This window comes from Bacillus sp. FJAT-45066, from assembly GCF_002335755.1.
GTDB lineage: Bacteria > Bacillota > Bacilli > Bacillales > Bacillaceae_I > Bacillus_CD > Bacillus_CD alkalisoli.
The window spans coordinates 3,535,650-3,766,335 of sequence record NZ_NISQ01000001.1 but is presented as its reverse complement, the minus strand read 5'-3'; the positions used below and the strand labels follow the sequence as shown (position 1 = coordinate 3,766,335).

The 230,686-nt window shown below is 37.7% G+C and carries 202 protein-coding genes, 1 tRNA gene, 1 other RNA gene, 3 pseudogenes and 2 riboswitches (1 of these 209 running past the window's edge); of the genes and pseudogenes, 47 read left to right on the top strand and 160 right to left on the bottom strand.

The genetic code is table 11. The features are described from left to right. Nucleotides 1-244: 244 nt before the first annotated feature. Nucleotides 245-1,426, bottom strand: a complete 1,182-nt coding sequence (locus tag CDZ92_RS18785) for an acetyl-CoA C-acetyltransferase (protein ID WP_096156725.1) — start codon at nucleotides 1,424-1,426, stop codon at nucleotides 245-247. Nucleotides 1,427-1,460: 34 nt separating this feature from the next. After that, nucleotides 1,461-3,845: a 3-hydroxyacyl-CoA dehydrogenase/enoyl-CoA hydratase family protein gene (locus tag CDZ92_RS18780; protein ID WP_096156724.1), complete on the bottom strand. Its 2,385-nt coding sequence runs from the start codon at nucleotides 3,843-3,845 to the stop codon at nucleotides 1,461-1,463. A gap of 818 nt (nucleotides 3,846-4,663) precedes the next feature. Between CDZ92_RS18780 and CDZ92_RS18775 the strand changes: the two genes are divergently transcribed. Next, nucleotides 4,664-4,810, top strand: a complete 147-nt coding sequence (locus CDZ92_RS18775; RefSeq protein ID WP_096156723.1) for a YuzL family protein — start codon at nucleotides 4,664-4,666, stop codon at nucleotides 4,808-4,810. A 133-nt stretch (nucleotides 4,811-4,943) separates the two neighbouring features. Continuing rightward, a complete protein-coding gene (locus CDZ92_RS18770) occupies nucleotides 4,944-5,927 on the top strand; it encodes a DUF3231 family protein (protein ID WP_176483819.1) in 984 nt (327 codons plus the stop codon). A 144-nt stretch (nucleotides 5,928-6,071) separates the two neighbouring features. On the opposite strand, the gene CDZ92_RS18765 is transcribed toward CDZ92_RS18770, so the two are convergent. After that, a complete protein-coding gene (locus CDZ92_RS18765; RefSeq protein WP_096156721.1) occupies nucleotides 6,072-6,989 on the bottom strand; it encodes a proline dehydrogenase family protein in 918 nt (305 codons plus the stop codon). 618 nt (nucleotides 6,990-7,607) lie between these two features. On the opposite strand from CDZ92_RS18765, the gene CDZ92_RS18760 reads away from it, so the two are divergent. Continuing rightward, nucleotides 7,608-7,886: a hypothetical protein gene (locus tag CDZ92_RS18760; protein WP_096156720.1), complete on the top strand. Its 279-nt coding sequence runs from the start codon at nucleotides 7,608-7,610 to the stop codon at nucleotides 7,884-7,886. A 17-nt stretch (nucleotides 7,887-7,903) separates the two neighbouring features. After that, nucleotides 7,904-8,242, top strand: coding sequence for a spore coat protein (locus CDZ92_RS18755; RefSeq protein ID WP_096156719.1), 339 nt, complete (start codon nucleotides 7,904-7,906; stop codon nucleotides 8,240-8,242). Between the two features lie 441 nt (nucleotides 8,243-8,683). Here CDZ92_RS18755 and CDZ92_RS18750 read toward each other — a convergent pair whose 3' ends face one another. Further along, nucleotides 8,684-8,929 (bottom strand): YusU family protein, encoded by a 246-nt coding sequence (locus CDZ92_RS18750; protein ID WP_096156718.1) that lies wholly within the window; start codon nucleotides 8,927-8,929, stop codon nucleotides 8,684-8,686. Nucleotides 8,930-9,308: 379 nt separating this feature from the next. Between CDZ92_RS18750 and CDZ92_RS18745 the strand changes: the two genes are divergently transcribed. Continuing rightward, nucleotides 9,309-10,247, top strand: a complete 939-nt coding sequence (locus CDZ92_RS18745) for a glycerophosphodiester phosphodiesterase (protein ID WP_096156717.1) — start codon at nucleotides 9,309-9,311, stop codon at nucleotides 10,245-10,247. A 40-nt stretch (nucleotides 10,248-10,287) separates the two neighbouring features. On the opposite strand, the gene CDZ92_RS18740 is transcribed toward CDZ92_RS18745, so the two are convergent. Continuing rightward, nucleotides 10,288-13,113, bottom strand: a complete 2,826-nt coding sequence (locus tag CDZ92_RS18740; protein ID WP_096156716.1) for a 5'-nucleotidase C-terminal domain-containing protein — start codon at nucleotides 13,111-13,113, stop codon at nucleotides 10,288-10,290. 276 nt (nucleotides 13,114-13,389) lie between these two features. Between CDZ92_RS18740 and CDZ92_RS18735 the strand changes: the two genes are divergently transcribed. Continuing rightward, on the top strand, nucleotides 13,390-13,590 hold the full coding sequence (locus CDZ92_RS18735; RefSeq protein ID WP_096156715.1) for a hypothetical protein: 201 nt from the start codon (nucleotides 13,390-13,392) through the stop codon (nucleotides 13,588-13,590). A 550-nt stretch (nucleotides 13,591-14,140) separates the two neighbouring features. On the opposite strand, the gene CDZ92_RS18730 is transcribed toward CDZ92_RS18735, so the two are convergent. From CDZ92_RS18730 to CDZ92_RS18650, 17 genes are all read right to left on the bottom strand, one after another. Next, nucleotides 14,141-14,611: a site-2 protease family protein gene (locus CDZ92_RS18730; protein WP_096156714.1), complete on the bottom strand. Its 471-nt coding sequence runs from the start codon at nucleotides 14,609-14,611 to the stop codon at nucleotides 14,141-14,143. A 12-nt stretch (nucleotides 14,612-14,623) separates the two neighbouring features. Continuing rightward, on the bottom strand, nucleotides 14,624-15,469 hold the full coding sequence (locus CDZ92_RS18725; protein ID WP_096156713.1) for a YitT family protein: 846 nt from the start codon (nucleotides 15,467-15,469) through the stop codon (nucleotides 14,624-14,626). Between the two features lie 116 nt (nucleotides 15,470-15,585). Beyond that, complete coding sequence (locus CDZ92_RS18720) at nucleotides 15,586-16,710, bottom strand: MBL fold metallo-hydrolase (RefSeq protein WP_096156712.1); 1,125 nt, start codon at nucleotides 16,708-16,710, stop codon at nucleotides 15,586-15,588. A gap of 70 nt (nucleotides 16,711-16,780) precedes the next feature. Further along, on the bottom strand, nucleotides 16,781-17,137 hold the full coding sequence (locus tag CDZ92_RS18715) for a YidH family protein (RefSeq protein ID WP_096156711.1): 357 nt from the start codon (nucleotides 17,135-17,137) through the stop codon (nucleotides 16,781-16,783). Between the two features lie 266 nt (nucleotides 17,138-17,403). Next, on the bottom strand, nucleotides 17,404-17,961 hold the full coding sequence (locus CDZ92_RS18710) for a carbonic anhydrase (RefSeq protein WP_096156710.1): 558 nt from the start codon (nucleotides 17,959-17,961) through the stop codon (nucleotides 17,404-17,406). 3 nt (nucleotides 17,962-17,964) lie between these two features. Then, entirely contained in the window at nucleotides 17,965-19,638 is a 1,674-nt protein-coding gene (locus tag CDZ92_RS18705) for a SulP family inorganic anion transporter (protein WP_096156709.1), read from the bottom strand. A gap of 144 nt (nucleotides 19,639-19,782) precedes the next feature. Next, nucleotides 19,783-20,010, bottom strand: a complete 228-nt coding sequence (locus CDZ92_RS18700; protein WP_096156708.1) for a sulfurtransferase TusA family protein — start codon at nucleotides 20,008-20,010, stop codon at nucleotides 19,783-19,785. A gap of 415 nt (nucleotides 20,011-20,425) precedes the next feature. Next, the gene (locus CDZ92_RS18695; RefSeq protein WP_096156707.1) at nucleotides 20,426-21,568 is read right to left on the bottom strand and encodes an MBL fold metallo-hydrolase; all 1,143 of its coding nucleotides are present in this window, start codon (nucleotides 21,566-21,568) and stop codon (nucleotides 20,426-20,428) included. A 17-nt stretch (nucleotides 21,569-21,585) separates the two neighbouring features. Continuing rightward, complete coding sequence (locus tag CDZ92_RS18690; protein ID WP_096156706.1) at nucleotides 21,586-21,819, bottom strand: glutaredoxin family protein; 234 nt, start codon at nucleotides 21,817-21,819, stop codon at nucleotides 21,586-21,588. A gap of 153 nt (nucleotides 21,820-21,972) precedes the next feature. Beyond that, complete coding sequence (locus CDZ92_RS18685; protein ID WP_096156705.1) at nucleotides 21,973-23,100, bottom strand: MBL fold metallo-hydrolase; 1,128 nt, start codon at nucleotides 23,098-23,100, stop codon at nucleotides 21,973-21,975. A 49-nt stretch (nucleotides 23,101-23,149) separates the two neighbouring features. Then, on the bottom strand, nucleotides 23,150-23,701 hold the full coding sequence (locus CDZ92_RS18680) for a sulfurtransferase TusA family protein (protein ID WP_406564871.1): 552 nt from the start codon (nucleotides 23,699-23,701) through the stop codon (nucleotides 23,150-23,152). Nucleotides 23,702-23,821: 120 nt separating this feature from the next. Then, the gene (locus tag CDZ92_RS18675; RefSeq protein ID WP_096156703.1) at nucleotides 23,822-24,127 is read right to left on the bottom strand and encodes a rhodanese-like domain-containing protein; all 306 of its coding nucleotides are present in this window, start codon (nucleotides 24,125-24,127) and stop codon (nucleotides 23,822-23,824) included. Between the two features lie 114 nt (nucleotides 24,128-24,241). Beyond that, complete coding sequence (locus CDZ92_RS18670; RefSeq protein WP_096156702.1) at nucleotides 24,242-24,604, bottom strand: rhodanese-like domain-containing protein; 363 nt, start codon at nucleotides 24,602-24,604, stop codon at nucleotides 24,242-24,244. Nucleotides 24,605-24,617: 13 nt separating this feature from the next. Then, on the bottom strand, nucleotides 24,618-25,100 hold the full coding sequence (locus CDZ92_RS18665; protein ID WP_096156701.1) for a DsrE/DsrF/DrsH-like family protein: 483 nt from the start codon (nucleotides 25,098-25,100) through the stop codon (nucleotides 24,618-24,620). Nucleotides 25,101-25,117: 17 nt separating this feature from the next. Continuing rightward, entirely contained in the window at nucleotides 25,118-25,345 is a 228-nt protein-coding gene (locus CDZ92_RS18660) for a sulfurtransferase TusA family protein (protein ID WP_096156700.1), read from the bottom strand. Between the two features lie 253 nt (nucleotides 25,346-25,598). Then, the gene (locus tag CDZ92_RS18655; protein ID WP_096156699.1) at nucleotides 25,599-25,859 is read right to left on the bottom strand and encodes a metal-sensitive transcriptional regulator; all 261 of its coding nucleotides are present in this window, start codon (nucleotides 25,857-25,859) and stop codon (nucleotides 25,599-25,601) included. 574 nt (nucleotides 25,860-26,433) lie between these two features. Further along, nucleotides 26,434-27,489, bottom strand: a complete 1,056-nt coding sequence (locus tag CDZ92_RS18650) for a polysaccharide deacetylase family protein (protein ID WP_096156698.1) — start codon at nucleotides 27,487-27,489, stop codon at nucleotides 26,434-26,436. A gap of 168 nt (nucleotides 27,490-27,657) precedes the next feature. Here CDZ92_RS18650 and CDZ92_RS18645 point away from each other — a divergent pair, with 168 nt between their 5' ends. After that, nucleotides 27,658-28,014: a PilZ domain-containing protein gene (locus CDZ92_RS18645; protein WP_096156697.1), complete on the top strand. Its 357-nt coding sequence runs from the start codon at nucleotides 27,658-27,660 to the stop codon at nucleotides 28,012-28,014. A gap of 59 nt (nucleotides 28,015-28,073) precedes the next feature. Here CDZ92_RS18645 and CDZ92_RS18640 read toward each other — a convergent pair whose 3' ends face one another. Next, on the bottom strand, nucleotides 28,074-29,069 hold the full coding sequence (locus CDZ92_RS18640; protein ID WP_096156696.1) for a DUF3231 family protein: 996 nt from the start codon (nucleotides 29,067-29,069) through the stop codon (nucleotides 28,074-28,076). A gap of 232 nt (nucleotides 29,070-29,301) precedes the next feature. Here CDZ92_RS18640 and CDZ92_RS20150 point away from each other — a divergent pair, with 232 nt between their 5' ends. After that, nucleotides 29,302-29,454, top strand: a complete 153-nt coding sequence (locus CDZ92_RS20150; protein WP_176483818.1) for a hypothetical protein — start codon at nucleotides 29,302-29,304, stop codon at nucleotides 29,452-29,454. A 109-nt stretch (nucleotides 29,455-29,563) separates the two neighbouring features. Here the strand turns inward: CDZ92_RS20150 and CDZ92_RS18635 are convergent, their stop codons facing one another. Continuing rightward, nucleotides 29,564-30,196, bottom strand: a complete 633-nt coding sequence (locus tag CDZ92_RS18635; protein WP_096156695.1) for a LysE family transporter — start codon at nucleotides 30,194-30,196, stop codon at nucleotides 29,564-29,566. A 386-nt stretch (nucleotides 30,197-30,582) separates the two neighbouring features. Between CDZ92_RS18635 and CDZ92_RS18630 the strand changes: the two genes are divergently transcribed. The 4 genes from CDZ92_RS18630 (at nucleotide 30,583) to CDZ92_RS18615 (ending at nucleotide 34,317) form a co-directional block, all read left to right on the top strand. Continuing rightward, the gene (locus CDZ92_RS18630) at nucleotides 30,583-31,011 is read left to right on the top strand and encodes a hypothetical protein (protein ID WP_096156694.1); all 429 of its coding nucleotides are present in this window, start codon (nucleotides 30,583-30,585) and stop codon (nucleotides 31,009-31,011) included. A gap of 193 nt (nucleotides 31,012-31,204) precedes the next feature. After that, nucleotides 31,205-32,389, top strand: coding sequence for an MFS transporter (locus CDZ92_RS18625; protein WP_096157069.1), 1,185 nt, complete (start codon nucleotides 31,205-31,207; stop codon nucleotides 32,387-32,389). A gap of 24 nt (nucleotides 32,390-32,413) precedes the next feature. Next, the gene (locus CDZ92_RS18620) at nucleotides 32,414-33,778 is read left to right on the top strand and encodes an amino acid permease (protein ID WP_096156693.1); all 1,365 of its coding nucleotides are present in this window, start codon (nucleotides 32,414-32,416) and stop codon (nucleotides 33,776-33,778) included. A gap of 131 nt (nucleotides 33,779-33,909) precedes the next feature. Next, the gene (locus tag CDZ92_RS18615; protein WP_096156692.1) at nucleotides 33,910-34,317 is read left to right on the top strand and encodes an LAGLIDADG family homing endonuclease; all 408 of its coding nucleotides are present in this window, start codon (nucleotides 33,910-33,912) and stop codon (nucleotides 34,315-34,317) included. A 342-nt stretch (nucleotides 34,318-34,659) separates the two neighbouring features. On the opposite strand, the gene ssrA is transcribed toward CDZ92_RS18615, so the two are convergent. After that, nucleotides 34,660-35,001, bottom strand: a transfer-messenger RNA (tmRNA) gene (gene ssrA / locus CDZ92_RS18610). A gap of 381 nt (nucleotides 35,002-35,382) precedes the next feature. Next, nucleotides 35,383-35,850 (bottom strand): SsrA-binding protein SmpB, encoded by a 468-nt coding sequence (smpB, locus tag CDZ92_RS18605; protein ID WP_096156691.1) that lies wholly within the window; start codon nucleotides 35,848-35,850, stop codon nucleotides 35,383-35,385. Nucleotides 35,851-36,077: 227 nt separating this feature from the next. On the opposite strand from smpB, the gene CDZ92_RS20145 reads away from it, so the two are divergent. After that, the gene (locus CDZ92_RS20145) at nucleotides 36,078-36,245 is read left to right on the top strand and encodes a hypothetical protein (RefSeq protein WP_176483817.1); all 168 of its coding nucleotides are present in this window, start codon (nucleotides 36,078-36,080) and stop codon (nucleotides 36,243-36,245) included. 164 nt (nucleotides 36,246-36,409) lie between these two features. On the opposite strand, the gene CDZ92_RS18600 is transcribed toward CDZ92_RS20145, so the two are convergent. The 3 genes from CDZ92_RS18600 to CDZ92_RS18590 all read right to left on the bottom strand — a co-directional run bounded on the left by CDZ92_RS18600 (nucleotide 36,410) and on the right by CDZ92_RS18590 (nucleotide 41,257). Beyond that, nucleotides 36,410-37,882, bottom strand: a complete 1,473-nt coding sequence (locus tag CDZ92_RS18600; protein ID WP_255249844.1) for a DEAD/DEAH box helicase — start codon at nucleotides 37,880-37,882, stop codon at nucleotides 36,410-36,412. A 77-nt stretch (nucleotides 37,883-37,959) separates the two neighbouring features. Then, nucleotides 37,960-40,356, bottom strand: a complete 2,397-nt coding sequence (gene rnr / locus CDZ92_RS18595; RefSeq protein WP_096156690.1) for a ribonuclease R — start codon at nucleotides 40,354-40,356, stop codon at nucleotides 37,960-37,962. Nucleotides 40,357-40,522: 166 nt separating this feature from the next. Beyond that, nucleotides 40,523-41,257: an alpha/beta hydrolase gene (locus CDZ92_RS18590; protein WP_096157067.1), complete on the bottom strand. Its 735-nt coding sequence runs from the start codon at nucleotides 41,255-41,257 to the stop codon at nucleotides 40,523-40,525. Between the two features lie 492 nt (nucleotides 41,258-41,749). Continuing rightward, nucleotides 41,750-41,831, top strand: a riboswitch (cyclic di-GMP riboswitch). Nucleotides 41,832-42,032: 201 nt separating this feature from the next. Here CDZ92_RS18590 and CDZ92_RS18585 point away from each other — a divergent pair. Further along, on the top strand, nucleotides 42,033-42,176 hold the full coding sequence (locus tag CDZ92_RS18585; protein ID WP_096156689.1) for an anti-repressor SinI family protein: 144 nt from the start codon (nucleotides 42,033-42,035) through the stop codon (nucleotides 42,174-42,176). Between the two features lie 134 nt (nucleotides 42,177-42,310). Further along, on the top strand, nucleotides 42,311-42,646 hold the full coding sequence (locus tag CDZ92_RS18580) for a helix-turn-helix domain-containing protein (RefSeq protein ID WP_096156688.1): 336 nt from the start codon (nucleotides 42,311-42,313) through the stop codon (nucleotides 42,644-42,646). 367 nt (nucleotides 42,647-43,013) lie between these two features. Here CDZ92_RS18580 and CDZ92_RS18570 read toward each other — a convergent pair whose 3' ends face one another. The 11 genes from CDZ92_RS18570 to CDZ92_RS18525 form a co-directional block, all read right to left on the bottom strand. Further along, nucleotides 43,014-43,799: a hypothetical protein gene (locus CDZ92_RS18570; protein WP_096156686.1), complete on the bottom strand. Its 786-nt coding sequence runs from the start codon at nucleotides 43,797-43,799 to the stop codon at nucleotides 43,014-43,016. A 55-nt stretch (nucleotides 43,800-43,854) separates the two neighbouring features. After that, entirely contained in the window at nucleotides 43,855-44,532 is a 678-nt protein-coding gene (locus CDZ92_RS18565; protein ID WP_096156685.1) for a hypothetical protein, read from the bottom strand. Nucleotides 44,533-44,595: 63 nt separating this feature from the next. Further along, on the bottom strand, nucleotides 44,596-45,144 hold the full coding sequence (locus CDZ92_RS18560; protein WP_096156684.1) for a signal peptidase I: 549 nt from the start codon (nucleotides 45,142-45,144) through the stop codon (nucleotides 44,596-44,598). An 83-nt stretch (nucleotides 45,145-45,227) separates the two neighbouring features. Continuing rightward, nucleotides 45,228-45,542, bottom strand: coding sequence for a hypothetical protein (locus tag CDZ92_RS18555; protein ID WP_096156683.1), 315 nt, complete (start codon nucleotides 45,540-45,542; stop codon nucleotides 45,228-45,230). Continuing rightward, nucleotides 45,532-46,221 carry a hypothetical protein gene (locus CDZ92_RS18550; protein ID WP_096156682.1) on the bottom strand — a complete coding sequence of 230 codons (690 nt, stop codon included), beginning with the start codon at nucleotides 46,219-46,221 and terminating at the stop codon, nucleotides 45,532-45,534. The genes CDZ92_RS18555 and CDZ92_RS18550 overlap by 11 nt, the downstream gene beginning before the upstream one ends. Before the next feature lie 401 nt (nucleotides 46,222-46,622). After that, nucleotides 46,623-47,252 carry a class D sortase gene (locus tag CDZ92_RS18545; protein ID WP_096156681.1) on the bottom strand — a complete coding sequence of 210 codons (630 nt, stop codon included), beginning with the start codon at nucleotides 47,250-47,252 and terminating at the stop codon, nucleotides 46,623-46,625. Next, nucleotides 47,233-47,850: an LPXTG cell wall anchor domain-containing protein gene (locus CDZ92_RS18540; protein WP_096156680.1), complete on the bottom strand. Its 618-nt coding sequence runs from the start codon at nucleotides 47,848-47,850 to the stop codon at nucleotides 47,233-47,235. The genes CDZ92_RS18545 and CDZ92_RS18540 overlap by 20 nt, the downstream gene beginning before the upstream one ends. A gap of 16 nt (nucleotides 47,851-47,866) precedes the next feature. Then, entirely contained in the window at nucleotides 47,867-48,388 is a 522-nt protein-coding gene (locus tag CDZ92_RS18535) for a signal peptidase I (RefSeq protein WP_176483816.1), read from the bottom strand. After that, nucleotides 48,363-49,169, bottom strand: a complete 807-nt coding sequence (locus CDZ92_RS20140; protein ID WP_176483815.1) for a hypothetical protein — start codon at nucleotides 49,167-49,169, stop codon at nucleotides 48,363-48,365. The genes CDZ92_RS18535 and CDZ92_RS20140 overlap by 26 nt, the downstream gene beginning before the upstream one ends. Before the next feature lie 81 nt (nucleotides 49,170-49,250). After that, complete coding sequence (locus CDZ92_RS18530) at nucleotides 49,251-50,138, bottom strand: TasA family protein (RefSeq protein WP_096156678.1); 888 nt, start codon at nucleotides 50,136-50,138, stop codon at nucleotides 49,251-49,253. Between the two features lie 108 nt (nucleotides 50,139-50,246). After that, nucleotides 50,247-50,786 carry a signal peptidase I gene (locus CDZ92_RS18525; RefSeq protein WP_096156677.1) on the bottom strand — a complete coding sequence of 180 codons (540 nt, stop codon included), beginning with the start codon at nucleotides 50,784-50,786 and terminating at the stop codon, nucleotides 50,247-50,249. Between the two features lie 248 nt (nucleotides 50,787-51,034). Here CDZ92_RS18525 and CDZ92_RS18520 point away from each other — a divergent pair, with 248 nt between their 5' ends. The 3 genes from CDZ92_RS18520 (at nucleotide 51,035) to CDZ92_RS18510 (ending at nucleotide 53,204) form a co-directional block, all read left to right on the top strand. Then, complete coding sequence (locus CDZ92_RS18520) at nucleotides 51,035-51,385, top strand: helix-turn-helix domain-containing protein (RefSeq protein WP_096156676.1); 351 nt, start codon at nucleotides 51,035-51,037, stop codon at nucleotides 51,383-51,385. A gap of 16 nt (nucleotides 51,386-51,401) precedes the next feature. Next, the gene (locus CDZ92_RS18515; protein WP_096156675.1) at nucleotides 51,402-51,533 is read left to right on the top strand and encodes an anti-repressor SinI family protein; all 132 of its coding nucleotides are present in this window, start codon (nucleotides 51,402-51,404) and stop codon (nucleotides 51,531-51,533) included. Between the two features lie 459 nt (nucleotides 51,534-51,992). Next, nucleotides 51,993-53,204: an ATP-binding protein gene (locus CDZ92_RS18510; protein WP_096156674.1), complete on the top strand. Its 1,212-nt coding sequence runs from the start codon at nucleotides 51,993-51,995 to the stop codon at nucleotides 53,202-53,204. Nucleotides 53,205-53,249: 45 nt separating this feature from the next. Here the strand turns inward: CDZ92_RS18510 and secG are convergent, their stop codons facing one another. The 12 genes from secG to CDZ92_RS18450 form a co-directional block, all read right to left on the bottom strand. Next, a complete protein-coding gene (gene secG / locus CDZ92_RS18505) occupies nucleotides 53,250-53,480 on the bottom strand; it encodes a preprotein translocase subunit SecG (protein ID WP_096156673.1) in 231 nt (76 codons plus the stop codon). Between the two features lie 106 nt (nucleotides 53,481-53,586). Then, entirely contained in the window at nucleotides 53,587-54,945 is a 1,359-nt protein-coding gene (locus tag CDZ92_RS18500; RefSeq protein WP_096156672.1) for a glycosyltransferase family 2 protein, read from the bottom strand. Beyond that, nucleotides 54,946-55,761, bottom strand: a complete 816-nt coding sequence (locus CDZ92_RS18495) for a glycoside hydrolase family 16 protein (protein ID WP_096156671.1) — start codon at nucleotides 55,759-55,761, stop codon at nucleotides 54,946-54,948. It abuts the gene before it with no gap. Between the two features lie 232 nt (nucleotides 55,762-55,993). After that, nucleotides 55,994-57,289, bottom strand: coding sequence for a phosphopyruvate hydratase (eno, locus tag CDZ92_RS18490; protein WP_096156670.1), 1,296 nt, complete (start codon nucleotides 57,287-57,289; stop codon nucleotides 55,994-55,996). Between the two features lie 29 nt (nucleotides 57,290-57,318). Then, entirely contained in the window at nucleotides 57,319-58,854 is a 1,536-nt protein-coding gene (gene gpmI / locus CDZ92_RS18485) for a 2,3-bisphosphoglycerate-independent phosphoglycerate mutase (protein WP_096156669.1), read from the bottom strand. After that, nucleotides 58,847-59,608: a triose-phosphate isomerase gene (tpiA, locus tag CDZ92_RS18480; RefSeq protein ID WP_096156668.1), complete on the bottom strand. Its 762-nt coding sequence runs from the start codon at nucleotides 59,606-59,608 to the stop codon at nucleotides 58,847-58,849. Before tpiA ends, gpmI begins: the two co-directional genes overlap by 8 nt. 236 nt (nucleotides 59,609-59,844) lie before the next feature. Further along, entirely contained in the window at nucleotides 59,845-61,032 is a 1,188-nt protein-coding gene (locus CDZ92_RS18475) for a phosphoglycerate kinase (protein WP_096156667.1), read from the bottom strand. A 369-nt stretch (nucleotides 61,033-61,401) separates the two neighbouring features. Next, nucleotides 61,402-62,409, bottom strand: coding sequence for a type I glyceraldehyde-3-phosphate dehydrogenase (gap, locus tag CDZ92_RS18470; protein ID WP_096156666.1), 1,008 nt, complete (start codon nucleotides 62,407-62,409; stop codon nucleotides 61,402-61,404). Nucleotides 62,410-62,483: 74 nt separating this feature from the next. Then, on the bottom strand, nucleotides 62,484-63,503 hold the full coding sequence (locus CDZ92_RS18465; RefSeq protein ID WP_096156665.1) for a sugar-binding transcriptional regulator: 1,020 nt from the start codon (nucleotides 63,501-63,503) through the stop codon (nucleotides 62,484-62,486). 157 nt (nucleotides 63,504-63,660) lie between these two features. Beyond that, nucleotides 63,661-63,903: a glutaredoxin family protein gene (locus CDZ92_RS18460; RefSeq protein WP_096156664.1), complete on the bottom strand. Its 243-nt coding sequence runs from the start codon at nucleotides 63,901-63,903 to the stop codon at nucleotides 63,661-63,663. Nucleotides 63,904-63,916: 13 nt separating this feature from the next. Then, the gene (gene rpoN, locus CDZ92_RS18455) at nucleotides 63,917-65,227 is read right to left on the bottom strand and encodes an RNA polymerase factor sigma-54 (protein ID WP_096156663.1); all 1,311 of its coding nucleotides are present in this window, start codon (nucleotides 65,225-65,227) and stop codon (nucleotides 63,917-63,919) included. A gap of 561 nt (nucleotides 65,228-65,788) precedes the next feature. After that, nucleotides 65,789-65,866, bottom strand: a tRNA-Arg gene (locus tag CDZ92_RS18450). A 322-nt stretch (nucleotides 65,867-66,188) separates the two neighbouring features. Between CDZ92_RS18450 and clpP the strand changes: the two genes are divergently transcribed. Next, nucleotides 66,189-66,770, top strand: coding sequence for an ATP-dependent Clp endopeptidase proteolytic subunit ClpP (gene clpP / locus CDZ92_RS18445; RefSeq protein ID WP_096156662.1), 582 nt, complete (start codon nucleotides 66,189-66,191; stop codon nucleotides 66,768-66,770). A 402-nt stretch (nucleotides 66,771-67,172) separates the two neighbouring features. Here the strand turns inward: clpP and CDZ92_RS18440 are convergent, their stop codons facing one another. The 15 genes from CDZ92_RS18440 to CDZ92_RS18370 form a co-directional block, all read right to left on the bottom strand. Continuing rightward, a complete protein-coding gene (locus CDZ92_RS18440; protein WP_096156661.1) occupies nucleotides 67,173-67,430 on the bottom strand; it encodes an HPr family phosphocarrier protein in 258 nt (85 codons plus the stop codon). A 34-nt stretch (nucleotides 67,431-67,464) separates the two neighbouring features. Next, nucleotides 67,465-68,406 (bottom strand): DNA-binding protein WhiA, encoded by a 942-nt coding sequence (gene whiA / locus CDZ92_RS18435; protein WP_096156660.1) that lies wholly within the window; start codon nucleotides 68,404-68,406, stop codon nucleotides 67,465-67,467. Between the two features lie 175 nt (nucleotides 68,407-68,581). After that, the gene (locus CDZ92_RS18430; protein WP_096156659.1) at nucleotides 68,582-69,544 is read right to left on the bottom strand and encodes a gluconeogenesis factor YvcK family protein; all 963 of its coding nucleotides are present in this window, start codon (nucleotides 69,542-69,544) and stop codon (nucleotides 68,582-68,584) included. Continuing rightward, nucleotides 69,544-70,431 (bottom strand): RNase adapter RapZ, encoded by an 888-nt coding sequence (rapZ, locus tag CDZ92_RS18425; RefSeq protein ID WP_096156658.1) that lies wholly within the window; start codon nucleotides 70,429-70,431, stop codon nucleotides 69,544-69,546. Before rapZ ends, CDZ92_RS18430 begins: the two co-directional genes overlap by 1 nt. Nucleotides 70,432-70,449: 18 nt before the next feature. Next, a complete protein-coding gene (locus CDZ92_RS18420; protein ID WP_096156657.1) occupies nucleotides 70,450-70,908 on the bottom strand; it encodes an NUDIX hydrolase in 459 nt (152 codons plus the stop codon). An 867-nt stretch (nucleotides 70,909-71,775) separates the two neighbouring features. Then, nucleotides 71,776-72,732: a thioredoxin-disulfide reductase gene (trxB, locus tag CDZ92_RS18415; RefSeq protein ID WP_096156656.1), complete on the bottom strand. Its 957-nt coding sequence runs from the start codon at nucleotides 72,730-72,732 to the stop codon at nucleotides 71,776-71,778. A gap of 397 nt (nucleotides 72,733-73,129) precedes the next feature. After that, on the bottom strand, nucleotides 73,130-74,569 hold the full coding sequence (locus tag CDZ92_RS18410) for a tetratricopeptide repeat protein (RefSeq protein WP_096156655.1): 1,440 nt from the start codon (nucleotides 74,567-74,569) through the stop codon (nucleotides 73,130-73,132). A 451-nt stretch (nucleotides 74,570-75,020) separates the two neighbouring features. Continuing rightward, complete coding sequence (gene hisIE / locus CDZ92_RS18405; RefSeq protein WP_096156654.1) at nucleotides 75,021-75,635, bottom strand: bifunctional phosphoribosyl-AMP cyclohydrolase/phosphoribosyl-ATP diphosphatase HisIE; 615 nt, start codon at nucleotides 75,633-75,635, stop codon at nucleotides 75,021-75,023. Continuing rightward, complete coding sequence (hisF, locus tag CDZ92_RS18400; RefSeq protein WP_096156653.1) at nucleotides 75,632-76,390, bottom strand: imidazole glycerol phosphate synthase subunit HisF; 759 nt, start codon at nucleotides 76,388-76,390, stop codon at nucleotides 75,632-75,634. The genes hisIE and hisF overlap by 4 nt, the downstream gene beginning before the upstream one ends. Then, complete coding sequence (gene hisA, locus CDZ92_RS18395) at nucleotides 76,387-77,121, bottom strand: 1-(5-phosphoribosyl)-5-[(5-phosphoribosylamino)methylideneamino]imidazole-4-carboxamide isomerase (RefSeq protein ID WP_096156652.1); 735 nt, start codon at nucleotides 77,119-77,121, stop codon at nucleotides 76,387-76,389. Before hisA ends, hisF begins: the two co-directional genes overlap by 4 nt. Then, the gene (hisH, locus tag CDZ92_RS18390; protein ID WP_096156651.1) at nucleotides 77,118-77,759 is read right to left on the bottom strand and encodes an imidazole glycerol phosphate synthase subunit HisH; all 642 of its coding nucleotides are present in this window, start codon (nucleotides 77,757-77,759) and stop codon (nucleotides 77,118-77,120) included. The genes hisA and hisH overlap by 4 nt, the downstream gene beginning before the upstream one ends. Continuing rightward, on the bottom strand, nucleotides 77,760-78,347 hold the full coding sequence (gene hisB, locus CDZ92_RS18385; protein ID WP_096156650.1) for an imidazoleglycerol-phosphate dehydratase HisB: 588 nt from the start codon (nucleotides 78,345-78,347) through the stop codon (nucleotides 77,760-77,762). Then, the gene (gene hisD / locus CDZ92_RS18380; RefSeq protein ID WP_096156649.1) at nucleotides 78,340-79,623 is read right to left on the bottom strand and encodes a histidinol dehydrogenase; all 1,284 of its coding nucleotides are present in this window, start codon (nucleotides 79,621-79,623) and stop codon (nucleotides 78,340-78,342) included. Before hisD ends, hisB begins: the two co-directional genes overlap by 8 nt. 5 nt (nucleotides 79,624-79,628) lie before the next feature. Continuing rightward, the gene (gene hisG, locus CDZ92_RS18375) at nucleotides 79,629-80,240 is read right to left on the bottom strand and encodes an ATP phosphoribosyltransferase (protein WP_096156648.1); all 612 of its coding nucleotides are present in this window, start codon (nucleotides 80,238-80,240) and stop codon (nucleotides 79,629-79,631) included. Then, nucleotides 80,237-81,421, bottom strand: a complete 1,185-nt coding sequence (locus tag CDZ92_RS18370; protein WP_096156647.1) for an ATP phosphoribosyltransferase regulatory subunit — start codon at nucleotides 81,419-81,421, stop codon at nucleotides 80,237-80,239. The genes hisG and CDZ92_RS18370 overlap by 4 nt, the downstream gene beginning before the upstream one ends. Nucleotides 81,422-81,605: 184 nt before the next feature. Between CDZ92_RS18370 and CDZ92_RS18365 the strand changes: the two genes are divergently transcribed. Next, on the top strand, nucleotides 81,606-82,115 hold the full coding sequence (locus CDZ92_RS18365) for a hypothetical protein (RefSeq protein WP_096156646.1): 510 nt from the start codon (nucleotides 81,606-81,608) through the stop codon (nucleotides 82,113-82,115). A gap of 171 nt (nucleotides 82,116-82,286) precedes the next feature. On the opposite strand, the gene CDZ92_RS18360 is transcribed toward CDZ92_RS18365, so the two are convergent. The 10 genes from CDZ92_RS18360 to CDZ92_RS18315 form a co-directional block, all read right to left on the bottom strand. Then, the gene (locus CDZ92_RS18360) at nucleotides 82,287-82,790 is read right to left on the bottom strand and encodes an acyltransferase (RefSeq protein WP_096156645.1); all 504 of its coding nucleotides are present in this window, start codon (nucleotides 82,788-82,790) and stop codon (nucleotides 82,287-82,289) included. Continuing rightward, the gene (ppaX, locus tag CDZ92_RS18355; protein WP_096156644.1) at nucleotides 82,787-83,434 is read right to left on the bottom strand and encodes a pyrophosphatase PpaX; all 648 of its coding nucleotides are present in this window, start codon (nucleotides 83,432-83,434) and stop codon (nucleotides 82,787-82,789) included. The genes CDZ92_RS18360 and ppaX overlap by 4 nt, the downstream gene beginning before the upstream one ends. Next, nucleotides 83,424-84,368, bottom strand: coding sequence for a nucleoside recognition domain-containing protein (locus CDZ92_RS18350; RefSeq protein ID WP_096156643.1), 945 nt, complete (start codon nucleotides 84,366-84,368; stop codon nucleotides 83,424-83,426). Before CDZ92_RS18350 ends, ppaX begins: the two co-directional genes overlap by 11 nt. Before the next feature lie 282 nt (nucleotides 84,369-84,650). After that, a complete protein-coding gene (lgt, locus tag CDZ92_RS18345; protein WP_096156642.1) occupies nucleotides 84,651-85,466 on the bottom strand; it encodes a prolipoprotein diacylglyceryl transferase in 816 nt (271 codons plus the stop codon). A 12-nt stretch (nucleotides 85,467-85,478) separates the two neighbouring features. Continuing rightward, on the bottom strand, nucleotides 85,479-86,414 hold the full coding sequence (gene hprK, locus CDZ92_RS18340) for an HPr(Ser) kinase/phosphatase (protein ID WP_096156641.1): 936 nt from the start codon (nucleotides 86,412-86,414) through the stop codon (nucleotides 85,479-85,481). Between the two features lie 137 nt (nucleotides 86,415-86,551). Beyond that, the gene (locus CDZ92_RS18335) at nucleotides 86,552-86,896 is read right to left on the bottom strand and encodes a phage holin family protein (RefSeq protein ID WP_096156640.1); all 345 of its coding nucleotides are present in this window, start codon (nucleotides 86,894-86,896) and stop codon (nucleotides 86,552-86,554) included. Beyond that, nucleotides 86,893-87,096 carry a PspC domain-containing protein gene (locus CDZ92_RS18330; RefSeq protein ID WP_096156639.1) on the bottom strand — a complete coding sequence of 68 codons (204 nt, stop codon included), beginning with the start codon at nucleotides 87,094-87,096 and terminating at the stop codon, nucleotides 86,893-86,895. Before CDZ92_RS18330 ends, CDZ92_RS18335 begins: the two co-directional genes overlap by 4 nt. Beyond that, entirely contained in the window at nucleotides 87,097-88,209 is a 1,113-nt protein-coding gene (locus tag CDZ92_RS18325; RefSeq protein ID WP_096156638.1) for a DUF4097 family beta strand repeat-containing protein, read from the bottom strand. A 23-nt stretch (nucleotides 88,210-88,232) separates the two neighbouring features. Further along, nucleotides 88,233-88,463, bottom strand: a complete 231-nt coding sequence (locus CDZ92_RS18320; protein ID WP_096156637.1) for a hypothetical protein — start codon at nucleotides 88,461-88,463, stop codon at nucleotides 88,233-88,235. A gap of 28 nt (nucleotides 88,464-88,491) precedes the next feature. Next, nucleotides 88,492-88,791, bottom strand: coding sequence for a DUF4870 domain-containing protein (locus CDZ92_RS18315; RefSeq protein ID WP_096156636.1), 300 nt, complete (start codon nucleotides 88,789-88,791; stop codon nucleotides 88,492-88,494). A gap of 458 nt (nucleotides 88,792-89,249) precedes the next feature. On the opposite strand from CDZ92_RS18315, the gene CDZ92_RS18305 reads away from it, so the two are divergent. Then, nucleotides 89,250-89,660, top strand: a complete 411-nt coding sequence (locus tag CDZ92_RS18305; protein ID WP_096156634.1) for a hypothetical protein — start codon at nucleotides 89,250-89,252, stop codon at nucleotides 89,658-89,660. A gap of 30 nt (nucleotides 89,661-89,690) precedes the next feature. Here CDZ92_RS18305 and uvrA read toward each other — a convergent pair whose 3' ends face one another. Next, nucleotides 89,691-92,564, bottom strand: coding sequence for an excinuclease ABC subunit UvrA (uvrA, locus tag CDZ92_RS18300; protein WP_096156633.1), 2,874 nt, complete (start codon nucleotides 92,562-92,564; stop codon nucleotides 89,691-89,693). A 7-nt stretch (nucleotides 92,565-92,571) separates the two neighbouring features. Then, complete coding sequence (gene uvrB / locus CDZ92_RS18295; RefSeq protein ID WP_096156632.1) at nucleotides 92,572-94,551, bottom strand: excinuclease ABC subunit UvrB; 1,980 nt, start codon at nucleotides 94,549-94,551, stop codon at nucleotides 92,572-92,574. A 323-nt stretch (nucleotides 94,552-94,874) separates the two neighbouring features. Here uvrB and CDZ92_RS18290 point away from each other — a divergent pair, with 323 nt between their 5' ends. Further along, on the top strand, nucleotides 94,875-95,357 hold the full coding sequence (locus CDZ92_RS18290) for a hypothetical protein (protein ID WP_096156631.1): 483 nt from the start codon (nucleotides 94,875-94,877) through the stop codon (nucleotides 95,355-95,357). 319 nt (nucleotides 95,358-95,676) lie between these two features. Here CDZ92_RS18290 and CDZ92_RS18285 read toward each other — a convergent pair whose 3' ends face one another. The 5 genes from CDZ92_RS18285 to CDZ92_RS18265 form a co-directional block, all read right to left on the bottom strand. After that, the gene (locus tag CDZ92_RS18285) at nucleotides 95,677-96,261 is read right to left on the bottom strand and encodes a hypothetical protein (RefSeq protein ID WP_096156630.1); all 585 of its coding nucleotides are present in this window, start codon (nucleotides 96,259-96,261) and stop codon (nucleotides 95,677-95,679) included. Then, nucleotides 96,242-96,790: a sigma-70 family RNA polymerase sigma factor gene (locus tag CDZ92_RS18280; RefSeq protein WP_096156629.1), complete on the bottom strand. Its 549-nt coding sequence runs from the start codon at nucleotides 96,788-96,790 to the stop codon at nucleotides 96,242-96,244. The genes CDZ92_RS18285 and CDZ92_RS18280 overlap by 20 nt, the downstream gene beginning before the upstream one ends. Before the next feature lie 320 nt (nucleotides 96,791-97,110). Then, the gene (locus CDZ92_RS18275; RefSeq protein WP_096157066.1) at nucleotides 97,111-97,329 is read right to left on the bottom strand and encodes a CsbA family protein; all 219 of its coding nucleotides are present in this window, start codon (nucleotides 97,327-97,329) and stop codon (nucleotides 97,111-97,113) included. A gap of 204 nt (nucleotides 97,330-97,533) precedes the next feature. Beyond that, nucleotides 97,534-97,929, bottom strand: coding sequence for a hypothetical protein (locus CDZ92_RS18270; RefSeq protein ID WP_096156628.1), 396 nt, complete (start codon nucleotides 97,927-97,929; stop codon nucleotides 97,534-97,536). A 111-nt stretch (nucleotides 97,930-98,040) separates the two neighbouring features. Next, nucleotides 98,041-99,615 (bottom strand): peptide chain release factor 3, encoded by a 1,575-nt coding sequence (locus CDZ92_RS18265; RefSeq protein WP_096157065.1) that lies wholly within the window; start codon nucleotides 99,613-99,615, stop codon nucleotides 98,041-98,043. Nucleotides 99,616-100,003: 388 nt separating this feature from the next. On the opposite strand from CDZ92_RS18265, the gene CDZ92_RS18260 reads away from it, so the two are divergent. After that, complete coding sequence (locus tag CDZ92_RS18260; protein ID WP_096156627.1) at nucleotides 100,004-100,216, top strand: hypothetical protein; 213 nt, start codon at nucleotides 100,004-100,006, stop codon at nucleotides 100,214-100,216. Between the two features lie 261 nt (nucleotides 100,217-100,477). Here the strand turns inward: CDZ92_RS18260 and CDZ92_RS18255 are convergent, their stop codons facing one another. The 3 genes from CDZ92_RS18255 to CDZ92_RS18245 form a co-directional block, all read right to left on the bottom strand. Then, a complete protein-coding gene (locus CDZ92_RS18255; protein ID WP_096156626.1) occupies nucleotides 100,478-100,864 on the bottom strand; it encodes a hypothetical protein in 387 nt (128 codons plus the stop codon). A gap of 223 nt (nucleotides 100,865-101,087) precedes the next feature. Then, nucleotides 101,088-102,332: a PDZ domain-containing protein gene (locus CDZ92_RS18250; protein WP_255249843.1), complete on the bottom strand. Its 1,245-nt coding sequence runs from the start codon at nucleotides 102,330-102,332 to the stop codon at nucleotides 101,088-101,090. Nucleotides 102,333-102,817: 485 nt separating this feature from the next. Next, nucleotides 102,818-104,293, bottom strand: a complete 1,476-nt coding sequence (locus CDZ92_RS18245) for a S41 family peptidase (protein WP_096156625.1) — start codon at nucleotides 104,291-104,293, stop codon at nucleotides 102,818-102,820. A 505-nt stretch (nucleotides 104,294-104,798) separates the two neighbouring features. Between CDZ92_RS18245 and CDZ92_RS18240 the strand changes: the two genes are divergently transcribed. Beyond that, nucleotides 104,799-105,725: a mechanosensitive ion channel family protein gene (locus CDZ92_RS18240; protein ID WP_096156624.1), complete on the top strand. Its 927-nt coding sequence runs from the start codon at nucleotides 104,799-104,801 to the stop codon at nucleotides 105,723-105,725. Between the two features lie 728 nt (nucleotides 105,726-106,453). On the opposite strand, the gene CDZ92_RS20420 is transcribed toward CDZ92_RS18240, so the two are convergent. The 4 genes from CDZ92_RS20420 to CDZ92_RS18220 all read right to left on the bottom strand — a co-directional run bounded on the left by CDZ92_RS20420 (nucleotide 106,454) and on the right by CDZ92_RS18220 (nucleotide 112,525). Further along, entirely contained in the window at nucleotides 106,454-107,827 is a 1,374-nt protein-coding gene (locus tag CDZ92_RS20420) for a murein hydrolase activator EnvC family protein (RefSeq protein WP_096156623.1), read from the bottom strand. A 134-nt stretch (nucleotides 107,828-107,961) separates the two neighbouring features. Further along, on the bottom strand, nucleotides 107,962-108,858 hold the full coding sequence (ftsX, locus tag CDZ92_RS18230) for a permease-like cell division protein FtsX (protein ID WP_096156622.1): 897 nt from the start codon (nucleotides 108,856-108,858) through the stop codon (nucleotides 107,962-107,964). Beyond that, nucleotides 108,848-109,534: a cell division ATP-binding protein FtsE gene (gene ftsE / locus CDZ92_RS18225; protein ID WP_096156621.1), complete on the bottom strand. Its 687-nt coding sequence runs from the start codon at nucleotides 109,532-109,534 to the stop codon at nucleotides 108,848-108,850. The genes ftsX and ftsE overlap by 11 nt, the downstream gene beginning before the upstream one ends. A 567-nt stretch (nucleotides 109,535-110,101) precedes the next feature. Then, nucleotides 110,102-112,525 carry a S8 family serine peptidase gene (locus CDZ92_RS18220; RefSeq protein WP_096157063.1) on the bottom strand — a complete coding sequence of 808 codons (2,424 nt, stop codon included), beginning with the start codon at nucleotides 112,523-112,525 and terminating at the stop codon, nucleotides 110,102-110,104. A 473-nt stretch (nucleotides 112,526-112,998) separates the two neighbouring features. Between CDZ92_RS18220 and CDZ92_RS18215 the strand changes: the two genes are divergently transcribed. Continuing rightward, nucleotides 112,999-113,358 (top strand): hypothetical protein, encoded by a 360-nt coding sequence (locus CDZ92_RS18215; RefSeq protein WP_096156620.1) that lies wholly within the window; start codon nucleotides 112,999-113,001, stop codon nucleotides 113,356-113,358. Between the two features lie 89 nt (nucleotides 113,359-113,447). Here the strand turns inward: CDZ92_RS18215 and CDZ92_RS18210 are convergent, their stop codons facing one another. The 5 genes from CDZ92_RS18210 to secA all read right to left on the bottom strand — a co-directional run bounded on the left by CDZ92_RS18210 (nucleotide 113,448) and on the right by secA (nucleotide 121,869). Beyond that, nucleotides 113,448-115,883 (bottom strand): S8 family serine peptidase, encoded by a 2,436-nt coding sequence (locus CDZ92_RS18210; RefSeq protein ID WP_096156619.1) that lies wholly within the window; start codon nucleotides 115,881-115,883, stop codon nucleotides 113,448-113,450. Between the two features lie 270 nt (nucleotides 115,884-116,153). Next, nucleotides 116,154-116,510: a cytochrome c551 gene (gene cccB, locus CDZ92_RS18205; RefSeq protein WP_096156618.1), complete on the bottom strand. Its 357-nt coding sequence runs from the start codon at nucleotides 116,508-116,510 to the stop codon at nucleotides 116,154-116,156. A gap of 75 nt (nucleotides 116,511-116,585) precedes the next feature. Then, nucleotides 116,586-117,458, bottom strand: coding sequence for a YitT family protein (locus tag CDZ92_RS18200; protein ID WP_096156617.1), 873 nt, complete (start codon nucleotides 117,456-117,458; stop codon nucleotides 116,586-116,588). A gap of 505 nt (nucleotides 117,459-117,963) precedes the next feature. Then, a protein-coding gene (gene prfB, locus CDZ92_RS18195) for a peptide chain release factor 2 (protein ID WP_227521428.1) occupies nucleotides 117,964-119,062 on the bottom strand; the annotation gives its coding sequence in 2 pieces (ribosomal slippage) (nucleotides 117,964-118,998 and nucleotides 119,000-119,062; 1,098 coding nt in all). A gap of 296 nt (nucleotides 119,063-119,358) precedes the next feature. After that, nucleotides 119,359-121,869: a preprotein translocase subunit SecA gene (secA, locus tag CDZ92_RS18190; protein WP_096156615.1), complete on the bottom strand. Its 2,511-nt coding sequence runs from the start codon at nucleotides 121,867-121,869 to the stop codon at nucleotides 119,359-119,361. Between the two features lie 574 nt (nucleotides 121,870-122,443). Here secA and CDZ92_RS20650 point away from each other — a divergent pair. Further along, nucleotides 122,444-123,277 (top strand): annotated as a pseudogene (locus tag CDZ92_RS20650) (HAMP domain-containing protein); the annotation flags it as partial. Then, a complete protein-coding gene (locus tag CDZ92_RS20645) occupies nucleotides 123,272-124,219 on the top strand; it encodes a methyl-accepting chemotaxis protein (RefSeq protein WP_406564913.1) in 948 nt (315 codons plus the stop codon). The pseudogene CDZ92_RS20650 and the gene CDZ92_RS20645, both read left to right, overlap by 6 nt. 328 nt (nucleotides 124,220-124,547) lie before the next feature. Here CDZ92_RS20645 and hpf read toward each other — a convergent pair whose 3' ends face one another. The 8 genes from hpf to CDZ92_RS18145 form a co-directional block, all read right to left on the bottom strand. Further along, nucleotides 124,548-125,096 carry a ribosome hibernation-promoting factor, HPF/YfiA family gene (gene hpf / locus CDZ92_RS18180; RefSeq protein ID WP_096156613.1) on the bottom strand — a complete coding sequence of 183 codons (549 nt, stop codon included), beginning with the start codon at nucleotides 125,094-125,096 and terminating at the stop codon, nucleotides 124,548-124,550. Nucleotides 125,097-125,690: 594 nt separating this feature from the next. Continuing rightward, complete coding sequence (locus tag CDZ92_RS18175; protein WP_096156612.1) at nucleotides 125,691-126,077, bottom strand: hypothetical protein; 387 nt, start codon at nucleotides 126,075-126,077, stop codon at nucleotides 125,691-125,693. A gap of 8 nt (nucleotides 126,078-126,085) precedes the next feature. Continuing rightward, nucleotides 126,086-126,439: a hypothetical protein gene (locus tag CDZ92_RS18170; RefSeq protein ID WP_096156611.1), complete on the bottom strand. Its 354-nt coding sequence runs from the start codon at nucleotides 126,437-126,439 to the stop codon at nucleotides 126,086-126,088. Then, the gene (gene fliS, locus CDZ92_RS18165; protein WP_096156610.1) at nucleotides 126,439-126,840 is read right to left on the bottom strand and encodes a flagellar export chaperone FliS; all 402 of its coding nucleotides are present in this window, start codon (nucleotides 126,838-126,840) and stop codon (nucleotides 126,439-126,441) included. The genes CDZ92_RS18170 and fliS overlap by 1 nt, the downstream gene beginning before the upstream one ends. A gap of 21 nt (nucleotides 126,841-126,861) precedes the next feature. Then, on the bottom strand, nucleotides 126,862-128,712 hold the full coding sequence (locus CDZ92_RS18160; protein ID WP_096156609.1) for a flagellar hook-associated protein 2: 1,851 nt from the start codon (nucleotides 128,710-128,712) through the stop codon (nucleotides 126,862-126,864). A gap of 11 nt (nucleotides 128,713-128,723) precedes the next feature. Continuing rightward, nucleotides 128,724-129,083, bottom strand: coding sequence for a flagellar protein FlaG (gene flaG / locus CDZ92_RS18155; protein WP_096156608.1), 360 nt, complete (start codon nucleotides 129,081-129,083; stop codon nucleotides 128,724-128,726). 253 nt (nucleotides 129,084-129,336) lie between these two features. Continuing rightward, entirely contained in the window at nucleotides 129,337-129,579 is a 243-nt protein-coding gene (locus tag CDZ92_RS18150) for a hypothetical protein (RefSeq protein ID WP_096156607.1), read from the bottom strand. 19 nt (nucleotides 129,580-129,598) lie between these two features. Further along, a complete protein-coding gene (locus tag CDZ92_RS18145) occupies nucleotides 129,599-129,787 on the bottom strand; it encodes a YjfB family protein (RefSeq protein WP_441296500.1) in 189 nt (62 codons plus the stop codon). Between the two features lie 278 nt (nucleotides 129,788-130,065). Here CDZ92_RS18145 and CDZ92_RS18140 point away from each other — a divergent pair. Continuing rightward, a pseudogene (locus tag CDZ92_RS18140) lies at nucleotides 130,066-131,014 on the top strand (transposase); the annotation flags it as partial. Between the two features lie 112 nt (nucleotides 131,015-131,126). Here CDZ92_RS18140 and CDZ92_RS18135 read toward each other — a convergent pair. The 15 genes from CDZ92_RS18135 to CDZ92_RS18065 all read right to left on the bottom strand — a co-directional run bounded on the left by CDZ92_RS18135 (nucleotide 131,127) and on the right by CDZ92_RS18065 (nucleotide 144,630). Further along, the gene (locus tag CDZ92_RS18135; protein WP_176483814.1) at nucleotides 131,127-131,282 is read right to left on the bottom strand and encodes a putative motility protein; all 156 of its coding nucleotides are present in this window, start codon (nucleotides 131,280-131,282) and stop codon (nucleotides 131,127-131,129) included. A 440-nt stretch (nucleotides 131,283-131,722) separates the two neighbouring features. Further along, on the bottom strand, nucleotides 131,723-132,826 hold the full coding sequence (locus tag CDZ92_RS18130) for a flagellin N-terminal helical domain-containing protein (RefSeq protein ID WP_096156604.1): 1,104 nt from the start codon (nucleotides 132,824-132,826) through the stop codon (nucleotides 131,723-131,725). A 421-nt stretch (nucleotides 132,827-133,247) separates the two neighbouring features. Further along, nucleotides 133,248-133,475 carry a carbon storage regulator CsrA gene (gene csrA / locus CDZ92_RS18125; protein ID WP_096156603.1) on the bottom strand — a complete coding sequence of 76 codons (228 nt, stop codon included), beginning with the start codon at nucleotides 133,473-133,475 and terminating at the stop codon, nucleotides 133,248-133,250. A 15-nt stretch (nucleotides 133,476-133,490) separates the two neighbouring features. Further along, on the bottom strand, nucleotides 133,491-133,931 hold the full coding sequence (gene fliW / locus CDZ92_RS18120) for a flagellar assembly protein FliW (protein ID WP_096156602.1): 441 nt from the start codon (nucleotides 133,929-133,931) through the stop codon (nucleotides 133,491-133,493). Nucleotides 133,932-133,979: 48 nt separating this feature from the next. Continuing rightward, a complete protein-coding gene (locus CDZ92_RS18115) occupies nucleotides 133,980-134,543 on the bottom strand; it encodes a DUF6470 family protein (protein ID WP_096156601.1) in 564 nt (187 codons plus the stop codon). Nucleotides 134,544-134,791: 248 nt separating this feature from the next. Continuing rightward, nucleotides 134,792-135,670, bottom strand: a complete 879-nt coding sequence (gene flgL / locus CDZ92_RS18110; RefSeq protein WP_096156600.1) for a flagellar hook-associated protein FlgL — start codon at nucleotides 135,668-135,670, stop codon at nucleotides 134,792-134,794. A 9-nt stretch (nucleotides 135,671-135,679) separates the two neighbouring features. After that, entirely contained in the window at nucleotides 135,680-137,515 is a 1,836-nt protein-coding gene (flgK, locus tag CDZ92_RS18105) for a flagellar hook-associated protein FlgK (protein ID WP_096156599.1), read from the bottom strand. 11 nt (nucleotides 137,516-137,526) lie between these two features. Then, nucleotides 137,527-137,994, bottom strand: a complete 468-nt coding sequence (locus CDZ92_RS18100) for a flagellar protein FlgN (protein ID WP_176483813.1) — start codon at nucleotides 137,992-137,994, stop codon at nucleotides 137,527-137,529. A gap of 301 nt (nucleotides 137,995-138,295) precedes the next feature. Continuing rightward, entirely contained in the window at nucleotides 138,296-138,559 is a 264-nt protein-coding gene (gene flgM, locus CDZ92_RS18095; protein ID WP_096156597.1) for a flagellar biosynthesis anti-sigma factor FlgM, read from the bottom strand. Nucleotides 138,560-138,622: 63 nt separating this feature from the next. Then, complete coding sequence (locus CDZ92_RS18090) at nucleotides 138,623-139,051, bottom strand: TIGR03826 family flagellar region protein (protein ID WP_096156596.1); 429 nt, start codon at nucleotides 139,049-139,051, stop codon at nucleotides 138,623-138,625. Nucleotides 139,052-139,109: 58 nt separating this feature from the next. Beyond that, a complete protein-coding gene (locus tag CDZ92_RS18085) occupies nucleotides 139,110-139,580 on the bottom strand; it encodes a ComF family protein (protein ID WP_255249841.1) in 471 nt (156 codons plus the stop codon). 175 nt (nucleotides 139,581-139,755) lie between these two features. Continuing rightward, nucleotides 139,756-141,204, bottom strand: a complete 1,449-nt coding sequence (locus CDZ92_RS18080; RefSeq protein WP_096156594.1) for a DEAD/DEAH box helicase — start codon at nucleotides 141,202-141,204, stop codon at nucleotides 139,756-139,758. A gap of 57 nt (nucleotides 141,205-141,261) precedes the next feature. Next, nucleotides 141,262-142,104, bottom strand: a complete 843-nt coding sequence (locus CDZ92_RS18075) for a DegV family protein (RefSeq protein ID WP_096156593.1) — start codon at nucleotides 142,102-142,104, stop codon at nucleotides 141,262-141,264. Nucleotides 142,105-142,729: 625 nt separating this feature from the next. Further along, nucleotides 142,730-143,425: a response regulator gene (locus CDZ92_RS18070; RefSeq protein ID WP_096156592.1), complete on the bottom strand. Its 696-nt coding sequence runs from the start codon at nucleotides 143,423-143,425 to the stop codon at nucleotides 142,730-142,732. Nucleotides 143,426-143,487: 62 nt separating this feature from the next. Next, entirely contained in the window at nucleotides 143,488-144,630 is a 1,143-nt protein-coding gene (locus tag CDZ92_RS18065; protein ID WP_096156591.1) for a sensor histidine kinase, read from the bottom strand. A gap of 451 nt (nucleotides 144,631-145,081) precedes the next feature. Between CDZ92_RS18065 and CDZ92_RS18060 the strand changes: the two genes are divergently transcribed. Continuing rightward, nucleotides 145,082-145,723, top strand: coding sequence for a YigZ family protein (locus CDZ92_RS18060; RefSeq protein WP_096156590.1), 642 nt, complete (start codon nucleotides 145,082-145,084; stop codon nucleotides 145,721-145,723). A gap of 53 nt (nucleotides 145,724-145,776) precedes the next feature. Next, the gene (locus CDZ92_RS18055; protein WP_096156589.1) at nucleotides 145,777-146,820 is read left to right on the top strand and encodes an LCP family protein; all 1,044 of its coding nucleotides are present in this window, start codon (nucleotides 145,777-145,779) and stop codon (nucleotides 146,818-146,820) included. A 46-nt stretch (nucleotides 146,821-146,866) separates the two neighbouring features. Here the strand turns inward: CDZ92_RS18055 and CDZ92_RS18050 are convergent, their stop codons facing one another. From CDZ92_RS18050 to CDZ92_RS18025, 6 genes are all read right to left on the bottom strand, one after another. Continuing rightward, the gene (locus CDZ92_RS18050; RefSeq protein ID WP_096156588.1) at nucleotides 146,867-148,027 is read right to left on the bottom strand and encodes a glycosyltransferase; all 1,161 of its coding nucleotides are present in this window, start codon (nucleotides 148,025-148,027) and stop codon (nucleotides 146,867-146,869) included. Nucleotides 148,028-148,097: 70 nt separating this feature from the next. Further along, nucleotides 148,098-148,985 carry a UTP--glucose-1-phosphate uridylyltransferase GalU gene (gene galU / locus CDZ92_RS18045; protein WP_096156587.1) on the bottom strand — a complete coding sequence of 296 codons (888 nt, stop codon included), beginning with the start codon at nucleotides 148,983-148,985 and terminating at the stop codon, nucleotides 148,098-148,100. Between the two features lie 124 nt (nucleotides 148,986-149,109). Next, on the bottom strand, nucleotides 149,110-150,465 hold the full coding sequence (locus CDZ92_RS18040; RefSeq protein WP_096156586.1) for a sugar transferase: 1,356 nt from the start codon (nucleotides 150,463-150,465) through the stop codon (nucleotides 149,110-149,112). Nucleotides 150,466-150,672: 207 nt separating this feature from the next. After that, entirely contained in the window at nucleotides 150,673-152,013 is a 1,341-nt protein-coding gene (tuaD, locus tag CDZ92_RS18035; RefSeq protein WP_096156585.1) for a UDP-glucose 6-dehydrogenase TuaD, read from the bottom strand. A gap of 6 nt (nucleotides 152,014-152,019) precedes the next feature. After that, the gene (gene galU / locus CDZ92_RS18030; RefSeq protein WP_096156584.1) at nucleotides 152,020-152,913 is read right to left on the bottom strand and encodes a UTP--glucose-1-phosphate uridylyltransferase GalU; all 894 of its coding nucleotides are present in this window, start codon (nucleotides 152,911-152,913) and stop codon (nucleotides 152,020-152,022) included. A gap of 166 nt (nucleotides 152,914-153,079) precedes the next feature. After that, the gene (locus CDZ92_RS18025) at nucleotides 153,080-154,948 is read right to left on the bottom strand and encodes a glycosyltransferase family 2 protein (RefSeq protein ID WP_096156583.1); all 1,869 of its coding nucleotides are present in this window, start codon (nucleotides 154,946-154,948) and stop codon (nucleotides 153,080-153,082) included. A 150-nt stretch (nucleotides 154,949-155,098) separates the two neighbouring features. Between CDZ92_RS18025 and CDZ92_RS18020 the strand changes: the two genes are divergently transcribed. Further along, on the top strand, nucleotides 155,099-155,971 hold the full coding sequence (locus CDZ92_RS18020) for a hypothetical protein (protein WP_096156582.1): 873 nt from the start codon (nucleotides 155,099-155,101) through the stop codon (nucleotides 155,969-155,971). Then, nucleotides 155,968-156,867 (top strand): CgeB family protein, encoded by a 900-nt coding sequence (locus CDZ92_RS18015; RefSeq protein ID WP_096156581.1) that lies wholly within the window; start codon nucleotides 155,968-155,970, stop codon nucleotides 156,865-156,867. Before CDZ92_RS18020 ends, CDZ92_RS18015 begins: the two co-directional genes overlap by 4 nt. Before the next feature lie 39 nt (nucleotides 156,868-156,906). Here the strand turns inward: CDZ92_RS18015 and CDZ92_RS18010 are convergent, their stop codons facing one another. The 12 genes from CDZ92_RS18010 to CDZ92_RS17955 all read right to left on the bottom strand — a co-directional run bounded on the left by CDZ92_RS18010 (nucleotide 156,907) and on the right by CDZ92_RS17955 (nucleotide 178,928). Continuing rightward, entirely contained in the window at nucleotides 156,907-160,173 is a 3,267-nt protein-coding gene (locus tag CDZ92_RS18010; RefSeq protein WP_096156580.1) for an SH3 domain-containing protein, read from the bottom strand. 125 nt (nucleotides 160,174-160,298) lie between these two features. Further along, nucleotides 160,299-163,727, bottom strand: a complete 3,429-nt coding sequence (locus CDZ92_RS18005) for a glycosyltransferase (protein WP_096156579.1) — start codon at nucleotides 163,725-163,727, stop codon at nucleotides 160,299-160,301. 30 nt (nucleotides 163,728-163,757) lie between these two features. Continuing rightward, nucleotides 163,758-165,272, bottom strand: coding sequence for an ABC transporter ATP-binding protein (locus CDZ92_RS18000; protein WP_096156578.1), 1,515 nt, complete (start codon nucleotides 165,270-165,272; stop codon nucleotides 163,758-163,760). Nucleotides 165,273-165,285: 13 nt separating this feature from the next. Further along, nucleotides 165,286-166,062, bottom strand: a complete 777-nt coding sequence (locus CDZ92_RS17995) for an ABC transporter permease (RefSeq protein ID WP_096157062.1) — start codon at nucleotides 166,060-166,062, stop codon at nucleotides 165,286-165,288. A gap of 109 nt (nucleotides 166,063-166,171) precedes the next feature. Then, nucleotides 166,172-166,957 carry a glycosyltransferase family 2 protein gene (locus CDZ92_RS17990; protein ID WP_441296495.1) on the bottom strand — a complete coding sequence of 262 codons (786 nt, stop codon included), beginning with the start codon at nucleotides 166,955-166,957 and terminating at the stop codon, nucleotides 166,172-166,174. Nucleotides 166,958-167,216: 259 nt separating this feature from the next. Next, nucleotides 167,217-170,840 (bottom strand): M14 family zinc carboxypeptidase, encoded by a 3,624-nt coding sequence (locus CDZ92_RS17985; protein WP_096156576.1) that lies wholly within the window; start codon nucleotides 170,838-170,840, stop codon nucleotides 167,217-167,219. A 413-nt stretch (nucleotides 170,841-171,253) separates the two neighbouring features. Further along, entirely contained in the window at nucleotides 171,254-172,273 is a 1,020-nt protein-coding gene (gene rfbB, locus CDZ92_RS17980) for a dTDP-glucose 4,6-dehydratase (RefSeq protein ID WP_096156575.1), read from the bottom strand. Beyond that, a complete protein-coding gene (gene rfbD / locus CDZ92_RS17975; RefSeq protein ID WP_096156574.1) occupies nucleotides 172,270-173,127 on the bottom strand; it encodes a dTDP-4-dehydrorhamnose reductase in 858 nt (285 codons plus the stop codon). The genes rfbB and rfbD overlap by 4 nt, the downstream gene beginning before the upstream one ends. Beyond that, nucleotides 173,124-173,690 carry a dTDP-4-dehydrorhamnose 3,5-epimerase gene (gene rfbC, locus CDZ92_RS17970; RefSeq protein WP_096156573.1) on the bottom strand — a complete coding sequence of 189 codons (567 nt, stop codon included), beginning with the start codon at nucleotides 173,688-173,690 and terminating at the stop codon, nucleotides 173,124-173,126. Before rfbC ends, rfbD begins: the two co-directional genes overlap by 4 nt. Nucleotides 173,691-173,712: 22 nt before the next feature. Next, a complete protein-coding gene (rfbA, locus tag CDZ92_RS17965; RefSeq protein ID WP_096156572.1) occupies nucleotides 173,713-174,591 on the bottom strand; it encodes a glucose-1-phosphate thymidylyltransferase RfbA in 879 nt (292 codons plus the stop codon). A 35-nt stretch (nucleotides 174,592-174,626) separates the two neighbouring features. Beyond that, the gene (locus CDZ92_RS17960) at nucleotides 174,627-175,742 is read right to left on the bottom strand and encodes a glycosyltransferase (protein ID WP_096156571.1); all 1,116 of its coding nucleotides are present in this window, start codon (nucleotides 175,740-175,742) and stop codon (nucleotides 174,627-174,629) included. Between the two features lie 465 nt (nucleotides 175,743-176,207). Further along, nucleotides 176,208-178,928: a leucine-rich repeat domain-containing protein gene (locus CDZ92_RS17955; protein WP_096156570.1), complete on the bottom strand. Its 2,721-nt coding sequence runs from the start codon at nucleotides 178,926-178,928 to the stop codon at nucleotides 176,208-176,210. A gap of 403 nt (nucleotides 178,929-179,331) precedes the next feature. Here CDZ92_RS17955 and CDZ92_RS17950 point away from each other — a divergent pair, with 403 nt between their 5' ends. Together CDZ92_RS17950 and CDZ92_RS17945 are read left to right on the top strand one after the other, a co-directional pair. Continuing rightward, a complete protein-coding gene (locus CDZ92_RS17950; protein ID WP_096156569.1) occupies nucleotides 179,332-179,829 on the top strand; it encodes a hypothetical protein in 498 nt (165 codons plus the stop codon). A 105-nt stretch (nucleotides 179,830-179,934) separates the two neighbouring features. Continuing rightward, nucleotides 179,935-180,297: a hypothetical protein gene (locus CDZ92_RS17945; protein WP_096156568.1), complete on the top strand. Its 363-nt coding sequence runs from the start codon at nucleotides 179,935-179,937 to the stop codon at nucleotides 180,295-180,297. Between the two features lie 346 nt (nucleotides 180,298-180,643). On the opposite strand, the gene CDZ92_RS17940 is transcribed toward CDZ92_RS17945, so the two are convergent. Beyond that, on the bottom strand, nucleotides 180,644-181,459 hold the full coding sequence (locus CDZ92_RS17940) for an SGNH/GDSL hydrolase family protein (RefSeq protein ID WP_096156567.1): 816 nt from the start codon (nucleotides 181,457-181,459) through the stop codon (nucleotides 180,644-180,646). Between the two features lie 175 nt (nucleotides 181,460-181,634). On the opposite strand from CDZ92_RS17940, the gene tagU reads away from it, so the two are divergent. After that, a complete protein-coding gene (tagU, locus tag CDZ92_RS17935) occupies nucleotides 181,635-182,546 on the top strand; it encodes a polyisoprenyl-teichoic acid--peptidoglycan teichoic acid transferase TagU (RefSeq protein ID WP_096156566.1) in 912 nt (303 codons plus the stop codon). A 102-nt stretch (nucleotides 182,547-182,648) separates the two neighbouring features. Here the strand turns inward: tagU and CDZ92_RS17930 are convergent, their stop codons facing one another. From CDZ92_RS17930 to CDZ92_RS17910, 4 genes are all read right to left on the bottom strand, one after another. Beyond that, nucleotides 182,649-183,422 (bottom strand): tyrosine-protein phosphatase, encoded by a 774-nt coding sequence (locus CDZ92_RS17930; protein ID WP_096156565.1) that lies wholly within the window; start codon nucleotides 183,420-183,422, stop codon nucleotides 182,649-182,651. Nucleotides 183,423-183,616: 194 nt separating this feature from the next. Beyond that, on the bottom strand, nucleotides 183,617-184,210 hold the full coding sequence (locus CDZ92_RS17925; RefSeq protein ID WP_096156564.1) for a class D sortase: 594 nt from the start codon (nucleotides 184,208-184,210) through the stop codon (nucleotides 183,617-183,619). 46 nt (nucleotides 184,211-184,256) lie between these two features. Then, the gene (locus CDZ92_RS17920; protein WP_096156563.1) at nucleotides 184,257-184,571 is read right to left on the bottom strand and encodes a hypothetical protein; all 315 of its coding nucleotides are present in this window, start codon (nucleotides 184,569-184,571) and stop codon (nucleotides 184,257-184,259) included. A 421-nt stretch (nucleotides 184,572-184,992) separates the two neighbouring features. Further along, complete coding sequence (locus CDZ92_RS17910; RefSeq protein ID WP_096156561.1) at nucleotides 184,993-185,805, bottom strand: N-acetylmuramoyl-L-alanine amidase; 813 nt, start codon at nucleotides 185,803-185,805, stop codon at nucleotides 184,993-184,995. A gap of 237 nt (nucleotides 185,806-186,042) precedes the next feature. Here CDZ92_RS17910 and CDZ92_RS17905 point away from each other — a divergent pair, with 237 nt between their 5' ends. The 3 genes from CDZ92_RS17905 to CDZ92_RS17895 all read left to right on the top strand — a co-directional run bounded on the left by CDZ92_RS17905 (nucleotide 186,043) and on the right by CDZ92_RS17895 (nucleotide 191,188). Continuing rightward, on the top strand, nucleotides 186,043-186,531 hold the full coding sequence (locus CDZ92_RS17905) for a BsuPI-related putative proteinase inhibitor (protein ID WP_096156560.1): 489 nt from the start codon (nucleotides 186,043-186,045) through the stop codon (nucleotides 186,529-186,531). Between the two features lie 350 nt (nucleotides 186,532-186,881). Beyond that, nucleotides 186,882-188,405: a hypothetical protein gene (locus tag CDZ92_RS17900; RefSeq protein WP_096156559.1), complete on the top strand. Its 1,524-nt coding sequence runs from the start codon at nucleotides 186,882-186,884 to the stop codon at nucleotides 188,403-188,405. Beyond that, complete coding sequence (locus CDZ92_RS17895; protein ID WP_096156558.1) at nucleotides 188,402-191,188, top strand: DEAD/DEAH box helicase; 2,787 nt, start codon at nucleotides 188,402-188,404, stop codon at nucleotides 191,186-191,188. The genes CDZ92_RS17900 and CDZ92_RS17895 overlap by 4 nt, the downstream gene beginning before the upstream one ends. Before the next feature lie 299 nt (nucleotides 191,189-191,487). On the opposite strand, the gene CDZ92_RS17890 is transcribed toward CDZ92_RS17895, so the two are convergent. Then, entirely contained in the window at nucleotides 191,488-191,979 is a 492-nt protein-coding gene (locus tag CDZ92_RS17890) for a hypothetical protein (RefSeq protein ID WP_176483812.1), read from the bottom strand. A 409-nt stretch (nucleotides 191,980-192,388) separates the two neighbouring features. Beyond that, nucleotides 192,389-192,775, bottom strand: a complete 387-nt coding sequence (gene ssb / locus CDZ92_RS17885; RefSeq protein ID WP_096156556.1) for a single-stranded DNA-binding protein — start codon at nucleotides 192,773-192,775, stop codon at nucleotides 192,389-192,391. A gap of 330 nt (nucleotides 192,776-193,105) precedes the next feature. Between ssb and CDZ92_RS17880 the strand changes: the two genes are divergently transcribed. Next, nucleotides 193,106-193,537, top strand: a complete 432-nt coding sequence (locus tag CDZ92_RS17880; protein WP_096156555.1) for a YwpF family protein — start codon at nucleotides 193,106-193,108, stop codon at nucleotides 193,535-193,537. Between the two features lie 91 nt (nucleotides 193,538-193,628). Here the strand turns inward: CDZ92_RS17880 and CDZ92_RS17875 are convergent, their stop codons facing one another. The 3 genes from CDZ92_RS17875 to CDZ92_RS17870 form a co-directional block, all read right to left on the bottom strand. Then, complete coding sequence (locus tag CDZ92_RS17875) at nucleotides 193,629-194,492, bottom strand: processed acidic surface protein (RefSeq protein WP_176483811.1); 864 nt, start codon at nucleotides 194,490-194,492, stop codon at nucleotides 193,629-193,631. A 129-nt stretch (nucleotides 194,493-194,621) separates the two neighbouring features. Then, nucleotides 194,622-194,768, bottom strand: coding sequence for a hypothetical protein (locus CDZ92_RS20135; protein WP_157842666.1), 147 nt, complete (start codon nucleotides 194,766-194,768; stop codon nucleotides 194,622-194,624). 789 nt (nucleotides 194,769-195,557) lie between these two features. Continuing rightward, complete coding sequence (locus CDZ92_RS17870) at nucleotides 195,558-198,503, bottom strand: EAL domain-containing protein (RefSeq protein WP_096156553.1); 2,946 nt, start codon at nucleotides 198,501-198,503, stop codon at nucleotides 195,558-195,560. 227 nt (nucleotides 198,504-198,730) lie between these two features. Here CDZ92_RS17870 and CDZ92_RS17865 point away from each other — a divergent pair, with 227 nt between their 5' ends. The 3 genes from CDZ92_RS17865 (at nucleotide 198,731) to CDZ92_RS17855 (ending at nucleotide 202,040) form a co-directional block, all read left to right on the top strand. Then, entirely contained in the window at nucleotides 198,731-201,088 is a 2,358-nt protein-coding gene (locus CDZ92_RS17865) for a PAS domain S-box protein (RefSeq protein WP_096156552.1), read from the top strand. Nucleotides 201,089-201,174: 86 nt separating this feature from the next. Beyond that, nucleotides 201,175-201,381, top strand: coding sequence for a hypothetical protein (locus CDZ92_RS17860; RefSeq protein ID WP_096156551.1), 207 nt, complete (start codon nucleotides 201,175-201,177; stop codon nucleotides 201,379-201,381). A gap of 242 nt (nucleotides 201,382-201,623) precedes the next feature. Further along, nucleotides 201,624-202,040 carry a hypothetical protein gene (locus CDZ92_RS17855; RefSeq protein WP_096156550.1) on the top strand — a complete coding sequence of 139 codons (417 nt, stop codon included), beginning with the start codon at nucleotides 201,624-201,626 and terminating at the stop codon, nucleotides 202,038-202,040. 62 nt (nucleotides 202,041-202,102) lie between these two features. Here CDZ92_RS17855 and CDZ92_RS17850 read toward each other — a convergent pair whose 3' ends face one another. Next, nucleotides 202,103-202,594: a VanZ family protein gene (locus CDZ92_RS17850; protein ID WP_096156549.1), complete on the bottom strand. Its 492-nt coding sequence runs from the start codon at nucleotides 202,592-202,594 to the stop codon at nucleotides 202,103-202,105. A 209-nt stretch (nucleotides 202,595-202,803) separates the two neighbouring features. On the opposite strand from CDZ92_RS17850, the gene galE reads away from it, so the two are divergent. Next, nucleotides 202,804-203,817: a UDP-glucose 4-epimerase GalE gene (galE, locus tag CDZ92_RS17845; protein WP_096156548.1), complete on the top strand. Its 1,014-nt coding sequence runs from the start codon at nucleotides 202,804-202,806 to the stop codon at nucleotides 203,815-203,817. An 88-nt stretch (nucleotides 203,818-203,905) separates the two neighbouring features. Here galE and CDZ92_RS17840 read toward each other — a convergent pair whose 3' ends face one another. The 3 genes from CDZ92_RS17840 to CDZ92_RS17830 all read right to left on the bottom strand — a co-directional run bounded on the left by CDZ92_RS17840 (nucleotide 203,906) and on the right by CDZ92_RS17830 (nucleotide 207,861). Beyond that, the gene (locus CDZ92_RS17840; protein ID WP_096156547.1) at nucleotides 203,906-204,904 is read right to left on the bottom strand and encodes an ABC transporter permease; all 999 of its coding nucleotides are present in this window, start codon (nucleotides 204,902-204,904) and stop codon (nucleotides 203,906-203,908) included. A 1-nt stretch (nucleotide 204,905) separates the two neighbouring features. Continuing rightward, on the bottom strand, nucleotides 204,906-206,420 hold the full coding sequence (locus CDZ92_RS17835; RefSeq protein WP_369679954.1) for a sugar ABC transporter ATP-binding protein: 1,515 nt from the start codon (nucleotides 206,418-206,420) through the stop codon (nucleotides 204,906-204,908). Nucleotides 206,421-206,748: 328 nt separating this feature from the next. Then, nucleotides 206,749-207,861, bottom strand: coding sequence for a sugar ABC transporter substrate-binding protein (locus CDZ92_RS17830; protein WP_096156546.1), 1,113 nt, complete (start codon nucleotides 207,859-207,861; stop codon nucleotides 206,749-206,751). Between the two features lie 161 nt (nucleotides 207,862-208,022). Then, nucleotides 208,023-208,141, bottom strand: a riboswitch (SAM riboswitch). Nucleotides 208,142-208,382: 241 nt separating this feature from the next. Between CDZ92_RS17830 and CDZ92_RS17825 the strand changes: the two genes are divergently transcribed. Beyond that, nucleotides 208,383-209,051 carry a PspA/IM30 family protein gene (locus CDZ92_RS17825; RefSeq protein ID WP_096156545.1) on the top strand — a complete coding sequence of 223 codons (669 nt, stop codon included), beginning with the start codon at nucleotides 208,383-208,385 and terminating at the stop codon, nucleotides 209,049-209,051. 459 nt (nucleotides 209,052-209,510) lie between these two features. On the opposite strand, the gene CDZ92_RS19740 is transcribed toward CDZ92_RS17825, so the two are convergent. The 4 genes and pseudogenes from CDZ92_RS19740 to rarD form a co-directional block, all read right to left on the bottom strand. After that, nucleotides 209,511-212,042 carry a septation ring formation regulator EzrA gene (locus tag CDZ92_RS19740; protein WP_141395244.1) on the bottom strand — a complete coding sequence of 844 codons (2,532 nt, stop codon included), beginning with the start codon at nucleotides 212,040-212,042 and terminating at the stop codon, nucleotides 209,511-209,513. Nucleotides 212,043-212,253: 211 nt separating this feature from the next. Then, a pseudogene (locus tag CDZ92_RS17810) lies at nucleotides 212,254-212,895 on the bottom strand (SGNH/GDSL hydrolase family protein); the annotation flags it as partial. Nucleotides 212,896-213,184: 289 nt separating this feature from the next. Next, on the bottom strand, nucleotides 213,185-214,612 hold the full coding sequence (locus tag CDZ92_RS17805) for an aldehyde dehydrogenase family protein (protein ID WP_096156542.1): 1,428 nt from the start codon (nucleotides 214,610-214,612) through the stop codon (nucleotides 213,185-213,187). 174 nt (nucleotides 214,613-214,786) lie between these two features. Beyond that, the gene (gene rarD, locus CDZ92_RS17800; protein ID WP_096156541.1) at nucleotides 214,787-215,716 is read right to left on the bottom strand and encodes an EamA family transporter RarD; all 930 of its coding nucleotides are present in this window, start codon (nucleotides 215,714-215,716) and stop codon (nucleotides 214,787-214,789) included. Nucleotides 215,717-216,100: 384 nt separating this feature from the next. Here rarD and CDZ92_RS17795 point away from each other — a divergent pair, with 384 nt between their 5' ends. Beyond that, the gene (locus CDZ92_RS17795; RefSeq protein ID WP_096156540.1) at nucleotides 216,101-216,418 is read left to right on the top strand and encodes a DUF5640 domain-containing protein; all 318 of its coding nucleotides are present in this window, start codon (nucleotides 216,101-216,103) and stop codon (nucleotides 216,416-216,418) included. Nucleotides 216,419-216,493: 75 nt separating this feature from the next. Here CDZ92_RS17795 and CDZ92_RS17790 read toward each other — a convergent pair whose 3' ends face one another. From CDZ92_RS17790 to CDZ92_RS17780, 3 genes are all read right to left on the bottom strand, one after another. Then, entirely contained in the window at nucleotides 216,494-222,241 is a 5,748-nt protein-coding gene (locus tag CDZ92_RS17790; RefSeq protein WP_096156539.1) for a pullulanase, read from the bottom strand. A gap of 928 nt (nucleotides 222,242-223,169) precedes the next feature. Next, entirely contained in the window at nucleotides 223,170-225,998 is a 2,829-nt protein-coding gene (locus CDZ92_RS17785) for an Ig-like domain-containing protein (protein ID WP_096156538.1), read from the bottom strand. Between the two features lie 226 nt (nucleotides 225,999-226,224). After that, entirely contained in the window at nucleotides 226,225-227,685 is a 1,461-nt protein-coding gene (locus CDZ92_RS17780) for an MDR family MFS transporter (RefSeq protein ID WP_096157060.1), read from the bottom strand. Between the two features lie 186 nt (nucleotides 227,686-227,871). On the opposite strand from CDZ92_RS17780, the gene CDZ92_RS17775 reads away from it, so the two are divergent. Next, nucleotides 227,872-228,717, top strand: a complete 846-nt coding sequence (locus CDZ92_RS17775; protein WP_096156537.1) for a TetR/AcrR family transcriptional regulator — start codon at nucleotides 227,872-227,874, stop codon at nucleotides 228,715-228,717. Nucleotides 228,718-229,187: 470 nt separating this feature from the next. Then, the gene (locus CDZ92_RS17770) at nucleotides 229,188-230,156 is read left to right on the top strand and encodes a nuclease-related domain-containing protein (RefSeq protein ID WP_096156536.1); all 969 of its coding nucleotides are present in this window, start codon (nucleotides 229,188-229,190) and stop codon (nucleotides 230,154-230,156) included. Between the two features lie 92 nt (nucleotides 230,157-230,248). On the opposite strand, the gene CDZ92_RS20130 is transcribed toward CDZ92_RS17770, so the two are convergent. Both CDZ92_RS20130 and CDZ92_RS17765 read right to left on the bottom strand, forming a co-directional pair. Further along, nucleotides 230,249-230,386: a hypothetical protein gene (locus CDZ92_RS20130; RefSeq protein ID WP_157842664.1), complete on the bottom strand. Its 138-nt coding sequence runs from the start codon at nucleotides 230,384-230,386 to the stop codon at nucleotides 230,249-230,251. Nucleotides 230,387-230,518: 132 nt separating this feature from the next. Further along, nucleotides 230,519-230,686, bottom strand: the final stretch of a protein-coding gene (locus CDZ92_RS17765) for a DUF192 domain-containing protein (RefSeq protein ID WP_096156535.1). The gene runs 177 nt beyond the window's last position; 168 of the gene's 345 nt are visible here — the last part of the coding sequence; its start codon lies beyond the right edge, outside the window; the stop codon is at nucleotides 230,519-230,521.

Sequence of the window (230,686 nt, the reverse complement as noted above, 5' to 3'; positions counted from 1 at the left end):
TCTGTTTGCCCTCTTTCTAATAAACTATTTCTAAGACCGCTGTTGATTTCCGTGCAAGGCTTCGCTTTCCGCGGGCGGGAAAAAGGAAGGTTATTTTCACTGTCGTGAAAAAACCTACTCCTCGACGCATTCGCGTCTGTGGGGTCTCCCGTCTCCCGCTTCTCCCGCAGGAGTCTCCGCCTTGCACGGAAATCAACCGCTATTTCTTACTAATAAACAACATTAAGATTTAACAAAGTCAAAACTATGCTAAAAGTTCAAATACTCCTGCAGCACCCATACCGCCGCCGATACACATGCTGACAAGGCCGAATTGTTCGTTACGGCGTTTCATTTCGTGTAAAAGTGTTAATGTTAGCTTGCTTCCCGTACATCCTAGTGGATGACCTAAAGCGATAGCTCCACCGTTTACGTTTACTTTTTCTTCATCTATGTTTAGCTCTCTCATTACTTGAATTGCTTGAGATGCAAATGCTTCGTTTAATTCGATAAGTCCAATATCGGAAAGTTCTAGACCAGCTATCTTTAATGCTTTTGGAATGGCAACAACAGGACCAATCCCCATTACTTCTGGTGGTACTCCACCAACAGCAAACGAACGGAATTTTGCGATTGGCTTTAGACCAAGCGCTTCTGCTCTTTCGCGCTCCATAACTAGAACGGATGCTGCTCCGTCGCTTGTTTGTGAGGAGTTACCTGCTGTGACAGATCCTTTTACATTGAATGCCGGACGTAGTTTTGCTAGTATTTCCATGTTTGTGCCTGCGCGTACTCCTTCGTCTTGGCTAAAGGTGAAAGAGTTTGTTTTCACTTTATTATCTGAACCAATTTGATTAATTTTCACATCTACTGGAACGATTTCATCCACAAATCTACCTTCTGCGATTGCTGCAGCAGCTTTTTGATGACTGCGTACGGCAAATGCGTCTTGGTCTTCACGGCTCACACCATATTTATTTGCTACTTGTTCTGCCGTGTGGCCCATGCTCATGTAATATTCAGGTGCAGAATCTACTAATCTTGCATTTGGACGAACTGTATGACCAACCATAGGGACCATGCTCATCGATTCCGCTCCACCCGCAATGATTGTTTCTGAATGGCCCAACATAATTCTTTCTGCAGCATAAGCGATGGTTTGTAAACCAGATGAACAATATCGGTTAATCGTAATGGCAGGAACGCTTGATGGTAGACCAGCTAGCCCTCCAATATTACGTGCCATGTTCAAACCCTGTTCTGCTTCTGGCATCGCACATCCAAAAATTAAGTCATCTATTGGTCCGTCATAGCCACTCGCTCTTCTTAACGTTTCTCTTACTACTAGTGCCCCTAAATCATCAGGTCTCACCGTTGCAAGTGACCCCTTCTTTGATCTACCGACTGGCGTTCTCGCACCAGCTACAATAACAGCTTCTTTAAACAAATTGCTCCCCTCGCTTTTCAAATAAATTTATATGTTAGTTTCTTAATGGTTTTCCTTTAACAAGCATGTGTTGCATTCTTTGTTGGGATTTGAATTCTCCTACTAAGCTTAAGAATGCCTCACGTTCGATATCTAATAAATACTGTTCATCCACAAGTGTGCCGTATGGAACTTTCCCTCCAGCAATTACATTGGCTAGTTTGGAAGCAATTTTTAAATCATGCTCGGAAATGTAGCCAGAGTAGTGCATGTTGTGTGCGCCAAGCATTAACGTGGCGTATCCAGTTTCACCTGTTACTGGCACTTTTTTACGAACAGGTGGATTGTATCCAACTTCGTGTAAACGCAGCACAGATTGTTTTGCATCGTGAATGAGGTGATCTCCATTCATGCTGATGCCGTCATTGCTGCTTAAGAAATGTAAGTCGCGTGCTTCCGCAGCAGATGTTGAAACTTTGGCTGTTGCAATCGTTTCAAACACTTTGTTTGCTACTTTTTGCAAGTCATAATCTAATCCTTCTGGCATCGAGTTTAAGTGCTTTAAGTAAAGCTCTTTGTTTCCGCCTCCACCAGGGATTAGACCAACTCCAACTTCTACTAAGCCCATATATGTTTCACTTGAAGCTTGGATGGAAGAAGTCGGTAAGCTGATTTCCGTACCGCCACCTAGTGTCATACCGAATGTTGCTGCAACAACTGGCTTGTTACTATATTTGATTTTTTGCATCGCATTTTGGAAATGACGGACAACCATATCAATTTCAAAATAGTTGTCATCTTGTGCTTCCATTAAAATCATCGCTAAGTTGGCACCAACGCAGAAGTTCTTTCCTTGGTTTCCAATTACAAGACCTTTATAGTTTTTATCCACTTCCTCTAGCGCTTGGCCTACCATTTGTAAGATGTCTAAGCCGATGGCATTGTTAGGTGAAGTGAATTCTAGTAATGCCACATCGTCACCGATGTCAATTAGGCTTGCACCACTATTTTTCTTAATAACACGGTTTTGCTCTTTCAAAGATTTTAAGTGAATAACTTTCTTATTTTGTTCTAAAAGTTTGTATTCACCATTATCGTAGAAAGAAACTGTACCGTTATCTTTTTTATAGAAAGAGCGGTTTCCATTAGCTAGGAATTCATCTACCCAAGCTGGAACTTTAATACCGTCTTCTTTCATTTTTAAAACAGATTCTTCTATCCCAATTGCATCCCACGTTTCGAATGGGCCATGTTCCCAACCGAAGCCCCATTTCATCGCTTGGTCAATCGCAACGATATCGTCTGCAATTTCTCCTAGTAAGTCTGCGGAATAGCTTAATACCGGAGCTAATATTTTCCAAAGTAAGTTGCTAGCGCGGTCATCTTCATATACAAGCGCTTTCATTTTGTTACTAAAACCTTTTGCTTGTTTGCTTGCTTCCGTTGCTGCTGTTTTTAATTTTTTGCGTGGCTCATATTCTAATGTTTCGTAGTTTAATTCTAAAATTTCTTTTCCTTGTTTTAAGTAGAAGCCTTGCCCAGACTTACTTCCAAGCCAACCGTTGTCACGCATTTTTAACATAAAGTCGTCTACACGGAATACTTCTTTCTCGGCACCTTCTACTTTTTCAAACACGTTGTTGGCAACATGAATGAATGTGTCTAGTCCGACTACATCTAGTGTACGGAAAGTAGCACTTTTCGGACGTCCAATCGCAGGTCCAGTAATGGAATCAACTTCCCCGACACTATATCCGCCTTCTAACATTTCTTTTACGGTTACTAGTAAGCCGTAAGTACCGATGCGGTTAGCGATAAAGTTCGGTGTATCTTTTGCAAATACAATTCCTTTACCTAAAACATCCTCACCGAAAACTTTCATGAATTGTACAACTTCATTGTCTGTTTTCGCTGTCGGAATTACTTCTAACAATTTTAAGTATCGTGGTGGGTTGAAAAAGTGTGTTCCAAGGAAGTGCTTTTGGAAGTCTCCGGAACGACCTTCTGCCATTGCTTCAATGGATATTCCAGACGTATTGGAACTGATAATACTACCTGGTTTACGGTGTTGATCTACTTTTTCAAATAACTGCTTTTTAATTTCAAGGTTTTCGACAATAACTTCAATTACCCAGTCACAGTCTTTTAACTTGGATAGGTCGTCTTCTAAGTTTCCTGCTTCAATAAGTTGAAGATTGGATTTCGTTGTTAATGGAGCTGGCTTTTGTTTTAATAATTTTTGTAGAGATGTATTGGTTATACGATTACGTACTGATTTATCTTGAAGCGATAGTCCTTTTTGCTCTTCTTCTGGAGTTAACTTATTCGGAACAATGTCTAACAGTAGTGTTGGAATTCCAACATTCGCAAGCACAGCTGCAATTCCAGATCCCATCACACCCGATCCAATTACTGCTGCTTTATTAATACGACGTTTCATTCTTCCTCCCCCTTAGGCTTTTTGTTTTGGCACTTCTTTTAATTGAGTCAGCTTCATAATTTATGATTACTAAACGAAAAACGAATTATTGACTGTGTTCAATTTTAAATACACATAGTAAGATGAACACCCTTCACTTTTTTAGAAAATAATACGTTTTTCACTAAACGAACCGTCATTATGAGATTGTTTTACTTACAAGGTATTCATTCAATTTCGTATGTAGTAGTGAATAGTGAAGATGTACTCACTTTAATAACAGTTGAATGAATACTCATTCATTTTTATGACAAAAAATTTTAAATCCTTACAAGAAGTTCCTTTGTCTCTAACTATAAAACATTTTTTAAATTTTCGCAATATATAAACATCATAATATTTCGAAAAATATACTTTCCTATTAATTAAAGAAATAGATACGGTACTAACTGTTGATGATAGCACGAGGTACTCGCTTTCCGCTAGTGGCAAAAAGGAAGGTTGTTTTCACTGTCGTGAAAAAACCTACTCCTCGACGCTCTAGCGCCTGCGGGGTCTCCCTTGACACACTTCTCCCGCTGGACAAGGAAGGCTGCGACGTCGATACATCGCACGAAGAAAATGTGGTAGTATTTTCGAGGAGTCTCGCACCTCGTGCTATCATCAACTTCATTGGTAATTATATTAATTGCGTAAAACTAACCATTTTAAATTATATTCTCTAATTTTCCAAGGAAAGCGGAGGCTTGTGCTACAATCAACAGCGGTTTCCAAATAATAAATGTATTAGTCATATTTAAGTCACTAATTGGAGAATTTATAATTGGAGGTGATTACTAATGGCACGGATGAAAAAACAACCTTCTCAAGCAGCGAAAAGTGCAGCTAGTGTAAAAGGAAACGCTGGTCCTACTAACGAAATGGACATGGCCGGTAAAAAAACAAGTCAAAATCAACAATATAAAAAGCATAATATGCAGGACTGAATTTTATGAACCAACTTCTATTCTTATAGGAGTTGGTTCTTTTTATGCATTTATCTTACCAATTTTGTACAAACTAAAGGAAGAGTTGAATAGATATACGATGACTTAATTTTTATAAGGGATGATAAAAGAAATGGAACATAAAGTTCAACTAACTTCTTCCGAAATAAGCTCAATATGGTCAAGTTATTTATATAACACGATGGCTTCTTGTATCATGAAGCATTTTGAAGTAACCGCAGAAGATGAAAGAGTTAAAACTATCGTTACAAAAGCTATCACTATTACAGAAGAGCGAATTGCTCTTCTACAAAATCTATTTACAAACGAAAACATGATAAAACCGGATGGATTTACCGAAAAAGATGTTCATTTACACGCACCCAGATTGTACTCTGATTTGTTTTACATACAATACATTTACCATTCATTAAAATCAGGTATGATGTTACAGAGTAGTAAATTAGCTCAATCGACAAGAAAAGATGTACGTGATATGTTTCAACTTTTTCTTCATAAGTCCGTACAACTTTACCAAGAACTTGTTGACCTTATGCTAGAGATGGGGATTTACAATCGAACGCCATCTATGAATATGCCGAAAGAACATAGTTTTATCCATTCTAATGACTTTTTCACAAAAAAAAGACCGCTTACTGCAATGGAGCTCTCCGAACTTGGATTAAACATTGAAACAAATTTTATCGGAAAATTATTATTGATGGGATTTTCACAAACGACAAAAACAAAAAAGATTAAAAATTTCTTCCATAGAGGTGTAAAAATCGCCGAAGATAACATTATACAATTAACTGACGTACTAATAAAAAATAAAACCGAGGTCCCATCATCGGGGGCAAGTATCGTTACCGATTCAACAGAGCCTGCTTACTCTGAAAAGCTCATGCTTTTTCACGTAGACACGTTAAACTCTATTGGTATGTCTAATTTCAGTTTATCATTAGCTTCGAGTACCAGAAATGATTTAGGCGTATTGTTCGGGAAGTTAATAGCGGTAGCTACTAAATATTCGCGGGACGGAGCCGATTTGCTTATTGAAAAAGGATGTTATGAAGAGCCACCTATGACAGTAAACAGGTATCATTTATTGAAGTGATATTCTCTTTAAAATTAGTTGAGTTAGCCTGGACTAAGACATGCTCGGGAAAAGCGAAGCATTGTTCGAAATCAACGTGGTCTTTAAATAGCTGTCAAAATAAAAAAGATGAGAGTCTGCAAGAAGCAATCTCTCATCTTTATTTTATTTCTTTATAATACCTTTTAACACGAATGCAACGTTTGCTGGGCGCTCTGATAAGCGGCGCATAAAGTATCCGTACCAGTCTGTTCCGTATGGTACGTAAACACGCATTTTATAGCCTTCTTTTACAAGCTCTAATTGGCGCTCTTCGCGAATACCATATAACATTTGGAATTCGAATTGGTCGTTTGGAATGTTGTGTTCTTTTACAATTTGCTTTGTATATTCAATCATTGCGTCATCATGTGTCGCAACAGCTGTGTAGTTTCCATTTAATAAGTGCATTTTGATAATTTTTTTGAAATTGTCGTCTACGTCTTTCTTTTCTGGATAAGCAACTTCAGGTGACTCTTTGTATGCACCTTTAACAAGACGAAGGTTTGGCTTATATTGGTTTAAGTCTTCCATGTCTGAAACCGTTCTATATAAGTAAGATTGTATAACTGTTCCAACGTTGTCATAGTCTTCACGAAGCTTTTTAAAGACTTGAATCGTTTTTTCACAACGAGTATAGTCTTCCATGTCGATTGTAACGAATACGCCATTTTCTTTTGCCGCATCTAAAATACGACGCATGTTAGCCATAACGATTTCATCGGAAATGTCTAGACCCATAGATGTCATTTTTAAAGAAAGCTGTGAATCTAACTTTTGGCTTCCGATTGCACGAATTGCTTCAATAGAGTTGTCCGCCATTTCGTTTGCTTCTGCTTCTGTATCAATGAACTCTCCTAAATAGTCGATTGTTACACATAGATTTTTGCTGTTTAAGTCTTGAATGGCTTTAACTGCTTGGTCAATTGTTTCTCCAGCAACAAATCGACCAGCTCCAAAGCGTAATCCGTACTTTTTTGCTAGTTTCGTTAACGATTTGTTTTTTGATAAAAATAAGAAGGTATTGCGCATTAATTGTTCCATTATAAAAAACCTCCCGTACTCCTCTAAGATGTGTTCTCTTTTTTGAAGGCTCTGTTAAACACCGCTGTTGATTTCCGTGCAAGTCTCCGCTTTCCGCGGGCGTGGCTGGAGCCTCCTCGGCTTCGCCTGTGGGGTCTCCAGTCCCCCGCTACTCCCGCAGGAGTCTACGACTTGCACGGAAATCAACCGCTAGAAAGGAATAAAAATCAAACATATCCTTTAACAAAGCCATTTTGAAAATGTATAGTAAACGCTTTCACGTGTGTCTCAATTAAAATAGCCAAACTAATTCTATCATCTTTTTCGGGCGTTGAATACAAGAAAATGTCGATATTATGAAGAATTTGTCTAATTTTTTTCTGGTAATTTTTTTACTTCAGTCACTAAAAATTCACGGGGGGAACGGAATAGTTTTTGTGCAAGTGGACAAATTACAAATGATTAAGAGAATTTTAAAATGTAGGATTACTATACGAAAAACGATTGTTGTACACATTATATTTAAGTGGTGTTGAAGTGAAACACTAATAAAACTTCTATACATAATGCTTAACTTTCGTTTTTCACTAAACGAACCGATGATTAAATTAATTCAATTTTAAATTGGGAGGTTTTTTTATGCAACAACAACCAGCGCAGCAACCAAACATGTCGCAGCAGCAAGCGATTTTTCAACAGCCACCTGACGTTGTAACGACAAAGGATTCTTTATATTTAACAGATATGATGTCATGGAATTTACTTGCGATGAAAAAAGCTCACTTTTTTGCTCAACAATGCCAAGACCAAGAAATAAAACAAGCAATTGATAAAGTAGGACAGATGCACCAACGCCACTATGAAAAGATATTAAGTCACTGTAAGAGTTCGAATCTTCAACAAGCACCATTACAATAGAAAGGGGCTGAATAAGGATGAAACAAGGGAAAATTCAAAATCCAGAATCACAAGTGGCAAAAACACCAGAAATGAATGATCGTGATTTTATAAACGATATGTTAGCAACGGAAAAGTATATGACGGATGCATATTGTACGGCATTAAATGAGGCAAGTAACCAACATATCTATTCTGACTTGTTAGCCATTTTTACAGAAACGCAAAACAGCCAACGTGAACTGTATAACCTGATGTTCCAACAAGGTTGGTACAGCTTAGAGCAAGCAGATGCACAGAAGATGCAGCAAACAGAGAAGCAATTTCAAGGATATACAAATCAGTTTCCTTATGGGAGTGGCGGGATGATGCAGTAGGTTGTTTAATAAAATTGTGGCGAGTCGGGGTAGAAACTGTTTGCCTCGACTTGATTTTAACCAAATAAGGAGCTTTTTCTTTTTTTTGATGGAAAAAGCTATTTTTGTATAAATTGTTAGAGGAAATTAGTGATTTTACCTATACGTGTATATGTGTTTTTACCTAGATTAGTTAATTTGTGTGCGGCTAGATTTATTTTTCGATCGCCTATCACGCTTTGTGTGCACCTGAGGCTAAAAGTAGTGCACCAAGTCATATTTTTTGTGCGCCTAGAGCGGATTTTTGTGCTTCTAGCAAAAATATACCCCCCCCCTTGCTTTTTTAATGTCCGCAAGTTGCTCAACTAGGTCAGCATCTCTTTGTATATCCGTTAGCGAATATTTCCTCTAATAAAAAAACACGACTTACAATAATAAGCCGCGTGTACATAAATATTCTATTTACTTCTTTGCCCTATGTTCTTCGTTTAATTGCTTAATTTCAGAAATAAGAGACATCATTTCTTGCTTTGCATCTGGGTATTGGTCATTCCAATGTTTGGCCAATGGCGGCATCGATTTCGCGATATATGTGTAAAGTACCCAAGCTTTTACTTTTTCTTTACGCTCCTCCGTACTTTCTCCTAGTAATAACTCCGTGTACTTTTCTAATAAACCATCTAGTTGTTGCTCGAATTTTTCAGACATGCTAAACGCTCCCTTCTATTTGTTTCCATTATAGAAGAACAGATTAAGCATTACAACGTAGCGGGCACGTTTTACAATGAGTTGCTTTTTCATTCGTTTCAAAATGAATGATTAGAAAAAGCACTCTTTTAAAACTTAAATGTTGCAAAAAACGGTGAAGTATACGAAGTAAGCGATGCTGTCTCTTTACCCAACTTGAACTTCATCGGCCTTTTGAAGTTCATCTGCTTCTATTTTCCTTAACCAATTTGAACTTCATCGGCAGCATCTCTAATAGTTTCCTTACCATTTCACATACCACTTCTTTTACATACAAGCAGGAAAATGACATATAAATGAATAATAGATTAGTAGTTGAACGAAAAGGAGAGGAACACACATGTCAAACACTCCACTTATAGTAAAGAAAAAATCAATCTGGACTAATTTTTTACTTTTTATATTTTTACTTATTTCCTTGCTCTTTTTAACATTATACTTATTACCTCTCACCACCGATTTATCAGACAAACCATTTTTCGAAAGTGACCGACCACTTGTCATCGCTCATCAAGGTGGAGAACATTTGGCACCATCTAATACAATAGCGGCATTTCAACAAGCAGTTGAAATGGGTGTCGACGTGCTAGAAACGGATATTCATATTTCAAAAGATGGCCATTTAGTAGCCATTCATGACCCTACTGTTGATCGAACAACTGATGGCACAGGCGTTGTGGCGGAGATGACTTTAGAAGAGCTTCAACGGTTAGATGCAGGGAATTATTTTGTTGATTTAGAAGGGAATCGTAGTTACCAAGGTCAAGGTGTTTACATTCCAACGGTAGAAGAGTTGTTCCAGCACTTCGGTCATATGCGATGGGAGATCGAGATTAAAGATGATAACCCTCCAGAGAGAATGAAGGAAATCGCTGAAAAGTTATGGCTCCTTATCGAGAAGTATAATATGGAAGATAAAGTGTTAATTGCTTCTTTTGATCAAAAAATAATAGATACGTTTAACTCTTTCGCCAAAGGTAGAGTGGCCCTTGCAGGCGGAAAGCAGGAAATTACGAAGTTCGTTATTCTTCATAAGTTAATGGCTCGCAATGCTTATTTTACAAAAGTGGATGCATTCCAAATTCCACGCAAAAACAGTGGAATCGCTTTAACATCAAAGCGATTAATTAGGGACGCAAATAGAAACGGAGTACATTTACATTATTGGACGATAAATGAGAAAGAAGAAATGAGACGTCTTTTAGAAAATGGGGCCAATGGGATTATTACGGATCGACCGGATCTTTTGTTGGAGCTTCTTAGCGAAATGGGATATTAAAAAAGGTGTAGCCATCAAATACATGGCTACACCCTTTACCTTATTTAATACTCTCAGATGAGATAACTTCTCCGTCTTCATCCATAATTTCAACAGTTAATGTGTAACGTTGACCATTTTGATTAGCCGGGATTTTTACAAACTCTGAGAAAACAAACTCACTTTCACCATCTATCGAAATTATTTCTTCCACATTATGTTTAACTCTTCCATGTTTATCTACTAATTGAACAGTAATAGTAAAGTTCTTTTGCGCTCTAATGTTATTTCGTACCGTCGCATGAACATCTAGTTCTAACTTACGTCTTAACTCCGATACTTCACTACCATCTTTCATTACAAAGTTTGTAACTGCCTCACTTTTCATTTCTGGTTCTTCGTAAATTTCTATAAACTCATGGTTTTTTCCATTTCGCATACCAGGCTGTGAAAAATATGGAGATAAGTCACCTGTAATTCTAACTAACTTTCCTAAATTATCGGGATTAGAAACTAAGTTTAAATCAGTTCTAGTAATTGTATTAGGTAATTGAACAGGTAACATTTTCGACGGGTCTCTTTCATCTGGACTGTCCGCTATTAAAATATTGGTTGCAATTGTAAATGGTCCATCAAGGTTACCGTCCCCTATTGAGTTATTTAACCCACTAGTTCCAACGATATACCCTTGAACTCTTCCTTCTCCATTATTGTTTGCAATAGCTTCTGTTACCGAAACAACTCCTGCTGGTAAATCACCTGGGTCGCCCGGATCAGGTGATTGTTCACCAGAGATAGTAATTCTTGAACCTTCTACATAATCAACTGGTCCATCTTGTTGCGTAACATAAGCTACAACAGCTTCCCATACTTTTCCGTGGTTTTCTCCTACAAGCTCGTTTCCTAAATTGTAGAAACCGCGTCCGTGCATGAAGTCATTGTAGGCAACTGTTAATTCCGTAGAATCGGAAAGTTCATTTCCTTCTACATCTGTAACCTTCACTTCTACGAATTTACCATTCTCTTTCACTAATTCATAATGTATTCCAGATACTTGAACATCTATTCCATTGTGATAGGTCGATTGTTCTAAGAAAACTTCTTTTAAACGTTTCACAGTTGTTTTGGTTACTACCACTTCATTTTTAAATTGGTCTAACATTTCAATTTGCCCATCTGTAATATTTCCAGCAGCGATGTTACCAGAAACTGATGAATTATTTAACACGCCAATATCTGCACCAGTAACTTCACGAACGGAATCCGTATAAAGGTTACCTAAACTAGAATCACCTTTTGTGTTGCTTGCAGAAGATAATCCTTTTTCTGTTGTACCAATAACATTCCCAATTGGTGGTGCAGACGTAGATACTTCTATCGTAATTCTTTGACTGTTTGTGTAGTTAATTTTTTGACCATTCCTTGTTAATTCTTCAGCAAAATTTATCATCGCATGAGTCATGAAGCCAGATTTTGCTTCTAATACTGTACCTTCAAAGTTATAACCAGAACCACCCGTTCCAATATAATCTCCTACTGCAACAACATATTTCTCGTCGTCTTTAATCGGTTCGCCATTTACAAAAAGTTCTGCTGTAATATATTGACCAACATTGTTCGTAATAATTTTGTATGTTAAACCAGCAGTCTGTAAATCTACTCGATTACGGCCATCACGTGTATACGAGTATCTGATAACTTCTTTAATAGCCGCTCCAGTCATTTCAATTTTCATAATCTCGTTTGCAAATGGTTCAATTGTATAAATATCAAATTTGGTTATATCGCCTGCATTAATATTTGCACGTAAACCACCGTTATTCGTTAAAGCAATGTCTGATTGTGTTTGAAATAATATTGCATCTGTCCAAAAGTTACCTAACGAAGAGTCTCCGTTCCCACTTCTGTTTAAGCCTGTTTCGGTCTCACCAATGACCACACCAAGTAGTTCGTCCATCTCTGCATTATAAGCATCTACTTTTGCCTGAACTGCTTCATCTACTTCTGATAGATTAGCAACTCTTTGCAAAAAGCCTTCTACATTTACTACTTCTTTTGTTACGTCGTTTAACTTTATTGTTAGATTACCAACGTTCTCCGCATTACCGCCAGTTTGAACAATCGGAGTACCATTTACTTCTCTCGGGCTTGTTAATGTTGTGTGAGAATGCCCTCCAATGATCACATCAAAGAAATCAACTGCTTCTGCAAGTTTAATATCTTCTGAGTAACCGTGGTGTGTTAAGGCAATAAGTACATCCACTTCGTCTCGTAAACTTTCGTAATTTAAAGCTGTTTCAATTACATTTGGAAATTCTATTCCTACAACGTTTGCTGGAGCTGTTGCAGGTGGTGTTTGTGATAAAGATAGTACACCTACTGTAAATCCTTCGAATTCAAAAATTTGGTATGGATCAGGCTGTTCCATTTCAACTGGTGTTTCTCTAATAATGGTGTTAGCGCTTAACCATGAAAAATTCGATTCATTGATACGCTTCACCATTTCCGCTTGACCGTAATCAAAATCGTGGTTTCCGATAGTCATGGCATCAAGTCCCATATCGTTTAATAAATCAACAATTGGGGCACCATATTTCAAATCTACTACTGGGTTACCACTAAAGATATCACCAGCATCTAAATATAAGGAGTGAGTTGCATTAGATCTTTGTTCGTTAATATAAGCTGCTATTTTTCCAAAATCATTGATCTTAGCATGAAGATCATTCGTATGTAGCACCTTCAGTTCGATTACATTATCATTTGATTCAGTACTATTTGCGGATGCAAATGTTGCTCCAATCGAACTGAATAATGAATAAAATAACATGGAAAAAACGAGAATAATAGAATATATTTTTCTATTATTTTTAACAAAAGAATTCATTGTATCCCTCCTGAAATTGTTTTCGACACACAACTACATAGTAAGGAAATATTGTTTGCATTTCATTAAAAAATTGTAAAAAAATCGTAAAACTAGCAAGAATAATTAGAAAGAACCTGTTGTCTAACATCCAACTTCATTACTATTCATCTATAAAAACAAATAGTTGTTCCTATAAAGTAAAATTATGAACATAGGCAGGCGAATTATTGCATTGGACAGTTTATTCATGACAAAGTATGCTAAATAGAAAAAATATGGATAGGAGAATGTAAAATGAAAATAAGTATAAACGGAATGCCTATCGAATTATTTTCAGGAGCAAAAATAAAACACGCCTTATTAAAGACAGATGAAAAATTATACAAAAAAGTAGTTTCTGGAGAAGCCGTTGTCCAAGACCAAGAAGGCAACGAAACAGAAATAAATGGTGCTGTGGGAGATGGATTTTCTTACTTTGTTGTAGATAAAAAATAGACACGAGGCTGGGAAAAACCCAGAGAATTAAATGGAAGTGGCCTGTAAGAAATTTTTTTGTTATAGCGGGCCTCTACTTATTGATGAAACAAAGGTATTATCCGATATGAAAGAAAGTCCTTGAAGCACTCTCTACAAAAGAACTTCATCAGCCTTATGAAGTTCAACTACATTCAATTTTTTATGCCAGATGAACTTCATCGGCCTTATGAAGTTCAACTACATCCAATTTTTTATGCCAGATGAACTTCATCAGCCTTATGAAGTTCAACTGCATCCAATTTTTTATGCCAGATGAACTTCATTGGCCTTATGAAGTTCAATTACATCCAATTTTTTATGCCAGATGAACTTCTTCAGCCTTATGAAGTTCAATTACATCCAATTTTTTATGCCAGATGAACTTCTTCAGCCTTATGAAGTTCAACTACATCCAATTTTTTAATGCCAGATGAACTTCTTCAGCCTTATGAAGTTCAACTACATCCAATTTTTTATGCCAGATGAACTTCATCGGCCTTTTTGCCCCAGCCTCGCCTTTATTAAAAATTCACTTATATTTTCTTAAAAATGCGCTTATTCCATAGTAAATAGAAGAGGCAATGACCCATCCATCCGAACGCTTATCCCCAAACTTAAAAGGTATTAAATTAGATAAGGCAATCCATATATTAAAAGAAATAAACAACGTAAAAAAGTACACATTTTCTCTAGTAATAAAAGGGATGGATGCAAAGATCAATAGGATATTAAGAGTCGGACCACCTAGCGAAATTAGTGCTTGTTGAAGATAGGAAAGCTTGCCATCCTCGTCATTTGTTGAATACCCACCAAACATGTAAATCTTGTTTATTTCGACACTTGTGCCTAAAATGCTAAATTGGAAGACTGGGCTGCCCATCCCAAGTACGATTCTAGTTTTTTTTACGTGAAAAATTCTTGCCACTACTACGTGCCCAAGCTCATGAACCAAGTGAATGAAAGGTATTCCAATAAGTAGAAAAAGGATGAACTCTATCATGTAACGAACCTTTTATCCTTTACTTTTCGGAAAGTAACTATGCTTTTTCACACCAGTCGTTTCCGCTACAAAAGAAGCTTCTATTACGGCACTCGGGTCTATATTTAACACAACTTGTTTAAGTTTCAAATACATAAAACGGTTTGTAATACAGTAAATCATCTTTCTATGCTCACCAGTAAATCCACCTTCTCCATGCAGAAAAGTAATACGAGCATCAATCTCTTCCATTAATGCTTCCGCAATTTCATCTGGTATATCGGAAATAATCATAACAGATTTACCTTGATTTAAGCCATCTAATAAGAAATCAATAATTTTTGATACTATGTAAAAAATAGCTAGTGAAAACATCGCTTGTTCTAATGAAAAGACAAAGGCAACCATCGTTAAAATAACAGCATTTATTGCTAGCAAAAATGTACTAATGGAAATACCGTAATGTCGATGGAACCATACGGCTAACATTTCTGTTCCGTCAATAGCTCCCCCATACTTCACGACAATCCCTACACCTGTCCCTAAAGTAAGCCCACCATATAAAACGATTAATACTTCAGAAGAAGTGATAGCTGCTTTTGGCGCTAAATAAATGAGGGCAAACGTTGTTATAACATTGGCGTAAAGTGTTCGAACAACAAATTGTTTCCCAACATCTTTTGCAGTAAATATAAGGATTGGTAAGTTAAATCCGAGGAAAATGAGCCATATTGGAACGTTAAATAAATTTTTCCCCATAATGGCAAGTGCTGTAACTCCTCCGTCAACCAACTTGTTAGGTGCTAATATTAGTTCTAAACCAATCGCTACCAATATGGAGCCGACTGTTAATAACAAATACTCGAAAAATATTTTCAAAGACCATCACCCTGTCTATAAATATGTTATTTCTATTATACATGATGGGGGAGAAATCTTTTCATTAAGGCTCAAAAAAATTGCCCCTAATTATGTTAGGAGCAATAATAGTGAAATTATCTAATTGCACAACGGTTCGGTCCTATTTCCATTTCACGTTGTTTTTCCGCATCAGGATGGATTTTCCCCATATTCATCTCTCGTATTTCTTGATAAGAGTTTGGCTGTGGAGGTAAGTTTTCCGTAACTGCTTTTCTAAATTCACCTTCATCTTGGATGTTAAGGCCATGGTTTTCGTTATAAAGATCCTTAAGCTTTTTGGCGACACTGCCATCTTCATTCATTTCTCCAATGCCCATAAAGTGAGCTGGTAATACGAGAAGCTCATCTGTTAAATCTTTATAACGCTCATACAGAGTCGTTCTTAAATCACCAACCCAATCTTCTGCCTTACCTGCAAGATCTGGTCTACCAATGGAGTCGATGAATAGAATATCGCCTGTTAATAAATATTGGTCATCTACTACAAACGAAGTACTTCCAATGGTGTGACCTGGTGAATAAACGGCTTTAACCGTTGTATTACCAACTGTAAACTCATCGCCATCTTGTAATGGTTTGTATTCGAACTGCACATCATCTGCATCCTTCGGTGGGAGATAATAGGTTGCTTGATGATTTTCAGCAAACTGTCTACCACCCGAAATGTGATCGGCGTGTAGATGCGTATCAAAGACATGTGTAATCTTCATGTTGTTTTCTTTTACAAAAGATTCATACTGGTCAATCATTCGATTCGTGTCTATGATAGCACCTTCACCATTCGAGTCAATGATATAAGATAAGCAGCCTTTTCCAATCCGAACAAATTGATAAATAGCTCCACCGTTTTTCAGCTCTCCAACTTTTATTGGCTCTAGATGCTCACTCCAAGCTTTCATACCACCTTCTACGGAAAATATGTTATCATATCCAGCTTTTACAATTTGTTCCGCTACCATTAGGGACGAACCACCTTTTGCACATACAACGTAGATTGGTTCACCTTTTGGTAGTTTGTCTTCTATCGAGTCTATTCCTTCCAACAAGTCAAAATATGGGGTGTTAATAATGTGCACATTTCGCCCTTCTATTTTCCAATCGTCAAATGCATCGGTTGGTCGAACGTCTAGTATAAAAAGTTTTTCGTGATTTAGGACCTTGCTCGTTAGTTCTTTTACGGAAATATCTTTTACTGACATTTTATTCCCTCCATACTAAAGCTTTTCTACTTTCCTTACTATACCCAGTATGGAATGAAAAAACGCTTTTTTAGGCGATAAAATATAAAAGAAATACTAGGAAAACTGTCGCAATTATTATGGTCATAAAAATAATTAATTTGAAGGAAGAATGGAAGGTTTGTGTATTGATGTTCTTCCTATTTCGAAAATAAATGATGGTGGATAACAGTAGGGTCGCAAGTCCAATAAAGATAGAAAATACGCTAATGGAGATAGCTATTCTATCATTTAAGATTGATTGAAGGTCTGTGTTAAAGTGCAGGGAGGTTGCTAAAAAGCCGATACCGATGATGGCAATGGCTGTACGAACCCAGGCCAAATACGTTCTTTCGTTTGCTAAATGTTGTTGAATATATTTAGATTCTTCGGTTGTGTTTTGATTCATCTTGCTCTCTCCTTACGGAAAACAAAAGTAGACCAGGATGTAATTAACTAGTCTCTTGTGTTTAATATATAAACCGTTCCTTTCCGCTACAGGCACTTGCTTTCCGCGGGGAGCGACGTGAGCCTCCTCGGCGTCCCGCCTGTGGGGTCTCACGCTTCGCTCTATTTCCCGCAGGAGTCAAGTGCCTTCCGCTCCAATCCACTTTAGTTAGAACATTAGAACATAATACGGAAATTAAAGAACTTTACAAAAAAGAAACTTTATATTTAATTTGTTATTTTTTCTAGTTCTCCTGTATCAACATGGAATAGGCAGCCTGATATTTGTACGCCGGTACCATATTTCACGTAAACAGGATGTTGTTTTAGTTTTTCTACTTGAGAAAGGACATTGTATTTTGTAAGTTCGTCGACGGTTAACTTTTCTGTTTCATTTGTTTTTTCTGGCAGACTGTCTCTTACACCTTTTATCCAGCCTCTTAGTTCTTCTTCATCGTTTTCGTTCCAAGCTGCTTTTACGCCACCGCAGTCTGTGTGGCCTTTTACTACTATTTTTTTTACTTTTAAGTGCTTTAATGCATAATAAAGACTTGCTGATAAGCTTTCATCTTCTAGGTTCACTTGGTTTGCGATGTTACGGTGTACAAACATTTCTCCTAAAGAAGTTTGGGTAATGACAGAAGGACTTACCCTTGAATCACTGCAAGAAATAAGAAAATATTCTGGTGTTTGGCCTTTTTTCAACTCATCAAAAAAGTTCGGGTTTTCTTTTTTTACTTTTTCAATAAACAATTTATTTCTATCCCGTAAATCTAGTTGTTCCATTGATTACACCTCTTTTCTTTCAATGGCATTTACTGCATGATCAATGGATAAGAACTCATATTTACCTTGATACTTTTCATCCCAATGAGCTTTTTGAAGCACATCTCGTACTGGCCCTTTCACGCTTGCTAATAAGAAGGTTACGCCAGCTTTATCATAAGAATCAATAATTTCCTCTAAAGCATGTATGGCAACTGCATCTATAGAGTTAACACCACTAAAGTCTAAAACAACCCATTTTATTTTTGGTTGGTCGCCGATTCGTTGAATTAACTTATCTTCTAAATAGGACATGTTTGCAAAGTATAGGGAAGCGTCTACACGATACAGTAAAACATTTTCATTTATTTTAGCATCCGGATAGCGAATGATATTACGGTACACATTTTCTTTCTCTAATAAACCTATTTCTGCGACATGTGGGTAGGCACTTCTTCCAATGAAAAGGATTAATGAGAAGGCAATTCCTACTAAGATTCCTTCCTCGATTCCAAGAATTAATGTTCCAGCAAAAGTAATCACCCACGTCCAACCGTCTAACGCGCGAACTTGGAATAAGTGTTTCGCTTCTTTGAAATCAATTAAGCTGTATACAGCGACCATAATAATTGCTGCTAATACTGAGTTTGGCAGGAAGTAGAATAAGTCCGTGAAAAATAACAATGTTAATACGATTAGTGCCGCACTAATGATACTAGCTAATGGTGTTCTTGCACCTGATTGGTAATTTACTGCGGATCTTGAGAATCCACCTGTTACAGGGTAAGCAGAGAAGAAAGAACCAGCAACGTTTGCTAATCCTAAACCAATAAGCTCTTTATTTGGAACTACTTTATATTTTTCTTTTGCAGCTATCGCTTTTGCCATCGCGATCGATTCCATAAAACCAATTAAAGAAATGGTGATTGCGATTGGTAATAATGCAATTACTGATTCTAAACTAAACATAGGTAAGGAGAATGTAGGTAATCCACTTGGTACTTCTCCAACAATCTTTACTCCAACTCTTTCTAATTGAAAGAAGTAGACAACTAATATAGTCGATACGACTACAACTAGTGGGGCTGGGATTTTTGGCATTACTTTTTTGAACAATACTAAAGTAATGATACTTAAAATACCTATTGCAAAAGTTGTTGGATTAATTTCTGCTACTCTAGTTATAGCTTCAAACAAAATTTTGAACACATCTTTATCAGCCTCTAGCTTCACACCTAATAGATGCTTTAATTGACTAAGACCAATAATGATAGCGGCAGCTGAAGTAAATGCACTAATAACAGCATGTGAGATAAAATTAACTAAAAATCCAAGCTTAAGTACTCCCATTAAAAATTGTATAAGTCCAATCATCAACATGAGTAGCAGTACGAGTGAAATATACTCTTGTGATCCTGGTTCAGCTAAGAGGGAAACTCCAGATAATACTAATAAAGACACCATCGCGACTGGACCTACAGCAAGCTGACGAGACGTCCCGAATAGTGCGTATATGATTAGCGGTATAGTAGATGCGTATAGCCCGATTACTGGTGGTAAGCCAGCTAACATCGCATAGGCCATCCCTTGTGGAATTAACATAATCGCAACAATTAATCCCGCTTGCATATCTCCTGATAGGTCGCCTTTTTTATAATTTGGTATCCATTCAAAGGCTGGAATCCACTTTTTCAACATTGTGCACACTCTCCTTTCTTAGTGAAAAACAACAATTAATTTGTAACCAGTAAAAGGGAACCAGCTTTGGCCCCCTTAAACATTTATTTTGGTTGGAACAATGCTTACATTCTGTTTTTGAGTATGGCGTTGTATTGCTGCCTATTAACCCTTTTTGATCCAGAATGTAAACACGTCACCATTTTCTTCATGATTTAATAATTCGTGTCCACCAGCTTTTGCCCAAGCAGTTAAGTCGTTCTTTGCACCTTTATCAGTTGTTAAGATTTCTAATACTTGACCTGATTCTAATTCGTTCATAGCCTTTTTTGTTCTAACGATTGGCATTGGACATGCTAATCCTTTTGCGTCTAATACTTTATCTGCGTTCATTTTAAATTCCTCCAGTAGTTTAATATTTTGTTTCTTTTCTAAAAGATTGTTGTTTTAAGGAGATAAATCTAATCCGTTCCTTTCCGCTGCAGGAACCTGTTTTCCGCGGGTTGTCTAGTTCCAGGCGCTTGCTCCATACAAAACTTCCCTCTCCTCCAGTCGATAAGTCAACATCGGTTTACTCCTCTCGTCGTAAACCGTGTTTCCTTTATCTCGCTGCGGAGCGGTCCAGTTTTGATGGAGCAGACCGAGCGCCTTGCAAATTTCGATGAGCGACGTGAGCCTCCTGTGTTCCGCCTGCGGAGTCTCACGCTTCGCTCTATGTCCCGCAGGAGTAAGGTTCCTTCCGCTCCAATCCACTCATGGTTAATAAAGAAATTGGAAAGCAATAAACTTAGAAATATTACCTATTTTTTTATTCTGTGTGGTGAACCGCACAACGATTCGGTCCGATTTCTAATTCTTGCATTTTGACTTGATCAGCTTGCTCGACACCGCGGTTAATCGCTACTATTTCTTCGAAGTTAGGTGGTTTTACAGAGCTTGCTGATTTTTCTACGTTGTTTAAAAATTCTTCTTTTGGTGTTGTAAACATTTTCTCGTTACGAGTACGGATGCTCCCTAAAGTATCCCCTATAAACCCTTTATCATTTAACTCACTGTTTAAGTCAGCATAGTGACCTGGTAAAACAATTACGTCATCCGCTATTTCTGCTACTTTCGTATGCACTGTATCATAAAGGTCATTTGCCCATTCTCTCACTTTATTTCCTAAATCTGGGCGACCTAATCCACTTACAAAAATGGTATCTCCTGAGAATAGTAATTTGTTATTTACGAAAAATGATACACTTCCTGGTGTGTGACCTGGTGTTTTTACAGCTAAAACTTCTAGTGTCACTTTGTTAAATTCGATTTTCTCGAAATTTTCAAGTGCATTGAAGTCAAAAACGGCACCTTCGCTCTTCATTAAATAATAGTTTGCATCCGTTTGCTCTGCTAATAACTTGCCACCTGAAATGTGGTCAGCATGTAAATGTGAATCTACGATATGAGTGATTTTTGCATTGTGGGCTGCTGCCGCTTCTGTGTACTCACTTAAGAAGCGGGATGGATCCACGATTAACGCTTCATCGTCAGATACTACCATGTAAGATAAACATCCTTTACCTACACGAATAAATTGATATACTTCAATATTATCGTCTGCATATACTTTTGCTTTATGCAAATGTTCGCTCCATGCTTTCATTCCATCTTCTGAAGTAGATACACGGTCAAAGCCTGCTTCGGCTAATTGTTCTGCTACAAATACGGCCGACCCACCTTTTGCACAAATAACTACTACTTCTTTATCTTTCGGGATTTTGTCAGCTATTGGCTCAATACCGTCGATCAATTCGAAATATGGTACGTTTAAGTATTCGAAGTTTTCTCCTTCTACTTTCCAGTCTTGAAAGTCTGTTTCGTTACGAACGTCTAAAATGAAGGTGTTTTCTTTGTTTAATACTTTTTCTGTTAATTCTTTAGCTGTAATTAACTTTGCTGTTGTTGTCATTTTTTGGCCTCCTTAGCTTATCTATTTAAAGCTTCTACGATTCCGTTTGGGTCGAAGCCTAGGATCCATTTTCCGTTTACGTTTGTTTGAGGTACTCCCATTTGACCAGTTTCGTTTACTAGTTGTTGCATTAAGTGAGGATTGTTTTCTACATTGACTTCTTCAAATGGAATATTTTTATCAATTAAGAAATTTTTTAACATAACACAATATGGACAACGGTTAGTTGTATAAGTTGTAATTTTATTCATGGAGTATTCCTCCTAAAAGTTGAAATAAGTTTTGTTATTTCCATGTACCCATAGGGGTATAAAAATAAGTAAAAAAATATAATGTACTGAAGGGGTGGTGTTCCTACTGGAGTAAATTCCCCAGCAGGAACTCTTCCCTACTATAAATAGTTATTATCCATGTACCGCACAACGGTTTGGACCAACTTCCATGTCACGTTGCTCATCATCAGATGGGTTAATTTTACCCATGTTTGTTTCACGAATTTCCACGTAAGCATTTGGCTGTGGTGGTAAGTTTTCAGAAACTAATTTACGGAATTCTTCTTCGTCTTCAATGTTTAGACCTGCATTGTTTTCGAATAAATCACCTAAGCGTGCTGCTACTAATCCACCTTCACCTACTTCAGACATGTTTCCGAAGTGAGCAGGTAAAACGACTAAATCATAAGATAACTCTTTGTAACGTGTATATAACGTTTCACGTAAATCTGCAACCCAATCTTGTGCTTTCCCAGCTAAGTCAGGACGACCGATTGACTCTACGAAAAGAATATCACCAGTTAATAAATATTGGTTATCTACTACGAAAGAAGTACTTCCAATTGTATGACCAGGAGAGTAAATAGCTTGTACTTGAACTTTCGTGTCTCCAACCGTAATTTCAACACCGTCTTCTAATTTTTCATATGCAAACGTAACCTCTTCTGCATCTTTTGGTGGTAACCAATAAGTTGCATTTGTAGCTTCACGGATTTTACGTCCACCAGAAATGTGATCCGCATGTAAATGTGTATCTGCTACGTGAACAATTTTTAACCCTTTTTCTTCAACGAAGCTAATATACTGGTCTACCATACGAGTAGAGTCAATAATCATTGCTTCACCTTTTGATTCTACAAGGTACGATAAGCAACCTTTACCGATTCGTACGAATTGGTATAATGTACCGCCATCTTTTAGGTCTGCCACTTTTACAGGCTCTAAATACTCACTCCAAGCCTTCATACCACCTTGTAAGTAAGAAACATTTTTCACTCCTGCTTCTACTAACATCTCACCAACAAAAATAGAGGAACCTTCTTTCGCACATACTACTAAAACATTTTCAGTTGGAATGTCAGTTAAAAACGCTTCTACACCATCCATTAAATCAAAGTAAGGAATATTTTTATGTTCAACTGTCGATCCTTCGATTTTCCAGTTAGTGAAATCCTCTGTATTACGTACATCTAAAATAAATAATGGCTCATTGTTTAAGATTTTTTTCGTTACATCTTTTGAATTCATTGCGTTTAACATGGTTGATATACCCCCTGTAGTATGTTTTGAGTTAAAAAAATTTATAAGATTAAGCTGTTGGTCCTTCCCACTTGCTCATACCAGGAACAACATTAAATACGTTTGTAAAACCTTTTTCTGATAGTGTTTTTGCTGCTAAGTCACTGCGAGTTCCTGTACGACATACTATATAGATCATCGCATCTTTGTTCACTGTGTTTGCTAATTCTTCTAATTCACCTAATGGCATCGATAAAGCACCTGGAATATGACCAAAAGCGAATTCAGCTGGTTCACGTACGTCAATTACCACTACATCTTCGTTTAATTTCGCTTCTAATTCTTCATTGTTTACAACGTGTGGATATGTTTGCTCTTGCTTTTCTTCCTCAGCAGTTGCTTTGCGAATATAATGCTTTAATACATCGCCTTCTTCTGTTGTACCTAAATATTGGTGACCAATTCTGTCAGCCCAAGCTTTTATATCCGCTTTAGATCCTTTATCGGTTGCAACTACTTCTAATACTTCTCCTGCATTAATTGTATCAATTGCTTTTTTTGTTTTTACGATCGGCATTGGACAAGCCATACCTTTAGCATCTAACGTTAAGTTTACTTTCATTATGAATACATCCCCTTACTTGTATAGGTATATTTTTCTGAAAAAAATATAGTTTAATAACCAAAACTAAAATCATATTAGCATTCTATATATAGTACACTTTTACCTAAAGACTAACAGCTAATAACTAACCACTACATCGCCTTCCCAGTCTAACATTCCACCAACCATGTTCGTTACGTTAAAACCTTGTGAAGTTAAGAACATTGTTGCTTGACCACTACGTGCACCAGAACGACATACGATAATGTGCTCTTCTGATTTATTAATGTCTTGTGTACGGAATTCGATTAAGCTTAAAGGAATGTTAACAGCTCCAGGAATTTTACCTTGTGCTACTTCTTCTGCTTCACGAACATCAATAATAGAAACTGTCGCACCGTTTGCTAATTTTTGTTCTAATTCTTTTGCTGAAATTTGCTTCATAAGAACTTTCCCTCCTATGTGATCAATCACGCTGACACAACGTGTACTCATTTGAAAATAGTCGTTAGTAGTTAGGGTTTGCCTAATAACTAATTACTAACGACTAACCACTAATCACAATCTCCAGGCGCTCATGCCGCCTTTTACGTTTGTTACTTTAGAGAATCCTTGCTTTTTTAATAGTTTAGCCGCTGAAGTACTACGCATGCCACTTTGGCACATTACTACTACTTCTTTGTCTTTTGCCAGTTTGTTCACATCTGTTTTTAAGTTCGCTAATGGCATATTTTTAAACTCTTTTATATGGTTTGCTTTATACTCCATGGAAGTACGAACATCAATAAACTGTTTGTTTTTGTCTTTTAATTCGTCTTTTAACTGAGTTGTTGTAATTTGACGAACTCCAGGTGTGGGTAAAAATTTTGTTACTAAAAAATATATGACTAGACCGATAATTAAATATTGAATGATATCCAATTACAACACACCCTTAGATGAATAAATTAACATTACCTTCCGAAGCGTCAGCTAAATATGCTCCAACTCCTGCATATTCAATTCCGTCTAACATTTCCTCATGCTTTAATCCTAATAAATCAACACTCATTTGACAAGCAACAATCTTAATATCTTGTTCTCTAGCCATTTCAATTAGGCTTGGTAATGATTGAACGTTATGTTTTTTCATTATACCTTTAATCATCTTAGGACCTATACCAGCCATGTTCATGTTAGAAAGTGCTAAGCGATCTGCGCCACGAGGCATCATTTTTGCAAACATTTTTTCGATGAAGTTTTTACTTACTGGTACTAATTCTTCTTTACGTAATGCATTTAATCCCCAGAAAGTGTGAAAAATAGTTACTTCATGGTCATATGCAGCTGCACCATTTGCAATAATGTAAGCTGCCATTACTTTATCATAATCACCTGAAAATAATACGATTGTTGTTTTTTTCGTTTCTACTGTCATTATTAATTTCCCCCTTATTATCCTTTTTTAATATAAAATGTGAATACGTCTTGATCTTCTTTGCTATCTAAAAGTTCGTGTCCAACTGTTTTTGTCCAAGCTGTTAGATCTGTTTTTGCACCTTTATCCGTTGTAATTACTTCTAGTACTTCACCAGATGCAAGATCGTTTAAAGCCTTTTTTGTTTTTACTAATGGCATTGGGCAAGCCATACCTTTTACATCTAATACTTTGTTTGCATTCATTATCTGTTACCTCCTGAAATATTTTGTATATATTACTTATACCACTATAGGTATGCTGAAAACTAAAAATAAAAAGGTAATTCCGAAATGCTCGTTCATTGTTTCGGTTAATATACCCCTATAGGTATATTAACAAGTCTGTTAGCTGTTGTCAACAATCTTTTTTTGGAAGAATGTCTGAAGTAAATCGGTTACTGTCATTACCAATACCCCTACAGGTATACTAACATGTATAAAAAATAGTGTCAATACTTTATCTACTCTTAATTAGTAGGTCCACTGCTTCTTTTACTAGCTGGCTTGTTTCTTCGCCGCTTAATGTTTGTTCGCGTACACATTGTTCCAAGTTGGTACTAACGACTACACCGATTACTCGGTCGATGGCGGTTTTTGCTGCATTTAGCTGAGCTATTACGTCTCGGCAATCTTTCTCTTGTTCCATCATATGCAACACTCCGCGAATTTGGCCTTCAGCTCTTTTCAAACGGTTTTTTACGTTTGCTTCATACTGCATATATGTCACCTCCGTGTGTTCAGACTAGGTTTTGTTCCTAGTTTGTTTTGTGTTTTGCTGTTGTTCATGTGATAATCATATACCCCTATAGGTATTTTGTCAACACTTATAGAAATATTTTTTCTCTGTCTTTAAAAACATATCACGACTATATGAATAAGTATGTATTTCTAATTGTTGATGATAGCACGAGGCGCTCGCTATCGTGCCTACTGAAAAGGTTGACTTTATCAGTAGGCATGACCTGTCCCCCTTGGTTTCTTGACAATAACATTAGAATCGCCGTTAAAATGGACGTTTCGCTGATATAACATTGTTTTCGCCGATAAACTAAAAGCCTCCGCCGATTGGACTTCTGTTTTCGCCGATAAAACTCTTATTTTCGCCGATAGAATCCCAATTTCCGCTGATAAAACCAGAATTTCCGCCGATAAAATTTCTTATTATCACTCTTTTACGAATTTTTCCTGTAACTCCGACTAGTCTTTAATTACTTTATAAGTAATTTACATAAAATGATCACTTTTTTTGCAAATGATCTTTATAGACTGCTAATAAAGTACATTATCCTACCTCATTGTGACAACAACGTTTGTATTGTAACAAACTTGTAGCCTCGGGCTGTTAGTTCGTCGATGATTCTCGGGAGTGCTTCTAGTGATCCGTCTAGTAGGCGAGAGTTAGATTGGAAGTTGTGTTGTAAAATGATACCCCCTGGTGTAATGTCGCGGTGCACAGTTCTCAGTATTTCATCAGCTGATGCACCGCTCCAATCCACTGTGTCTACGGACCACATAATATTTTTCATGCCGAGTTCATTTAGAACTACCACATCTGCTTTCGTCAATGATCCATAAGGTGGGCGGAATATATCTGGTCGCCGTCCAACTACTCTTGCCATTGTTTCTTGGGTTGTGTTTACTTGTGCTCGTACATTTGAACTCCATTGAGTTCTTAAATTTGGATGTGTTTGGGTATGGTTGGCAATTCCGTGGCCTTCTTCAACAATTCTCTTCATTATTTGAGGAAATGCATCGACTTGCCTACCAACTACAAAAAAAGTGGCTGGAACTCCTTTTTCCTTTAATACATCTAGCATACGTGGAGTGTAATAATCGTCGGGTCCGTCATCGAATGTTAAGGCAACAAGTTTTTCAGACGTGTTTGTTCTATTAATATGGTTTCGTTTTACCGTCATATTGGATGAAATATACGTTCTATTTAATATGGTGTCATAGCGGGCCGTCATGCCTAGCTTTCGTGTTACATCTATTAAAGGCACGAATGGCTCTCCTAAAAATTCAACCGTATCCACTGGTAATGGATAGCGTCTCCATATTCCGCCTATGTAATCATCAGAATGTTTTTTTCCAACAGGGAGAGCAAAAAGGGTGGAACCGTTGCGAAAAACAACGGAACGGTACTCGGGATCCCAGTCAACATATGCTCCGGTATGTTTGATGAATAGGGCAGGAACAAGAAGGTGTCCGTCCCGCATAATATATTTAGTTGTGATAGACTGTCCATCTATGTAGATTGGGGCTTCAGGAAGTCTTGATTCATTTGCATGAGTCGAAACCCCTCCACCGAAAAGTAGGATGACTAATAGAATAAGTAATTTATTTTTCATTCTGATATCTCCTTCAGTAATTGTGAACAAAAATATCTTCTTTTAAATATTTATAGGTAAAGTAGCATATTCGTTGTTGTCAGGACCGATAGGAGTCGTTAAAGTCTATAGTATAGAAACCACATCTTAGACTTCCATAAAACAAGTTCTTTTTTTGGAGTGAGAAAAATGAAATTCAAACGTAATGAGGCCTTTCGCTATGAATTTGGTGTGCCACTGCCTGCAACTTTTCATATTAGTAAAGTAAACAATAAGCCCATTGAATCTTCAAATGGCGATGCAAAAATACATGATATTAGTCCTGGTGGGATGAAAATGGAAGCTTCTTTGTATCTTCCAGCTAACCAGCAAGTTGAGCTTACTGTTAACGTAAATATTGAAGAGATTCAGCTTACATTAGTTGGCGAGATTATGTGGCAAAAAAATCAAATGAACAAATATTATTACGGCATTGAACTGATTACCGAAGACTATGAAGATACAATCATTGATGCACTAAAGAAATATCAAAAAGCTCATAAATAGTGGTTAGTGACTAGTGGTTAGCTGCTAGCTTTTATCAGGCTTTGGCTAACCTCTAATCGCTACTTCTTTGCAAGCTTGTTTCGATCCGGAAATGTTGGTGGTTGTTCTAGCCAGTGGAATTTGATCATTAATTCGACTCCATTCTTCGTGAATGAAGCAACATCTTGAGAAACTTTGGCGTAAGCTACTTGAAGGTCTGTTCTTAAACTTGCAGCAGATGAAATAGAATAAATATTTGATCCTACCTCGCTCAACATCGCGATATAAAATAACATGAGTCTGTCCGAAAAAGGAGCAACGGTTGATGAAGTAACTTCCGCATCCCATGTTGACGGTGCTTGAACATCTGATTCCATCAAAAAATCCGAACATATCGCCATAATTTCTTTCGTTATCTCTTTTCCTTTTACCATATGTTTCACTACATCTTTATTTTCGGCCACTTGACTAAATCCAGTACATAGCATTAGTCCAATTAAATTGTAGTTATTGTTCATTACTAGATGGGCCACTTCCATTACATTTAGTGGCCTTTTTCCGAAAAGTGTCCCTCCTAAATATCCACTCCCCTTAACAAACTCGACTTCAGGTGGATACAAATAAGGTGGCCTCACATATAACCCCCTTTTTAATAAGAGGATTGTCGTCGTTTCATATGTTTCATAGCATTCATCTAGACGAGCTTTAAAAAGTTTCAATAAATCGACTCGTGATAACAAACTTAGTGATGTACTGTCTTTAATAAGTCCAATTTTCGCTAAACCCATTTTATAAAATAGGACAAACTCGTCTGAAAACAAACGAGGAGCTTCTAGATTCACATCACTATCACTAAATGCTACTGGAACTGGCATGTTATCTTGTTTCATCACATGTACTAGTTTTTCAATGAATAATTCTTCCTTCTTTAAACATTCCTTTAATAAAATGTTCGTTTCACTATCATCCACCGTACGTATAAAATATTTTAAAAAACAGGTTGTCATCGTGGCTTCTTGGTAAGCAGCCCAAATGACTCCTATTTCGGAAGAAGTTAATCTAGGTAAAGTATTCAACGTATTCCCTCCTTTTATCTAACTTTAGTATTTTCGTTCTTGTCCATAAATATGATGAATTTTATTTGTGAATTTATTCACAAATTTGATTGGTAGGAAATCTTAAAGATATACCTATATAGGTATATAAACTGAATTTTATTTGTGAGGCTTTACCTATTACAAAGAAGATTCGTACTCGTTGGCGGATTTGCTGGTCGAACAACAGCTGCAGCACGCTTAAGAAGATAGGATGAAACATACAATAGGTGAATGCGATTATTTGGGTTGGGGACAAGAAGTAATGAATGATAAGAACAAAGCAGCTACTTTAGGGTGGGCTGCTTTGTTTTTTATTTTGCAGGACTCTTTTAAAGACTATTTTCTTCGTTTTATTTTTCCTTAAAATATTTTTAAAGACCACTTTCAAATGTTTTATTCCTTAAGTTGTCCATATAAAATTTTTTAAGACCACTTTTTAATGTTCTTTTCCTCGAATTGTCCATAAAAGTTTTTTAACCAAATAGCGCTCTTAACCCTTGATATCCGAAGTAAACTCCGAAACCTAATAGAGAGATTCCGGAAAGAACAGAAATTACCTTTAAGCTTGTACTTGTTAAATATTTTCGAAACCCTGAAGTTAACCCTGCGACAAATATATCCCATAACGTTAACCCGATAAAAATCATACAACTATAAAGGAGCAACTGGCTAGTCCCACTTGTTTGCGCAGTTTTAGCCAAAATGGAGCCATAGATACCAAGCCAAAATAAAATAGATAATGGACTAGAAATAGACATAATAAAGCCAGTGAGAAAACATTTGAGTAACGACTCTTTTTTTCTAATTGCCGTTATAGTAATGGAATTAACGCCTAGAATACTTTCCATACCTGAATAAATAAGAATAAACCCGCCAAACAACCAAAGAAATACTTGCACGAACGGAATATCTAAAAAATGCACCATCCCCATGTAGACAATTAACATGAAAATAGCATCAGCGACCATCGAACCTGCACCAACAATCCAAGCGTGCCAAAAACCATTTTTAATACCCTTATCCAACCGGGCAGAGTTAACTGGACCAATCGGAGCTGCCAAGGACAAACCTAAAAATATGTAACTAACTAATATACTTACACTCAACCTTCATCACCTCTACAAATCGATAACTTGTACATTCTATGTAGAGAAACGAAAATTTAAGACTTCTTTTTTAACTTAAATACCTAATCCCATCTTTTGGAAGATTCCCAATATGAATAAAAAGTGCTAATCTATACAAATTATAAAGGTTGAAAGAAGTAAACTTGTATATAATGTGGCGCAAATTTCTGGCGACCATCTTTCTTTTTTTAGCAGTAATGGTCTTGATTGGCTCTCTCACGACCATCTTAAGCTCTTTTTTTAGCAGGAACGGTCTTGATTGGCTCTCTCAAGTCCATTATGACCTTTTTTGCAAGGCAATCTGGTCTAGATTAGTTATCGAATTGTCAACAACATGAATTATAGAGATAGTCGAGGTGATTTTCTTGGCAAGCAAAGAAGAAAATGTCGCAACAGATGATGCCGTCCTACAAATGCTATTAACATTAGCTGACGAAGACGGATTTGAAGTCGGAATCACAGTAAATATAAAAGGAGCCATCGTTTCTGGTATCCTGATCGGTCCGTCCACTTATTACGACGGCGTTCTTAAATCAGCAGATGAAATCGAAGACCGCACAATGTCTAACATATTAACGAAAAAATTCGGCGACTTAAGAGATGCCTACAAAAAATCAAAAGAAGAAACAAAAGACAAAAAAGATGATAGTGATACAACCGCTACATTTATTCATTTAAAAGATGCCACATATATCGGTGCCGATGGTCCTGGACAACTTATGCCTAAAGGTCCAACTACATGGTGGAGAGGTAGAATTGAATCCATTGACGCTATTTCTTTTCAATTAATTTAATACTAATATCCAAACCACCTGTTATGCCTTAACCGTCAGGTGGTTTTATAACAGGTGCTATTTTTTACTATCATAAAAAATCGTTGTAAAGAAACAATAAAATGGAGTTCGATTTATAGCTTTTTTTGGAGGGGTAGAGTTGGAAAACGCAAATGGAAACAACCAAAAGGTGGGTGCCTGGTGTGTCGTAAGTATGGCTTCCATACCTCTCGTCATGACACTAGGAAATTCGATGTTAATACCTGTACTCCCTATTTTCGAAAAGAAGGTTGGAATCTCATCTTTTCAAACGAGCATGATTATTACAAGTTATTCCGTTGCTTCCATCTTTCTCATTCCAATTGCAGGTTACTTATCAGACAGGTTTGGAAGAAAAGTAATTATCCTTCCCAGCTTAATAATTGCATTATTAGGTGGGCTAATTTCTGGATTTGCTTCCTGGAAATTAGAGGATCCTTTTATGTGGATTATTATCGGTCGTGTTCTCCAAGGAGTAGGGGCCGCTGGTGCAACACCAATTATCCTACCATTGGTTGGAGATTTATATAAAGACGATGATGAAAAAACAAGTTCTTGTCTCGGTATTATAGAAACATCCAATACGTTCGGGAAAGTGCTCAGTCCGATATTAGGTTCCTTATTTGCAGCAATATTATGGTTTTTGCCCTTTTTCTCTATTTCTTTCTTTAGTTTAATATCCATTCTTCTTGTTTTCTTTTTTATAAAAGTGCCAAAGAAAAAGGAGGACCCTCTTGTTTTAAAAGATTTTATCGTCAAAACAAAAGAAACTTTTAAGAAAGAAGGGAAATGGCTTTATACAACTTTTATTGTTGGGGCATTCGCTATGCTAGTCCTATTTGGAGTGTTATTTTATTTATCCGATATTCTGGAGAAAACCCATAATCTAGATGGAATTAAAAAGGGTTTTGTACTGGCTATTCCCCTATTCACTTTATGCATCGCTTCCTTTATCACTGGTCGAAAAATAAAAGGCGATGTAGATACGATGAAAAAGATTGTTCTCATTTCTTTAGCGTTAATTGCTATTAGTGTTGTATTTGTCGGTATCACGACAAAAATGCTTGTTCTTCTTTTAGCTATTTCTAGCTTGCTCGGAATCGGTATTGGAGCTATTTTGCCATGTTTGGATGCATTAATCACTGAAAATATTGAGAAAGACGAACGTGGTACCATTTCTTCTTTTTATAGTTCATCCAGGTTTATTGGGGTAGCTGCTGGTCCACCAATCATGTCAGTTGTGATGAAAAGTTACTTAACTGTTAGTTTTATTGCAGCGGCGGTACTTGCGATTATTATTGGAATTCTTGTATGGAAATTTGTAAAACATGTAAAGCCACCAAAAGTCGCACTTTGGTAAATTATTTTAGTTAAGGAGATCGTTATGACGAAGAATAGTAGTAGTACAACTCCACAACAAAATAATGAGGCAACGATGAAATGGTGGCAACTTTCTCTAATTGGGATTGGTTGTACGATTGGAATAGGATTCTTTCTCGGTTCCGCCTTAGGTATTAAACATACTGGCCCTTCCATTATTATTTCTTTTATTGTTGCTGCAGCAGGAACCTATATTGTGTATAACCTGTTAGCAAAAATGACCGCAGAAGATCCACAGGAAGGTTCCTTTTGCTATTACGCCGATAAAGCGTTTGGCAAATGGGCTGGATTTAGCTGTGGTTGGAATTACTGGAGTGCCAACGTTTTAATTATGGGGAGTCAACTTACAGCGTTAGGTCTCCTTTCTCAATTTTGGTTTCCAGACGTTCCACTTTGGATTTTTGCTGCAGGATATGCCATTTTAGCTATTATTGTCGTGATGCTCGGAACAAAAGGTTTTGACAAGGTGGAGAACCTTTTAGCAATCATTAAATTATCCGCAATTGTTATGTTCATCGTCATTGCATTGGCTATTTATTTCGGTTGGATTAAAGGAGATGCGCCATTAAGAGTACCTAATTCGGTGAATGAATGGTTGCCAAAAGGTTGGAAAGGTCTTTGGTCTTCCCTTATTTATGCCTTTTACTCGTACGGTGGTATTGAAGTTATTGGGTTAATGGCTATCCGATTGAAAAACAAGGAGGATGCACCAAAGGCTGGAAAAATCATGTTGCTTGTTTTATTAATTGTGTATGTTCTTTCTTTAGGATTTGCCGTTACGTTAGCTGCTCATTCGGCTTTTAATGAAAAAGAAAGTCCATTCGTCACGGCACTTGCGAATTATGACTTGTCATTCTTCCCTCATGTGTTCAATGGAGCAATTATTATCGCTGGTTTCTCCACCATGACTGCAGCGTTATTCGGTGTAACTACTTTGTTAGTGACGTTAGCAGAAGATGGCGATGCGCCGAGTTTGTTTGCGAAGAAATTAGAAAAATTTAAGCAGCTGCCGTTGCCTTCAATCGGTCTTGGTGTCGCGGGGTTGCTTGCTTCTGTTATCGCAGCTCTTGTGTTACCCGGTAAAATTTTTGAATATATTACGACCGCTGCAGGGTTGTTGTTGTTGTATAACTGGTCATTTATTATCTTTTCTTCCTTAAAGATTTTAGATATTAAGTTGTGGAATAAACTATTAGCTTGGTCAGGTATTGTTATTATATTGATTGCAGTTAGTGGGACGTTGCTAAACAGTACGATTCGATTTGGATTTTTTATCAGTTTGGCTTTTGTTGTCATTATTGGTATTGTAACGTTAATTATGAATAAGAAGTGGAAGAAGCCTGGTGGGAAGAAGGTGAAGTATAGTTAGAATAAGGTGCATAATGCACTTTATTCTTTTTTTTTGCTTATAAATATTTGATTGTTAATTTATTGAAAAGCTGTTGGTAACTTGTTAAATAATAAGTATGTGGTGTTTATAACTATAAGGAGGCCAAAATAATGGAGGTTTGGGAAGCTGCTTATGTTGCTGGAATTATTGATGGTGAAGGGCCCATAACGTTAAGTAGAATTCACGCTAATGAATTTCGTCGGCCTTGCATAACTATTGCCTCTACAGATTTAGAGCTACTTATATATCTGAAAGATTTAATTGGTGGTTCAATCTCCAAAAAGAAAAACTACAAACCACAAGTTCATAAAAACTCATATTCACTTAGTGTTAAAACGAAAAATGAAGTTTTTCAAACTCTTCGTGCTACATATCCATTTCTAAGAGTTAATTGTAAACGTAAAAGAGCTGAATGGATATTAAGTATGTACGATAAAGTAACTTTACGAAATGGTAAATACAACAAGGAACAATTAGAACAAAAGCTTGCTTTTGAATCTAGCTTTTTTGACCTTTAGGAAGTAAAAAAGACCAGTCAATTAGACTGGTCTTTACTCTTTTGGTATATGGAGACGGTGGGACGTGCTTTTCCATGCTTTCGTCATGGCACTGACTATATCTTGAACCTATTGTTTGAATAGGTCCTCTGGCGTATTATACGAAACATTATTTTTACCAAAGTCTTGGTAGCATTTCGCATCCTAGTATTACCACTGAATGGCAACCTATGAGTCGATACACGGCTGTTGGATTACTCCACATACCGCTCGGCATTGCCTTATCGCCACGATGTGCGACTTAGGTTTCACCGATAAAGCCAGATTTTCACTTATGTGTTACCACATAAGGCGACTAATTACTAATCGAACCCACGTCCAGAAACATCGCCACTTAAGCGTCTACGAGTGTAGTCAATATATTAGTATTTCGCTAACTCTTCAGCCTATTGACGGGCTTCCAAGCAGCTAGTCTGATTGTTCTCTTCTTTTGACCCCAGACGGAGATCGCAAGCGTAGCCCACTAAGAGTGAGTCCCTGATCCTACCACATGAGCGATGGAGGGAGGAACCGCATTAGACTGTTATTAAGCAGCTAAAGCGAAGTTGTTGTTTTGTTTGCCAGTTATATTGGCGTTGACGTTGATGACGAGGACGATCCCCCCGACTCGCAACCCAAGCTCGAACTATCCCTGTCGAATCCGTAACGTCCCCTCGGTTTGTCAAACGATAAGCGTCGGATCTCTTCGTCAGCTTCAGCTGATAACATCCTCATTTATGTCAAAATAAACTCCGGTGTTCTCATCTTCAGCTTCCTCGACCTCCTCGCTTCTCCTTTGCCAAAAATTCTAGAGTCAAATTTTAAATTGATCTAGAAGTGAGAGAATAACGGGATGATAATTCAAAACTAAATTTGCATTAGCTATTAAATTGTCAATGTGTCACTAATTATCAGCGACAAATTCATTATACCATACTCACAAAACATTTCAATTGTAAGTTTTTGTAAATCAATAGTTAGTGGTTAGTTATTAGTGGTTAGGTTTTTAGTTTTCCTAAAGCTAACGCCTAACAGCTAATAGCTAGATCACATCTTCTGACGATCACGGAATGCTCGTTCAATATCGCGTTTTGCTTCTTTTTGTTTTAGATCTTCACGTTTATCGTACTTTTTCTTTCCTTTACCAAGTCCTATTAACAACTTAGCAAAACCATTTTTCATATAAACTTTTAGTGGAACTAACGTGTATCCTTCTTCTTTTGTCATTCCAATTAGTTTATTGATTTCGCGGCGATGAAGTAATAACTTACGAGTACGTAAAGGTTCGTGATTGTATCGGTTTCCTTGTTCATACGGGCTTATGTGCATGTTATGTATAAATACTTCCCCTTGTTGCACGCGGGCAAACGCATCTTTCATGTTTATGCGACCTGCACGTATCGATTTAATCTCTGTACCTTGAAGCACCATACCTGTCTCAAATGTTTCTTCGATAAAATAATCATGGTATGCTTTTTTGTTTTGACTGACCGTTTTACCACTACCTTTTGGCATCTCTTTCCCCCCTTTTAGGTGTTAGGCGTTAGTTATTAGTTGTTAGGCTTTACGTTTTGCTAGTAGCTAAAAACTAATGACGTAATGAACATTTTACCAAACTTCATTTTGTGCTACAAGAAGATTAGCTTGTAAATATATTTCGACATAGAATGCTCGTTTACTTTATTAATCATTTTTCATCCTTTATAATAGAAAGAAGTTAGCAAAAAGGAGTTCGAATAAAAATGACTGAAAAGAAATTAAGTACAGTAGAAGCGGCGAAACAGCTTTTAGCAAACAAAAAACAACAAGCAAGTGGTAAGAATGCGGTGAACGGCAACACTTCTACAAAGAAGTTAGCTAGTCAGCAATCGAAGAAAACGAGTAATCAGCGTCGTAAAATGGGTGTTTAATAAGAAAGAAAGAGTCGAGGGTACATATGCCTTCGACTTTTTTCATCTTCTTTACTAATCATGTCCATTGATTTGAGTGGCAGGTACTCGCTTTCCCGCAGGAGTCTCGCACCTGCCACTCCAATCAACTAAGGTTAAAATCTTTCATTAACTACTAACTTTTACTACCTTCTCCCTCTTCCGCCGCGGTTGGAGCTAGTTGATGAAGCTCCACCTCTTGAAGGTTTGCTTCCGCTAGCATTTCTTCCACCAGAGCCCCTGCTACCTCTTTGTGGTCCGTCGCTCTTAGAGAAACGGTCACTACGGTTAGATGAAGTTTCACCACTTCTTGGTCCTCTATCATCTCTACGAGCGTTGTCTCTGCCTCTTCCTTCTTCTTGACCAGTAGCGTTTCTTCTTTCACCGAAACTGCTGCGACCAGAACCTGAACGTTCTTTATTTCTTTCGATATTGCGTTCTTTTCTTTCTTTTGCATCTGTAGGTTTTGCGTTTCGGTCTCGTGGCTCTTTTACTTCCACTTCTGCAATTTCTACCACTATACGTTCAATCTTTCTGTCGATACCTTTTTCTAGCATTTCTAAAAGTTGCTTATCTTTTAATGCTGCGAAAGTAACCGACACTCCATCTTCTCCGGCACGACCTGTTCGACCAATGCGGTGGATATAGCTTTCCACATCTTCTGGCACGTCGTAGTTAAAAACGTGTGTTACTCCTTCAACGTCTAGTCCACGCGCCGCTACATCTGTTGCAATAAGCAATTGGATTTTTGCTTCGCGGAACCTTTTCATGACATTTTCTCGTTTTGCTTGGGAAAGGTCTCCGTGTAATTCATCTGTATTGTAGCCTTTCGTCTTCATCTCTATTTGCAGTTTGCTCACACGTCTTTTCGTGCGACAAAAAATGATACCTAAAAACGGCTGCATCTCATCGACCATTTTACATAATGCTTGCTGTTTTTTACGGTCTGTTGTTTCCACCACATATTGTTGAATTTGCTCCACCATTTTCTCTTTGTCCCGAATCTGGATGTGATGTGGATTACTCATATAGCGTTTTGCAAGTTTACGAATGTCTTTCGAAATCGTTGCAGAAAAAAGGCCAGTCTGCCTTGTGTATGGCGTTTCTTTTATAATATCTTCTACTTCATTAATAAAACCGATGTGAAGCATTTGGTCTGCTTCATCTAAAATAAGTGTCGTTATCTCACTCAAGTCAATCGTTCCACGGCGAATGTGATCTAACAAACGTCCTGGTGTTCCAACAACAATGTGAATGGAACCTGCTAACTTTTTAATCTGTCTATCCACATCTTGTCCACCGTACGCTGCTAAAATGTTGATTTCTCCACCGCTTGGGGATAACTTTTCTAGTTCTGATGTTATTTGTAATGCTAACTCACGAGTTGGCGTTACAATTAGAGCTTGAATGTGGGTAGCTTGTGGATTAATTTTTTCTAAAATCGGTAAAAGGAATGCGATTGTTTTCCCTGTACCTGTTTTTGCTTGTGCTACAACATCTTGTCCATTCATTAAAACCGGAATCGTTTCTTCTTGAATAGGAGTTGGCGTTCTTACGTCTTGTTTTGCTAATAGTTGTATTAAATGCTCAGAAATACCGAGCGTTGTAAAATTACTCAATTTTTGTTCACCTCAAAATTTATTATACCCTTTATACAGACAAAAGAAGAGCCTGTTCGTTAGGCTCTTCCCCCATCTTATCGTTTTTTCTTTTTCGTACGTTTTTGTTTTGGTGCATTTTCGAAAAATGCTTTTTTCTTTTTACGGTCGCCACCTTGCCCGCCACCACTACTCTTTGAATCTTTTGGACCTTGTGTTGTCCAACCAATTTCAAATGTATAATCATCGATGTCGCTTGCACTTTTACGCTTTTGACTACGGCCTTTTGGTGGCTTTCCTCGATCACTTGTAATGACACGTGGTGCAGCTTTTTGATCAGGGCGTCTAGTCCCTTTCATTCCTACTACTTCAAAATCAATCGAACGTTCGTCTTTGTTTACATTCACAACACGAATCGTAATTTCGTCACCAATTCGGTACACTTTACCAGTACGTTCACCTATCATCGCGTAATGGCGCTCATCATAACGATAATAGTCATCTGTTAAATAACTTACATGTACAAGACCTTCAATTGTATTTGGCAGCTCAACGAACATACCGAAGTTAGTAACGGAGCTAATCATTCCGTCATACTCCTCGCCGACTTTATCTAACATATATTCCGCTTTTTTCAGCTCGTCTGTTTCACGTTCTGCTTCTACTGCACGGCGTTCCATGTTAGAAGAATGTTCCGCGATTTCTGGTAACATCTCATTCCACTTTTCTTTCGTTTTCGTGTCCATTTTGCCTTCTATTAAATACGTACGAATTAACCTGTGGACAATTAAGTCTGGATAACGACGAATCGGTGAAGTGAAATGTGTATAATATTCTGTGGATAACCCAAAGTGACCTAGGCTTTCCTCGTCATATTTCGCTTGTTTCATCGAGCGAAGCATGACAGTTGATACAACCATTTCTTCTGGCTTTCCTTGTACCGCTTCAATAATTTCTTGAAGCGCACGTGGGTGAATCGTGTTTCCTTTTCCTTTCACAACATATCCAAAGTTTGTAATAAACTCGAAGAATCGTTGTAGCTTTTCTTCTTTCGGATCTTCATGGACACGGTAAATGAACGGTACATTCATCCAGTGGAAATGCTCGGCAACTGTTTCGTTCGCAACAAGCATGAATTCTTCGATAAGACGCTCCGCAACAGAACGCTCGCGCAACTCAACATCTGTTGGCGTTCCATCTTCTGTTACTAACACTTTTGCTTCTTTAAAATCAAAGTCAATCGCGCCGCGTGTCATACGTTTGTTTCGCAGGATTTCTGCAAGCTTTTCCATCTCGTGGAACATCGGAATTAACGGCTCGTATCTGTTAATAACTTCTTCATCTTTATCCACAAGAATTTTATTCACATCTGTATATGTCATTCGTTCTGTTGTCTTAATCACACTGTGGAAAATTTCGTGTTTCACGACTTCCCCACTGCTTGAAATTTCCATTTCACAAGACATCGTTAGACGGTTTACTTTCGGATTTAGTGAACAAATACCGTTAGAAAGTCTATGTGGAATCATTGGAATCACTCGGTCTACTAAGTAACAACTCGTTCCGCGGTCTTGTGCTTCCATATCAATGGCTGAGCCTTCCGTTACGTAATGTGTAACGTCGGCAATGTGTACGCCTAGCTTGTAGTTACCGTTATCTAGCTTTGTTACTGTAACTGCGTCATCTAAGTCTTTAGCATCCGCACCGTCGATTGTGACAATCACTTGGTCACGTAAGTCGCGGCGATCTTTTATATCTTCTTCATTAATTTCATCTGGTGCAGCGTTTGCTTGATCCAATGCTTCTTTTGGAAAATCGCCAGGTAATCCGTGCTTGTGGATAACCGAAAGGATGTCCACACCTGGGTCATTTTTATGCCCAAGTATCTGGATAACTTCTCCTTCTGCACTTAAGCGCCCTTCTGGATATGTGGTTAACTTGACCACTACTTTATGTCCTTCTACCGCTCCGTTTGTTGCATTTTTCGGGATAAAGATGTCGTTTGATACTTTTTTATCATCAGGAATAACAAAACCGAAATTTTTACTTTCCGTATATGTACCTACAACTTCTTTAATTCCACGGTCAACAATTCGAATAACAGTACCTTCTTGGCGAGATTCCCCTGATGCTTGACGGTTAACTCTGACTAACACTGTGTCACCGTGCATCGCTGTGTTTAGTTCATTTGGTGGGATGAACACATCGTCCATCTCTTGGTCTTCTGGCATAACGAATGCGAAGCCTTTCGAGTGCCCGATTACCTTCCCGCGGATTAAATCCATGCGTTCTGGTACACCGTAACGGTTGCTTCGTGTTCGAACGATTAAACCGTTTTCTTCCATATAAACGAGTGCTTTTACAAATTCTTTAAATTCCTCTGAATCTTTAATACCAAATGCTTCTTCTAGTTCTTTTGTGGATAATGGCTTGTATGCTTCTTCTTTCATATGAGAAAGTAACTTATCCACATGTTGTTGAATGTTTTCTTCCATTGAATATCCCTCCTTTTATTAGAGGCTACGTTAGTTACCGCTGTTGATTGGATTGCAAGTCTCCGCTTTCCGCGGGAGTCTACGACTTGCAATCCAATCAACCGCTAGATCTTGTAATACTAATACGATATAACACAGCCTTTGTTTTAATTTGATTCAAGTCTACTTACCAATCTAGTGTTTCTAGGAAGTCGTAGATGTCTTCGTGTAGTTGTTCTTTTTCTTTGTCGAGTGTGATGACATGGCCGGATTCTTCGTACCATTTTAGTTTTTTGTTGTTGTTTTCTACTTCGTTGTAGATGATGTTGGCACTGTCTGTGTTGATCATGTTGTCGTGACGAGCTTGGACAACAAAAGTTGGTGCATATATCATATCGACATTTTCTCGAACTTCTGAAATGAGTTGTTGCAGTTCTTTAAGTGTGTTCATCGGTTGAAATGTACTTATCTCTGTTTCTATTTGTTCTTCTGATTTTCCTTCACGCTTCTTCCATTCTCTAGCGTATTCTAGCACGCCTTTATACATGACATCTTCGCTTTTTATATACATAGGTGCACACATAGGCACAATACCCTTGATAGGTACAGTGTAACCTAATTTCAAGGAAAATACGCCTCCAAGTGACAATCCAACCGCTGCAATATTTTCATGACCTTTATCTTTTAAAAATTGGTAGGCATTCAGGACATCTTGCCACCAATCTTCAGGACCTGTATGAACTAACTCCTCTGGCGGTACACCGTGACCTTTATATTGTGGAGCATGACATGTGTATCCTTTTTTCTCCAGAAAACGACCTAACATTCGCACGTCTGCAGAATTCCCCGTAAATCCGTGCAATAATAAAACCGCACGTTCGCCACCTTCAAATGTAAATGGTTCAGGTAACTTCACTTTCATGTTGAACATCCTTTCTCCTCATATTATCTATTAGTAGTATGTGTAGTTTTCTATTCATAGATAATTTGTATCCGAAAGAATATATTACCATAATCAGAGAAAATGGGCATTTATAAGGCATGCACTATTACTTATACGTATGTCCCATGAAAAAGTTCCTTGTTTTTTTCTGTCGGTAGTTTTTTGAATTTTATAAAAATAGTTAAATAGTCCTATTTATCAACTCTGTATTTTCAGACAATTTCGACATAAATCTTTGGTCTATCTTGTCAGTATAATTCTGCAATGTATATGCTTTTCACTTTTGTATAATTCATTCTAAAGAGAAACCCTGCATTTTCCAATATACTCATAGTGCTTTTTCATCAAATTTTGTTACTTTAAAATAACTTTTGTGTATCGACACATATCTGCAACATCTTAATTTTGGTTATTTTATAATGACAATGGATGTAAGACAACTACTGTAATTTTAGTCGTATGACGAACGAATCAGTCCAAGGGCAAACTTGTTGAAAAGCAAGGACGCAAAGTCGACAGATCTAACGTAGAAAAGTGCAGGGCGTTTGCTCAGCGGCGCACAAAAAGGACCGGTCTGGTAGGAGATAAAGGAAACACGAAGAGCGACGTAAGGAGTGATTCGATGTTGACTTATCGTCCGGACAGAACGGGAAGTTTGATAGCCGCTAACGCACGGAGCTAGACAGTACCGAATCTACCAAGATGGCTGGACTGCCTGAAATACCGCAAGTAAGTATTTTAGGAGGGAAAAAGTATGGGGAATGCATTACTAGAAGTAACTGAAAATTTAGACAGAGAATGGGTAGAACTAATAGGATCAGCATTAGAAATGGGGATAAGCGCAGAAGAGATTAGAGACTTCTTATTGAACTACTCTACAAATGAGTCCATTTCATAATGTCTAATTACTGCTCGAAAAACGAAACATAATTAAGAGATCGCACTTTAGTTATGTAAGCATATTTGTTCTAAATAGCTAACATTTCCTTCGTTATATGCTATAATATATGCATAATAAGGAAGGTGATACAAATGATTGGTGAACGTATTAAGAAATATCGCCAACAACGTAAATTATCTATGAGTGAATTAGCAGATCGAGCTGGTGTAGCAAAGTCTTATTTGAGCTCTATCGAGAGAAACTTGCAATCTAACCCTTCTGTGCAATTTTTAGAAAAAGTCTCTGCGGTACTAGGTGTTTCTGTTAATACATTGCTACTTGACGAAGATGCGCATGATAATGCTTCAAAGATTGATTCAGACTGGGCGACTCTTGTAAAGGAAGCAATGGAGTCTGGCGTTACGAAAGATCAATTTAAAGAGTTTCTAGAATTCAACAAATGGAAAATGAAACAAGATAATAAATAAACGCTAGTAAATGCGACTAGCGTTTTTGTTTTGAAATTTTTACTCTCTTCTCTTATACCAAGACTAAATAATAAAAGGCGTTGGACAATATATCCAACGCCTTACCTGTTATACTACTTGATCAATTTTTACAGATACTAACTTTATTCTTAAAAGCTTTTTGGAGGCCTTTCTCGGTTCTTCCTTGTGACATAGAGCTTTATGAACCTTTTGTTCGGCTAAGTTACTAGAGCAGGTTGGACAGACCCATTCTAAAAACTCACAGCTTCCATAAGACTTCCTCATGCACTTCGGACAACATTTCATATACACCTTCAGGACCTCCTAGTGTGTGTAGTGTTTTAACTAACTTACTTGTTAAAAATTATTACTTACGGTCTACTTGGTTTGCAGCGATATGAATGTCAAAATCCATTTTCGCACTTTGGTATGCATTTCCAGCTGTATCTTTAAGAGCTGTACCAAATAGGACATGTACGTACTCCGTTTGTAACATCTTTTCACCGAAGAATAATCCTTTTTCAAGAACCTTCACTGCATCTCCACTTCCATCTGTAGCTTCAGCTAATTGTTCTTGAATATAACCGTTACTCATAAGCGCCATAACAGGTTTTCCATCTGCTAGTGTTTCTTCTAGCTCACCTAGATCTTCTTCAGTTTCAATATATATGACATGCATTGTTGCACCATAAAAATCTTGGAACATTTTTTCCATTTCAAGATTTTCATCATCATTTTCTTCTAAATACTCACGGAAAGCAGAATCAATAAACCCTGCGTCTGTTACACCATTTGCTTCTTCATTAAATACAAATATTGCAGCCGAACGATATTGTGAAAAGTCAATTCCTTCTGACCCATATAATTTACCTGTAAATGTAGCATCTAAGTTAATTTTTATATCTGTACTATTATTTGCGATTGTTTTCCAACCTTCTGCAATTTGTGAACGGCTTGGCGCTAAATATCCAGAGGAATAATCGAACGTAGCTTGTCCTCCACCAGTAATCTCTACGATTGCATTGTCTACGACACCGTGTGCTTCCGTACTTCCTGTAAACCAAGAATATGTTCCAAATCCTGCACCTGCTACGATTGCTCCAGCTAACGCTGTTCCTAGCACAGCTTTTTTCACTTTAGTCATGTTTGACATTACTATTTCTCCTCTCACAACAGTTTTATTTATAAAAATGTTCGTATCGTTTTAATTAGTCAATATCGTAAAATGCGTCAATTTCATCTTGGTATAAAGCACCAAAGTCGATTTGCTTCGCATCCACTAATACTACTGGACGTAATGTTGCGCCTTGTAGGTTGTTATTTGCATCTTTATCCAGGTGAATAACAACGTTAATTTTAAGTTTTTCGCCATTGTTTAAGCGCATTTCCTCAAGGAAATCTTCACCGTTGTTATACCATTCCCAACCGCTCATTGTTTTTTCTACAGAGCCCCAAGAGAATGTAAACTGATATTGCTCAAGTGCTTCTTGTAGTGTGTAACCTGCTAAACCTTCATAAGAACCATTGCGAGGGAAAGTTGTTGCCATATTATCACTAGTTAACAAGTCACCTGCATTGTTTACTGCAAATGCTAACTTACCTCTTAAAAGAACGTCCTCATATGTTGCATCTCCACCATGATCATTAGAGATAGTTAAAGAAGTGGATACTGTGCGAGATGGAGCTAAACGAGTGAAAGCATTTCGCTCAAATTGGAATGCACTAAAACCACTACCTACGATTTCTAACTGTGAGTTTTGTACTTCTCCTGTTACAGATGCGTGGCTAGTGAACCAAGAGTATGTACCGAACCCCGCGCCAACTGCTAGCGTACCAGCAATAGCTGTACCGATTAACGCTTTTTTCACTTTCTTCATGTTTGCCATTTGAAAAACATCCCCTTTACTATAGTGTTATATATTTGGCAAATAGAGTAATGCTCTATTTGTTTATCCCTTTGTTACAACTTCTTCTTCTTTTGATGAAGCGATGACGCCTGTCCGTTGAAAAATTTCTATTAGTAAAAACAAGAACACCGGTAGACCAATCAGTAAAATAAATCCTAATGGACCAGACACGAATTTTGCCACATGGCCCGCATTTGGTAGAACTGAAGTTTGAACACCAATAATACTCTCTTGGGTCACTCTTCCATCATCTTGCACATTGTTGTTATCACCTTTAGTTATATAAACGACTTGCCCATTTTCCATGGAAGAGTCGATTATTCTATGTGTAACCAAAATACCATCAGGGTGTTTAAACGTTACTACGTCATTGATCTTAGGCTCTAAGTTGGGCTTTATTAAGATAACATCTCCTGCATTAAATTCAGGCTGCATACTATTAGATAAAATCGTTAAGGGCTTGTATCCAAAAATGCTAGGCACCTTCTCTATATCACCTTTTGATTGTGAGACGAAGAAAATGACTGCCCCAGCCGCTAAAGCTAGGAAAACAATAAAAGCAGTAGAAAAGATTTTAAGGACCTGTTTCAACTCTCACACCTCCTTTATAAAGAAAGAGTTGTTTTCAATAAAGAACATTTTTTGTAAAAAGAAAACTGATCTATGTCAGTTCCTTATTCTTTATTTGTTTCTTCTTCGTCCTCTTCTGCTTCTTCCGTATTTTCTGCGTCGTCTTCTACAGCTTCAGGTTCTTCCTCTTCTTCCGAAGTAACCTCTTCTATATCCTCAGCACTAACACTGTCTTCTTCGCTAATTAGAGGTAACTCTATCCCAAAATCTTCTTCATGAGCTATTTCACCTTGAATAGTTACTCTTTCCGTAAAATAGGAGTGAGATTCTGCGATAAAATAACTAGCAGAAAAACATATGACAAACACAATTATTAAGTAGCTTCCAAACAATCTAGCATACATTTTGTTATTTTTCATAGATAGCACCTCTTCTCCACTGAGCAAACCGTATAGAATAATAGATTAAGATAGCTAGACCAGCAATGATTAACAGTGTACCGATATATAATAAGTTCCAAAGATTTGTTGCAGTTTTTGGTAGTTCATTCGTTGTATCGTCTTTTATCTCTGTATGTACCTTTTCAATTTTGTCTGTTAACGATCGGATTGTTAACTCTCCATGTAACGTGGCTAGTTGAAAGTCATTACTCGCCAGTTCGTTTAAACGAACAACATACGTAAACTCCACCGCTTCTTTTGCGTTAATCGTAGTTAATTCCAAAGTCTTTAGAAAATCGTTCCAATCATCTAAAGTTGTCCAACTATAAGAATAGATTCTTTCATTTACTGACACTTTACCTTTTATTTCATACATGGATAACATCTCAGCTAAGGTGTCTTGATTTAAGTCATTGTTATGCAAGTAAAAGTTAAATGCAATATCAATATCTACGGGGACTTCGTTATCATTTCGTACTGTAACCGTCTTCTCCTCTAATTCTCGAGAAGGAGCTAACTTTACTGGATCTAATAGCGTCGTCTTCCCTTGTTCGATAAACAATGTCTCTTTTCCATCCGCATATACAACAGGTGGTGGTTTAAAAAAGAAGACAAGTATAAGTGCTAAAGCAACTAGTAAAAACGATCTAACCAACAACTTATAATCCACCTGCCTTCTACTAGATTAATAGTTCTGTATTGAGAACCGTTAAGTAGAGTATAGAATATTATGTATAATTGATAAACTTCCAAAAACGGCTGTTTTTTCGTTATAATGAACAAATTTCTATTAATATCTTCTATTTTCTTTTAAATGCTTACTTTTTTGTGTTTTATATGGAACGGTAGTGTTCTGTATATTGAACTAACTGAAAATACTTTTATATGAAACCTTTGCTTTTGTATTTTTAAAAAAATAACAGTCAATGTATGTCTGATGGATTAAACCTTATGTTTTTTGAAAAGGAAGATGTTCTAAAATAGTAAAAAATATATCATTACTCAAACTAAAAAAGACCCAGTAAATCTGCAGGCCTTTTAAACCATTCTTTAAGGTGATCAATGGTTATCATCTATTAGTTTACTATGCAATATTAACCTATGAGTTGGATTTATCATTGGCTCACATGTAATTAATGTTAGTACACTTTTATCATTATATTTATAAAGAACAGATACATCATCTGGCTTTACTATTTGAACTTCAAATACTTCGTAAACATACTCACCTTTATTAGAATGGGCATACACTAAATCTCCAATTTCAACTTCGCCTAATCGATTAAATAATCGCCCAAAACTATGGCTCCTATGAGCTGCTATGGCAGACGTTCCTATCTCACCAATTATTGCTGTCCCTATTAAGTGACCTGCTGCATACTTTAGATTTTGATCTGTAGCACCTGCTAAGATGGGGATAGAAACGTTTATTTTAGGTATTTCAACCTTGCCCATAATAGTATTTTCAGTACTTACTGAGTCTACATTTTCTTCAGTTTCCTGAAATTCCAAAAATACTTCCGTCAAATCATGAAAACTTTTTTGAATTATATTTTTATTTGATACTTGGTTATCTTCGAATAGTGATATTAGCTCTACAGCCTTGAAATCTCTATACTGTTCATAAAGAAAAGGATAGGAGAGAATGATGATTCCTGTCATGATTAAACTAATGGATAAAGCCTTCATTTGCTGTCCTTCTTTTCATTGCTTTTATATAAATAGCATGAGTTGTATATGAGATCATACCTATAGCCAAGATAATACTGCCGATAATATAAAAAATTGAATAACCGTCCTCACCTGTAGTTGGTAGTTTTCCAATAATATCTGAGTAACCCATTTTTGCATCGACTACTAAGTCAAAGTCAATTCTTTCTCCTTGAAATTCATTACCACTTTCTTTTGGAAAATAGATAGAAAATGTAATAGGTGTATTTTCACCAGCCTCAAGATTACCTAAAGCAATTTTCTTTATATCCAAAAACTTACCAACATGTATCTCTTGATCATGCAAAAAAATACTCACTTCTAATGTATCATAAAGTTTTTTTGAACCTTTTACACGTTTTAAACTAACGTTATAGTTAATAACATCTTCTGAAATATTTGTTAGTTTGACAGTAGAACTGGTTGTTCCCCCTGGTGCAAAATTACTTTTATAAAAGAAGTTGTCATCATCTAAATCTATCAACTTTTTATTAGCTAATGCGGTTGTATGGAAAGGTGATAAAAAAATAAAAATACCCAATACAATCAAAAGGGAAATATAAATACGATGTTTCAATACAAACACCTCATAATTAATATTCTTGGGGTTTATAACGTTTATAAGTTTTTTTATTGAGTAATAATGATTTCCTAACAAGTACAAAAACTATATAACATAAAGGGAAATTAAAGAATAGCACAAATCCAACTGGGCTTGATATCCACTTAATCAAATAACCCCCGTAAGGAATATATCCAATGTATATATTTGTTAAATTCTCAATAGGTACCCTTTCGTATACGCCTAACGAAATTGCATCTCCTTTCGTAAGAACATAGTCATTGTTTATTTCCACTACCCGGTGAGTTATTCTTTTACCTGTACCATCTTGGTAGGTAACAATTTCACCTACTTCTATTGGGTTTGTACCTACTGTTTTAGAAAGAATTAAATCTCCAGCTTTGAAAGTTGGATTCATACTGTCAGATAACACAATAGCGAAACTTAATTTCATTACATAGAAACTGGTGAATAAAGAAAGGAGAATGATATTAAGAAAAATAAAAATAACATTATTTTTGTTTTTCTTAATCATTTTCTTCGTTTTCTTCATCAGGATCTTCATTATCCTCGTTGGAGCTTTGTAGAACTTCTTCACCATCACCGTCATCATTAATGTCATGATCAGAGTCAGCTTCTTTTCCGCTATTTCCACCTTCATTTTTTTCTTCAATATTTGAATTAGCTTCTTCATCAACATTTACTTCTTTATCAAGCTCATCCACTTTACTATTAACTGGACTACCGGATTTCTCTTCTTCATTACTGGAAATATCAACTTCTTGCTCGCTTTCTTTTTTGCGTTTAGTATCTTTATCTTTAAGTAGATAATCTGAAAGTAAAATTTCTAAATAGGATTCAGAGTAATTTCCACCCTTCACTTTCCCCGGTGGATTATGAACTTTGACTTTCACTTCCTTAGCTAAATAGCTATTCCCATTCACATCTGTACCTTCTATATCAAAGTAAACCCACTGGATGTTACAATGATTATCTTCTCGATGTGCTACTTCAAAAACGTGTGTAATCGCTTCGTTCACACTTATGTTTTGGGATATCTCAAATTCCTCAATAATTGTATAGTTATTTTTAGGATGTGATTTTTGTCCAGCAACCACTTTGAGTTCCTCTATTACATTTTCAGTATTGTTTTTCACATCCAAAGTTACAAAGCACCCTTTAGGTGTTAAATCTGCCCATATCCCAGCTGTTAATTTCCCGGAAGTTTGTGATTGGTCGGAAAGAAAAGCAAAAGTAATACTACCTACAAAGTTTGTATAGAGTAGGAATACAGCAATTGCTAATAATGAGATGTGAATTTTAGAATTCATCATAATACCACCTCTATGATACTAAACAGAGTAGCTTAATATAAAGCTACTCTGTTTTAGCAGATTCTTTTTGAATATATCGATTTAGTTTCCAGAGAAATCCCAAACAAATTTATCTGAACCGTCTTCAAAAGTTCCTACAAAACTACCATCTCTACCATTAGCACCTTCATACTTTTGAATACCTTGAACATATAAATCAACAGTGATTTCAGATTCTTGATACTCGTTACCAGCTTGTTTGTCAAGCATTAAGTTAAACATAACATAGAATGATTCACCTGGTTCTAATGTTCTGTTTCTTGGTTGACTAGGTTGGAAATCATTTAAATATGACCACTTCGCTCCTCTACCTGGTGCATGAAGTGTTTCTAATGATGTAAAACCACCAGTTTGGGCAATTCTATCAGAATGTTTCCAACCACCGTACTGCATATTTAAGAAAGTTGTATTTGTTAGTGCATTAAATTTATCTTCATTTGTAGAACCGATTGTAATATTTTCAGCTAAGTAGTTTTCCACCGATGTAATATTATCTTCATGGAAAACTAACAACTGTATTTTATAATGTTCGTAAAGATCCTCTGCGGTTATCATAACATCATTTCCGTTTTCATCTTTTTTGTAGAAATTCTCTTCAACAAATTCCGTTGGATATTTATCTAATGCATCTTCTATACTTGTAACAGCTTTCAATTCTAAGTCCATAGCAAATCTCATCCACATTGGAAGACTGCCACTATTTTTAATTTCTAGTAACTCTCCTACAACTACTTTCTCAGGTGCAATGTTTACTGCCTCAAAAACATTTTTATCTGTAAATCCATCTCTTTCGAAGAATAGTGATCCTGCTTGAACACTTCCAGAAGTCTCCATTTGATCAGAAAAGTAAGAATAAGTTCCAAATCCGCCACCGATTAGAATTGCACCAGCTAAAGCAGTAGTTCCTAAAACCTTTTTCATGTTTTTCATTGTTTAATTTCCTCCAATTTAATTATTAATATTTTTTATAATTCGACTCAACTAAAATTTATGTAGTCTGCTCCTCCCCCTTGTTCACCTCCTTTAAAGGTATTGGATTTAAGCAGCTTGTTGAGTTTGTTTTCTGCGAAAAAACCGATCGTAAATTTCTAAACCTACATACAATACAAATGGTAATCCGAATATTAGTGCCATCCCTAAAGGTGTTGAGGCAAATTGTGTGATATATCCTAATTTAGGAATCGTAAACATTTGCTTTGCAACAACATTTTCAGCGGCAAGTAAAGAGTCATCTGCAACAACAACATTGTCACCTTTTGTTTCAAAAAACGTCTTACCCTCTTGTTGTACAACGTCAGTAATTCTATGCGTTACAAAAATGTTGTCTTGTTTGAATGTAATAATATCTCCCGTTGATACTTGATCGCCTGAAACCTTTTTAGAAAAGATTGTATCCCCAGCTTGGAAAACAGGTTTCATACTATCTGATAAGATAATCATTGAACTTATACCAAAAACTGACGGCACTTCATTTGGTGCTGATCTAGATTGAAAAGTGATAATACTAGTGAAAACAAAAAACAGTACTAATATTGATACAATTCCGTAGAAAGCCAACTTACCAATTTTATTAATCATGTTACACCCACCTATATAAATTGGGTTCGTTGCTCATTTTTTCGTTCTCTTTAACGAACCTTACAATACGAAGTATAAAACAAAATGTTCTTAATGAAAAACAACAAATTCGTCCGTTTTTCGTTAAAAAGAACAGGTAAACTACTATTATCTTTTAAATGCTCTTATTTTCTAACTATTTTGTTTTTTATAAAGAAATAATTGTGCGTTATAATGAACTCAATACTGATACATAAGGGGCACCTAACATGATTGGAAAACGGATTAGGAAGTTACGTAAAAGCCGTGGGTATTCTTTGAGTGAGCTTGCAGAAAAAGCAGGTGTATCCAAATCATACTTAAGTTATTTAGAAAGAGATCTTCAAACAAACCCTTCTCTCCAGTTTCTACAAAAAATATCCTTAACTCTTGGTGCAGATATTGAGTACCTATTAAATGGAGCGAATGCATTTTCTTCTATTAATAGTAATAACACGGAGTTGGATGAAGAATGGAAGCAGCTATTACGAAAAGCAATTCATGAAGGAATGACAAAAGAAGATTTCATTCGCTTTCGAGATTACTTACAGTTTCAAAAATGGCAAAATAATAAAAATTAACGGGAGGTTATAAAAAATGCAATCGGAACTTGATTTAGAATGGGTAGACTTGTTGCTGGAGGCAAAGCAATTAGGAATAACAGATGAGGAAATACGAGAGTTTTTAGAGGGAATGACAAACAAGAAAGAAGATCTTCTTTTAAGATGATAGTTTTTGAATAGTAAAAACCACATTTCATCAGGAACAACCCGTTCTGTTGAGAGGGAGAAAACAGTATATCGCAGGGCTATTGGAGATGGGGATTAGCATACTAATTCGCATCTCCTTTTTATGTTATTGAAAGGCTCTTTCGCAAAGTTTGTTGCTTTTGCCTTTAATTGTAGAGCTTGAGAGTGGATTGGAGCGGAAGGCACTGGACTCCTGCGGGAAGTAGAGCGAAGCGTGAGACCCCACAGGCGGAAAGCCGAGGAGTAGGTTTTTTCACGATAATGAAAATAACCTTCCCCTGAGCTCCCCGCGGAAAGCCAGTGCCTGCAGCGGAAAGGAACGGATAACATTCTTATATAGCTAAAGTTTATTGAAAAACAACAAAGTTTACGAAAAGAGCCTTTTAATTCTACCATTCTTTAGTAAAATAAAAGATATGACAAAATTTGAGGTAATTACATGAACATGAAGAACCAAAAGCATTTGCCAAAGGAAAATATATATTGGATATTTACTATTACTAGTATCATCTTAATGACGTTAGGGTCTTTCATTGAACTGTGGGAGAATGGACTAACTACTACATTTATTATACATCTACTAATGGTACTCGTTATTTCGGTACTATTAATTATTTATCCTAAAAATAAGAGCATTTATACGAAATATGCGTTGAATATTGCAATGCCTATATACTTTTATGCGATGTTTATTATGTATCCTTTTACACTTTCTCCTTTTCTTATTATTTGTTTCATACCAGGGATAGCCATATTATTCTATAATCAAAAGTTATTTTATTTTTCATTAATTAATAATGTTGTAATCGTCATTTCCTTTATGGTTTATGTATTCCTTGTGGATCAAGGAGCGGGGTTTCCAATTTTTCATAAAGATTTAGCAGGTTATGCGATTAATTTTCTAGCATGCCAAGCAATGCTTTATTTTATTTTTGCACTGCTACAGAAAAAGATTGAAGAGCAAAGACAATATTATCAGCAGCTTCAAGCCGATGAACGGTTAAAGACTACCGGACAATTGGCTGCAGCAGTTGCACACGAAATCCGAAATCCCATTACAGTTGTGAAAGGGTTTATTCAATTATATGAGCAAGACAAGCAACTACCTGAACATGTTAAAAAGCACTATCAATTAATGTTAGGTGAGCTGAATACAGCTGAAACCGTTATTTCTGATTTTTTAACGCTAGCAAAGCCTGATGTCAATGAGGTAGAAAGTATTGAAATAAAGCCTGCTCTCTATAATGTAATGGATTTATTAAATACGTATGCTTTAATTGATACCATCCAAATTGAATTAGACATTGAAGATGATTATTCTATCCAATGTACATTAATCGAATTTAAGCAGTTATTCGTCAACTTATTAAAGAATGCGATTGAAGCTTCCGAGCATGGGGGAACAGTTCGAGTAACGGTGAGAAGAGGCAATAGTAGGGTAAAAATCGTCATTGTCGACCAAGGTGTTGGTATGTCTAAGGAACAATTAAAAAGAATCGGTACCCCTTTCTATTCTTTAAAAGCAAAAGGTACTGGTCTCGGATTAATGATATGCTTTAATATCGTTCAAAAATATGAAGGAACGATTGATTTCTTTAGCAAAGAAGGCAACGGAACAGAAGTAACCGTTACGTTTCCATTAGTTGAATAGATATAAAAAAACCACTTTTCATATTAGAAAAGTGGTTTTCATTATTTAAGCGAAAAATGCGATCGCTAATGTTAAAACGAAGAATAACACTGATAAAACAATCGTTGCACGGTGTAAATATAAATCTAAACCGCGAGCTTTTTGTTTACCAAAAAGTGTTTCTGCTCCACCAGAGATTGCTCCAGAAAGACCAGCGCTTTTACCCGATTGTAATAATACAACACCAATAAGTGCAATAGAAGTTAATACAAGAAGAATAATTAAGAAAATTTGCATATGACGACGACACCTCCTGCGAACGGACAAATATACTTACAACAAATGTATCATATTATCGCCTTCTATACAAGATACTAAAATTAGTGGAATATTGCCAATGCAGTTAGTTTCCTTGTTCAAATGAGTAGTCTCTCCCAGTACGGGCAACTTTGTTCCAGCCTTCTCTTTTTATAAAATAAGAGATCGTGCCAATACAAATAATTAGAATATTTAAAAACCTAAAAAATATTAGGTCTAGGACAATAGTTAGAGCAATAGAATGAATATTGACGCGAGGGAAAATTTGGTTGTATTTGGAAGCAACATATAGTGCTACGAAGTTATAAAGAAGATTACAAGTGGAAGATAAGATGATATATAGTAAGATAAACCTCGAATCAAAGGTATTAAGATTGAACAAAATCCAGATAACGCCAGTGAAAAAAATATAGCTACAGACGATGCCAATAAAAAAAGAGTCGATAAGGAAAAAGAAAGATAATTTTCTTGTAAAAATAGTAGTTAGAAATTCTTTCTTATAAAGAACTAAGCAATCAGTAAACGCTTTTTGCCAACGGATTCGTTGTTTATACAAGTCTCTCCATGACTCTGGCACTTCTGTATAGCAAGCTGCATCAGGAAGAAAGATTATTTTACTTCTTGGATGTTGTTTTAAATAGTTTTGTACTTTTATCGTTATATCGATGTCTTCACCTACTGTATTCCGATAGCCATTCACATGTAGTAAGACATCTTTTCTAAACACACCAAAGGCTCCCGAGATAATTGATAATGCATTGGATTTTGCTAATGACGATTTATATATAAAGAACCCACGGAAGTACTCTAATATTTGCAATTTGACGATTAACTTAGTTTTTAACGTCGGAAATAATGTTCCATTTTTCCACTTACGACCTTGTAACACATGGACAATGCCACCAGCAGCTATAACCTCTTTGTCTTCAAAAGCATCATTTATCCTATCAAGGGCTCTATTATCTAATATACTGTCAGCATCAAGCGTAATGATAATGGTATGGGTGGCTAGCATAATACCTGCGTTCAGGGCGTCTGCTTTTCCGCCATTTAATTTATCAATTAGAATGAAGTTAGCATGTTGTATTCCTTCATAAATAGCCTTTATTGGCTTAAACTCTAATTTTGTTAATAAGTATCTTTTGTCTACTTGTTTAAGTTGTATGGACTCACAAATCTTTTCTAATGTATGATCTGCAGAGCCATCGTTTATGAAAATAAACTCTACATTTTTATAAGTTAATTTTTTCATTGACTCTATTGTTGTTTCGATAATTGTTGCCTCATTATAACAAGGTATAAGTACGGATATGCCTCGTTTCCGCTCTGAAATAGGTGTTTTCTTTCTTGTATATTGTTTCATTGCAAATAAGCCATTTATCATGTGATAGATAGGAAATAAAATGGTCATCGAAAAGAGCATGATGGAAAAAATAATGATCACCTAATTGTTCACCCATTTCTCATGTAGTATTTCAACGGAGTCAATATGAAAAACTGCTGGAAATTTAGTAGATGAGGTTGGTGAACCTGGCCAATCTCCACCAATGGCAAGATTTATTATTAGCTTCATAGGTATGTTTGGGATATTTTCTTCTGTTCTAAAAGTTGTAACCCCATTAACAAGCCACTCCAATTTGTCTTTTGTCCATATAAGTTCATACGTATGGAAAACGTCATTATTCATTATTTCTCTAGATTCATATACTGTTTGAATGTTGCCACTAGCATTTCTATAATGATGCACAAAATAAATTTTATTTGGCTGACTCCCGATTACTTCCATGATGTCGACTTCGGGTATGTAATCGTCGTTAGAAATTGGTGCAAGCCATATAGCAGGAAATAACCCTTTTCCGACTGGATATTTGGCACGCATTTTTATATGCCCATACAAAATTGGATATTCGTTAGAAGTGTGTATAAGCCCAGATGTAAAGTCCTTTCCACCTTTTGACTCTTTTTTACCTGTTAGTTGAAGCACACCTTCCTGAACGGAAACATTGTAATCTGAATAATATTGAAGCTCATTATTGAAGTTCTCCTCCCGAACCAACACCTCCCAAATGTACGGATTTAGTCCCTTTGAAAAGTCATCCATCACATTTACATACTTCATCCCATTCCATTCTTTGTTTTTTTCTAACACTCTAATAGCAGCGTGATTCGAGCTATTCGCCCTATTCGTATCTGAATGAAAAGTCATAGTAGCAATCCATATTAAGCTAGCAACAATAAGAAATAGAAAGAACCGACTCATAAAACCACCTTTTTTTACCAATTTCTAATAAATTCTTCATCTTTTTTCGAGAAAAAGAATTATGGTATTATGAAATGTATTACGATTGGACGCTTTTAGAACTAAAGCTAGAAGAAAAAGTAGGAGAAACTCCTTTAGAAGGTTATAAGTGATGAACATTATTTGAATATTAGAACTAAATAAACGCAAAAAAACCCCACTGTTCTTTTTGAACAGTGGGGTTTGCTTTATATTACTTCTTTAAGTTGTAGAAAGATTTTAATCCATCATAACGTGCAGTGTCACCAAGTTGATCTTCGATGCGAAGAAGTTGGTTGTACTTCGCTACGCGGTCTGTACGAGATGGAGCACCTGTTTTGATTTGGCCAGCGTTTGTTGCAACAGCGATGTCAGCGATTGTGCTGTCTTCTGTTTCACCAGAACGGTGAGAGATTACTGCTGTGTAACCAGCGCGTTTAGCCATTTCGATTGCTTCGAATGTTTCAGTAAGTGTACCGATTTGGTTTACTTTGATTAGGATAGAGTTACCGATTTTGCGCTCGATACCTTCTGCTAATTTTTTCGTGTTTGTAACGAAAAGGTCGTCACCAACTAATTGGATCTTGTCGCCTAGGCGCTCTGTCATTAGCTTGAAGCCTTCCCAGTCGTTCTCGTCTAAGCCATCTTCAATAGAAATGATTGGGTATTTTTCAGCCATCTTCGCGTAGAATTCTACCATTTCTTCAGAAGTGTAAACTACACCTTCACCTTTAAGATGGTATTTGCCGTCTTCTTTGTTAAAGAACTCAGAAGCTGCAGCGTCCATCGCTAGCATTACTTGCTCACCAGGTGTGTACCCAGCTTTCTCGATTGCTTCTACGATTGTTTGAAGAGCTTCTTCGTTAGATCCTAGGTTAGGAGCGAATCCACCTTCATCACCTACAGCCGTGTTTAAGCCTTTTGCACTTAATACAGCTTTAAGCGCGTGGAAAATTTCTGCACCCATACGTAATGCTTCTGTGAAGTTTTCTGCTCCAACAGGCATTACCATGAATTCTTGGATGTCTACGTTGTTGTCAGCGTGCTCTCCACCGTTAATGATGTTCATCATTGGTACAGGAAGAGTTTTCGCGTTGAAGCCACCTAAGTGTTGGTATAAAGGAACTTCTAAATAGTCAGCTGCTGCGCGAGCTACTGCCATAGAAACACCAAGGATAGCGTTAGCACCTAGGCTACCTTTGTTTTCTGTACCGTCAAGCTCGATTAAAGCTTGGTCAATTGCAACTTGCTCAAGAACGTCATAAAGACCGATAAGTTCAGGAGCGATTTTTTCGTTAACGTTGTCAACAGCGGTTAGTACGCCTTTACCTAAGTAACGAGATTTGTCTCCGTCACGTAATTCAACTGCTTCGTGCTCACCAGTTGATGCACCACTTGGTACCATTGCGCGGCCGAATGCACCAGATTCTGTGTAAACTTCTACTTCGATTGTTGGGTTACCGCGAGAGTCCATGACTTCGCGTGCGTAAATATCAGAGATAATTGGCATGTTTGATAGTCTCCTTTTTATTTGAAAAATTATTTTTTAATTAAGCTTGTTCCTGTCATTTCGGCAGGTTTTTTTACTCCGAGTAGGTCTAGAACGGTTGGAGCCAAGTCCCCTAGTTTCCCTCCGTTATGTAACTCAATCCCAGTTTGGGTTACGATAACAGGTACAGGATTTGTCGTGTGGGCCGTCATTGGACTTCCTTCCATCGTTACCACTTCATCTGCATTTCCGTGGTCAGCAGTGATAATGGCAACTCCGCCTTTTGCTTCGATTGCTGCTACGACTTTTCCTAAACATTCATCTACTACTTCCACCGCTTTAATTGTTGGCTCTAGCATACCAGAATGACCAACCATGTCAGGGTTTGCGAAGTTTAAGATAATCGCATCATGTTTTTCTGCCTCAATTTCCTTCACAAGTGCTTCTGTTAGTTCATAAGCACTCATTTCAGGCTTTAAGTCATATGTTGCCACCTTTGGAGAATTGATTAAAAGGCGTTCTTCTCCTGGGAATGGCTCTTCACGTCCACCGCTCATAAAGAACGTAACGTGCGGATATTTTTCCGTCTCAGCGATACGAAGTTGTTTTAAACCGTTTTGGGCTAAAACTTCACCTAATGTGTTGTCCATTCCTACTGGTTCAAAAGCAACGTACCCATCTACTGTTTCACTAAAATGTGTTAAACATACAAACATTAAGTCTTGTGGGTGGTTTTCACCGCGGTCAAACGCGCGGAAGTCTTTGTTTGTAAAGGTGTTCGAAATTTGAATCGCACGGTCAGGGCGGAAATTATAGAAAATAACCGCGTCACTATCTTGAATCGTTGCCACAGGACTACCGTCTTCTTTTGTCATAACAGAAGGTAAGACAAACTCATCAAAGATACCGTTGTTATACGAGTCATTAATACATTCTACTGCGTTAGAGTATATTGGGCCATCGCCATACACCATTGCACGGTAAGACTTTTCTACACGATCCCAACGCTTGTCACGGTCCATCGAATAGTAACGACCGGAGATAGTCGCAATCTCGCCAACACCGTTTTGGAGAATGTATTCATTTAGCTGTTGAATATATTGTGGAGCGGTTTGTGGTCCAACATCACGGCCGTCTAAAAAACCGTGAATGTAAACGCGCTCGACACCTTGCGTTTTGGCAAGCTCTAGTAATGCAAACAAGTGTTGAATATGACTATGTACGCCACCGTCTGAAAGTAAGCCAAACACATGTAGACATGAGTTTTTTTCTTTTACATGATTCATTGCATTAATGAACGTTTCGTTTTGTTCGAAATGACCTTCACGAATCGCAACGTTTACACGCGTTAAACTTTGGTACACAATTCGTCCTGCACCAATGTTTAAATGTCCAACTTCGGAATTACCCATTTGGCCTTGTGGTAGTCCAACTGCTTCTCCACTCGCAATAAGCTCTGCATGAGGATACGTCTCCCAGAACGTATCAAAATTAGGCTTTTTCGCTAGGGCAACAGCGTTCCCACTTTTTTCACCACGTAGGGCAAAACCGTCTAAAATAATTAGTGCAACTGGCTTTTTACTCATTCTTACCTGCCTCCAAAAGCTGTAGGAAAGACTGAGGCTCTAAGCTTGCGCCACCAACTAAAGCACCATCGATATCAGATTGTGCCATGTATTCTTTAATGTTAGCAGGTTTTACACTTCCACCATATTGAATACGAACAGCATTTGCAGCAGCTTCACCGAATTCAGCAGCTACAACACCACGAATGTGTGCACATACTTCGTTTGCATCTTCTGCAGTAGAAGACTTACCAGTACCGATTGCCCAAATTGGCTCGTATGCGATAACTGTTTGTTTTACTTGGTCTTCTGTTAAACCTGTTAATGCTTTTTTCACTTGGTTTCCAACTAGGTCGTTTGTTTGACCAGCTTCACGCTCTTCAAGTGTTTCGCCACAACAAACGATAGGTGTGATTCCGTATTGGAATGCTGCTAACGTTTTTTTGTTTACAGATTCGTCTGTTTCTGCGAACATTTCGCGACGCTCAGAGTGACCGATTACACAATAGCCAACGCCTAAGTCTTTTAGTGCAGCTGGGCTTGTTTCGCCAGTGAATGCACCGCTTTCTTCAAAGTGCATGTTTTGGGCACCGATTTTTAAGTCTTTGCCTTCTGTGTTTGTTACTAGACGTTCTAAAAATAATGCTGGTGCACATACAACTGCGTCTACTTTTGTTGGAGAAGGAACTAGTCCTTTTACTTCTTCGACGAAGCTTACTGCTTCTGATAGTACTTTGTTCATTTTCCAGTTACCAGCGATGATTGGTTTACGCATGTTTGAAAACATCCTTTCCATGCTTGTTTTTGGCTGCCTTTTTGCAATATTGTCCGTTGATTTCCGCTGCAGTCACTCGCTTTCCGCGGGGAGGGATGTGAGCCTCCTCGTCTTCGCCTGTGGGGTCTCACACTTCCCTCTATTTCCCGCAGGAGTCGAGTGCCTTCAGCTCCAATCAACTCTTGGTTTTGAATATTTGCAAAAGCATCAATCTTTGTAAAAAACTCTTAAAAATTTTACTTATCGTTTAATGCTACTACTCCTGGTAGGGCTTTGCCTTCCATGAATTCTAGGGATGCGCCTCCACCTGTGGAGATGTGACTCATTTTGTCTGCTAGGTTGAATTTTTCAACTGCAGCTGCGGAGTCGCCTCCACCGATGACTGAATATGTATTCGTAGATTCAGCAAGCGCTTCTGCAACAGCTTTTGTTCCGCTAGCAAACGCTTCGTATTCAAATACCCCCATCGGTCCATTCCAAATCACAAGCTTAGAGTTACGGATTACGTCTGCATAAATCTCAGCAGATTTCGGTCCAGCGTCTAAACCTTCCCAGTCGGATGGAATTTCTTCGATAGGTACAACCTTTGTATTTGCATCTCTAGAAAACTCATCGGCTACCACTACATCTACTGGGATGTATAAGTTAACACCGTTATTTTTCGCTTTTTCCATAAACGATTTTGCTAAATCAATTTTATCTTCTTCTAGTAGAGATTTACCTACATCATGGCCTAATGCCTTGATGAACGTGTAAGCAAGTCCTCCACCAATAATTAAGTTATCTACTTTATCTAAAAGATTGTCAATAACACCGATTTTATCTTTTACTTTCGCTCCACCGATAATAGCTGTGAATGGACGATCAGGATTAGAAAGAGCTTTTCCTAAAACATCTAATTCTTTTTCCATTAAAAGACCAGAAACGGCTACATCTACATGGTGTGCAATTCCTTCTGTAGAAGCATGTGCACGGTGTGCTGCACCGAATGCGTCGTTAACGTACACGTCAGCTAGTTCGGCGAAACTTTTCGCAAGCTCTGCGTCGTTCTTTTCTTCACCAGGGTAGAATCGAACGTTTTCTAGTAAAAGAACATCGCCTTCTGCCATCGCATCAACTTTTGCTTTTACCTTTTCACCGTATGCTTCGTCCGCTTTTGCTACAGGGCGACCAAGTAGTTCTTGAAGGCGTGCTGCTACCGGTGTTAAACGTAGCTCTTCTACTACTTCCCCTTTAGGACGGCCTAGGTGACTTGCTAAAATAACTTTTGCACCGTTGTCTACTAAATGTTGAATAGTAGGAAGTGCTGCGCGAATACGAGTTTCGTCGCCAACTACTCCGTTTTTCATTGGAACGTTGAAGTCAACACGACAAAATACTCTTTTACCTTTTACATCAATGTCACGAATGCTTTTCTTGTTCATGTGAAAAGGCCTCCCCTTTTTAGGAATTTTATTATCCAAATGGCTGTTTTCGGTTTTTAGTTGCTCTAAACTCAAGTAGCCAGCAAACTTTGTCCGTTGATTTCCGCTGCAGGCACTTGCTTTCCGCGGGGAGGGATGCGAGCCTCCTCGGCTTCGCCTGTGGGGTCTCGCACTTCCCTCTACTTCCCGCAGGAGTCAAGTGCCTTCCGCTACAATCAACTCAGTGTTTCAAAAGCTACAAAGACCTACAGCCATTTAGAAAAAAGCCAAACATAAAGAAAGGAGGAAGGGATATGTACCCCGTCCCCCTTTTAACCACTACTTATTATATCTAAAAGGCTTGTGAAATCTCAAATATTTTGTGAAAGATTATAGACCTTTAGCAGCCATGTATACAGCTAAGTCTAACACACGGTGAGAATATCCGCTCTCGTTGTCATACCAAGAGATAACTTTAACCATGTTACCTTCCATTACCATTGTAGATAATGCGTCGATCGTAGAAGAGTCTGGGTTACCATTGTAGTCACCAGATACTAATGGCTCTTCAGAGTAACCTAAGATTCCTTTTAAGTCACCTTCAGCAGCTGCTTTGAACGCAGCATTTACTTCATCAGCTGTTACGTCTTTGTCTAATTCTGCAACTAAGTCAACTAACGAAACGTTAGGAGTTGGAACACGCATCGCTCCACCATTTAATTTACCTTTTAACTCAGGTAATACTAGAGAAACTGCTTTTGCAGCACCAGTAGTCGTTGGAATGATGTTTTCCGCTGCTGCACGAGCACGACGGTAATCTTTATGTGGTAAGTCTAAGATTTGTTGGTCGTTTGTGTAAGAGTGAACAGTTGTCATCATACCACGTCTGATACCAAAGTTGTCGTTTAATACTTTTGCAAATGGAGCTAAACAGTTAGTTGTACAAGATGCATTAGAAATGATATCGTGGCTAGCAGCATCGTACTTGTCTTCGTTAACACCCATTACGATTGTGATATCTTCGTCAGTAGCAGGTGCAGAGATGATTACTTTCTTTGCTCCAGCTTCTAAGTGTTTCGCAGCGTCAGCACGCTTCGTGAAGAAACCAGTAGATTCCACTACGATGTCAACACCCATAGCACCCCAAGTTAATTTCGCAGGGTCACGCTCAGCTGTTACTTTGATCGCTTTTCCGTTTACTACTAAGCTGTTGCCATCAACTGTTACTTCAGCGTCTAATCTGCCGTGAACAGAATCATATTTTAAAAGGTGAGCAAGCATGTTAGCATCTGTTAAGTCGTTAACTGCTACTACTTCTACCTCAGCGTTTTTTAAAGCTGCACGAAATACGTTACGTCCAATACGTCCAAAACCATTAATACCAATTTTTACTGCCATGTTAAGTTCCTCCTTAGGATTCTAAGAAAATTTTTATTTTGTATGGCTACATTCGTAACCTATTTGAAGGGGTGTTACTCCCTAATCAACTCTTTTGCTGCACCTTCATCTGTTATAAGAATCGTGTTAGGTGCTTGTTTTAAGTAAGCCCGGATTGCTTTTGCCTTAGATGCTCCTCCAGCGACAGCGATTACCGTTTCTATTTTTTCCAATTCAGCAAGTTGCATTCCAACTGTTTTTACTTTATGAACAACTTCTCCTTGTTCATTAAAATAATAGCCAAACGCTTCGGCAACTGCCTGTTTTTGCTCGATCGTAGCTACTTTAGCTTGATCAGTTTTTCGACGTTCTGCCATCGTTTTAGCGTCCCCTATACTGTGAACGACCATACTACATTTTTTAATGAGGGAAAGTACCTCTTTAATCGAAGGTTCTTCAATCATCGTTTGGTAGGATGCGTTACTTAGTTCATCAGGAATGTGTAGTAAACGATAGCTTCCTAATGCTTTTTCAGCCATTGAGGCACAAATGGTGTTTGCTTGATTTTGTACATTCTCTCCAAGGCCACCTCGAGCTGGTACGAAAAGAAGTTCACGATTTTTAGCATCCGGTTTCATCATCTCTGCAACTGCAGCAATCGTTGTGCCACCCGCAACTCCGATAATATTCTCTGCATGGAATCGTTCTCTCATACATGTGACACATGCGCGTCCCATCTCTTTTTTCACCCAAGGAGATGTATCACTATCTCCAGCAACAACGACAACATTAGGTAGATGAAGTGTTTTTTTTACTTTTTCTTCTAAGTGTTTAAGTCCGAAGACTTCCTTCATCATTTCTTCTAACTTTTGCATGAGTACTGTACCCTCTTGCGTTAACGTCATACCGGATGAGTGTACAAGAAGTAAGTTTTGCGATTTTAAAAAATCGACTTCACTCCGGAGTACTCGTTCGCTCAAACCTAAGTTGACCGACAAAGCTCTTCTTCCAATTGGCTGCATTAATCGTATGTAGCGTAAAATCTCGTAACGTTTCTGCATAATGGAAAGAAGATCGGGTAACAATTTCTTTTGTACTTCAATTAACTCTCTCATGATAGCTACCCCTTTTAGTGGTTCATTATTCTTAAAAATGATATGATGGACGTTTTCCGTCCCTCTATGACATATTATGTCCCACCACTAATAAAAAAAATTCACCTTTGCTACATCTTGATTGTAACAAAGATGAAACCCTTATTGCAACTAGGTTTTACCCCAATTTTTCATGTAAACGTTTTCTTATGTCTTCTTTGTGAAAAATTCCTTCTGCATAAACTTCTCCATCGTTCTCGAGTACTGGAATTCTAATTTGATATAACTCTAACAATGCATCATCTTTATAAATATCTACTTCTTTAAATGTAAACTCATACTCTTTTTGCAAATCTTCCACTATCACTTTTGCCTTATCACAAAGCGAACAATTTTCTTTAGTATATAGAATAAATTCCAATTTAACTCACCTTTCAATCGTACCTTTTCCTCATGGAAGAAGATGGAATTCCGAGAATGTCCCGATATTTTGCCACTGTCCTTCGCGAGATATCTATATGATAATCTTTCTTCATTATAGTTGTCAGCTTTTGATCGGATAACGGTTTTCGTTTATCTTCCCCATCGACTAATTTTTGTAGCACTTGATGGACTTGCTTAGACGATTTATCTTCAGCGTATACCGTTGCTACACCTTGACTAAAGAAGTGCTTTAATTCATATAGTCCGAATGGAGTTTGAACATATTTATCTTTCGTCGCTCGACTTACTGTAGATTCGTGCACTTGAAGCCTTTGGGCAATCATTTTCAGTGTTAACGGTTTCAAAAATTCAGGGCCATTTAAGAAAAAACTTTGTTGCAAGGTCACTATTTCCTCCATAACTCCTACAAGTGTTTTTTTCCTGTAATCTATACTTCGAATGAGCCATTGGCAATGCTTCATTTTTTCTTCCAAATAATCGTTCGCTTCTTTTTTCAAGGCTCTTTGATATAAGCGATTGACCGTTAACTGTGGTAAAAATTCGTCATTCACGCCAACTAGCCAATCTCCATTTATTTTTTGTACCATCAAGTCAGGAACAATATATTTCGGTTGTTCTCTCGTTTCATATTGTTGACCTGGTCGTGGATTTAAAGTCGTGATCAAATCAAAGAGGTGTTGGACTTCTTTTAATGTAATTTCATATTTTTTTGATATTGTTTTGAACGTTTTTTGCGAAAGTAAGTCAAAATCGTTTTCAATAATTCGTTCAGCCAGTAGTTCACGGTTGTCCATACTTTTTAGCTGAAGAAGTAAGCATTCTTTTAGATTTCTTGCACCTATACCTGATGGATCGAGATTTTGTATGGTTTGTATCGCTTTTTGTACTTCTACTTCTTGTTTCCGAAGTTGCTTTGCAATGAAAGTTGTTTCTTCCGTGATATAGCCGTTTTTGTCGATATAGTCTAGCATGGCTTGTAATGTCGCATGCTCTTGTTTTGATAAGTGTAAGTCAAGTAATTGTGCCTTTATATGATCATGTAATGTTTCGCCTTGATAGCTAACATTTTCAATGGAAAATTCGTTTGAGTTGATGCTCGTAGTACGATTTCTAATTGGATGTGTGTTTGTAAATGTTTCTTTTAGATCAAGTAACGGATTTTCTAATACTTGTTCTTGTATATATGTCGCAAGTTCGATTGTGGAATATTGAAGTAATGAAATGGCTTGCTTTAATTCTTGAGTCATCGCAAGCTTTAACGTTTGCATTTGATATAGACCGACATCTTGTTTCATCTTCATCGCTATTCCTCCTCCACTTATCTATTTTACATGAGATACGTAGCATATGGTATAGAAAATATATGGTATGTAAGGCCATTATCCTAGTAATTATTATATACGAGGTAGATAGAAGAATTATGTTAGTTATTGTGGGTTTGTGGGGATTTTTTTAAAAAATGATGTGTAAAAGGCCAATGTTGATTTCCGTGCAAGGCTTCGCTTTCCGCGGGCGGTAAAAAGGAAGGTTATTTTCACTGTCGTGAAAAAACCTACTCCTCGGCGCAAGCGCCTGTGGGATCTCCCGTTCCCCGCTTCTCCCGCAGGACAAGGAAGGCTACGGGAGCGATGCATCCTTCGTAAGGAAATGCGATAGCATTTTCGAGGAGTCTCAGTCTTGCACGGAAATCAACAGGTAAGTATTTAAATATCAACACTACGCTTTAACATAGCTGAAAAAAATAAAAACCTAGTGCGCCGACACTAGGTTGGTTGTTTATTGGATGTTGCGGCACTTGTCCGCTACAAAAAAATTATAACAAGAATATATGTAGCATACTAGTTTAAATATTTTCCAATCAATGGCGCGCTCGAAGGGATTCGAACCCCCGTCAGACATGGTACCGGAAACCACCGCTCTATCCCCTGAGCTACGAGCGCACGTATATAATGCAATGAAAATATTATATGTCATATAAAGAGTGAAAACAAGATAAAAAGCTTTTAATGGTTAGTTACTAGTGGCTAGTGCATAGTGGCTAGTATTGTTTCCATTTCCTAATCACTAATTACTAACAACTAACCACTAAAGAAGTTTATTTTTACGTGGAATGGATATGATGTATAGGGGTAGAAAAATGTATCGTATTTTGCGATGGTTTTTATTTGACCATTCTTGACCTTATATGTATGATAAAAGTACATAAGGAAATTATTTTCCTGACTTATTTTAACGGAACTATGAGAAGGAGGAAAAGTGAAAATGAACTTAATTCCTACAGTTATTGAACAAACAAGCCGCGGCGAGCGCGCATATGACATTTATTCTCGTCTTTTAAAAGACCGCATTATTATGCTAGGTAGCGCAATCGATGATAACGTTGCAAACTCCATCGTTTCTCAGTTGTTATTTTTAGCAGCGGAAGATCCGGAGAAAGATATTTCTTTATACATTAACTCTCCAGGTGGATCAATTTCAGCTGGTATGGCAATTTATGATACGATGAACTTCATTAAGCCTGACGTGAGCACAATGTGTGTTGGTATGGCTGCATCGATGGGAGCATTCTTATTATCAGCTGGTGCAAAGGGCAAGCGTTTCTGCTTACCGAACAGTGAAGTGATGATTCACCAACCTCTTGGTGGAGCACAAGGTCAAGCGACGGAAATTGAGATTGCTGCGAAACGTATTCTTTTCTTACGTGAGAAGTTAAATGGTATTCTTGCAGAAAATACTGGTCAACCTATGGAAGTAATCGGGCGTGATACGGAACGCGACAACTTCATGACTGCTGACCGTGCGTTAGAGTATGGATTGATTGATAAGGTTATTAGAAATAGCTAGAATTTAAAGGATTGTATGGTCCAGTTTCTTCACTTTTTGGTGGGGAAACTGGATTTTTTATGTTAGATCATTCTAATTCTTTTCTATACACAGTTTATTAACAGTTTACTTTGCAATCGGGAGGTATACTTGGTTTTATCAGCGAAAATGTGAATTTTATCGGCGAAAACTCGGTTTTTATCGGCGAAATCTAAATATTTATCAGCGAAAATATAGATTTAATCGGCGTTGACCACCTATTTATCGGCGAAGCTACTGTTTTATCGGCGATTCAGTTCAAATATCGGCGCTGATTATAATTCTATGGATCATAACCTCAATAAATAAAAAACAACACCCTCAAAAAAGGTGTTGTTCTATTTTCAATTCATCACTAAGGTTTTCCTAACCCCTAATCACTAATTATCCTTCTTGCTCCACAAACTTCACCAATGCGTCTAATGCTTCTTGCTCGTCGTGGCCGTCTGTGATTAGGGTGATTGTTGCACCTGAACTTACTGCTAAACTCATTAAGCCCATGATGCTTTTGGCATTTACTTTTTTACCGTCTTTTTCTAAGAAAATATCGGCTGTGTAACGGTTTGCCTCTTGAACGAAAAGAGCAGCTGGGCGTGCTTGTAATCCTGTTTTTAATCCTACTTGTACTTGTTTATTAACCATGTCTTTTTCCTCCTCTAAATCTATCTTTAAAAGGTTAAACTTTTTCCCCTGCGCGAAGTTTATCGGCAATTTCATCTATTTTTCGTAGGCGGTGGTTGATTCCGGACTTACTGATGGTACCACTTGAAACCATTTCGCCTAGTTCTTTCAAAGTCACGTCTTGATACGTAACGCGTAGTTCCGCAATTTCTCTAAGTTTATCAGGCAAAATTTGTAGACCAGCTGATTCATCGATATAACGAATGTTTTCTACTTGGCGTATTGCGGCGCTAATTGTTTTGTTTAAGTTGGCTGTTTCGCAGTTTACTAGCCTGTTAACAGAGTTACGCATGTCACGAACAATTCGAATGTCTTCAAACTTCAAGAGCGCTTGGTGAGCACCCATTATATTTAGTAATTCTACGATTTTTTCGGCTTCTTTTAAATAGTTGATGAAGCCTTTTTTCCGTTCTAATGTTTTACTGTTTAACTGAAATGTATTCATTAACTCACACAAAGAGTCGTTATGTTCTTTGTATAAAGTGAATACTTCAAGGTGGTACGAAGATGTTTCTGGATTATTAACTGATCCACCTGCTAAAAATGCCCCGCGTAAATAGGAGCGCTTACAACATTTTTTTTCGATTAACGTTGGTGAAATATCGCGAACAAATGTGAAGCCATCTTTCAAAATCTGTAGCTCTGTTAAAATGCTTTGAGCTTGTTCAGCGTATCGAACGATATATACGTTATTCTTTTTTAATCGCATTTTCTTTCGAACTAAAAGTTCTACACGAACGTCGTACAATTTCTTCGTTAACGTATAAATACGTCGTGCAATGGCTGCATTCTCGGTTTGGATATCGAGAATTATTTTTTTATTAGAAAAAGATAGTGCACCATTCATACGGATTAGTGCAGCAAGTTCCGCTTTTGCGCAACAATCTTTTACTTCAATAGTTGTTAATTCTTTTTTCGTTTCTGATGCGTATGACATGTGATTTCCCCCCTCTTGAGAAAAATGATTGGGGAAGTGATGAAGAACATCTCAACCACCTGAATATGTTTCATAATGTACAATGCGCATCCGTTTGCACTATTTCTGTTTTCATTAACTTTACCATGAAACTGATTAGAGGTGCACTTTAATTTTGCGTGTACTCGTGCACTTTTTATTTTACTTTTAACATAGAGTATAAAATCGAAGCTACTTTTTGTGTGTCATGCCTAATAACACCATCTACATGTTGCACAATTTTATCATGTAGCACTTCTACCCCTAAGCTAGAAAGTTTTTCAAAGTCATATGTTACCGGTTTGGCAAGTTCTTTTTTATACCGATCTTTAATCATTTCTGGAATATTTTCTTCATTAACTAGTACGGTGTCAATAAAAGGTGTAGAAATATGTTTGTATAAAGCCTTTAAGTGGTCACTAGCTGTATAGTCTAATGTCTCACCTGCTTGTGTCATTATATTACAAATGTATACCTTCTTGGCTTTTGAGTGACATACCGCTTCACCGATTTTTGGAACTAATAAATTAGGCAAAATACTTGTGTATAAGCTACCTGGTCCAATAATAATTAAGTCAGCCTGCATAATTTCATCAACTGTTTCTTGTAATGGCTCTAAGTTTTCAGGTGTTAAAAACACTCGATTAATACGTTTACCTGAGTAAGGTATTTTCGATTCACCAGAGACAATTGTGCCATCTTCCATTTCAGCATGAAGGACGACGCTTTGGTTCGCTGCAGGTAATACTTTTCCACGGACGTTCAATACTTTACTCATTTCCCGAATCGCATGAACGAAGTCGCCTTTAATCGTTGTCATTGCTGCTAACAATAAGTTTCCAAGCGAGTGACCAGAAAGTCCATTACCTGTTTGAAAACGATGTTGGAATAGATCTTCAATAAGCGGCTCTACGTCAGATAATGCAGCAAGCACATTACGAACATCGCCTGGTGGTGGAATATGGAGCTCATCTCTTAATCGGCCAGAGCTACCCCCGTCATCCGCAACCGTTACGACGGCTGTAATGTCGATGTCATAATGCTTTAACCCCCGTAATAAAACAGATAAACCTGTTCCGCCGCCAATGATGACGACTTTAGGAAGTTTTCCCCTGTTCATTAATGAGGATCCTTTCGACGCTCAATATCTCGGTGCGTGACGATTGTATCGTACTCTGTTTGCAAATGTTTCGTAAAGTATTCCGCTAATGTTACAGATCGATGTTGCCCACCTGTACAACCTATCGCAATAACTAACTGACTTTTCCCTTCACGTTTATAGTAAGGAAGCATAAATGCTAATAAATCCGATAGTTTTTCAATGAATTTTTGGGTTTCACTCCATTTTAACACATAAGATGATACTTCTTCATCTAATCCTGTCATTGGTCTCATATGATCAATATAATGTGGATTCGGTAAAAAACGCACATCAAACATTAAATCCGCGTCAATAGGCGTGCCATATTTGAACCCAAAAGATACGACATTTACTTTAAATGTTTGTTTCGAATGTGTGGCAAATGTGGATAATACTTTTTCACGCAATTCACGTGGCTTAAGATCAGAAGTATCTAATAGGACTTGTGCTCTTCCTTTTAGCTCTTCGAGTAAGTTACGCTCGTTTTGGATACCTTCTAACGGTAATCCTGATTTGGATAGAGGATGTGACCTACGAGTTTCTTTATATCTGCTTACTAGAACAGAATCCTTTGCATCTAAGAAAATTATTTGTGGCGTTACCCAAGAAATCTCTGCTAAATCATCAAGTGCTTCGAAAAGGCTTTCGAAAAACTCACGACCTCGCAAATCCATTCCAATCGCCACTTTTGTCATTTTACTTCCCGTGTCTTCCATTAATTCAAGGAATTTAGGAAGTAATGAAGGTGGAAGGTTGTCGACACAAAAGAAGCCTAAATCTTCTAAACTTTGGATGGCAACTGTTTTACCAGCTCCACTCATTCCAGTTACAATTACTAGTTGAATGTCTGTTGAGCCTGTACTCATAGCTTCAACCTCCTTTAATTAGTTCGGATCAAGTCGATATGATAGTAGTTCAAAGTCAGGTGTATACGTGAATGTACCGTATATCATGCCTTTGCCTTTTATACAATAGTCTAATATATGATGGTCTCCTTCTGCCATTGGCAGTTGAGAGATAGTTTGAATTGGATGCCATTCAATGGTGCCTTCTTCTGATTCATCGACGTTTAATCCGTCATATTCTGTTGCTAGGAAAGTGAACATCATCCATTCGGATACAATTTTGTTTTGTTCTTTTATGATTATGGTAAATACACCTTTTAAAAGAGGATTTTTTAAATATATGCCTGTTTCTTCGCGATATTCACGGACTACGGAATCTTTCACAGACTCTTCTAATTCCATTTTTCCGCCTGGTGCAACCCACCAACCTCTTCTTGGTTTTTGAAGAAGTAGTACTTTGTCTTCTTTCATTAATACGCAGTTTGTTACACGTTGCATCTTTGTCACCTCAACTCTTCTGGACTTGTATATTAAATGAAGAGCGACCTTAAAAGTTGCTCCTACTATTTTATTGTAACTTTTTCGTTTGCACACTGGTAAGATTTTAGGAGTAGTTCTAATAGTTGATGTTTTCATTATAAGAACAATTTAAACCTTGCTTATTTCGCCAATTCTAATTGCAAAATGCATTATTAGTTTACTCGTTCCTTTCCGCTGCAGGCACTTGCTTTCCGCGGGGAGCGCAGCGGAAGGTTATTTTCACTATCGTGAAAAAACCTACTCCTCGGCGTCCCGCCTGTGGGGTCTCACGCTTCGCTCTACTCCCCGCAGGAGTCAAGTACCTTCCGCTCCAACCATTCTTGGTTTTAAATATTAAAATTGTAACAACCTTTGATGAAAAGGTTTTATTCCAAGTATTTTCACCAACACAAAACCAGTTTCAAACATAATTATTATAAATAAATTATCTTGGTATGAGTGTAAACGAATTCATTTTATTAATTATAAATTATAGCATAAGCTTTTCATAGTTATTGGACATAGAAGCGCGATTTCCTTTGCTGGAGTAAAACTTTTTTGAAATAGTTTGTACGCTTTTCTGACAAGTGGTTGTTTTTTTCTCGAAGTTATTGGACAAGTTTCTACAAGTTTTTCAATTTTGTCTTTCCATTTAGACAAAAAAAGGACACAGGAAAAGGGTACCTGTGTCAAAAATATATAAATAAAAGGGGGTCAATTACTATCTTTATAATACCCAATTAATATTTCAGTGTTGTTACAAACAGGTTAAAGCGGAGTTACGTTTTCATTAACAAAATTCGACAACTTTTACATTGTTGAACTTTTTGTGTCAATTCTTTCGTATTAGTTTGCTTCTGCTGCTTTTAATTCTTCTAATAATTCTTCCATGTAATGTTGAGCAGTTTGTGCTGCAATACTTCCATCACCAGTTGCTGTAACAATTTGACGTAATGATTTTTCACGAATATCTCCAGCTGCAAAGATTCCTGGAACTTTTGTTTCCATTTTATCATTTGTTTCGATGTAACCTGCTTCATTTGTAATGCCTAAGTTTGCAAATGGCTTTGAAAGAGGATTCATCCCGATGTAAATAAATACTCCGTCTGTTTTGAATTCTTGTTCTGCACCGTCTTCTGTGCTAACTAACGTTACACTTCCAACTTTACCGCCTTCATCATTAATTTGCTTAATTGTATGATTCCAAATGAAGTCAATTTTTTCATTATCGAATGCACGTTGTTGTAAGATCTTTTGGGCACGTAACTCGTCACGACGGTGCACGATTGTTACTTTGGAAGCGAAGCGAGTTAAGTAAACTCCTTCTTCGACTGCAGAGTCTCCCCCACCGATCACAACAAGTTCTTTATTTTTGAAAAATGCGCCATCACAAACAGCACAGTAAGAAACTCCACGGCCACCAAGTTCTTTTTCGCCTGGCACTCCAATTTTCTTATATTCTGCACCACTTGTAATGATGATTGTACGAGCTTTATATTCTTTGCTTCCTGCTTTTACGATCTTATATTCTTTCCCATCGATTACTTCTTTTACATCTCCATATGCATATTCTGCACCGAACTTTTTCGCGTGGTCGAACATTTTAGTTGATAGTTCTGGTCCTAAAATGTGATCAAACCCCGGGTAGTTTTCTACTTCTTCTGTGTTAGCCATTTGTCCACCAGGCATTCCACGCTCGATCATTAGTGTGCTTAAGTTTGCACGTGACGTATATACTGCTGCAGTCATACCAGCAGGACCCGCTCCGATAATAATACAATCATAAATTTTTTCTTCTGACATGTCCTTTTCACTCCTTGAAATATCTATATATATACCACATTCAGATACTCATCATAATAAGTATTCCCACTTACTATCCTATAAAACAAAGAGGTTTTCGTCCAATAATTTGCTTATGTATGATTGGGAATAGGGGTATTACTTTTTTAGGGAAGATTGTTATTATTTTATGCTACACATAGGTTGATTTTTGTTACACTTTGGATAATTTTTGATACACTCTTCATGTTTTATGTTACACTTCTTCATCTTTATGTTACACTACTACTTTTTTTGTTACACATTACACGATTTATGCTACACCTTAAATCTTTTTTGCTACACTTTTCCACTTTTATGCTACACCCCCATGTAGTTTGCAGTTTTCAATAATAGAAAAACCCCCTTCCCTCATAAATTATGAAGGAAGAAGGTTTTTGTCTTTGATTAGTTTGAGGTAACTTCTTAGCGTGCTGACGGATAGTTCGTATTTAGTAGCCATCGTTTGCTGTGTAACTTTCACACCATTGCTTTTTAAAAGGGAATATTCAAAAGCGGCAGCCCAGCTTCGTATGTTTTCTAAACTCATATTATTTTCTTTCAATAGTTCATAGAAACGGAACCATCCTTGTACCATTTCGTCATTATTTTCTTCGAAGATTTTTTTTGCCACTTCATATAAAGAACTTACAGTCCCATGTACATCCTTCTTGTTCAATAATGCATATAAGGCAAAGTCTTTCACAAACGGTGTTTTCCAAGGTTGCTGTAATACTTCTTTCACTGTCGTTTTGGACGATAAACTAGACATGAAAATTTTAAAAAGCTGCTCTGCAACTACATTTGATGCTATTGGATTTTCATCTGTCGCCCACGGCTCTGAACCGGCTTTTTCTGGATTTAACTCCATCACACGCTCCCAAGCTTGTTTGGCAACTTTCCCATTGTTTGTATGATAAGCAGCATGACTTAACCAATAGTGAAAAGTTCCATCTCCGTGAAAACCGTTTCGATGAATTGAACGTAGCCATTTATAGGCAAGTTCATGTCGTCCAATTAATCCAAATGTTGCACCTAATTTGTAACGATGCTCGATTAGCATAGGAGTTACATTCACTAACCTGTCTGCTAGTTGGTTCGTACCTTCTTCATTATTCTCATAATAGTAAAACACTACAAGGTTACAAAGCGCATGCAAGTTACCTGGATTTTTTTCTAACACGTCAAATAATATCTTCTTGGCACTAGTTAAGTCACCTTTGTAAAAGTATGCTAGGGCTAGGTTGTTGTATGCGGACCAAAAGTTTGGGTATTCTTCGATTATTTCATGAAGCAAATCAAGCGCTTCTTCAAGCTCGCCTGCTTCTAATAAGTCTCTCGATTTTTCTTGCATCACGATGAGCTGATCTTGCGAAAACGTTAGCTCTTCTTCTTCGTCATCTTCATCGAGTTCTAAAAGGTCTAATAAATCTTCCGCATCATCGGCAAATTCGCCATCTGGTTCCATCGTTAAATATTCTTCCGCATGCTTTTTTGCTTCTTGGAACAAACCTAAGTATGCATAGTTATTCGCTAAAAAATAATGACAATCATACATTTCGTCATTTAGTTGATGGATGATTTTATAAAAAAGGTCGTTGGAAGCTTGGTAGTCGCCTAGTTCCATTAGAACGATGGCGTATTGACTTACAACGTTTGCATCGCTCGGTTGTAACGTAGCGGCTCGTTGAAACCATTTTCTTGCTTTATATAAATCGCGCTTACGGTAAGCACGTAATCCTTTTTGAAAATAATATTCCCCATTTTGCTCAAATGGGATTACTTTTGCAATTTGATTGATGTTTGTTTGGTTTCCCATTTTTGCATCCGTCCCTTCTCTCTAACCGTGTAAGTATACCACAGATTAGATAAAAGCGAATAGATGAATATTCTGGAGATGGTGATAGAGGGAAGAAAGTGGTTTTTTTGTTTTGTAGGATAATGATTAATAAGGTAAGAATGGTGAGAAGTGTTGTTGGATTAATTACTTTCGTTCCAGTTAATCAAACGTTTGTTTAAAAAGTATTATTATAAAGAAACGACTTCGAACTGTGTTGATGTACGCTACAGGCACTCGCTTTCCGCGGGCGGTAAAAAGGAAGGTTATTTTCACTGTCGTGAAAAAACCTACTCCTCGGCGCAAGAGCGCCTGCGGGGTCTCACTTAACACGCTTTCCCGCAGGAGTCTCGCGCCTGTAGCGTACATCAACACACATAGTTTTATACTTTAATTACTAAAATCAAAACCTTAATTATACTTTAAATTACTTCTATTCCTTCTTATGCCTCTCTTGCAATACTTCTAATACTTCTTTAAGTGGGACGTTTTGTTGTTTTAGTAGGACTAATAGGTGAAATAGTAGGTCGGCGGTTTCCCATTTTAGTTCTTGTTTGTCATTGTTTTTGGCGGCGATGATGACTTCTGCGGCTTCTTCTCCGACTTTCTTTAAAATTTTGTCTACACCTTTTTCGAATAAATACGTTGTATAGGAGCCTTCTGGCATTTCTTTTTGTCTTTGTACAATGACCGTTTCTAGTAAGGACAAAATGTCACGGTTCTCGGAGATTTGCTTATTATCTTTATAAACCGTTTCGTGGAAACATGTCCCCTCCCCTGTATGACAAGCGGGACCGTTCGGTACGACTAGCACTAAAACAGCATCTTGATCACAGTCATATGTTAGTTCGACCACTTTTTGTGTGTTTCCTGAAGTGGCACCTTTATGCCAAAGCTCTTGTCTTGACCTACTCCAAAACCACGTTTCTTTCGTTTCTAATGTAAGATTCAACGATTCTTCGTTCATGTAAGCGAGCGTTAGCACTTCTTTCGTTTTGGCATCTTGAACAATTGCCGGAACTAATCCATTTTCATCGAATTTTATCATCTTACAAGTACCCCCTCTTGTTGCAAAAATGCTTTTACTTCGCTAACAGACGTTTCTTTATAATGAAAAATCGATGCTGCCAACGCTGCATCTGCTTTTCCTTTTTCAAAAACTTCTTTAAAGTGCTCTGCATTGCCAGCGCCACCAGATGCAATAACCGGAACTGTCACTGCTTCACTTACTTTTCTTGTTAGTTCAATAGAAAAGCCGTTCTTTTCTCCATCGCTATCCATACTTGTTAACAAAATTTCTCCTGCACCAAGCTCCACTGCCTTTTGTGCCCACTCGACTACTTCCCAATCTGTACGGTTTCGGCCTCCATGAGTGAATACTCGCCAGGAACCAAGCTCTTTATTGTATTTCGCATCTATTGCAACTACTATGCATTGGGAGCCAAAGAAATCCGCGCCTTCTTGAATTAACACTGGCCTTAATAATGCTGCTGTGTTAAGGGAAACTTTATCCGCACCTGCGCGAAGCATTTTTTTCATATCTTCTACACTATTAATACCACCCCCAACCGTAAATGGTATCGCTAGTGTGCTTGCTACTTGCTCTACAACATGAACCATCGTTTTTCTTCCTTCATGTGAAGCAGATATATCTAAAAAAACGAGCTCGTCAGCACCTTCTTTATCGTAAAAAGCTGCCAGTTCGACAGGATCACCTGCATCTCTTAGCGAAACGAACTGCACTCCTTTTACGACACGTCCGTCTTTTACGTCTAAGCACGGAATAATTCTTTTCGTGATCATGGGGCTGACACCTCGTTTAATGCTTGACGCAAATCAATTTTATTTGTATAAATGGCTTTTCCAACAATAGCGCCAACAACGCCTTCACTTTCATACTGTTTCAATGCTAGTAGATCCTCTAAACAACTAACTCCACCTGAAGCGATAACTGATTTTCCTGTTCTCTTCGCTAGTTCAACGGTTGCTTCTATATTAGGTCCGCTTAGCATCCCATCGGTTGCAATGTCGGTAAAGATAAACGTTTCTGCGCCCGCTTCTGCTAACATAACACCTAAATCTGTCGCCTTCACTTGTGAGGTTGTTGTCCATCCTTCTGTTGCCACATAGCCATTCTTCGCATCAATCCCGATCGCAATGCGCTCTTTGTATTCACTAAGCATCTTTTTTACAAAAGAAGGGTCATTAATCGCAGCGCTTCCTAAAATAACTCTGTCTATCCCTTGTGACAAATAACTTTCTACTTCTTTTTCCGTCCGAATTCCGCCACCGATTTGTACTTTTGCATTTAATTGTTTCGCAACTTGTAAAACAAACTTCGTATTGACTGGCTTGCCAGCTTTTGCACCGTCTAAGTCGACCATATGTATCCACTGGGCACCAGATTCCGCGAATTTTTTTGCCATAAGAAAAGGGGAGTCACTATAAACAGTTTCTTTACTATAATCTCCTTGCAGTAATCGGACACATTTTCCACCTAACATATCAATGGCTGGATAAATTGTAAAACTCATGTGCAACTCTCTCCTTTTCTGTCCGCAACGATGGTTGCAAAATTGCGAAGTATGGTCATCCCAACGTCACTACTTTTCTCAGGATGAAATTGTGTACCATACACATTTCCCCCACCTACAATAGCCGGTACTTCCACGTTATATTGGCAGCTTGCTAATAGACTTGATCTCTCCATCTTCACATAATAAGAATGGACAAAATACACATGCCCTTTGGGAACACCTGTCAGTAGTGGAGATGGTTGTTGCACCGTTAAATGGTTCCATCCCATGTGTGGTACTTTATATCGATCTCCGGTTGATGTTATTCCAGGAAACTTTACTACTTCCCCTTCTAGTAAACCTAATCCTTCCGAAAGGCCGTTTTCCTCACTTTTCTGAAAGAGAAGTTGCATTCCTAAACAAATGCCAAGTAATGGCTTCTTTTTTACTTCGGATCGAATAAAGTCGGCCAAGCCTGTTTCATTCAAAATGGCCATCGCATCTTTAAACGATCCAACACCCGGCAGTAATAAGCCGTCCGCTTTAAGAGTTAACTCTTCTATGTCTTGAGAAATAAAGTACGGAACGCCAATCCGCTCGAGCGCTTTACTAACGCTAAACAAATTGCCCATGCCATAATCAATGATGCCAATCATCTATAACATTCCTTTCGTGGATGGAACTCCTTTTACACGAGGGTCTATACTCGTTGCTTCATCTATAGCGCGACCGAGTGCTTTAAAAATTGCTTCTATTATATGATGTGTGTTCGTTCCGTAATGAACAATAACGTGTAAGTTGATCCGTGCTTCGAGTGCTAGTTTCCATAAAAATTCGTGAACTAGCTCTGTATCAAATGTTCCCACTTTTTGACTTGGAAATTCCGCTCTCATTTCTAAATGCGGTCGGTTACTTAAATCGACGACAACTTGAGCAAGTGCTTCATCCATCGGGACAAACGCATTGCCATAACGCTTGATTCCTTTTTTATCACCAAGTGCCTCTTTTAGTGCGATACCAAGACAAATACCAATATCTTCGGTTGTATGGTGGTCATCAATTTCAATATCACCACTCGCTTGAACGGTTACGTCGAATTGACCGTGCTTTGTAAAAAGGTCGAGCATGTGATTTAGGAAAGGTACTGGTGTTTCTAACTTCGCCTCCCCTTCCCCATCTATATTTAGTTGCAGGCGGATTTGTGTTTCATTTGTTACCCGGTTTATTTCAGCCGTTCTACTCATCTTCGTTTTCCCCTCTCCATCTTTCCTCTACTGCTCTCGCATGTGCTTCTAATCCTTCTAATCTAGCAAACGCTGCGATTTTTGCGCTGTTCTCTTTTAAGGCCTGTTTACTGTATGAAACAACGCTCGTTTTTTTCGTAAATTCATCTACTGATAATCCACTGGAGAATTTTGCTGTTCCGTTCGTTGGCAACACATGGTTCGTGCCTGCAAAATAATCGCCAACCGGTTCGGAGCTGTATCGACCGAGGAAAATAGCGCCAGCATGACGAATGTGCGATAAAAGTTCCAGCGGATTTTTTGTCATAATTTCTAAATGTTCTGGAGCTAGTTCGTTTACTATTTCCACTGCTTTTTCGATAGAGTCAGTCACATATGCTACGCCAAACTGCTCTATTGATGCCGCTGCGATATCTTTTCTAGGCAGTGTGGCTAATTGGTTTTCTACTTCTTTTACAACAGCTTTGGCTAGCTCTAAACTTGTTGTTACGAGAATGCTCGATGCCATTGTGTCATGCTCTGCTTGTGAAAGTAAGTCTGCTGCTACTTCGTTCGGTAAAGCTGTTTCATCTGCTAGGACAACGATCTCGCTCGGTCCGGCAATACTGTCTATATCTACTAATCCGTACACTTCCCGTTTTGCTAGTGCAACAAAAACATTTCCTGGCCCGACTATTTTGTCTACAGGTACGATTGTTTCTGTACCATAGGCAAGTGCTGCAATTGCTTGTGCTCCGCCGACTTTGTAAATCTCTTCTACTCCTAAAATATGAGCAGCCACAAGCACGCCAGCTGGGAGCTTTCCATCTTTTCTAGGAGGTGACGTCATCACAATTCTTTCGACACCTGCAACTTGTGCTGGTATCACATTCATTAAAACGGAAGAAGGATACGCTGCTGTTCCCCCTGGCACGTATACACCTACAGCGTCAAGTGGCGTTATTTTTTGTCCAAGCATCGTTCCATCTTGTTTCGTTGTAAACCAGGAAGACCGCTTTTGGTTCTGGTGAAAGTCGCGAATGTTTTCAGCAGCCTCTTTGATGATGGATACGATTTCTTCTGATACATCGTTGTATGCTTCTTCTATTTCTTCTTCCGAGACTTTATAATTGACGATGTTTACCCCGTCGAATTTTTCTGTATAGTAATGAACGGCGTCATCTCCACTTTCACGTACAGATGCTAATATAGTTTTTACTGCTTCACGTTGGGCTTCTGTTCCTAACTCAATGGATCTCTTTAATGACGTTTTATGCATGTTGGTTATGATCTTCACTTCTATCACCTCTTCGCCAGTCGTTCTACTAGTTCATTGATTTTTTTTTCTTTAAGACGGTAACTTACTGGGTTCACAATAAGCCTTGATGTGATAGATACGAGTTTGTCGAATTCGACTAAGCCGTTCTCTTTTAACGTTCTCCCTGTTGATACAATATCTACGATTCTATCTACAAGCCCGATTAGTGGAGCAAGTTCGATGGATCCGTTTAGTTTTACGATTTCCACTTGCATTCCTTTTTGTCTGTAAAAATTGGAGGCAACATTCGGATATTTTGTCGCAATTTTTGGCGAGACTTCATCCCAAGTGCTCCCTGGAACGCCAGCTTCTGCTAGGTAACAAGGGCTAATATTTAAATCTAGCAATTCGTACACATCGCGTTGTTCTTCGAGCATAACATCTTTCCCTGCAATTCCAACGTCGGCAACACCATGCTCCACATATGTCACAACATCCATCGGTTTTGCGAGTATAAATCGGAATTCTTCCTCGGGAATGTCGATAATTAACTTTCTACTATCCTCTAAATCTCGAGGAATGTTATAACCAGCATCTATTAATAGTTGTATAGCGTCATCTAAAATACGCCCTTTCGGCATGGCAAACGTAATCATGTAGACATCCCCTCTTTTTCTTTCCCTATAAAGAAAGACACTTCATCGTAACTGGTTGTGAAGGCATCGACGTTTTGAACTCCGGATATATCTTGCATAACAACTCGTTCCCCGTCCCTTCTTTTCATTTTTGTAAACTGCAGTGCTTCTTCTATTCGTTCTTTACTGAAAATAACGCAGTGAACTTCAGGGGTTTTCCCGTTGGTACCTTTCGCTTCTAGGAGACGGTCTATGTATAGCCCAAACCCTGTAGCGCTAATATCAAGATGGTCAAATTTTTCATATAATTGATCGTAACGGCCGCCGTTTCCGATTGGATAGGACACGTTTTCGGCGTATGCTTCGAAAATAATTCCCGTATAGTAGTTCATATGGGCAACGAGGGTAAAATCAAGTTTGACGTAATCTGCTACTCCGTACGACTCTAGTAGAGTAAATAACGTTTTAATCTCCTCTAGTTCTTTCCATGTTGTTTCTTCTACTAATTCGGCCGCAATGGCTAGCTTTGTTTTATCTCCCTTCACTTGTAAGAGCTGCATCAATCTACTCTCATCAATCGAGGACAAGGACAAGCTTTGCAAATGCTCGCGATATCCAACATAGTTTTTCTCATAAAGGAATTTCCTTAACGTTGCAGCGCGTTTTTCTGTTCCTAAAATAGAGCGCAGTAGTTTTTGCACAAAGCCGATATGGCCAATCGCTATCGTGAATGTTGTTAAGCCTGCTTGTTGTAAAAGGGAAATGAGCAAGGCGATCATTTCTGCATCGGCGCTTGGTGACTGGTCTCCGATACATTCTACTCCCATTTGCTCAAATTCTGCTGGCCTTCCTGCTTCACGTTGTTGGGCCCTGAATACCGGTGCTTCGTACGCTAGGCGAAGGGGAATCCTGTTTTGAAGCAGTCGTGATGCTGCTACTCGTGCGATTGGTGCGGTCATGTCTGGGCGAAGAACTAATGTGTGTCCTTGTTGGTCTAACAGTTTGAAAAGTTGTCTGTCTAAGATGGCGGATGCCTGACCAATTGTTTCGTAATATTCGAGTGTTGGCGTTTGGATGAATTGGTATCCCCAGTTATTGATTTCTGTGGATAGTGTGTTTTTTAATTGTTTTTTGTCTTCATATAGAGACGGAAGCGTGTCGCGCATTCCGAGTGGTTTTTCAAACATAAATGGCTTTGACATGAAAACACGTCCTTTAGTTGAATGGAATTTTCTAAATCCTTTAGTGTACTAATATGTTAACATGTTAAAATTATATATTCAAGCTATAGTAGCTGTTTTGTGAAAAAATACCTTTTTTACAGGTCGGATTTTGTCCAAACTATTAGTGGTTTGTGTTATAATTTTGCAAAAGGAGGTGAGAAAAATGGAAGAGATGTTGAAGGCTATATTGACGGAAGTGCAGGGAATTAACAAGAGAATTGATAAATTAGAAAGTCGTTTTGATTCTTTAGAAAGTCGATTTGATACACTCGAGGGTAGATTCGATACTCTTGAAGGTAGATTTGATGCACTCGAAGGTAGATTCGATACGCTCGAGGGTAGATTCGATACACTTGAAGGTAGATTTGATGCACTCGAAGGTAGATTCGATACGCTCGAAGGTAGATTTGATACACTCGAAAACAGGTTCGATACTCTTGAGAGTAGGTTTGATACTTTTGAAGTTAGAATTGAGGAGAAGATTGACAATTTTGCTTCTGAAATGAGAAGTAATTTTAGATATTTAGAGAATAAAATCGATGAGCATACGAGTAATTTTGAAATTATTGCTGAAGACCTTAGAAACTCCAGAATCGATTTTAATTACTTGAACTCTAAAGTGGCCAACCACGAAGTAAGAATTAATAATATTGAAAAAAGACTAGAACCTTAAGATTAATTATTTTAATTAGGCACGCTATTTTCTTTTGACGGATTTTTTCGGCTCTTATACTTTGTTGGGGTAATAGCAGTAGGCTATTATCTTGTGTGCGTGCCAACTTTGTGGTGGTTGTCTGGACATTAAAAAAAGACAAGCATCAATTGTACTTGTCTTCACTCAAAATTAACCTCGTTGTTCCATTTCTTCTTTTGTATATATAACTTGCATCGGATTTCCACCAACAAATGCGCCCGCAGGAACATCTTTATGGACGAGCGTACCCGCTGAAACAATTGCTCCATCCCCTATAATAACTCCAGGTAATATGGTGGTATTTGCTCCGATTAATACTTCATCACCAATCACTACATCCCCAAGTCTATATTCTTTTATTAAATATTCATGAGCAAGAATGGTTGTGTTATAGCCGATTACGGTGTTGCGACCGACTGATATTTTTTCCGGGAACATCACATCGAGCATGACCATTAAGGCAAACGATGTTTGTTCACCAACATTCATACGTAACAACTTGCGATATAGCCAGTTTTTCATGCCTAAGAATGGCGTGTATCTTGCTAGTTGGATGACGACGAAGTTTTTTACTACTTTAAAAAATGGAACGGTCTTATAAACATGCCAAAGGGAGTTCGCCCCTTCTACAGGAAAACGTGTTGTTCGTCTCACGCTTTTTCCACTCCTACGATTGGCAATAAATCGGCCATGTGCATAAGTACGTAATCGGGCTCGAATTGTTGTAAGTATTCAACCCCTCTCAACGTCCAGCTAACAGCAGCTGTTTTCGTTCCGGCATTTTTTCCAGACAATATGTCGTGATGATTGTCACCTACCATGATCGCTTCTTCCGGTTTAGAGCCTAATTGCTCTAAAGCAATGTGAATTGGCTCTGGGTCTGGCTTTGCTTTTGTAACATGATCGAGCGCAACAACCACATCGAAAAACTGATCTAGCTTCGTTAACTTTAAGCCCATAATAACAGCTGGGCTCATTTTAGAAGTGACGATACCTAGCTTCAATCCTTTTTCATGCAATGTTTGTACGGTTTCAAAAACACCGTCAAACTCCTTTACAAGTTCATCGTGTTTGGCCAAATTGAATTCACGGTAATGCGTGATCATTTCTTCTACACGGTCTTTATCCATGGTGACGAACGTGTCGTACAATGGTGGACCAATGAATTCTAGTATATCTTCACGATGATATTGACCTGGATAATAGTGGTCCAAAGTGTGTAAAAAAGATGTAATGATTAAATCATTTGTATCAATTAAAGTTCCATCTAAATCAAATAAAACGGTATTAATGGTCATATACGGCTTCCTTTCTTTTTCCCACTTCGACGCGTTTCCAAATGAACGCGACAAGGATTGTTAATACAACCGCCGTTACGACTCGAATGAGTAGTAATGGCCATATTGGTATGCCTAGTGGTATGAAAATTAACGTATCTTCGATGACAGCGTGACAGGCTACAAGGAAAATAAATGCTAATGTAATGTCTCTTTTGCTCACTCCGTCTTCTTTTACAGCTTGAATCATCATTCCCGCTCCGTACGCAAGGCCGATCATTAAACCTGCAGCTAGCGTTGTTGACGTGTTTTCATTCATCCCAAGCATTCGTGTGAATGGCGCCATCCATTTCGAAAATTTTTGTAGCCAACCAAGGTCTTTAAAAAATTGGAAAGCGACCATTAATGGTATAACGATCAAGGCTAGTTGAAAAACACCCATCAATCCCTTTTGCACAGCATCCATGAGTATTGGTAGATAGCCCGTAATTTTTTCTTCACTTGCAGTGATAAGTCCGTATTGGGCGATCTCGCCGCCACCTTTCCATGCAAGGTTAATGATGATCGCGGAGAAAATCGCTAAGCCTAGACGTACGGTTAAGATAACCCAAATTTTGATACCTACTTTGGCTGCTACCGTTGATTCTACTAATAGATTGTGTGAGAAAGAGAGCATAACAGCTAGTATGAATACTTCTTTGACTGTTAGTTCTAGTGTTAATATTGCTCCTATTCCGGCGTATAGGTTTAAGAAGTTTCCGACGACAAGTGGAATGGCTGCTTCACCAGAGAGGCCGAAAATCCCCATAAATGGTGCAATAAAATCAATGATAAATTGTAGGACTGGTGTATGTTGTAATACACCAACTAAAATGGTGATTGGGAAGATTACTTTCCCAAGCGTCCATGTTGTGTGCAAGCCAACCTTGAGCCCATCTTTTATTGTCTGTTTCATGGCTCGTTTCTCTCCTTGTGGTTGATATTTCTATTTGGATAGGTATTTAAAATAGCTGTTTTACGTTGCATTTTCTCAATTAAGACCATTTTGTTCTTTTTTGGGGATCAAAGTGGTCTTCATTATAGCTCTCACAACCATCTTGTCCTTTTTTCGATGCCAAGATGGTCTTTATAACGGCTTATCGGACATCTTGACCTATTTTCAAGGCCGAGATGGTCTTTATTACAGCTCTCACGACCACTTTGCACTATTTTATTGTCTAAAATAGTCTTAATAAATTTAAGCGTCTAAATAGTGTTTATCCGCTTTACCTGCCATGCGGCGATAAACAATCAGCGCTACTGCTCCGATGATAAGTGCTATCGAAATGGACTGAGCTACACGTAACGTTTCTGTTAGCATTAAGCTGTCTGTTCGTAGACCCTCAATAAAGTAACGACCAACCGAATACCAAATAACATACGTTAAGAACAATTCACCACGGCGTAAGTTAACTTTACGTAACAGTAAAAGCGCCGCAAAGCCAATTAAGTTCCAGATAGATTCATATAAAAATGTCGGGTGATAATACGTTCCTTCAATGTACATTTGGTTTACAATAAATTGAGGTAAATGAAGGCTTTCTAAAAATTCACGTGTCACTGGGCCGCCGTGTGCCTCTTGATTCATGAAGTTACCCCATCGACCGATGGCTTGCCCTAGAATAATACTAGGGGCAGCAATATCTGCTATTTTCCAAAATGAAACGTTGCGGACTTTTGTAAAAATAATGGCAGTTATGACAGCACCGATTAAACCACCGTGAATGGCTAGTCCACCTTCCCAAATTTTGAAAATGTCTCCAAGGTTTTGGGAGTAATGGTCCCATTTAAAAATAACGTAATATAATCGGGCGGAAAGAATGGCAATTGGAATAGCGAACAATACAAGGTCTACCATTAAGTCTTTTTGTAGGCCATGGCGTTCCGCCTCTTTCGTTGCGATCCATAGCCCTAGTAAGGCCCCCGCTCCAATAATAAAACCGTACCAGTACACTCGTAAAATGCCTAAATCCAATAATATTGGATTTAATGGCTCAATGTTTCCAAGTAGCATGATTTATCCCCCTTAATCTTCGTTGTCGCCAGCGTTGTTAATAACTCCAGCTAGACGATTGGAAAACTGTTCAGCAGCGTTGAATCCCATTCGTTTTAAGCGGAAGTTCATCGCCGCAACTTCTATAATGACCGCCAAGTTTCGTCCAGGTCGAACTGGTACGGTTAACTTCGTAACATCTGAATCGATAATTTTCATTGTTTCTTCATCAAGACCGACTCTGTCGTACTGCTTGTTTTTGTCCCACAGTTCTAAATTAATGATAAGGGTAATACGTTTGTAGCTTCGAACGGCACCAGCTCCGAACAATGTCATAACATTTATAATTCCTAAACCGCGGATTTCCAGTAAATGTTCAATTAATTCTGGGGAGTTACCGATTAGCGTTCCTATGTCTTCTTGACGAATTTCTACACAGTCGTCCGCTACGAGTCGATGGCCACGCTTTACTAGTTCTAGCGCTGTTTCACTTTTACCTACACCGCTTTTTCCGGTAATTAGTACGCCTACTCCGTAAATATCCACTAATACACCGTGGATAGCAGTTGTTGGCGCTAGTTTACTTTCTAAGTAATTTGTTAAATGACTAGATAGCTTTGTTGTCTTCATTTTCGAGCGCATAATTGGTACGCCTTCTGTTTTGGATGCGTCAATGAGTTCTTGTGGAACATCCATGTCGCGTGAAACGATAATACCTGGTGTGATATCAGTACATAACTTATTCATTCTGTCGCGTTTTTCTGCGTCTGTTAAACGATCAAAAAAGGATAGCTCAGTTTTCCCGAGCAGTTGAATGCGCTCTGAAGGGTAATATGTAAAATAACCAGCCAATTCAATTCCTGGTCGTGAAATATCACTTGTGCTAATAGGGCGATTTGTCCCTTCTTCACCACTTACCACTTCGAATTGGAACTTTTCGATTAAGTCTTTTGTGCGGACTTTTGGCATTTGAGTCTCCTTTTCTAGGGGGACTGGCCCCCACCTCTTTAATGTAAGAAAATACTACTTAAAAATCTATCTTTCATTTTAACACTTTTTATTAAAGTAATAAATAAAAGGGCTCGGCTAGAATTTAGCCGATACCCTTATTTTTTCTTAATAAAGCTTTGTATAATCATGTTAAGCAATGAGATAACAATGGCAGCGATGATTGCTAAACCAAATCCACTAATATTAAAAGCGTCTCCCATTAATGTTGCAGTTAACATTAACGTAATCGCGTTGATGACGAATAAGAAAAGCCCTAGTGTTACAAAAGTTACCGGAAGCGTTAGTAAGACTAAAATCGGTCGAACAATGGTGTTTAGTACAGCTAAAATAACACTGGCAATAATGGCTGCTCCGAAGCCACTTATTTCGAACCCTGAGAATACGGTCGCCACTAACATTAGTACGAGTGCGTTGAGAATTAAGCTAGCGATCCATTTCATGGACGTATAACATCCTCTTCATTTGGCATGATGAAAATCATGATGAAATATGCTAAAACTAGAGGGAATCCGGTTGTAACTATTGCTAAAATGACATAAATGACACGCAAAAGGCTGGAGTCCATTCCTAAATATTGTGCAAGACCTCCTATAACACCAGCTAGTTTGCGGTCTGTTTTCGAACGTATTAATCGTTTCATCTATTTCACCTCATTTGGTTTTATTAAAATAGAGCCTGTGTTAGACTCCGCTAAAATATACGTTAGTCCCATACCTTCTTTTTTTGCTTTAAAACGAAGAAGCTTTTGCACGACTTCATTTTTCTCTTCTACTATATCCATTCCAGGCACTTCACATGTAAAACTTCCTAGGTTGGATTTCAATTCTGCTTCGACAGATTGATGTGTTGGAATGAAAAGGTCAATACTACCAGTTTTCGTTTTCGCTAAAATAGATTGGCAATTACCGTTTAGCTCCGTAACGATGTTTCCATTAAAACTTTGCACATCTAATTTTTCTGTATAACCTGTTACTTTAATCATACCGTTAATCGTCTCTGCTTCCAACTCTTTTGTACTGCAATCTAGTAAGTTAATATGACCGTTAGCTGTTTCTACTTCAATTTCTTTACTAGTTAAAGAGTTAAATGCGATAGAACCGTTTGCTGACTTTAGTTTTACTTTTTCTACATTTAACCCTTCCCCGTTAATCGGACCATTAAACATACGAACGGTCAGCTTATGATATTCCGTTTTTGGTACATATACAGTTGCGTTCACTTTTAGTTGTTTCTTTTGTACGGAAAAACGCAATTTACCAGAATCGATGCTAAATAGGACTTCTTGAAGGAATGATTTGCGCGCTTCGTCTTGGTTCCCAACGTGATATACTTTCGCATCACATTCAATACGAACGTCATTTTCATCCCACGGCACTACTTTTACTTGCCCATTTGCCACATCTACATCGATATCTTGGATGTACACGTTGGACTGCTGGAAAATGTGTTGAATGGACGTAGACGGACCAAAGTTGAAGTCTAAGTCGACATCTTTAATTTTTTGCAGGGCACTTTCTACAAATTCTAAAATGTTGTTTTTAAAGGATGTGCTTTGTTTTTGGTTTGTGGAACCGTGGTGTTGTTTAGAATGTTCTTCTTGTAATACTTCTGTAGATAGTGCCGTAATCATGTCTTCTTTTTTCTGTTCTGCTTCTTTTTTATCTTTCTCAAGGCTTTCTAATAAAATGATCGCCTCTTCTGCTGTAAGTTTACCTTCTTCTACAAGCTTCAAAATTCTTGTGCGTTCTTGCATTCTAATTCCTCCGTTTCAATAATTTATTTATTAAATCTCTTTGTTAACTTATTGAGATAATAGGAAATCTGCTTACTAACTGTTGATGTTCGCTGTAGGTACTCGCTTTCCGCGGGGAGGGATGCAAGCCTCCTCGGCTTCGCCTGTGGGGTCTCGCACTTCCCTCTATCTCCCGCAGGAGTCTCGTACCTACAGCGAACATCAACTTTATTAGTTTTTGGAATTGATTTTGCTATGCTAACTTCTACAATCATTTTTATTACTTCTAAAAAGAACCTTCTATTATGATTGCCTTAATAATTGAATTCCTTTTACTACGTTCCATACGATGACGATGATGGTTACTAGTCCTGAGATGATAAAGCTAATTATGATTATTAGAATAGCATCGAATACGATTGCTCCTAAAATGAATATTGGAATAACTAGCATCGGCAATATGTGTGACCATAAGCTTGCTAGTGCATGACTTTTTACTTCTCGGTTATCGACGATGAAATAAACAACAATCGGCAACAAAAACGGTGCGAAAAATACACTAAAATAACATAACGAAGCAATCACCTTATCATTATTACTCATCTACCCATACCTCCCCCTCGGAGACTCTTACCTATAAACTATATGAAAATATTACAACTATTACTACGAAGACAATGACGAAAAGTTACATTCTTCATCTAATTTTCATCTCATTAGAGAAAATTGCCGCTATTACTCCTATCTAGCGGTTGATTTTCGCACAAGTCGGAGACTCCTGCGGGAGAAGCGGGAAACGGGAGACCCCACAGGCGCGGATGCGTCGAGGAGGCTCCCGGCCCGCCCGCGGAAAGCGAAGACTTGTGCGGAAATCAATAGCGGTGTTCGAGAGTTTTTCTAATGTAAGTCTATTTTCTCACAAAATGTTTAATTTGCATTCGGTCGCTGGCTGTAATTTTTTCATAATGGAAGTAAGTCTCGAGACGTAGATGTAGGAAACGATGTATCAATTTTTTTCATAAGGTAATATTGGTATAATAGTTAGGAGAGGAGTTGTTAGAATGTTAGATTTCATTATGGATCATTTATTAACCATCATTATAGTTGCCGTCATTTTATTTATCGTCATCCCATTAATCAAAAATTTACTATCTAAATTAATAGTAATAGTTATTGTTATAGCTGGGTTAATTTTCTTTGGAGTACTTTCAAGTGATGTGACAGAAACAGGAACTAAATTTGTGGAAAACACGATTAAGCCAGTTGTCACAAGAGAAATTGAAGATGCTGATTTTGATTATAAAGAGGACACAAAAGAATACTCTGTTTCCACCTCTTCCTTTCACTTAAAAGGAAAAATGAATGAAAATACTGGGGAAATAAGATTTAGGGATACAACATATACAATGGATGTAAGGTTCATTCGGGATTTTATTGAACAAAAAGTGCAAGAAGAAGAAGGACGAAACTGATTGAATAGTTTCGTCTTTCTTTTTTCCTTTTTAAGCTCTCGTTTCTTCGAGTTCTTCTACTCTTTTTTCCATTCGGATACGGTCTCGTTCTAAAATTGGCTTTAAGTAGCGACCTGTGTGAGATTTTTCTTCTTCACTTACTTGTTCCGGTGTACCAGTAGCAACGATTATTCCACCTTTATCTCCACCCTCTGGACCAAGGTCAATGATATAATCTACCGCTTTAACTACATCTAAATTATGCTCAATAACAAGTACCGTATCACCATTTTCTACTAGACGTTGCAATACTTTTAGTAAACGAGCAATGTCGTCAACGTGTAACCCTGTTGTCGGCTCATCTAAAATGTAAAGCGAACGGCCATTGGAACGACGATGAAGTTCTGATGCTAATTTCACACGTTGGGCTTCTCCTCCTGACAAAGTGGTTGCAGGTTGACCAAGTGTGATATATCCTAATCCAACATCTAAAATGGTTTGAAGCTTGCGACTAATTTTCGGGATATTTTCGAAAAATACTACTGCATCTTCTACGGTCATTCCTAAAATGTCCGAAATATTTTTCCCTTTATATTGTACCTCTAATGTTTCACGGTTATATCGCTTTCCGTGACACACTTCACATGGGACATATACGTCCGGTAAAAAGTGCATTTCTATTTTAATTATTCCATCTCCACGACACGCTTCACAACGTCCGCCTTTTACATTAAAACTAAAGCGTCCTTTTTTATATCCACGAACTTTTGCTTCATTTGTTTGCGCATACACATCACGAATATCATCAAATACCCCTGTATATGTTGCAGGGTTTGATCTAGGCGTTCTGCCAATTGGTGACTGATCTATATCAATCACTTTTTCTAATTGCTCTATGCCTTTTATTTGTTTATGTTCACCAGGTCGTACTTTTGCTTTATGCAAGTTTTGCGCCAAAGATTTATGAAGCACTTCATTGATTAACGTACTTTTCCCTGAACCAGACACACCGGTAACAGCGACAAAGCAGCCTAATGGAATTTTTACCGATACATTCTTTAAGTTATTTTCGTTCGCCCCAATAATTTCGAGGTGACGGTCTTCCACTCTTTTTCTTTCTAGTGGTAAAGGGATGAACTTACTTCCTAATAAGTATTGTCCTGTTAAGGAGTTAGGATCGTTCATTACTTCTTCTGGTGTACCTGCTGAAACGATTTGTCCTCCGTGAACTCCCGCTCCAGGGCCAATGTCTATGAGATAATCGGCTGCAAGCATCGTATCTTCATCATGTTCTACGACAATCAACGTATTTCCGATTTCACGCATGTTTTTTAATGTTTGAATTAAACGGTCATTGTCTCTTTGGTGTAAACCGATAGAAGGTTCATCTAAAATGTATAATACACCTGTTAATCTTGATCCGATTTGCGTGGCAAGCCTGATGCGTTGCGCTTCTCCACCTGATAATGTACCGGCTGAGCGACTCATTGATAAATAGTCTAGTCCCACATTATTTAAGAAACCGAGTCTTTCAATGATTTCTCGTAAAATCATATGGGCAATTTTTTTATCTTTTTCCGAAAGGTTCAATGTTTCAAAGAAATCTAAAGCTTCCACAATCGAAAACTTTGTCACGTCCCCAATATGTTTTTGGTCGATTAAGACAGACAAACTTTCTGATCTTAAACGGTTCCCTTTACATGTAGGGCATGCTTGTTGGGCCATGTATTTTTCCATTTGTTCGCGAATGTAGTCGGAGCTTGTTTCTTTGTAACGACGTTCTACATTTCGAATGACACCTTCAAACGAAATATAGTTTTCTCTCACTTGTCCAAAATCATTTTCATAACGGAAATAGATTTCTTCCCCATCGCTACCGTATAAAACTTTGTCTAATGAATGCTTCGGTATTTCTTTCACTGGAATTTCCATATCGATTCCGTAATGATTACAAACTGATTCTAATAGTTGCGGATAATATTGTGAGCTAGATGGTTCCCAAGGTGCAATGGCATGTTGTTTTAATGTTAGCTCTTTATTCGGAATGATTAAGTCTACATCTACTTCTAGCTTTGTTCCTAAGCCATCACATTTATGACATGCGCCAAATGGTGAGTTAAACGAGAACATGCGGGGCTCAAGTTCACCGATGGAAAATCCGCAATGCGGACAAGCGTGCAACTCACTGAATAGTAGCTCTTCTTGTCCGATAACGTCTACGATAACTTTTCCTTCACCAAGTTTAAGCGCTGTTTCTAGTGAATCTGATAAGCGGGTAGCCACGCCTTCTTTCACGACTACTCGGTCAATAACCACTTCGATACTATGTTTCTTATTTTTCTCGAGTTCTATTTCTTCCGCTACTTCAAGCATTTCCCCATTTACACGAACGCGTACATATCCTTGTTTTTTAATGTCTTCAAACACTTTTACGTGTGTACCTTTTCGTCCTTGGACGATAGGTGCTAATATTTGAAGTTTTGTGCGTTCTTCGTATTGTAAAATTCGGTCTACCATCTGTTCGATTGTTTGCGATGAGATTTCAATACCATGCTTTGGACATGTTGGCTTTCCAACTCTCGCAAACAATAGTCGTAAGTAATCATAAATCTCTGTTACGGTACCAACCGTGGAACGTGGATTTCGGCTCGTCGTTTTTTGGTCGATGGAAATAGCAGGCGATAGTCCTTCAATTGCATCTACGTCTGGCTTATCCATTTGTCCTAAAAATTGGCGGGCGTAAGCAGATAGTGATTCAACATAACGACGTTGGCCTTCTGCATAGATCGTATCGAACGCAAGCGATGATTTTCCAGACCCAGATAAGCCTGTTAAAACAACAAGCTTATCGCGAGGGATGGTTACGTCGATATTTTTTAAGTTATGGGCTCTTGCCCCTTTTACAACAATTTTATCCATTGCCATCCTTGTTTCATCCTTCCGCTTTTAGCTCTAAGATGAGGTCACGAAGCTCTGCTGCACGCTCGAAGTCGAGTGCTTTTGCTGCATCCTTCATCTCCTGCTCCATTGATTCGATTAATATCTCTCGTTCTTTTTTGTTTTTCGGTCTTAATTTCGGTGTTGTTTCGTACCGCTCTCCATCTTCCGCTGCAAAAGTGGCCTTAATGGCATCCCGAATGCCTTTTTGGATTGTCGTTGGCGTAACGCCATGTTTCTCGTTATATTCTTCTTGAATTTGACGACGACGTTTTGTCTCGTCTATCGCAATGTTCATCGATTTTGTTATTCTATCTGCATACATAATAACTTGACCGTTCGAATTACGAGCAGCACGCCCGATTGTTTGGATTAAAGCACGTTCCGAACGGAGGAAACCTTCTTTGTCTGCATCTAATATGGTTACTAGCGATACTTCCGGAATATCTAAACCTTCCCTTAGTAAGTTAATTCCGATTAAAACATCGTATTTCCCCATACGTAGTTCGCGAATGATTTCAATACGCTCTAATGTTTTTATTTCTGAATGCAAGTATGCCACTTTCATGCCAATTTCTTTTAAGTATGCTGTTAAGTCTTCTGACATTTTCTTTGTTAACGTTGTTACTAGCACGCGCTCATTTTTTTCCACACGTAGGTTGATTTCGCCTATCAAATCATCAATTTGTCCTTTGATTGGACGAACATCAATGGTTGGGTCTAACAAACCAGTAGGACGAATAATTTGTTGCACCATATCCGGTGTATGTTCTAATTCGTATGGCCCTGGAGTAGCCGATACGAATACTATTTGGTTTACTTTTTCTTCAAATTCATCAAATCGTAAAGGTCGGTTGTCTTTAGAAGAAGGTAGACGGAAACCGTGATCTACTAATACTTGTTTCCGCGCTTGGTCTCCGTTAAACATTCCACGAATTTGTGGTAATGTAACATGAGACTCATCTACAACAATTAAGAAGTCTTCTGGAAAGAAATCAATTAGTGTGTAAGGTGTCGAACCAGTTTCCCTTAAGGTTAAATGGCGGGAATAGTTTTCAATTCCAGAACAAAAGCCCATTTCTCGCATCATTTCTAAGTCGTAGCGGGTACGTTGTTCTAGGCGCTGAGCTTCTAAAAGCTTGCCATTTTCTCGTAACTCCTCTAAACGCTCTTCCAATTCCGCTTCAATATTCACAATTGCTTTTCGCATTTTTTCTTCACGAGTAACGAAGTGGGAAGCCGGAAAAATAGATACGTGGTTTCGATCCGAAAGAATTTCTCCTGTTAACGCGTCCACTTCTCTAATTCGATCAATTTCATCCCCGAAAAATTCAATTCGGATACAATGTTCATCTCTTGACGCAGGGAAGATTTCGACTACATCACCGCGCACACGGAAAGTACCGCGCTGGAAATCAATGTCGTTTCTGCTGTATTGAATATCTACTAAATTACGAAGAAGTTGATTTCTGTCTAGTTCCATTCCCGTTCTTAAAGAAACGACTAAATCACGATATTCTTCCGGTGAACCTAAACCGTAAATGCATGAAACGCTGGCGATAATAATAACATCGTTTCGTTCAAAAAGGGATGCAGTTGCCGAGTGGCGTAGTTTGTCAATTTCGTCATTGATGCTCGCATCTTTTTCGATAAAAGTGTCCGTTGATGGGACATATGCTTCTGGTTGATAATAATCGTAGTAACTAACAAAATACTCAACTGCATTGGCTGGGAAAAACTCTTTAAATTCACTATAAAGTTGACCAGCTAGCGTTTTGTTATGGGCTATAATTAATGTAGGTTTTTTCACTTGCTGAATAACGTTTGAAATGGTGAACGTTTTTCCAGTTCCCGTCGCACCTAAAAGCGTTTGATGTTTCTTTCCCGCTTCGAGACCAGCAACTATTTGTTTAATCGCTTCCGGTTGGTCACCTTCTGGCTTATAATTCGAAACTAATTCAAACTCTTTTTCCACACACAAGCCCCCTAAATTGTTCAATATAATCTATGTGAGTCCGTTTCAACATGTATGAATACTATACGAAAAACGAATAATTATAACTTAAATGATGTTAAATACACCTTAATAAACGAACGTTTTTTCATATTATAACAAAATATTCGTTTTTGATTAAACGAACTGAATACTGAAGTTGTTTCATGTACATATTCTACCACAAACAGATGGAAAAATAACAAAAATAAGAACGTATATTCGTTATTTTTTTGTTAGGTTGTCGTTATTCTTCTTTCTATATACAATAATAGTATCTTTGACAGAATGGATTGGTTTTTATCATGTACCGTGTAGCGTTTGTATTAATTTTTTTTATAGGACTACTTTTTTCTGGATGTAGTACAAATGCTATCCCAGAAGAAAGACTAGCTTTTGATTATTTGGATGAAGATGCTTTGAAACTCGGGCCTTCTAGCGAGGAACTTACTTATAGTGAAATAGACGGTTTGTATGTGCATGATTTTATAAAAGAAAATAAGAACAAACATGTACGCTGGACTGCGTCTGTGCATCGGATAGAAGATGAGAGGACAATTGAATTAAAAGAGGATAAACTTCCAACTATTTATGTGAATTTAAATGAGGCATTGGACGACTCTAAGATTGGGGATGTTGTTACAGTAATTGGAGTGTTAACTGGATATGGGGAAACATTCGGAAAAGACCCTATTTGGGTTGTAACGCCAGCGAGATTGGAGGAGCCTACAAGGGACGAGTTGGAGAAGGTAGAGCAGTTTCGGGAGAGATTGGGATTGAGTAAATAAATTGTTATGTTTGATTTTATCTATATGGGGGTTTGCTATTACTGCTGTATTTTATCGCTGATAAGAGGGGAGCATCGCTGATTGGCAGTATGTTTCGCCGATAGGCTATTGACATTCGCTGATTGAAGTCCGATTTTCGCCGATTAATTTTTGATTTTCGCTGATTAAACCTTAAATTTCGCCGATAAAATGACGATTTTCGCCGATAAGACCAAAATGTTCACTAAAACTATTAAAAATCCCATCCCAACTTCGCTTCAAAATTATACACCAACAAAAAACATTAATGAGCACCATACCCTCATTAATGTTTTTTGTATTAAGAACCGCCATTCACTATATGCTCTTGTTCTCCATGCTCCACAGAGTTCGTATAAATAAAATTTTTCCCTTCCCCGTCCTTATAAAGAATCGTATACCTCACCACTTCATCACTACCTAGGTTAATTATTATTTGGTAATCCATCTTTCCACTCACTACGCCATCTATATCGACAAAATCATATGGTTCCTCATAGACATACTCTGGTTCCTGTACAAAATCGTACCTCCAAAGTACAACATCTCGCTCTACACCGTCAGCTGGTTCCACTTCCACATAGTTTTCCCCTAACACTCGTAACACGTCTTCCTTTTCCATCCCAAGATATAGCTGTTCTTTCCAATGCTCTGCTCCTAATCTACTTTCCTCGTTGCCAACGAAACTCATGCCAACCATCACTGCCAGAAAAAAAACAATAACAGATAACATAATCCGTGGATTTTTTATATATCGTTTCCGTCCTCTAGAAGACTGGATCCTCTCGAGCACTCTTTTTTGGTCAATTCCCGTATAAAGTGAATGTGGTGAAATATACTGGTCCACGTCTCGCTTCAATTTTTCCTTATCTAAAAAGTCGGTCATCGTCATATCCCCTTTCTACCATCAAATCTTTTAGCCGGCTTCTGCCTCTGTTGAGCCTCGTTTTAATGGTGTTTTTGTTCATATGTAGGATGTCACTTATTTCTTCCACCGTGAAATCTTTATAATAAAAGAGAATCAATACTTCTCGATATTTAATAGGTAATTGTAAGACAAGCGCTCCTATTTCGGACTGAGATTCGCCTTCCATCACGAGCATCTCTGCATCGGCTGCTTGTTCCGCCACAAAACTAGATTGCAACTTCACTAAGTTTTTCAATCTAGTAGAAAAGCTCCGCAAATAGTCTTTACTTTTATTGATCGCAATCCGGTAAATCCACGTTTTTAATTCACTATCACCTCGAAAGGAATCAAGTTGGTAATATACTTTAATAAACACTTCCTGGAACAAATCGTCCACAACGGCATGGTCGCGAACATAAGTGAATAGTAGACGTTTAATCGCTTCCCCGTACTGAGCCATCGCTTTTTCCACTAACTCTATCTTTTCTTCCTCCGAAAATTCCCCCATCCTCTCTCCCCCTTTCTCAATTATTGGACGTTACAATAGTCTTAAAGGTTTCATTTATACGAAAGGCTTTTTGGGTAAAGTTGTTGCTTTTCATTTAATTTAAAACTTGAGTGGATTGGAGCGGAAGGAACCTGACTCCTGCGGGACATAGAGCGAAGCGTGAGACCCCACAGGCGGTACGCCGAGGAGGCTCACGTCGCTCCCAGCGGAAAGCAGGTTCCTGCAGCGGAAAGGAACGGGCAGAAATCAAATGTGAAAACAACAATTTCTTCTGAAAAATGCTTTACGAAAAAAAGCCTGAAACCACTAAACAGCTGGAATCAGACTTTCTTTTTGAACATCGTTCGAGCGTATAAAAATCCTACGGCCAAAGATACAATATCTAACACAATAATAAACCACTCATCAGAGTGCCCCTTCAATATAGCGGCAACGATTAACGCAGCAGTCAATGCAGTCCCCACATACGCATTAAACGTAACCCTCGTAAACAAAATAACAAGCAATGCAGGTAGAAAAATCGCTAATAATACTTTTATAATCAATGAAAAAACCTCTTTTTATATCATTTTCATGTTAATTTCATAAATACAATTCGTTTAAGGGAAAAACCTATAGGTATTTAATTTGTTCGTATAACATTTATGTTTTCCTAAATATTCACTAGTTAATATTCGTTTTTCGTAGAGGAACAATATCTGATGAAACTCACTCAATTATAACAGGTTTTTAATGTTGTTGTACTACGCCATACTATTTAATTCAATGGAAGTCGACGTCACACGACTTAGCTTCTTTGTTTTGTTCGCAATTTGAACACCGTTAACAAACGGTAAGATCTGATCACGGTCTTTTTCATTTCTAATTAAGTACTTTACAATATAAACGTAAATTTCATTTTTTCCTTTTTGCTCACAACTTTGTAACTCTGCTTCAAAGTTAACTTTCTTTCCGTCGTAATCAAACACCAATTCTAAAACAATCCGCATATTACTTGGAAGCTTTACATGTGTTATAAACAACATTTGTTCTCCGGAAAGTTTATTCATGTAGATTGGTGCTTTTCCTGTTTTAACATCTTTTCCATTTAAATGAACGATTGTCATTGTCCCAACAACGTATTGTGTGAGTTTATACATTTGGTGTCACCTACTTTTAATCGTTTTTATTTATATCGGCAAAAAGTAGCCAAAATGAAACAAAGAAACCTCACTTCGCAGAAAACATGCAAAGGAGGTCCATCATTTTATTTACTCATCTTCAGCCATAATATCAATTAACGTTACGTCGCTATTTTTATCTTGGAACCAACGTAATGAGAAGTCACTATCAAACAATGCAACATATTGACCTTGTCTATCTTTTACTAAAATGTTACGAGAATCAAACAAGGTTGTATCCACTTTTTCGTTTTCAATCCAACGAGGAATTTTCGAACCAATCATCGTGTATACAACGTCTACATTGTATTCACCCTTCATACGATACTCAAAAACGTCTAATTGAAGCTGACCAACGGCACCTAAAATGTAACTTTCTGTGCCATGTTGGCGGAACAGTTGAATGGCACCTTCTTGTACAAGTTGGGTAATTCCTTTTTGGAACTGCTTCCCTTTCATCACGTTTTTCGCCTCTACTTTTACGAAAAGCTCAGGGGCAAACGTTGGGATTTCATCAAATTCAATATGGTGGTTTTCGCCATATAACGAATCACCTATTTGGTACACACCTGGATCATAAATTCCAATAATATCTCCAGGATATGCATGGTCAACCGTTTCACGATCAGATGCTAAAAATTGTTGAGACTGTGATAATTTAATGCCTTTTTTCGTCCGACTAACTGTCACACTCATACCACGTTCAAACACACCAGAACATATTCGTAAAAACGCAAGCCTGTCACGGTGAGCGGGGTTCATGTTTGCTTGAATTTTAAAAATAAAGCCAGAGAATTGCTCTGAAGATGGCACTACAACCTCTTCAGACGTTTTACGAGATTGTGGCTCATTAGCTAAGTCTAAGAACGTACGGAAGAACATTTCCACACCGAAGTTTGCAATCGCACTACCGAAAAACACTGGTGTTTGCAAGCCGTTTTTCACTTTTTCGATGGAGAAATCATTTCCAGCTTCTTCTAACAATTCAAAGTCTTCTTTTGCTTGGATAAAAGTTGGGTGTTCGGAAATTTCTTTTACAGAGTCAAGCTCTGTAAACGGAATATGTGTTTCTTCTTCTTTTCCTTGCCAACGTATAAATACTTCATTGTAGCGGTCGTAAACCCCTAAAAAGCGTTTCCCCATCCCTACTGGCCAGTTCATCGCATAAGACTCAATGCCAAGCACTTCTTCAATTTCTTCTAAAAGTGCTAACGGCTCTTTTCCTTCACGGTCTAACTTGTTAATGAACGTGAAAATCGGAATACCACGCATACGACAAACTTTGAAAAGTTTGATCGTTTGCGGCTCGACACCTTTCGTACAGTCGATAATCATAACCGCGCTATCTACAGCTGTTAACGTACGATACGTATCTTCACTGAAGTCTTCATGTCCTGGTGTATCTAGGATATTAATATGTTTATCCATATACTCAAAGCTCATTACCGAAGATGTAACAGAGATTCCACGTTTTTTCTCAATCTCCATCCAGTCAGATGTAGCGAACTTGCCAGATTTTTTTCCTTTTACTGTACCAGCGGAACGAATAACGTTACCGAATAGTAATAGTTTTTCCGTCAGTGTCGTTTTCCCTGCATCCGGGTGAGAGATGATGGCAAACGTTCTTCTTCTATCTATTTCGTTCTTTAATGATTCATTTTTCACAGGAGTACCTTCCTCTTCGCATTTTTTCACAATAGTTCTATTATAGCAGAAACAGCTTTCTGGCAATAGTGCACATTGATTGGCAAATAAGTATACCCAATCTAAACTGTTGATTGTAGTGGCAGGCACTCGCTTTCCACGGGCGGTCTCGTGAGCCTCCTCATCGCTTCGCGCTTGCGGGGTCTCACTTAACACGCATTCCCGTAGGACAAGGAAGGCTTCCACGAGATTCTTCGCACGAAGAAAATGCGGAAGCATTTTCAAGGAGTCTCGCGCCTGCCACTACAATCAACAATCTTAACTGGAGAAAAAAATAATAGAACTTCTTGTATCTTTTTCCGTAACACATCGTATATAATATGGATAATCTTTTATAGGAGTGATAAAAATGGCAAAAAGTAGAGCGCGAAAAATGCGTGATAAACTTGTTCGTGAAGGTTTTCGAGATCCAGGGAACGGACGCGGCACTTACGCATTACAAAACTTAACCACGAGAAAAACGAAAACAAAACAAGAAACATTACAAAAAACCTATAAAAAACAGCGACATTCCCATGAAATCTATAATGAGAATGATCGCTGTTTTTATTTATCCAGCTAAATCTACAAGTCAAGTCTTTAAACGCCTTTTCTATGCTTACATGTAAACAATCATAAGGGATGCACCAGATCCATGTTTTGTTGCAATACTATATATAAGGGTGCTTAGTTGAAAAAGGTATTTTATATTTCACCAATAAACCAAATTCCTTCATCGTCATTAGTAATTACTTCTTCAAAGTCTTTAACAACTATCTGTGCTTTTTTATACACTAATTGAGTCCGTTTCATAATGTATTACTATTATTCGAATAACGAATAATTACAGCATATTTTCATTGTTATCTGCATTTTTAGTTTTTCTACGATAAAGCCATGCAAGCAATATTCCGCAAGAAGCTCCTATTACTGAACTAAAATAAAGTAATAGATACACAATGATTACATATCCCTCGACATATGCAGCCGTAACTAGTAAAACTAATAATCCTGCACATATATAACCGATAGCTGTGCTTTTGTTCGTCAATAGAGCTATTCCCAAGAAAATTACTAATGAAATAAGAAAAGCAGCAAGAAATGGATTTAGAAACCATAAACTATAAAAAAAATCTACATACACTTTCATTATTATATCTAGCAAAAAAAGAAAACCTACATTTAGAATAAATAGAAAAAAACAAGCTAGTTGCTTATTACTATACTTCATTAATCTTCGCCCCCTATATTTAATCAAATTATTTTAAATAACTCAATAAATCTCAACCACAACCTTCAGTGGTTTAATGATATGCGCTATATCGTTATAAATGCTGTTATACCAGCAAATAATAAAAGACTAATCCATTGCGAATTAGCCTATATAAGTTATTGTTATATTAAATTTTCGCTCCAAAACCGAACCCGTTACTACCTATCTATTTTTTCTTTGTTTAGACTATTTTTTCCTTGTCCCATTTTCTACCTTCTTGGACAAATAAGAAGCCTAATTCATGATGTTCGCCTTCGTATAATGCTCTTTGAACGAAACGGGATTCTCCATTTTCGTCTACAACTTGTAGTTTACAAAATGCCCGGTTTTTATGAAGTGCTTCGTAAAAGTCTCCAACAGATGAAACCGACATTCCATTCACTTTCAAAATAATTTCTCCAACTTTCACATTCGTCGAAGCTGCTGGCGTACCTGGAATAATCCCAAGTACAATCAATCCTTCTTTACGGTGTACAAATATTGGGGAATCTTTCTCATCAGTAGCACGAGCCGCATAAGAAATCGCTTCTCTTCCGATGAATGCAAAGAATCCAGCAATTACTGCCACAATAGCCCACCAATAAGACCCAATCGCTAGCCCTGTAACAATTACAGCTAACAACATAACTTTTCTTCCAGTAAACCGAATTGTCTGATCTGGGAAGCTTGTTCTTACATGTTGAGAAAAACCAATGGCAAATGGGACTAACCATAATGTGAAGGCTTCGCCACCTACATGGAACACGGGCCACCATTCAACCGTAGCTGAAAATCCTTCTCCAGGTAAAAATAAGAAAACAGGCACTAGCCATATTCTTTTCGAATCATGCGCTCCGACTGGCAATCCTCGTTTACTTTTCCATAATTGTGGAGAAGTTTGCATACTTGCTTGCTTGGATATAAGGAGCCCTTCTGCAAACAGTAACATAGCCAAAACGATAGCCAATGTTGTTATGTTTGTCGTGCCAATACTTAGAAACAACTCGTCCAAAACAAGGATGCCAGTTGTCATTTTCGGTAATACAAATACGAGTAACAACGATAAACCTAGTATGTATCCAGCAGATAGCCAGCGTGGTTTCATCGTTAACATGAACAAAATTGTGATGATTGTAATGAGTACAATCGTTCCGAACGGTAGCATTAAACCAAGTCCAACTGTAATAATGGATATTGCGAAGCCGTATAAGATGCCTCGACTTGAAAAACGCAATTCTTGAATTACGTCAAAAACTCTCGTATGAAAATCGTATCGTTCTCTTTTCACACGAAAATATCCTAAAAAGAGGGCTACTACAAGGGTTGTATAGGTGACTGGATGAATAAAAAAGCGTCCAATCGCCTTCAATAATTCCATACTAAGTACTTCAAACAAGCCAACCACCGCCAATCCATCATTAATAATATATATGTGAATCAATTTCATAATTACTGTTCGTTTAGTGAAAAACGAATGTTCCGTTTATTATAATTAAATAACGTTCGATATAAAACGTAAATTATATGAAATAATAGGTTTAATATTCGTTTTTCGTTTTGTAATTGTACATTTTGAAACTCACTCATGTAAAAAATGAGTTGTAAAATCAAAAGACAGACATAACATTATTTTAACACAAAGAGGCCAGACTCCCATACAGGAATCTGGCCAAGTTTCGTAAGTTTTTGAAGAAATTCACTATAATTATTAGCAATTTTAAAGTTCGCTGTTGATTTCCGTGCAAGGCTTCGCTTTCCGCGGGCGGTAAAAAGGAAGGTTATTTTCACTGAAGTGAAAAAACCTACTCCTCGGCGCAAGCGCCTGTGGGGTCTCCCGCTCCCCGCTTTTCCCGCAGGAGTCTCAGCCTTGCTCGGAAATCAACAGGTAATAGTATTTAATTATCAACACTAAGTTTTAATATTGAATAATTATTATTGAAACAATACTTCCTTCGCTTTTTTCAGCTGTAGGTCGTTTTCTTCTGCTCGTACTGCTTCGATTAATTGGCTTTGTAGTTGTTCTGCGGTGCTACTGTCGATTTTGCCTGTGACCGTTAAGCCGTTTTCTTGTTGGAACTTCTTCACGGCCTCTTCTGTTTCTTTACTGAAGTATCCATCTAAACGCCCCGCATCAAAGCCGATACCGTTTAACATTACTTGTGCGTTGCGTACTTTTTCGCTATTTGTATCAAAAGCTAACTCTTCGTTCTCTTCTAAACTGATAGGGTTAGCATAGAAATAATCTGGTTGTTTAACAGGAACAGTCGGTTGAACTCCTTCGTTATGAATCCAGTTTCCGTCTGGAGTTAACCACTTGAATAATGTTAACTTCACGTTACTGCCATCATTAAACGGTATAGCTTGTTGAACAGTACCTTTACCGAAAGATGCATCACCAACGATTTCATATCCACCAGCTTCTTTTAAAGCTCCCGCTAAAATTTCTGAAGCAGATGCACTTCCTTTATCTATTAAAGTGACGATTGGATATGGCTTTTTCTCTGTTAAAGACGAGAAGTAGCGTTGCTTTTCACCAGATCGTTCTTCAATTTGTAAGTATGGTTTATCTTTTGTGATTAACTCAGAGACAATGCCTTGAACTTGCTCTAACAAGCCACCAGGATTACCTCGTACGTCGATAATTAAGCCTGCAATATTTTCTTGTTCTAATTCTCTTAATTGATCTTTAAAGTCATTAGCTGTGTCTTTTGCAAAAGAAGTAATTTGGATGTATCCAACTTTTTTATTGTTTACATCAAATGTTTTCGAGTATACCGTTTCTAACGGAATGGTATCACGTGTTACATCGACGACGAACGGCTCATTTACGCCTGGACGCTCAACTTCTAGTTTTACAATAGTCCCTTTTTCACCGCGGATTTTCAAAACCGCTTGGTATAAATCAAGGCCCGTAATATCTTCGCCGTCGACGCTAATGATAGAGTCGTTTGGCATTAAGCCTGCTTTTTCTGCTGGTGAGCCACGGAAAGGAGAAACGATCGTTACTTTTCCGTTTTGCATGCCAACTTCTGCCCCAATTCCTTCAAAAGAGGATTCTAAGTTTTGAGTGAATTGGTCGGCTGTTGCTTTATCCATATATACGGAGTATGGATCGTTTAGCGTGTTTACCATTCCTTGAATGGCGCCTTCTATTAACGTTGATTCATCAACTTCATCCACATACCTTTTAGAAATTAATTCGAAAGTTTGGCGGATTTTTTCCATTTGCTCGTCCAGATTGACTGGAATAGCGTTTGTTTCTTTGTTTTCTTGACCTTGTCCTTCTGCTTGCTTGGAAGGAATAGTTGTTGCGGGCTGATGCCCAAACATTTGTAGGCCAGTGTACATGCCTGCAGCACCTAATAAAACAGATAATAAAACGAGTAATGGTAATACTTTTCGGTTCATAGTAGCCCTCCTTATATCCAACGCAAAACCGTTCATTTGGTTAACGTCATTGTAACATAGCAATTATGTAATTGAAATGTATAACTATTTGAATAAGAGAAAGTGTATATCCGTTATTATTATGTAATTTTGGTATTTAGTTTTGGAACTAATTTTTGATAAAAATAACTTTCTTAACTTAACTATTATACTTCAGTATGTATACAGATCCGTATATCGTAACAAATTTTTCTATTCTAGAAAAGGCATTACACTTTTAGTAGTGTAATGCCTTTTCTTTCTTAGATTATATGTTATGCTTGTACATTTTATACATAATGAATAAGGATAGTTCTATTTTTCAAGCACCGTCTAATACCCATGTTTTAGTTCGCTATTAAATGCTCACTTGAAACACTTACTATTGTAAAGCACTCATCAGCAATGTTCTCGATTCCCATCTATTGGTTTGTCTTCTTTTTTCAAGGGTAAAGATTTCTATAAGCTAATATTGAGGAGACTATTAATGGAAGAACAAATATTAAATGAGCAGCTACATTATTTAATGACTCATACTTCGATACATAAGATTTTAATTGCGATTGTTGGTATTACGGTTATTTTCTTTTTTGCTACTGGCTTGAGGAAAAGTGTGCAACGCTATGTTCGAGATCATAGTAACTGGTATAAAACGAGGAAATCGATTAATATTTTTGGCTATGTGCTTGCAGGTATTTTTTTAGTTGTGCTGTACAGTGATAAGCTTGGTGGAATTACGGTCGTGCTTGGAGTAGCGAGTGCAGGAATTGCTTTTTCCTTACGGGAAGTGATCGCGAGTGTTGCTGGATGGTTAACAATTATTGTTGGTGGGATGTTTAAAACTGGGGATCGCGTTCAACTTGGAGGTGTTACAGGGGATGTTATTGATCTTGGTATACTTCGAACAACAATCATGGAAACCGGTAGATGGGTAAATGGCGACTTATATAACGGTCGCATTGTAAAAATTGCGAATAGCTTCGTATTTACAGAACCTGTATATAATTACTCCACAGACTTTCCATTTCTGTGGGACGAAATTACCATTCCTGTGAAATTTGGTAGTGATTATACGTTTGCAAGGGAGCTAATAAACCGTGTTGCGTTTGAAAAAACAGGAGCTTATAGCGACCACGCTCAAGAACACTGGGAAACAATGGTTCGGAAATTTAACATTGAAGATGCCACCACAAAGCCTCTCGTGACACTAGCGGTAAATGACAACTGGGTAGAGTTTACGTTGCGATATGTTGTTGAATATAAAAAGCGTAGAATCATGAAAGACGAGTTGTTCACGAAAATCTTGGAGGAAATAGAGAATAGTTCAGGAAAGGTTCAACTAGCTTCTGCAACATTTGAAGTGGTGAGCACCCCGCCACTAAATGTAAAATTTGAAGAGGAAAAAACTGATTAATTTCAATGACTATTGCTAGCTATTTCGAAATAAATAACTCCCCTTTATTCATACTAATACGAGTGAACTTAAAGGAGGAGTCCAAATGGTAAATGAAAACTTTGATTAATTTAATAAAGTACAACAAGAGCATAAAGGGCAATACCTTGGTGGTGAAAAACGAAAAATAAACCATCCAGAAATATGGAAAAAGACGTAACGATAGACTCAGTTGGAGCAGCTGGTAGGGCCGTTTCTTTTAAGAAGAAGTAAGCTAACTAGATGTATTTAAAACGAAGGATACGAAGCGATGCATTTTCGAGGAGTCTTAGATTTGCACGGAAATCAACTGCTGAAAAAACAACATTAACCTTTTACAGATGCAACCATGCTAATGAAATTCGCACCATGGCACATGAAAAGTTAGTGTTACATTCTGGTTTATTACCACAATAGAAGTTGATGTTCGCTACAGGTGTGGAGACTCCTGCGGGAGAAGTGCGACGAGCGAGACCCCGCAGGCGTTAGCGCCGAGGAGTAGGTTTTTTCACGACAGTGAAAATAACCTTCCTTTTTACCACCCGCGGAAAGCGAAGCACCTGTAGCGAACATCAACAATTAGTACCCAAAGCAAACTTTTCAGTGTATCCATAGAACAAAAAACACAACTCTATCAATAAGTTTGACAAAGTTGTGTTTGGATAATCATATTTATTCAATTTAAGAACTTTCTTATAGTATCACAATGATTAGAAATTAATGAAACTTCTAGGGTTTACTGCATTCGTTTTATTACCGTTCCACATTCCACGGTGAAGTTCAAAGTGTAAGTGTGGTCCAGTAGAGAATCCTGTGTTACCCATATATCCTAAGAATTGTCCTCTAGATACAGACTGTCCTTCACTTACTGCACGGTTTTCTAAGTGTGCGTAAACCGTTGTCCAAATTTGGCCATCGATGTTATGCGTAATAAAGACAACATTTCCGTAAGATGTAGAGTAGTAAGACTGGAACACTGTACCTGCAGCTGATGCTACAACTGGTACATTCGATCTTCCACCACGACCGATATCAATACCAGCATGGAAAGATCCCCAACGAGTTCCGAAACCAGATGTAACCGCTCCAGTTGCTGGCACTCCAAAGTTCCCTGAATTAGACGCTGGCGGTGGAGAAGGTGGTGTTGGTGCCGGTGCCGGTGCCGGTGCTGGACTAGATGGTGCTGGTGAACTATTACCAGCGGCCGCTCTTGCAGCAGCCGCCGCAGCTGCTGCTGCTGCTTCCGCTTCTTGACGTTTACGCTCTTCTTCTTCACGCTGACGACGCTCTTCTTCTTCACGTTTCTTTCTTTCTTCATACGCTTTAATTTCTGCTTTAATCGCTCTTTCTTGAGCTGCTAATAATTTCGCTTCGTCTTCTAATTCATGAAGCTCATGCATTGCTTCGTCTTCTTGTTTCTTTAAATCTGCCATTAAAGCATCTTTTTGCTTAATTTGTTGACGAAGACTTGCCTCTAAGTGTTCTAATTCTACTAGTTGTTGTTCTAGGCTAACCAATTTGTTGCGAAGTTCAAGCTCTTTTTCTTCTAAAAGTTGCAGGTCATTTTGATGAGCTACCATGATGTCTCGGTCTGCCTGCAGAATAGTTGCTACTGCATTCACTCTATCTAAAAAGTCCCCAAAACTTTGTGCACCTAAGATTACGTCTAGATAATTAATCGCGCCTCCACCTTGTTGGAAAGAGCGTGCACGGTCTTCTAATAATATACTTCTACGTTCTATACGTTCTATTAATACTTCAATTTCAGCTTTTAACTCTTCAATTTCTAGTTGAGTTGCTTCGATTTCTGACTGTTTTGTACGAATATTATTTTTCGTTGTTTCTACTGCAAGGTCTAGTTTTCTCACTTCTTCACGAAGCTTTTGTTGTTCTGCTTGTAACTTCGATACTTCATCTTTTTTTGCTTGCTGTGATTCTTGATTTGATTCACGATCATCTTTTACATCGTTTAAACGTTCTTTCATTTCAAGATTGGCTGATACTTGCTCGGTAAAGTTTGTAGAAAAGAAACCAGTTATTCCAATGACAGCTGCGATTATGATTATTCCAATCTTTCTTCTCATGCTTCCTCGTTCCCCCTAGATCTTTTCTTAAAATTTTTCTGTATGTATGGCGAGAAGGTAAATTCCTTCTCAAAATGTTTACATTTTTCTACATACGGGTATTTAATTTTCAATTAAACTATTAAATTAAACTATTAAACTTTCAAAAACTTTCGAACAGACATCATGCTTCCCCAAATCCCAATGAATGCTCCAATTGCTACTAAGATTGCTGTAACTTGGAATGCGAACGGATAAAACGGTAAAAGCTGTAAGAAGTTTCCTTGTAGTCTAGGTTGTACTAAATCAATGACATAGTAATAAGCTGTTAAAACTATTGCAATTGGTACAACAGAACCTAACACTCCCAACCATAAGCCTTCAAGGAAGAATGGCCAGCGAATAAATCCGTTTGTTGCCCCTACTAACTTCATTATTTCAATTTCTCTTCTACGAGCGAATATAGTAATTTTAATCGTATTAGAGATTAAGAACATCGCTGTAAATACTAATCCTAAAATTAATGCTAATCCTATATTTCTAGCAATCTCAAAAACTTGGAATAATTTTTCCACTGTTTCTTGACCAAAAATGACTTTGTAGGCGTTATCCAGTTTTTCAATCTCTTTTGCGACTACAAATGTATCATGAGGGTTTGCCGTCTTAACGACTAACACATCGTATAACGGGTTGTTTTGCTCAAATAGTTCCCCGATCACACTTCCATCTTCACCGAAACTATTCACTAAACTTTGCAGTTCTTTATCTTTAGAAGAAAATTCAACCAATTCTACTTTATCTATCGCTTCAATTTGCGTTTGTAACTCGGCTGCCTCTTCTTCCGTTGCTGTTAGCTCTATATAAGTTCTTATTTCAACATCTTTTTCAATTTCTGTTGCGACACTGTTTAAGTTCATCATCAGTACTAAGAAAACTCCAACAAGCACTAATGTCACGGTTACGGCGGAAATAGATGCAAAAGTCATCCAACCGTTTCTAGTTAAACTTTTAAAACTTTCTTTAAAATGACGAATGAGTGTTCTAGGCTTCATAACCGTAAACCCCCTTCGCTTCGTCACGGGCAATTTTTCCGTTTTCAATTGCGATAACACGCTTTTTGATTGTGTTTACAATTTCACGGTTATGGGTTGCCATAACGATTGTTGTGCCTTTTTCATTAATCTCTTCGAAGATGTTCATAATTTCCCACGATGTTTCTGGATCTAAGTTTCCGGTAGGCTCATCGGCAATCATCACTCTCGGGTTGTTTACAATGGAGCGGGCAATCGATACACGTTGCTGCTCTCCACCTGATAGTTCTGTTGGAAAATGACGTGCTTTATGTTTTAACTTAACTAAATCTAACACTTCCATAACCCGTTTTTTAATCACTTTTGGTGACTCTTCAATAACTTCCAACGCGAATGCAACGTTTTCGAATACCGTTAATTGATGTAGTAATTTATAATCTTGGAAAACAACTCCGATGTTTCGACGAAAAATCGGCACTTTACTTTCTTTAATTTTTGATAATTCAATTCCGTCAATTATAATGGATCCACTTGTCGGTTTTTCTTCTCGATGCATCATTTTAATGAACGTTGACTTACCAGCACCACTCGGCCCTACAACATAGACGAATTCGCCTTGATCAATTTTTATATTTATACCATTCACAGCTTGTACACCGTTCGGGTATTTTTTAAATACTTCTTTCATTTCAATCATGTATTAAATCACCTTTTTTGTTTGAAGTTTGTCCATAAACTCAGAAGTTTCGACGTTAACTATTTAGTCTCTTAATCTATTAATCTATTCATGAATAATAGAACACACATGCATATCGTATGCATTGCGTTGTATGCGCAATCGTTGACTATTACATTATAACATCATTTTCCGACAAAATCAGAGTTTAAAATATTACAGTTTTATTTCAAAAGTTGTTGTAAAATAGGGAATAGAGGAGAATTTTGGAAGTTAGTAAGAGGTACCTCTGTATATATAATAGAAGGAAAAATATTACCTACGATTAATTCATGTATTTTTTAATTGAGTGAGTTTCATAATGTACAATTACTAAACGAAAAACGAATATTAAACCTATTCTTTCATATAATTTACGTGTTATATAGAACGTTATTTAATTATATAAACGGAACATTCTTTTTTCACTAAACGAACAGTAATTATGAAATTGATTCAAGTATTTTCTCATAATAAATCAAAAAAGTTTTTATGAAAGATTAGACAAAAGCCCTACAGACTTTTCATCTGAAGGGCTTTTCATTTTTCTTATTGAATTACTAACACATCTGCTGCTGCAATAGCACGATCAAGGTTTCCTTTTTTAGAGAATACTGCCACACGGTAATTACCAGCTGGTAATACTGTTCCATCTACTAACGTACCATTCCAATCGTGATAGTTATAACCTTTTCCAAGGTTGCTGTCATATAGACCTTCACCTAAGTATGCTCCAATACCACCTGTTGATGTAGCTGCGAATACCCAAATCTCAAATTCGTCTGCTCCACCTGGTAAGTAAGAATAGAATTCGAACTCGTTGTTACCTAGTGGAGTAAACCCAAAGTGAGTCACACGTGGGTAGTCTGGCTCGCCAATGAATAGAATAGTCGGTACGTGTGTTGTTTTTCCACCTTCTGTTACAAGTAAGTTACCTTCATAGTAACCTGGTGCTAATTTTCCAGCATCTACTTGAACACCAACATTTACTTTTTGAGATTTGCCAGGTTGAACGCGTACGTTGTTGCTTGTTGTCACCTTCACATGTTTGCCAACCTCGTTTTTGAATTCAAATTTCACATTGTATCGTTTTACTTTATCAGATAAGTTTTGAATTTCAAACTGATTACGTTGAACTTCTTTATCGTCTTCATTGGAGAACACTCCAAATGAATAACTGCCTGGTACTACTAACGTTTTTGCTTTTAATGCTTCTACTACACGGATTGATCCTGCACCTTGAGCGTTATGTGCGTACAATGCACCTGTCGCAGGGTTCGTTAATTTTTCAGACGTATTCATTAATGCTGATTTAACTTGGTATACATCCCAAGTTGGGTTAGCTTGTAAAATGACTGCTGCTGCGCCTGCAACGTGTGGAGCTGCCATACTTGTACCTTGTTTTGCACCGTAACCGTGTGGAGCATCTGGATTAAACGTCGGTACTGTACTTACGATGTTTACACCAGGAGCTGATACATCTGGCTTGATCATCCAAGTGTCTACAACGGGTCCACGAGAAGAGAAAGCAGCCATTGTTTCACCAACGCGTTGTGCGAATGCGATATCGAAGCTAACTGTTACACCTTCTGCTCTAACTTTAGCTAATAACGCTTCGCCATCCGCTTGGTTAAGCATAACTGTAGGAACATCCATACCAGGGATTAATGGCATAACACCTGCTACGTTGTTATAAAGAACTGCACCAACAGCACCTGCTTTTTTCGCTTCTGTTGCTTTATCAACGAAAGGAATGCCTGCACCACGGCTAATTAATGCGATTTTACCTGTTAAATCTTTACCAGCGAAGTCAGCTGGAGCACCGAAGCCTACATCAACTAATTCAAAATTTTGGCCATTAAGTGCTAATAGTTCTTCTTCTGATGGGAATCCTTGTACAGCTGATGAAGCGTAAGATACACCATCAGATGAAGTTGTTGTTGCTGTAAATACATTGTAAGGAAGTTGAGTTGCCCCTACAGAGATTGCTTCACGAGAAGTTCCTGGTGAACCAACTGTCCAGTTGTTCGGACCAGAGTTTCCGTTAGAAGTAACTGCTACTACTCCTTCAGCCATAGCCCAATCTAACGCGATAGATGTTGCCCAGTCTGGACTGTTTAATGTGTTACCTAAAGATAAGTTCATAACATGTGCACCGTCTAGTACAGCACGCTCAATACCCGCTACTACGTTTTCTGTTGTCCCGCTACCGCCTGGACCAAGTACGCGGTATGCTAGTAAAGTTGCATCAGGAGCAACACCTTTGATTAAACCATTACCTGCAACTGTACCTGCAACATGAGTGCCATGTGTTGTTGCTCCCCCACGAGGATCTCCTGGGAACGTTTCTTGTGGATCATCGTTGTTATCAACGAAGTCCCAACCTTTGTAGTCGCCAAAGTTACCCGCTAAGTCAGGGTGAGTGTAATCAACACCAGTGTCGATAACTGCTACTTTAACACCTTCCCCAGTGAATCCTAAATCCCACGCTTCGTTTGATCCGATATGTGGAGCAGATTCTAACATAGCTGGGCTATAAGATTCTTCTGTTAAAAACTCTGTATTAGAGTCAACTGTATATTCTACGTTAGGATAAACAGCTTTTACTCCAGGAGTTGTTAATAGATTTGGAATTTCATTTGCTGGTAAGCTTAAAGAAAATCCAGAGAATACATGATCGTATTCACGATATACTTTAGAATTAGCAGTACGCGCTGCTACGTCTTTTTTCACTTTTTCACGTGCATTTTTCAACTTTTGTTTTGTTTGGCTTTTGCCAGTTTGTTTTGCTTCAACGATAGAAGGTTCTTGAATTTCAACGATTACGGAAGTTATGTCTGAAGATGTAAAGTCGTAGTCACCATAAATTTCTGCTAAATCTACTACATTTGTCGTGCGGTTTGGATTTGCTGATACGGTGGAAAATGTACTGAATACTAGTATAAGTGCTGAAAAAATTAGTAAGAATGACATTCTTTTTTTGCTTTTTGCTTTGTTCAATCTGTTCCACTCCCCTATGAGTTTTGTAGTTGTAGTTAAAAAGTACTATTCCGAATATTCTGTCTTTTTTGGTCGTTTCACCCCCGAAAAGTTTGACGATTTATGTACAAGTCAAATTATATTTTGAAAAAAAGTAATTTTCAATAAACTTTGTTGCAGTTTTGTGAAAATGATATTTTTGATTTAGTTATTTTACTATAATTTACATTTTAATTTATCTATTTAACTATGTGATTTTACTAGATTTTCAATTCACTTGTTACTAATTACCCGTTAGAGTATTATCGTGAATTTTGTAGGGAAATTTCTATTATTTTACGATTGTTTACCTTTGGACACATTCGTAGTAAATTATACACGTGAAAATTATACTACTATAAGAGAAAATACGGACTGAAACTTTTAGGATTCTTTTTCGTCTATATAGAAATAGGAGGGTGTTCATAATGAAATATATCGTTACTATTTTCATTGCTTTTATTATTTTAAGTGGATGCAGCAACTTTGACTCCGAACGTAATTCTTCATACGTAGTTTCCTATGCAGGAATTTTAGTTGTCGATGGGAAAGATTACATATGGCAAGGTGAGGTATTAAACGACGAGTTTACGGCAGATGTGAAGATTGGCGAAGTGAAGAATAAAGTAAAAAAAGAAGTGAAACCAAAACAGAACTTTGAGTCGAATTATTTAGACGTTGGTGACAAGATATATGCTTCAAAGGAAGATAAAGATGTATTAATTGTGAAACTGTCAGACGGCACTGTAGTCTATATGACTGTATCTGGATATTATAACAACGGTTAAAAATGAAGAGTCTATTATTATAGGAGTATGTTAATACACCTAAACAAACTAAAAGACCTGCAAAAGTAACCTTTTGCAAGTCTTTCTATTTATCTTCTAATAGTTACTGGTGGCTCAATAATAGCATAATCTGTTCGATCGCCTTTAGTTACCCATGCTACTAAATAATACGTTCCATTAGGAACTACACTTCCATTTAAGAAAGTACCATTCCAGTTGTGCTCGTAGATACCGTGTTCTTTAATATCTTGTGCCGCATATACATCACCTAAATATGCCAGTTGAGAACCAACTAAACGGTATATAGCCAGTTCATATGAATCAGCTCCTCCAGGTAAATGTGCATATACTTCAAAGTTATTATTCCCTAAAGCAGTTACACCAGTCAACGTTACTCTTGGATAATCAGGCTGTCCAATAAAAAGGATAGTCGGTACCTCAATAACTTTACCACCTTCTGTAACTGTTAAATACCCTTCATAATAGCCAGGTTGTAGATTAGCTCCATTAACCATAACACTTAAGTTTACGTTTTGTGTAACACCTGGATTAACACGAACAGTGCTTGTAGTAGAAACTCTTACGTTACTACCTACTTCTCTATTAAAATTAAATTTAACAGAATATTGTTTTGCTTTATTAGAAGTGTTCTTAATTTGGAACTGTTGTCTATCTAACTGCGTACCTTCTGTTCTTTCAAAAATACCAAAAGAATAGCTACCAGGTAGTACCAAAGTTTCTGTTTTTATAGCATCAAGTACACGAATACTTCCAGCACCTTGAGTGTTATAAGGATATGATTTGCCTGTTGCAGGATTAATCATATCTTCAGCCGTATTCATTAATGCGGATTTCACTTCATATACTCCCCAGCTTTGGTTCGCTTGTAATATTAAAGCTGCAGCACCAGCTACATGTGGAGCCGCCATACTTGTACCTTGAAATGCTGCATATCCATATGGATTTGCTGGATTATGAGTCGGAACTGTACTTGTAATATTTACACCAGGTGCAGAAACATCTGGTTTAATCATCCAAGTACTAGTAACTGGTCCACGAGAAGAGAAGTCAGCTACAGTTTCCCCTACTTCAGCTGAGAAATCAATCTCAAAGCTAACCGTTACTTCATTAACTTTTGCTAATAAGGCAAGACCATCTGCCTGGCTTAACATAATTGTTGGAACAGCCATACCAGGGATGTTCGGCATTGTACCTGCAACGTTATTGTAAAGGATTGCACCTACAGCACCAGCTTTTTTCGCTTCAGATGCTTTATCCACAAACGGAATACCAGCACCACGGCTGATTAAAGCAATCTTACCTGTTAAATCTTTCCCTACAAAGTCACCAGGTGCACCGAAACCAACATCTACTAATTTAAAGTCTTTTCCGTTAAGTGCAAGTAACGCTTCTTCCGAAGGGTGCCCTTGTACAGCTGAGGAAGCATAAGAAACACCATCAGAAGACATTGTTTTTGCTGTAAATACATTATAAGGTAATTGTGTTGCACCTACAGAGATAGCTTCACGAGAAGTACCAGGAGATCCAACCGTCCAGTTGTTTGGACCACTGTTACCGTTGGAAGTTACTGCTACAACTCCTTCTGCCATTGCCCAGTCTAGTGCAATAGAAGTAGCCCAGTCAGGACTGTTTACAGAGTTTCCTAATGATAGGTTCATAACGTCTGCTCCATCTTGAACGGCACGCTCAATACCAGCAACTACGTTTTGAGTTGTTCCACTTCCACCAGGCCCTAATACGCGATACGCTAATAAAGTAGCATCAGGTGCAACTCCCTTAATTAATCCATTAGCCGCTACTGTACCTGCAACGTGCGTTCCGTGTGTAGTTGAATTTCCACGGGGGTCACCAACAGGTGTTTCTTGAGGATCATTGTCATTATCAACAAGATCCCAACCTTTATAGTCACCAAATGCATGTGCTAAATCTGGATGAGTATAATCTACACCAGTGTCAATAATTGCAACAGTAACGCCTTTTCCAGTAAAGCCAGCATCCCATGCTTCTTCAGATCCGATGAAAGGTGCAGAATCCATCATATGAGGACTATAAGCATCTGCCGGAAGTTCAACACCAGTTTCTAACGCAGTATATTCCACATTTGGATATACAGCTTTTACTCCAGGTATTGTTAGAATATGAGGTATTTCACTTGCTTTTATTTGTAAAGAGAAGCCTGAGAATACGTAATCATATTCATGATTCACTTGACTGTTAGAAGTTTTTTCGTCAATTTCAGCAATAACATCTTCTCTAGCTTGCTTTAATTTTGCTTTAGATTGGCTTATGCCACTATGTTTTGCCTCAACGATAGACTGTTCCGTAAGTTCAACTATAACAGTAACTTCTTTGTTTAAAGAAAAATCTAAGTCTCCATGAACACTAGCAATATGCAAGTCTTTATGAATTGTTGCACTCTGATATTGTGCTCCCGCTGTAAAAGTACTTAATACAAGAAACAAAGCACACAAGGTAATAAACGAAGCAGCTAACTTTTTACGCAATATTATCTCCCCTTATCAAATATTAATTTTTAAAAAATCTGAATATTAATAACACTCCCTTTCTTGAATAGATTGTCCATAACACTACACACTTTTCATTATAAAGAACAACTTTGAATTTTTCAATATTAAGAACAAAACAATTCTCGTTAAAGAACGACAAGTTAATATAAATGCCGCGGAGGTTGATTTTTGCCAAGTATGTATGGAATCTTCTTGGACAAAAAAAAAGAACCCTTACATCATTATGTAAGAATTCTTTTTATTAGTTTATTTTTGTTGAGCTAACCAATTAGCAACTAGCGTTGCGTCGTCACCTTTTAAGAACCCACCTTGCATCGAACCTTGACCATTAATAATGATGTTTTCAATTTCTTGCGCACTGTATTTTGACCCAACTTGTGAAAGCTTTGGACCAAATCCACCATCTAAGTTACCGCCGTGACAAGATGCACAACTTTGTTTGTAAAGAGCTTCTGCTGCCGCAACATCTACTGTACCGTCTCCACCAGCTGCTGGTGCATCTGTTCCCGGTGCTGCATTGTTCGTTGTGTCTCCACCGCCGCCACAAGCTGCTAGTGCCACTATTCCACTACCTAATACGAGAGCTAATAAGTACTTCTTCATTTGGAAAGAATCCCCCTATCAGTTAAATGTAAAATATACCAACTTCAAGGATATTATACCCAACTTCATAGAAAATTACTCTCTTTTAAATCCTTCACCAAGTACTTCAGAAGCGTTCATAACGACGACAAATGCTTTATTGTCAATGCTTCGCACCACTTGTTTCAATTTTGTGAATTCCGTTTGATCAACTACACAAAGCAATATTGGACGTTCATCTTGCGTATAACCACCGTACGCAGCAAGTTTTGTTACTCCACGATCCACTTGCGTAAGGATAGCTTGACGAACTTCTTCCTCTTTATTCGTAATGATAAGCGCTGTTTTCGAATAGCCTAATCCTACTTGTACAAAGTCAATTGTTTTGCTTGTTACAAAAAGACCGATAAGTGCGTAAAGACCAAGTTCGATGTTGAAAACGATAGCTGCCGATATAACAATTAATCCATCAATAAGCGCCACACATGTACCGAGAGTTAGTCCTGTATATTTATGTATGATTTGCGCTGCAAGGTCTGTTCCACCTGTTGATGCACGACCTCGGAAAACAAGACCAAGTCCTAAACCAACTCCGATACCACCAAATAAACTACCTAAAAGTGGATCAAGTGTTGCCGGTTCGAGGTGGCTTGTCCAAAGTACAAATAGAGGAAGCATGATAGTTCCGACTAATGACTTAAAGCCGAACTGTTTTCCAAGCAGGAACACTCCGAGAATGAAAAGTGGGATGTTAAAGGAAAGTTGTACGTATCCCGGTTCCCAGCCAAGGATAGCTTCTGTAATCGTACTTATACCGCTTACTCCACCAGAAGCAACTCTGTTCGGAAGTAAGAATAAATTAAATGCTAATGCGACTATAGCCGATCCGATGATAACGTAAATATACTCTTTCACTTTATGAAAAAGTGGTTTCTCCTCTAACGCCGTCGGCTTTCTTCTTTTTTTCAATTTCTATTCCCCCAGACAATGTAGATTGTCGAATTTTATCACAAACAGAAAAAGTATAGCACGGTGCATGGTGCGTGTAAATATTGATAATGTAACGTGGTGAAGTGTTAAATTTACCTGATGTATATTTTTCATAGCATTTGTTATATGGGGGGGAATTATTACAGGGTGCTATGGCTTTGTGATTGCTTTTACTATGTTGGTTTTGGTTTTAGTGTACGAATCATGTTTACTTTGGATGATAAATCTAATTTTCGCCGATATACAGTTGTAATCGCCGATATTAATTTCTTTTCGCTGATTGGACATCAGCTTTCGCCGATTGAATCATGATTTTCGCCGAAAAGATGCTCATCTTCGCCGATTAACCCTCGATTTTCGCCGATAAAACAAATGAAGGTAGTCGTTTCCACTTCCAAAAACCATCATTATGATACAACACCTTCGCACTTCATTAAAAAACCAGTGATTTTCCGCGAAAATCACTGGTAACAAATCAAAAATATTAAATTTTCGAACGTAAATACGCATCAATGAACGAATCTAACTCGCCATCCATTACCGCATGAACGTTTCCGATTTCCGTGTTTGTGCGGTGATCTTTAACCATCGAGTATGGGTGGAAAACGTAAGAGCGAATTTGGCTTCCCCAGCCAATGTCCTTTTGCTCGCCACGAATTTCGTCCAGCTCAGCTTGTTGTTCTTCTAATTTTTTTTGATACAATTTCGCTTGTAACATTTTCATCGCACGATCACGGTTCTTAATTTGAGAACGCTCTGTTTGACATGTTACAACAACATTTGTAGGTAAATGCGTGATACGTACAGCGGAGTCAGTTGTGTTTATATGCTGACCACCAGCACCACTTGCACGATACGTATCAACTTTTAAATCTTCCGTACGAATATCAATTTCAATTTCATCATTGAACTCAGGCATAATATCACATGACACAAAAGAAGTATGGCGGCGGCCCGATGAGTCGAATGGAGAAATACGAACTAGTCGGTGAACGCCTTTTTCTGCTTTCAGATAACCATAAGCGTTATGACCTTTTATTAATAGCGTTACACTTTTAATCCCCGCTTCATCACCTGGTAAGTAATCAAGTGTTTCCACTTTGAACCCTTTTTTCTCGGCCCAGCGCGTGTACATACGAAGTAGCATAGAACCCCAGTCTTGAGACTCCGTACCACCTGCTCCAGGGTGCAACTCTAATAGGGCATTGTTTTTATCGTATGGCTCGCTTAATAACATTTGTAGCTCAAAGTCGTTGAATTGGGAAGTTAATTCTTTTAATTCCGACTCTAGTTCAGCCTGTAATTCATCGTCTTTTTCTTCTTTCACAAGTTCAAATGTTAAGTCTAAGTTTTCATGACTTTCGTTTAGGTCGTAAAATTGGTGTATTTGTCCTTTTAGTGCGTTTGTTTCGTTAATGACAGTTTGGGCTGCGTTTTGGTCGTTCCAAAATTCAGGGTGACTCATCATTTCGTCAAGCTCTGCGATACGTTTCTCTTTTACTTCTAAGTCAAAGAGACCCCCTAAAGTTGTTTAATTGTTTGGCCAATTTTTCTAATTCATTGCGAATTTCTGCTAGTTCCATTTTTATTCCACCTTATATAATCTATTTACATATAATTTATAAATACCGCTGTTGATTGGAGCCCAAATCTCCGCTTTCCGCGGGCGGGCCGGGAGCCTCCTCGTCGCATCCGCACTGCGGGGTCTCCCGCTCCCCGCTTCTCCCGTAGGAGTCTACGATTTGGTCTCCAGTCAACAGCTAAATAGGTATCATTAAAATACAATAGTCATAAGAAATAAATTCAGTTAAAAAGGTGAGGCCGCTTGTGCCCCACCGTTTTTATGATTATCTTTTACTTATTGTATAAAAGATAGTCGTTATCTTCCACAGCATTGTTTGAATTTTTTGCCGCTTCCGCAGATACATGGTTCGTTGCGGCCTACGTCGAGTGCTTTTTTCACTGGGCGCTTTTTCGGCGCTTCTTCGCCTGCTTCAGGAGGGCGAACTGCTTGGCCTTTCGCAACTTCTTGACGCTCTAAGTTATTGCGAATTTGCGCTTTCATGGTAAGCTTCGTTACATCTTCTTCTATCGCAGAAATCATGCTTTCAAACATCGCGAAACCTTCGAATTGGTATTCACGTAGCGGGTCAATTTGACCGTAAGCACGTAAATGGATACCTTGACGGAGCTGATCCATTGCGTCAATATGGTCCATCCACTTCGAATCTACCGCACGAAGTACAACTACTTTTTCAAACTCACGCATTTGTTCTGGCGCAAGCTCTAGTTCTTTTTCGTCGTAACGGTCGATTACTTTTTTATAAATAATCTCAGACATTTCTTCTGGCTCTTTACCACGTAAGTCGTTTAACGTAACATCGCCTTCAAAAAGAACGTTCGCATCTAGGTAGTCAATGATACCTTGTAAGTTCCAATCTTCCGGAACTTCTGCTTTTGGTGTGTAAAGAGCAACATTGCGCTCCACTGTAGACTTTAACATTCGCTCAACAATATGGCGTAAGTTTTCAGAAGTTAACACTTCTAGACGTTGCTTGTAAATAACTTCACGTTGTTGACGTAACACATCGTCATATTGTAAAAGTTGCTTACGAGCGTCATAGTTGTTACCTTCCACACGTTTTTGCGCAGATTCTACTGCTTTGGAAACCATTTTACTTTGGATTGGTTGGTCATCCGCCATTCCAAGTCGTTCCATCATCGCCTTCATATTATCAGAGCCAAATCGGCGCATTAGTTCATCTTCCATTGATAAGTAGAACTGCGTTACCCCTGGGTCACCTTGACGACCAGAACGTCCACGTAGCTGATTATCAATACGGCGAGATTCATGGCGCTCTGTACCGATAACAGCAAGTCCACCTGCTTCTTTTACACCTTCGCCAAGCTTAATATCTGTACCACGACCGGCCATATTTGTTGCGATCGTAACCGCACCTTTTTGACCTGCATCTAAAATAATGTCAGCCTCACGTTCGTGGTTTTTCGCATTTAATACATTATGTTTAATTCCGCGCTTTGTTAATAAGCGAGAAATATATTCAGATGTTTCGATTGCAACTGTACCGACTAATACTGGTTGGCCGTTTTTGTTACGCTCGGCAATGTCGTTTGCAACCGCGTTAAATTTACCTTCAATTGTACTGTAAATTAAATCGGCACGATCATCACGGGCAACTGGCACGTTTGTTGGGATAACAATAACGTTCATGTTGTAAATGTTGCGGAACTCTTCTTCCTCTGTTTTAGCTGTACCAGTCATACCAGCTAATTTTTCATACATACGGAAGTAGTTCTGGAACGTAATCGTTGCAAGTGTCATACTCTCGTTTTGAATTTCTAAGCCTTCTTTTGCTTCAATTGCTTGATGAAGTCCATCCGAGTAGCGACGACCTTTCATTAAACGGCCTGTAAATTGGTCAACGATAACGATTTCGCCGTCTTCCACAACGTAATCCACGTCATTGTGCATCGTAACGTGTGCACGTAGAGCTTGGTTAATATGGTGGTTTAACGCAACATGAGTAATATCGAATAGATTTTCAATGTTGAACGCTTTTTCCGCTTTTGTAATACCTTCTTCTGTTAGCTGAACACCTTTTGTTTTTTCATCGTACGTGTAATCTTCGTCACGCTTCATGTGACGTACGAACCCGTTCGCTTGAACGTAGAGGGATGCAGATTTTTTCGCACTTCCAGAAATAATTAACGGTGTACGCGCTTCATCGATTAAAATGGAGTCAACCTCATCAATTACAGCAAAATATAATGGACGCTGAACCATTTGCTCTTTGTAAAGCACCATGTTATCACGTAAGTAATCGAATCCGAACTCGTTGTTCGTACCGTATGTAATGTCGGCTTTGTAAGCTTCTATTTTTTCTTCACGGGATAATGCGTTTAAATTTAAACCAACTGTAAGGCCGAGGAAGTTGTATAGCTTGCCCATTTCCTCTGCGTCACGATTTGCTAGGTATTCGTTGACTGTAACAACGTGTACGCCTTTACCAGTAATCGCATTTAAATAAACAGGAAGTGTCGCTGTTAACGTTTTACCTTCCCCTGTTTTCATCTCGGAAATGTTACCTTCGTGAAGGGACACGCCCCCCATTAACTGCACTTTGTACGGATATAAACCAAGCACACGGCGAGATGCTTCACGTACTACAGCGAATGCTTCCACAATCATGCTATCAACGTCTTCCCCTTTTTGAAAACGCTCCTGAAATTCAGCTGTTTTCGCTTTTAGCTGGTCATCTGATAATTTTTCCATATCAGAAGCTAAAGAATCTATTTGGTCAGCTAACTTCTCTGCTTTCTTTAGCTGACGTTTGTTCGGATCAAATACTTTATTTAATAACCCTAGCATATGAACGCCCCTCTTTTTATCTTTTAATTAGGCTCTGTTAAAGACCGCTCTTGATTTCCGCGCAAGTCTTCGCTTTCCGCGGGCAGGCCGGGAGCCTCCTCGGCTTCGCCTGTGGTCTCCCGCTCCCCGCTTCTCCCGCAGGACAAGGAATGCTACGGGAGCTGTGCATCGCACGAAGAAAATGCGATAGCATTTTCGAGGAGTCTACGACTTGCGCGGAAATCAACCGCTAGAAAGGTATCAAAAATCAACACTAACCTTTAACATAGCCTTTAATTAAGAATTGTTTAATAAATAAGTTCCATATAAAAAGGAAAGTTCCTTTTATTTTCAAGATTTTTATGTATTTTTACTATTTTATCATTTTAACACTTATCCGCTAACGGGACAACTTTGTTACAAGATTGTTACTGGTGCCAGGCACTTGTCGAAATGTATTACAAAACGATTACTGGTGCCAGGCACCACTCGAAGTTTGTCGAATTATTTGGTCTTTTGTATTAATAATTAATTTACTACGCCGATATAGTTTTTGTCTGATATTTTTATTGAACAGCAGGGGGCTATTATAAACATGAGCAATTTTCTAAAAGGTGTTGTAAAACAGCAGCAACCAAATAAACATAGTACACTTAAAAGTACTACAAAAAGTAATTGGTGGACTAACTTAAGGGTAGGCAGTAAGTATTTAGTTGTAATGGGGATTATTTCTACGTTATTCATCATTACCGCATGTATAGTATTTATCCAACTAGCCAAAATTCATAGCAATGTAACGGAAATGGATAACCGTAGCGAAGAGTCAATTAGGCTAACAGAGATGGGTTCTATTTTCCGCGCTAAATCTATCCAAGGATATGACTATCAATTTTCACCAGAGGAACAAGTGTTACAACAATTCGAGGAAAACGCGGATAAGCTAGACTCATTCGAAGAATACCTAGAACCATTCATGAGTACAGATCAAGAAAAAGAACTTTTTTCCAGATTATTATTAATCGATGAGAGATTAAACACGCTGTTTTTCGACATGCTCGTTCCATTTGTAGATCAAAATGATGAACACATCGTCATGACAACGCTTCGTCAATTTGACGTTTTACGTGTTGAGTATATTTCAACTTTATATGAACTACGTGGCATGTTGGAGGAAGAGAGGCAAGCAGCAACGGAAAACACTTTTGCTCAACTGGCATATAGTTCACTCGTTCTTATCATTGCATTTATCGTTACGATTACTATTGGAGTTTCAATTATCCTAATCATTAATAGATTAATTAGAACAAATTTAACAAAAGTTGTAGAACAAGCTAACTTCATTGCAGATGGAGATTTAAGTCACGATAATCTTGCTTATAGTAGCAAAGATGAAATCGGTCAATTAAGTGTTGCCATTAACGGCATGAAAGAGCGGCTATCTCATATGGTTGCAGAAATTCAACAAGTATCCGATACCGTATCCAACCAAAGTGAGGAACTAATGCAGTCTTCTAGTGAAGTACAATCTGGTGGAGAGCAAATTGCGGCAACGATGCAACAGCTGTCTGCTGGCGCCGACCAACAAGCAAACTCCGCATCAGACGTAAATGTACAGATGGAAGATTTCGTTCATTCTATCGAAGAAACAAATGAACACGGAATCGAGGTATTACAAACGTCAAATTCTGTATTAACTAGCACTGAGGCTGGAAGTAAACTAATGGATCGTTCCGTTCACGAAATGAAGCAAATTTTTACAAATGTACAACAATCCGTTTATAAAATTGAGGGGTTAGAAAAGCAGTCGAAGGAAATTTCTTCTTTAGTAGAAGTGATTCAAGGCATTGCTTCTCAAACAAACTTGCTCGCACTAAACGCAGCGATTGAAGCAGCTAGAGCCGGAGAAAGTGGCCGAGGATTTGCGGTAGTTGCCGAAGAAGTACGCAAACTTGCCGAAGAAGTTTCGCGCTCCCTTGTGGACATAACCTCTATTGTGAGTGGCATCCAAAAAGAATCTCAAGATATTTCGTTATCGTTAAGAGACAGTTTTGAATTAGTTGAAGATGGAACGAACACGGTTCAACAAACAGGAGAGACATTCGTACAGATTAGTACAGAAATTAATAAGATGTCTCAAAAAATAAAAGTCATGACAAGTAACTTGTCGAGAGTTACTGATTCATCAAAGGAAATAAACATCTTAATAGAGAATATTGCTTCTGTTACAGAGGAATCTGCAGCTGGAATTGAGCAAACAGCCGCTACGGTTCAACAATCCAATAGCTCGGTCGAGGAGATTTCCAAAAATTCTGCTCACCTAGCTGAATCTGCTGAGACGTTAAATCAGTTGGTTAGGAAGTTTAAAATATAGACTATCTTAAGTTGTTTGTTTTAAAGTGCTAACCGTTGCTGTTCGCTGTAGATGCTCGCTTTCCGCGGGTGGTCTCGGGAGCCTCCTCGTCGCTCATGGCAACTGCGGGGTCTCCCTTGACACACTTCTCCCGCAGGAGTTCACATCTACAGCGAACAGCAACTTTAATGGTTATAATAACCAAGATTTCACCTTACCATTTCAAAACTTCTCCGCGCATGCTTTTGGGTAACAGTGGATTATGATCCATCCTAGCTATTGTTTATATTGCCTTTAAACATAGAAAAGCATCGGGTTTCTGTATCGAAACCCGATGCTTTTTTTTACCTTAATGTGCTTCAATTAATCCATACTTCCCATCTTGACGCTTATACACGACATTCGTTTCGTTTGTTGCTGCGTTTAAGAATACGAAGAAGTTATGGCCTAACATGTTCATTTGAAGAATTGCTTCTTCACTATCCATTGGTTTTAAGTTGTAACGCTTCGTACGAACTAGATCGAAGTCTTCGTCGTCCTCCACCGCTACTGATACTGCTTCTACAGCATCGTTAAACATATATTTAGGTGTACCTTTATCGCGCATTTTGCGGTTTACTTTCGTTTTATGTTTTCGAATTTGTCGCTCTAATTTATCAACAACTAAGTCAATCGCTGCATATAAGTCACTGTGGCTTTCCTCTGCACGTAGTACTAACCCAGTCATTGGAATCGTTACTTCAATTTTTTGGTCATTGTTAATTACTTTCACATTCACTTTGCACTCGACATTTTCTGTAGAATCAAAATAGCGCTCAATTTTGCCAATTTTCGTTTCTACATACTCTCTGATCGCTGGAGTTACCTCAATGTTTTCACCGCGTACGTTGTACTTCATAAACGAACTCCTCCTTTGAATACTGATAGGTCTAATGGTCCACAACCTACCTGCATGTAACTTATAACGAAGTTTCTCTCGTGTGTGACGAGAACTACTTCTTACCTTTATTATAAAGGCTATGTATACTTATTTCTACAATACCCTACATGATTCCTTCCAAAACGTAAAAGAATTTTTAATTTTTTGTGAACTTTGAATAGGTCGTGAACATATTGGGTATTGGGGTAAATTAAATATATGCTTAGTAGGGTTAAAACTTGCTATATTATTAAAAGTATAGGGTACTAACTATTGATGTGCGCTACAGGTGCTCGCTTTCCGCGGGTGGTCTCGGGAGCCTCCTCGGCGCAAGCGCCTGTGGGGTCTCCCTTGACGCACTTTCCCCGCAGGACAAGGAAGGCTACGACAGCGATACATCGCACGAAGAAAATGCGGATGCATTTTCGAGGAGTCTCCCACCTGTAGCGCACATCAATTGTTTCTTCTATGAAGCTAACCTGTATTTCTATTACAGCCCACCTTATTTAATATTCACCTATAGGAGTTAAAACATACACAAAAAACCTCCCATTTTCTCAGGAGGTTTTCGTTTTAGTGCACAATGTATTTTATTAGTTGCTCTTCGACGCCGATTTTCCACGCTTCAAAAGCAGGAGCGACGTGGTGTTGGATGGTTTCTTTTCTTAGGAAGGAGATATCAAACACGTCGTTTAGGCGATCTAGCTCATCTAGGAAGCTTTCAAACTGATTGAATGCTCGTACTTTTTCAGGAGCTTCTGAGAAAATACGCTTTAAATGTTCATTCGCTTCCATAATCTTCGCAATCGCATTTAGACTGTCTTTCATCACTTTCTGCTCCACTTTCCCGTCATCGTTAAAGCGGTCCGAACTTAAGTATTGCAGCGCTTCTTCTACCACTTCTACTAGCTCATAGTAATGTTTTATCATACTAAATTGCTCTTCATTTATCGTTACCATGGTGTCACCTAGTTTCGCTTATCATAATACATCCCGTCTGCTGAAAGAGAGGCATTGGTTACGCCATATGCCTTGACGGTTTTCTTCGAATGTTGGATTTGACTCCACTCTTGCTTCATGTTTTTGTAAAAATGGTCCAACCGCCCCGAGATTTGTTCACTTTTCTTTGCAACATCTCGGCCAAGTGCCGTTTCTTCTGGCAAGAATGGCGGTTGCAATTTTTTCATTAAAACATCTCGCACTTGAAGCAGTTGGTCAACTTTCGCAATAAACTCATCACGTTTTTCTTCCGGTGGCAACCCTTCATGCAACATCGTGTGCAAATGGTTCGTCACTTTGCTTAAATCTTGTAAAGCAGACATTACGCTTGTCCACCTTGTGCATAAGTTTGTTGACGGTTCGTTTGAATTACTTGCTTCCACGTATCACGGAACTCCACAACATATCCTTCTACTTCTTCAATGATCGCAACGTCGTTTTTTACGTTCGCTTCCATTAAACGGCGGTTCAAATAGTCGTACATTGACATTAAGCTTTTCGACATTTCCACGTCCATATTTAACGTCACCATTAATTCTTGCACAATTTTTTGCGCTTTAATTAGATTCGTATTTTTCATCTCTATATTTTTCTCTTCGATTCCCTTTTTTGCTAGTTTCAAAAACTTTAAACAGCCGTTATATAACATTAAGGTTAATTCCCCTGGAGATGCGGTATTAACGGAATTGTTTTGGTACGCTTTATACGGGTTGTTTACTGCCATCGTAAAACACTCCTTCATTCCTTACTGTTGTGGATAAAACATTGACATTAGTTGCATTGCTTGACTGTTAGCCGTATCCATCGCTTTTTCCATCGCCGTAAACTGGCGCCAGTAGCGGTCCTCGATTTGTTTCATACGAGCTTCAAACTGAGTCATTCGTTGGTCCACACTGTTTAATTCACGACCAATAGTAAACTGTTGATTCGTTCTAGATGCATTTCCAGCTCGTTGCTCAATTTGGCGAATCGCCCCTTGAACATTCTCACGTAACTGACGTGCTACACCTTGTTGACCCGTCTCTTCGTTTTTCGCTTTATTGAAGAGCTCCATAACTGAAGAAGGATCTTCAGCGATTGCGGCACGTAGCTTGTCCTCGTCGATAATTAGCTTTCCACGGTCCATGTAGTTGGAGCCAGTCGCAATTCCGATTTGCCCTAGTTGCTTGAATGCACCACTCGTTTCAACCGTTGAATAAAAAGCAGTTCTCATTCGGTTCAAACTAGAAGACAAAATATTATCATTTCGAAGCAAGCCGCTGCGAGCCTTCGCTTCCCACTGTTCCGCTTGTTTTTCCGTAAGCCCTTCTCGCTCTTCATCCGATAACGGCTTAAAATCACGATGAACTTCCTCTGTCAGTTTGCCATTAACTTTTTCAATGAGCTCATTGTATTTATCGATATAATTTTTTATCGAGTTAAATGTTTTGTCGTTGTCGTTATTTACTGTGACGGATACGGAACCTGTTGTTGCTTCATGAAGGTTGAACGTTACACCATTGATGGCAAACGAATTTGTGTTTCTAGAGGTTTTCATCCCATTGTATTCAAAAAAAGCCTTCGTGCCACCATGCTCATTTTCCTCTTGAAGTCCAAGAACATCCGTTAAAAATGTCCCTTCTAACTTAATCTCCGCCGTACCTGCTGGTTTGTTTCCTTTCCCGTCCCATGATTCTGGTGCAGAGTTAAGGTTGTTCGCACCGACCGTATTACGAGATAAAAGCATTTTTCCAGCTGCCTGATCGAAGTAGGCGGTAACCCCTAACGACTGTTCTCCATTAATGTTTTTAATAAGATCGTTCATTGTTGTTGTACTATCTATCTCAAAGTTTTTACTTACTTGTACCCCATCTGCGTCGTATGTTCCAATTGTAAAATTAGAAGTGTAATGGTTAAATGCAATCGTTTCAATTGCCGCTGCACTAGCTAGCTTTTCCGGTAGGTGTAGTTCCCCTGTATCCTGGTTAACGAAAACAATTTTTTCACCCTCCGCTCTGGAGTCAAACGTTGCTTTATCAAATGTAACGGTATACTCGTCTTCACCAATTTTAATTAGCTCGTTATTATTAAAATTCGTTTTTTGAATGGCACCTTTACCGAGAGATATCTTTTCCGTACCTGCACTTAGTTCCCTACCTTCAAATGTCCCCGAAGTTGGTTTCCAAGCCGAACCCGTACCAACACTCATCGAGTTGCTTTCAAAGTCGTTCCTTTGCGTCCATAAACTAGCATTTAGATCTAGCGCTGAACCATCTTTCATAACAGAAGTTGGAGAGAAATTTGATGCAGAAGAAGCTGGTTTCATATTTGAGATGGTATGTGTACCATTTACCGCTGTAGCTGATGCGGATGCTGTAACTGAATTCGGATTGGATGACGTTACTAGTTTTGCCGTATACGAACGTTGTAGTGTCATATCAAAACTTAGCGTACTGAAATCCGTAAGTAGCTGGTTCATTTCACGATAGTCGTCACGTTTCCACTCTAATATTTGCTTTTGTTGCGTTAACTTATTTAATGGCATACGCTGTGCCCTCATTAAATCACTGACGATTTGATTTATGTCCATTCCACTTGCAAATCCTGATAATCGCATAAAACCACCACCTAAATCTTTTTGTCTACAAAAAGCCCCATGAATTCGGCCATCGAGGCGTACATATTCAAAAATTCTTCGGAAGGAATCTCTCGTACTACATCTTCCGTCTCTGAATCTACTACTTTAACATAATAACGATCTAATTCTTCATGAAATTCAAACTTAATCGAAACATTCATCGGCAAAAGGAAATCATTCATCCCATCGACGACATGTTCTATTCTATTTCTTTCTAGATTAAGTTGTTCATTCTTCACATGTTGAAAGGATTCTTCTACTTTTTCCGTTACTGTTTTTGCTGTATTAACTTTGTCTGTATTAGTCATAGAAGTAAGATAATATTTTCCACCGACTTGAGAAATTTCCATGTTTATTCCTCCGACAAATAGTATTCTATCTTTAATATCGGATGAATAGTTCGAACCTTAAATAGTATTAGCAGGAAATAAGGGATTTATATTATGAGGAGTGGTTAGTTATTAGGTGTTAGGTGTTAGGACAAACCTTAGACTGGTGTTATAAATATTATATTCTTTCTTAGAGAATTTCTGTTTATAGAGAATGGAATAGATTTTAATACGTACCTTAAAACCTAACCAACTAAGCCCTAACGCCTAAAAACTAATGTGTTTGTGGCTTTAGTTTTAATTCTAAGATTCCTAACTCTTTTTGTAGTTCTTGTAACTGTTCGTTTAGTAGTTGGCGGTCATGTTTCGTGAGGGTGTCGTCTAATGCGTGTTCCGCAATTTCTTTCATTTCATGGAGCTTTTCTTCTATTAAGTCTAGAAGTCTATTTTGTTGTTTCGTCCATTCTAGTTGCGCTTGTAAAAACTCTAACTTCTCTTTTTCGTCCTTGTTATGCATGGCGGTCTTGTCCCCTTTATTATACTTTTATATCAAAGTTTTGGCCTAGGTTAGGGTGAATTGCTTGTTGAACTGGTTGTTCCTGCACGACCATTGTCGAATCCAACAACTTATGTACCGCTTCCCCCTGTTGCTCCACACTTCCTAACGCATGCTTCATAACAGACACTGACGCAGCTTGTTGAACTTGACTTTGAGATAACATCATTGACAATAAAGGAATATCCACACTACCACCGAACCTTTCTACTACTTCTATTTATTATAGGATAACAAAGTAAAGGAATATTAGATATGCTCAATTATTGAATAGAACACAATATATATTCCATTATCTACCTGGACAATGAACCTGTCCGTGGCCACTAAAAAACAACTCCTGAAATTTGCAAACAAATAAAAAAAGAAAACCTTCCTATTAATTTTTGGTATAATTAGTCTCGACCAAGAAACAAAATATCCAAAACGAAAGGAAGGCTTTCTTCTATGCTTAAAGAAAAAGATATGCAGTTAAGCATCTACTCTTTATTATACTTCAAAATTCCAGAAAACCATATACTTAAATTAGTACACGATGCAGTAGACTTTAGTTTTATTAATGAACTACTAGAAAATACATATAGTAAATATTATGGTAGACCCGCAAAAGAGCCAGAGTTAATGGTCAAACTCTTGGTACTTCAGTACCTTTATAAACTATCAGATGAACGTGTTATCGAAGACGCATCTCTCAATTTAGCATACATGTATTTTTTAGGAATTAATCCTGAAGAAGAATTACCTGACCCTAGTTTATTATCTAAATTTCGAACACAACGATTACAGGATGTTACATTAGATGATATCATCGCCGCATTTGTTCGCCAATGTGTGGAGAAAGGTATTATCAAAAATACTGGTTTGAGTATTGATAGTACTCACACAGAAACAAACACGTTCAAAGCAACGGTCGAAAGAGTCATGAAACGTCTATCTAAGAAAATCTTTAAAACTTTAGAAAAAGAACTCGAAGAAATTATATGGCTATATTAAGGACTCGGATGAGTGGTTCTGTAGTCAAGGAAACTCGACAAATAAAAAGAAATATACTAAAAAGAAGGATCGACAATCAGTCAGATACTATTTTGAAAAAGAAAAGTGTCGAAACTGTCCTTTTAGACCGGAGTGTATACCTACCGGTAACACAGTAGGGAAAGTGTTAGAGGTTAGTGTAAACACACCAGAATTCTATGAATACAGCCAACAACAGAAAACAGCCGAATTCAAGGAGAAATATAAAAAGAGAGCATGCCAAGAATGGAAAAATGGCGAAATGAAATGCTTTCACGGGCTAGATCGTGCCAGGGGATACGGTCTAAAAAGCATGTCTACACAAGCAAAACTAACTGCATTAGCAGTAAATATTAAGAGGATAGGAAAAATCCTATCCTCCAAAATAGCATAAGATGACCACTCTATTTACAAAAACACCATTTTTCTTCAAAGAAAAGAAAAAGAGGTGTTTTTTAATTATTTACTTCATAAAAAAGTAGACTTTTTCAGTGGCCTCAACCTGTACCTCTGTCCATCGCCGAATCCAACAACTTATGTACCGCTTTCCTCTGTTGCTCCACACTTCCTAATCCATGCTTCATAACAGACACAGACGCAGCTTGTTGAACCTGACTTTGAGATAACATCATGGAGAGTAAAGGAATATTCATAATAACACAGCACCTCTCTATTATTTCTATTAATTGAGTGAGTTTCATAATGTACAATTACTATACGAAAAACGAATATTAAAACATATACCCTTTTATAAATACCATGATATAACGAACGTATCTAATAATAATGAACTAAAAAATCGTTTTTCACTAAACGAACCTTAATTATGAAATTAATTCAATTATAGGATATCAAAGTTAAGGGACATTTGAAATAATCAATTATTAAATAAACCACAACAAATGATCAAAATTCTTAGGCACTTTTATCTATTAACTTACCGGGTGACTGGCACTAGAATTCGTTTAAGTTAACGCTTTTACTCAACTTTTAATTATATCAAAAAGAGACCCTAGCATAACTAGAGCCTCTCTGTTTTATGTTTTTGTGGTTTTCCTAACCAACAAACCAACTATCTACTAACCAACTAATCTTATCCTAATAACTGAAGTACAGCTTGTGGAGCTTGGTTAGCTTGTGCAAGCATTGCTTGAGAAGCTTGAGAAAGAATGTTGTTCTTCGTCATTTCCATTACTTCACGAGCCATGTCTACGTCACGGATACGTGATTCAGCTGCTTGTAAGTTCTCAGCAGACGTGTTCAAGTTATTAATAGTATGATCTAAACGATTTTGCCAAGCCCCAAGATTAGATCTTTGTTCAGACACATCCTTAATAGCAGCGTCAATAGTTGTAATAGCTTGTTTTGCATTTGCGTGAGAATCTACTTGCAGACCATCTACACCTAAACCACTTGCACTCATATCACTGATTGTAATTGAAAGATTTTGGTTTTCGTTTGCACCGATTTGGAATGTAGCTCCTGTTGCTGCACCTGTTTGTACAGTCAAACCAGTAAACGCAGTTCCGCCAGCAGCATATGCAGAATCTGTTTTAATAGAAACTCCCATAGAATCAAAGTTGAATGTATCTCCCGCATTAAAGCCTGTCTTGCTAATAGTCTGTGTATTACCAGCACCATCTGCTAAAGTAATATCACCCGCTGCCTCAGTGATAGTGTAAGTAGTATTTGCTTTAGCACCTGCTACAGAAATATCACTTAATGATGATAAACCTACTACTGTTGAATCTAGTGAACCTCCTGAACGACTAACCCCTAAGTTTCCACCAAGTAGCTGCTTACTGTTAAATTGAGTTGTATCAGAAATTCTATCAATTTCATCAGCTAACTGTCCAATCTCTGTTGCAATTGCATCTCTATCTTCTGGCTCTAAAGTATCATTCGCTGCTTGAACAGAAAGTTCACGCATACGTTGAAGAATCGAATGTGTTTCATTTAAAGCACCCTCAGCAGTCTGAATCATTGAAATACCATCTTGCGCATTACGAGAAGCTTGGTCTAAACCACGAATTTGCCCACGCATTTTTTCAGAGATTGCTAGACCTGCTGCATCATCTCCAGCTTTGTTAATACGAAGACCTGAAGCTAATTTCTCCATTGCATTTTGTCCTGCTTTTTGGTTAGTACCCATCTGACGATAAGTGTTTAACGCAGGGATATTGTTGTTGATAATCATTTGATTTTCCTCCTTGAAATTTGCCGATTTCACGTCCTTGTGTAATCGGTTTTTGATTTGACAAGTAGTTCGAAAGTCGGCCGCCTTTGGAATTTGCTTGTTTTACACTTTTTATATCGGTATTTGGTTGAGAAGGTTTAGTAGGTTTAGAAAATAATTTGTAAATTTATCGTTTATTTTGTTTTAAGGGGCTAGTAGAATCAATTTCATAATTACGGTTCGTTTAGTGAAAAACGAATTATATTCTCTAAAAAATATAGGGCGTTCGTTTTGTGTGTGTTTTCACAGTAGATAGAGCCTTTTAACTCGTTTTTCGTATAGTAATCATACTTTATGAAAAGGACTCAGTTGGTTAGCTATTAGGTGTAGATTTTGTCGAAGTGCTAGTAGATAACTACTAACACCTAATAGCTTAGAGGGATTATTTCTTTAGTAATGAGGACAGGCTCTTAAGTATATCTACTTTTGATTGTGCCGCTGCATTGTTTTCATGTTGGATAGAGAGGTAAATCTCTTTACGATGAATGTCTATATTGTTTGGCGCTTCAATTCCTAATTTAACTTGATCACCGCTTATGCTTATGACTTTTATTTCGATATCGTCGCCGATTTGGATGGCTTCGTTTATTTTCCGACTTAACACTAACATTGCTGCGCCTCCTCTCTATTCCGTAGGTTGTAGTTGCGCGAATAGTTTATGTTTCGTTTCATAACTTGTACCAGTTAAAATAACTTGCTTGCCAATTCTCTTGTTTACATTTATAACGATTGGTCCTTGTAAGTTAGCAGTCGTTTCTTGGAACTGTTCGTGCACCGTCAAGATGACATACGTTAGTACGTCTTCTCGATTCTCAATCTCTAACAACTCAACCGTAGACTGTTCCAACTTAAAATCATAATCTTGTATAAACAAAAACGGATTCGTCACAACAAACGCAAGAACCTCCGTCTTCACCGATTGCAATATTTGAAACATTCCATCTTCCGAAAAAGGTACTAAAACAAATTTTTTCTCTTCAAGAAAACCAGGAATTCCTTTCGGAAACTCCACTAAATCTTGCTCCATTATTTCAAGTTCTCCGTGGTATTTCGTATTTATTTTCATAGGATCACACCTTTTTATTTTTTCTTCCTAATGACTAACAACTAGTAGCTAACCCCTAACATCTATAAATCTAATATCAATCGTAGGCTCCTGTGCGATAAAAACATCCGTAGAACCTGGTGTATAGTTATGAATTGGCTTATTAGGCCTCACATCAATAATCGGCTTATTCACCTTTACCTGTATATCTAAATCACCTGGATCATAATCAATACCCACACTGAAGTGAGATGGAATCCAACCTACATTAAACTCCTTGGCAGCAGGCTCACCGTTACGCTTCGCCTGGGAAGGCATACGATTTCCTCCATGCTCAATTCGCATCAGTTCATCCCCATCTCGAGCTACACGCGACATGCCTTGTGACCATGTGCCATATCCTTTTTGTGCTGCTTCCCTCACTACCATACCAGCAGACTTTATCCCAACATCCGCTAATGCTTTCGTCTGGTTAATCGTTAAGCGTGGTGGTCGCTTATTAAAGTTCATATCCGCTTCAGGTTGTCTAATTGTCATTTCTGCTTGCGGCTGTTTAATCTCCTGCACAGGCTGACGGATATTCAATCCTATCTGTACATTTGTTTGATTTATTCGCAGTTGCGGTATGTTCAAGATAATCACCTCTTTTGGTTGGTTAGGCGTTAGGTGTTAGTTGGTTAGGGGGGGGGGTTATTGGTGTTAGTTTTATTAGTTTATAGCTGTTTATTAAGAGAAAGGAATCACATATCTTGGCTTCACCTGGCTTTCCTAACACCTAATAGCTAACGCCTAACTCCTAAAAGAAAAAAAGGAAAACCCCATATAACTAGTACACCAAGGTTTTCCTAACATCTAACACCTAACACCTAACGCCTAACCATCTATCTCAAGAAATCCATTAAAGAAGGCTGTATAATCCGCGCACTCGCCGCTAGTGATGCACGTAACACACTTTCTTCTGTTTTTAAATCTGTGATTACACGTTCAATGTCTACATCTTCGTTATCAGAAAGAATTCGAGTAGCTACAACTTCTTGGTGATTAATACGGTTATCAATCATTTCTAAACGATTGTACCGAGCACCTAATTCAGAACGTTCTGCTTGAACAACCTCGGCTTTTTTATCGAACGCACCTAAAAGTTCACCAACCTTTGCACCGTCATTTTCTTTCAGTGCATTCTCAATATCATTCCATAATTGGAACATCTCTTGGCTAAATACATTTTCTACATTAATATTTGACTGGAGTTTAATCCCACGTGATACCTCTACAACAAATGGACTATTTTCTGTGCTAACAGAAGAAGGATCTGATGCATCGCCAACACGAGGTTGATCTATTCTAGTTCCATTGAAAATATATCTCCCAGCTACTTGCGTATTGGCTACTTGCGCAAAGTCTTCTTTTATTTGACCAATCTCCAGTGCAATCGACTTGCGATCCTCTGGTGTCATCGTGTCATTCATCCCTTGCACCATCAACTCACGCGCCCTGTGCATCGCAGAACCGACATGCTCAATCGCCGCTTCCGAGTTCTCCATCCAAGCATACACTTCACTCAAGTTTCGCTTATACTGTTGAATCTCATTCAGGTTTGTACGGTAGTACATCCCTTTCATTGCGACAACTGGGTCGTCAGATGGCTTCGTAATTTTTTTACCAGTGGCAAGCTGGTCTTGAATTTTGCCCATCTTGTTATAGTTATTGTTTAAATGTCGTAATGAGTTTTGTGCTAACATACTTTGTGTTACGCGCATTGTTTACACCTACCTTCCGGCTAAGCCCATGCCATTTATTATTCTATCTAACAATTCATCCGTTAACGTAATCATACGAGCCGAAGCATTGTACGCATGTTGGAACTGAATCATATTGGTCATTTCTTCATCTAACGATACCGCACTTACGGACTGGCGTCGTTGGTCAACAGCTAGCTTCAACGTTTCACTATTGTAAGAAAGTCGATTCGCTTCTTGTGCATCAACTGCCATTCCACCAATTACACTTTCGTAATAATCTTGGAACGTTGTTGTAACACCGTTAATAGCTAAAGAACGAGTTTTTACATCCGCTAACGCCACAGCGTTTGTACCGTCCCCTAATCGGCCACCAACATTTCCTACTTGTTCAAAATGGATGTTGATAGACCTTCCGATTGTCACTTCAGACGATAACACTCTATCTAAATTGAAGGAAACCGTTCCTCCAAATTCATCTTCTAAAGCAGTCGCTAATTCTTGTAAACTAGCAAACTCACCAGAAGCTTGCACCTCTTGCCTTGGAGCTGTACTCGTATCATAAAGCTTGTATATATAAGAACCTTCATTTGTTGATTGTAAGGATATCGTTAAGTTTGATACTCCGTTATAACCTTGAAAATCCCCTTGTACAATCGCTCCGCCGTTATAAGAAGAAGCTGCGATATTATCTAAAGAGTTGCGAATATCTCCGCTAATCGTTAAAAACTTCGCTGCGTTTTGTTTATTGTCAGCCGAAACATTCAAGTTTGTAAATTCAAAAAAGGAAAAGGCTGTATGAGTACCATTTTGAATACTAGATGTGCTCCATCCAGATTCATGTACACGATTTAATTCCATCGCAAAATCATATGCCAACGTGTCCAAGTGGCTTAACATTTCTGGATAAATTCCTTTCGCCACAGAACCTTCCATATATCCATATGCTTCCACTAATCCTTTTAACTTACCAGAAGAGTGTAACGCACGAATATCATTTTTCATGTCACCAATGATAAAGTCACTCACTAAACCAGTTTGCTGGTCATAATCTAATTTTAATTGGTTACTCACAAGACGGTTTGCATCTACTAAGTTTCCTATTTTTCTACCAGTCTCATCAACTAGGTCAATAGAAAATTTACCTTCTGCCATACTCATCGAATTACCGCCGCTACCAACAAGCGTAACTTTTATATTAACAATCTTAGAAAGATCATCGATTAAGCGATCACGTTCGTCATACAGATCGTTCGGTAAATAGCCATGAACTTCTGTTTCCCCAATTTGTTTATTGATACGATTAATTTGTTGTGTAATCGAATTTACTTGTTTTAATGTTACGTCCATTTCATTTTTCAAATCTTGTTGAACAGCTGAAATGGATGTGGATAAGTAGTTAAATGTTTCTGCCACTGCAATTCCGCGCTGACGCACAACCGAACGTGCTCCAGTGTTTGTCGGGTTTACAGCTAAATCTTGAAATGCCGCCCAAAATTGATCAAGTGTAGCCGCTAGACCAGTACTCGATGGCTCATTCATAATCTCTTCCATTTTTCCTAATGCATCTGCACGCGCGTTCCAATATCCTACTTTGTTATTTTCCCCACGAAATTGAATATCTAGGAAACTTTCACGCACACGTTGAATGCTACCAGCTTGTACACCAGTTCCAAGTTGCCCTGGAATTTGCGGGCGGTTCATCGAAGCTGGAGGATATGGTTCTGTTTGCACAAAGTTTACACGTTGGCGCGAGAACCCTGGTGTGTTAGCATTGGCGATATTATGGCCTGTTACTTTTAAGGCCGTCTGTTGTGTTGTTAGTCCTCTTCTGGCTACTTCCAAACCGTGAAACGTTGAACTCATATTGTTTCCTCCTAAGCTTTTGAATCAAAAATTGAACGCGATGATGTGGTTGGTGCTTTTTTAGCTGTTGGCTTGTCGTACGTTACTTGTGTTTCTGGACCTTGCAGTGCGTTCATCGTTACATTAATGAACTGGAGAGATTGCTGTAAAAGTTGTTGGTTTAGTTCGTTTTGTTCTTTTAGTTGTAGGACGATTGAAGTTAGTTCGTCTTTTAGTTGTGCTAATTTATTTGTATTAGAGCCGCTTGTGCTCTCTATTAAAGTAGTGATGGTGCCGTCTGCGTTTGGCATAAGTTTTAGGCGTTCTGTTTCTAGTTGACCAATGGCTTGTACAAGCTTTTGTTCTTCTTTGAGCAGTGATTGTAGTTCGTCTGGGTTGCCAGATTTGATTAGTTCTGCTTTGGTAACTGCTTGTTCGAGCAATCGTTGATGAAGCGTGAGTATTTTTTCTAGTAGTATGGTGATGTTTTGTATAGACATGATTAACCTCACTTTCATCAGTTGAAAATTTATATAGATACGGTTTTAAATGGTTGATTTGCGCTGCAGATACTCGCTTTCCGCGGGCGGGCCGGGAGCCTCCTCGGCGCAAGCGCCTGTGGGGTCTCCCGCTCCCCGCTTCTCCCGCAGGACAAGGAAGGCTCCGGAGCGATGCATCGCACGAAGAAAATGCGGTAGCATTTTCGAGGAGTCTCGCACCTGCAGTGAAAATCAACTTAATATTGGTTAGTAATTAAAATGTGTTACTAAAACGCACCACAACATCCCTAACTCTTAAAAATTATTTACCGAAATAGTAATCAGTCATTTTAGCTGCTACTTGTTTTACATCCACTTGATATGTGCCGTTTTGGACTGCGATTTTTAGTTGGGCTACTTTTTCAGTGCGGGCTTCTTGGAATTGTGACGTTTCTTGTAGTCCTTTCGCTTCGGATGAGATTTCTACTTTGTCACTTTTTGGCCCTGTGTTTGATTGTTGGACAGGCTTTTCCATTTGTTTTCGGTATGGGTTAACTCCCATCTGTCCGATATTATTTATTTTCATAAGATCCCTCTTTTCGATTCAACATATCTATATCGTTTATCGGTAGTTTTATAAAAATGTTTATTATTTCTCCCAATTTCCTTTTGCGCGGTCGACTGCGTAGTACGTTTTGGAAGCTCTCAACGCTTCTTTCTTTCGATCATCTTCACGCTCTGCTTGTGCAAGGTCTGTTTGAATTACACTGCTACAGTTTACGCACAATCTACCGGTACGTGTAAACTCGCCGCATCGGTCACAAGGATACCCGAGGTTTGGAAATTGCGCCAGAGAAATTCGACCCTTTTTAATAAATTTTACTAGAAGACTCTCCGTAGCGCCAGTCGCCTCGACCACTTGCTCCATCGTCGCCGTCCGATTGGCACGCTTGCGAATAAATTTATACACTTCATCAAAAATCTTTTCTTCCGCTTTTGCACACTCTGTACAAACTTCACGAAATGCATTTTTTACAAATATAGCTCCACAATTCGGGCAATTTTCAACATTGCTCATGATGATACCCCTCTCACGTAAATATCTACTATTAATATCGGCATAGGGCAAACAATGTTTAACTCCGAATCAATGTAAGGCTGTTTACTTCCTTTGCTCCACCGTTTTTCAAAACTTTCGCCGCCATCCGTAGCGTCATCCCGGTTGTGTATATGTCATCAATAAGCACAATCGATTCCCCTTTCACATCCCCATTTAACTGAAAAACATTCGCTGACTGTAAACGCTCCTGTCTCGATTTTTTCGACTGTTTTTCCGATGCATTTCGTTTAAGTGCATAAGCGACCTTACCACCAAAAAGTAATTCTGCCTGATTAAAACCTCTCTCAAACAACCGCTCCTCACTTAGTGGTATAGGAACAATTAGGGGATTCTGCTTTTCATAATAATGATGAAACAGCCTCTTCATTTCCTGTTGGAAAACTTCCGCCAATACTACATCGCCACGGAACTTATACCGAGCTAACACTTCTTTCATAAAGTCATTGTACCGATATAACGAAACATTTCGTGTCAACGTCGCTTGCAACTTGTGCTCCTCCCACCTCACACAATCCTCACACAAACCACTTCCTGGTCTAAAACAAACTCTGCATGTTTGACCAGTAATTTTTTCAAACCGCTCCTCACACTTATCACATACCCGTTTTTCCTTTTCTAACTGAAAAAGTGCTGTCCACCCGAACTTCGCATCCGTCGCTTGATCACATATGAGACATCGACTCACGTTCCGCCAACCTCCTTGCCTCTTCATTCATTTTCACAATATGATGTCGTGCTGCCACCATCTCTTTTGTTTTTCCATAATGAAAAAATGTAACATCTCCAATTGGGTACGAAGCACTTCTCCCTACCCGCCCAGCTATTTGTACTAACGCACTTTCTGTAAAAATGTGGTCATCCGCACCGAGCACAGCCACTCGGACGTTCGGTACAGTCACTCCACGTTCAAGAATCGTCGTTGTCACTAACATCTGTACTTCTCCTTTTCGAAACTTCGCTACTTTTCCTTTTCTTTCAGGGTCCTCTGCATGAACTCCAGCTACGTTGGAATCCTCTAAAATCGCCAAAACCTTTTCAATATGCTCGATCCTCGGAACAAAAATAAAAGTTTGTGTTTGTTGAGCTTGTATCCATTTCAAAATTGGTTTAGGTAACTTTCCTTTTTCTAACTTCTTACTCCAGTTGCCACACCACTCGAAACGCGGGACTGGTAAAGGGTGGCCGTGGTAGCGTTGTGGAATTTTGATTGCGTTTAGTTTTTTCGTGTGGACTAGTTTTTGCATCGATTTGGAAGGAGTCGCTGATAAATAGATGATCGCACTTTTATCTTTTCGTGCTTCTTGAACAGCGTGTTGCAAACTTTTGTCATATGAGTAAGGAAAGGCGTCGACCTCGTCGATTATGATGGTGTCGAATGCGTTGTAGTACCTAAGTAGTTGGTGTGTCGTAGAAATGGTAATGTCGCACGAAATTTTCTTTCGGTCTTCGCTTCCGCCGTATAAAGTGGCAACTTCAATCGTTGGGAATGCTTGCTTGATTCGTGGTGAGAGTTCGAGTACGACGTCTGTTCGTGGAGTCGCGATACACACTTTGTGGCCAAGCTGAAGGGCTCTTTCGATGCCAGGAAAAAGTACTTCTGTTTTGCCAGCGCCACAAACTGCCCAAACTAGAAGCTCGTCTTGCTGTTCGACCGTTCGAATAACTTCGGTTGCGGCACGTTGTTGGAAGGAAGAAAGTGTGCCAGTCCAGTGAAGAAGTTTGTCGGAAGTTGGTTGTTTTGTATCGTCGGGTCCGTTCCACGAAACGAGTGGTGAGCATTCACTAACTCGCCCCATCATGATGCAGTTTCGACAATAGGTGCAAAGTTTGTTGCATCGTGCGCAATGATAGGAGCCGAATAGGTGTAGGTCGTTGTTACTACAACGTGGGCAGTATGGCTTATTCTGCTTCTTAATGATAGGTTGGTGCAGTGAGAGGTGGCCATTTCGGTAATGAGCGCGTAGGAGCTCCGTTGGGAAATTCAGTTCCTCTACGGGTAGGCGTTTTCTCAAGAGAAAATGTTTTAGGTCTTGGGAGTAGGTGAAGTTTGGGTTGAGTGGTGGTGTTGAAACGTTTATGTGTTTGTGGAAAAATTGCCATGTTTCACGCAAAAATGATTCCTCCTTTTTAAAGAAGAGATGCTAGTATGGTGGCTAGCATCTCGGATGTTATTTTGTGTACCAGCCAAGGCCGATTGCGCCTTCACCTAGGTGAGTGCCGATTACGGGGCCGAAGTAGCTGATGAAAAATTCTACGTGTGGGTATTTTGCTTCTAGTTCTGTTTTGTATGCTTGTACTTCTTCTTCGCGGTTGGCGTGGATGATTACAGCTCGCATTGGTTTTTGTTTGTCTGCGTCTTCTTCGAACAGTTCAAAAACTCGTTTGATTGCTTTTTTGCGTGTGCGTATTTTTTCGAATGGCACGATTTTTTTGTCTACGAAGTGAAGTAGTGGTTTCACTTGTAGAAGGCTTCCAACGATTGCTTGAGCACTGCTTAGGCGACCGCCGCGTTGTAGGTGTGATAGGTCGTCCACCATGAAGTAGGCACGTTTTGTTAGCTTGATTTCTTCCATGCGGGCCATGATTTCTTCCGGTGATTTGCCTTCTTTGGCCATTTCAGCTGCTTCAAGTACGAAGAAGCCTTGGATCATCGCGCTGATTTCCGAGTCGAATGGGTACACTTTGATGTTGTCGACCATTTCGGCTGCTGCTACTGCGCCTTGGTATGTTCCAGAGATGCCGCTAGATAAGTGGATGCTGATGACTGCATCGTATTCTTTGCCTAGGTTTTCGTATAGTTGTACAAATTGGCCGATTGCCGGTTGGGATGTAGATGGCAAGTTTGGTTTGTTTTTTACTTCTGTATAAAAGTCTTCTACTTTAAGTTCCACTTCTTCTTGGTAGGATTCTTCACCGAAGATGACATTTAGTGGAATCATATATATGTTATGCTGTTTTCGTAACGCTTCTGGGATGTAAGCCGTACTGTCAGTTACTATCGCGGTTTTCATGATTGGTTATCCTTCCTTGTACGTAAATGTCTTCTTTCTTCTACTATAGATTGTACACGAATTGGACACAAGTTTCATTAGTAGTTTGAAAAAATTGGTGTGTGGGATTTAGTGCACGGTATGAGTGGACAGGATGCAAGATCCATGGTTTTTCTGGCGGCAATTCGTGGCCTATCCCTCCTACCTTTAAGAAAAACTATTCATTTAATTAAATTTGTAGATAAATTAGATGTTTTTTCTAAAAATAGAACAAAATTTGTTTATTTTTAGCTAATAACCATCTAATAACATATACTTGTATACCTATTAAATGGTATAAATCACTGTTTTGTGTGCGGCTAACGGCCGTTTGTGTGCGTCTAACAGCTAAAGCTGTTCGCCTAGACACGATTTCTGTGCACCTGAGGGCGAAAGTTGTGCGTCTAGACCAAAAAATCGTGCGTCAAGCTAAAATATACCCCCTGTGCCGTGCCTGATTGTCATCATGTTATGTGTTTGCGTCCGAGTTCAATCAGACAATCAATCGCTCGGAACTTATCAAAGACTCACAACACAAACAAAAAAACCCCAGCATTACTTGCCAGGGCTAACTTTAAATCATAGAAAACTTATATGTTAGTTGGTGTTATTTTACTTCCACCCAACCATTTTTTATTGCTACAATTACCGCTTGTGTACGGTCGTTTACGTTCATTTTTTGTAAGATGTTACTTACGTGGTTTTTAACTGTTTTTTCACTAATGTATAGTGTTTCACCGATCGTTTTATTGCTTTGGCCGTCTGCTAGTAATTGAAGTACTTCGCATTCGCGGCGAGTTAATAAGTGTAGTGGTCGGCGAATTTCTACTTGTTTGTAAGCTAGTCCAACACCACCACCAGAAGCAATACCTTCGGATAAACGACGGTATTCTTTTACTAAGTTATGTGTTACTTTCGGGTGCAAGTAAGAGCCGCCTTCTGCAACAATTTTCACTGCATCTACTAGTGCATCCGCATCCATGTCTTTTAAAAGGTAACCGCGCGCACCTGTTTTTAGGACGTGCGTTACGTAGTTTTCATCATCGTGGATAGATAGAACAATGACTTTTGCCTCTGGGTATGCTTCTACAAGCTTTTGGGTTGCTTCGACACCGTTCATTTGTGGCATGTTTATGTCCATGATGACTACATCTGGCATGTGTTTTTCCATTAAGTCTAATGCTTCGATGCCGTCGTCGCCTTCTGCTATTACGTTAAAGTTTGTTTCAAAATCTAATATGCGTTTTACACCTTCGCGGAAAAGTTGGTGGTCATCAATGATTACAATCTTAGTCGTTTCCATTGTTCTTCCTCCCTATGTATTATTATGTATGCGTGTTTTTTCGCCGAATGACGTTGGCGAGCTTATCTAACTGGAACGCGGATGATGACGAGTGTTCCATTGCCAATTTTGGATTGGATGCTTAATTCGCCTTCTATTAATTCCATTCTCTCTTTCATCCCAATTAGACCGAATGATTGGTCTTTTTTTATGTTTGTGTCGAATCCTACACCGTCGTCTTTAATTAAGACCGTGATAGAGTCTTTTCTCATTTCACATTTCACTTGAATTATTTTGGCTTTCGCATGCTTGATCGCATTTTGGACTGACTCTTGTACGAGACGGAAAAGTGCTACTTCTAGATTAGATTCACATCTTTTCTCTTCCCCTATTAACGAAAATTCAATCTTTGGCTTGCCACCGTGGTATTCTTCAATTGTTACGATATATTTTTTCAATGTAGGAATTAATCCTAAATCGTCTAATGCCATAGGTCGTAGGTCATAAATGATGCGACGAACCTCATATAGAGCAGAACGCACCATCGTTTTTAAATCGCGAATCTCTTTTAATGCTTGCTCTGGGCCGCGTTCGCGATATGTTCTCTCAATTAAATCGGAGCGCATCATAACGTTGGCAAGCATTTGGGCTGGGCCATCGTGAATTTCTCGAGAAAGTCGTCTTCTTTCTTCCTCTTGTGCTTCCATTATTTTAAAGCCGAACTCTCTTCTCTCAGCAACGTCGGCAACGAGTTCGCCAACCTGTTGTAAGTCACTTTGAACATAATTTAAAATAACAGATATTTGGCTCACTAAATGGTCGGCGCGCTCGATTGTTTCATGTAATTTAATGAGACGTCTTTCGATGTCATCTCTTCTCGATCTAAGTTGCTGTTCTTTTTGCGCCAATGTGTTTAATTCTAGTTGTAACTCGTGAGCTTGATCATAAGCTTGTCTTATTTGTTCTTCTGAGTATGTTTTAAATTGACGACTTACTTCAGATAGTCGACTACGAGCAAACCTTACTTTTGTTTCTAGTTTGTCTTGAGCATGGATAAGTTGCGCAATTTCCAACTTAATATGTTGTAATTCTGCTTCCAACCCCTCAAATTCTTGACGAGAAGTTTCACCGATTTCAAAAATGTCCGTTTTACTCGTTTCAACGGCATTCACCATCTTTTCAATGATTACATCTAATTGTTTTGAGTTTATAACTTTACGCGACATAGGTCATCCTCCAAAAGACCCTGTATTCTTAGAAGAATATTTAAAAGTCTTCTTTAAACAGTGGTTCATAGTACCTACTATAACACAATAACGTACTCCCTATACTATTCCACGGCCGACAAAGTTTTCCGTCGGTCTTGTCGAAATTTGTTCTTCAATTGTTTTATCGGCAACATATTTCACTTATATAGTTAGAAATAATAAGAATGTTTTGCTTGCTGAAACGTGTTGGTTGGAACGCAAGCCTTATGTGTTAATTCCAATTAAAATCAACTTTTTTGACGAAAATAAAGAGTAAACACACATTACAATTACATTAAATATTTCAAAAACTGTCGAATTTAGTCTGTTTGGCACAATTTAATAATTGAAGTAAGACACCCATAACTTTATAATAGGTAGAGTATGGTTTTTCCACATACCATACAATTGGTTTTAAGGAGAGTTGAACTTGTTAGCTCAATACTATACCGTCAAAGGTTATGGCGAGCACGAAATTGTCATTCAGAAATCGAGATTTATTGCACATGTGAATAGAGCAACAACAGAAGAAGAAGCACAAAGCTTCATTCAAGAAATAAAAAAGAAACATTGGAATGCCACTCACAACTGTTCTGCCTACCTAATAGGAGAAGCAGATCATATTCAAAAAGCAAACGATGACGGTGAGCCAAGCGGCACAGCCGGTGTTCCTATTCTCGAAGTCCTAAAGAAAAAAGGATTAAAAGATACAGTAGTAGTTATTACCCGCTATTACGGGGGAATTAAACTTGGCGCAGGTGGCTTAATCCGCGCATACGGAAAATCTACGTCCGAAGGTTTATTAGCAACCGGTATAGTGGAAAGAAAGCTAATGAGAGTGATGCATACCACTTTTGATTACACACTTTTAGGGAAAGCAGAAAATGAACTCCGAAATTCCACTACGTATACGCTAAAAGACATTCATTATTTAGCGGATGTTGAAATGGAAGTATTTGTTGCAGAAGGACAAAAGCAACAGTACGTAGAGTGGATGATAGAACTTACCAACGGGAAAAGTAATACTGTTGAAGGGGAAGAAATATATTTAGAAGAGCTTACAGTTATATAACACAATAAAAAAAGTACTGATGAAACTCACTCAATTGGAAGAGGAGAGACCAAATGAAGAACAATTCAAGGGTTCATATGAAAACAAATAAAAAGAAACGATTTAAACGAAATATTATAATGTTTATTACGACGTTTTTCTTAGTAGTAGGCGGAGTTGCAGCTTATTTTATATATGAAACAGTAAGGGCTGCGAATGAGGCTTATACGGAGATGGATAGAGGAAACAAATCAAAATTAAGAGAATATGAAATCACAATGGGGAAAGATCCGTTTTCTGTTCTTATTTTAGGTATTGAAGATTATTCATCCGGTGGCTCAAATGGCCGTACAGATTCTATGATGGTGGCAACTCTAAATCCAGATACACAATCCATGAAATTATTGAGTATTCCACGTGATACTAGAGTGTACTATCCAACATTAGATCGTTATTCGAAAATTAACCACGCAAATGCGTATGGCGGAAAAGATATGACAATTGACCGCGTAGAGGAATTGTTAGGTATTCCGATTGATTATGTGGTTTCGGTCAATTTTGAAGGTTTTAAAAATATAATTGATATTATCGGTGGAGTGTCTGTTGAGGTTCCATTTAATTTTTCTGAGAAATCTGATGAAAGTAAAAAGATTATTTACTTTACGGAAGGTGATATGAATTTAGATGGTGAAGAAGCGTTAGCATACGCGAGAATGAGAAAACAAGACCCGCGTGGGGATCACGGACGTAGTGCACGTCAAAGACAAATTATGATGGCAGCTGTCGACCAATTAATTTCTCCACAAAATTTATTAAAGATTGACCGCATTTCACGCGAGTTAGGTCAAAACATTGAAACAAACATCCGTGTTACAGACGGGTTAGGACTGACAAGAGTATACAATGATTTTGATTCTAATAATATCGAGAGTATATCCATAAAAGGATCCGATCAGTATATTGGTGGTATTTCTTACTTTATTCCAACAGAAGAAGGCATTGCTGAAGTGCAAAGTTTACTACAGAGTCACTTAGGGATGAAATCTTTAACAACTAGTACTAGTAATTCATTAGATGGTTCAACAACAGAAGCTGATACACAAACTAATTCACCTTAAAAATAAAAGCAATGAAGTGTGTGATTTTCCACCTTCATTGCTTTTATTATATATTAAGTAAATCCTGATAAATGGTTTGGAAAATTTCGTTCCAATCATGCTTTAGAGCAATCGCTTTTCTTTTATCAGTTAATTCTGTGTTATCTTTTTCTTCTAAAAGAGCGTTTATTGACGTAACGAAGCCTTCAAGCAACTCTCCATCTATATATTCATACACACCGTTTTGTTCATATTTTTTTGTGGAAGGTAAATTAGCGCCAACAACTGGCTTTCCAGCCGCTAGAAATTCAAACAATTTTAGCGGAAACACAGCTCGGTTATATTCAGAAGCTTTATATGGAAGTAAGCCTATGTCAATTTTGTTCATATAAAGAGGCACTTCGTCCGGCGGAACTTTTCCTATGTATTGTACATTAGGTAATGATAGAAGTTGTTGAAAATCCCTATTTCCATTCGTTCCATCAGGACCAACTAACAATAAGGTCCAGTCTTGCTTTTGTTTCATCAGTTCAATCAAAAGCGGAAAGTCCAATTTCGGTTTAATTCCTCCAATGAACCCAAGAACTGGCTCATGATTGTTCAAAACACCATTTTGTTTTGCGGTAGAAACCGAGAACAGGCCAAACTCTACTCCATTTTCGTATACATATACTTCCTTTAATGGGCAATACTTTTGCACAATATTTTCTTTCAAAAAATCTGATGTACACATTATACTGTCAACGGCATGAACGATTCTACTCTCTGCTTGCGTAATACTTGCTGCACGTAGTTGAAAAACGAAGCTGTTTTTCCCAGTCATCGAAGTTGCCCAAAGGTCGCTACAATCGTAAATTGATTTATCCCATTTTGTGATATCCATCATCGCTGGAAACCCTGGAAATGTGAACCATAGACTTTTAAGTGTATCTTGCTTTTGTTCCAAATATTTTCTTAAGCTTTGCAACTTATTTTTATTAAAAAGGTCATGGTATCTTCCAAACCTAGCCAATTTGTGTGGGTGGAGGTCACCAATAGCATACTGTATGATACCATTCTCTAACTTATCCCAATGTCCAGTTTTTTTCTCTGGTGTAGGACAAACCCATATAACTTCTTCCGTATCGGGGTGCTTTAATAAGAACTCAGCTAATCGATGTCTTCTATACCGTAAATTATCTAAATGCCACTCGCCTGTGGCGACGATGACGTGTATGTTTTTGTTCATGGCATTCACCTATCTTTATGAATATGAGTAAGAAAAAAAGTGTACATTTGTACACTCTTTCTATTTTACCCTATATTGGATTATATTGTGAGTTTTTTAATTTCTGTATATATTTTAATACATCATCTCTTAAGTCTTCTCTGTCTAAGCTAAAGTCTATTGTTGCTTTTACAAATCCGAATTTATCTCCGACGTCATAACGAATTCCTTCAAACTGGTATGCTAGTACTTGTTGTTGTTTGTTAAGTGTGTTAATAGCATCAGTTAATTGAATTTCCCCACCAGACCCTTGTGGTGTTTTTTCAATAATGTCAAAGATTTCAGGTGTTAGCACATATCTACCCATTATAGCTAGTTGAGATGGCGCTTCTTGAATCGATGGTTTTTCGACAAGGTTCTCAATACACTCTACATTAGGTGCTACGCATTCCCCTTTAGGAGCAATAATCCCATACTTAGAAACATCCTTTTCAGGAACGTTTTGAACCCCTACAACCGCTTTGCCATGTTGATCATATACATCAATTAACTGTTTTAAACAAGGAGTATCAGACTTTACAATGTCATCCCCTAACATTACGCCAAACGCATCATTACCGATAAATTTTCTTGCGCACCATATGGCATGCCCTAAACCCAATGGTTCTCTTTGCCGTATATAGTGAATGTTAGCTAACTTTGCAATAGACTGTATTTCCTCTAAAATCTCATATTTCTCTTTTTTCAATAACGTTTCTTCTAATTCATATGATTTATCAAAATGGTCTTCTATTGCTCTTTTCCCACGTCCACTTACAATAATGATATCTTCAATACCTGATTCAACCGCTTCTTCAATTATATATTGTATAGTTGGTTTATCTACAATTGGCAGCATTTCTTTCGGTTGCGCTTTTGTTGCTGGCAAAAATCTAGTACCAAGCCCTGCTGCTGGTATGATTACTTTTTTTATCATCATAATATAGGTTCTCCTTAAAAAATACTCATTTTTAATAGTATTCACTGTTCAAAAAAATATCAAACAATTATTTTATTTATGAAAAAAACAGACCTACTCATGGTGAGAAGATCTGTTTATTATTTTATGTGAGTTGCTTTTTTCTCTGCTTTTGTTCTTTAACGCCTTCCGATTTACTCTTATCCACGATTACTAGTAAAGTTCTCATGATAATTATAATATCAAACATTATTGAATAGTTCCTAATATAATGAAGGTCAAATCGAAGTTTATCAACAACACTCGTTGTGTATTTACCCATGATTTGTGCATAACCTGTAATACCTGGCTTAACAGTATTACGATATTGATAAGAGCTTATATCTTTTTCAAATTTTTCAATGAAAAAGCTTCTTTCGGGCCTTGGTCCAACGATAGACATATCCCCTTTTAAAACATTAAAAATTTGAGGTAATTCATCTATTCTTGTTGCTCTTAAGAATTTACCTATTTTTGTTATTCTTGGATCGTCTTCCGAAGCTAATGTAGGACCAGTCTTACCCTCTGCATTCTCGACCATCGTTCTAAGTTTGATAATGTGGAACTCCTTGTTATCTTTTCCTAATCTAGCTTGTGTGTAAAATACAGATCCTCTTGGCTCTTGTATTTTAATTAGAATTGTACCTAGAATAAAAAATGGAATTAAGAACGGCAAGATAAGGATTGAGAATATTAAGTCAAAAGTTCGTTTCATTATTTGTTGGTCGATAGTGAGGCCGAATGGCTTAATCGACAATGACATCGTATCATCAAATGGAGTAATATCTGATTTAGAAAGAAGTAAATCATAAAATGACGGCACTAAATAAAGATTTTTAGTATTCTGGAATGCAAAATAAATTAATTTAGTCTTTTTTTCATCGTTATCCTTAGCTCCGAGGATAACCGATTCTGAACGTTTAATAGCTTCGTAAATCTTATTTATCGGAGAATGAAAATCCACAAACTCGATTTTCACGTCTGATGTAAAGGTATCCTTTACTTGAAAGATTAGTTTACTTCTTTCTTGAGGTTCGCAAATTATTAAAACTTTTTCAGGATGGGAAGATTTTTTTATAGATATTACAATTACCTTCCACAATGTTAGAAGTACAAGTGAAAATATGAAAGAAAGTAAAATGACAGAACGAGGCATACTAAAAGCTCGAAAGAAGAAGGAAGCTGCCATCGTTGTTATCATTATAGATGAAGTACTAATAAATATACTTCCGAAATAATCGAATACTCTTTTTCTTCTCGATGGATTCACTTCATATATCGCAAAGAAAAAGGCACTTATTAACATAATCCAAGGTAGTAATACTAAAAAAGATTCCCAGTTACGGTAAACATAAGTTTCACTACGTATATAAAAAGCTAAAAGGTAAGCGAGGGTAATAATTGCTATATCCGCAACAATAAACGCTATCCTTTTTCCTTTTTCATCTAAAAAATTAATCATAATTTAAACCCCATTTCAACTTATACAAAGAACTATAAAAATAAGTATAGCTTTTTTCCTTTATAAAAGACATTAAAATCATATTAGAAATTATTAATATTGTACCACAAAGAATAAATTATGTTTCTTTCCAAAAAACTCCAGATATCTAAAATATAAAAATCAAAAAGGTTGATAGTATATACATAGCTATCAACCTTTTATAAATTAATTTGTTGTTGTATGCTTTGATTCAGTAAGTTGAATGGATGGTCTACCGATTGAGTAATAATTAATACCTTTATCTTTCATTACTTCTAACTTGAAACAGTTACGTCCATCAAAGATAAATGGTGATTCTAACAATTGCTTTACTCTTATTAAGTCTAAATCCATTACTTCAGGCCATTCCGTTAGTATTACACATGCGTCTGCACCTTCAATAGTGCCATATAAATCTTCGGAATAAGTAATTTCTGTTTCTATCCATTTCTTCGCTTCTTCTATTGCAACTGGATCATACGCAGTTATTTCCGCACCTAATTCTTTCAGTGCTGGAATTACGTATAAGGATGGAGCATAACGCATATCATCCGTATTCGGTTTAAATGCAAGACCAAGAATAGCTACTTTCTTACCCTTTAGTTCTCCAAATACTTCTTGCATTTTCTCTACAATTTTAATTTTTTGACTTTCATTTGTTTCAATAACAGATCTCACTAACTTTAAATCATATCCAACTTCGCTTGCGATATGAACTAGAGCTTGTGTATCTTTAGGGAAACAAGAACCACCATAACCAATACCAGCTTGTAAAAACTTAGAACCGATTCGAGAGTCTAATCCCATTCCTTCTGCAACTTTCGTCACATCAGCACCTACGCGTTCACACACGTTAGCAATGTCGTTGATAAAGGAAATTTTAGTAGCTAGGAATGCGTTTGCTGCATATTTGATCATCTCTGCCGTTTCAACGTTTGTTTTAACGATTGTCGTGTTAAATGGTTTGTGCAATTCTTCAATAATTGCCGCAGCCTTCTCACTTGTTGCTCCAATAACAGCTCGTTCCATGTTCATTGTGTCATGGATAGCAGAGCCTTCTCGTAAAAACTCTGGGTTAGAAACTACATCAAACTCTACTGTCTTGTCTGTTGCATTTTCTTGAACAATATTATATACAAGTTCTCCAGTGCCAACTGGAACAGTACTTTTGTTCACAACAACTTTGTAAGCATTTAAATTTTCGCCAATTGTTTTAGCAACTGCCTTCACAAACCTTAAGTCCGCTTCTCCAGATTCGGACATTGGAGTACCAACCGCAATATAAATTACTTCAGCATCTTGCATTGCGGAAGCAATATCCGTTGTAAATGTTAAGTTGCCGTTTCGTGAGTTTTTCTTTACTAACTCCTCTAAGCCTGGCTCATATATAGGTATTTCTCCATTACTTAATTTGCTAATTTTTGTTTCATCGATATCGCAACAAGTTACTTTGTTCCCTATTTCTGCAAAACAAGTTCCAGAAACAAGTCCAACGTAACCTGTTCCGATAACAGCTAATTTTTTCATGTTGTATTATCCTTTCGTAGCAAGATTTCTTTTATTAATCTCACTTAAATACTCCATCATTTGTTCTCTTAAATCTTCTCTTTGAAGAGCATAGTCTACTTGTGCTTTAATGAATCCGAACTTATCTCCTACATCGTAACGAGTACCCTCAAATTGATAAGCTAAAACGGCTTGCTCTTTATTTAAAACGTTAATCGCATCTGTTAATTGAATTTCTCCACCAGCACCAGGTGGTAAGTTCTCTAAGATATCGAATATTTCTGGACGAAGAATATAACGACCCATTATAGCAAAATTAGAAGGTGCGTCTTCCAGCTTAGGCTTCTCTACTAAAGAGTCAACATTAATTACACTAGGTTCAATTTCGTTTCCTTTTGGATTAATAATACCATATTTAGAAACATCCTCATCTGCTACTCCTTGAACCCCTACAACTGAAGAGTGATATCTGTTATATACTTCAATCATCTGTCTTAAGCATGGTTTATCTACAGAGTTTACAATATCATCACCAAGCATTACTGCAAATGGTTCGTTACCAATAAATTTACGTGCACACCATATAGCATGCCCTAACCCTAACGGTTCACCTTGACGTATATAATGAATATTTGCTAACTTTGCAATTTCTTGTACTTCTTGCAAAGCTTCAAATTTATTTTTCTTAGCTAATGTTTCCTCTAATTCATATGATTTATCAAAATGATCTTCAATTGCTCTCTTTCCACGACCACTTACAATGATAATATCTTCAATACCTGATTGTACTGCTTCTTCTACAATATATTGAATAGTTGGCTTATCCACTATTGGTAACATTTCTTTCGGTTGTGCTTTAGTTGCTGGAAGAAATCTTGTTCCAAGACCAGCTGCTGGAATGATTGCTTTTTTTACTTGCATATTTTCTTCCCCTCTCTACCTTGTTTTTCCTTTTCTATACTAACCACCATACATTATAATACGTAAAGTCATATTTATCTACTTCTCTTTATTCCCTTTATCTTTTAAGTGCCAATAATTTAGTTTATCAAAAAAATCCATTTAATCAAAAGAGATTTATGAATATTTAATTTTTCCAATTGTTAATAAATATCCAATTACCTCTTTGTTTGAAATAATGCAATAGGTTTTTCTCGCACAATTCCTTGTCATTTATATTTACATCTTTATTTACTACAATATCCACTTTTTCCACTGTAACGTTTGGTACGTATTTTTGTTTATATTTCAGGACTTCGAAACCAAAAACAATGATATGTTCCGCAAAAACACTCTCTCCAAAAACAATCATCTGTACTTTTTCACCGTCAATTAGAGATCTAATATTTTCATTTATTCTCTTCTTTTGATTTAGGTTATACTCTGCTAGTTGTATTAAGCCTATTGTCTTACCTATAGATAGTGTTTTTGCTATTTCATTCGATACCCATTCCAAATTTTTACTATCACACCTAAAATCTGTTACGATAATTTTTTCGAAATTTCTAACAGCACTCCTATTATTCCTAGTCGGTAACATTGGTTCTGGAACTGGAAACGGTCTTTTTTGAGAGAAATGATAATACAAATTATTTTCTCGGTTATGATAGAACTCTTGGCTATCCCGATATTCTTTTCTAGCCCCCATGAAAAAACCATCATAGCCAAATGCACTGTTTCCTGTTAAGGAGGAAGAAGATTGCTGTTGAAAAGATAATGGTCCAGTCCTTAATTCTATAATAGACTTTTCTCCAAAAACTTTTCTTATTCTTTTCATGAACTCGGTATCTGCACCAAACCTTACACAGTCCCAATACCCGATTTTCTCTAAAATCGGTTCCCTCCTAAACATAAAAGAAGAGATATTAGTGAAAATATAAAAACCCGGCTTCCCCCTTCGGTAAAATTCTATTTTTTCCGTTAATCGTGCTTGTTCTGAAGTATTACCGATTACTTTTGGGTTCATTAATAAATGTTCGACTTGTCTTTTAATCTTAAGAGGGTGTGACCAATCGTCCCCATCATTAATGGTAACAAAATCTCCGCTAGCTTCTCTGAGGGCTAAATTTCTAGCAACATAAGCTCCACTGTTAGTTTCCGTTTGGAGAAGCCTTACTCTTTTATCATTTTCGGCATAAGTAGTAATAATATCTTTTGTCTTATCGGTGCTACAATCATCTACTGCGATAATTTCTAAATTACTCCATTGTTGTAATAATAAAGAATCTAGCGTGTTTTTTATATTTTTCTCATCGTTAAAAGTTGGTACGATTATAGAGACTTTCGGTTGTTTTTTATCCTCTGTAGCAACAGCTGTTCCTGAAAACAACTTATACAAATCGTTATAACCATTAAAATTATCTTCTTCTATTTTTTCAAACTGGTTTAGATTGTAATAGTTAAAGACTCTATTAATTATTCTTAGCTTTTGTAGAATATTTTCTTCTAAGTTAGCTCTGGCTAATAACACATTTGGATTTTCGTTTAAAGATAATATTTTTTCCACTTCTACAATTGCATCCGCTTTTTTATTTAATAAATTCAACATCTCCGATTTGATGACTGCAACCCTTTGTATCATTTCTCTATTTTTGTCATTATAAGATATCGTTTCTAGGTAAGATAATGCTTTTCTCGCATCGTGTTGAGACTGTTGTCTTGCATGCCAAAGCACTAATTCCCATGTAGCCAATTTTTTTAAGTTTTGATTTTTTGAATGTACATATATATTCACTAATTCGTCGTAACTCTTTTCTATCGCTCCGCATTCGTATAAATAATATTTAATGTTCTCTATATAAGCTTTATCTGCAAAAGGTCCATATTTATTTAAAAATTTCTTTATACGTGCCTTTTTTTCTTTACTTAAAGTATTATTAATAATGTTTAAAAGTTTAGGTTTTATAAAGGAATTAACTAACCAAGATTTGATGTTAGCCAATTTTTTTACATTCATTTACGTTAATCTCCTTCTAAAAAACGTCATATCCTTGGATATTATAGTTAATAGCTTTGTCATCTATGGTATTATATACTGAATAAAATATTGATTCAAACGAAAGTGATACTACTAAAATTCTTAAGATTATTATTCAGGAGTATATTAATGAAAAATTTTAACGAAAAAGACTTAGACACACTTATCAAAATAATTAATGATAACTATTCTAATATAAATATGATTAGAAAGTTAAAAGATCTCAATGCTAAACAGCAAGACATTGTAAGGTCATCTAACAAATACAAATTAGGAGAATTAATAGTAGATTCATTAAAAAAACCATCGTTACGTACGATTTTTTTACCTATTAAAGTTCTCTCCATGATACGTGCAAGTAATAAAGGGCAAAAACCACAATCAATTAATACCACTATTGATAATAAGATTGGTGTTACCTTTATTTTAACGGACTTAAACAAAGAGACATGGTTAAGTCAATTAGAATACATGCAAGAAGCTTCAAAAGAGTACAACATAAGTTGTGTATTTTTTTGTCAAGATGCTAACTCGTTAATGCAATTATATAGGCTTTTCAGTGATGTACCTATTAAGATTAGAGTCGTTAAATTAACAAACTTCCCCTCTCTTTTTACATCGATTATGGAAGGGTTGTTTCACGTTAGAGGAAGCTATGTATATTGTCAAGAAATCAACGTTGTTTCGATGGCAATTAGCTTGTTAACAAATTACCATTTTGGAAAACAAATTATCTTTTCACAACAATCAATAACCGATTTTAATCATTCAAAAATAGAGTATTTTCCCCGAAGTAATTCTAAAGATGAATTAAATTATTGTTCATTATTTTGGTATAACTCACTTACTAGTTATGTCAATGAATATACAACGGAAGAAACACTTAGTTCATTAGATGAAATAACAAATAACCCTACTACTACAATTTATAAGACATCCTATAGTTTCGTTGAATTTTTTTCTAATTTATATATGAAATTAAGTGAGGAGGGTAAAAAATGAAAATGATAATAAAAAACCCAGCTCCAACAGACTGGAGGCAAGAAATGTGGGGAGATTTTCATTTTGGTCGCTCACTTTCAAAGTATTTAGTCAGAAATAAAGTGGAAGTGGAGACGGATTACTATCCAAACTGGAATAACAAAAAAGAGGCAGATGTCGTTTTAGTCCTAAGGGGAAAGTACCCGTATAAACCAAAGAAAAATCACTTTAATGTAATGTGGAACATTAGTCACCCAGAAGATGTTACTCTAGAAGAATATGAAGAATATGATTTAATTTTTGTAGCCTCGAATAACCATGCAGAATTCTTGAAAACTAAATTGAGTAAACCTGTTTATCCTTTATTACAATGTACAGATATCGAAGAGTTTACTATTAATCATGATGTCTCCAACAATGATCGGTCTGACTTTATTTTTGTAGGAAATAAAAAAGGAGTTAATAGACCTGGGGTTGTTTGGTCTATTGAGATAGGGTTACCCCTTAAAGTTTGGGGTAGAGGATGGGAAACACTTGTTCAAAGCGAACTCTTAATGGGACATTACATTAAAAATGAAGAGTTAGGGAAATTATATTCTAAATCAAAGGCAATCTTAAATGATCATTATGAAGATATGAAAAAATATGGATTTATCAACAACAGAGTTTTCGACGCTCTTGCGTGTGGACTCCCAGTAATCTCAGACTATCATGAAGAATTGTACAACCTCTTCCCTAATGAAATTTTATACTACAGAAACAAAGAAGAGTTAGAATCTGTATTAAAACAAATAATCTTTATGTATCCACAAATTGTGGACAGAGTAAATAAGCTAGTAGAAACAATAAGAGAAAAACATACTTTCGAAATAAGGGCAAAAGAAATTATTGATAAAATTAACAAAATACGGATATAAAAAAAGACTCAAGGTTTAAATACCTTGAGTCTTTTCTGATTATCTTAATCTAGGAATATTAAAGTGTAATGCGCGTTGATTAGTTTGAGCATATAATTGTTCAATCGTTGACGCTTGTTTTACTGTCCATCTTATATCTGATGCATATTGATTTGAACCTGGATTAGCCGGATTCCATCTCATCTTATAAATTGTATCTTGACGTCTTGTCGGATGATTAACGTAATTATCGGAAATCCACTTTGCACCACCAATAATGGCTTTGTCAGGTGTAACCCAACCTTGTTGATATGCATATCTAGCTCCGCCATTAATTGGATTACTATCTACAGCAGCTATTCCATACATATTGTATACTTTTGTTGCAGTACTAGGTAATTTAGAAGGATCTGTTATTAACCTTCCACTATTGTCTCTATAAGGGTTTCCATTTGTGTCTACATAGATCCCTTGAGCTAACGTAGAAGATCCATGACCTGTTTCTAAAATAGCATGAGATATTAGATAAAACTCATTGACAGAATAAAGTCTAGCACCTTCACTAAAGGCATCTCCTCTATTTTCCAGAATTCTCTTTCCTACTAAAGCTATGTTAAGAGTTTCAGCAGGTACTCCTAAATTTCTAGAAATTACTAGATGTTGCAATCTATTATTATTGTTAGGGTTTAAAAACTGTTCAACATCTTGCCTTGGTGCATTTCGCCAATCACGACTTAAAGAAAGTTCGTACCATACATCTGAACCACTAACTACAGTACCTGATACATTTCTTACTACAGGCAATATCGTGTTATTAGCTATCGTACCAAATGAGTGTGCGGAAGTACTAGCACTCTGTCGAATATGAACTCCAGTACCATTCACTGTTGCCACTCTTCTAGATTGTGCTAGATTACTATGAACGAAGTATGTGTTTCCTTCATAAGTAATTCTATACCACTTATCACTATTATTCCACATTTCTCCTATGACTTCTTCCTCAATTGTTACCACTGTACCTTGTGGTACAGATCTAGCTACGCTAGTTAGATTAGGTTCCGAACGCAAGTTAACAGTAGTTCCAGTAATTACTCCTTCTTCTTGTATAGCTAAAAGAGAACTATGAATAAATACGTTAGCATTGCGATATTGATCGGTTTGAGGTGCTGGATTTCTCAGTGCCATTTGCACATCTAAATAGCTACTAAGAGTTATATTATAAGAAGTGTATTCAATTAATTCTGTCTCAAGTGTTAATCCTTTTTCTGCCCATGCTAAGTTCTCACTAGCAGTATCACGGATTGCTAGACTTATTAATTGGTTTCCTATAATTAGATTATAGTTTGCGATAGCTATGTCAAATTGCGCTAAATTATGGCGTTGAACGGTCCAGTTTAATAATGAATTTGCACTAGCATTTAGCCCTTGTTGAATTCGACCAACTTCTCGTTCTTGTTGATTATAAATATTGAATGCTTCTGTAAATAATCGAACTCTATCTGTGAAATGCGTTTGCTTTATTGCAAAATCATAATATTGTTCTGGCGTACGTTTTCCTTGCAAAGCATAGTTTCTTGCATATTCCACATTAAGTTTAATTTGATTATCTAATACTGGCGCTGCTAAGATGTGATTATATCTATCTATTGATAAATCATATTCGCCTTCTGTTTGACGTAACACAGTCCAACTTAGTAATAAGCTTGCAGTCGTGTTTATAGCTTCTACAAAACGGGAATCTCCAGGGTATAAGTGATACCCATCAATGGCAAGTTGTAGTCTATCTGTAAAATGAACTTGGCTTGTAAAAATTTCATAATGTTGTTCAGGTGTTCTTTTCCCTTGAATAGCAAAACTTCTATAGTACTCTACATCACTCTTAATCTTACTATCTAACACTGGTGATGCTAGAATACGATCATAGCTATCTACTGCGACTTTAAATGCTCCATTAGTTTGACGAGCAATTGACCAGTGCAACAAGGAATTAATACTACTATTTATCGCATTCGTAAAACGAATATCAGTCGGATACTTATTGTAACCTTCAATAGATAAAGCTAACCTCTCCGTAAAGTGCGGATGGGTCATTGCATAATCATAAAGGACTGTCTTATAAACGTTTGTTGCGTTTTCTTTAATAGTTGAGCTTACCTTTGATGTTGCAATAATATTTTCCAATCCAAACTTCGCTGACGCATAATCTTTTTGATTATGTTTTTGGATGGACCAATTTAAGAAAGTTTGTGCACTTGCATTTAAGCCATTCTCAAGCTTTCCACGATTCTGCTCAGATTCATTGTATAATTGGAAACCTTCGGTAAACTTTAACAATCGATCAGCGTAATGCGTCTGCCTAATTGCATATTCATAATATTGCTCTGGCGTTCTCAATTGTTTTTTCACATAACTATTGAGATATCCTGTTTCTTCGACAATATCGCTTGCTAAACGTGGTGCTGCAAGAATTCGGTCATATCTGTCTATTGCTATATCGAATTCTCCAGACATATGTCTTGGTTTTGTCCAGTTTAACAAAGTTCGTGCGTTTGTATTTATTGCTTGTACAAATCTACTATTGTTTGGGTACAATCTGTTCCCTTGAATAGCCAGTGCCAATCTATCAGTAAAATGTACATGTCTTAAGCTATAATCATATAAAGTATCCTGATGATGGCTTTCTGCAGATTGTTTAAGGTTATTACTAATTTGAGGTGTTTTTAATATTTCTTCAAGCCCCATAAGAGATAGAGCATAGTCTTTCTCATTGTACTTATTGATAGACCATTGTAAAAGAGTTTGGGCACTTAAATTAAGCCCTTGATCAAATTTAGCAATTTGTCGTTCAATAGCATTATATAGACCAAAACCTTCTCTAAACAAAGCCACGCGTTTAACGAAATGTCTCTGACTTATAGCAAAATTGTAATACTGTTCTGGTGTTCGCTTACTTTGGGACGCATAACCAAAATGATAAGCAGTTGTTTCTCTTAAACTACTATTTAAGGCAGGCGCGGTAAGTATAAGTTCATAGCTTGTCCTTGCTATGTTGTACTCACCTTCTAATTGTTTCGCCATCGACCAATGTAAAAGTGTCCTCCCGTGATTGTTTATCGCGTCAATAAACCTTTCATCGTTCGGAAACTTCTCTCTACCTTCAATAGATAGCTTGAGTCTATCTGTGAAGTGAAATTGTCCATTTGCATTAGCTAGCCACTCATCTGCATTAGTATTTGTAGCATTTGCATGTGCTACAAATGGTTGGTTGCCAAGTATCGAAAACATCATCAACAATATGAATTTAATTTTTATTATCTTATACAGCAAACAACTTTCGACCTCCCTCCATTTATCTACATAAAATAATACATGAAAAGACAAAAAAAGATAAGAGAAAATTATCCCAAATAAGGTATTTTTTCTCTTATCTACAAAAAAAGTATATAATTCGATTAATCTACGAGTAATTTTCTATATATTTCCAAATATTTTTCCGACATATCAGATGTTGTAGGGAACTTTAATTGGACTACTTTATCTTTTATTATTTGATATTCGTCAGGTGAGTCTGCGGCTTCAATAATCGTTTTGTACAATGACTCAACGTCATACAAATCGACTAGCCAGCCAGCACCGTTCTTTAATACTCTTTCTCTTAATGTACCAATGTCAGTAACTAGGGCAGGAACACCTAAAGCCCAAGATTCTGTTAACGTATGGCAATATGTTTCTGGCCATATGGAGAATATAGCAGAAAAATTCGGTTTAATTTCCTGTAACATAAGAGGTAACTCTTCTCTCTTATATTCGCCATGGAAAATAGAATTCTCTTTTAACTTTTTATTAGATACACTTCCTAATAAGTGTAGTTCAATCCTATTGTACATTTTCTTATCATATTCCATTAAATCTAATAATAAATTAGCACCTTTTTGGAGGTTTATTCCACCGAAACTAACTATTTTTATTGTCTCTCCCTTTTGTGGAGCGACACTTACATCCATAATATCACTAAAGTCTCGACCATGTTCGATTACAGTGAATTGTTTTTCTTTTAAAATTGGATAAATATCATAATATCTATCTCTTGTGTATTCTGAAGTTGTGATAAAACCATCGACTTTCACAATCATCTCGTTAACCTTTTCTTTCCAATGATTAACCCAATTATGCTTTAAATCAGGCATGTTAGGGAACCAACCCTTAGGATAATGACATGTCCCTTTACCAGCTGTACAATGGCCGCCGCAATAGACATTATTATTGTCCAGTAATTGGATAGTTGGACAAATAAAATAGAAATCATGGAAAGATAATAGTATCGGAATATTTAGTTCTTTTGCAATATCCGGAACATCAAATGTATGTCCTAATAAATGACGTACATGAATCATTTTAAAATCAAACTTCTTTATTAAATTTGTTAAAATGTGCTTGTAGTCAGCGCGTTTGAAATCCGTTACCTCAATTGGCTTAGTTAGTGACACTTTAAATAAAAACCTTAAACTTCCGTCTTGTTCTAACTTGGATAGTTCAAGTTCCTTTCTATCACTAGTTAACACATATGGTTGGTAATATTCTTTTACATTACGTAGTAAGTCCAAATTTGTTAGAGGAGTACCACCTTTACCTTTGTGTAAAACATATAACACATTTTTCTTGGTTTCTATTACCTCTGAACTCATTTCTTTCTGCATTGCTTCTTGCAATTGTGATAATGGATTACTAGCAATGAACTCCCTAACTTTTCTTGTATAGTCAGGGTGTTTTTCGTCAAGGACTTTTCTGTTTTTCTCGATAAGTCTTTGTTTATCTTCATTTCCGAATGACACATTTCTTTGATGATATACAAAAGTACTATCGTCTATGACATTTACCATTCCTATTTTACTAGCTCTCATACAGAAGTCATTCTCTTCACAATACCCTTTGCCAAAAATCGGGTCAAATCCTCCTACTTTATCAAGGGCAACACGTTTAATATACATACAGAAGCCATTTCCCGTCGGAACTTCTGGATAGCTTCTTTCAGAGAACTTAGCAACTAAACGAGCATAATCGTGTTCTGTGTAACCTTCCTGTAAATCTAAATTTTGGTTAAAGTGTGGAACGGAAAAAGGACCAGCGGCATTACTAACTGGAGTAACCGTACCTATGTTAACTTTAGAATAAGCACATACTACCAAGCTTCTTAACCAGTCTTCCGTTACTCGAGTATCACTATTTAAAATGACTACATCTCTATCTGAATACTCAAATCCTCTATTAACTGTTCCAATAAAACCAAGATTTTTTTCGTTTTCAAGGATAACTAAGTTTTCCATATCTTTAATTTCTTGTAAATATTTTTTGACATTTGGATCTGGAGATTTATCATTTATTAATATTATTCTATTTGGAAACTTCGTATATTTCACTAAACTACTTACACATTGTTTAAGTTCGTCCAATGCGTTGTATACAGGTATTATAATATCCACTTTTTCTGGAAATACATGCTTATCATTTAAAAAATTCACATTTCCATTTGAAGCAATATTCTTGTTACTATTCGTTCCTTTATTGTAGCGCTTATTCCATCTGTTTCTAAAGCCTCTTGCTATGAGACGTGCTAATCTCACTGGCAATTTCAACGTATTTTTTGACGGCTTCGCTGCAGCATAAAGCATATCTCCAAGTTCGTATCTCGAAGACTTTTGTAATTTCTTCAACTGTCGCTTTATTTTTCCAACCATATCGTTCAGTTTTTTAATTTTATCATTTAATACTTTATTTTCATTTTCTAACCTAGTTACATCAGATTTAAGTTGACAAATCAACTTATCTTTTTCCGTTACACATTGTGTTAAACTTTTATTGTCAGTCGAGTAAGAATCACCTGTTGCTCTTACTTGAATAAGCTCACTTTGACAGGCATCAAGGCTTGCCTGCAATATAGCATTTTCAGACGATAAGGATTTGAGCTGATTTGTTAGGAGATTGACTTCACTATCAAGAGTCTTTAGCTTTTCTTCGTTTGCAACTAAGCTAGCTATCTTACTTTCGTCTTTTTTAGATTTTTCTAAAAGAGATTTATTTTCACTTTCCAGTCTTTTAACAACTTCCTGCTTTTGCACTAAACTTTTCTTGAATTTCTCCAGTTTAACTTCTAGTTCAATTCTGTTAGTTTCAAGTTGTTCTACTAATTTTTCTTTATAGTTTGACTTTGATAATATTTCTAGAACTTTTGGTTTTACGGAATTGGAACAAATTATCCCTAAGCCATAAAAAGCATTTACCATTATAAGACTTAGATCTTTTTCATTTTCCTTAATAAAATCTTCAACTGCAGTTAATACACCATTTTTAGGATTATTCTCATAAATAGAATTATATAGATGCCCATTTATCCCCTCTTCTGTCAAAGTGGAGCTATCAGGGAGAATACCTAGCATCTTGTATGGTTGTCTGTGCACATCCGGAATATTCTCTGGGTTATAATATAAATCTCTTCTTCCATAAGGCCATCCTATGTCATGTAAAAAAATTAAAGGGTATTTCTCCTTACCTTTAAAACTATCGTTAATACAATTTAATTCATGGTAAACAGTGTACCAGTTATGGTCACCATCTAATAATATAGCTTCGTAATCCTTTAGCAGAGGAAGAGCACTCAGACTTAATTCCTTATAGAAATCAAAATATTCTTCATTTTCTTCTTTTAATTTCTTATAATCAAACATCGGAGCGGGATCTATCGTATGCAACTTTCCTTTTTGTTCTCGACAATATTGCAATATTTTATTCGTGTTAATTCCAGTTTGGGCGCCAACTTCTACTACTTTTTCAAGTTTCAATTCAGAAAGTATAGGTTTGACTAGCAAATCCCAAAACATGTTCATTATTATTCCCCCCGTTTTAACGTTCTCTCATTATTTCTTATTTTTTGTATCAATATGTTCTTTATACATCTCAACAGCTATTAAAGGATCGCCATCGAACTTTTTTTCCCCTTTTTCCATCCAAATTGCTCTCGTACAAACTTTTTCAACAAAACTCATACTATGAGTAACAATAATAACCGCTTTTGCTTTTTCCATCATTTCTTGAATTTTAACACTGGCTTTATTTTGAAAAGCAACATCTCCAGTGGATAAAGCTTCATCAATAATAAAGATATCAGGTTGTAGAGTAGCAGCTATACTAAACCCGAGTCTTGAGCGCATACCACTTGAATATTGTTTTACAGGTTTATTAATTGCGTTTCCTAACTCTGAAAATTCTATAATTTTTGATAAATCCCTTTCCACTCGTTCTTTAGGTATGCCTAATAACATTCCATTCAAATAGATGTTATCTATTCCAGAAAGTTGAGCATTGAAACCTGTGCCGTAACCTAATAGTGCAGATGTTTTACCTTTTAAAGTTAATTTCCCCTCTTCCGGAGTTAGAATTTTAGTTAATAGCTTACATAAAGTGCTTTTTCCAGCGCCGTTATGTCCAATTATACCTATAACTTCTCCTTCTTTAACTTCAAAACTAACTTTCTTTAAAGCCCAAAATCGTTCTTTTCTTACTTTAAAAGAAACACTGACATTTTCAGCCTTTACTATTAGACTGTCTTTAATTTCAGTATTGGTTTTTACTAGTTCAAGCTTTGGCTTCTTTTTAGGTTTTCTCTCTGGAATAGTTTCTTTATATTTTTCAATAATGGATTTTGACTCTCCTATGTCCCGAACCATACCTTTATCTAACCAAATGATTCTATCACAATTCTCTTGAGCATAATTTAGGCTATGAGTAACAATAATGACCATTTTGGCCATACTAATTAATTCTTTAATCTTAATTGCTGCCTTCTGGCTAAATTCCCTGTCACCTGTATTAAGTGCTTCATCTAATATTAAAATTTCAGGCTCCAAAAATGCAGCTACACTAAAACCTAATCTAGCCTTCATCCCACTAGAATAGTTTTTCATCGGCTCATCTAAGAATCTTCCTATACCTGAAAACTCATGAATCTCATCAATATATTCATTAATTTTTTCTTTTGAAATTCCAAGCATCATACCGTTCAAATAGACATTGTCTCTTCCAGTAAGTTCTTTGTTAAATCCCATACCTAAAGCAAAAAGGGCAGAGACCTTACCTTTAACTGTTATTGAACCTTTATTTGGTTGTAAAATACCGGTAATTAGTTTACAAAGAGTAGTTTTACCAGCACCATTTGAACCAATAATACCTACTACTTCACCTTTATAAGCTTTGAAATTGATGTCTTTTAAAGGCCATGCTACCGACTTTACTTTCTTTTTCTTTTTATTTCTTACTAAGTTAATAATATGTGACTTAAAGTCATCTTTTTTAAATCCTTCTACAAAAGAAACTCCTAAATTATTGGCTTCAATAACAATCTCTTTATTTTCATTCACATCATTTATAGACATAATAAAACCTCATTTAAAGTGCCTTTATAATTTTATGCTCATTACGGCTGTAATAAAGTAAAGTTAAAACAATCGTTAAAAGTGAAAGAGCACCAATAATTACTAAACCTAACACGTTAGGACTTGTTTGCCACATTAGAATCGCTCTGAAAGAATCTATGATAATGGCGATGGGATTAATCTCCACAATCCATCTGTACTGTTCTGGTAAGATTTCCCTTCCCCATATAATAGGGGATGTATAGAATAAGATTCGTAATATATGAGATAGAATCATATCAATGTCACGAATAAACACACATAAGTATGCAACAACTAAGCTAATTGCTAATAAGAATAAAAGTAGAACTAAAATTAATATTGGTAAGTATATAACTTGCCAACCAGGTACTACTCCAAAAAAAACAAGAAATAAACTAATAACTATTAGCCCAAATGCAAAATTAAATAATTGTGTAGCAGATGTAGCTAACGGAAATATTGTTTTTGGTAAGTACACTTGATTTATTATTGAGGAGTATTTAATGATGGATTTTGCTGATGAATTTATCGAAGTGTTAATCCATCTCCAACATATTAAACCTATTACAAGATATACGGCAAAATTTTCTCCGCCTCTACCAAGAACCACACTAACTAAGAAGTAATATACTAGTATATTAAGTAACGGATCTAACAACCACCAAAAGTACCCTAAATAACTGTTTCTTGTATCTGCTTTTAAACCTGATTTCACTAAATAGATTAATAAATCTTTTCTACTATAAATATCTTTTAAGTACTGAAGCATTCTACTCACTGCACCGCCTAACTGATGTTTAACAATTTTTCTCTCTATATTAACTATATAAAACAATAAATAATACCTTTTTTTCTTGGAATAACTTCCAAAAAATAACTTAAATGGACTTATTCATATATTTTTTACCTTTATAGTAAAGGTAAAAAATAAAATACCAGGAACTTTTCCATATACTCATTCTTTCAATTTCACGATAGACTTTCCAATTTTGAATTGCCATCTTCCATTTCTTTCTCGATATCGAATTATTAACTATTCTATACTTTGCTAAAACACTATTTAAGCCATATGCTTTAAAGCCGTTTTTACTAATATTAAGCCACAACACATAATCTTGCCTTGTTCTAATATTAACCATCTTCACATCACCTATAATATCCCTATCTATCATTACTGTTAAACATCCTATCATATTCTGTTTAAGCAGGTCATCATAAGAAACGGATTTAGGTATGTCAATAATATCCCCAATTTCACTTCCATCTTCTTTAATCATTTTGTAACCCGTAAAAGAAAAAGCGACATTTTCCTTTTGCATAAAGTTCAATTGCTTTTCTAATTTTTCTGGAAGCCATTGATCATCACTATCTAAAAATGCCACATACCTACCTTTTGCATGCTCTAATGCAACATTTCTAGCTATTGCAGGCCCACTATTTTGATGAAGTTGTATTAACTTAATGCGTGGGTCATGTTTTATTACTTCTTTAACAAATTTAATCGTATTGTCACTAGATCCATCATCTACAATTATCATTTCCCAATTATTGAAAGTTTGAGATATAACAGAAGCGATTGTGTCTTTTATAAATCTTTCTGAATTAAAAGAAGGCGTTATGACAGAAACTAATGGCTTTTCACTATTTTTCTCTAAAGAATTCAACCAAATTCACCCCTTTTTGTGAAGAGGAAGCTTTTTTTCTATTGTTCTGTTTTCTAATTCAATACAACATAATTTAGAATAACGGTCTATGAAACATTTATCAAGTTTTTTCCTTACATATGTTCATTAACTATTATTACTTTAGCCTATAATAAAAAATTTAGACTTTTAAAAGAAGTTGATTTTGGAAATACAACCAAAATCAAAAGAAGAAGGTAGTTTCCAGCAATACTGAAACTACCTTCTTCTATTTAATATTTTATCTGTTAAACTTATGAGCTTCGTCTGCAACAATAAGGCCTACTGATTGATTACGGCTCCAAATATCATTCCAATTTGATAATGGTACTGGCCTATTTCCTACATACGGTGATATTTCTGGTGTAAATCCTTCTCTTTTGTAAGTCGTTACAAACCAGTCATTTAATCCTCCGCCAGATCTGCTATTTGTTAGATTAACAATATTATAACCTGTTTTTTGAGAAACTTTATTTACGACTGGCCCTGGATTCCTAGCATAAATAATATTACCTGATGAGTGATATGCAACTGAGAGTGTAAAGTTTTTATTTCGAATAAAATCATATACGGCTAATGCCTCTGGTTCACTCAAAGGTCTAGGACCCTTATAATGACTTTCGCTAGGTTTACCAGGATTATTTGCAATAGTATCCCACATTGCAGGGAACTGTCTATTTAAATCCACTCCTCTAGCATTTGCTTTCCAACTTGTGAAGTTTCTACTTCCTCCATTAAAGTGAATAGCTTGTTTAGCTAAGTTACTTCCTAGCGCATCTGGACCTAATTGAACTAAAGTCACTCCGTCCGGATTCATCATAGGAATAAACCATATACTTGTGTTGTTTAAAACCGTTCTAACGTCAAATCCATCAAACTTGCCATTAGTCATGTATGCATATGCATATTCATCGATCATTTTCATTAATACATTTGTAGTCATATGTTCTCTCGCGTGGGAAGATCCGCTAAAAACAACTTCATTTTTCCCGGTACCCAGTTTAATCGCATATATATTTCTACCGTCAAGTGATTTACCTATTATTTCTTTTTTAAGAAGACCACCGTACATCTGCTCTAATAGTTCAATATCTTTCACCATTTGAGCATATGTGTAATTTTGTACGCTAGCATTTACAATTTTTTTATAAGGCGTTAGCGGAATATTCTTTTCCGCAAGTGTAAGGTAGCCTCTAGCTTCTTCTTTTATACTAGACGCTATTCTTGGAGCGTTAATAATAAATGAATAGTTATTCCTTGCAACTTCAAACTGACTATTTTGATGTTGTCCTTTTGTCCAGTTTAATAATGATCTCGCACTAGAGTCCAACCCTGTTTGAAAACTAGCTCGATTTTGCTCTGATTGGTTATATAAGTTAAATCCTTCGTTGAACTTAGTTATTCTATCTCTGAAGTGAAATTGGCCAATTGCATAATCAAAGTATTGTTCTGGTGTTAGTTTTTGTTGTTGAGCATATGTTCTGTGATACTCTGCTTCTGATTTATTTTTATCATTTAATGCAGGAGAAGCAAGAATTAAGTTATACCTGTTAAGGGCAGTTTCAAAATCTCTTTCATAGTGCTTCCCTTTCGCCCAAGCAAAAAGAAGTTCAGCACTAGAATTAATTCCATCAACAAACAATTTGTTACCTGAATACATTTCATAACCTAAAATGGATAAACGAAGCCTTTCTGTATAATGCACTTGATTAATGGCAATCTTATAAAATTGTTCAGGTGTTCTTTTCTCTTGTAACGCATAACTTAAATGATATTCTACATCTCTCTTTAAAACAGAATTCAATGTAGGAACGACTACTATTCTATTGTATCTATCGATCGCCAGGCTATACTCTTCTTCTAAGTGCTTTGCTTTCGTCCAATTAAATAATGTTGTTGCACTATTGTGTATGGCAGTTCTAAAAAGGGAATGACCGTTATATAATCGATAACCTTCTACAGATAAATCAAGTCTGTCTGTATAGTGCACTTGACTAATTGCGTAATTGTAGAACTGCTCCGGTGTTTTTTTATTCTGAATAGCAAAACTTCTATGATAATCTACATTACTCTTAATCTTGTAATCTAATACTGGTGCAGCTAAAATACGGTCAAACCTCTCTACAGCAATTTCAAATTCGCCATTATTTTGACGTTCTATTGCCCATTGCATTAAAGAAGTTGCACTACTATTTATTGCATCGGTGAATCGTATATCAGACGGATAGTTGAAATATGCTTGAATAGAGATATCCAGTCTTTTTGTAAAGTGAGGATGCGTCCTTGCATAGTCAAATAATACTGTTTTTAGATGGTCTGTTGCACTTTGTTTTATCGTCGAATTCACTCTCGGTGAAGCAATAACGCTTTCCATTCCATACTTTGCAGATTCATAATCTTTTTCTCTATATTTCTGAATGGACCAATTCAAAAATGTCTGTGCACTTATATTTAAACCTTGTTCAAAATTACCAATTCTTTGTTCTGCAGGTGAAAATAGTTGAAATCCTTCATTAAACTTATTTAATCTATCAATATAATGAAGCTCACTTATTGAGCAATTATAGTATAGTTCAGGAGTTAATCTATTTTGATTTGCATACCCTTGTAGATATTCTACTTGTTTAATAATATTTGTATCTAACCGTGGAGCATTAAGGATAAGATTATATCTATCAAGCGCTATTTCAAAATCTTCCGCACTATGTCTTCCTTTTGTCCAGCTTAACAAAACATTAGCGCTTGTATTAATAGCGTGAACAAAGTGTGAATTGGTAGGATATAGACTATAGCCTTTAATAGATAAAGCAAGCCTTTCCGTATAGTGAATATGGTTCATAGCATATTGATGCAACGCGATTTGGTGATGACTTTCAGCCGTTTGTTTAAAATGACTGTTAATGCTTGTTGTTTCGAGTATTAGCTCTAGCCCACGTAAACCTAAATCAAGTTCATTTCCTTCGTACTTACTTATAGACCAATTTAATAAAATTTGAGCACTTACGTTTAAGCCTTGTACAAAATTGCCAATCTCTTGTTCCGTATTAGTGTATAAATTAAATCCTTCATTAAATAGATTAATACGATCAAAGTAATGTCTCTGGTTAATTGCATATTCGTAATATTGTTCAGGTGTACGTTTATTTACATTAGCATAATAATTATGATAAGAAACTATTTCTCCTAAACTACTGTTCACCTGAGGTGCATTTAAAATAATTTCATAATACGTACGAGCTACATCATACTTACCATTGCTTTGCTCTTTAGAAGCAGCATTAAATAATGAATCTGCATGCTTGTTTATTTCATCTATAAACCGTTGATCAGTTGGAAATAGAAGGTTTGCTTCTATAGATAATTCTAGTTTTTTTATGTGATCTGTCTCTTCATTTATCTTAGCAAGCCACTCCTCAGGACTCTCAGCAACTTCTTCATTTACAAGTGGAGAGTCTTCTTCAGTAGGTGCATCTGCATTTGATAAGTTATTTTCTCCCTCTATTACTTTTTCATTATTTTCTTCTAATCTAGTTTCTTCATTCTGCGAAGTATGATCTACTTCTCCTAAACTACTTTCTTCAATAATTGAAGTATGATCTACTTCTTCTTCTAAACTACTTTCTTCATGCGTTAAAGTATAATCTACCTCTTCTTCTAGATTAACTTCTTCGAAAGTTGAAGTATTACTTTCCATTATCTCTTCTTCAATAGTACTATCAACTTCTGCTAGAGTGACCTCGTTTTCAGTCACTTCACCAACATGAATTTCTTCGAATTTACTATACTCTTGAGCACTTGTGTTTGTTACAGAGAAAAACAAGTTAAACATTAGTACAAAAACTAAGACTACGGCAATTTTCCTCATATAATCTTCCCCTCTTATTTATTGGCTCTGTTAAAGACCGCTGTTGATTTCCGAGCATATCTTCGCTTACCGCGGGCGAACCCGTGAGCCTCTGCTTCGCCTGCGGGTCTCTCGTTCCCCGCTTCTCCCGCAGGACAAGGAAGGCTACGACAGCGATTCATCGCACAAAGGAAATACGGTAGCATTTTCGAGGAGTCTCCGATATGCTCGGAGATCTACAGCTAGAAAGATTTTAAAAATCTACAATAACCTTTAACACAGCCTATATATAATAATTATGTATATAATCCGTTACAATTTTACCATTTTCTTCGTATATTGAATATGATTTCTAAACAGTTTTATAAAATAGGGGCTACTAGTCAGAACAACAAAAAAATACCTCGAACAATAGCCGAGGTATTTAACCTTTATTAAATGTTATATTGCTTTGTAAAGTAATTTTTATAATCACCACTGATTATATTTTTCCACCATTCCTCATTATCCACATACCATTGGATAGTTTGAGCAATACCTGTTTCGAAATTATATTTTGGTTTCCATCCTAGCTTTTCTAACTTTGTAGGATCTATCGCGTACCTCTTATCATGCCCTAATCTATCTGTTACAAATTCAATTAGATCTTCACTTTTACCAAGCGTTTGAATAATTGTTTTTACAACTTCTAAATTTGTACGCTCATTATGACCACCTACATTATACGCTTCACCATTTTCACCTTCGTGTAAAACTAAATCAATAGCTGAACAGTGATCTAATACATGTAACCAGTCGCGAATATTTTTGCCATCCCCGTACACTGGAACTTTTTGATCGTTTAATACTCTTGATATTGTTAGTGGTATTAATTTTTCCGGAAAATGATATGGTCCATAGTTATTTGAACAACGTGTAATATTCATTGGTAATCCAAATGTTTCATGATATGCCCTAACTAACATGTCAGAGGAAGCTTTACTCGCACTATACGGACTATTTGGCTGCAAAGGAGTTTCTTCTGTAAAGAATGTAGAAGGGTCAAAATCTAATTCTCCATATACTTCATCTGTTGAAACATGGACGAATTTCTGGACGTCTATCTCCTTTGATGCATCTAATAACACTTGAGTGCCGAGTACATTTGTTTTTACGAAAATCTCCGGCTCCGTAATAGATCTGTCAACATGGCTTTCCGCTGCAAAATGAACAACAAAATCGAATTCTTCTTGTTTAAATAGAGGAACAATTTCTGATCGATTTGCAATATCTGCCTTTACAAAATGGTAATTCTCTTTATTCTCAATTTCTTTGTGTTTCGTTAGGTCACCAGCATACGTTAATAAATCTAGATTAAAAATATCGTAATTAGGGTACTTGTCCACCATGTATTGAACGAAATTGCCTCCTATAAATCCAGCTCCACCTGTTACAAGTATCTTTTTCTTGTTCATTTTTCCACCTCAAATTTTAATTCTTGTAGATAATGAGATAGTGACTCTTGCCATCTAGGCATAGGATGAAACCCCTTCTCTACAAGTTTTTCCTTTGACATTCTAGAATTTTTAGGTCTCTTCGCCCTTGTAGGATATTCTTCTGTCGTAATATGGTTTACCCGAACATCCAAGTTAGACTGTGCAAATATTTCTTCAGCGAATTGAGCCCAATTGCAATACCCTTCATTTGACACATGATATATACCGTACTTATCAGTTTGAACCATCTCTAGTAATACCTTTGCTAGATCGTATGTATATGTTGGGGATCCATATTGGTCACCTACTACATTTAACTCTTGACGTGTTTCGGCAAGTCGTAGCATAGTTTTTACAAAGTTATTCCCGTTCCTACCAAAAACCCAAGATATTCGGACAACAAACCATTTATCTACTATTTGTTGAACAAGTTGTTCTCCTTCGTACTTAGTTTGTCCATAGTAGCCTATAGGATTAGGTTGGTCAGTTTCTTTGAATGGAGTGTTTCCTGATCCATCAAACACATAGTCTGTACTAATATAAATGAACTTTGCGTCTGCACTTTTAGCTGCAGCAGCAAGGTATTTCGTACCTAAAACATTAACTGCCCAAGCATTCTCTTTATCATCTTCTGCTTTATCAACCGCAGTATAAGCTGCACAGTGAATAATTGCTTCTGGTTTAATGTCTTCCACAAATGCCATAACACTTGATTCATTTGTAATATCTAAGTCTCTGGAACCTACTCCAATCATATCATGACCTTGAGTTTTTCCTATCTCTACAACATCATACCCAAGTTGACCAGTATATCCCGTTACTAAAATCTTCATATTTTCTCTCCGAAAATAAAATTATTTTCTGCCACTTCTAATTGCGGAGCTATTTTATCCTTCTCTGATAAAATCGGTGACACATCTAACGGCCACTTAATATCGATTGTAGGATCATTCCAAATTATTCCTCTGTCAAACTCTGGTGCATATAATTCATCCACTTTGTATTGAACTTCAACATTTTCCGTTAACGTAATAAAACCGTGTGCGAACCCTTTCGGAACTAATAATTGTTTTTTATTTTCTTCGTTTAATTCAATGCCATACCATTTTCCGAAAGTAGGACTTCCTCTACGAATGTCAACCGCCACATCATAAATTGCACCTTTTGTACATCTAATTAATTTTGTCTGTGCTTTTGGACTCAACTGATAATGTAGTCCTCTTAATGTACCTTTTGTAGCAGAAAACGATTGATTGTCTTGAATAAAGTTAAAACGTAAAGCTGCTTCCTTAAAGCTAGCTTCATTATATGATTCCATGAACCATCCACGATGATCGCCAAATACTCTCGGCTCTATTACTACAACACCCTCTAAATTAGTAGGTATTATGTTCATAATACAAGCTCCTCCTTTTAGGTTAGTATTTAATATCTCCATTAGCGACTTTCATTAAATACTGACCATAACCTGTTTTACTTAATTTTTCAGCAGAATTTACCAATACTTCTTTTGGAATCCAACCATTAATATATCCAATTTCTTCAGGAGCTGCTATTTTGATACCCTGATGTTCTTCAACCGTTTGTACGAAGTTAGTAGCAGAAACTAAACTTTGGTGCGTACCAGTATCTAGCCATGTATATCCTCTACCAAGTAATTCTACGTTTAGATCCCCTTGCTTTAAATAAGCTTCATTTACAGATGTAATTTCAAGTTCACCTCTGCTAGATGGCTTCACATTTTTTGCAATTTCTACTACATTATTATCATAGAAATACAAACCTGTAATTGCATAGTTAGATTTAGGTTGTGCTGGTTTTTCTTCCACACTCAATACCTTCCCGTTTTCGTCGAATTCTACTACACCGAAACGTTCAGGGTCTTGTACGTGATAGCCGAAAACAGTTGCACCATTTTCTTTGGATGCGGCCCTTTGTAACATCTTTCTAAGACCACTACCATAGTAAATATTATCACCCAGAACCATCGCTACTGAGTCATCTCCTATAAAATCTTCCCCAATTATAAATGCTTGTGCTAACCCATCTGGACTAGGCTGTACTTTATAACTAAGTGTTATGCCAAATTGTGACCCATCACCTAAAAGCGCTTCAAATCGCGGTGTATCTTCCGGTGTAGAAATAATTAGAATATCGCGTATTCCAGCTAACATTAATGTACTTAATGGATAATAAATCATCGGCTTATCATAAATCGGTAAAAGCTGCTTACTTGTTACCATAGTTAATGGGTATAATCGAGTTCCACTACCACCTGCTAAAATAATACCTTTCAAAAGAAACACCTCATTATTTTTTAATAGATTTGTAATTATTCTAATGTATTTAAAAATACTTTTTCATACTCTTTGGAGATTTTTCGTGCATCAAAGTCGTTTGCACGCTTATAACCATTCGAGATTATTTCTTGAACGGACTCATTTTCCAAACAAAGAACCATCAGCATTTTATCCGCCAGTTCATCAGAGTTTCCAACTTCACACAGCTGACCATATGCACCATTTGATAACACTTCTTTAGGTCCCGATTTACAATCAGTAGACACAACAGGTACACCAGTAGCAAGCGCTTCCGCAACAACGTGACTAAATCCTTCGTGTTTGGAGGATAAAACAAAAAGATCAGCTTGTTGAAAGTAAATATAAGGATTTTTTTGAAACCCTATAAAATGAACTCTTTGTTCAATATTAAGCTTCATTGCTTGATTTACTAATTGTCCTTTAAGCGGACCCTCCCCCAGGATAATGAGTTTGCTCTTAATCTTATCATTCACTTTTGCAAAAGCATTAAGCAAAGTTTTTTGGTCTTTCTGCTCCACTAACCTTCCTGCTGTAACAATAACTTTATCATTCGTATTATAAATTTGTTTATGTTCCAGGGGCATATCATTATTTTCTAATTGTTGGTTGATATTACTAATATCAACCGGATTATAGATTACTTCAATATCGTTTGCTTTAACCTTATATTTTTTGACTAGGTTTTCTTTTACACCTTCTGATAAGGACACTACTTGATCAGCTAGTTTATATGCTAGGCCGAATCCTAGAAGTTGCATGTCCGCTTTAAATGTACCACCTAAGTTGTCCGCTTCCCTTACAACACACTTTGCTTTTGTTCTAGATAGTTTCGTTGCAAGGATTGCAATCGTGTTTACTCTTGGAATCGTGCTGAAAACAAGGTCAATGTCTTGTTCACGAATAATTTTTGCCAGTTTAAATATAGAACGACTTAATCTTGTTGTATCTAATTTCATGAAGACAACATCGTCTTTTAACTCTTTTTCGTAGGAACCATTAAAATTTAACGTCACTAACATTGGTGAAAACTTCGATCTGTCAAGGTTGTTAATGATATTCAGTAGCGTACGTGCAGCTCCACCGCCACCCATTTGATATATAAAGAATAGTACTTTTACTTTTTTCATTGAAAACAGCCTTTCTCGTTTTTGCCTATAGTATTTGAAATAAAGTAGATATTTAGCAAGAATAGGCTTAAATTGTCGTTAACCATCATATCAAAAAATACAGTTTTAATAAACTATTTCTTATTGTTTCTTTACAACTTTTGTCAATATGAATTATTTGTAATCTAAATGTAACTTTTCTAACGAAACCTTCAATTACACCATTAGAAAAAAACGTTTGACTTGTGTCTTCCAACAACAACAAAGGGCTTGGGACAAAAAGGCCAATAAAGTTCAACTGGCATTAAAAATTTGTTGTGGTTGAACTTCATAAGGCTAATGAAGTTCATCTGGCATAAAAAATTAGTTGTAGTTGAACTTCATAATGCTGATGAAGTTCAAAAAGTAGAGGCCCGAAAGAACAAAAAAATGTCCTTACAGGCCTCTTCTTTTAATTCACTGGGTTTTGTCCCAGCCTCTTTAAAATTATGCTAATCTTTTTCGTGAACTAGTGAATAAACCAAGTCCGCCAACAAGTAATAAAATTATTCCGAATAGGATAAAGTTCATTGTGTTCGTAGCCGTATTCGGTAACTTGTTTTCAGCCTCTACTTTCTTGTCTTCCTTATTAACTTTCTCTTCTTTTTTCTCTTTTACTGGCGTTACCACTTCATCTTCGTCCTCAATGTCTGTTTCTGGTAATTCTTCTTCCTCATCATAATCACCATTAGAATCAGTGAAAACTTCCATGTAGTTACTGTCGACAATCCGGCCTTCTTCATCATAAGCAAGAACTTCAATTGTATACAGTGTGTCTGGTGATAGGTCTTCGAAATAATAGTAACCGTATTCTACATCATCCACCCATTCGCCATCTAGTAAAACGTAATATCCAGCTATATTTTCTTCACCGTAGTAATACCACTCTAGTTCTATTTCTTCATCTGACACGTAAAGTAAGTCAAATTCAATATCAGAATAGAAATGATAGTCGTCTTCACTTGTGATAACCGTTACGCCTTTTGCTAATAAAAGTTGTAACACTTCAAATTCAGGCGTTCCTTCTTCGAAAGTTAGTCCTGGAATGTTGAATAACGTCACAAACTCTAAGTATTCTAAATCAAGGAGTACAGAAATGTCTGTAATGTTTGTGTTGTGTAAGAAAAGATAAGATAAATCTTCTAACGTGTTTAGTACAGAAATGTCACTAATCGGATTGAATGATAAGTCTAACTCAAATATATATAATCCGTTTAATGCATCTATGTTTGTAATTAAGTTTTCGCTTAAATTTACGAACATTAATTCTTCAAGGTTTGCAAGAGGTGACAGATCTGTAATTTCATTCCCCATAGCATATAGAGAGTATAAGTTTTTCGCATACTGTAATCCTTCTAAACTCTTAATACCACGGTATTCAGCGTCTAACCAATATAGTCGCTCCATATCAGATACGTAAATATCTCTTTCCAGAAATAGAATTTCTTTTATTACATCTCGTAACTGATTGTCTGTAATTGTTACGATTTCACCTGATGGTTCGGATAATGTTTCAAACATAACATAACCAAAATCAATGACTTCCCCATTTTCGTCCATTACTTCTATATACAACTCATATGTTGTATTCGGTGTTAACCCTCTTAATTCCAACTGCCCATCTTTCGTCACTGCATAATTTTGCCAGTTTAACTGTACATGGAACGTTACATCTTTTCCTTGTTCATCGTAGTACCACCATAAAATGCGTGCACTGTTTTCTGTAATAGCATCCACCCATACTTCGAAATCATCCTCCAAATATTCATCTAAAACATCGATGTATACACCAGCTTCTTGTAATCGAAGTAAAAGCGCATATGCTTCTGTACCTTCAGAGTAATCTACTGCAGATCCTTCAAGCATTAGGTAACTTAAATGAATAAACTGTTCGATGACCGCAATATCGCTGATCATGGTGTCGTTTATTAATAATACTTCTAAATTCGTCAATGTACCTAGCTGACTAATATCTAGCACAGGATTATAGCTAAGAACCAGTACATTTAAGTTTGTTAATGTCTTTAACGGACTAACATCGACAATTTTGTTGTCATCTAAAATTAATACTTCTAAATTCGTCAACGCACTTAATGGAGCAACCGATGAGATATTGTTTTCTGATAATAATAAGAATCGTAAGTTAACTAATCTTTCAATCCCCTCTAAATTTTCAATAGAGGCGTCATACGCAACTAATTGATTTATTTTATCTAAATCACTTTCTCGTAACTCTCTTGTAACACCAAGTTGTGCCTTAATTGCATTTTGTAGATTTACGTCAGCAAACGTCACAACTTCACCTGTTGGGTCAGGGAATGTCGCAACAGTTAGCGACTCTTCTATTAATAAATTCTTGTTCCGATCATACGCCTTTACCGTTACTTCATAAGAAGTATCCGCTGTCAGGTTCGTAAAAGTATGTTCGTAATCCCTAGCCTTATACGTTTTAACAAATTCATTATTTAAGTATAAGTCATATGTTGAAATTCTCTTGTCCGGTACATAAGCAAACCAATATAATTGGAAGCTATTTTCATTCACGAAGCCAGTGTCAAGGAGGAAAACTTCCTCTTCTTCATTAAAATCATCTTCTAGAAGTTGTAACAAGCTAGCTTTAAATTCTTCATCTTGAACATCGCTTACTAGCTCGTTTACTACCGTTGTAAGTGTTGTTGCCTCATTATCAAGATCAGGTTTAATCGGTTCATTTTCATTTTCTTTTTCTTTTTCGGTCTCCACCTGTTCTTTATTTGGTACTTCTTCGTTCATCTCTTCCACTTCGTTGATAGTTAGCTCATTACTAAGTAATGTTTGCTCACCTTTGTTCCACACAACTTGATAAACAGTAAATTCTTGTACAGCTGGTGAAACATATTTATATGTAGAAAATACTACATTTTCTTTTTTCGCTTGTTCTACTAACACAGGCGCTACTTCTTCTACTACACCATTTGCTAACACGTTAAATCGCTCTACTTCAGTCGTTTCTGTATCAGCATCGACCGTCTTCCAAACTAAATTAACTCCATCTTCTGTCACTTCAGCAGAATCTAGCAAAATACCTACTGATTCTTCTACTTTTTCTGCCAGTGATAAAGCTGGACTTAATAAGGAAAAAACTAATGTAAACGCGATGATCACATTTACGGAAAACAACTTTCTCATCTCATTCTCCTCCTAGTCTATTAGAAAACACCTACCAATAGGATTATATTCCCAATATCATTTTTTGGAAATAGGAAGAATTTGTCGAAAAATATTTTATTTTCTAAAAAGGTATGTTAGTAGTAACAGAGCGCGTTTCATAACCTATGAATATTATCAAATCGAAATGGTGAAATCCATTAAACTATTTTTTTATTGGAGTCCGTTTCATATTGTATGACTACTATACGAAAAACGAATGATAGCATCGAATTCTGTATTTACATATTTTAATAAACGAACATATTATTTCGTATTTCACTGAAATATTCGTTTTTCATTAAACGAACCGTAATAATGAAATGAATTGATTGATTAAAAAGTTTCTTTTTTGCCAATAATTTTAGTAAAGGAGGGACTCGAAATGAGAATGTATTTATTACTAGTTTTACTGTTTATTGCATTAATTATTTCAACACAAACAAGTTCAAGTTTCATAGCAAAGCCAATGGAAAAACGAAATGAAACGTCTTACTTAATAAAAACAGTACCTACAGAAAGCTTTTTGCACGAAGAAAAAGTGGTAGAAGTAACTGCTCATCAACGTGAAATAGTTCAAGAAATCGATCGCAACTTTAGTAGTAAGCTAGAGAAGATAGAATTAACGTATGCTGTAGAGTTAGTAAAAATAAAAGAAAAATTACGTGAATATCAGACAGCAGCATTAACTGTTACTTCTTCTAAACAGATTGCCACTACTTATAATGAATGGACGGAATTAGTAGAAGAGGAAAAAATGGCGTATGAAGAATTATTTGATGAATGGGAAAATGAATTAAAGAAGAATAATTTACCATATAACAGGGTAATAGATTATCGTAAGGAAAATGCTAGAATGAAAAACTACTTCGGAAATTTATAAATTCTTTACAGTAGCTTGGCGTGCTTGTTAATAGAGTTTGGTATTTTCTTTCGCTAGATTACATAGTATATACTAATAAACTTGTTTAGAAAGAGGGAGAGAGCGTTGGCTGCAATTACAGAGAGAATTTTACCATATATAAGGAAGATAAAAGTTCATGAGGTCGATTGGGGTGCTATTAGTGAGTTTTTCCATTCTTTTTGGATTAGGTCGATAATCCTTATTGGGTTATGTCCTATTTTTATTGCTATCCCTTCACTAACCTTTTTGTTGGCCAGAGATCATGGTTCTATTAGTATGTATTTACTTTCTTTTATTTTATTAGTTCCTTGGATACTTATACCTTGCTTGTTCATCTTGCATATTTCTAACCGAACGAAGCAAGGACAGATTTTAGCGTATTCAGCGAGCGGACTGTTTTTTATTACTTATATTATATGGATTGTTGTTTTAGGTAAGTTTTGGTAAACGAAAAAGAGGCTGGGTAAAAACTAAATTAATATAAGTAAAATACGAACATTAACACTAATAAATCAAGGGTATTTCGGATCTTTTTATTTTTTCAAAATGGAATTTTACATTCTTAACTTTCCAGCAGGTGATTGGAGCGCAAGCCGAAGACTCCTGCGGGAAAGCGTGTTAAGTGAGACCCCACAGGCGCTTGCGCCGAGGAGGCTCACGAGACCGCCCGCGGAAAGCGAAGGCTTGCGCTCCAATCATCTGCGGCATTAGAAAAGTTCCGTTACATTATTACTTCCTTACATATTATCATTTGTCTTTATATATAAATAGTTTTGTCCCAATCCCTTTTCCTTTACTCTTCCTTTTTGAGAAAATAGTCCATAATATATTGCGCCCATGCGTCATGGCCGATTTGATTCGGGTTAGAGCGGTCTGAATTTAAGTAATTTAATACTTCCTCATCTGTATATTCTGGCCAATTTTCCCAATGATTTAAATATATATAACCTTGTTCTAATGCATATTCTCTTAATGTTTCTTCTTCCCCGGGGTAAAATCTAGCATTATGTATTGGGATGGATGGTTGTAAAAGAACAAGTACATTTTCATTTAATTGTTGAAAGTCTTGTATCATTGTTTCTAAGTTACTAAGTCTTCTTGGTACTGCAATAAATCCGTTATCATTAATGGTAAAAGGTTCTAATAGAATTATATCTGGTGTGTTTGTAATAGTATTAATATGTAAGTTTTCATGTAGTACTTCGTTACTCCTCTTACCTTCGAGTTCAACTACGGAAACAGTAAAAGTGTTACCGTACACCTCATCTAGCTCTTTTTCTACTATTTCATGCCAGACAGTATATTCGATAGAGCTCAAACCTTTAGAGCCGATAATCACTAGTTCTACTTTCTTATCATTAGCAATTCGATTTACAAGCAATTCTCGTAAAGGAGAGTCTAACTTTCTTGCATAGTCTAATGGCGTTATTTCTTCCGTTTGTATCGGTTTTTCCTTTTCCACTGGCTCTACAGATGTTGTATTTTCCTTATTTATAGTTGCTTGTGTTGCTGTTGCTGCACTTTTCAGCTTATTGTTCCATTGTATTTGTCCGAAAACTAATGCACCTAAACAAACGAATGCAACTATTATCACAAATATGTTCCTCATTTTACCACCTCTACCCTAATATACTAAAAAAAGTAGTACTTTTTCTACAAAATAATACAAAATATATAAAAATACGGAACTTTTTCACTGGAAATCCGTTATATATATTGTGTTATGATGTAGAACTGAATATAATCATAATGAATTGTAAAATTACAGTTAAAGGAAGCTGATTATGTTAGAAGCATTCAAGAAGAGAAAAGTACTTTGGACGATTGTCGGAATTTTTAGTGTAGCAACTATCGCTGTCGGAATATACGCATTTACAATATATAAATCATTAGAACAAACAGTAGCTAGCATGCACGAACCATTAAATCGTGATGTGCCACAACGTGTTGATTTCAAGAAAAAAGAACCTCTATCTTTCTTAGTGTTAGGTGTGGACGAGCGCCCTGGAGACCGTGGTCGTTCGGATACGATGATTGTATTGACGGTTAACCCAAATAAACAATCTGTACAAATGCTTAGTATTCCACGCGACACACGTACAGAAATTATTGGTCGTGGTTATTTAGATAAAATCAACCATGCTTATGCATTTGGCGGTGTAGAAATGTCCGTAGATACAGTCGAGAACTTTTTAAATATCCCGATTGACTATTATTTCAAAGTTAATATGGATAGCTTCAAAGATATCGTGGATGCAGTTGGCGGAATTACTGTTAATAACCCGTTAGAGTTTACACAAGGTGGGCAAAGATACAATAAAGGACCGATCGAGCTAGATGGAAAAGGCGCATTAAATTTTGTTCAAATGCGTAAGCAAGACCCGCGTGGTGACTTCGGTCGTCAAGAGCGTCAACGTTTAGTCTTAAAAGGTGTTATTGATAAAGGAGCAAGTTTTTCTTCTATTACTAGATTTGGTGATATTTTAGATGCTTTAGGAAATAACATTAAAACAAACTTAACATTTGACGAAATGGTAGAAGTTCAAGCAAACTACAAAGAATCTCGCCATGACTTAGTTCAGCACGAGATTAAAGGAACTGGACAAACAATCGATAAAATTTGGTATTTAGTAGTACCGGAGGAAAACCGTTTAGAAATTTCTAATACACTACGTGAACATTTAGAACTAGATTAAGAATGTCCCCTTATGAGTGTGCTGCACTTGTAAGGGTTTTTTTAGTAGAAAAAAAGAGCCTACGCCTACGAGAAGGCCGAGACTCTTAAATGATTGCTACACTTAAATGTTAAAAACTCCAAACAACTTCTTCTTTTTCACTCGCTCTGGTGCTTCTTTGTAGATTGTTTCGCCTTCAACTAAAAGTTCGGCATTTTCCATGAACATGTATCTTATGCTCTTTCCGTACTTAGCTTCAATTTCTTCATACGCTTCGGCTAAGAAAAAGGATCTCGTTTTAATGTTATGAGCATCCGATGCAATGAAATGCGTTAAATTTGCTTCGATTAAGTTATGCGTGAATTTTTTTATGTTCTTCCCAAACTTCCCTACTAGACTAGAAGCGGTGATTTGTGTGCATGCCCCTTTTTTCACTAATTGGTAAAGTTTATCTGGATTAGAAATGAATTCGGCGTTGCGCTCTGGGTGAACGATGACTGGAATTAAACCGTTTAGTTGTAAGTCAAACAACAACTTTTCTGTATAAAGTGGTACAGAATTGGAAGGTAATTCGATGAAGATGTACTTTCCATTATCATTAGCTGTTAGAATGGACCCCTTATTATATTCCGCAACTAATTCACCAATAATCCGGCACTCTTGTCCAGGTAAAATGGTGAGATCTATTCCTTCCTTTGCTAAACGTTCGTTTAATTCTATTACTTTATTTAATATTGTCATTTTATCGTTTTCAAAACTACCATTTAAATGATGCGGAGTAGCAACAATCGTTGTTATCCCTTGTTTAACAGCCTCTCGCGCCATTTCCACACTTTCTGTCATATGGCTAGCTCCATCATCTAAAGAAGGTAGTATATGGCAATGAATATCTATCATATGACCTACTCCTCGACCTAGTCTTTTTTACTATCTTAATAGTAACATAGTGAAATAATTATTTCATTAGCATCTTATGTCTAGTTTTGTCGAACTGTTGTGGGAGTTTATAACATTATTCTAATATAGTCTAGACCCTATCACTTGTTGGCCTAAAAGAAAAAGCATGTACAGTATAAATGCACATGCTTTTCTTAAGGTTTTTTCGGTTTAGCATATAGAATATATCGGTCTGGTGCATTTCCGACAAAACTAAATGGATAGCATGTCGTTAATAGTAAATCTTCTTTTTCTTTTTGTAATGTAATAATAGATAGATCATCCGCATCCACTATTTTATAATCATAAATTTCGTAAACGAAATCACCATACGGCATTGCGACAACAAATTCGTCGCCCATTTGCAGTTCACCTAGTCTTCTAAAAACAGTATCACGATGACCAGACAATACAATTTGCCCAATTTCTCCAGGGTACGATGAACCTGTGTAATGGCCTACCCCTTTTTCAAGGTCATCTGGATCTGTACCCGCAACGATCGGTAGTTTGGCGTTAATTCTTTCAATTTGTAATAATCCAACAACATCTCCGAACCCTGGATTCCAGTCATCCGGTTTTGTTAATAAATCGTCTCCATTGGCACTAGCTCTATTGGAGATTATATCTAACGCAACTTCCATCGCTTGCTCTGTCTTTTTGTCCATTTTTATTTTTTCAAATAATCCGTATCCAACAAAAGAAAGCCCAGCAATGATAAAAATAATGGCAACTGCCATGCTCTTTTTCATTTAACTACCCTCCGATTCTTTTCTTTCATTTAGTATAAAGCATTGATTAGAATGTAGAAAGTACGTCTGCAAATTTCATCATTAAAAATGGGAGACTGGCAGCAAGTAAATGACAAACAATTAGCGCAACATGATAAAACTTTTGTCGTGGTATTTTTAGTAACAATGGGATTAAGATGAGAGCTAAACCGATTAAGCTAATGTATGTATAATATTGTGATCCTAGTTCGTTTCCAAATCTGATAATGAGATAGAAATATCCAACGATACTAACGTTATAAAGTAGTAATAATAAAGACAAAATAAAGCAAAGGCCATTAAATACTTTTTTGACATTTTCTAATGTAAATATACGTCTCATTGATTGTTCATCCTTCCAGTAGTGCTTTATGTACGAAATATTCTAAATTTATATTACTTTTATCATATAAATTATTTGGGTGAATGACAATGGTTTTCTTTTTTATATGCTATCTTAAAGACCGCAGTTGATTTCCGTGCAAGGCTTCGCTTTCCGCGGGCGGGAAAAAGGAAGGTTATTTTCACTGTCGTGAAAAAACCTACTCCTCGACGCATTCGCGCCTGCGGGGTCTCCCGTTTCCCGCTACTCCCGCAGGACAAGGAAGGCTACGGCAGCGATTCATCGCACGAAGAAAATGCGGTAGCATTTTCGAGGAGTCTCAGCCTTGCACGGAAATCAACAGCTAGATTATTATATACATTCGCATCATTCATTAACTATTCCCAATAGAAAAAGAGGCTGCCCCTATTCAGCCTCTTTTCTATCTTCTTTCGAATGCAATGAATGTGTCAAAGCCGTCTGTCCTTAGTCGTGTGGCTAGGTTTTCGGCGTTTCGTTTTTCTGAGAAAGCACCTACTTGCACTTTGTACAGTCCTTGATCTAAAAAGACGAACGTGCTGTAGCCTCTGCTTTGTAAACGGCGCTCTAGATCGGTTGCATTTTCTTTTGCTCGGAATGCGCCAACTTGCACTTTGTATAGACCACTGCCTGGAGGTCTAGTGACTCCGCCAACTTGCGGCCTTAGTCTTAGATTATAGTAAGCTACTAAACCGTCAACAATTGCTTTTGCACATGTGCGACGATAACTTTCCGTTTTTAATAATTGTGCTTCGGGATAATAGGTCATGAAACCACATTCACAAAGGATAGCTGGCATGTTCGTTTCTCTTAAAACATGGAAGTTCGCTTCTTTCACACCTCGGTCTTTTCGTCCTGTCGCTTGAATTAATGAACGGTGAACCGTTCTTGCCACTCCAATCGACCTTGAGCTTGTCACATTGTGCACATACGTTTCTATTCCTTGAGCTGTATTCCAGCCTCCATTACCAAAAGCATTTGCGTGAATTGAGACGAATACATTTGCTCCCCAGCTGTTAGCTCGGTTCGTTCTTTCTTGAAGTTGAACATCTCGTTCATCTGAATGTGTGAACAACACTTGCACGTTTTCATACCGCTGTAGTTCCTCTCGAGCGTAAATGGCAACAGCACGATTAAATTCATATTCCCGCATACCATCTGGCGTTCGTTTACCTGCCGTTTGATAACCATGACCTGCATCTAATACAATTTTCACACGCTTTCACCTCTTCATCATCTATTTTTACTACAGTCTATTCCCATTCACCTGAACTGGTTTCATAATTGGGTTTATGCCCAATGCTGAAAGGGAAAAACTAAGTTGTAACCTTGTAACCTTTTATACTAAATCACGTCTAAGTTTTCAAAGGGACAAACAAAGTGTTTTCCATCTTATCTACTAGCCATATGGAACATATGCTTTATAAAAAAGAATGAAACTGGAGGGCTAAACATGAAAAAATGGGCGTTTTTATCCATAATATTTTTACTAATTCTTTCTGCATGTGGGACAGGTTCCACTTCACCAACGGAACAACCCCCTACAACTGGTAGCGGAGAAGAAAAGCGCAAAGAAGTAGAAGATCCAAGAGAAGTGTCAGAGGAATTACAAAGTACAGCTGAGTTTAAAGGAGAAACATTTATTTTTACAATAACGAACGAAACTGGCGGAGATGTTGATATTGTCTTTTCTTCTGGTCAAGAGATTGATTACATTGTGTTTGATAGTAATGGTGCAAAAGTGAAACAACTTTCGGACGATATGATGTATACGCAAGCTATTAGAGAAACATTATTAGCCGAAGGCGATTCGCTAACGTATGAAGTTCCAATGGAAGAAGTGACAGATGACTTACCGAACGGTTCGTACACCATTACATTTATATTCACAGCGGATAAACATACAGAAGCTACAACAGACTTCAACATCGCGATCGATTAATTACACGCTGCACGGTTGTTTAACTCTCTCAAAAAACCTATAATAAAAAGAAGGGCTCCGTCCCACAAACAAGGTCTACCTAACATGTAGGCCTTTTCCTTTGGAAATATAAAAAATCAAATTTAATATTTGGGTGTTTTAGTGTTTTTTCAAACCCATAACTAGCTGTTGATTTCCGTGCGAGGCTGAGACTCCTGCGGGAGAAGCGGGGTGCGGGAGACCCCACAGGCGTTTGCGCGCCGAGGAGGCTCCCGACCCGCCCGCGGAAAGCGAAGCCTTGCACGGAAATCAACAGCGGTCTTCAACGCAGACTATAGAAAAAGGACGAACCACAAGGGGTGAAAAGTAAAATGGATCAGTTTGCTACATTATTAATGGAAGAATATCCGCTAACAAACACCCATAATCGTGAACTGTTAAAAAACGGGCTCCAATTATTCCGGGAAAATTCGGTCATAAATGCATACGAAGAAGGAACGAACATTTTCGGAAAAGTTCGCGATCGCTCGCAAGTTCGTCACGTTTTAATGGACAGTGACTTATTGGAACTTAGCCGCTGTTCCTGTGGAGCAAACACCATTTGCCAACACCAAATAGCGGTTTTCGTGTCCATTTGGGCCGAAACAAAACCAGTATCCCAATTAATCGAACAATGGAAACAAGCCGGCTACAATAACACGATACAAAATTTAGTTTCTACATATAAGGAAGACTCCTTAAAAAGTTGGCTAACCTTCGTCAACGCAGAACATGAACAATTTAAACGATCGATGCCGCAAAATAACACATATTTAACTGGCATCGTCCACGTTTTTTATCACCAAATCCTTAAAAAAGCGCCAAAAGTTGCGGAAATTAGTCCGCTCTTCAAAGTGCATGCTGCGATTTTTTGCATGGAACAAGTGATAAAGGAAGAAGAACATCATCCTCGTGCTTACATCGAAAGTGTATTAAATCATTTTGTTGAGCTTGCAGAGAACGAAACGCGTGCTTTACTTCATCACGCGATGTCCTTTGGGCTTGATGACTTATTAAAAGAAAGTAGAAGTATTGCACGTGAATTTTACCTATCTGAAGACGAAGCGTTCCTAAAACAAAAGTTTATGATGTTCGAGCAACTTTGGAGCGATGTTTATTCACGCCGTAATTGGACGTCAGCTGAACTAGCTGAATTAACAGGTGTAAGTTTACCTGTTACATTAGCGAAAATACATATGAATTTTCTATTAAAAAAAGACAAAGAAGCCATCTCCCTACTGAATGAGTTAAACGACGAAGCAGCCCCTTTTGTTTTTTATTGGCTTGCAAAATTAGCAGAGAAAAACGCTTGGAAACAAATGATGGATTGGCTTGAACAGACAGATAAAATGTTGTTTGCCTATATTCATAACGAGCCTGGCTATTACGAAAAACGCAGGCTAGCTGGGAAGTTGTTAAATTATATAAATGAAGCGACAAACGAAACAGAGAACGACGCTTTTTACATACACGCATTAGAAAAACTAATGCCATATAGCTACAGAGAGTTTGAATGGCATCTGTTTGAAACGGAACAGTTTTATCATTGGACAGATTTGCAGTTATGGTTAGGTTTTGATATTAGTTCGATTGATTCCTATAAACTAAAAGAAATTATGAAAACACGTCCTGCTGCCTTACTTCCGCTCTATCATCAATGTGTGGAGAAAACCGTGGCTGAACGGAATCGTAAAAGCTATAAGTTAGCTGTGAGATATTTGAAAAAGCTACAGCAAATATATAAAAAAGAAAAAAAGCTACACGTATGGGAAACATATTTTGAGCAATTCCAACAACGAACGAAACGCCTTCGTTCTCTCCAAGAAGAAATGGTTAAAGGAAAGATTCTTACATGATAAACAATTTATTAATCCAAACAAATTACATAGAAGATACGAACCAGTTTTTCTTGTTTGCCGAAGATAACGGACGTGTTGTTGCTCCGGAACAGTACGTTTCCTTTTTATTTACGTGGCATGAAAGTTCTTTCTATGGAACGAACGTAAAAATAGAAAGCTTTGATGGGGTAAACGGTATCTTTATCTCTCCTTACGAAGCATTGGAACTTTTTACGGATATGAAAGAAAATTCCTTTTTCCATGTGGAGTGGTGTGATCAGTCAGAACTTTTTAGACTACTCGCTCCGACGATGACTCAATTTTTAGAAGAAAAGATGATAGAGCCTGATTTTCGTTCATGGAAGCACGGAGCGTTTCAGTTTACACTCACCGAAGATGCACATGCTTACATAGAAAAAAATAATCTATTGTCCCCTCGTTTATCTTTTTTAGAAGAGTGGCTTACTTCTGTTATGTTTGAGTTATTAAAGGAAGAAAAGGTTGAGTTTTTACGACCATTTTGGCCGAGTGTGGAAAAGTTCTCCCTCGCATTATTAGAAGACGAAAAGTTAAGAGAGTTGTATCAAGAGAAAGAAGATTGGCTATGGGACATTGGCTGGTATAAAGATACGACTCCGTTTACTGTCGGCTTACGGATTGTGGAGCCAGAAGAAGATGAAGTGGATTGGAAGTTAGAAACACTATTAAAAGATAAAAAGTCAGAAACGTTATATGTTTACGGTGTTGACCGATTGCCAGCTAAATATAAAGGCGCGTTGGATAGTGTTGTGCGAACGTACAATAAATGGGCGCATGTGACACCAACCCTATTTACGGCAGGCGACATAAAAGGTTCGTTAGCGGAAGATTCGGCGTGGCATTTTCTCATAGAAGATAGTGAGAAGTTAATGCAAGTTGGAGCGTTTATTTTGTTGCCTTCGTGGTGGCAGGCTGTAAGGGAGTCGCGCTTGAAGGTGAAGGCGCGGGTAACGACGCCGAAAGTAAGTGGAAAGTCATTTGTCGGTTTGCAGTCGCTCGTGAACTTTGAGTGGCGTTTTTCTACTAAAAATAAAGAGTTGTCTGAAGAAGAGTTTTTGGCGCTTGTCGAACAGAACCGTCGTCTTGTACGAATTGGAGGAGAATGGGTCGCGCTTGATCCTTCGTTTATTCAGCAAATTCGCAAAATGATGGAGGAAGCGGAGCAAAACGGGATTTCGTTTGAGGATTTGATTAAAAATAGTGCGCAGTCTGGCGTGGGTGCGGACGGTTTGGATGACAACGCAGTTTCGGATATGACGATCGAAATGACGGGTGAAGTGCAAAAGCTTTTCAAGAAGTTGTATGAAGGAAAAGAAGTGCAATCATTTGTTACACCAGCAGGGTTTCAAGGTGAGTTAAGGCCGTACCAGCAGCACGGGGCTGGATGGCTCATGTTTTTGCGAAAGTATGGGTTTGGGGCTTGTTTGGCCGATGATATGGGACTTGGGAAGACGATACAGTTGATAGCGTACTTTTTAACGTGTAAGGAAGAAGGTGTGGATGAGCCTGTCCTTATTGTTGCGCCAACTTCTGTGCTTGGTAACTGGCAGAAGGAACTGGAAAAGTTTGCGCCATCGTTGAATGTTATGTTGCATTACGGCGGGAATCGTGCGAAAGGTGACCGTTTTGTTGAGTCCATTCAAGGTGCGGACGTTGTGTTAACGTCGTATGCAATTTCTTATTTAGATGTCGAAGAGTTAACACGTGTTCGTTGGTCGACGGTTTGTTTGGATGAGGCACAAAACATTAAAAATAGTGATACGAAACAGTCGCAAGCTGCCCGAAAGTTGCGGGGCGAACATCATATTGCGTTAACAGGTACGCCGATGGAAAATAGATTGGCGGAACTGTGGGCGATTTTTGATTTTATTAATCCAACGTATCTCGGTTCTTTAGGTGCGTTTCATCGTCAGTTTGTTGTGCCGATTGAGCGGGAGCAAAATAAAGAAAAAGTAGGTCAGTTACAAAAGTTAATTCAGCCATTTTTATTGCGTCGAACGAAAAAGGATGAGCAAGTGGCGCTTAATTTGCCTGACAAACAAGAGCAAAAAGAGTATTGTCCATTAACGGTGGAGCAGGCATCGATTTATGAGCAGTTAGTGAAAGAGACGTTAGATCAAGTGAATAAGTTAGCGGGAATTCAGCGTCGCGGGCTAGTGTTGAAGATGCTTGGGCAGTTAAAGCAAGTGTGCAATCATCCTAGTTTGTATTTGAAAGAGACTGAGTGGCGTGATTTGGTTTCTCGTTCTAATAAGATGGAAAAGCTTGTAGAGTTAGTGCAAAACATTGATGAGCGTGAGGAAAGTTGTCTCATTTTCACCCAGTATATTTCGATGGGTAATATGATTGTCGATACGTTAAGTGAGTTGCTTGGTGAGAAGGTGGAGTTTTTACACGGAAGTGTTGTAAAGGGTAACCGCGACAAGTTAATTGAACGATTCCAAGCTGGCGAGTTTAAAGTGCTCGTTTTGTCGTTAAAGGCTGGTGGAACTGGGCTTAACTTAACTGCAGCAAATCATGTTATTCATTATGATCGTTGGTGGAATCCTGCGGTGGAAAATCAAGCTACAGATAGAGCGTATCGAATTGGACAGAAGCGTTTTGTACATGTGCATAAGTTTATTACAACAGGTACGTTAGAAGAGAAAATTGATGCGATGATTGATAGTAAGCAGTCGTTGAATGACCAAATTATTACGAGTGAGAATTGGATTACGGAGCTTTCCAATGAAGAGTTGGCTGAGTTGTTAGTGTTAAGGTAACGTTGATGGTTGAGGCTGGGACAAAAAAGCCTTGGGAGTTCATTTTGGCTTTGAAATTTGTTGTCTTTGAACTTCATATGGCTTATGAAGTTCATTTTGGCTTTGAAATTTGGTGTGATTGAACTTCATAAGGGCTATGAAGTTCATTTTGGCTTTGAAATTTGGTGTGATTGAACTTCATAAGGTTTATGAAGTTCATTTTGGCTTTGAGATTTGTTGTTGGTGAACTTCATACGGCTTATGAAGTTCATCTTGACTTAATAATTTCTTATGATTGAACTTCATAAGATCCTTGATGTTTATTTCGGGTTAAGAATTGGGAAGTTTCCTTGTGTTAAGTGAAGGATTTTGTTTTCTTTTTTTATGTATATCCTATTCAACAAGTCTAGTATGGTAGCTGGCTTTACTTTTTCTTCGCTTTCACATTTGATATAGGATCGCTTATTTTTTCGCCAGAAATAAGAAGAAACCTTAACTTTTAACGAGTCTAAGTCAATATTTAATTGGATTATATGGCCAGATAGGTCAGTAGCACGAAATTGTAGTTCTACTGCACTTGCATAGTAGGAGCAAAATTTCGATAAGTTGCTCTCCCCTTCTTTTGCCTCTTCTCCGTCTTTTATCCATTTCGTCAAATAGGTTGCCTGATAAAAGGCTTCCGCAATTTGGCTGCCCCGCTCTATCTGCGTATCTTGTAGTTCAATAACAAATACACACACTTCATTTCTATTACTTTTCCTCACTACATCCTCATGATGAAAATTTACAGAAGATAAATAATACTGCAACAACGCCACTCTCCTCATACAATAGCTTCTATTAATCAGTATTTGATAAAACAAAGAAGAATAGAATGATCCATAATACGACAAGTTTTTACCTTTTTCACTCTAATAATATGTAAAATATACCATACAAGCTGAATATTTTGCACTATTTTTTCTGAATTTTTTTACAATTACGCTACTTGAATGGTAAAAGACGGATGGTCCTTATGCATTTGGATGTACTTTGACTAGACCATCCTTAAACAAGTGGGGGGGTGAGGATCCTTTTCATCTTTTGAGGAATTGACTATTTTGGAAAAGGAAATTCATAATGACATACGAAGAGAAGATAGAATTGGTAGGCAAGTGATCTTCTCTTCTTTGTCAGTAAGCAAATAAGTTACATACAAGTTAGTGGACCTAAACCGTATTTTTACACATGTATATGTTGCTTTGTTTCTTCTACTCGCTTCGATTCTTCACGCTTTTCTTCTGATCGCCGCTTTCTTTCTAAAAACCGCACAGAGTCTCCAATCACTTCGGTTACATAGACTGTTGCGCCTTTTGAATCTTCATACCGCCTCGTTTGAATTTTACCAGTTACTCCCACCAGCGAACCTTTTCTACAATGGTTCGCTGTATTTTCAGCTACTTTATTCCATAATCTTATGGAAATAAAATCAGCCTCCACACCTCCAGATTGGTTTCTAAAACCTCTGTTTACTGCTAAACTAAACAACGTTACGGCAGTTCCATCACTCAAATACTTGAGCTCTGGATCTTTTGTTAATCTTCCAACAAGGATCACATTATTTATCAATCGTCATCCTCCTTTCTGTTTAAATGAAACTGCTCTTTTATCATATGACCATTGGACTATTCCGTAAAATACGCTATTATTTTAATCCTACTGGCAGTTTTCTATTTTTCTGATTAAAAATAGCACTTTTAGAAAAAAATGTAGAGACAAACAATCAATTCCTGCTAATTTTTATAATATTTCGACAAAGTTACATAGATGATTTACAGTTCTATTATGTTATAATCAAACTAACAATTGGCCGAGCTGTAGGCTCATTCGGTAGTGGAAAAAAGTTCTCGCAACGCGGGTGCTTTAACCACCGATTACCGATCATTTAGGAGGGATAAGATGAAGACATTTAAGCTAGTTGCTTTAAGTTTTGTAGATGGGGAAGAGATTGAGAAACTACCTTTAGAAGACGGACTTATTATAAATAAAGAGTTCGGTGGTGAAAAATGGTTAATCGAGGCTTATTTGCCATCAGAAACAACAGAACTGTTTCGTGAGTATGAAGGCACAAATGAATTAGTTCACTTGCAAGCAACGATTTCAAAGCCAACAAATGATCCAGCTAATTTCCAAGTAACTGTTAAGTCTATTTCCGAAATGAATGATCACATTAGCGTACTTTTCGATGCACAACTTTTCCGTCGCACGAACAATTTCCACGAGAAAGTGTTAAAATCTTTGTTAGACGAAGGTTTAACTGGTGAAGAATTAGTCGTTCAATTTAGAGAAAAAGTACAAGAAAAACCGACATTGCAAACACAAGGGAAATAATTATATAGATAAAAAAAGTTGGACAGTCTAAATAATAAACTGTCCAACTTTTTTTGTTAATAATGTGGATAAGTTGTGTGTAACCTGTTTGTTACTTTTTCAAAAAGAAAAAAGAAGCCAGTAAAAACGCGAATCCTGTTAATAAATTCTGTGGATAAGTAGTAGCTGTATCCGGCATACGACTTCCAAACAACTCAGAACTTAATTCCATCGCCACTTGTGCTACATGCACCAACTCCTCACTTGCATTAGAAAGAAAATTCTCTGAAAGCACATTCTCTGGCAATGTCGCAGTCGCAATTAACTCCTGCTCTTCATTATAAAACCTAGCAATCACGTTACTCGCTTCTGTAATTTCATCTCTACTAATTCTATTTAATCCATTTGTTTCATCCTGTGTATAAAACTCTACATTCACTTGAAATGTGTGTAAAAGGTTGGACCAATTCGGACTTTCTTTTATCTCAGAGAGCTTTGCAGTTAAATGCGAGTTATTCAATCGCAACAAATGTTGAAAGATTTTGTGTGCTTCTTCTTGTTCAAAACCCATCGAAACGAAAAAGTCTTCTGCTCTGGCTACCTCTTCCTCATGTGTTAAATAAAAATCTACCGCGATATCTAAATCTTCTAAAAAAGTATAGTCTTGAATTTTTTCACCAAAACGAGCAAGCATAATTTCTAATTCCTCTTCCGTAATGTCGTATGATTGAAGCAAATCATGTAGGTTCTCTTTTGTAATTGGTGTTCCAAGTTCTGATTTTAACTGTTCAATATCTCGAAAATCAGCTAACTTTACATGATAAAAATCTAAGTACTGCTGTAAGTCGTATTCTGTCCACCCAATTTCATCGAGATATGTTTCTACTTCTTGATCTGAAGGTGCTGCAAATGTCTGTAATGGTAGCTGTAGTAATAAACAAAAGGTTGCAAACAAAATAATAACAATACGTTTCATAAAGATTCCTCCTGCATTTGTCATATTGTTATTATTTTCTATTTATGAAAATTTATGTTGTTAAATAAAATAAAAAGGGTTCATAGAACTAGGAAGTTTTCCTAAGTCTATGGACCCTTTTTAGCTATTTCACTTATATATTTCTTTTAGTTTTTTTCCAATCTCATCTACTAATTCTTTCGCAGAAATATTATGATCTTCTGTGCCTTGTTGGTAAGCATATAATAACACTTCTAATATATCATTAGTAGATTCTAACTTAGTATCCGCTCTCAATCATTACACCACCTAATAATTTACAAAATATACTTAATATAATACTATATTCCTATTTGTATATGCAATCTATTTTTTACACGAATCTACAAAAATAGCAAATCTCTTACAAAATATATACCCAATCTATTTAAATCTAAATCCATAAAAAAACTTGAGGCTGGAACATAACTAAATAAGTTCCCTGCCACCCCGTTTTGTACTGTTTTTTCACAAGTTAAATTTGCATATTGGATTTTCAAAGAATTTGAGCCTGTCTTTGCTTCAAGTCCCCCCTAATTATCAAAATGGTGATTTAAGTAACATTTTTACCGTGTATTTGCAAAGAATTGCCCCATTTATATATATTTCTTTAGAAAGTAAGTCAAGATTAATAGGTATAGAGTGTAAAATTATGCAAAAGAGTAGTAGAAAGAAAGTTTTATCGGCGATAATACGGATTTTATCGGCGAAATTTGGTAGTTTATCGGCGAAAGTAAGAGCTTTATCGGCGAAAAACGCAAATCTATCGGCGAGGGCTTCTGGTTTATCGGCGAAAGCTATATTATATCAGCGATAACTATATTTTATCGGCGATAACTGACATCGATAAAAAAACAATACAATCTGAGTAGACAAATAGTGTCCACTTTTTCAGTGGCCACCACGCTTTCCCGTAGGTGTCTTTAGCTTGCACTCCAATCATCTGCTAAGAAAGTAAAAAAATCCGAATTATTCCTTTAAATTAGGAATATTGTTCGGATTTTCCTACTCTTCATATACTTCTGTCCCAACCTCTAGCTTCTAAAGCTAACTTTCTTTCACTTTCTTTAAAAACGTCCAAACGCTCTCGTCAATGGTTCTGGAATTTGGTATCACAAGTGTTTGTTTTAATTGAAGCATAACTCGATTCAATAGTTTCGATAGTTTTTCTCTTTCGTTTTCATCTATTAAAAACTCAACACCATAGTAGTAATAATTGTCTGCAGCTTCTTGTTTCCAAACAATTTTACCAGGATACTCTATTTTTTCGCCGTTAATCTCTGTACCAATTCTTAATATTAAGTCCGGTCGAACTGGCAATTGAATATGAGAAAGAAAGCATGAGCCACCGAGCCCGATATTTTCCATCGCAACAAGCATCTTTCCAAGATCGACACGTTTACCGTTAATTTCTACAACCGTCATATCCGATTCTAAATGAGGATCTAAATCAATACGGAGAAATTTTCGGCGTTCACTATTAACAACTTCTTTCCTGTCATCATTCGGAGTGATTTTTTTCTTCACAAGCATCGGTGTAAAATCGCTTGCTGGTATCGGTTTACTGAAAATGTACCCTTGAATAATTTCGCAACCTTTTTGTTTTAATAATTGTAGTTGTTGTTGTGTTTCTACTCCCTCTACTACAACGTCAATGTTTAGCCCTTTTCCAATTAAAAGGAGCGAATCTAGAATGATGGCACTTTTTTTACACTCTTCCACATCTTTTATAAAACTTCGATCAATCTTTAATACGTCTAAGTCTAACCCCTTTAGCCTTGTCATAGAAGAGTAGCCTGTTCCGAAATCATCTAGCGCTATTTTGATGCCTAATTCACGTAACTCCTTTATACTTCTTAGCACAAGTTCTTCGTTATGAAACAAAGAACTTTCCGTTATTTCAAATTCCAGTAAATCACCAGGAATATCGTACGTTTTTAACAGTTTTTTTACCGTTGACACTAATCCTTTCCGTAAAAAACGGAAAGGAGAAATATTAACAGAAACTGGTACTACCGGAACGTCATCATCCAGCCATTCACGTATTTGCTTGCATACCATTTCAATAACGAAGTCACCCATTTCATGAATTAACCCTGTTTCTTCAGCAATCGGGATAAATTCACCTGGTGAAACCATGCCCCACGTCGGATGTTCCCAACGAATAAGCGCCTCCGCTCCAACTAGTAAGTTATTGCGCGGTTTAACTTTCGCTTGATAAAAAACCGTCAGTTCACCGTTTGTGAGTGCTTTTCGCATATCTCTTTCTAACGTATATTGTTGGTATACTTTTACGTTCATGTTTTGTGTGAAAATTTGATAATCGTTCTTTCCTAATTCTTTTGCTCGGTACATGGCAACATCGGCGTTTTTCATTAATGTCGCCTTGTCTTCCCCATCCACCGGGAATACTGTCACGCCAATACAACAAGATAATACAAGCTCAAACTCGTCTACAACAAATTGGTGTCTTACTTTTTCCAATAAATGTTGAGCAATATCATGAAGCTCGTCCCGTTCTTGTATGTGACGGAATATTAAGATAAACTCGTCTCCGCCTACTCTTGATACGAAATGACCCGCTTCTTTATATTCATTTAGTCGATCTGCTATTTCTTGTACAACTTTGTCTCCAATTGTGTGTCCAAGTGTATCGTTAATATATTTAAAGCGATCCATATCTAAAAATACGACAGCAAACTTTTCTGAAGTGCTACGAGCATCGATAATAAGCGTTTCTAATTCTTCTTCTAAAGCACGCCTGTTAGGTAGGCCAGTTAAGAAGTCTTCCTTCGCTATCATTTCTACTTTATGTAGCAGTTCTTTTAGAGCCGTAATGTCGGTTATAACGCCATTTATTCGTAACACTTCTCCGACATCGTCCAACGCAGGTGTAGTTTGGTCTAACAACCATTTCGTTTCCCCATTTGGTAACACAACCCGATATTCATGTTCGACCGATTTACCGAAATGAATTCTTTCTTGTGTTGCATCAAAGGAAGGCAAGTCTGATTCATGTACTAAGTCTCGCCACCTAATGTTTCCGGACAAAAATTCTTCTATTGGTATGTCTAAAATCGTTTCTACACCTGTAGAACAATAGACGATAGCGTTGGTAGCCACATCATACGACCATATTCCTAAATCTAAACTTTCGTATACTAGTTTTGTGTCTTTTTCTTTTTGTGCTAGTTCTTGTTCTGCATTTCTTTGTTCTGTTACATCATATATGGTACCAATTAGCCTGCTTTTATTGCCCGCTTCATTAAATAAAACGTCCGCTTGTTCATTCACAATTGCCACTTGGCCGTTTGGCTTCATAATTCGATATTCAATACTGTAACTTTGTCCTGTTGCTTTTGTTTCGAGTAATTGTTTCTCATATACTTCTCGGTCATCAGGATGAATTATTTTCATTATCGAAATTTGTGGTTTGTTTCCACTTGGAATATCAATTCCAAAAATCTCGTAAACTACTTGTGACCAGTATGATTCTTTTGTTTGTAAATCGTATTCCCAACTTCCAACTTTTGCGGCTGTTTGCGTTTGTTTTAACGAGTATTTAATGGTTTCAAATTTATTTTGCAATTTCTTTTCTTCTGTAATATTACGAACGATAGAGCATACCCCAACCGTTTGCCCTTCTGTTGTAAGTGGAATGGTCACAATATTTACTTCTACAATAGATCCACCTTTATGTCTCACTTGTGAATTGAATTTTTGCGGGGTTCCGTCCATGGTGTCTTGAAATCGCTTTGTCACTTCATCTGTATTTTTCACTAAAAAATTTGTATAAGATCCTACCAACTCTTTATTTGGATAACCAAATAAATTCGTAGTAGCCAGATTTGCTTGTTTTATATTTCCTTGGACATCTATCATTAATACAGCGTTTGGGTGGTGAATAAAAAATGATTGGAATACGTCCCCTTCCAATTCATAGTTCTTTTTTTCATCTAGTTTATTAAAAATCTTCGACACGATCTTTTTCAATGTTTTCACCACTTTACAGCAAGATTGTTATATCAATATACTATAAATCAATTCAGATTTAATAGTTCTTTTTTACTACTTAAAGATTATTTTCTTATTGTAATTTCATCATATACTAATATTTTACAAAGTTCAAAAAATAATAGGAAAATTGCAAAATATTCTCTATAATAATAATATGACTACTGAAAAATTTGTCGATTTTATTACGAAGCGGGGTGTACGAATTGGGTGATAACACATTCTTTTCCAACTATTTTGACCAAATGGATGAAATGGTCTTTTTAATAGAATATAAGGATGGCAAACTTTTGTACGCCAATTTAAATAATGCCGCGAAAAACTTGTTTGGTGAAGGATTTATAGGTAAAAAGTTCGAGGATGTATTATCTGCATCCTCTTATCAACGATTTAGCGAATATTACCTCGATTGTATTAGGAGAAAGGAACGTGTTGTTTTTACCGGTTTAAACCCGTTTCTGTTAAATAAACCTTCTTCAGAGACCATTATAACGCCGATTATAAAAAAAGACGGTACGTGTTCGGAAGCAATCGGCATAACAAAGAACATTGAAAGCCTTAGAGAACAACAAGAAGACTATTTATTTATGAAATCTTTCTTAGATTCTACCTCTGATGCTATATTAATTATCGGTACAGATAATAAAGTTGTTAGAGCTAATCAAGCATTTACAGAAATGTTTGAATGGACTAACGAAGAATTATACGGAAAACATTGGAATGAAATTGATTTAATTCCAGATGAAGAAAAAAAAGGCGTTAGTCAAATTAAACACTCTTTACGTAAGTTTATTAATATTCCAGTAATCGAAACAAAACGATTAACGAAGTCAAAGAAGGAAGTTTCAGTTTCTATTAGCTACTCTCCCTTAACAAACGAAAAAAGGGAGCTTGTTGCTTATTCGATGATCTATCGTGACATGACAAACATTATTTCATTAGAAACACAATTAGAATGGAGTAATGAGCATTACAAGTCATTATTTGAAAATAATAGTCTAGGTGTTTTCATGTTAAATCCGGAAGGTGTCATTGAAAAAATGAACCCTGCTTGTGAAAAGATTTCTGGTTATTCAGAAGGAGAATCCCTTGGATTTAACTTTCAACACGTTTTATCCAAAGCAAAAGACCATGACATTATTAAGAATAGAACGATTACAGATTTTCAATTAAAAATAGAACATAAACTTGGACATATTGTTCATTTAGAATGTAAAACGGTTCCCATTATTATAGACCAACAATATAGAGGAACTTATGTTATAGCAGAAGACGTGACCAAGAAGTTGCGTGCAGAAGAAATGCTTCAAAAGTCGTTACAAGATTTACAAAATATGAAAGCGGCACTAGATGCATCAGCAAATGTAACGATTACTGACACGAAAGGTATTATCACGTATGTAAATGATAAGTTTTCTGAAATGTCTGGTTACGCTCCTGACGAAATTATCGGTCGTACTCATCGTATTGTCAATTCTAATTATCATTCGAAGTCTTTTTTTGAAGATATTTGGGAAACCATCTCATCAGGGAATGTTTGGAAAGGTGAAATTCGCAATGTGAGAAAAGATGGAACATATTATTGGGGCGATACGACCATTGTACCACTGTTTGATGTAGATGGCTCAATCACTCAATATGTGGCGATACGTTTTGATATTACTGCGAAGAAGCAAATTAGTGAGGCGTTAATGCAAAGTGAGAAGCAATATCGACTCATTACAGAAAACTCTCAGGATTTAATAAAAGTTGTAAACACAAACAAAAAAGTAACGTATGCTTCTCCTTCTTTTACTCACGTATTAGGAATTCCGCATGAAAATATGGTCGGAGAAAGTATGTTATTTGGGGTCTGGGAAGAAGACATTCATATTCTTGACGAGTGTCATAAGAAATTATTGGCAACACGTGAGCCAACTTCCATGGAATTCCGCTATTCGAATAACCTAGGGGAGCCAGTATGGGTGGAAGTAAAAGTTACGCCAATTGTACAAGAGGAGAAGATTGTTTCTTTCATTTCCACTGGCCGAGTGATTACGGAAAGAAAACAGTTTGAAGACAAATTGTGGCACAATGCGAATCATGATAGTTTGACAGGTTTGCCGAATCGTAGAATGCTAGAAAATGTATTTAATGAATCGTTAGAGCATGCTAGTGACGATGACATAATGGCGATATTATTTTTAGATTGTGATAAGTTTAAGCAAATAAATGATGCGTATGGGCACGACGTTGGCGATGAGTTGCTAATAGAAATAGGAAAGCGCTTAAAAACAGAAATTCGCGAAAATGATATGGCTGCTCGGTTAGGTGGAGACGAGTTTGTTGTTCTATTGCGGAACATTCAAAGCAAGGAGCATATTGAGCTTGTTGCTAACCGATTAATGGCAGCATTGCGCGAGCCGTACGTTTTAATCAACCATACTCTCCATGTCACGTTGAGCATAGGAATTTCATTATATCCACAACACGGTAAGTCTGCGAAAGAGTTATTATTACAAGCAGACGAATTGCTGTACAAAGTAAAAAAAGAAGGAAGTAATGGGTTTTTGATAGCTAAATAATTTTTTATATACTATCCTCTAAAGTCTTCTATCGCATAATATAAATACATGGAAATGTTAGATGTCGGGCATAGGAGGCCTATGTGATGTTGGAGAAATTCAAAATTACGCTCTATGGTATTTTAATTGGATTCGTCGTTTCTCTACTTTATTCTGTTTATGTTTATTTTTCTGATCCAAATTGGGGCGATTTAACCTCAATTGCAAGCTTTATCGTGTTGTTCCCGACAACCGTATTGATCGCTTTAGTCGTTCAGGTTGGGTATTTTATTTATAAGAAAAGGAATAAATAAGTTATGTATGCCCCTTATCGAGGGGTTTTTTTGATGGAAATTAGTTTAATGTATTATACTTGAGTCCGCTTCATAATGTATGACTACTATACGAAAAACGAATGATAGCATAAAATTTCGTATTTATAACCTTAATAAACGAAAATATTATTATGTATTACACTAAAATGTTTTTCATTAAACGAACCGTAATTATGAAATTGATTCACTTATTAAAAAAGTCGAAAGGAATGTAGTAGCTTATGAAAGGTTTCTTTATTACCATTCTTATTTTAATTGGGTTTGGCTTTGGTGCTTATAAGTTAGGACATCTGTATATAGAAAATAAAGTAACAGATTATGTTGGAAGTGATTTAGTAACGAGTGGAGATTTAGCTCTGGCAAAGGAATTTGTATCTAAGAGTCCAACACTAAAAGCATATATATCAGAAGGTGCCGTTGTAGAGACCGAAAATCTCGCTTTTCAAACAAAAGAAGAAGCCGCCATTGTAGTAATGCGGAATCTGAAATTCTCTGAAATTCAAGAAATCACTTCATTAACTCAAGATGAACTAACAGAAGAAAAGGTGTTAGATGTGTTAGATATGTTAGAACTCCGTTTAAGTGAAGAAGAAATAACCGCTTTAAAAGCTGTTGTGTACAGGGAATTATTTGAATAATGGTTATTTTTAATCTCGGTTAGTTATAAAAAGTCTATCTGTTGAGATAGACTTTTTTACTATTATTGTGTATTTGTTTTGCTTTTTCTTAATGGTTTTCTGCCTAATAATATTAATAAGTGAAATGTAAAAATACCCACTGCAGCACCAGCACTGTCTATGATTACGTCTCTTATCTCACCACTTCTACCCGGAACAAATAGCTGATGCACTTCGTCTGAAATAGCATATAGTACACAAATGATAAAAGCTAACACTATTTGTTGTTTTCCTCGTAATTTACTAGATTGATAGAGCGCATTTGTAACAAGAACACCTAAGATCAAATAAGCAAGAAAATGAGCATTCTTTCGAATTAAATGACTTACCGTATCCCTATTTATCGATACATTTGGCAAGACTTTCTCTACTGTTTCTATCACTGCATCCGTAATTCCACCGCTTAGTTGGCTTGATTGCTCTGCTGGTTGTGCAGACAAAAAGAAGATTAAAAACATCCAAGCTACCACTAGTAACCAGGAAAAAGCTCGTAGCCATTTTATATGAATTTTCATTTAAAAACATCCTTCTTTTATTACACATTTTCTGCAAGGTCTTGCCACTTGTAGATATCAAGTATATCATTTTTAGAAATTTTTTTGGACTCGAAGTAGTAAAATAGTTTCATAATATAATTCAGTGGTACTCTTTTACTTATATTATCTTATGTATTAAAATGGAAGAGGTAGAATATCAGAATGAAAGTAGATAGGGGGCCGTTTGTTTGGCTATTTTAGTTACTGGTGGGGCTGGGTATATTGGAAGTCACACATGTGTGGAATTGTTAGAAGCAGGTTATGATATTGTTGTGTTTGATAACCTTTCAAATAGTAAGACAGAATCTTTGAAGCGTGTGAAAGAAATAACAGGGAAAGACTTTTCGTTTGTAGAAGGCGATATTCTTGATAAGGGTGCTTTGGAACGAGCTTTTAAAGAGCATTCTGTTGAATCAGTCATCCATTTTGCAGGATTAAAAGCAGTTGGAGAATCGGTGGAAAAACCGCTTTATTATTACCATAATAATGTGACGGGAACGGTGAATCTTTGTGAAGTAATGGCTAAGTACGGAGTGAAAAACATTGTTTTTAGTTCTTCCGCAACTGTTTATGGTATGCCAGATACGGTACCAATTTCTGAAGATCTCCCTTTAAGTGCAACGAATCCATATGGACGTTCAAAATTAATGATTGAAGAAATTTTGCGTGACCTTTACGTGTCTGATAATGAGTGGAGCATTTCGCTACTACGTTACTTTAATCCAATTGGTGCACATGAAAGTGGACGTATTGGGGAAGACCCGAACGGCATTCCGAATAACTTAATGCCATTTATTACACAAGTGGCAGTTGGAAAACTTCCTCAGCTACAAGTGTTTGGTGACGACTACGCTACTGTTGATGGTACAGGAGTTCGTGACTATATCCATGTTGTTGATTTAGCGAAGGGCCATCTAAAGGCATTAGAAAAAGTGACAGGGACTACTGGCGTTGCAGCTTATAACTTAGGTACAGGAAAAGGGTATAGTGTACTTGAAATGGTTAAAGCGTTTGAAGAAGCATCCGGTTGCGATGTTCCTTATCGCATTGTTGCTCGCCGCCCAGGTGACATCGCCGAATGTTATGCAGACCCAAATAAGTCTCAAGAAGAGCTTGGCTGGGTTGCGGAAAAAGGGTTAGAAGAAATGTGCCGCGATTCATGGATATGGCAAAAGAATAATCCGAACGGGTATGAAGAGTAAGTTAAAACAAAGCAGTCGATAACGAATCGACTGCTTTGTTTTTTATTGATTATTGACAGGTGCCAGGCACCACCCGAATTTTGTCGAATTATTTTTTGTAGTAGGTTAGTAGGAGTGCGAAGGCGAGGACGGATCCTTTGACGATGTCCATAGCGTAGTATGGAACAGACATCATGACTAAGCCATTAGATAGTACTCCGATTAATACTGCCCCGACGAAGGTACCGAATGCGTTCGGTTTTCCTGCTCCAAGTACCGCAAAGCCAATGAAAGCTGCTGCAACGGCGTCCATTAAGTATGGGGAACCAGCATTGATTTCTGCTGTCATCACTCTTGACGCCAGCACGATTCCACCGATGGAAGCAAATAACGCTGACAAAAGGTAAGCAACCGTTTTGTACCGATTGACTGGTATGCCTGATAAACGAGCCGCCTCTATATTTCCTCCGATGATATACATGTATCGACCGTGTTTCGTATAGTTTAAAAACAAATGTACAGCCACAACGACAACTAGCATAATAATGATAATCCATGGCACTTGGCCAATTTTTGCAAAAGATGAACGGATTGCGCCTTCAGCAAATGTGCCATCTGGCATAATCATGTTCTGCGATATCGTGGCACCTCTCGTATACGTTAAGGCAATTCCTTGTATAATAAACATCATTGCTAGCGTTAACAACATGTCTGGAATTTTCCCTTTTACAATCAAAAACGAATTCAACGCACCAACAATTAATGCAGCCAAAATCGCCGCACCGATTGCCACTAGTGTATTTTGAGAAAACCAAACAAACATCGAGATAACAACTGCATTAGACAGCGATGCCACAGAACCGACTGATAAGTCAAATCCATTCACTGCTAAAGAAATCGTGATTCCTATCGCAATAATCGTGACAATCGAAATGGACCGCAAAATACTTATAATATTGTTCGTTTGAATAAATGCTGGATTCGCCCACGCAAACACTAAGACAAGCACAACAATGGTCAATAATGTTCCATATTTATAAAAGAATGCAAAAAAGTCCAACCTCGCTTTTGATTGTACTTGTTTTTCTGTTTCCACTTTGGCACTCATGCTACTTCCCTCCTGCTGCAAAATACAAAATTTCTTCTTCGCTCGTATTTTTAGTTGTTAGTTCTTTCACAACTTCCCCGTCATACATGACATATGTCCGATCAGTAATGCCTAAAATTTCTTGTAATTCGGCTGACGCATAAATGACTGATTTCCCTTTTCCGGCTAACTTTACGATTAATTCAAAAATGTCCCGCTTCGCTCCGACGTCCACTCCTTTTGTCGGTTCATCAAAAATATACACATCCGCATCTGTAATGAGCCATTTGCCAATTGCAACTTTTTGTTGATTTCCTCCAGATAAATGCTCTACAGTCGTGAGCACGGATGGCGTTTTTATCCCGAGCATTTCAATTAGTTCTGTTGCTTGTTTGTGCTCTTCTTTTTTCTTAACGAAGGCGAACGGATTTGTAAATTTTTGAAGATGCGCAGCTGTTAAGTTGACCTTCACTGATTCGGAGACGAGTATCCCCTCTTTTCTCCTTTCTTCGGGCACGAGCGCGACTCCTTGCTTCACTACCTCATATGGACTGTTGGGCGATAGCTTTTTTCCTCTTAAAAAAATGTCTCCAGCCTCGATAGGAAAACAACCGAATAATGTTTTGCACAGTTCGGTTTTGCCTGCACCAACAAGGCCAGCCACTCCAACGATTTCTCCTGCTTTGGCGTTTATGGAGATGTTCCGCACGTTTTGGGATTTGTCGGTGATGCCTTTTACTTCATATATAGTTTCGGATGGCTTGTGCGTTTTTGCTGGAAACTGGTCGGCTAGCTTTTTGCCTAGCATGTGCTCGATGACTTCGCCTGGTGCTGTGTTGTTGATTTGTTGATTTGTTACAAATTTTCCGTTTCGTAAGACGGTGATTTCATCGCATATGTTAAAGATTTCCGGAAGTCGGTGGGAAATAAAGATAATGGCGATGTTGTTCTTTTTTAGGCTTTGAATGATCCGGAAAAGTTCGGTTGTCTCGGTATGACTTAATGGTGCGGTTGGCTCGTCAAGAATTAGGATTTTACAATCGGTAGAAATGGCACGAGCGATTAGAACCATTTGTTTTTGAGCAAGTGTTAGTTCACTGACGAGTTTTTTGCTTGAAACGTTTATTTTTAAATGGTTCAAGATCTCGGTTGCTGTTTTATGTAATTGGGACCAGTTGATAAGCTGGCGACCTTTCATGTCGTGGACAAGTGTTGATAGTAATATGTTTTCTGCAACGGTTAAGGTCTGGATGAGTGCAGTGTCCACTTCTTGATAGACGATTTGAATGCCGTGTTGCTGTGCGTCTTTTGGAGACTTGATTGATAACGGCGTGTTGTTGTATGTGATCGTTCCGGCGTAGTTGGAATAAGCGCCAGCGAGAACTTTCATGAGTGTTGATTTGCCAGCGCCGTTTGCCCCGATTAATGCGTGCACGCTGCCTGGTGTGGCCGTGAAGCTAACACTATCTAGCGCTCGTACTCCAGGGAACTCTACAGTAATCTCTTTCATATGTAGAACCGAGTTTTGTATTGCCACTTTGTTTCCCCTCCTTTACAGAATTGTTACAGGTGCCAGGCACTGTTTTATTGGCTCAACTTTTTTGCGTTGTTCCAACAGTGCCAGGCACCTGGGATTATTTTACTTCCGCTGATAACAAAGGTATTTCGCTGATATCATGGGTGTTTCGCCGATTGGAGCAATGCACTCGCTGATTGATGGCCCATTTTCGCCGATTGAAGGTTAATTTTCGCCGATTAACTCCTCATTTTCGCCGGTAAAATCCCATTTTTCGCCGATTGACCACAAATCATCGTCAATCGCTTCTACAATTTCACATTAAACTAGTAATCTCACTATCTTCCATCTACTTTTTCTTGTAATGTTCCTTCAAAACTTTCATCCAATCTTCTTCAAACACTGTGGACGTCCCCCATCCTTCCACAATGTTGTTCAAATTCACCATGTTGACTGGCTCGCTTGCTTCACGAAGCTCATCTTGAGAAATTAATGCTGCATCTAGATCAAAATGCTGTGGCGTTTCTTCTCCAGCTAATTTTTTTGCTAAAATTCTTAAGTTAACTGCGCCAATTGTTTTTGGATCAACAGCCGCAGTATATTTCCACGAGCTTCCTTCTGACTGGATTTCTTGTAAATCTGCATTGGAAACATCAATTCCGTATATTTTTATCTCATCGCGGCCTGCTTCGCGAATCGCACGAGCTGCCCCAATTGCAAATGCATCCCACGTTGCAAAGATTGCATCAATGGAGCCTTTCGGATGTTTGTTTAACATCGCGGCTACTGCATTTTGCGTTTGAACGGATGTATCGGCTGCCGCTACACCGAAGCGCTCCACTTCCTTCAATCCTGAATTTTCCGCTAGGACTTGTGTATACACATTATTACGTCTTACCATTGGAGGGAATCCGTCTACCCATAAGTACACGATGTTCGCCTCTCCATTGAAGTCCGCTACTAACTGATTGAGCGCAAGACTTGCCAGAGCTTCATCATCTTGAGATGTTAATGTGACACCTTCTATAGAAGCCAAGTCTAGGTTTGAATCAAACGTCACGACGCTCTTTCCGTTATCAACTAACTTTTTCACCGCATCGACTGTTGCAGCGTCGTCACCGTGAGAAATAATAAAGCCATCAAAATCTTGATTTAATGCTTGTTCAATTGCATCGTGAAATTTTGCTGTATCACCGTTCGCTGTGAAAACTTCCACCTCAAAGCCTAGCGATTCGCCCTCTTCTTTCGCTCCTGCAAGAAATTGAGCGGTATGGTCATCCCCTCCAATTTTTCTTATTACCTTGATCTTTGCTCCATCCCCTGTAGCAAAGCGTTCTGGGACATTCTCAAAAGATACGTTATTCGATTGGTTTGATGAGCTTTTGCTTGAATTACATCCTGTTAACAATAAAGAAAAAGCTAGGGTTGTTGTTATTGCGGCTTTCCATATTGATTTTTTCATGTTTGTTTCCTCCTAATTAAGTAGTTTACTGTCTTAATACTGACTCAGTTGTTTTAGAATGTTTCCTCCAATCCCACCACGAAATTTGAGAGGTTTTTTGAACAAAGAAAAAACCTCTCTAAAAAGAGAGGTTCATACGGCAGACAATATCCGAACTTCCTCTCTCATCTTCCAAAACGACTAGTAAAGTCGCTTTGCAGGATTTAGCACCAATTCCAAGTAAAAATGGAACGGTTGCCGGGCATCATAGGGCCAGTCCCTCCGCCTCTCTTGATAAGAGATCAAGTATTAAGTTGAATTTCATATTTACTACTTTAATTCGGTAAAGGCAAAATGTCAACACAATTTAGAAAATTCATTCGACAAATTTCGGGTGGTGCCTGGCACCTGTAAATCTTTGGCACCTGTAAATCTTTTGAAACTTTTTTGTTTTTGGTACGTAATATTGATTAGACCATTGCATTATAGTGTTGTGTTATGATGGGAATAATTACATTTCTTTTATTATAGGAGGGATTGGGATGTTTCGTTTTTTCAATCGTGTTCGTACTGTTGTTTCTTCTGAGTTGAATGCATTATTAAATAAGGCTGAGGATCCAGGGAAAATGTTGGATCAGTTTATTTTAGATATGGAAAAGGATATTGCAGATGTCGAAGCAGCTGTAGCAAAGCAAATTGCAAACGAGAAAATTTTGTCTAAGCAATACGCAGAGGCTGCAGACCTTGTTGCTAAACGCGAAGAGCAAGCGATTAAAGCGTTGCAATCTGGTGATGAAGATTTAGCTCGCCGTGTGTTAGAGGATAAAAACAAGCAGCAAGCACAAGCTCAGTCTTTGGATCTACTAGTAGAAGAAGCTACAAAGCTATCGGAAGAATTAAAAGAAAAGTTGCGTGAAATGAAAGACGAGTTACGTGACATGAAGATGAAGAAAGATTCGTTGAAAGCTCGTTCGGAAAGTGCGAAGGCGCGTGCCAAAGTAAACCGTACGATGTCTGGAATCGGAACTGGCGCAAAAGCTGGATTTGAGCGCATGGAAGAAAAGGTAATGCATCATGAAGCACAAGCGGAGGCTTCGGAAGAGTTACGTAGTGCGAACAAATCGTTAGATGACGAGTTAGCCCTGTTAGACCGCACGAGTTCGGTGGATGATGAGTTAGCGGCGTTGAAGGCGAAGTTAGAAAAGAAATAATAGATTTGATTGGAGCAATAAACGTGGGCGGTGATCTGCCCTTGTTTATTGCTTTTTTTGAGGTTGTTTTTGCTCGTTGTTAGATTGCGTTTAGTGTTGGATTATTTGTCCTCTCGCTCGTTCGCTGATTGAAGCACGCTTTCGCTGATAATTTAATAGTTTCGCTGATTGAAGTCTGTTTTCGCCGATTGGCTATTATGGTCGCCGATTGTTTCCTCATTTTCGCCGATAAATTGCCGGTTTTCGCCGATTGAACCCGCATTTTCGCCGATAAACTGTCAATTTTCGCCGATAAACCTCCTCCCCACCAAAAATTCACACCCAGCCAATTAACCTTTCTCACCGAAATTCACCTAATCGGACAAATCCAGAATGAAAACATCCCCTACAAAGCAAAAAACACTCCCCTATCTACAAATTTCATAGATAGAGAAGTGCTTCACAATCATTCAAACTAGCCTAAAACTTCCGTCCGCCTCCGCGTGAACCGCCACCGAAGCTTCCTCCGCCGCCTCGAGATCCACCGCCGAAACTTCCGCCACCTCCGCGTGAACCACCGCCTCCGCCGAAGCCGCCTCCAAATCCACCGCCAGAACCTCCACCAAAACCGCCTCCACCGTTATTACGGTTTCGGGCAGCTGCTGCGGCCGCGGCTGCTGCAGCACGTCTTTGTTCTTCGGCGCGAATCCGACGCTCTTCTGCGACCATTTCATCGACAATCCTCCTGCCTATCGCAATTTCTGCACGCGCATCAGCATATTTACCTTCATCAATTAAACGAGCAATTTGCGCTTCACACGTCCCAAAACGAGATTTATAGTTGGACATTAACAACCTTAAGCCAAGTCTCCTATCAATGTTTCGGTACGAGTGTTGCAAATCTTGCCACTCGCGCTCGACTTTTCGTTTTTCTTCTAATAAACTATCTGCATGCACTTCCAACTGAGCTAACTGCTTCTCCGCAAGCACAGCCTTATCCGTAACTAATTGTAGATGAACTGGCTTACGATCCACTTCTTCCCGTAAAAACTTCAAATCTTCCAGTAACCTACTAATTACAAATAAATCGACTGGCAGTTTATGCTGTGAAACTTTCTTATCTAAATCGCCAACCCGCTTCAAAGCAGATTCCACCGATTCTGTAACAGAACCACGTCTTTTCTCCAACTGATTAAATGCGGTAAAGCACGCATCATGCAATTCGAGCACTTTCGCAAGTTCTGCCAACATGGCCACTGTTACTTCATTTGCCTTCTTGTATTGCTGTACATCGGGCTTCAACGCCTCTGTTACTACTACAATCTTCTTATCTATTTCTTCCACGAAATCTTTCATCGTAACAAAATCCGCTTCCAAATGGCTCCACAACACTTCCGCATAGCCACTATTAAGCCTCGTTCGCTCTGCCCCAAACTTACCATCTAACCCTTTATAAGCTGGCAGTTCCTCTGACACCGCCAAAACACGCTTCCGGGATTCATCGCGGTATTGAATTAGCGCACCCACTCTTCTCTTCGCATCCGCTAACAACTCAACAATCGCCACTCGACTTTGGTCGGCACGCTTCACATTTCCAACTTGTAACTCCGCCAAAAATGCTTTTAACACGTCACGAGCCTTCAAGATCAAAGAAGCATAATCTTCGTCGACTAACAGTAAGTTTTGTTGGGACACCAAAGTTTTCAGCTCTCGTTCCGTTTCCAAAATCATCGGCTCGAGCGTTTCTCCTTCTTCTAGTAACTCCCCGAGCAGCTTCACGTCTGAGCGCAAGTCCTCGACACTTTCGCTAACTTCCGGCAGTATGGCATGGGCCGCTGAAAAATCGAACGCGTCGTCTAACGCTACCGCTCGCTTCAATCTACTATTTGCGCCTTCCATTTTTTCCAAAAGAGCAGTGAACGAGTGTCGGTGCTCTAATCTGAATTTTTCCACCGTACGCGAACATTGTGCGAGCGTTTCGGTGAATTCTTTTAATTTTCGGTTCGTGTGCATTTCTTTTGCCGTTAAGCGTTGCACTTGCTCATTTACCTGCTGAAAGTTTGCTTCTTGGTTGTTGTAATTGTCTTCTAAAGCGGCAATTTCTTTTTTCCACTTCGACTCCACTTGTGCGAACCCGAAAAAATGTTTGAATAATTTTTCGTTTTGCGCGTTGGAAAGGAGGCGTTCTAGTGTGACTTCGCTTTCTTTTGCTTCTGTTAAAAATTGAGCCAGTCGGTCGTAGAGTTGGCGAAATTCCGCTTGTGTTGTGCCTCTGCTCAGTTTTTGCTTATCGCTTGCTTGATTAAATGGATCGAGTATATTTCCAAGCAGAGCTTTTTGTTTTGCGTGCAAAGTTTGAACAAGGTTCGTTATTTGCTTTCGCTTATTGATTAAATAGATAAAACGGCCGATGATGGAGATTGCCGTGATGACAATAAGTATAACTAACAGGGCAATAGATGAGCTGCCGCTGTTTTGGGTTGGTGCAGGCGTTGGGGTCGCTGGTTGGTTAGGTTCTGTAGGAGGAACTCTTCCACCTGTCCCAACTTCTTTTGAAAGCTGTTCGACTTTGCCGAAAAGGTTGATCATTCCCTCACCAAACCGGCCTTCGCCTGCTGAGACCATGAACGTTTCGTCTATTAATCTACCGATTGCTTCGGACCCGCCCATTAGTTGGATCGCTCTATCGATCTTCGTTAGTTTGTCTACGTTCATGTATATTTCGCCGTCGCCAACAGAAATAAGGACGGTCGCATCATAGCCGCTCGATTTCATTTCATCGAAAAGTCTGTCTGCTTCTGATGCAATGGGTTTTCCGTTCAAGCTATCTATCGTTCTGACGTAATAGCGGAACTCGGAATTGGCGAAAGTGGATTGAAGTTCACTTATTTCTGCTTGCGAAAAGAAGCCTCCATTATCGTCCACTACCACTTCGGCAGAAGCATTTATAGGTAAAAATAAAAATAATACAAGTAAACTAGTAAAAATGATGCTAATTCTGCGAACCTTCACGCCACATTCCCCCTTTTAACTCTCCGTTACAATTGTATGTAAAGTAATACGAATAAAGGAAGAAAAAGTTGCAATAAAATTATTCGACAAATTTCGGGTGGTGCCTGGCACTTTTGCATTTGTGCAAAAGTGCCAGGCACCTAGAAAAAAATGTAAGACCAGATTTCTAGTGGTGTGTGTTCAATGCCACTGTGAAATCTGGTCTAGTTTTTTATTTTTTTTGTTTTTTTGTTGAATGTGAGAGCCCAAGTGCTTGTAGGCCAATTTCGGCTAATTTTTGTTGGCCAGCAATAGTTGGGTGGATGTCGTTGAGGCGAACGAATTCTGCTTGGTTAGAACCGTAGGCCGCGTTAGCATAAGCTATTTTTATGTTTTCATGTTGGAATGCAGTAGCATAAATTCCACCATTAACTAGAGGTAGTATCCCTACCGCTAACGCATGTAACGGGGCATTATCTTGAAAAGGATTGTAAACATCGTATACGACCACAGGTGCATCTGTAAGGCTTCGTATTTCAACTAAAATAGAGTTTAAATTACTTAACATCAGACTGTTTTGGAGACCTTCATTTATACATAGTCCAATAAACGGACCACACGCTTGTGCTGCCCCTAACACTTGCAATAAATCATTACTACCAATATTTAGTGTAATATAATCAGCATGCCGAATCGCTTGACGGTATTTTTCGTCGTGTTGGATGGTTGGTAATAGGTGGTCTGTTCTCCAACCAGGGATTGCTAAGTTTCTTACCCTTAGGTCTGCTGCATCTCCCATAAGATACGGAAAGGCGAATTTAGAAGGCTCGAAGTTGTCTTCTCCTAAGTTGTATCCGAACGGAATAGAGTCTCCAAGCGCTACTAACGACTTTTTAGCGTTGTTTTAGCGTTGTCGTTTTTTGCAAAGGCGGGCGTAGCTAAAACTAAACTGGCTACTATTAATAAAATAATGGTACGAAAAATGTAATTCAAATCTTTTTCCTCCTCTATTAAACTAGTTACCATTCTATTATAGAGAAGTAGATTTGGGGAGTCTGTCGAACGTTATTGAGAACAGTAGCTACTACTGAAAAATCGTTCGACAAACTTCGGGTGGTGCCTGGCACTTTTGCATTTGTGCAAAAGTGCCAGGCACATGGGGTTTATTGGTAGTTAAGGCTGATCATTTTCATTTTGGTCATTTCTTTGATGGCGTATTTGACGCCTTCGTAGCCATAGCCGGATGATTTGTAGCCGCCGTATGGCATGTGGTCGAAGCGGGTTGTTGGTACGTCGTTGATGAAGACTTGCCCTACTTCGAGTTGGTGGCCAAGTTGTAGTGCTTGTTTTAGGTTGTTTGTGAAGATACCGGCGTTTAGGCCGTAGTCGCTATTGTTCATTTCGCTTACTGCTTCTTCTGCGTTTTCGACAACATTGATGAAGACGACTGGGCCGAAAACTTCGTTGCAGGATACTTTTGCTGCTGTTGCTACATTTGTTAAAACGGTTGGTAGAATGCCGTTATCTTTTGCTTCACCGCCAGTTAGAAGGGTGGCACCATTTTGTATCGCTTCCTCGATCCATTCTAGTATTCTAGCTTGTGACTTTTTATTTATTAGGCTTGTTACTACTGTACTCGGGTCAGTTGGCTCGCCATATGGTAGTTTTTTTGTTACTTCCACAAACATTTGGATAAATTGTGGGGCAAGCGCTTGGTGAACGTATATGCGTTGCGTACTGATGCAAACTTGCCCGTTGTATGCAAAAGCTCCAATAACGGCTTTTTGCACAATGGATGGTAGGTCTTCTGCTACTGTTTCGTCGACGTACAACGCGGAGTTGCTGCCAAGTTCGAGTGTTACTTTTTTCAGGTCGGCTTGTTGTTTGATTAGTTTTCCAACCGTAGGGCTACCTGTGAATGAGATTTTTTCGACTCTAGCGTCGTCTAGTAAAACCTTTCCTAATTTTGGGCCGTCTCCTGGTACGACGTTAATTGTTCCAGTAGGTGCTCCTGCTCTCGTGATGATTTCTGCTAACTTGAAGCTTGATAGCGGCGTTTGCTCGGATGGTTTGATAACGATCGTGTTGCCGGCTGCGATAGCTGGACCGACTTTGTGTACGGTGAGGTTCAGCGGGAAGTTGAATGGTGTGATGGCTCCGACAACACCGATTGGTTCGTGAATGGTGAAGGCATCGCGGCCGGCTCCACCTTTTGCTGCATCTAATGGGATGTATTCACCTGTGATGCGCTTTGCTTCTTCTGCCGAGAAACGTAGTGTTTGGATAGAGCGCTCCACTTCTAGGCGTGAGGCGGAAATTGGCTTGCTCGCTTCTGTTGTGATGAGGTTTGCCACTTCTTCTTTTTCGGCTTCTAGGATGTCTGCTGCTTGGAACAAAATTTCCGCTCTTTCTAGTGAAGTGAGAGTTTTCGTTTTTTGGAATGCTGTATGTGCTGCTTCGATGGCAAGTTGCATTTCTTCTTCTGTGCTATCGGCGATGTGGGCGATGATTTGTTCTGTGTGTGGGTTGTGGAGTGGGTACGTTTTTTTAGACTCCACATATTTACCGTTTATATAAATTCCGTTGTTCATATAATGACCTCCTCTATTCGTCTCACAGACTTATCTCTTCTATTATTATTCGAGACTAGCTTTAAACATGTGAAAAATGGGGACGGGTTTATTTCACATCAAGATGATGGGAAACGACCCCGTCCCTGCTTTTCATTCGACAAAATTCGGGTGGTGCCTGGCACCTGGAATTTTTCATGATGTGAAACGAACCCCGTCCCGACTTTTCATTCTGAGGCCTTTTGTGACGGTTAGGGTGTAGATGGTTAGGGCCGTCCAGATGCACATGAAGGCGATTAGGTGTATTTTGGTGAATGGTTCGTTGTAGAGAAATACGCCTAATAGTAATGAGATGGTTGGTGCTAAGTATTGTAGGAGCCCGACCATGGATAGAGGTATTCTTTTGGCTCCACTTGCGAACAAAAGCAAAGGTATCGCGGTTGCGACACCGGCTCCAATTAAAAATACAGTTGTCATGACGTCCATACCAAACGAAGCACTACCTCCAGTTTGCAAGACGCTCAAAAACAGTAACGCACATGGAGCGAGCAACAATGTTTCAATGGTTAATCCCATCACTGCGCCTAGTTGGACCATTTTTTTCAATAAGCCATAAAAGCCGAAGCTGAAGGCTAGGGTGATGGCGATCCATGGGAAAGAGCCGAAGTTGACGGTTAGGATGAGTACGCCAACGCTTGCGATGATGATCGAGATCATTTGCCAGCGTGATAGTTTTTCTTTTAACACGATGATACCGAGCAAGATGCTGACGAGCGGGTTGATGTAGTAGCCAAGGCTCGCTTCTACGATGTTGTTTGTGTTGACCGCCCATATGTAAAGGCCCCAGTTGAGGGTAATGCAGATGGAAGCTAGCGTTAGGCCGATTGCTCGTTTTTTGTTGGCAAATAGGGTTTTTAGTTCTAATGGGATGGTCGAGAATTTTTTCATCGCTAGTAGGATAACGAGCATGAAGACGAGTGACCATAGGATGCGATGAGCGAGTAACTCCCAGGCTGGGACGTGTTGGAGTACTTTCCAATATAGTGGAAGGAAGCCCCAAAGTATATAGGAAAACGCGGCAAAAAGGATGCCAGTTGAATGTTCGTTTGTAGATGTGAGTTTCATAGGTGGATGCCTCCTCTTCGAAGAAAGATGTTTTAATTGAATCAATTTCACAATTACTGTTCGTTTAGTGAAAAACGAATGTTCCGTATATTATAAAATAACGTTCGATAAGAAAACGTAAATTATATGAAAGAATAGGTTTAATATTCGTTTTTCACTTAGTAATTGTACATTATGAAACTCACTCAATTAATATAGTTTATGAGGATTAGAGTGGAAAATCAATGAAAATATTTCGACAGTCGAATGAAAAGTGGGGACGGGGTTCGTTTCACATTTAGAGGATGTGAAACGAACCCCGTCCCCATTTCTCATTTTTCTCTTTACACAATCAACGCTTGAACTTATAGTGAAAGAATACATATGAATAGGGGTGGGATTTTTATGCGTTTTCACAAACTTCTTTTGGCATCTATTTTCACGCTAGTTTTATTGGCTGGATGTTCTTCTGATTCTAGTAAAGTAGTTGGAGAATGGGTAGATCAGTTTGGGGTAATGACTTTTGAATTTAAGGAAGATGGAGCGTACACGCTAGATAGCGGGTATGGCGGTAATGAAGGAACTTATGAAGTGGATGGTAAAAATTTAACGTTAAATTTTAACGATCAAACACTTAAGTTTGCTTATAACTTCAACGGCGACAAACTAGAACTTAAAGGCGAAGGCGACGTGCAGCCGATTGTGTTGACGAAGGTGGAATAAATGAAAAGTGGGGACGGGGTTCGATTTCTCATCGTAATAATTACGATGAAAAATGAACCCCGTCCCCGTTTCACATTATGATCTTCTTGCTAAGTAGCCGCCGCCTAGCATTAGGAATAGGATTCCTAGTAGCATCCAGTTGTACGTGTTGGATGCTGTGTTTGGCAGTTTATTACCTGCTTTGTCTCCTGCAGATTTTTTATCTGACTTATCTTTTTTCTCTTTATCTTTATCTTTCTCTTTCTCTTTATCTTTGTCTTTATCTTTTCCAGCTCCCGGTGTCGTGCCTTCACCCGGCTCTTCCCCATCTCCTGGTTCCGTTCCATCACCCGGTTCCTCACCATCTCCTGGCTCAGTTCCTTCTTCTGTGCTCACCTTAACAACTACAGTCGTTAATGGCTCCAACGTAATGCTCTCGGAAGTCCATTCAAAACCAGTACGCTCTGACACTTCCACAACACCAGCTTCATCTCCGTCCACAACAACGATTCCAGAAGTTAAATCTTCTCCAAGTGTAAACGTTCTTGCCTGCATATCCGCGTTCACGAACACGTAATACACATCACCGTTTGTTGCTTCGCTGCGATAAGCAACAACTACATCGCGCTCCTTCACTTCCGGCGCCTCTACCATCGTCACATTCGCATCCACTAATTCCTTCGTACCTAAACGGAATGCATCTGTGGAACGACGTAACGCAATTAGACCAGCCGTGTACTCACGCGTCACGTTATTAATCGGGAACAACTCTGCATTTGTCGCCTTTTCCCAATCAAATCGGTTAATAATATCCGACGAATCATAAGAATCGTGGATAAAGTAAGGGAACAAGAACGGATTGCCATCTTTATCCGTCATATATGTTGACTTATAAGGTGCCTCCGCAGCCTCTGCTCTCCACTGCTTTGTACGCCCAAACTCTTGGCCAGCATGGATAAATGCCGTACCTTGCGACGTTAGTACCATCGCATTACCAATTCGGATACGCTTATGAATCTCCAAATTATTTTCTGCAATATCAGGGTCTTTCTTAATCGACTGTGCAATAACATCGTACAACGTTAAATTATCATGTGCTTCAATATAAGGAACAACATCACCAGGTTGATCCGCCACGAAGTTATGTGGCTGCGCTTTTATGTTATCAAAAATCTGACTCACATTACGAGCTCCACCTGTAATGAAACGAGGCTCCCCTTCGCTACCGAAACCTGACTTCAACTCATTACGGAATTCATCAGAAAAACTTCCAACTGCCTCTGTATACTGCATCCAATCTTGGTCAGCCGCTTGCACCGGGTCTCCTTCATCTCCTGCAAAAGTGCGCCAGCCTTCCCCGATCATCACAATATTCGGATTTAGTTCTCGGGCCTTATCAAACGCCATTTGAATACTTTCTGCATCATGGTCACCCATCATATCAAAACGGAAACCATCTACTTTGTACTCACTTACCCAATGAAGAATCGAATCAACTAACACACGACGTGCCATTTTATGTGTGGTACCTAAACGTCCACCACCAAAACTTGTGCGTGGCGTGCCATCTGCATCCATAAAGTGATAATAATTCGGCACTAGGTCTTCAAAAATCCCAACTCTCGCCGTATGGTTGTAAACAACATCTAGAATAACACCCATATCACGCTTATGAATCTCATTAATTAAATTCTTAAATTCTGCAATTCTCAACTCCGGATCATTCGGATTTTCAGAATACATACCAGATAAAGAGAAATAACTGTGCGGGTCATAACCCCAGTTGTAGTTCGTTTGCGTTGACGCATACTCTAGCATTCTCTCGCCATTTTTCAGCTCATCCCCAAAGAAATAGCTCATAACAGGTAATAGCTGAACGTGCGTCACACCTAGTTCTTGAATATAATCTAATTTTTCCACAAAAGAAGCAAACGTACCGAACTGCGCTTTTAAACTTTCCGCAATATTCGGGTCTGACGTAAAGTCACGAACGTGCACTTCATAAATAATCGCATCTTCACGCTTTTCATAGCCAGGGATGTTTGCGTAATCTAAATCTGGACCGATGCTGCCAATATCCACGATTGCCGCTTTCCCTACAGGGTCACCACTAGTATGACTCCACGCTGCCATCGACTTCGCGTAAGGGTCTAACGCTAACTTCGTTTCACCATTATGTGTAATCGCGTAGTGATAGTAGTAGCCTCTTAAAGAATCCAATCCCGTATTAAACATGGATAGTTCCACGCTCCACACACCGCGGTCTCCTTTTACCATGTCCATTTCACGAACAATCACGTTTTGGTCGTCTTTATCATATAAAACAACCTTTACATCTTCCGCTTTCGGCGACCACACTTTCAACGTCGCTGTACCGTCATGGTGCAACTCTGCCCCAAGCTTTCCGTCATAACCGTACATTTCATCGATTAAGCGCCAGCCAGTTTTCGCCAAAATCGTACGATCCCCAAGCGTTACAGTAAACGGAACTTTCTCTAAGTCAAACTCACCATGAAGCGTCACTCGCTTACTATCTTCAATCGTAATGCTTGTGACAACTACCGTGTTCCCATCAACATCCTTCACTTCTAATTGCTCCATTAAATCTTCTACATGCAATCCTTCTGTTGTTGTGAAAAGAAGGGTAATTTTCTTATCAGAAAGAACTTCCCCAGACAATAGCGCAATTGGTACCGCACCATATGGATCTGTGTACACACTGTCCTCTCCTTCTTTTACAAACAACATGTTATGATCTTTTAACATTTCGAACGTCATATCTCCAGTCTGTTGGCCATTGTTTTTATTTACAAAAAGGAAGCCAATTTTTTCTGCGTTGTCTATTAGTTTTATATCATAATACGCCCCATGTTTCCCAACACCAGCCGCATCTGCCGCACCATTTGGCCAACCGTCAGAAGGGGACTGTACATCATGCCAGTTCCATAAACCCCAACCGTCATAATCATTATTATTTCGATCATAATGAATACGCACTGTGTTTGCTGGCAAATCAACTGGTTCATATAAGGACACTTGGTCTGAACCTTGCTTAATCCAAAGCTCATTAATGTCTGGCGAGAATAGCTCTACCCATTTGTCTTCGCCATCTTTATCACCATTCGTTACGTTCAACACAAGGAATCCGATATTCTCGGCACCTTTTTTCATTGGTACGTCAACGTATGCACCGTAGCTCGTCACTTGATCCGCTTGGAATTTCGTCCCGCCAGATGGCCAGTTTTCCGAAGGTGATGCTACATCGCCCCATAACCATAAGCCAAGGTTTTCGTAACTATTATCTGTTCGTTGATAATGAATTCGAATCGTATCTGCAGGAATTTCACCCACATCACCCTTTGGAAGTTCGCTTAAAGAGCCGTTTTCCACTGTGAACAAGGCCGTCCCACCATCTTCCATCGAAGGAAGAGATAACGTTACATGGCCATTTTTATCAGCAGCATGGGTTGTGTTCTTGTAATGGTTTGTTACGACCGCATGTTCAGAACCGGCATTTACTGTTATTTCTTTTGTAGCTTTAGCTGTGTTTAAGCCAACGTATACGGCATCACCGTTGTAGCTGCGCGAGAATAGTAAATATTGGTCTTGGTCTGAGCCCGCTACCTTTTCACGAGCGCCTTTTGCAAAAACTGTCGCATGTTCGTTTCGGAATGCTAACACTTTTTTGTAGTGCGCTAAAGTACGGTTCCCATCAATCTCCTGCCAAGGCATGTTTTGTCTGTTGTCATAATAAGGATAGTTAGCTTTGCCACCAAGGCCAAGTTCTTCTCCATAATAAATAACTGGCTGGCCTTTAGCCGTTAGTTGTAGAGAAGCTGCTACTTGGTATTGCCCTAAGTCACGACCAACCATCTCTAGGAATCTATCTTCATCGTGACTTCCTAAAAAGTTTCCTACTGTTGCTCCGTTGGATAGTTTGTTGTTTCTGTTTTCTAAACGAGATTGCGCCGAAAGGATTTGCCCATTTGCAAAGTCTCTAGCAATATTTTTAAACTCAAAGTCTAGTAACGAGTCCATCATACCGTTGTGTAAGTAACCGTGGTCATCGTTCGCATTTGCGCCCCACGACTCGCCGATCATTTTGAATTCCGGCATTTCTTTTGTTAGGGCATTTTTAAACGCCATCCATGTTGTGTTTTCTACATGTTTTACTGTATCCACACGGAAATAATCGATTGTGTTTCCGCTTTCTGTTCTTGATTTTTCAATCCAGTCGACTTGCCACTCGATAATTTGAGCGCGCACTGCTGGGTCTTCTGTAATGAAGTCCGGTAATCCAGCTAGCTCCCCGCGGATTGTGTCCGTTCCACCTGCACGAAGCATTCCGTCGAAGCGGGCACGGTCTTCGTCTGTTGGGAAGTGTGGGATATGGCTGTATTTTGCGTCGTCTGCTTTTAAGCCGTAGCCTGTATGGTTTAATACCACATCAATCATAATTTTCATTCCACGATTGTGTGCCTCATCTATTAGCTCGTGAAAATCCGCCATTGTTCCGAAGTGAGGGTTTAGCTCACCGAAATTGCTCGCCCAGTAGCCGTGGTAACCGTAGTATGGCGTACCTGGCTCTGCATGTCTTACGTCGTATTTGATATTTTCTACGATCGGGTTAATCCAAATCGTGTTAATTCCTAGTTCGTTCAGGTAGTCTAATTTTTGCGTGATACCTTTGAAGTCTCCACCTTGATACGTACCTGGCTTTGTTTTGTCATACCCGATTCCGTATGGGTCGTTGTTGGAAGCATCTCCGTCGAAGAATCGGTCAGTAAGCATGAAGTAGATGATCGCTTCATCCCAATCAAAGTCTGCCTCTTCGCCAGTAAATGTGCGTGCTTTTACTTCTAGGATAGCTTTTCCTTGGTGGCGATTGCCAAATTGGTCAATCGCAACGATTGGTAATTCTTTTACACCTGCTGTAATCTTTTGGTCTACTGCAACGGTAATTTCGTTAAGTTCTGGATCGATGGCTACTTTTTCTTTTCCTCCGATTGCCGATAGATTAATAGATACTTCACGAATTACTGCATCTGATTCTGTTGTATAGTCGACTGTGACTACTGCGTTTTCGTTGTAGTTCACCGCAGCCGGATATACGGAAGCGTTCACTTCTACCGATGATTGGACAAGTTCGATCGTTGATTTGCCTAGAGCGGTGTTATACGGGTCTGTCACTTGAGTAGTTGTTCCGTCTATTGTGACAAAATAGGTGTACTCATGCTTGCCGTTTGGCACGTTTTCTAGCGTGAACGCGAAACGCTCATTTTTCGGCTGAGCCTCTAACTCGTAGCGCTGGCCTAAAATTTCTAGCTCGACTTTTTCTACTTTGTGCATTTCATTTGTTGTGTATAATGCTGGGTTACGGTAATAGAAATGAGCATTACCATCTGATATTACTGGACCTGCTACTTCAGGTACTGTATGGAAGTCGTATTCTCCACTTTTTACGTGGACTTTTGTTATTGGTTCTGTTTTGTGAAGAGTGATATTGCGGTCGGCGTCAATGTCTTTTTCCGACCAATCAGGTTTGCGTACAATAAACCCTACACTGTCTGCATTTTCGGAAACTAGAATGGTCGCATACGCTTTACCATCTTTAAACTCGGTAAATTTAATGTCGCCATCTTTAACCCCGGTTCCCCAAACCCATAGGTCCCAATCTCCGTAATTTTGATCTGCTCGTTCATACGAAAAACGAATCTGCCTTTCGACTGACTCAGTTGTAGTTGTTTCAGCTGTCGCGGTTGTTATGTAGCCTGGAAACATGGAAATCACTAATAAAATAGATAATAGTATTGCCATTCCTTTTTGAAACGACTTTCTTTTCATGAATGCTGTGCCCCTTTCTAAATTGTTTGATTGCGTTGATGTGGTGTTTGCTTGAGCTAGATTTGTTACTTTCAGCTTTTGTCTCGATGAGAAGTGTGGTGTTGCGTATTGCTGGTTGCATGATGCTTGGTGATTAATGCTTGGTGTGTTGCGTTGGATTGTTTTGCGCTAGCTATGGTGATTGTTTTGTTGTGTCTTGTGTGTTGCTTGCTGCTTGCTGTGTGTTCTGTGTGGCGTGAAACCGTTTGCACAAAGTTGCACAAAAAAGAGGAATTCCCTTTTGTTGTAAATAAGTTTACAGTTGTGCAAACGCTATCATTACACTTATATTAAACGTACTATGAAAATATCAACATATCAATCACAATTTTCAAAATAGTACAAAAGTACCAGACAAGAGTTGACACCGTTTAGCGAAAAGTGTAAGTTTGTGTTTTATTTTGTTGGTAGAAGAGCTTTTGGATGGTAATTATATAGGGGATAATGTTATAAGAGTGTATTTTCGTATACCCCTCCTGTAATTTAGTTTGTTTTTGTCCGGATGTTTACGATTTTTGTCCGTATCTTGGCATAGTTTGTCCGTATCTTAGCAGTTTTGTTCAGGATGTGACCTTTTTTTGTAAGCATCTAGATAAAACTTGTCCGGAAGTTGGTTTTATACATATGCGCGTATATGTAAATACTACTCTAAACCGCTTAACCTGTGCGCCAAGAGCTAAAGATCGTGCGCCTCCCGCAATTTTCGTGCACGTAAAGCTAGTTTCCGTGCACCTGGAGGCAGTTTTTGTGCGCCTTACCCTGAATACTGTGCGGCTGGCCAAAATATACCCCTCCTACAAAGGGACGGAGGTAACTTCTCATCTGAAAGAAAAATGGGGATGGGGATGATTTTCTCATTTCAAGTGAGAAAATCATCCCCGTCCCTTATTCACCCTACTTTTATCGTTCGGGCTGCACTTACATTCCCTTTGCTGTCTTTCGCAGTAACCGAAATCCCAGTACCCTTTTTCTGCTTAGGAATCGTAACCGAGTAATTTCCTTTCGCATTCGCTTTTGCATTATACGTTCGAGTACCAATCTTCACCGTCACAACTGCGTACTTTTCTGTTTTGCCAGTTACTTTCGTTGAATACGTATAAACCGAGTTTACGGACGGCATGTTCGGAGCCACACGAGAAACGGTAATCGTCCGTCCAACACTCGTATTCCCCGCACTATCTCTTGCCGTAACAACTAGAGATGCTCCCGCATCTTGAATTGGAATGGTAACTTTATAATTACCATTTACATCCACTTTACTCGAATAGGTCTTAGTACCTATTTTAACTCTTACAGTAGCTTTTTTCTCCGCGCTTCCACTTACGGTAGATGCTTTGTTGCTGACACCTTTTACGACCGGTACATTAGGGGCTACTCTTGATACTTTCACCTTACGTACTCCACTCACATTACCTGATGCATCTTTCGCAGAAACAACAACTTCTACCCCAGCGTTTTGAACCGGAACAGTCACTTTATAATTTCCAGACGAATCCGCTTTTGCCGAATAACTTTTCGTCCCGATTTTCACCGTTACGATAGCGCCGTTCTCCGTTTTCCCACTAACTACAGTTGCTTTATTTGTCACTGTATTCACTTGGGGCACAGCTGGTGGCGTCACATCTTTCACGGTCACTGAAGCATGACTACTCTCATTCCCAGCAGTATCTTTTGCTTTTACAGTCAAAACGGTCCCAGCCTTTTGTATGGCTATTGTAACCGAGAAAGTTCCACTATCCGAAGTACGAGCAGATCCAACTCTCGTGGACCCTCTGAAAACTTCCACTGTAGAACCTGCTTCCGCTTTCCCATTGACACTTTTACTTTGATCAGTCACTTCATCTACCTTTGGCTTGCTTGGAGGTGTTAAATCAACCACTTCCACTTCTAAAGTAGTAACATTGCCCGCTTTGTCTTTAGAAGTAACGACCAATTTAGTCCCCGCCGTCTGACGACCAATATTTACACTAAATTCCGTATTTCCTGAAACCACTGTTTGACCAATGACTTTTCCATCTTTTTTCACACTAACTTCTGCACCAATTTCTGTTACACCGTATAATTTATCTGTATTATCACCTATACGATAGACAAACAAATTTGGCGGTGTATTATCTTTCACTTGAACGATCAAAGGCTCACTTTTATTACCAGCAGCGTCCTCAGCCATAATCTCAATCGTTGTTCCTGCTTTTTGCTTTGCAATAAACGTACCAAACTGCCCAAACATGTCTGCTCGTTGTCGGAAAAGCTCCACACCGTTTGCTTTTACAAAAACCATCGCAGCCGGCTCAGCCCTACCACTAATAAAATCGGATGACTCTGTAACATCCTCATTCAAAGTTGGTTGTGGCGGTGGCGTCACATCCAATACCGTAACCGTAACCATTTCACTTTTATTACCCGCCAAATCCTTCGCCTGCAAACCTAAAATCGTCTCCGCTCGCTGCTTTCCGATAAAAATGCGAAATTCACCTTGCTCATTTGCACTTTCTTCTTTAAAAAATGCCCCATCTTTAAAAACGGTAACAATAGAGTATGGTTCTGCCTCTCCAGTTACGTATTCCAACGCATCCGTCACCACGTGCACAATAGGAACATCTGGCGGAGTCACATCGGCCACAGTCGTAACAGCAGCAACACTTTGTCTATTAAAACTATCATTCGCAATTATAGTTAGCATAGTACCAGCCACTTGGACCGGAACACTCACGGAGAACGTTCCATCAGCTAACGATTGACTAGTACCAATGAGTTCGTCACTGTTCCATACTTCAACTTCACTATCCGCATCTGTAAGACCAGTAACAATTTGTTGATTATCTCCGACTGAATGTACAAGTGGTGCAGCAAGCTCCCCAATTGGATGTTCATGGTCAAACGGCTTAAATGCAAATGGCTCCACCACTAAATACCCACGATAATTACTATTATCATTAGCATCGATAATAAATTGATTTATTTTTGCCAATTCTGTTGTTCCCCAGTAATTATTAGTTCCTTCGAACTGAAGTACCTTATTACTTTGTAGATTAATATAGGCATGATTCAATCCGAAAAAGTTATTCCCTTTTAGCACTAAGTTGGGACCTGTACAAGCAGTACTACAACTAATACTAATGTCAGTAGAACTACTAGATTGTAAGTTTAAAAATGTATTATTTTCAATAATTGTATCAACGGAACCTAACGAAAGATTGACCGTCGCTCTTTCTAGAAAGACGTTGTTCATAATAACTGGCTCAGTCGTATTTGGAGCTAATGTAAGGACAGAACCGTTTATAAATGTGTTGTTTTTTAAGTATAAATTGGCTCCAGATGCTAAATAGCCGCCATTGCCTCCACGTCTAACGTCCGCATTTTCTATATGAACAATTGACCCCGAAGCATTAAGACCCTTAACATAGGCAGTATCCAAACTAATTCGCTGTTCTTTTGTACCTATCGCAATGAATTTACCATTTGCATTAATCCAAGCACCAATATATCCTACAACTTCCGCCCCAGGTTCCACCGTTAACGTGACACCGGGTGGAATGGTAACATTGCCTATTAACTTATAAGGTGAACCCTCTTTCGTCCAAACAGTATCTTCCTTCAACTCACCACTCACCATTGTTCCTTCTTGCTTTTCCCCATAAATAAAAGGCGGAAAACTCGAAAAAACCAACCCAAAAACAAGCAACAAACGGAATAATACCCCAACCTTACCAACCATTCCTATTTTCCCTCACTTCAACGACACCAGTCGTCACAAAATATTTCTACATTTAATGTATGAATTGATTAAAAATTCCATTACTTCCTAAATTTTAATATATCATCTTTTATTTGTTTTACATATAGGGAAAAAGTGGGACGGGTTTATTTCTCATTTTGAGGTAAAACAGGGACGGGGTTTGGTTTCTCATTTTGAGAAATCAAACCCCGTCCCCGTTTTACACCTATGCTGCTTTCTCTTTCTCCTCTTCATCCGCAGGTCTCGCCCTCTTAATGAAGAACGATAACCCTAACGAGACGAGTGCAAAGCATGTTGCGACGAAAAATGCGTCGTTAATACCTTCAAGCATCGCGAGCAAATTTATTCCATTTCCACTAGTCGTATCCTGACCCATGCTCGCTGTATATCTCTCCGTCTGAATCGACATAATCGCTACAAGCAACGCCGTTCCAATCGCTCCTGACAACTGATTCAACGTATTGTTCATCGCCGTTCCGTGCGGATAAAACTTACGTGGCAATTGATTTAGTCCATTCGTCGAAACTGGCATCATCACCATCGTAATCCCAAACATCCGCACCGCATGCAGTGTCATCAAATAAAAATACGGAGTTTCCGTCGTTAATTTAGTAAACTGAAAAGTTGTCACAACCATAATGGTCAACCCGATAATTGACAACATACGCCCGCCAAACTTATCAAATAGCCTACCAGTCACTGGCGACATAAACGCCATCACAAGCGCCCCCGGCAACAACATTAACCCCGCATCCATTGGAGAAATACCGCGGATCGTTTGCACATATATAGGAAGCAACAACATCCCCGAAAACATCGCCATATTCAACACCATCGAAATCGCCGATGACAGGGCAAACATCGGATATCGATACACACCGAAATTTAACATCGGACGCTCCTGCCCGTTTTGCCTTCTAATAAACGTCACCAAGGAAATAACACCAATTACAATCGGCAAATACACTCGTGGACTTTCAAACCCAGCATTCCCTGCGGAACTGAACCCGAACAAAACCCCACCGAACCCGATCGTAGACAACGTCAACGAAACGAGATCTAACTTCAAGTTCACTTTCTCTTTTTTATCTTTCAATAAGAAAAATCCAAGCAAAAATATCGTAAGCGCAATTGGCCAAACGAAATGAAACAACATTCGCCATTCGTAATGCTCCACAATCCAACCAGACAACGTCGGTCCAATGGCTGGCGCGGCCATCATAATCATTCCGAACATCCCCATTACCGTTCCGCGCTTTTCAATCGGGAAACTCACAAGCAACACATTCATTAGTAGCGGCATCATAATCGCCGTTCCACCCGCTTGCAACATTCTTCCCGTTAATAATAATGGAAAAATTTGAGCCATCCCGGCCACAATCGTACCGAACGCAAAAATTCCCATCGCCACCAAAAACAGTCGCCTAACGGAATATTTTTGGATTAAAAAAGCCGACATCGGCATTAATACACCGTTCACTAACATAAATCCTGTTGTTAACCACTGAACAGTAGCAGCATTCACACTTAAATCACTCATAATGGACGGCAGCGCAATGTTTAATAATGTATTATTTAAAAATGCGATAAACGCACCAATCATTAAAACCGTAATAATCCCATATGGCGGACGCTTTGCATCTGTCTTCGGAATCGTCCCTATCATGGCAGCCATATTATTCCCCCTAATTTATACCACTCGTTTAATATTTTATACTCTGATTATACTATTTTATACCGATAGTACATTATTTTCAAGAAAAAGTAATTTTGTTTATGAGAACGTTGCTATATATGCACTTTTCCTGTACTATTGACTTTATACTATGAGTCCAAAAAGTTAGGTGATTTCATGCATGAACGTAAAAAGCAAGTGTTAAAGAAAGCGCATAAACTGTTCGTTAAGAAAGGTTTTCACTCCACATCCATTCAAGACATTCTAGATGATAGTGGCATTTCCAAAGGTACTTTTTATAATTACTTTTCCTCTAAAAACGAACTGATTATTTCTATTTTCCAACTTGTATATGACGATTTCGAAAAAGAACGAAACGAACTTTTGATTGGCCATAAACGCTCGGATCAACAAATTTTCATTCAACAAATGGTGCTACAGTTAAAAACAAATCGAGTCAACCATCTTGTACCACTTTTTGAAGAGCTTGTGATGTCGAAAGACGAGGACTTAAAACAATTTATTTTAGATTTTCAACTGAAGATGTTAGGGTGGATTTTCGAACGATTCACTGACCTGTTCGGAGTAGAAAAGAAGAAGTATTTACTAGATTGCTCGATCATGTTTACAGCGTTACTGCAACAAACGATGAAATATGAGAGAAGATTTTCGGGTGGCTATCCGGAGGACTTACACAAAATCGTATCCTATTGCCTAAAACGCGTCACACACCAGTTGCCGGAACTAGAAAAAACAGAAGAGACTTTATTTAACCCTTCTTTACTTCTTTCTCGTTTACAACAAGAAAACTCACAACAAATGGAAATCTATGAACTAATCCAAGGTTTAAAGAAAAAAGTAGATTCAAACGTTCGCGCAGAGTGTGAAGAATTACTAGATTTCATATACGACGAGCTCGTTGACACGAAGAAACCTAGGAAGTATTTACTACACAGCGCTGTTGGCGCGTTGGAAAGTTTATTTTCGGAGGAAGTTTTAGAAGAGTTAAAGCAGTATATTTAAAATATGAGGGCGTTGCTTTAGAAGTGGAAGTGGCGCTCTTTTTTTGTTTTCGTTTTAGCCGATTCCGCATGGCTATCGCCGATAAAACCACTAGTTCGCTGATAATGTTTTAGTGCCCGCCGATTGATTGCTTATTTTCGCCGATAAATCCTCCATTTTCGCCGATTAACTGCTCATTTTCGCCGATAGAATGCCATTTTTCGCCGATTGGCTCCATTTTTTCAAAAACAAAGGGACTAGGTTCACTAGACTCACTCGATAAGTAATGCCCCCCTTTCTAATATGTCATTATTTTTACGCATTTAATGCATTTTAGTGTCCGTTTCCATAGTAGATTCCGTCTTTTTCCGCCGATTAAACCTAATCCTTCCACTACCGTCTAATTTTTTTCGGAAAATTCTCTTAAATTAGTAGATTTTCCTCTCTGTTTGTTATATATTTTTTTTGAAATTACGAAAAGGAGTGAAACTATGTTAGGAAAACCGTACGAAATTCCCTATAATGTACACCAACTCACCTCACTGGAGAGAAGAACAAACCCAGCATATCCTAAACTACCCTTTATCCAGAAAGACTTAGTAACATATTCGAAAGGATACAAGGGAGAACATTCACTTGATTACTACTTTCAAATGCTACCTGAGAACACTTTCTACATTTACCACTACCTTCGATTACGAGAAAACAAGTTTTATTTCCAGGTTGACCTACTTCTACTAACTTTAAAATTTCTCGCTATTTTAGAAGTCAAAACGATGAAAGGCAAGTTGTTTTTGGATACAAAAGGACATCAGCTCATTCAAACTTATAATGATACAGAAGTAACATACCAGTGTCCCATCATTCAAGTGGATCTGCAAGCATACCGCCTAAGGAAATGGTTAATCGAAAACAAACTTCCTGATATTCCAATCATTCCGTTAGTGGTAGTAGCTAACTCTTCTACTAAAATTGAAACCAACGACACTCACCGAAGTTTCTATGAGAAAGTCATTCACGCGCATTATCTTCCAACAAAGCTATCAAAACTACTCTCCATGTACCAAGAGGATATCCTTTCCTATAAAAGTGCTAAATCCTTAAATAAATTCCTTTTGAAAAAACACACACCTTTAAGAAAATCCATTTTAGAAAATTATAATATGACGAAGAATGATTTAACGATGGGAGTGTTTTGTCCTTGTTGCTCGCATTTGCCTATGATCAAAAAGCAAAAAGGATGGTTTTGTCCTAAATGTAAGGTGACGGATAAAATGGCTCATAGTGAGGCATTAAAAGACTATTACTATTTATTTGGAAATAAGATAACGAATAGGGAAGCTCGCGAGTTACTTTTAATAGAGTCGGCTGATGTAACTAAAAGATTATTAGGATCTATGAACTTAAAGCAAGATGGCCATTACAAGAATAGAAAGTATTTACTCGATACATTAATTTAATGGTCCTGGGGCTTATTACCGCTGATACACTTTGCATTTCGCCGATAACCTACGATTTTCGCCGATATAAAATTCTTGTCGCCGATTGGATTCTAGTTTTCGCCGATTAATCCTCCATTTTCGCCGATAGATTCCTGATTTTCGCCGATTAACTGCTCATTTTCGCCGATAGAACCGAAATACTTCATCCATAAACCTAAAAAAGAACTAAATTTGCAGAACACCTCCATAAAAAAATTCCCCAAAAGTAAGTCTTTTCGGGGCAAACTAACAATTCGGTTCGATTATTTTTCTCCAACTAGAGGACAATCGGGACGGGGTTCACTTTTCATTCAACATGAGAATTGAACCCCGTCCCGATTTCACATTTTTATCGTTGCGCCTGTTTTTATGGAGTAGTTAGAGATGGTGCCATTTGGTAGTTCGATTGCTGCGACAGCACCTTTAACGGGCCAAACTACTGTCCACGGTTTAACGTGCTCTTTCAGATAGACAATCTCGTTCTCTTCATTTACAAATACAACATCTAT

What these genes read in the sequence shown, in the direction of transcription:
- CDZ92_RS18695 (WP_096156707.1), bottom strand. Translation starts at nt 21,568, where the DNA reads ATGACAACAACAGCAAAGTTAATTACAGCTAAAGAATTAACAGAAAAA.
- lgt (WP_096156642.1), bottom strand. Translation starts at nt 85,466, where the DNA reads ATGCTACTTGGAAACATTGAGCCATTAAATCCAATATTATTGGATTTA.
- clpP (WP_096156662.1), top strand. Translation starts at nt 66,189, where the DNA reads ATGAACTTAATTCCTACAGTTATTGAACAAACAAGCCGCGGCGAGCGC.
- rpoN (WP_096156663.1), bottom strand. Translation starts at nt 65,227, where the DNA reads ATGAAGATGAAACAAGATGTCGGTCTATATCAAATGCAAACGTTAAAG.
- CDZ92_RS18740 (WP_096156716.1), bottom strand. Translation starts at nt 13,113, where the DNA reads ATGAATTCTTTTGTTAAAAATAATAGAAAAATATATTCTATTATTCTC.
- CDZ92_RS18050 (WP_096156588.1), bottom strand. Translation starts at nt 148,027, where the DNA reads ATGAACAAAAACATACACGTCATCGTCGCCACAGGCGAGTGGCATTTA.
- ftsX (WP_096156622.1), bottom strand. Translation starts at nt 108,858, where the DNA reads ATGAAGCCTAGAACACTCATTCGTCATTTTAAAGAAAGTTTTAAAAGT.
- CDZ92_RS18365 (WP_096156646.1), top strand. Translation starts at nt 81,606, where the DNA reads ATGGAAGAGATGTTGAAGGCTATATTGACGGAAGTGCAGGGAATTAAC.
- CDZ92_RS17795 (WP_096156540.1), top strand. Translation starts at nt 216,101, where the DNA reads ATGCGTTTTCACAAACTTCTTTTGGCATCTATTTTCACGCTAGTTTTA.
- CDZ92_RS18665 (WP_096156701.1), bottom strand. Translation starts at nt 25,100, where the DNA reads ATGACAGTAGAAACGAAAAAAACAACAATCGTATTATTTTCAGGTGAT.
- CDZ92_RS18750 (WP_096156718.1), bottom strand. Translation starts at nt 8,929, where the DNA reads ATGTCTGAAAAATTCGAGCAACAACTAGATGGTTTATTAGAAAAGTAC.
- CDZ92_RS17770 (WP_096156536.1), top strand. Translation starts at nt 229,188, where the DNA reads ATGTTAGGAAAACCGTACGAAATTCCCTATAATGTACACCAACTCACC.
- CDZ92_RS17825 (WP_096156545.1), top strand. Translation starts at nt 208,383, where the DNA reads ATGTTTCGTTTTTTCAATCGTGTTCGTACTGTTGTTTCTTCTGAGTTG.
- CDZ92_RS18555 (WP_096156683.1), bottom strand. Translation starts at nt 45,542, where the DNA reads ATGAAAAATAACAAAATGTATGCTAGATTGTTTGGAAGCTACTTAATA.
- CDZ92_RS18495 (WP_096156671.1), bottom strand. Translation starts at nt 55,761, where the DNA reads ATGAGTCGGTTCTTTCTATTTCTTATTGTTGCTAGCTTAATATGGATT.
- CDZ92_RS18755 (WP_096156719.1), top strand. Translation starts at nt 7,904, where the DNA reads ATGAAACAAGGGAAAATTCAAAATCCAGAATCACAAGTGGCAAAAACA.
- CDZ92_RS18625 (WP_096157069.1), top strand. Translation starts at nt 31,205, where the DNA reads ATGGCTTCCATACCTCTCGTCATGACACTAGGAAATTCGATGTTAATA.
- CDZ92_RS18260 (WP_096156627.1), top strand. Translation starts at nt 100,004, where the DNA reads ATGGCAAAAAGTAGAGCGCGAAAAATGCGTGATAAACTTGTTCGTGAA.
- CDZ92_RS20140 (WP_176483815.1), bottom strand. Translation starts at nt 49,169, where the DNA reads ATGATGAATTCTAAAATTCACATCTCATTATTAGCAATTGCTGTATTC.
- hprK (WP_096156641.1), bottom strand. Translation starts at nt 86,414, where the DNA reads ATGCCAAAAGTCCGCACAAAAGACTTAATCGAAAAGTTCCAATTCGAA.
- CDZ92_RS18590 (WP_096157067.1), bottom strand. Translation starts at nt 41,257, where the DNA reads ATGAAAGTGAAGTTACCTGAACCATTTACATTTGAAGGTGGCGAACGT.
- CDZ92_RS18020 (WP_096156582.1), top strand. Translation starts at nt 155,099, where the DNA reads ATGAAAAATTTTAACGAAAAAGACTTAGACACACTTATCAAAATAATT.
- CDZ92_RS18760 (WP_096156720.1), top strand. Translation starts at nt 7,608, where the DNA reads ATGCAACAACAACCAGCGCAGCAACCAAACATGTCGCAGCAGCAAGCG.
- CDZ92_RS18145 (WP_441296500.1), bottom strand. Translation starts at nt 129,787, where the DNA reads ATGATGTTATCTCAAAGTCAAGTTCAACAAGCTGCGTCAGTGTCTGTT.
- CDZ92_RS18285 (WP_096156630.1), bottom strand. Translation starts at nt 96,261, where the DNA reads ATGACCGACTTTTTAGATAAGGAAAAATTGAAGCGAGACGTGGACCAG.
- cccB (WP_096156618.1), bottom strand. Translation starts at nt 116,510, where the DNA reads ATGAAGAAGTACTTATTAGCTCTCGTATTAGGTAGTGGAATAGTGGCA.
- CDZ92_RS18025 (WP_096156583.1), bottom strand. Translation starts at nt 154,948, where the DNA reads ATGAATGTAAAAAAATTGGCTAACATCAAATCTTGGTTAGTTAATTCC.
- tpiA (WP_096156668.1), bottom strand. Translation starts at nt 59,608, where the DNA reads ATGCGTAAACCAATCATCGCTGGTAACTGGAAAATGAACAAAGTACTA.
- gap (WP_096156666.1), bottom strand. Translation starts at nt 62,409, where the DNA reads ATGGCAGTAAAAATTGGTATTAATGGTTTTGGACGTATTGGACGTAAC.
- flgM (WP_096156597.1), bottom strand. Translation starts at nt 138,559, where the DNA reads ATGAAAATAAATAATATCGGACAGATGGGAGTTAACCCATACCGAAAA.
- ftsE (WP_096156621.1), bottom strand. Translation starts at nt 109,534, where the DNA reads ATGATTGAAATGAAAGAAGTATTTAAAAAATACCCGAACGGTGTACAA.
- CDZ92_RS18370 (WP_096156647.1), bottom strand. Translation starts at nt 81,421, where the DNA reads ATGTCAAAGCCATTTATGTTTGAAAAACCACTCGGAATGCGCGACACG.
- tuaD (WP_096156585.1), bottom strand. Translation starts at nt 152,013, where the DNA reads ATGAAAAAATTAGCTGTTATCGGAACAGGTTACGTTGGACTTGTTTCT.
- CDZ92_RS18280 (WP_096156629.1), bottom strand. Translation starts at nt 96,790, where the DNA reads ATGGGGGAATTTTCGGAGGAAGAAAAGATAGAGTTAGTGGAAAAAGCG.
- CDZ92_RS18530 (WP_096156678.1), bottom strand. Translation starts at nt 50,138, where the DNA reads ATGAAAAACATGAAAAAGGTTTTAGGAACTACTGCTTTAGCTGGTGCA.
- CDZ92_RS18350 (WP_096156643.1), bottom strand. Translation starts at nt 84,368, where the DNA reads ATGAAACAGACAATAAAAGATGGGCTCAAGGTTGGCTTGCACACAACA.
- CDZ92_RS20150 (WP_176483818.1), top strand. Translation starts at nt 29,302, where the DNA reads ATGAAACATACAATAGGTGAATGCGATTATTTGGGTTGGGGACAAGAA.
- CDZ92_RS18730 (WP_096156714.1), bottom strand. Translation starts at nt 14,611, where the DNA reads ATGATAGAGTTCATCCTTTTTCTACTTATTGGAATACCTTTCATTCAC.
- CDZ92_RS17840 (WP_096156547.1), bottom strand. Translation starts at nt 204,904, where the DNA reads ATGAGTGCCAAAGTGGAAACAGAAAAACAAGTACAATCAAAAGCGAGG.
- CDZ92_RS18660 (WP_096156700.1), bottom strand. Translation starts at nt 25,345, where the DNA reads ATGAATGCAAACAAAGTATTAGATGTAAAAGGTATGGCTTGCCCAATG.
- CDZ92_RS18255 (WP_096156626.1), bottom strand. Translation starts at nt 100,864, where the DNA reads ATGAAGTATAGTAATAAGCAACTAGCTTGTTTTTTTCTATTTATTCTA.
- whiA (WP_096156660.1), bottom strand. Translation starts at nt 68,406, where the DNA reads ATGTCATACGCATCAGAAACGAAAAAAGAATTAACAACTATTGAAGTA.
- CDZ92_RS18075 (WP_096156593.1), bottom strand. Translation starts at nt 142,104, where the DNA reads ATGAAAACCGCGATAGTAACTGACAGTACGGCTTACATCCCAGAAGCG.
- rnr (WP_096156690.1), bottom strand. Translation starts at nt 40,356, where the DNA reads ATGGAAGAAAACATTCAACAACATGTGGATAAGTTACTTTCTCATATG.
- CDZ92_RS17940 (WP_096156567.1), bottom strand. Translation starts at nt 181,459, where the DNA reads ATGAGGAACATATTTGTGATAATAGTTGCATTCGTTTGTTTAGGTGCA.
- secA (WP_096156615.1), bottom strand. Translation starts at nt 121,869, where the DNA reads ATGCTAGGGTTATTAAATAAAGTATTTGATCCGAACAAACGTCAGCTA.
- CDZ92_RS18160 (WP_096156609.1), bottom strand. Translation starts at nt 128,712, where the DNA reads ATGCGATTATCAGGATTTGCAAGTGGAATGGACATAAATCAAATCGTC.
- CDZ92_RS18580 (WP_096156688.1), top strand. Translation starts at nt 42,311, where the DNA reads ATGATTGGTGAACGTATTAAGAAATATCGCCAACAACGTAAATTATCT.
- CDZ92_RS17985 (WP_096156576.1), bottom strand. Translation starts at nt 170,840, where the DNA reads ATGAGGAAAATTGCCGTAGTCTTAGTTTTTGTACTAATGTTTAACTTG.
- CDZ92_RS18690 (WP_096156706.1), bottom strand. Translation starts at nt 21,819, where the DNA reads ATGAATAAAATTACAACTTATACAACTAACCGTTGTCCATATTGTGTT.
- CDZ92_RS17950 (WP_096156569.1), top strand. Translation starts at nt 179,332, where the DNA reads ATGAGAATGTATTTATTACTAGTTTTACTGTTTATTGCATTAATTATT.
- CDZ92_RS18015 (WP_096156581.1), top strand. Translation starts at nt 155,968, where the DNA reads ATGAAAATGATAATAAAAAACCCAGCTCCAACAGACTGGAGGCAAGAA.
- CDZ92_RS18305 (WP_096156634.1), top strand. Translation starts at nt 89,250, where the DNA reads ATGTTAGATTTCATTATGGATCATTTATTAACCATCATTATAGTTGCC.
- CDZ92_RS20645 (WP_406564913.1), top strand. Translation starts at nt 123,272, where the DNA reads ATGAAAGAGCGGCTATCTCATATGGTTGCAGAAATTCAACAAGTATCC.
- CDZ92_RS17830 (WP_096156546.1), bottom strand. Translation starts at nt 207,861, where the DNA reads ATGAAAAAATCAATATGGAAAGCCGCAATAACAACAACCCTAGCTTTT.
- CDZ92_RS17955 (WP_096156570.1), bottom strand. Translation starts at nt 178,928, where the DNA reads ATGAGAAAGTTGTTTTCCGTAAATGTGATCATCGCGTTTACATTAGTT.
- CDZ92_RS17925 (WP_096156564.1), bottom strand. Translation starts at nt 184,210, where the DNA reads ATGAAAAAGAGCATGGCAGTTGCCATTATTTTTATCATTGCTGGGCTT.
- flgL (WP_096156600.1), bottom strand. Translation starts at nt 135,670, where the DNA reads ATGCGCGTAACACAAAGTATGTTAGCACAAAACTCATTACGACATTTA.
- CDZ92_RS18320 (WP_096156637.1), bottom strand. Translation starts at nt 88,463, where the DNA reads ATGATTGTAGAAGTTAGCATAGCAAAATCAATTCCAAAAACTAATAAA.
- CDZ92_RS17880 (WP_096156555.1), top strand. Translation starts at nt 193,106, where the DNA reads ATGAAGACATTTAAGCTAGTTGCTTTAAGTTTTGTAGATGGGGAAGAG.
- CDZ92_RS18090 (WP_096156596.1), bottom strand. Translation starts at nt 139,051, where the DNA reads ATGAGCAATGTTGAAAATTGCCCGAATTGTGGAGCTATATTTGTAAAA.
- CDZ92_RS18720 (WP_096156712.1), bottom strand. Translation starts at nt 16,710, where the DNA reads ATGTCAGTAAAAGATATTTCCGTAAAAGAACTAACGAGCAAGGTCCTA.
- CDZ92_RS17905 (WP_096156560.1), top strand. Translation starts at nt 186,043, where the DNA reads ATGAAAAAATGGGCGTTTTTATCCATAATATTTTTACTAATTCTTTCT.
- CDZ92_RS18420 (WP_096156657.1), bottom strand. Translation starts at nt 70,908, where the DNA reads ATGCAACGTGTAACAAACTGCGTATTAATGAAAGAAGACAAAGTACTA.
- CDZ92_RS18000 (WP_096156578.1), bottom strand. Translation starts at nt 165,272, where the DNA reads ATGTCTATAAATGATGTGAATGAAAATAAAGAGATTGTTATTGAAGCC.
- CDZ92_RS18315 (WP_096156636.1), bottom strand. Translation starts at nt 88,791, where the DNA reads ATGAGTAATAATGATAAGGTGATTGCTTCGTTATGTTATTTTAGTGTA.
- CDZ92_RS18220 (WP_096157063.1), bottom strand. Translation starts at nt 112,525, where the DNA reads ATGTCATTCTTACTAATTTTTTCAGCACTTATACTAGTATTCAGTACA.
- CDZ92_RS18615 (WP_096156692.1), top strand. Translation starts at nt 33,910, where the DNA reads ATGGAGGTTTGGGAAGCTGCTTATGTTGCTGGAATTATTGATGGTGAA.
- CDZ92_RS18465 (WP_096156665.1), bottom strand. Translation starts at nt 63,503, where the DNA reads ATGAGAGAGTTAATTGAAGTACAAAAGAAATTGTTACCCGATCTTCTT.
- CDZ92_RS18775 (WP_096156723.1), top strand. Translation starts at nt 4,664, where the DNA reads ATGGCACGGATGAAAAAACAACCTTCTCAAGCAGCGAAAAGTGCAGCT.
- CDZ92_RS18620 (WP_096156693.1), top strand. Translation starts at nt 32,414, where the DNA reads ATGACGAAGAATAGTAGTAGTACAACTCCACAACAAAATAATGAGGCA.
- CDZ92_RS18475 (WP_096156667.1), bottom strand. Translation starts at nt 61,032, where the DNA reads ATGAACAAGAAAAGCATTCGTGACATTGATGTAAAAGGTAAAAGAGTA.
- CDZ92_RS17960 (WP_096156571.1), bottom strand. Translation starts at nt 175,742, where the DNA reads ATGAAAAAAGTAAAAGTACTATTCTTTATATATCAAATGGGTGGCGGT.
- fliS (WP_096156610.1), bottom strand. Translation starts at nt 126,840, where the DNA reads ATGGCAGTAAACAACCCGTATAAAGCGTACCAAAACAATTCCGTTAAT.
- CDZ92_RS17895 (WP_096156558.1), top strand. Translation starts at nt 188,402, where the DNA reads ATGATAAACAATTTATTAATCCAAACAAATTACATAGAAGATACGAAC.
- CDZ92_RS18525 (WP_096156677.1), bottom strand. Translation starts at nt 50,786, where the DNA reads ATGATTAATAAAATTGGTAAGTTGGCTTTCTACGGAATTGTATCAATA.
- CDZ92_RS18335 (WP_096156640.1), bottom strand. Translation starts at nt 86,896, where the DNA reads ATGAAATGGATCGCTAGCTTAATTCTCAACGCACTCGTACTAATGTTA.
- CDZ92_RS18065 (WP_096156591.1), bottom strand. Translation starts at nt 144,630, where the DNA reads ATGTCGCGTAAAGTTATAAACTCAAAACAATTAGATGTAATCATTGAA.
- galU (WP_096156587.1), bottom strand. Translation starts at nt 148,985, where the DNA reads ATGATGATAAAAAAAGTAATCATACCAGCAGCAGGGCTTGGTACTAGA.
- CDZ92_RS18585 (WP_096156689.1), top strand. Translation starts at nt 42,033, where the DNA reads ATGGGGAATGCATTACTAGAAGTAACTGAAAATTTAGACAGAGAATGG.
- hisH (WP_096156651.1), bottom strand. Translation starts at nt 77,759, where the DNA reads ATGATTGGCATCATTGATTATGGCATGGGCAATTTGTTTAGCGTTAGT.
- CDZ92_RS18270 (WP_096156628.1), bottom strand. Translation starts at nt 97,929, where the DNA reads ATGTATAAACTCACACAATACGTTGTTGGGACAATGACAATCGTTCAT.
- CDZ92_RS17775 (WP_096156537.1), top strand. Translation starts at nt 227,872, where the DNA reads ATGCATGAACGTAAAAAGCAAGTGTTAAAGAAAGCGCATAAACTGTTC.
- rapZ (WP_096156658.1), bottom strand. Translation starts at nt 70,431, where the DNA reads ATGAGTACAGGCTCAACAGACATTCAACTAGTAATTGTAACTGGAATG.
- CDZ92_RS18715 (WP_096156711.1), bottom strand. Translation starts at nt 17,137, where the DNA reads ATGAATCAAAACACAACCGAAGAATCTAAATATATTCAACAACATTTA.
- CDZ92_RS18135 (WP_176483814.1), bottom strand. Translation starts at nt 131,282, where the DNA reads ATGAATATTCCTTTACTCTCCATGATGTTATCTCAAAGTCAGGTTCAA.
- CDZ92_RS18215 (WP_096156620.1), top strand. Translation starts at nt 112,999, where the DNA reads ATGAAATATATCGTTACTATTTTCATTGCTTTTATTATTTTAAGTGGA.
- gpmI (WP_096156669.1), bottom strand. Translation starts at nt 58,854, where the DNA reads ATGAGTAAAAAGCCAGTTGCACTAATTATTTTAGACGGTTTTGCCCTA.
- CDZ92_RS17920 (WP_096156563.1), bottom strand. Translation starts at nt 184,571, where the DNA reads ATGAGACGTATATTTACATTAGAAAATGTCAAAAAAGTATTTAATGGC.
- CDZ92_RS18510 (WP_096156674.1), top strand. Translation starts at nt 51,993, where the DNA reads ATGAACATGAAGAACCAAAAGCATTTGCCAAAGGAAAATATATATTGG.
- CDZ92_RS18680 (WP_406564871.1), bottom strand. Translation starts at nt 23,701, where the DNA reads ATGAAAGTAAACTTAACGTTAGATGCTAAAGGTATGGCTTGTCCAATG.
- CDZ92_RS18770 (WP_176483819.1), top strand. Translation starts at nt 4,944, where the DNA reads ATGGAACATAAAGTTCAACTAACTTCTTCCGAAATAAGCTCAATATGG.
- CDZ92_RS18645 (WP_096156697.1), top strand. Translation starts at nt 27,658, where the DNA reads ATGAAATTCAAACGTAATGAGGCCTTTCGCTATGAATTTGGTGTGCCA.
- CDZ92_RS18410 (WP_096156655.1), bottom strand. Translation starts at nt 74,569, where the DNA reads ATGGGAAACCAAACAAACATCAATCAAATTGCAAAAGTAATCCCATTT.
- CDZ92_RS17780 (WP_096157060.1), bottom strand. Translation starts at nt 227,685, where the DNA reads ATGATAGGGACGATTCCGAAGACAGATGCAAAGCGTCCGCCATATGGG.
- CDZ92_RS18685 (WP_096156705.1), bottom strand. Translation starts at nt 23,100, where the DNA reads ATGTTAAACGCAATGAATTCAAAAGATGTAACGAAAAAAATCTTAAAC.
- CDZ92_RS17995 (WP_096157062.1), bottom strand. Translation starts at nt 166,062, where the DNA reads ATGCTTCAGTACTTAAAAGATATTTATAGTAGAAAAGATTTATTAATC.
- hisG (WP_096156648.1), bottom strand. Translation starts at nt 80,240, where the DNA reads ATGATTACGTTTGCCATGCCGAAAGGGCGTATTTTAGATGACGCTATA.
- CDZ92_RS18290 (WP_096156631.1), top strand. Translation starts at nt 94,875, where the DNA reads ATGTACCGTGTAGCGTTTGTATTAATTTTTTTTATAGGACTACTTTTT.
- CDZ92_RS18515 (WP_096156675.1), top strand. Translation starts at nt 51,402, where the DNA reads ATGCAATCGGAACTTGATTTAGAATGGGTAGACTTGTTGCTGGAGGCA.
- hisF (WP_096156653.1), bottom strand. Translation starts at nt 76,390, where the DNA reads ATGATCACGAAAAGAATTATTCCGTGCTTAGACGTAAAAGACGGACGT.
- CDZ92_RS18440 (WP_096156661.1), bottom strand. Translation starts at nt 67,430, where the DNA reads ATGGTTAATAAACAAGTACAAGTAGGATTAAAAACAGGATTACAAGCA.
- CDZ92_RS18545 (WP_096156681.1), bottom strand. Translation starts at nt 47,252, where the DNA reads ATGAAGGCTTTATCCATTAGTTTAATCATGACAGGAATCATCATTCTC.
- ppaX (WP_096156644.1), bottom strand. Translation starts at nt 83,434, where the DNA reads ATGACCATTAATACCGTTTTATTTGATTTAGATGGAACTTTAATTGAT.
- CDZ92_RS18130 (WP_096156604.1), bottom strand. Translation starts at nt 132,826, where the DNA reads ATGATTATCAACAACAATATCCCTGCGTTAAACACTTATCGTCAGATG.
- CDZ92_RS18070 (WP_096156592.1), bottom strand. Translation starts at nt 143,425, where the DNA reads ATGGAAACGACTAAGATTGTAATCATTGATGACCACCAACTTTTCCGC.
- fliW (WP_096156602.1), bottom strand. Translation starts at nt 133,931, where the DNA reads ATGAAAATAAATACGAAATACCACGGAGAACTTGAAATAATGGAGCAA.
- CDZ92_RS18100 (WP_176483813.1), bottom strand. Translation starts at nt 137,994, where the DNA reads ATGTCTATACAAAACATCACCATACTACTAGAAAAAATACTCACGCTT.
- CDZ92_RS17900 (WP_096156559.1), top strand. Translation starts at nt 186,882, where the DNA reads ATGGATCAGTTTGCTACATTATTAATGGAAGAATATCCGCTAACAAAC.
- csrA (WP_096156603.1), bottom strand. Translation starts at nt 133,475, where the DNA reads ATGTTAGTGTTAAGTCGGAAAATAAACGAAGCCATCCAAATCGGCGAC.
- flaG (WP_096156608.1), bottom strand. Translation starts at nt 129,083, where the DNA reads ATGGAAATTTCTCAAGTCGGTGGAAAATATTATCTTACTTCTATGACT.
- CDZ92_RS18325 (WP_096156638.1), bottom strand. Translation starts at nt 88,209, where the DNA reads ATGCAAGAACGCACAAGAATTTTGAAGCTTGTAGAAGAAGGTAAACTT.
- CDZ92_RS18655 (WP_096156699.1), bottom strand. Translation starts at nt 25,859, where the DNA reads ATGCAGTATGAAGCAAACGTAAAAAACCGTTTGAAAAGAGCTGAAGGC.
- smpB (WP_096156691.1), bottom strand. Translation starts at nt 35,850, where the DNA reads ATGCCAAAAGGTAGTGGTAAAACGGTCAGTCAAAACAAAAAAGCATAC.
- CDZ92_RS17930 (WP_096156565.1), bottom strand. Translation starts at nt 183,422, where the DNA reads ATGATAGATATTCATTGCCATATACTACCTTCTTTAGATGATGGAGCT.
- CDZ92_RS18240 (WP_096156624.1), top strand. Translation starts at nt 104,799, where the DNA reads ATGGAAGAACAAATATTAAATGAGCAGCTACATTATTTAATGACTCAT.
- tagU (WP_096156566.1), top strand. Translation starts at nt 181,635, where the DNA reads ATGTTAGAAGCATTCAAGAAGAGAAAAGTACTTTGGACGATTGTCGGA.
- CDZ92_RS17875 (WP_176483811.1), bottom strand. Translation starts at nt 194,492, where the DNA reads ATGAAACGTATTGTTATTATTTTGTTTGCAACCTTTTGTTTATTACTA.
- CDZ92_RS18535 (WP_176483816.1), bottom strand. Translation starts at nt 48,388, where the DNA reads ATGAAGAAAACGAAGAAAATGATTAAGAAAAACAAAAATAATGTTATT.
- CDZ92_RS18250 (WP_255249843.1), bottom strand. Translation starts at nt 102,332, where the DNA reads ATGAAATTGATTCACATATATATTATTAATGATGGATTGGCGGTGGTT.
- CDZ92_RS18700 (WP_096156708.1), bottom strand. Translation starts at nt 20,010, where the DNA reads ATGAACGCAGATAAAGTATTAGACGCAAAAGGATTAGCATGTCCAATG.
- CDZ92_RS20420 (WP_096156623.1), bottom strand. Translation starts at nt 107,827, where the DNA reads ATGAGAAGAAAGATTGGAATAATCATAATCGCAGCTGTCATTGGAATA.
- flgK (WP_096156599.1), bottom strand. Translation starts at nt 137,515, where the DNA reads ATGAGTTCAACGTTTCACGGTTTGGAAGTAGCCAGAAGAGGACTAACA.
- CDZ92_RS18245 (WP_096156625.1), bottom strand. Translation starts at nt 104,293, where the DNA reads ATGAACCGAAAAGTATTACCATTACTCGTTTTATTATCTGTTTTATTA.
- rfbB (WP_096156575.1), bottom strand. Translation starts at nt 172,273, where the DNA reads ATGAACAAGAAAAAGATACTTGTAACAGGTGGAGCTGGATTTATAGGA.
- CDZ92_RS17860 (WP_096156551.1), top strand. Translation starts at nt 201,175, where the DNA reads ATGTTGGAGAAATTCAAAATTACGCTCTATGGTATTTTAATTGGATTC.
- trxB (WP_096156656.1), bottom strand. Translation starts at nt 72,732, where the DNA reads ATGTCAGAAGAAAAAATTTATGATTGTATTATTATCGGAGCGGGTCCT.
- CDZ92_RS20145 (WP_176483817.1), top strand. Translation starts at nt 36,078, where the DNA reads ATGACTGAAAAGAAATTAAGTACAGTAGAAGCGGCGAAACAGCTTTTA.
- rfbD (WP_096156574.1), bottom strand. Translation starts at nt 173,127, where the DNA reads ATGAAGATTTTAGTAACGGGATATACTGGTCAACTTGGGTATGATGTT.
- galU (WP_096156584.1), bottom strand. Translation starts at nt 152,913, where the DNA reads ATGCAAGTAAAAAAAGCAATCATTCCAGCAGCTGGTCTTGGAACAAGA.
- hisA (WP_096156652.1), bottom strand. Translation starts at nt 77,121, where the DNA reads ATGAGTTTTACAATTTATCCAGCCATTGATATGTTAGGTGGAAAATGT.
- CDZ92_RS18170 (WP_096156611.1), bottom strand. Translation starts at nt 126,439, where the DNA reads ATGTCTGCTTTACAAGATTTAAGCAAAGTGACGAACCATTTGCACACG.
- CDZ92_RS18735 (WP_096156715.1), top strand. Translation starts at nt 13,390, where the DNA reads ATGAAAATAAGTATAAACGGAATGCCTATCGAATTATTTTCAGGAGCA.
- uvrA (WP_096156633.1), bottom strand. Translation starts at nt 92,564, where the DNA reads ATGGCAATGGATAAAATTGTTGTAAAAGGGGCAAGAGCCCATAACTTA.
- CDZ92_RS17850 (WP_096156549.1), bottom strand. Translation starts at nt 202,594, where the DNA reads ATGAAAATTCATATAAAATGGCTACGAGCTTTTTCCTGGTTACTAGTG.
- CDZ92_RS18055 (WP_096156589.1), top strand. Translation starts at nt 145,777, where the DNA reads ATGAAGAACAATTCAAGGGTTCATATGAAAACAAATAAAAAGAAACGA.
- rfbC (WP_096156573.1), bottom strand. Translation starts at nt 173,690, where the DNA reads ATGAACATAATACCTACTAATTTAGAGGGTGTTGTAGTAATAGAGCCG.
- CDZ92_RS18430 (WP_096156659.1), bottom strand. Translation starts at nt 69,544, where the DNA reads ATGAACAGGGGAAAACTTCCTAAAGTCGTCATCATTGGCGGCGGAACA.
- CDZ92_RS18150 (WP_096156607.1), bottom strand. Translation starts at nt 129,579, where the DNA reads ATGCATAACAAGGACGAAAAAGAGAAGTTAGAGTTTTTACAAGCGCAA.
- CDZ92_RS18705 (WP_096156709.1), bottom strand. Translation starts at nt 19,638, where the DNA reads ATGTTGAAAAAGTGGATTCCAGCCTTTGAATGGATACCAAATTATAAA.
- hisB (WP_096156650.1), bottom strand. Translation starts at nt 78,347, where the DNA reads ATGAGTAGAACGGCTGAAATAAACCGGGTAACAAATGAAACACAAATC.
- CDZ92_RS17790 (WP_096156539.1), bottom strand. Translation starts at nt 222,241, where the DNA reads ATGAAAAGAAAGTCGTTTCAAAAAGGAATGGCAATACTATTATCTATT.
- CDZ92_RS17855 (WP_096156550.1), top strand. Translation starts at nt 201,624, where the DNA reads ATGAAAGGTTTCTTTATTACCATTCTTATTTTAATTGGGTTTGGCTTT.
- rarD (WP_096156541.1), bottom strand. Translation starts at nt 215,716, where the DNA reads ATGAAACTCACATCTACAAACGAACATTCAACTGGCATCCTTTTTGCC.
- CDZ92_RS18650 (WP_096156698.1), bottom strand. Translation starts at nt 27,489, where the DNA reads ATGAAAAATAAATTACTTATTCTATTAGTCATCCTACTTTTCGGTGGA.
- CDZ92_RS18175 (WP_096156612.1), bottom strand. Translation starts at nt 126,077, where the DNA reads ATGGTAACGATAAATGAAGAGCAATTTAGTATGATAAAACATTACTAT.
- secG (WP_096156673.1), bottom strand. Translation starts at nt 53,480, where the DNA reads ATGCAAATTTTCTTAATTATTCTTCTTGTATTAACTTCTATTGCACTT.
- CDZ92_RS18675 (WP_096156703.1), bottom strand. Translation starts at nt 24,127, where the DNA reads ATGAAGCAAATTTCAGCAAAAGAATTAGAACAAAAATTAGCAAACGGT.
- CDZ92_RS18565 (WP_096156685.1), bottom strand. Translation starts at nt 44,532, where the DNA reads ATGGCAAACATGAAGAAAGTGAAAAAAGCGTTAATCGGTACAGCTATT.
- CDZ92_RS18765 (WP_096156721.1), bottom strand. Translation starts at nt 6,989, where the DNA reads ATGGAACAATTAATGCGCAATACCTTCTTATTTTTATCAAAAAACAAA.
- CDZ92_RS18570 (WP_096156686.1), bottom strand. Translation starts at nt 43,799, where the DNA reads ATGTCAAACATGACTAAAGTGAAAAAAGCTGTGCTAGGAACAGCGTTA.
- hpf (WP_096156613.1), bottom strand. Translation starts at nt 125,096, where the DNA reads ATGAAGTACAACGTACGCGGTGAAAACATTGAGGTAACTCCAGCGATC.
- CDZ92_RS18745 (WP_096156717.1), top strand. Translation starts at nt 9,309, where the DNA reads ATGTCAAACACTCCACTTATAGTAAAGAAAAAATCAATCTGGACTAAT.
- eno (WP_096156670.1), bottom strand. Translation starts at nt 57,289, where the DNA reads ATGCCAATTATCTCTGATATTTACGCACGCGAAGTCATGGACTCTCGC.
- hisIE (WP_096156654.1), bottom strand. Translation starts at nt 75,635, where the DNA reads ATGATAAAATTCGATGAAAATGGATTAGTTCCGGCAATTGTTCAAGAT.
- CDZ92_RS18780 (WP_096156724.1), bottom strand. Translation starts at nt 3,845, where the DNA reads ATGAAACGTCGTATTAATAAAGCAGCAGTAATTGGATCGGGTGTGATG.
- CDZ92_RS18040 (WP_096156586.1), bottom strand. Translation starts at nt 150,465, where the DNA reads ATGATTAATTTTTTAGATGAAAAAGGAAAAAGGATAGCGTTTATTGTT.
- CDZ92_RS18330 (WP_096156639.1), bottom strand. Translation starts at nt 87,096, where the DNA reads ATGAAACGATTAATACGTTCGAAAACAGACCGCAAACTAGCTGGTGTT.
- CDZ92_RS18005 (WP_096156579.1), bottom strand. Translation starts at nt 163,727, where the DNA reads ATGAACATGTTTTGGGATTTGCTAGTCAAACCTATACTTTCTGAATTG.
- CDZ92_RS17805 (WP_096156542.1), bottom strand. Translation starts at nt 214,612, where the DNA reads ATGAACAACGGAATTTATATAAACGGTAAATATGTGGAGTCTAAAAAA.
- CDZ92_RS17785 (WP_096156538.1), bottom strand. Translation starts at nt 225,998, where the DNA reads ATGGTTGGTAAGGTTGGGGTATTATTCCGTTTGTTGCTTGTTTTTGGG.
- CDZ92_RS20130 (WP_157842664.1), bottom strand. Translation starts at nt 230,386, where the DNA reads ATGGAGGTGTTCTGCAAATTTAGTTCTTTTTTAGGTTTATGGATGAAG.
- CDZ92_RS18710 (WP_096156710.1), bottom strand. Translation starts at nt 17,961, where the DNA reads ATGGAACAACTAGATTTACGGGATAGAAATAAATTGTTTATTGAAAAA.
- CDZ92_RS18520 (WP_096156676.1), top strand. Translation starts at nt 51,035, where the DNA reads ATGATTGGAAAACGGATTAGGAAGTTACGTAAAAGCCGTGGGTATTCT.